Annotated in this window: 171 protein-coding genes and 5 tRNA genes (1 of these 176 running past the window's edge); 104 read left to right on the top strand and 72 right to left on the bottom strand. The window is 59.2% G+C overall.

Annotated features, from left to right (window positions below; genetic code table 11):
* Window positions 1–445: 445 nt before the first annotated feature.
* From DES53_RS09120 to DES53_RS09075, 10 genes are all read left to right on the top strand, one after another.
* A complete protein-coding gene (locus DES53_RS09120) occupies window positions 446–832 on the top strand; it encodes a hypothetical protein (RefSeq protein WP_113957910.1) in 387 nt (128 codons plus the stop codon).
* Window positions 833–856: 24 nt separating this feature from the next.
* On the top strand, window positions 857–1,558 hold the full coding sequence (locus tag DES53_RS09115) for a hypothetical protein (RefSeq protein WP_113957909.1): 702 nt from the start codon (window positions 857–859) through the stop codon (window positions 1,556–1,558).
* A gap of 108 nt (window positions 1,559–1,666) precedes the next feature.
* On the top strand, window positions 1,667–1,879 hold the full coding sequence (locus tag DES53_RS09110) for a hypothetical protein (RefSeq protein WP_113957908.1): 213 nt from the start codon (window positions 1,667–1,669) through the stop codon (window positions 1,877–1,879).
* Entirely contained in the window at window positions 1,876–2,091 is a 216-nt protein-coding gene (locus DES53_RS32470; RefSeq protein WP_147263300.1) for a hypothetical protein, read from the top strand. Before DES53_RS09110 ends, DES53_RS32470 begins: the two co-directional genes overlap by 4 nt.
* 3 nt (window positions 2,092–2,094) lie before the next feature.
* The gene (locus tag DES53_RS09105) at window positions 2,095–2,334 is read left to right on the top strand and encodes a hypothetical protein (RefSeq protein ID WP_147263299.1); all 240 of its coding nucleotides are present in this window, start codon (window positions 2,095–2,097) and stop codon (window positions 2,332–2,334) included.
* Between the two features lie 58 nt (window positions 2,335–2,392).
* Complete coding sequence (locus tag DES53_RS09100; RefSeq protein ID WP_147263298.1) at window positions 2,393–2,632, top strand: hypothetical protein; 240 nt, start codon at window positions 2,393–2,395, stop codon at window positions 2,630–2,632.
* Window positions 2,633–2,888: 256 nt separating this feature from the next.
* On the top strand, window positions 2,889–4,361 hold the full coding sequence (locus tag DES53_RS09090) for a hypothetical protein (RefSeq protein ID WP_147263297.1): 1,473 nt from the start codon (window positions 2,889–2,891) through the stop codon (window positions 4,359–4,361).
* Window positions 4,362–4,382: 21 nt separating this feature from the next.
* On the top strand, window positions 4,383–4,769 hold the full coding sequence (locus DES53_RS09085; protein ID WP_113957903.1) for a hypothetical protein: 387 nt from the start codon (window positions 4,383–4,385) through the stop codon (window positions 4,767–4,769).
* Window positions 4,770–4,771: 2 nt separating this feature from the next.
* Window positions 4,772–5,956: a zonular occludens toxin domain-containing protein gene (locus tag DES53_RS09080; protein ID WP_113957902.1), complete on the top strand. Its 1,185-nt coding sequence runs from the start codon at window positions 4,772–4,774 to the stop codon at window positions 5,954–5,956.
* A 46-nt stretch (window positions 5,957–6,002) separates the two neighbouring features.
* Window positions 6,003–7,403, top strand: a complete 1,401-nt coding sequence (locus DES53_RS09075; protein ID WP_113957901.1) for a type II secretion system protein GspD — start codon at window positions 6,003–6,005, stop codon at window positions 7,401–7,403.
* Between the two features lie 1,011 nt (window positions 7,404–8,414).
* Here DES53_RS09075 and DES53_RS09070 read toward each other — a convergent pair.
* A complete protein-coding gene (locus tag DES53_RS09070; RefSeq protein WP_113957900.1) occupies window positions 8,415–8,639 on the bottom strand; it encodes a hypothetical protein in 225 nt (74 codons plus the stop codon).
* Between the two features lie 35 nt (window positions 8,640–8,674).
* On the bottom strand, window positions 8,675–8,908 hold the full coding sequence (locus tag DES53_RS09065) for a hypothetical protein (RefSeq protein ID WP_147263296.1): 234 nt from the start codon (window positions 8,906–8,908) through the stop codon (window positions 8,675–8,677).
* 927 nt (window positions 8,909–9,835) lie between these two features.
* Between DES53_RS09065 and DES53_RS32885 the strand changes: the two genes are divergently transcribed.
* Window positions 9,836–10,018: a hypothetical protein gene (locus DES53_RS32885; RefSeq protein ID WP_170156968.1), complete on the top strand. Its 183-nt coding sequence runs from the start codon at window positions 9,836–9,838 to the stop codon at window positions 10,016–10,018.
* Between the two features lie 305 nt (window positions 10,019–10,323).
* Window positions 10,324–11,031, top strand: coding sequence for a hypothetical protein (locus tag DES53_RS09050; RefSeq protein WP_113957896.1), 708 nt, complete (start codon window positions 10,324–10,326; stop codon window positions 11,029–11,031).
* A gap of 836 nt (window positions 11,032–11,867) precedes the next feature.
* Here DES53_RS09050 and DES53_RS09045 read toward each other — a convergent pair.
* Window positions 11,868–12,527: a transposase gene (locus DES53_RS09045; RefSeq protein ID WP_113957895.1), complete on the bottom strand. Its 660-nt coding sequence runs from the start codon at window positions 12,525–12,527 to the stop codon at window positions 11,868–11,870.
* Between the two features lie 306 nt (window positions 12,528–12,833).
* Window positions 12,834–13,058, bottom strand: a complete 225-nt coding sequence (locus DES53_RS09040; RefSeq protein ID WP_113957894.1) for a hypothetical protein — start codon at window positions 13,056–13,058, stop codon at window positions 12,834–12,836.
* 527 nt (window positions 13,059–13,585) lie between these two features.
* Here DES53_RS09040 and DES53_RS09035 point away from each other — a divergent pair.
* Entirely contained in the window at window positions 13,586–14,158 is a 573-nt protein-coding gene (locus DES53_RS09035; protein WP_113957893.1) for a hypothetical protein, read from the top strand.
* 924 nt (window positions 14,159–15,082) lie between these two features.
* Here the strand turns inward: DES53_RS09035 and DES53_RS09025 are convergent.
* On the bottom strand, window positions 15,083–15,493 hold the full coding sequence (locus tag DES53_RS09025; protein WP_113957891.1) for a hypothetical protein: 411 nt from the start codon (window positions 15,491–15,493) through the stop codon (window positions 15,083–15,085).
* Window positions 15,494–15,696: 203 nt separating this feature from the next.
* On the opposite strand from DES53_RS09025, the gene DES53_RS09020 reads away from it, so the two are divergent.
* The gene (locus tag DES53_RS09020; protein WP_113957890.1) at window positions 15,697–17,484 is read left to right on the top strand and encodes a PP2C family protein-serine/threonine phosphatase; all 1,788 of its coding nucleotides are present in this window, start codon (window positions 15,697–15,699) and stop codon (window positions 17,482–17,484) included.
* Window positions 17,485–17,502: 18 nt separating this feature from the next.
* Here the strand turns inward: DES53_RS09020 and DES53_RS09015 are convergent, their stop codons facing one another.
* Both DES53_RS09015 and DES53_RS32880 read right to left on the bottom strand, forming a co-directional pair.
* Window positions 17,503–17,904 (bottom strand): hypothetical protein, encoded by a 402-nt coding sequence (locus tag DES53_RS09015; protein WP_113957889.1) that lies wholly within the window; start codon window positions 17,902–17,904, stop codon window positions 17,503–17,505.
* Between the two features lie 60 nt (window positions 17,905–17,964).
* A complete protein-coding gene (locus DES53_RS32880; protein WP_170156967.1) occupies window positions 17,965–18,390 on the bottom strand; it encodes a hypothetical protein in 426 nt (141 codons plus the stop codon).
* A 322-nt stretch (window positions 18,391–18,712) separates the two neighbouring features.
* Between DES53_RS32880 and kdsB the strand changes: the two genes are divergently transcribed.
* The 5 genes from kdsB to DES53_RS08985 all read left to right on the top strand — a co-directional run bounded on the left by kdsB (window position 18,713) and on the right by DES53_RS08985 (window position 23,609).
* On the top strand, window positions 18,713–19,486 hold the full coding sequence (gene kdsB / locus DES53_RS09005) for a 3-deoxy-manno-octulosonate cytidylyltransferase (RefSeq protein WP_113957887.1): 774 nt from the start codon (window positions 18,713–18,715) through the stop codon (window positions 19,484–19,486).
* A gap of 48 nt (window positions 19,487–19,534) precedes the next feature.
* Complete coding sequence (locus DES53_RS09000; RefSeq protein WP_113957886.1) at window positions 19,535–21,142, top strand: CTP synthase; 1,608 nt, start codon at window positions 19,535–19,537, stop codon at window positions 21,140–21,142.
* Window positions 21,139–22,962 (top strand): tetratricopeptide repeat protein, encoded by a 1,824-nt coding sequence (locus DES53_RS08995; protein ID WP_113957885.1) that lies wholly within the window; start codon window positions 21,139–21,141, stop codon window positions 22,960–22,962. Before DES53_RS09000 ends, DES53_RS08995 begins: the two co-directional genes overlap by 4 nt.
* A gap of 81 nt (window positions 22,963–23,043) precedes the next feature.
* The gene (locus tag DES53_RS08990) at window positions 23,044–23,241 is read left to right on the top strand and encodes a hypothetical protein (RefSeq protein ID WP_113957884.1); all 198 of its coding nucleotides are present in this window, start codon (window positions 23,044–23,046) and stop codon (window positions 23,239–23,241) included.
* A 35-nt stretch (window positions 23,242–23,276) separates the two neighbouring features.
* On the top strand, window positions 23,277–23,609 hold the full coding sequence (locus DES53_RS08985) for a cupin domain-containing protein (protein WP_170156966.1): 333 nt from the start codon (window positions 23,277–23,279) through the stop codon (window positions 23,607–23,609).
* Between the two features lie 99 nt (window positions 23,610–23,708).
* On the opposite strand, the gene DES53_RS32465 is transcribed toward DES53_RS08985, so the two are convergent.
* Window positions 23,709–23,906 carry a hypothetical protein gene (locus tag DES53_RS32465; protein ID WP_147263294.1) on the bottom strand — a complete coding sequence of 66 codons (198 nt, stop codon included), beginning with the start codon at window positions 23,904–23,906 and terminating at the stop codon, window positions 23,709–23,711.
* A gap of 224 nt (window positions 23,907–24,130) precedes the next feature.
* On the opposite strand from DES53_RS32465, the gene kaiC reads away from it, so the two are divergent.
* Genes kaiC through DES53_RS08965 form a run of 4 tightly spaced genes read left to right on the top strand, consistent with a single transcriptional unit; the run spans window position 24,131 to window position 28,342 of the window.
* Window positions 24,131–25,819 carry a circadian clock protein KaiC gene (kaiC, locus tag DES53_RS08980; protein ID WP_113957882.1) on the top strand — a complete coding sequence of 563 codons (1,689 nt, stop codon included), beginning with the start codon at window positions 24,131–24,133 and terminating at the stop codon, window positions 25,817–25,819.
* 31 nt (window positions 25,820–25,850) lie between these two features.
* Window positions 25,851–26,219, top strand: a complete 369-nt coding sequence (locus DES53_RS08975; RefSeq protein WP_113957881.1) for a circadian clock KaiB family protein — start codon at window positions 25,851–25,853, stop codon at window positions 26,217–26,219.
* Between the two features lie 18 nt (window positions 26,220–26,237).
* Complete coding sequence (locus DES53_RS08970; protein WP_113957880.1) at window positions 26,238–26,636, top strand: circadian clock KaiB family protein; 399 nt, start codon at window positions 26,238–26,240, stop codon at window positions 26,634–26,636.
* Window positions 26,633–28,342, top strand: coding sequence for a hybrid sensor histidine kinase/response regulator (locus DES53_RS08965; RefSeq protein WP_113957879.1), 1,710 nt, complete (start codon window positions 26,633–26,635; stop codon window positions 28,340–28,342). Before DES53_RS08970 ends, DES53_RS08965 begins: the two co-directional genes overlap by 4 nt.
* 41 nt (window positions 28,343–28,383) lie before the next feature.
* Here DES53_RS08965 and DES53_RS08960 read toward each other — a convergent pair whose 3' ends face one another.
* From DES53_RS08960 to DES53_RS08935, 6 genes are all read right to left on the bottom strand, one after another.
* Complete coding sequence (locus DES53_RS08960) at window positions 28,384–30,381, bottom strand: response regulator transcription factor (RefSeq protein WP_113957878.1); 1,998 nt, start codon at window positions 30,379–30,381, stop codon at window positions 28,384–28,386.
* Window positions 30,382–30,424: 43 nt separating this feature from the next.
* Window positions 30,425–33,646: a UvrD-helicase domain-containing protein gene (locus DES53_RS08955; RefSeq protein ID WP_170156965.1), complete on the bottom strand. Its 3,222-nt coding sequence runs from the start codon at window positions 33,644–33,646 to the stop codon at window positions 30,425–30,427.
* On the bottom strand, window positions 33,646–36,489 hold the full coding sequence (locus DES53_RS08950; protein WP_113957876.1) for a PD-(D/E)XK nuclease family protein: 2,844 nt from the start codon (window positions 36,487–36,489) through the stop codon (window positions 33,646–33,648). The genes DES53_RS08955 and DES53_RS08950 overlap by 1 nt, the downstream gene beginning before the upstream one ends.
* A gap of 85 nt (window positions 36,490–36,574) precedes the next feature.
* The gene (locus DES53_RS08945; RefSeq protein WP_211325486.1) at window positions 36,575–37,120 is read right to left on the bottom strand and encodes a gluconokinase; all 546 of its coding nucleotides are present in this window, start codon (window positions 37,118–37,120) and stop codon (window positions 36,575–36,577) included.
* Window positions 37,121–37,158: 38 nt separating this feature from the next.
* On the bottom strand, window positions 37,159–37,890 hold the full coding sequence (locus DES53_RS08940; RefSeq protein WP_113957875.1) for an ABC transporter ATP-binding protein: 732 nt from the start codon (window positions 37,888–37,890) through the stop codon (window positions 37,159–37,161).
* 60 nt (window positions 37,891–37,950) lie between these two features.
* Window positions 37,951–38,733: a hypothetical protein gene (locus tag DES53_RS08935; RefSeq protein ID WP_113957874.1), complete on the bottom strand. Its 783-nt coding sequence runs from the start codon at window positions 38,731–38,733 to the stop codon at window positions 37,951–37,953.
* A gap of 245 nt (window positions 38,734–38,978) precedes the next feature.
* Here DES53_RS08935 and floA point away from each other — a divergent pair, with 245 nt between their 5' ends.
* The 6 genes from floA to DES53_RS32460 all read left to right on the top strand — a co-directional run bounded on the left by floA (window position 38,979) and on the right by DES53_RS32460 (window position 42,716).
* A complete protein-coding gene (gene floA / locus DES53_RS08930; protein ID WP_113957873.1) occupies window positions 38,979–39,998 on the top strand; it encodes a flotillin-like protein FloA in 1,020 nt (339 codons plus the stop codon).
* A 69-nt stretch (window positions 39,999–40,067) separates the two neighbouring features.
* Window positions 40,068–40,778 carry a hypothetical protein gene (locus DES53_RS08925; RefSeq protein WP_113957872.1) on the top strand — a complete coding sequence of 237 codons (711 nt, stop codon included), beginning with the start codon at window positions 40,068–40,070 and terminating at the stop codon, window positions 40,776–40,778.
* Between the two features lie 52 nt (window positions 40,779–40,830).
* Window positions 40,831–41,367, top strand: a complete 537-nt coding sequence (locus DES53_RS08920; protein ID WP_113957871.1) for a hypothetical protein — start codon at window positions 40,831–40,833, stop codon at window positions 41,365–41,367.
* Window positions 41,368–41,455: 88 nt separating this feature from the next.
* A tRNA-Leu gene (locus tag DES53_RS08915) sits at window positions 41,456–41,539 on the top strand.
* A 197-nt stretch (window positions 41,540–41,736) separates the two neighbouring features.
* Complete coding sequence (locus DES53_RS08910; RefSeq protein ID WP_113957870.1) at window positions 41,737–42,114, top strand: MGMT family protein; 378 nt, start codon at window positions 41,737–41,739, stop codon at window positions 42,112–42,114.
* A gap of 71 nt (window positions 42,115–42,185) precedes the next feature.
* Window positions 42,186–42,716 (top strand): hypothetical protein, encoded by a 531-nt coding sequence (locus DES53_RS32460; RefSeq protein WP_147263293.1) that lies wholly within the window; start codon window positions 42,186–42,188, stop codon window positions 42,714–42,716.
* A gap of 61 nt (window positions 42,717–42,777) precedes the next feature.
* Here the strand turns inward: DES53_RS32460 and DES53_RS08905 are convergent, their stop codons facing one another.
* The gene (locus DES53_RS08905) at window positions 42,778–43,758 is read right to left on the bottom strand and encodes a KpsF/GutQ family sugar-phosphate isomerase (protein ID WP_245958126.1); all 981 of its coding nucleotides are present in this window, start codon (window positions 43,756–43,758) and stop codon (window positions 42,778–42,780) included.
* A 124-nt stretch (window positions 43,759–43,882) separates the two neighbouring features.
* Between DES53_RS08905 and DES53_RS08900 the strand changes: the two genes are divergently transcribed.
* The gene (locus tag DES53_RS08900; protein WP_113957868.1) at window positions 43,883–45,055 is read left to right on the top strand and encodes a glycosyltransferase; all 1,173 of its coding nucleotides are present in this window, start codon (window positions 43,883–43,885) and stop codon (window positions 45,053–45,055) included.
* Window positions 45,056–45,189: 134 nt separating this feature from the next.
* On the opposite strand, the gene DES53_RS08895 is transcribed toward DES53_RS08900, so the two are convergent.
* From DES53_RS08895 to DES53_RS08885, 3 genes are read right to left on the bottom strand one after another with little or no spacing between them, the layout of a single operon-like run.
* Window positions 45,190–46,140, bottom strand: a complete 951-nt coding sequence (locus DES53_RS08895; RefSeq protein ID WP_113957867.1) for an ABC transporter permease — start codon at window positions 46,138–46,140, stop codon at window positions 45,190–45,192.
* A gap of 54 nt (window positions 46,141–46,194) precedes the next feature.
* A complete protein-coding gene (locus tag DES53_RS08890; RefSeq protein ID WP_113957866.1) occupies window positions 46,195–47,691 on the bottom strand; it encodes a sugar ABC transporter ATP-binding protein in 1,497 nt (498 codons plus the stop codon).
* 16 nt (window positions 47,692–47,707) lie between these two features.
* Window positions 47,708–48,727, bottom strand: coding sequence for a sugar-binding protein (locus tag DES53_RS08885; RefSeq protein WP_113957865.1), 1,020 nt, complete (start codon window positions 48,725–48,727; stop codon window positions 47,708–47,710).
* A gap of 125 nt (window positions 48,728–48,852) precedes the next feature.
* On the opposite strand from DES53_RS08885, the gene DES53_RS08880 reads away from it, so the two are divergent.
* Genes DES53_RS08880 through DES53_RS08870 form a run of 3 tightly spaced genes read left to right on the top strand, consistent with a single transcriptional unit; the run spans window position 48,853 to window position 51,559 of the window.
* Window positions 48,853–50,340 (top strand): flotillin family protein, encoded by a 1,488-nt coding sequence (locus DES53_RS08880; RefSeq protein WP_113957864.1) that lies wholly within the window; start codon window positions 48,853–48,855, stop codon window positions 50,338–50,340.
* 43 nt (window positions 50,341–50,383) lie between these two features.
* Window positions 50,384–50,938: an SRPBCC domain-containing protein gene (locus DES53_RS08875; protein ID WP_113957863.1), complete on the top strand. Its 555-nt coding sequence runs from the start codon at window positions 50,384–50,386 to the stop codon at window positions 50,936–50,938.
* A 54-nt stretch (window positions 50,939–50,992) separates the two neighbouring features.
* On the top strand, window positions 50,993–51,559 hold the full coding sequence (locus DES53_RS08870; protein WP_113957862.1) for a hypothetical protein: 567 nt from the start codon (window positions 50,993–50,995) through the stop codon (window positions 51,557–51,559).
* A 337-nt stretch (window positions 51,560–51,896) separates the two neighbouring features.
* On the opposite strand, the gene DES53_RS08865 is transcribed toward DES53_RS08870, so the two are convergent.
* The 6 genes from DES53_RS08865 to DES53_RS08840 all read right to left on the bottom strand — a co-directional run bounded on the left by DES53_RS08865 (window position 51,897) and on the right by DES53_RS08840 (window position 56,180).
* The gene (locus DES53_RS08865) at window positions 51,897–52,496 is read right to left on the bottom strand and encodes a MarC family protein (RefSeq protein WP_113957861.1); all 600 of its coding nucleotides are present in this window, start codon (window positions 52,494–52,496) and stop codon (window positions 51,897–51,899) included.
* A gap of 120 nt (window positions 52,497–52,616) precedes the next feature.
* Window positions 52,617–52,691: transfer RNA gene (locus tag DES53_RS08860), tRNA-Glu, on the bottom strand.
* Window positions 52,692–52,759: 68 nt separating this feature from the next.
* Window positions 52,760–54,100, bottom strand: coding sequence for a 3-deoxy-D-manno-octulosonic acid transferase (locus tag DES53_RS08855; RefSeq protein ID WP_113957860.1), 1,341 nt, complete (start codon window positions 54,098–54,100; stop codon window positions 52,760–52,762).
* Window positions 53,988–54,674 (bottom strand): 16S rRNA (guanine(966)-N(2))-methyltransferase RsmD, encoded by a 687-nt coding sequence (rsmD, locus tag DES53_RS08850; RefSeq protein ID WP_113958145.1) that lies wholly within the window; start codon window positions 54,672–54,674, stop codon window positions 53,988–53,990. Before rsmD ends, DES53_RS08855 begins: the two co-directional genes overlap by 113 nt.
* A 20-nt stretch (window positions 54,675–54,694) precedes the next feature.
* The gene (locus DES53_RS08845; RefSeq protein ID WP_113957859.1) at window positions 54,695–55,648 is read right to left on the bottom strand and encodes a rhomboid family protein; all 954 of its coding nucleotides are present in this window, start codon (window positions 55,646–55,648) and stop codon (window positions 54,695–54,697) included.
* A 34-nt stretch (window positions 55,649–55,682) separates the two neighbouring features.
* Window positions 55,683–56,180: a YfcE family phosphodiesterase gene (locus DES53_RS08840; protein WP_113957858.1), complete on the bottom strand. Its 498-nt coding sequence runs from the start codon at window positions 56,178–56,180 to the stop codon at window positions 55,683–55,685.
* Window positions 56,181–56,321: 141 nt separating this feature from the next.
* Here DES53_RS08840 and DES53_RS08835 point away from each other — a divergent pair, with 141 nt between their 5' ends.
* From DES53_RS08835 to DES53_RS32455, 3 genes are all read left to right on the top strand, one after another.
* On the top strand, window positions 56,322–56,924 hold the full coding sequence (locus DES53_RS08835; protein ID WP_113957857.1) for a hypothetical protein: 603 nt from the start codon (window positions 56,322–56,324) through the stop codon (window positions 56,922–56,924).
* Window positions 56,925–57,045: 121 nt separating this feature from the next.
* Window positions 57,046–57,435 (top strand): cupin domain-containing protein, encoded by a 390-nt coding sequence (locus DES53_RS08830; protein WP_113957856.1) that lies wholly within the window; start codon window positions 57,046–57,048, stop codon window positions 57,433–57,435.
* Window positions 57,436–57,771: 336 nt separating this feature from the next.
* Complete coding sequence (locus tag DES53_RS32455; protein WP_147263292.1) at window positions 57,772–58,074, top strand: hypothetical protein; 303 nt, start codon at window positions 57,772–57,774, stop codon at window positions 58,072–58,074.
* Between the two features lie 53 nt (window positions 58,075–58,127).
* On the opposite strand, the gene DES53_RS08820 is transcribed toward DES53_RS32455, so the two are convergent.
* Window positions 58,128–58,541: a cupin domain-containing protein gene (locus DES53_RS08820; protein WP_245958125.1), complete on the bottom strand. Its 414-nt coding sequence runs from the start codon at window positions 58,539–58,541 to the stop codon at window positions 58,128–58,130.
* Window positions 58,542–58,928: 387 nt separating this feature from the next.
* On the opposite strand from DES53_RS08820, the gene DES53_RS08815 reads away from it, so the two are divergent.
* The 10 genes from DES53_RS08815 (at window position 58,929) to DES53_RS32450 (ending at window position 65,768) form a co-directional block, all read left to right on the top strand.
* Window positions 58,929–59,393, top strand: coding sequence for an arsenate reductase ArsC (locus DES53_RS08815; RefSeq protein ID WP_113957853.1), 465 nt, complete (start codon window positions 58,929–58,931; stop codon window positions 59,391–59,393).
* An 86-nt stretch (window positions 59,394–59,479) separates the two neighbouring features.
* Window positions 59,480–60,181, top strand: coding sequence for a CDP-alcohol phosphatidyltransferase family protein (locus DES53_RS08810; protein ID WP_113957852.1), 702 nt, complete (start codon window positions 59,480–59,482; stop codon window positions 60,179–60,181).
* Window positions 60,182–60,188: 7 nt separating this feature from the next.
* The gene (locus DES53_RS08805; protein ID WP_113957851.1) at window positions 60,189–60,809 is read left to right on the top strand and encodes a lysophospholipid acyltransferase family protein; all 621 of its coding nucleotides are present in this window, start codon (window positions 60,189–60,191) and stop codon (window positions 60,807–60,809) included.
* Window positions 60,793–61,071: a hypothetical protein gene (locus DES53_RS08800; protein WP_147263291.1), complete on the top strand. Its 279-nt coding sequence runs from the start codon at window positions 60,793–60,795 to the stop codon at window positions 61,069–61,071. The genes DES53_RS08805 and DES53_RS08800 overlap by 17 nt, the downstream gene beginning before the upstream one ends.
* 27 nt (window positions 61,072–61,098) lie before the next feature.
* On the top strand, window positions 61,099–62,064 hold the full coding sequence (locus tag DES53_RS08795) for a phosphatidate cytidylyltransferase (RefSeq protein WP_113957849.1): 966 nt from the start codon (window positions 61,099–61,101) through the stop codon (window positions 62,062–62,064).
* Window positions 62,065–62,118: 54 nt separating this feature from the next.
* On the top strand, window positions 62,119–63,087 hold the full coding sequence (locus DES53_RS08790; protein ID WP_113957848.1) for a hypothetical protein: 969 nt from the start codon (window positions 62,119–62,121) through the stop codon (window positions 63,085–63,087).
* A gap of 149 nt (window positions 63,088–63,236) precedes the next feature.
* Window positions 63,237–64,226, top strand: coding sequence for a hypothetical protein (locus DES53_RS08785; RefSeq protein WP_113957847.1), 990 nt, complete (start codon window positions 63,237–63,239; stop codon window positions 64,224–64,226).
* A gap of 182 nt (window positions 64,227–64,408) precedes the next feature.
* A tRNA-Asp gene (locus tag DES53_RS08780) sits at window positions 64,409–64,485 on the top strand.
* A 248-nt stretch (window positions 64,486–64,733) separates the two neighbouring features.
* Window positions 64,734–65,444, top strand: a complete 711-nt coding sequence (locus DES53_RS08775; protein ID WP_113957846.1) for a hypothetical protein — start codon at window positions 64,734–64,736, stop codon at window positions 65,442–65,444.
* Window positions 65,445–65,564: 120 nt separating this feature from the next.
* A complete protein-coding gene (locus DES53_RS32450; protein ID WP_147263290.1) occupies window positions 65,565–65,768 on the top strand; it encodes a hypothetical protein in 204 nt (67 codons plus the stop codon).
* Between the two features lie 24 nt (window positions 65,769–65,792).
* Here the strand turns inward: DES53_RS32450 and DES53_RS08770 are convergent, their stop codons facing one another.
* On the bottom strand, window positions 65,793–67,136 hold the full coding sequence (locus DES53_RS08770; protein ID WP_147263289.1) for a hypothetical protein: 1,344 nt from the start codon (window positions 67,134–67,136) through the stop codon (window positions 65,793–65,795).
* Between the two features lie 118 nt (window positions 67,137–67,254).
* On the opposite strand from DES53_RS08770, the gene DES53_RS08765 reads away from it, so the two are divergent.
* Window positions 67,255–67,554: a hypothetical protein gene (locus DES53_RS08765; RefSeq protein ID WP_113957844.1), complete on the top strand. Its 300-nt coding sequence runs from the start codon at window positions 67,255–67,257 to the stop codon at window positions 67,552–67,554.
* A gap of 55 nt (window positions 67,555–67,609) precedes the next feature.
* Here the strand turns inward: DES53_RS08765 and DES53_RS08760 are convergent, their stop codons facing one another.
* Window positions 67,610–69,253: an acyltransferase family protein gene (locus DES53_RS08760; protein WP_113957843.1), complete on the bottom strand. Its 1,644-nt coding sequence runs from the start codon at window positions 69,251–69,253 to the stop codon at window positions 67,610–67,612.
* Between the two features lie 156 nt (window positions 69,254–69,409).
* Here DES53_RS08760 and DES53_RS08755 point away from each other — a divergent pair, with 156 nt between their 5' ends.
* Complete coding sequence (locus DES53_RS08755; RefSeq protein ID WP_211325485.1) at window positions 69,410–70,300, top strand: CE1 family esterase; 891 nt, start codon at window positions 69,410–69,412, stop codon at window positions 70,298–70,300.
* 68 nt (window positions 70,301–70,368) lie between these two features.
* On the opposite strand, the gene DES53_RS08750 is transcribed toward DES53_RS08755, so the two are convergent.
* A complete protein-coding gene (locus DES53_RS08750) occupies window positions 70,369–71,322 on the bottom strand; it encodes an MBL fold metallo-hydrolase (protein WP_211325484.1) in 954 nt (317 codons plus the stop codon).
* Complete coding sequence (locus tag DES53_RS08745) at window positions 71,319–72,566, bottom strand: MFS transporter (protein ID WP_113957842.1); 1,248 nt, start codon at window positions 72,564–72,566, stop codon at window positions 71,319–71,321. Before DES53_RS08745 ends, DES53_RS08750 begins: the two co-directional genes overlap by 4 nt.
* 165 nt (window positions 72,567–72,731) lie before the next feature.
* On the opposite strand from DES53_RS08745, the gene DES53_RS08740 reads away from it, so the two are divergent.
* Window positions 72,732–73,058, top strand: coding sequence for a DUF3817 domain-containing protein (locus DES53_RS08740; protein ID WP_113957841.1), 327 nt, complete (start codon window positions 72,732–72,734; stop codon window positions 73,056–73,058).
* An 81-nt stretch (window positions 73,059–73,139) separates the two neighbouring features.
* Here the strand turns inward: DES53_RS08740 and pbpC are convergent, their stop codons facing one another.
* On the bottom strand, window positions 73,140–75,488 hold the full coding sequence (pbpC, locus tag DES53_RS08735; protein ID WP_113957840.1) for a penicillin-binding protein 1C: 2,349 nt from the start codon (window positions 75,486–75,488) through the stop codon (window positions 73,140–73,142).
* 57 nt (window positions 75,489–75,545) lie between these two features.
* Complete coding sequence (locus DES53_RS08730) at window positions 75,546–81,332, bottom strand: alpha-2-macroglobulin family protein (protein ID WP_170156962.1); 5,787 nt, start codon at window positions 81,330–81,332, stop codon at window positions 75,546–75,548.
* A 158-nt stretch (window positions 81,333–81,490) separates the two neighbouring features.
* On the opposite strand from DES53_RS08730, the gene DES53_RS08725 reads away from it, so the two are divergent.
* The 3 genes from DES53_RS08725 (at window position 81,491) to DES53_RS08715 (ending at window position 84,341) form a co-directional block, all read left to right on the top strand.
* On the top strand, window positions 81,491–82,057 hold the full coding sequence (locus tag DES53_RS08725) for an LOG family protein (protein ID WP_113957838.1): 567 nt from the start codon (window positions 81,491–81,493) through the stop codon (window positions 82,055–82,057).
* A 124-nt stretch (window positions 82,058–82,181) separates the two neighbouring features.
* Complete coding sequence (locus DES53_RS08720; RefSeq protein WP_113957837.1) at window positions 82,182–83,465, top strand: hypothetical protein; 1,284 nt, start codon at window positions 82,182–82,184, stop codon at window positions 83,463–83,465.
* A gap of 135 nt (window positions 83,466–83,600) precedes the next feature.
* Window positions 83,601–84,341 (top strand): HPP family protein, encoded by a 741-nt coding sequence (locus tag DES53_RS08715; protein WP_113957836.1) that lies wholly within the window; start codon window positions 83,601–83,603, stop codon window positions 84,339–84,341.
* Window positions 84,342–84,358: 17 nt separating this feature from the next.
* Here the strand turns inward: DES53_RS08715 and DES53_RS08710 are convergent, their stop codons facing one another.
* From DES53_RS08710 to DES53_RS08700, 3 genes are all read right to left on the bottom strand, one after another.
* Window positions 84,359–84,643 (bottom strand): hypothetical protein, encoded by a 285-nt coding sequence (locus DES53_RS08710; protein ID WP_113957835.1) that lies wholly within the window; start codon window positions 84,641–84,643, stop codon window positions 84,359–84,361.
* 72 nt (window positions 84,644–84,715) lie between these two features.
* Window positions 84,716–85,096 carry a hypothetical protein gene (locus DES53_RS08705; protein ID WP_113957834.1) on the bottom strand — a complete coding sequence of 127 codons (381 nt, stop codon included), beginning with the start codon at window positions 85,094–85,096 and terminating at the stop codon, window positions 84,716–84,718.
* Complete coding sequence (locus tag DES53_RS08700) at window positions 85,093–87,546, bottom strand: MMPL family transporter (RefSeq protein ID WP_170156961.1); 2,454 nt, start codon at window positions 87,544–87,546, stop codon at window positions 85,093–85,095. Before DES53_RS08700 ends, DES53_RS08705 begins: the two co-directional genes overlap by 4 nt.
* 93 nt (window positions 87,547–87,639) lie before the next feature.
* On the opposite strand from DES53_RS08700, the gene DES53_RS08695 reads away from it, so the two are divergent.
* From DES53_RS08695 to DES53_RS08680, 4 genes are all read left to right on the top strand, one after another.
* Complete coding sequence (locus DES53_RS08695) at window positions 87,640–88,602, top strand: chorismate transformation FkbO/Hyg5 family protein (RefSeq protein WP_147263288.1); 963 nt, start codon at window positions 87,640–87,642, stop codon at window positions 88,600–88,602.
* Window positions 88,603–88,755: 153 nt separating this feature from the next.
* Window positions 88,756–89,415: a hypothetical protein gene (locus tag DES53_RS08690; protein WP_147263287.1), complete on the top strand. Its 660-nt coding sequence runs from the start codon at window positions 88,756–88,758 to the stop codon at window positions 89,413–89,415.
* A gap of 13 nt (window positions 89,416–89,428) precedes the next feature.
* Window positions 89,429–91,024 (top strand): hypothetical protein, encoded by a 1,596-nt coding sequence (locus tag DES53_RS08685; RefSeq protein WP_113957830.1) that lies wholly within the window; start codon window positions 89,429–89,431, stop codon window positions 91,022–91,024.
* Window positions 91,021–91,830, top strand: coding sequence for a hypothetical protein (locus tag DES53_RS08680; RefSeq protein WP_113957829.1), 810 nt, complete (start codon window positions 91,021–91,023; stop codon window positions 91,828–91,830). The genes DES53_RS08685 and DES53_RS08680 overlap by 4 nt, the downstream gene beginning before the upstream one ends.
* 43 nt (window positions 91,831–91,873) lie before the next feature.
* On the opposite strand, the gene DES53_RS08675 is transcribed toward DES53_RS08680, so the two are convergent.
* Window positions 91,874–93,322, bottom strand: a complete 1,449-nt coding sequence (locus DES53_RS08675) for a nucleoside recognition domain-containing protein (RefSeq protein ID WP_170156960.1) — start codon at window positions 93,320–93,322, stop codon at window positions 91,874–91,876.
* A 187-nt stretch (window positions 93,323–93,509) separates the two neighbouring features.
* Between DES53_RS08675 and DES53_RS08670 the strand changes: the two genes are divergently transcribed.
* From DES53_RS08670 to DES53_RS08660, 3 genes are all read left to right on the top strand, one after another.
* Window positions 93,510–94,499: a MerR family transcriptional regulator gene (locus DES53_RS08670; protein ID WP_113957827.1), complete on the top strand. Its 990-nt coding sequence runs from the start codon at window positions 93,510–93,512 to the stop codon at window positions 94,497–94,499.
* An 81-nt stretch (window positions 94,500–94,580) separates the two neighbouring features.
* Window positions 94,581–95,081 carry a low molecular weight protein-tyrosine-phosphatase gene (locus DES53_RS08665; protein ID WP_113957826.1) on the top strand — a complete coding sequence of 167 codons (501 nt, stop codon included), beginning with the start codon at window positions 94,581–94,583 and terminating at the stop codon, window positions 95,079–95,081.
* Between the two features lie 18 nt (window positions 95,082–95,099).
* Window positions 95,100–95,984 carry a fructosamine kinase family protein gene (locus tag DES53_RS08660; protein ID WP_113957825.1) on the top strand — a complete coding sequence of 295 codons (885 nt, stop codon included), beginning with the start codon at window positions 95,100–95,102 and terminating at the stop codon, window positions 95,982–95,984.
* 36 nt (window positions 95,985–96,020) lie between these two features.
* Here DES53_RS08660 and DES53_RS32445 read toward each other — a convergent pair whose 3' ends face one another.
* Window positions 96,021–100,454 (bottom strand): hypothetical protein, encoded by a 4,434-nt coding sequence (locus tag DES53_RS32445; protein WP_147263285.1) that lies wholly within the window; start codon window positions 100,452–100,454, stop codon window positions 96,021–96,023.
* A 276-nt stretch (window positions 100,455–100,730) separates the two neighbouring features.
* Here DES53_RS32445 and DES53_RS08625 point away from each other — a divergent pair, with 276 nt between their 5' ends.
* Window positions 100,731–101,573 (top strand): sugar phosphate isomerase/epimerase family protein, encoded by an 843-nt coding sequence (locus DES53_RS08625; RefSeq protein ID WP_113957818.1) that lies wholly within the window; start codon window positions 100,731–100,733, stop codon window positions 101,571–101,573.
* A gap of 178 nt (window positions 101,574–101,751) precedes the next feature.
* On the opposite strand, the gene DES53_RS08620 is transcribed toward DES53_RS08625, so the two are convergent.
* Window positions 101,752–102,579: a tetratricopeptide repeat protein gene (locus DES53_RS08620; RefSeq protein WP_170156959.1), complete on the bottom strand. Its 828-nt coding sequence runs from the start codon at window positions 102,577–102,579 to the stop codon at window positions 101,752–101,754.
* A 191-nt stretch (window positions 102,580–102,770) separates the two neighbouring features.
* The gene (locus DES53_RS08615) at window positions 102,771–104,168 is read right to left on the bottom strand and encodes an SGNH/GDSL hydrolase family protein (protein WP_113957816.1); all 1,398 of its coding nucleotides are present in this window, start codon (window positions 104,166–104,168) and stop codon (window positions 102,771–102,773) included.
* 249 nt (window positions 104,169–104,417) lie between these two features.
* On the opposite strand from DES53_RS08615, the gene DES53_RS08610 reads away from it, so the two are divergent.
* Together DES53_RS08610 and DES53_RS08605 are read left to right on the top strand one after the other, a co-directional pair.
* On the top strand, window positions 104,418–105,122 hold the full coding sequence (locus DES53_RS08610) for an SGNH/GDSL hydrolase family protein (protein WP_113957815.1): 705 nt from the start codon (window positions 104,418–104,420) through the stop codon (window positions 105,120–105,122).
* Window positions 105,123–105,172: 50 nt separating this feature from the next.
* Entirely contained in the window at window positions 105,173–106,219 is a 1,047-nt protein-coding gene (locus tag DES53_RS08605; RefSeq protein WP_113957814.1) for a DUF6807 family protein, read from the top strand.
* A gap of 296 nt (window positions 106,220–106,515) precedes the next feature.
* On the opposite strand, the gene DES53_RS08600 is transcribed toward DES53_RS08605, so the two are convergent.
* On the bottom strand, window positions 106,516–108,564 hold the full coding sequence (locus DES53_RS08600) for a carbon starvation CstA family protein (protein WP_113957813.1): 2,049 nt from the start codon (window positions 108,562–108,564) through the stop codon (window positions 106,516–106,518).
* 260 nt (window positions 108,565–108,824) lie between these two features.
* On the opposite strand from DES53_RS08600, the gene DES53_RS08595 reads away from it, so the two are divergent.
* From DES53_RS08595 to DES53_RS08570, 6 genes are all read left to right on the top strand, one after another.
* Window positions 108,825–109,436 carry a M15 family metallopeptidase gene (locus DES53_RS08595; protein ID WP_245958123.1) on the top strand — a complete coding sequence of 204 codons (612 nt, stop codon included), beginning with the start codon at window positions 108,825–108,827 and terminating at the stop codon, window positions 109,434–109,436.
* Window positions 109,437–109,521: 85 nt separating this feature from the next.
* Entirely contained in the window at window positions 109,522–109,986 is a 465-nt protein-coding gene (locus DES53_RS08590; RefSeq protein WP_113957812.1) for a hypothetical protein, read from the top strand.
* A gap of 54 nt (window positions 109,987–110,040) precedes the next feature.
* Window positions 110,041–111,186 carry a glycosyltransferase family 2 protein gene (locus DES53_RS08585; RefSeq protein WP_113957811.1) on the top strand — a complete coding sequence of 382 codons (1,146 nt, stop codon included), beginning with the start codon at window positions 110,041–110,043 and terminating at the stop codon, window positions 111,184–111,186.
* Window positions 111,187–111,388: 202 nt separating this feature from the next.
* Window positions 111,389–112,495 carry a ribosome small subunit-dependent GTPase A gene (gene rsgA, locus DES53_RS08580; RefSeq protein WP_113957810.1) on the top strand — a complete coding sequence of 369 codons (1,107 nt, stop codon included), beginning with the start codon at window positions 111,389–111,391 and terminating at the stop codon, window positions 112,493–112,495.
* Window positions 112,496–112,589: 94 nt separating this feature from the next.
* Complete coding sequence (bamJ, locus tag DES53_RS08575; RefSeq protein WP_113957809.1) at window positions 112,590–112,985, top strand: BamJ family beta-barrel-assembly machinery protein; 396 nt, start codon at window positions 112,590–112,592, stop codon at window positions 112,983–112,985.
* A gap of 112 nt (window positions 112,986–113,097) precedes the next feature.
* Window positions 113,098–113,568 (top strand): FKBP-type peptidyl-prolyl cis-trans isomerase, encoded by a 471-nt coding sequence (locus DES53_RS08570; protein WP_113957808.1) that lies wholly within the window; start codon window positions 113,098–113,100, stop codon window positions 113,566–113,568.
* A gap of 29 nt (window positions 113,569–113,597) precedes the next feature.
* On the opposite strand, the gene DES53_RS08565 is transcribed toward DES53_RS08570, so the two are convergent.
* Window positions 113,598–114,908 carry a hypothetical protein gene (locus DES53_RS08565; protein WP_113957807.1) on the bottom strand — a complete coding sequence of 437 codons (1,311 nt, stop codon included), beginning with the start codon at window positions 114,906–114,908 and terminating at the stop codon, window positions 113,598–113,600.
* Between the two features lie 166 nt (window positions 114,909–115,074).
* Complete coding sequence (locus tag DES53_RS08560; protein ID WP_113957806.1) at window positions 115,075–116,331, bottom strand: Gfo/Idh/MocA family protein; 1,257 nt, start codon at window positions 116,329–116,331, stop codon at window positions 115,075–115,077.
* Window positions 116,332–116,529: 198 nt separating this feature from the next.
* On the opposite strand from DES53_RS08560, the gene DES53_RS08555 reads away from it, so the two are divergent.
* The gene (locus DES53_RS08555) at window positions 116,530–117,402 is read left to right on the top strand and encodes an SDR family oxidoreductase (RefSeq protein ID WP_113957805.1); all 873 of its coding nucleotides are present in this window, start codon (window positions 116,530–116,532) and stop codon (window positions 117,400–117,402) included.
* A 22-nt stretch (window positions 117,403–117,424) separates the two neighbouring features.
* A complete protein-coding gene (locus DES53_RS08550; RefSeq protein WP_113958141.1) occupies window positions 117,425–118,507 on the top strand; it encodes a DNA topoisomerase IB in 1,083 nt (360 codons plus the stop codon).
* Between the two features lie 140 nt (window positions 118,508–118,647).
* Here the strand turns inward: DES53_RS08550 and DES53_RS08545 are convergent, their stop codons facing one another.
* Together DES53_RS08545 and DES53_RS08540 are read right to left on the bottom strand one after the other, a co-directional pair.
* Entirely contained in the window at window positions 118,648–119,478 is an 831-nt protein-coding gene (locus tag DES53_RS08545) for a sugar phosphate isomerase/epimerase family protein (RefSeq protein WP_113957804.1), read from the bottom strand.
* Window positions 119,475–120,872 (bottom strand): hypothetical protein, encoded by a 1,398-nt coding sequence (locus tag DES53_RS08540; RefSeq protein WP_147263284.1) that lies wholly within the window; start codon window positions 120,870–120,872, stop codon window positions 119,475–119,477. Before DES53_RS08540 ends, DES53_RS08545 begins: the two co-directional genes overlap by 4 nt.
* Before the next feature lie 225 nt (window positions 120,873–121,097).
* Here DES53_RS08540 and DES53_RS32875 point away from each other — a divergent pair, with 225 nt between their 5' ends.
* From DES53_RS32875 to DES53_RS08525, 4 genes are all read left to right on the top strand, one after another.
* Window positions 121,098–121,250: a hypothetical protein gene (locus DES53_RS32875; RefSeq protein WP_170156958.1), complete on the top strand. Its 153-nt coding sequence runs from the start codon at window positions 121,098–121,100 to the stop codon at window positions 121,248–121,250.
* Window positions 121,251–121,357: 107 nt separating this feature from the next.
* Window positions 121,358–122,218: a sterol desaturase family protein gene (locus DES53_RS08535; protein ID WP_113957802.1), complete on the top strand. Its 861-nt coding sequence runs from the start codon at window positions 121,358–121,360 to the stop codon at window positions 122,216–122,218.
* Window positions 122,219–122,224: 6 nt separating this feature from the next.
* Window positions 122,225–122,977, top strand: a complete 753-nt coding sequence (locus tag DES53_RS08530) for a GDSL-type esterase/lipase family protein (RefSeq protein ID WP_113957801.1) — start codon at window positions 122,225–122,227, stop codon at window positions 122,975–122,977.
* Window positions 122,978–123,008: 31 nt separating this feature from the next.
* Window positions 123,009–123,551, top strand: a complete 543-nt coding sequence (locus DES53_RS08525; RefSeq protein ID WP_113957800.1) for an SRPBCC family protein — start codon at window positions 123,009–123,011, stop codon at window positions 123,549–123,551.
* A gap of 5 nt (window positions 123,552–123,556) precedes the next feature.
* Here the strand turns inward: DES53_RS08525 and DES53_RS08520 are convergent, their stop codons facing one another.
* Window positions 123,557–123,937 (bottom strand): VOC family protein, encoded by a 381-nt coding sequence (locus DES53_RS08520; RefSeq protein ID WP_113957799.1) that lies wholly within the window; start codon window positions 123,935–123,937, stop codon window positions 123,557–123,559.
* A gap of 159 nt (window positions 123,938–124,096) precedes the next feature.
* Between DES53_RS08520 and DES53_RS32870 the strand changes: the two genes are divergently transcribed.
* Entirely contained in the window at window positions 124,097–124,495 is a 399-nt protein-coding gene (locus DES53_RS32870; protein ID WP_211325483.1) for a type II secretion system protein, read from the top strand.
* Window positions 124,496–124,571: 76 nt separating this feature from the next.
* On the opposite strand, the gene DES53_RS08510 is transcribed toward DES53_RS32870, so the two are convergent.
* Window positions 124,572–126,644 (bottom strand): sodium-translocating pyrophosphatase, encoded by a 2,073-nt coding sequence (locus DES53_RS08510; RefSeq protein WP_113957797.1) that lies wholly within the window; start codon window positions 126,642–126,644, stop codon window positions 124,572–124,574.
* A 522-nt stretch (window positions 126,645–127,166) separates the two neighbouring features.
* Between DES53_RS08510 and DES53_RS08500 the strand changes: the two genes are divergently transcribed.
* The gene (locus DES53_RS08500) at window positions 127,167–127,568 is read left to right on the top strand and encodes a hypothetical protein (protein ID WP_147263283.1); all 402 of its coding nucleotides are present in this window, start codon (window positions 127,167–127,169) and stop codon (window positions 127,566–127,568) included.
* 105 nt (window positions 127,569–127,673) lie between these two features.
* Here DES53_RS08500 and DES53_RS08495 read toward each other — a convergent pair.
* Window positions 127,674–127,762: transfer RNA gene (locus DES53_RS08495), tRNA-Ser, on the bottom strand.
* 217 nt (window positions 127,763–127,979) lie between these two features.
* Between DES53_RS08495 and DES53_RS08490 the strand changes: the two genes are divergently transcribed.
* The 8 genes from DES53_RS08490 (at window position 127,980) to DES53_RS08455 (ending at window position 133,296) form a co-directional block, all read left to right on the top strand.
* Entirely contained in the window at window positions 127,980–128,993 is a 1,014-nt protein-coding gene (locus tag DES53_RS08490) for a LysR family transcriptional regulator (RefSeq protein WP_113957794.1), read from the top strand.
* Between the two features lie 121 nt (window positions 128,994–129,114).
* Window positions 129,115–130,320, top strand: coding sequence for a Gfo/Idh/MocA family protein (locus DES53_RS08485; protein ID WP_170156956.1), 1,206 nt, complete (start codon window positions 129,115–129,117; stop codon window positions 130,318–130,320).
* Between the two features lie 33 nt (window positions 130,321–130,353).
* The gene (locus tag DES53_RS08480; protein ID WP_113957792.1) at window positions 130,354–131,094 is read left to right on the top strand and encodes a 3-keto-disaccharide hydrolase; all 741 of its coding nucleotides are present in this window, start codon (window positions 130,354–130,356) and stop codon (window positions 131,092–131,094) included.
* A 53-nt stretch (window positions 131,095–131,147) separates the two neighbouring features.
* Entirely contained in the window at window positions 131,148–131,486 is a 339-nt protein-coding gene (locus tag DES53_RS08475) for a tRNA-binding protein (RefSeq protein ID WP_113958140.1), read from the top strand.
* Window positions 131,487–131,948, top strand: a complete 462-nt coding sequence (locus DES53_RS08470) for a hypothetical protein (protein WP_113957791.1) — start codon at window positions 131,487–131,489, stop codon at window positions 131,946–131,948. It abuts the gene before it with no gap.
* 117 nt (window positions 131,949–132,065) lie between these two features.
* Window positions 132,066–132,428: a helix-turn-helix transcriptional regulator gene (locus DES53_RS08465; protein ID WP_113957790.1), complete on the top strand. Its 363-nt coding sequence runs from the start codon at window positions 132,066–132,068 to the stop codon at window positions 132,426–132,428.
* Window positions 132,429–132,538: 110 nt separating this feature from the next.
* Window positions 132,539–132,874 (top strand): putative signal transducing protein, encoded by a 336-nt coding sequence (locus tag DES53_RS08460; protein WP_170156955.1) that lies wholly within the window; start codon window positions 132,539–132,541, stop codon window positions 132,872–132,874.
* Window positions 132,875–132,969: 95 nt separating this feature from the next.
* On the top strand, window positions 132,970–133,296 hold the full coding sequence (locus DES53_RS08455; RefSeq protein WP_113957788.1) for a putative signal transducing protein: 327 nt from the start codon (window positions 132,970–132,972) through the stop codon (window positions 133,294–133,296).
* Window positions 133,297–133,308: 12 nt separating this feature from the next.
* Here DES53_RS08455 and DES53_RS08450 read toward each other — a convergent pair whose 3' ends face one another.
* Window positions 133,309–133,977 (bottom strand): RNA polymerase sigma factor, encoded by a 669-nt coding sequence (locus tag DES53_RS08450; RefSeq protein WP_245958122.1) that lies wholly within the window; start codon window positions 133,975–133,977, stop codon window positions 133,309–133,311.
* A gap of 201 nt (window positions 133,978–134,178) precedes the next feature.
* Between DES53_RS08450 and uvrA the strand changes: the two genes are divergently transcribed.
* Window positions 134,179–137,169 carry an excinuclease ABC subunit UvrA gene (uvrA, locus tag DES53_RS08445; protein ID WP_113958138.1) on the top strand — a complete coding sequence of 997 codons (2,991 nt, stop codon included), beginning with the start codon at window positions 134,179–134,181 and terminating at the stop codon, window positions 137,167–137,169.
* 286 nt (window positions 137,170–137,455) lie between these two features.
* Window positions 137,456–137,758, top strand: coding sequence for a hypothetical protein (locus tag DES53_RS08440; protein ID WP_147263281.1), 303 nt, complete (start codon window positions 137,456–137,458; stop codon window positions 137,756–137,758).
* Window positions 137,759–137,868: 110 nt separating this feature from the next.
* On the opposite strand, the gene DES53_RS08435 is transcribed toward DES53_RS08440, so the two are convergent.
* Window positions 137,869–139,209 (bottom strand): DUF1552 domain-containing protein, encoded by a 1,341-nt coding sequence (locus tag DES53_RS08435; protein WP_113957786.1) that lies wholly within the window; start codon window positions 139,207–139,209, stop codon window positions 137,869–137,871.
* Between the two features lie 256 nt (window positions 139,210–139,465).
* On the opposite strand from DES53_RS08435, the gene DES53_RS08430 reads away from it, so the two are divergent.
* From DES53_RS08430 to DES53_RS08420, 3 genes are all read left to right on the top strand, one after another.
* Window positions 139,466–139,924, top strand: coding sequence for a plastocyanin/azurin family copper-binding protein (locus DES53_RS08430; protein WP_113957785.1), 459 nt, complete (start codon window positions 139,466–139,468; stop codon window positions 139,922–139,924).
* 196 nt (window positions 139,925–140,120) lie between these two features.
* Window positions 140,121–140,642: a hypothetical protein gene (locus tag DES53_RS08425; protein ID WP_113957784.1), complete on the top strand. Its 522-nt coding sequence runs from the start codon at window positions 140,121–140,123 to the stop codon at window positions 140,640–140,642.
* A gap of 783 nt (window positions 140,643–141,425) precedes the next feature.
* Entirely contained in the window at window positions 141,426–143,885 is a 2,460-nt protein-coding gene (locus DES53_RS08420; RefSeq protein WP_113957783.1) for a beta strand repeat-containing protein, read from the top strand.
* A 510-nt stretch (window positions 143,886–144,395) separates the two neighbouring features.
* On the opposite strand, the gene vccD is transcribed toward DES53_RS08420, so the two are convergent.
* From vccD to vccA, 4 genes are read right to left on the bottom strand one after another with little or no spacing between them, the layout of a single operon-like run.
* Window positions 144,396–145,013, bottom strand: a complete 618-nt coding sequence (gene vccD / locus DES53_RS08415) for a Verru_Chthon cassette protein D (protein WP_113957782.1) — start codon at window positions 145,011–145,013, stop codon at window positions 144,396–144,398.
* Window positions 145,003–146,067: a Verru_Chthon cassette protein C gene (gene vccC / locus DES53_RS08410; protein ID WP_113957781.1), complete on the bottom strand. Its 1,065-nt coding sequence runs from the start codon at window positions 146,065–146,067 to the stop codon at window positions 145,003–145,005. Before vccC ends, vccD begins: the two co-directional genes overlap by 11 nt.
* On the bottom strand, window positions 146,064–146,600 hold the full coding sequence (gene vccB, locus DES53_RS08405; protein WP_113957780.1) for a Verru_Chthon cassette protein B: 537 nt from the start codon (window positions 146,598–146,600) through the stop codon (window positions 146,064–146,066). Before vccB ends, vccC begins: the two co-directional genes overlap by 4 nt.
* An 11-nt stretch (window positions 146,601–146,611) precedes the next feature.
* Window positions 146,612–150,550: a Verru_Chthon cassette protein A gene (gene vccA, locus DES53_RS08400; RefSeq protein ID WP_113957779.1), complete on the bottom strand. Its 3,939-nt coding sequence runs from the start codon at window positions 150,548–150,550 to the stop codon at window positions 146,612–146,614.
* Between the two features lie 390 nt (window positions 150,551–150,940).
* Between vccA and DES53_RS08395 the strand changes: the two genes are divergently transcribed.
* Window positions 150,941–151,267 (top strand): hypothetical protein, encoded by a 327-nt coding sequence (locus DES53_RS08395; protein ID WP_113957778.1) that lies wholly within the window; start codon window positions 150,941–150,943, stop codon window positions 151,265–151,267.
* Window positions 151,268–151,292: 25 nt separating this feature from the next.
* Here the strand turns inward: DES53_RS08395 and DES53_RS08390 are convergent, their stop codons facing one another.
* On the bottom strand, window positions 151,293–151,985 hold the full coding sequence (locus DES53_RS08390) for a hypothetical protein (RefSeq protein WP_147263280.1): 693 nt from the start codon (window positions 151,983–151,985) through the stop codon (window positions 151,293–151,295).
* A gap of 113 nt (window positions 151,986–152,098) precedes the next feature.
* Here DES53_RS08390 and DES53_RS08385 point away from each other — a divergent pair, with 113 nt between their 5' ends.
* From DES53_RS08385 to DES53_RS08365, 5 genes are all read left to right on the top strand, one after another.
* Entirely contained in the window at window positions 152,099–152,809 is a 711-nt protein-coding gene (locus DES53_RS08385) for a hypothetical protein (protein ID WP_245958121.1), read from the top strand.
* Window positions 152,810–152,871: 62 nt separating this feature from the next.
* Window positions 152,872–153,492, top strand: coding sequence for a hypothetical protein (locus DES53_RS08380; protein WP_113957776.1), 621 nt, complete (start codon window positions 152,872–152,874; stop codon window positions 153,490–153,492).
* 151 nt (window positions 153,493–153,643) lie between these two features.
* Complete coding sequence (locus DES53_RS08375) at window positions 153,644–154,051, top strand: nuclear transport factor 2 family protein (protein WP_113957775.1); 408 nt, start codon at window positions 153,644–153,646, stop codon at window positions 154,049–154,051.
* 98 nt (window positions 154,052–154,149) lie between these two features.
* A complete protein-coding gene (locus tag DES53_RS08370) occupies window positions 154,150–155,157 on the top strand; it encodes a bestrophin family protein (protein WP_113957774.1) in 1,008 nt (335 codons plus the stop codon).
* 122 nt (window positions 155,158–155,279) lie between these two features.
* Window positions 155,280–155,690, top strand: coding sequence for a hypothetical protein (locus DES53_RS08365; protein WP_113957773.1), 411 nt, complete (start codon window positions 155,280–155,282; stop codon window positions 155,688–155,690).
* Between the two features lie 143 nt (window positions 155,691–155,833).
* Here DES53_RS08365 and DES53_RS08360 read toward each other — a convergent pair.
* The 6 genes from DES53_RS08360 to DES53_RS08335 form a co-directional block, all read right to left on the bottom strand.
* Window positions 155,834–155,908, bottom strand: a tRNA-Val gene (locus DES53_RS08360).
* Between the two features lie 177 nt (window positions 155,909–156,085).
* The gene (locus DES53_RS08355) at window positions 156,086–156,271 is read right to left on the bottom strand and encodes a hypothetical protein (protein ID WP_113957772.1); all 186 of its coding nucleotides are present in this window, start codon (window positions 156,269–156,271) and stop codon (window positions 156,086–156,088) included.
* A 135-nt stretch (window positions 156,272–156,406) separates the two neighbouring features.
* Window positions 156,407–158,044: a sulfatase family protein gene (locus DES53_RS08350; protein WP_113957771.1), complete on the bottom strand. Its 1,638-nt coding sequence runs from the start codon at window positions 158,042–158,044 to the stop codon at window positions 156,407–156,409.
* A gap of 67 nt (window positions 158,045–158,111) precedes the next feature.
* On the bottom strand, window positions 158,112–158,594 hold the full coding sequence (gene mscL, locus DES53_RS08345; RefSeq protein WP_113957770.1) for a large conductance mechanosensitive channel protein MscL: 483 nt from the start codon (window positions 158,592–158,594) through the stop codon (window positions 158,112–158,114).
* Between the two features lie 69 nt (window positions 158,595–158,663).
* On the bottom strand, window positions 158,664–159,524 hold the full coding sequence (locus DES53_RS08340) for a nitrilase-related carbon-nitrogen hydrolase (RefSeq protein ID WP_113957769.1): 861 nt from the start codon (window positions 159,522–159,524) through the stop codon (window positions 158,664–158,666).
* The gene (locus DES53_RS08335; RefSeq protein ID WP_113957768.1) at window positions 159,512–160,114 is read right to left on the bottom strand and encodes a GNAT family N-acetyltransferase; all 603 of its coding nucleotides are present in this window, start codon (window positions 160,112–160,114) and stop codon (window positions 159,512–159,514) included. The genes DES53_RS08340 and DES53_RS08335 overlap by 13 nt, the downstream gene beginning before the upstream one ends.
* Before the next feature lie 137 nt (window positions 160,115–160,251).
* Between DES53_RS08335 and DES53_RS08330 the strand changes: the two genes are divergently transcribed.
* Complete coding sequence (locus tag DES53_RS08330) at window positions 160,252–160,602, top strand: acyl-CoA thioesterase (protein ID WP_113957767.1); 351 nt, start codon at window positions 160,252–160,254, stop codon at window positions 160,600–160,602.
* Between the two features lie 81 nt (window positions 160,603–160,683).
* Here the strand turns inward: DES53_RS08330 and DES53_RS08325 are convergent, their stop codons facing one another.
* From DES53_RS08325 to DES53_RS08315, 3 genes are read right to left on the bottom strand one after another with little or no spacing between them, the layout of a single operon-like run.
* Complete coding sequence (locus DES53_RS08325) at window positions 160,684–161,973, bottom strand: sulfatase family protein (RefSeq protein WP_113957766.1); 1,290 nt, start codon at window positions 161,971–161,973, stop codon at window positions 160,684–160,686.
* Between the two features lie 54 nt (window positions 161,974–162,027).
* Complete coding sequence (gene hpf / locus DES53_RS08320; protein WP_113957765.1) at window positions 162,028–162,381, bottom strand: ribosome hibernation-promoting factor, HPF/YfiA family; 354 nt, start codon at window positions 162,379–162,381, stop codon at window positions 162,028–162,030.
* 45 nt (window positions 162,382–162,426) lie between these two features.
* Complete coding sequence (locus tag DES53_RS08315; protein ID WP_245958120.1) at window positions 162,427–163,338, bottom strand: LysR family transcriptional regulator; 912 nt, start codon at window positions 163,336–163,338, stop codon at window positions 162,427–162,429.
* A gap of 142 nt (window positions 163,339–163,480) precedes the next feature.
* On the opposite strand from DES53_RS08315, the gene DES53_RS08310 reads away from it, so the two are divergent.
* Window positions 163,481–164,176, top strand: coding sequence for a zinc metallopeptidase (locus DES53_RS08310; protein WP_113957763.1), 696 nt, complete (start codon window positions 163,481–163,483; stop codon window positions 164,174–164,176).
* Window positions 164,177–164,478: 302 nt separating this feature from the next.
* Here the strand turns inward: DES53_RS08310 and DES53_RS08305 are convergent, their stop codons facing one another.
* The 8 genes from DES53_RS08305 to DES53_RS08270 all read right to left on the bottom strand — a co-directional run bounded on the left by DES53_RS08305 (window position 164,479) and on the right by DES53_RS08270 (window position 173,183).
* Entirely contained in the window at window positions 164,479–165,618 is a 1,140-nt protein-coding gene (locus DES53_RS08305) for an Lrp/AsnC family transcriptional regulator (protein WP_113957762.1), read from the bottom strand.
* A 187-nt stretch (window positions 165,619–165,805) separates the two neighbouring features.
* On the bottom strand, window positions 165,806–166,654 hold the full coding sequence (ftsY, locus tag DES53_RS08300; protein ID WP_113957761.1) for a signal recognition particle-docking protein FtsY: 849 nt from the start codon (window positions 166,652–166,654) through the stop codon (window positions 165,806–165,808).
* A gap of 23 nt (window positions 166,655–166,677) precedes the next feature.
* A complete protein-coding gene (gene nusB / locus DES53_RS08295) occupies window positions 166,678–167,112 on the bottom strand; it encodes a transcription antitermination factor NusB (protein WP_113957760.1) in 435 nt (144 codons plus the stop codon).
* A 9-nt stretch (window positions 167,113–167,121) separates the two neighbouring features.
* The gene (gene ribH, locus DES53_RS08290; protein ID WP_113957759.1) at window positions 167,122–167,622 is read right to left on the bottom strand and encodes a 6,7-dimethyl-8-ribityllumazine synthase; all 501 of its coding nucleotides are present in this window, start codon (window positions 167,620–167,622) and stop codon (window positions 167,122–167,124) included.
* A 92-nt stretch (window positions 167,623–167,714) separates the two neighbouring features.
* On the bottom strand, window positions 167,715–168,929 hold the full coding sequence (locus DES53_RS08285; protein ID WP_113957758.1) for a bifunctional 3,4-dihydroxy-2-butanone-4-phosphate synthase/GTP cyclohydrolase II: 1,215 nt from the start codon (window positions 168,927–168,929) through the stop codon (window positions 167,715–167,717).
* A 178-nt stretch (window positions 168,930–169,107) separates the two neighbouring features.
* Window positions 169,108–171,219, bottom strand: coding sequence for a transglutaminase-like domain-containing protein (locus DES53_RS32865; RefSeq protein WP_170156953.1), 2,112 nt, complete (start codon window positions 171,217–171,219; stop codon window positions 169,108–169,110).
* A 290-nt stretch (window positions 171,220–171,509) separates the two neighbouring features.
* Entirely contained in the window at window positions 171,510–172,589 is a 1,080-nt protein-coding gene (locus DES53_RS08275) for a pyridoxal-phosphate-dependent aminotransferase family protein (RefSeq protein WP_113957757.1), read from the bottom strand.
* Between the two features lie 153 nt (window positions 172,590–172,742).
* The gene (locus DES53_RS08270; RefSeq protein ID WP_170156952.1) at window positions 172,743–173,183 is read right to left on the bottom strand and encodes a hypothetical protein; all 441 of its coding nucleotides are present in this window, start codon (window positions 173,181–173,183) and stop codon (window positions 172,743–172,745) included.
* Window positions 173,184–173,312: 129 nt separating this feature from the next.
* Here DES53_RS08270 and DES53_RS08265 point away from each other — a divergent pair, with 129 nt between their 5' ends.
* The 3 genes from DES53_RS08265 (at window position 173,313) to DES53_RS08255 (ending at window position 175,680) form a co-directional block, all read left to right on the top strand.
* Window positions 173,313–173,657 (top strand): nucleotide pyrophosphohydrolase, encoded by a 345-nt coding sequence (locus DES53_RS08265; protein WP_113957755.1) that lies wholly within the window; start codon window positions 173,313–173,315, stop codon window positions 173,655–173,657.
* Window positions 173,654–174,727 (top strand): 16S rRNA (cytosine(1402)-N(4))-methyltransferase RsmH, encoded by a 1,074-nt coding sequence (gene rsmH / locus DES53_RS08260; RefSeq protein ID WP_113957754.1) that lies wholly within the window; start codon window positions 173,654–173,656, stop codon window positions 174,725–174,727. Before DES53_RS08265 ends, rsmH begins: the two co-directional genes overlap by 4 nt.
* Window positions 174,728–174,843: 116 nt before the next feature.
* On the top strand, window positions 174,844–175,680 hold the full coding sequence (locus DES53_RS08255; protein WP_113957753.1) for an MBL fold metallo-hydrolase: 837 nt from the start codon (window positions 174,844–174,846) through the stop codon (window positions 175,678–175,680).
* A gap of 47 nt (window positions 175,681–175,727) precedes the next feature.
* Here the strand turns inward: DES53_RS08255 and DES53_RS08250 are convergent, their stop codons facing one another.
* Complete coding sequence (locus DES53_RS08250) at window positions 175,728–176,519, bottom strand: M48 family metalloprotease (RefSeq protein ID WP_245958119.1); 792 nt, start codon at window positions 176,517–176,519, stop codon at window positions 175,728–175,730.
* A 291-nt stretch (window positions 176,520–176,810) separates the two neighbouring features.
* Here DES53_RS08250 and asnS point away from each other — a divergent pair, with 291 nt between their 5' ends.
* From asnS to DES53_RS08235, 3 genes are read left to right on the top strand one after another with little or no spacing between them, the layout of a single operon-like run.
* The gene (gene asnS / locus DES53_RS08245; protein WP_113957751.1) at window positions 176,811–178,175 is read left to right on the top strand and encodes an asparagine--tRNA ligase; all 1,365 of its coding nucleotides are present in this window, start codon (window positions 176,811–176,813) and stop codon (window positions 178,173–178,175) included.
* Window positions 178,162–179,085 carry a protein-disulfide reductase DsbD domain-containing protein gene (locus DES53_RS08240; RefSeq protein ID WP_113957750.1) on the top strand — a complete coding sequence of 308 codons (924 nt, stop codon included), beginning with the start codon at window positions 178,162–178,164 and terminating at the stop codon, window positions 179,083–179,085. Before asnS ends, DES53_RS08240 begins: the two co-directional genes overlap by 14 nt.
* 58 nt (window positions 179,086–179,143) lie before the next feature.
* Window positions 179,144–179,686, top strand: coding sequence for a Uma2 family endonuclease (locus DES53_RS08235; RefSeq protein ID WP_113957749.1), 543 nt, complete (start codon window positions 179,144–179,146; stop codon window positions 179,684–179,686).
* A gap of 9 nt (window positions 179,687–179,695) precedes the next feature.
* Here the strand turns inward: DES53_RS08235 and DES53_RS08230 are convergent, their stop codons facing one another.
* Window positions 179,696–181,087, bottom strand: coding sequence for a lysophospholipid acyltransferase family protein (locus DES53_RS08230; protein WP_170156951.1), 1,392 nt, complete (start codon window positions 181,085–181,087; stop codon window positions 179,696–179,698).
* A gap of 215 nt (window positions 181,088–181,302) precedes the next feature.
* On the opposite strand from DES53_RS08230, the gene DES53_RS08225 reads away from it, so the two are divergent.
* Window positions 181,303–181,848, top strand: the 5' portion of a protein-coding gene (locus DES53_RS08225; RefSeq protein WP_113957747.1) for a response regulator. The gene runs 90 nt beyond the window's last position; 546 of the gene's 636 nt are visible here — the first part of the coding sequence; it begins with the start codon at window positions 181,303–181,305; the stop codon falls past the right edge of the window.

Genomic DNA, 181,848 nt, shown 5'->3' with positions numbered 1-181,848 from the left:
GGCAAAGCGCAAAGCGCCGCAGGTGCAATACGTGCTTCCGTGTCTACGCACGGCTGACGTTTTTTGCTACATAGACGGCATACCGGCCACCGAACTGAAGTTCGGGGCCCTGCGAATTGGCATGCAGCGAAGAAAGCCGCACTGCCTCTGCGACCGCCCCCGCAACCGAGGGAAGCGTCGCCATGCGCGCAGGTAGAGCGGCGCTCCCTCCCCAAGCTTGGAGCGGTCGGCAGGAGGTAACCCTCTCCCCTGCCCTATGCTCCCGCCACGGCCTCCCCCATCGAGGCCGTGGTGTCTTTCTTTCCGGCCATTACCAGCCATGCAGGGCCGAAAGCGCCCTGGGCATTCCGGAATCTCCCCCGTCTGGCAGGCGCGGGTCAGGAGCCAAAACCACCCAGCCTGCCCATTTCAGCAACCATCAGTAAACATCCAACCATATCACACCATGGTAATACCCGGTGAAATCCAACGCGTTGAAATCAGCGAATTCAAGGACAAGCAGACCCAGCAGCCTGTCAGAAACTACCGCATCCTCGTGGGCGACAAGACGAAAGTCTTCCGTTGCACCACGCCCTTCCAGTTCTCGATGAGCGAGGAGAAATTCCGCGCCAAGTTCGGTAACAAGAAGCTGCGGGAATACACTGATGACCCGGTCACGATCGCGGTGGTGGAGATGAAAGCTATGAACGGCTTCATGTCCATCCGTGGTGAAATCGTGGCGGGACACCACGCCGCGAACGATTTCGCGGACCTGCTGGAGCCGGAAGCAGCAGCCCCGGCCCCCTCCCCTGCCCCCTTGGGACAGCCCTCCAAGACTGCGAAAGCAGCCTAGTTCAACGCGCAGCGCTCTCGCACGATGTCGCCTGACGTCTACACCCTCAGCTTGGAAACGTGGCAGTACTTTGTCACTCTGACCTATCGTTCAGAGGACGGGGAAAAGAATCGCGTGACCGTGCCGAAGGAAGACGACCGCCGCAAAATGCTGTTTGCCTTCCTGCGTTCCATTCTGTCCACCAAACGGGACAAAAAGACCGGCCATGCCATCGACAAGGTGCATTGGTCGCGTCTCCTGTGGGCGGCCAGAGAGGAGCGCGGGGAGCTGAACGGGCGCTACCATTTCCATTTACTCGTTAGCGGTTTTCCCCCTGGGCGAGTGAACGCGGTTCAACGGTTCGCCATGAAAGCCATGGCATCCCATGTGGGCTTCGGTCACTCGGACGTCCGCGTATTTGACGCATCACTCTCTGGTGTGCAGTACGTGCTCAAGGGTCTGGACGAGTGGAGCCGACGCCATGCGAACGCGCACGAGATGTGCAAATTCGACAGTCGCGACGGTACCGACCGCGAGGTGATTCTGGCAGACGCATTCGTTAAGAAGTGGGCGGATGTGCGCCGTAAGCCAGAGCCTTCAGAGGGGACAGGGAAGACCGATATCTCGGCACTGTCACTGGTCCACCGGCGCAAGCTGGTAGCTCAAAAGACAAAGGAGACCCCCGCGTACGCTGGAGGCCTGTACCAGGTCAACGGCCATCCTGCAGGAGTCTCCTTTGTCATCTGAGGATCCCGCCTGCGAATGGAGGGAACCCAAGCGGGTCGCGTAGCGCCCCCGAAGGGTTCCCGCCGCAGGCGGGGGACTTGAATGGGGAACCTATGTCCAGATTTTACCATGGCATTCCAAACCAAAGACAACTCAACCATTGCCGAAGAGCTGGCGCACTTGGAGAAGATGCGCGCCGCGTCGGTGACTGTGTGCAATGACCTTTCGCGCACGCCGGATGCTCGGTTCTATCACGAGGGCAAGAAAGATGCGTTGGATTCAGCCATCAGTTCGCTGATTCGCCTGCAAAGCATCATCGGCAAAGGAGGCGTGCGTCAATGAGCGACCGAAAGGCACACCATGGAAACTTTCCAGGTACTACTGCGGTTCTTGTCGGTCGTCGTGAGGTGCTGGAGCTTGGTCTTAAGGACCCTGCACTTACTCCGTGGCAGAAGGCCTTCCTCGAGGACGAGGTTTGGGAGGTGAGCATGTTGCTGAGCATGCTGAGGCATCCAGAGCAGCGCACTTACATCGAGGTGCCAGCAGACTTTTGAGCCATGACGATGTCCTTCCAGATAGCCTATGTGTTCTGCTTCTTCGTGGTACTGATTCGCGCCATGTGGGTGTTGAGGGGCTGCATTGAACGCAACCTTGACCAATTCGGCTGGGTCGCTGCGCACCAGTTCCTAGTGTGCCTGGGCTACTGGTGGGTGTGCACCTTCATTTGGAATCTCTACCTGTTTTGCGGTGGCCACGGAGGAGCCGTGTACGTCGGCGGGCACGCTGGCTTCCGCTGAAGATTTCCGGCTCGGTTGCCGGGGAAACAAGACAACAAACAACAACGAAAGGAAAAACGTGAACAAGAAACTCGCCCAACTCGTCGCAGCCCGCACCCGTCGCGCCCTCGTGGTCGCTGGTGTGATGGCGGTCGGTGTCGCCTCGGCATCTGCCGGTGCGTATGATACCGCCATCAACTCGGCAATCTCGTCCATGAGCGCGGACGCCACAACGCTCTTTGCCGGTCTGGTGCCCATTGCGGGCATCATCGCCGTCGGTGCCTTCGTGGTGCGTCGCCTCCAGCGCGGTGTGTCCTAAGCCTCCGCAGTTACATGTGACTGCTGGCCGATGGGGGGCCAGTGCACGCTTTTCTTATGGTCGAGGTCAACATTACGGATACCACAGTGGCCACCGTTGGAGGTGTGGCCGTGGTTGGTCCGTGCCTCGTGTTCGGAGAGTCTTGCAGCGTGGGTGCTGCTACATACCAGGAGGGCTACATCATAGTATCAGCAGGCGCGGGGACAAAAGCTCTCCCCTACACGCGCATGCAAACGGAGGCCATCCCATGGGTCCTATGTCTTTCTTTCGTGCTTGGCTTGTTGTGGGCGCGCTTTGGTTTGGTGCGCTGACTGCCGAGTCGCGGGCGCAGTCGTACATTGTCCCGCAATTCCAGTGGGTTACCGGAGGGCACACGCCTAATCCGGGTTTCATGGTGTATCAGTATCGGATACGCAATCTGGGCACCGGCGTTATCGGCGCGGGAGGTACCCAGCTCGGCTTAAGCAACAACAATGGGCAGACGGTCAACGTGGGAGCGCAGACCGGAACTCCATTTGAGCTGATTATCGGCTACGCGCCGGGTACGGGCTCGGACGGAAGCCAGTTCGTGCCATTGGAAAGCAAATTCGCGGTGCTTCAGGGCAGCGGCCAGACACCTGTGCATGCTGATTACACGACTACAGGTCCGGTATTGGACTACAATCGCGACGACATCCGCAAGCAGATGAGCGACGGTGATAGCGTGGACTCAGAGGGTGTAGTCACAGAGCCTCCGCCCACGGAGACCATACAGGACCACAAAATCGGGTTCACGCTGACGAACACCACTGACGCGGCCAAAGACTACTACATTCAGCCGTCTGACATGGAGGGCAATCCGATAGCAGACCTGCCTTGGCAGAAGGTTACGCTCGCGCCCGGTGAGTCCCGTCCTTTCGCGTTTTCGCGTCCTGGTACAGGCGCGGGCGGCGCAGGTGGTTCGTTCAAGGTGGCAGTCATCCAAAAGGATTGGATCACCGATACGGAATTTGGCGTGACGCAGCAGGAGACCTTGACCGGTGTGTGGACCTCGGTGCCGATGGTGGTGCCCATTAACAATGTGTCCCCCACCCCCAGCCAGCAGACCAGCGGGCCCGGCAGTACCACCAATCAGCCGCCCGCGTCACAGACACAGGTGAGCGGTGAAAGCGGCGTTACTGCTGGTCAGGCAAACACACTCAACCAAAATGTGCTAAACGAGCTGAAACGGCTGGGTGCGACTGTGAAGGCGGGTGCAGACGTGGCACATAGCGACGCGCAGCAGATGCTCGGCAAGCTTGGCAACGGTGACCCTGATATGTCGGGTGTTGAAGGCAAATTGGATGGCGTCAAAGATGCTGTCGAGGGCGTGGGCGACGCGATAGATGGTCTCAAAGGGGAACTGACTGGGCCTGCTACAGGCCCGGGACCCGGAGCTGCTCCGTCGGATGGTATCGAAGAAGCGGAGGAAGCTACAGGCATACTCGGCGGCATGGGTGAAAAGCTGGATACTGCGAAGGGGCGTGTCGGTCTGATTGTGCTCAAATTCAGAAGTGCGGCGTCTGCTTTCCCCGGTGGTGGCGGCACTCAGAGTTTGGATTTCGTCCTGAACTTCGGCGCGTGGTCTGTGCCGTTCAATATCTCGCAGTACTCAAACGAAATCGCGTTCATGCGGGCTGCGATGCTTTTGGCGGTGTGTTGGTCGTCCATGATGATCTCGCTCCGCCTCGTGCGTGACGCGTTTGTGTAACCCTGTAGACCAAACAATTATATGGCAGAAGGCACGTTCTCAGACATAGCGGTGTGGATTCGTGATGTAGGCTCAACAGCGCGCATCATTTCACATCAGTTGAAGTGGTTGCTTGTGAAGCTTGCGCCGTACATCCTGATGCCTGGAATACTGGTTGCCACGGCTACGGGGCTCATCACAGACGATGAGATTTTTGCGAAGGCTGAGGCCTTGCTGTTTTCGTTGGAGGGCATGACCAACACCGCCAGCGGTGGCATGGGACCTTGGTTGGCCAGGCTGAACTATGTGTTCCCGATGACGGAGCTTTTTATTCTGCTGCTCTTCGTCGCACAGTTGGCAATCGCCAGTGTCGCCGTGCGCGTCATCAAAGCGATCATCGAGTTCATTCTTGAAATTATCCCCTTCTGACTATGGGCTTTTACCTTGTTACCGGTGTGATGGGCGGCGGCAAATCCATGCTTTGCGCAGACATCATGCGAACGGCATTGAGCGAGGGCGCAGTTGTGCACACAAACATAGCTCTTAATCAGGCCATCATTGACGAAAAGGGATGGACGGAACTCTACGTGAAGTTGCCGGAAGACTCAGACCTATGGCGGTCGCTCTTGCGCAAGGGTGCGGAGGGTGCCGAGAATCTCCTTGTGGTAGATGAGGCGTCACTCGCATTCCACGTGCACGACCAGCAGAAGCGCAGGGACGCTAATCGTGGCATTTTCGAGCTTCTCGTGTGGTCCCGGCGTGCGGGGCTTGATGTTTACTTCGTCAGTCAATCGGCCCAAAACCTAGACTCGCAATTGCGGAGGTTGACCGAGATTCGCTACCACTGCACGCAGGTGAAGATGATTCCGTTCATTGGCCCGTGGATGAAGTATCTGGTGGGCGATTTCATGCGCACACGTTATGCGGGTGGAGATTCGAAATCGCGCATTGGCACCACTTACCACCGCTTCGACCAACGTATAGCGGACTTCTACAACACGCATGACATGCATGGGCGTGAGCTGGGTATTCAAGACGGAGGCCCTACCCGCACGCGGAAGAAAAACAAAGATGCTCGCACCATGGGTTGTGTGTTCATCTTCCTCATTGCCGCAGCCATCTTTGGTGCGTGGAGGTTCTATGGCATGTTCTGGGGCCGTGATGACGCGCAAGCACCTCCCGAGGCCTCGTCAGCACCTGCAGGAGACTCCCCCGCCCCGGTTCAGCCGCAGGAGCTGATTAAGAAATTGCAGCCGGAACCGTCGTCTTTCGCGCCTCGAGTGTTCACCGTGGCTGTTGGAGATAAGGTCATGGAGTGGGCCGTAGACTCCTCGGACGACTTGCTGATTTCAGCGCAAATGCAGGAGCCGCTTAGGCTCTTCCTTCGTGGGGGTGGTGTGTTGCAGCTCGGGCAGCCTTACGAAGGCGACCAGGTGCAGAGCATCGTTACTGCACACCAGCGCTACTACATCCTGTGTGCGAGCGGTCGGAAGCTCGTCGCGAGACAACCAACCAGAAAGGAACAGGCAGAGTGGAAGGCTATTTCCAATACACGGCGTTCTTGGTCTTCATGGGGTTCGGCACCGGTGCCGGGCTCGGGCTCGGAGTCCAAATAATCTTTAACGCGTTTCGAATCGCTTCAGGAGGGGGCGACGACTGAGTATGATTTTCGCTGTCCTAGTTGGGGTGGTCAGCTTGCAGTTCGAAGGGGTGCCCGTGCAGGAGGTCGCAGACGTGTATGAGGAATGCACAGGCCTTCGCGTCATGGTGCACCCTGAGCTTGTAGAGCGTCGGGTGACGGTGCGGGCCATGCGGCCCATGGAGTCGGAGCATGCAGCGCAGTGGATACGCGATTCACTGGAGCTGGAAGGCGTCGAGGTGGTGCAGGAACGTGGGCGTGTCTCCATGCGCCGCCGTGTGGTGGAACTGGACGCGCAACGCTTCGTCTTCCGGTCGCTGCCTGTGGTGGAATTCCTTTCGGCCATTGGGGCAGGTAATCAGCCGCAGTTCGGTGGCAATCCTGTGCAGTCGCGGGTTGTGGGAGAAATCACGTCTCCGGGGTCCAGTGTGGGTGCGCCCGTGTTGCCCGGTGGTGACGCTGTAATTCCCGCGGCTGCTCCTTTGCAGGTAGGCGGGATTCTAGCTGCGTTTGGGCTCCGGGTGGTGCCAGACTACGCGAGCAATGCAATCACCTGCTACGGCCCACAGGAGGGCCGCGAAAAGCTGCTGCGCATGGCTCAGGAGATGGACCAAGCGCCCGCCATGGTCGAGTTGGAGGTCGTCATAGCGGAGTACACGTTCAACGATTCCAAAAGTGTGGGCGTGGACTGGTCCCAAGTGTTCACGCAGGCAACGGAGTCGCTGCGCTTGGCTGGTACCATACGCGGTGCCAGCCTCATTGACTTGGCTCAGGTGCGGAGCGGCTCCCCTGCCCTCTTCGGTGGTGAAGGCCTGACACTCTTCGGACAGGTTGGGAAGGATTACACGGCAGTGCTACAGGCCCTCGCGAAGCTCGAGAATTTCCGCATCATCCAGCGTCCGAAGCTGCAAACGCTCAATCACAAGGAGGCGAACATCTATGTTGGTGAGCGCGTGCCGATACCTGGGCGAACGGTGACGGAGACTGCCACGGTGCGGACCACGGAGTATTTGCCGGTGCGTCTGGAGCTGACGGTAACGCCTCACTTGCTCGCAGGCGGAAAGATACGTCTCGACTTCAAGCAGCAGAAAAACGACATCACTGGCTTTAGCGAGGTGCAGGGCGACAGCCTGCCGAACATCAGTGAGCAGGGCGTTGAAAACATTGTGGTTGGTGGAGACTCTGAGACGGTGTTTCTCGGCGGTCTGCGCACGCGTAGAGACACAGAGACTACCACCGGTATCCCAGGCCTCGTGAAGGTGCCCGGCCTGCGTGTGCTGTTTGGCAGCAGGAAGAAGGGCGTAGAGACCAAGGAAATCCTTCTCTTCGTGACGCCGCGAGTTGCCGCGTTTGAAACAGCGCGAAGGGCGCCACTGCCGGCAGAGGCTGGCGCCAGAGACGTGAGCAACCTTTTCGGCAAATGAGCAAAGCAGCATCAGAGGAACTCTGGCGCGAGTGGCACACACGCGAGCGCCGGTGCACGCTTTGGCTTGGTTACTATCACTGGTATCGCGACGCCGAGAAATGGCGTGCGATAGCAGAGGACCCACAGAGGCCTCCACAGACGCGTTTGGATGCCAAGAAGTCCATGGAGCGGGATTGGGCTCGTATGCGTCTCTGTAAGGCTGCTGGGCGCTATTGGCGTGGCGATAGTGAGGACGCCTCGACGTGGCCGGAAAGCGTGTCGGGACCCGTGTGCTCCGTGACCAGCGCCCCTGTCCCCGGAAAATTTGGACTTTTGCAGGAGGAACTTAAACAACCTTAACTAACGTATGGCGAAACCCGATTGGCGCACAGACTGGAACCAAAGAATCAACGGCCGCATCGTGAGACATGTGACGAAAGCTGACCTTAAGATGTCTGGATCGAGAAATCTTGCACGGTGGTGGATTCTGAGCCTAGACAATGGCGACGTACTTTTCGCCCGGCCTCATCAGCTCGTCTCGGCGAGGACTAAGGATGGAAGCTGGTTTTGCGAAACGGATGACTGTCGGAGTAAAAGGATGCGGCGTCCTCCGAGCAAGCGCAATCGCATCTCGGACGAGGTAGACAGCAACTGATACTTTAAGATGGAAAAACCCGCGCCAGGCAGCTCACCGGCGTGGGATAAAAGTATCAGATTGGAATTCATGCTTCCTGCAGGAAACGTAAACGTACCGGTTAACGTTATACCTGGTCGGACAGGCTTTGCCCTCTCTTCCGTGCCGGTAGTCCGTGCGAGATACGGTATACCTCGACTGCGTGGTCGCGGACTAGGAATGGCAGTGGTGACTGAGACCAAGCGTAAGCGGTGAGGTTGGTGTAAAGTGCACGCAGCCTCTTCTTGTGGTGCCTGTGGTATCCTACCCTGCACGAGGTCGAACAGAATTCCGCCCTGCGGAAGCCGCCCTCGGCGGGCAGCTCCAAGCAGAACGGATGTTTGCAGAAGCCGTCCGTCATAGCACGATGCATGCGGGAGCTACGGTTACCTGTAGGATGAAGTGCGGGTCCAGGTCGAATTCCTGCCTGATTTCATTGAGCGTCCGTTGCAGGTGCTCTGCCTTAGCCGCCTTGGTGCGCCACTCCTCGGCGCTGGCGTCCCACCCATTGTCCTGGGCGACGTCAGCCTCATGCTTGCACGCAAGCACCAGATGCGTTGTCGCGGTGCAAAGGAGGTCCATCTGGGATGGATGGACCTCGAGGGAGCGAATCCCGCTCACGCGGCACCCCCTTTCTCCAGCATCCGCGAGACCTCAATTTTGATGTCGCGCAGCTTGCCCAGCGAGATTTCAAATGCCAGTCTGCTACCTCTGCTGTAGCTCTCCCGGACGACTGTGCTGTTTGCAGATTGGTCCTCGGTGGAGAGTGCAGTGATGGTTGCTTGGTCCTCGGCGTGGAATTCCTCGAGACGCTTAATATGCAGGTCAACGAGTTCGGCAAGTTTGTTCAATCTGTTCATAGCTTCGGAGGTGGTGTGATACAGTATGTTATGTTCCACGTGGAACTATTATTAACTAAGATGCACAAGTGCATCGAAAGCCTGAGGAACTCAGGCTATCCCATCTCAAGAGCCGTAACCGAAGCTCCGGCGAGCGTAGCGAGGTGATTAGAAACCCAATGCAGGCGTCAAACGGAATAGTGGTCGGACGTCGAAAAGGTTCCGTTTTACACCTGCAGTGGGCGGCGATGAACCGTAGGTTCGTAGATAGGCGGAAAAGCTGCTGTGACTTCCCTACTCGCGTACGTGTGCCACGTACCCAGATGCACAAACTACTCGCTGCCGCCGGTTGCTGAAGGCGAAACTTTGTGCCTCATTAACATATGAATGGACTAAACAACGATTCAGCGGAGACCTTGCGAAAGATTTACCTGTTGCACAAGCGAGTGGTAATTTTTCTAGTGGGTGTGATGTCGCTCGGCGTCCTGACAGGAATCGTCGGTTGTGTCCTGATATTTATTTTGTTTACAGCAGTAGTGGACTCAGCTGCGCAAGGGCTGAAGCAAACCTCGGGCATGACGTCGGACTCTTTGAAAGACCTTAACAATTCAGCGGCCCAACTGGAACGTCAATTCCAGGAACTCCAAAGAACTACAACGCAGCGACGCAACCCGCAGCAGACTATTAAGCCGACACCGGCACGGCAGCATGCCCCCCACCCAATGATTCCTAGGTAATGTGACTAGTTGAGCCGCTTCCTACGATTTTCGTTTGCGTTTTTCCGCCGCTTAGAAATCTTTCTCCGAGGGGTGGAAAGGAAAAACGCGGATGACAAGGCGGGAAAGTGTCAGGTTTTACATCGATGCCATATCAAGAACTTTTCAGGAATACTGTGATTCTCGTCGGTACCACGAAGCGCTTGCCCGACGAAAAGAGCTCATGCTCTACGTTCGTCAGCTCGAGGCACAAATCGAATACTTGGATTCTGAAATTCGCCACCAGTACAAGCGGGAAACGGGTGTTCGTGCAATTCAAGGGCTCTGGAAAAAGCTAGGCACGGAGGCGAAAGCAGACGGAGCCAACCATAGCGGTGGGGGTGATGCAAATGCCGATGCGCATTAGAACGTTGTTGCGCATTGCGTTGGTGTATCATAAAACACGTGGAACGGCTGCGGTGTAGCGTCTGAATTATACAAATGGCTATACGCTGCCGAATTACGGCGCGCTTGATAAGCGCCACTCAAGAGGGGAATGGTTATACAAATGCTGTTATGCACTGTATGTAATATTAAACAAAATATCGTTTGACAGAATCGCTTGAAAAAAAGTGAGAAGGTGTTAATCACCCTTAGCTTGCCCTCATCAGCAGCTAGGAGTCTTCGACCCCGCCCGTCCGTGCTTGTAACACGGGCGGGTTTTCTTTTGCCATGACGTACAGCGAATTCATCACGGTATTTCTGCCGCCTCTTCTCCAGCAATTCGGCGACGTATTTTCCGAATTCATTAGGCTGTTTGTTCCCTCTTTCCTCCAGCTCCTAGGTGAGGTTTCTTGGCCCGTTGCAGTGGTGCTCGTTGTGTATCTTCTGAGGGCTGATATTAGGGAGCTTCTCAAGAAGATGCGTCTTTCAAAGCTGAAGTACGGCGAAATGGAGGTCGATTTGGTGGCGGCTTCGGATGCTGTTGAGCGAGCTACTGAGAACGTCGAGACAAAGGAAGGTGACTTGGAGGCGGCTGTCACCACCCCTACCAATACCCCTGCCCCGACTACTACGCCTCCGCCCACCCCTGCTCAGCCTTACGCCGGGTGGTCGATGCAAGAGTTGTTGGATGTCCAGGCTCTCCGTGCAGAGGCCTTGCTTGCTCCAGTATCTGCCATCGTGCGAATGTGGGAAAGGGTCGCTGAAGAAGCCGCGATAGTGACCTCAAGAGCTAAGCAACATTTCCCTCTCGTGCGACTCGCGCTGATGAGCATCGACGATTCTGCGGCAGAGGCTTACTTGAAACTCCGAAATGTACGAAATACGGCGGTGCACGCGCCAGAGACCGTTACTCCTGAAGTGGCAATGGAGTTCGTCGAAACTGCTATTCGACTCTTGCTCATTCTCAAACGCCTGCCAAAAAAAGATGTTGACTAGATTCTTAGTCTAGGACTGTATTGCGACACTGTTACAAGCAGCCGGGTTTACAAGGCCCGTCAGAAAACCACAACGATGAGGGCAAAGCGCAAAGCGCAAAGCGCCGCAGGTGCAATACGTGCTTCCGTGTCTACGCACGGCTGACGTTTTTTGCTACATAGACGGCATACCGGCCACCGAACTGAAGTTCGGGGCCTTGCGAATTGGCATGCAGCGAAGAAAGCCGCACTGCCTCTGCGACCGCCACCGCAACCGAGGGCGGCGCAATGGACGGCGGAGCTAGCACGCGCATCGCGCCCCCTCGCCCAACTTGGAGCGGCATAGCCGGGGGCCACCCTCGCCCCTGCCCTACCCTCCCGCCGTGGTCTCCCCCATCGAGGCACATCAAACGAGGCTTTGCCAATGTGGCTCACGCTGCCCCCAGCGTGAATTGAACCTTTTGCGCGCAGCGCCTCTGTTTCCTTGGCGTGTTGTCACTCTTGGGAGATCGCGTCCACAGTGCCGGATGATGGCTGCCCTGTGCGCCGGCTGGTGACTGCGAGGAAGGTGTCGTGTCAGGCGGGTAGCTGACCCCTGAGAAAGTTAGGCGCTTCGCGCTTGGGTTTTTGATTCACGCTGGGGGCAGCGTGAGCCACTTTGCTGGCGCTCCTTTTTGGAAGGCAGTCTGCTTGCAGCATGAGCACAAGATTTTGAGTCTAGTGCGTCTACCAATTTCACGACTGCTTTCGGCACGAGATCCTTAGTCTTGTGCGAAAACCAATCGTCAACGGGATGTAGCAAGGCCTTCGTGGTGGGCTTTTAGCTCCCCCCTGCCATTCCCAACTCCTCCGCTTAGGTCATACCTTCGGCAGATGTAAGGGATTCTCCCAAATGTAGCGGCGGTAGCGGTCCAGATGCCGTGGGCTGCGGACGATGTGGTCCCAGCCTTCGTGCTGCCAGAAGATGCCGTGGCGACCCAGGTGCTTGTTCAGATGATGGGAGGTGATTCGCCTCCAGGTCTTGCCGACTTCTGACATGGAGGTATCGGGGTTTGGACAGACGAGGACATGCACGTGATTGGGCATGACGGCAAAGGCATCCAGGGCACAGCCTTCGGTTCCTTCCTTGCCATCGTCATGCAGCAGGACGTCAGTAACTATCTTCCTAGCGGCAGGATCACGCATGGGGCAGGAACCATGGCAGTCGTCAAGGAAACGATGCATGCGGACGGTGAAGCGTCGATGGTATGCGCGCTGGGTGGCAGCATCATGCGGAGGCGGATGAAGTTCGAGCCATTGGTCACGCTCTCTTTGCCAGGCCTGCAACACCGGCGCCGGGATGGAATCCTCCGTACGGAAGGTGGTGAAGTAGACCACCCCACCCTGCCGCCAGTGGGGCAGATGCCTTCCCCATGCATGGCCGACTTCCGCCTCGGCTTCGAACCAGGCGTACTCCCCTCCTCTGCCGCTTCCAATCGTGGCCCAGGGGTGTGGGTCGGAGAGGAAGGGTTCAATCATGTTGCAGGGGATGCGTCAGACAAATTGTTTGGTGTAGATTGCTGTTAGCACAAAAGTGAAGCGCCATCAATCTGGCTCACGCTGCCCTCAGCGTGAATTGAACCGTTTGCGCGCAGCGCCTCTTGTGGATGCTTGGAATGGGCGGCGGGAGAAAAGAATGCGTTAGGCGGGTGGTTTGCAATATACCGGAATGAGAAATTGGGCGCTTCGCGCTTGGGTTCTAATTCACGCTGGGGGGCAGCGTGGGCCACATTGGCGAAGCCACGTTTGGTGTTCCTTCAGCAGTCTCCCCGCTCGCGGGTCAGTTCAGCCAACATCCCCCTGCGATACCTCATACAAACAGGGTTCACCGGCGCGGGAGATCCGCACTTTTCGCTCCCGGACGAGTCTGTCCCAGGCATCGGGGAACTCGTGCAGCAGGTCCGGACGGCTCGCGGACAACTTCTGGATGACGCTGATGACGGAGAATTGGGCGCCTGCACTCCGGCAGGTTGCCATGACACAGTCTTTCGCTTCGTCGGGAAAGTTCATCTCAAGAGCGAGTGGTGTTCCTGCCAATAATCTGGTCTTTGGCTACTCTGGGAACAAGAAGAAAGAGTCGTAGGCATCGGACAATCGTGCAGTTGCTAATCCATCGTTTACCCGAGCAGCTGGGCGAAGCGGACGTTTTCGTGGGCTCGTAGCGGGACGTTTGAGGTAGTTGGCGGGCGATGTGGCCTCATCCTTCGTGCGGTCAGAAGATGCCGCGGCGGGAGATGAAGCATGGCAATCATCAAGGTAGCGATGCATCTAGGAGATGATGCGCCGGTGGTTTTCGCGCGCCGGGTAGCGGGAGCGTGTGGTGATGGATGTGGTTTCCAGGCATTGGTCACAATCTCTGGCAGTCTGAGCAATTCCGGCCCCAGAAAGACCGGCGAGCGGGGCTGGGCCGGAGGATTGAGACCGAAGTACCATGCTGAGGCGGAGCTAAGAACTAGGCGTAGGGCATTGCTTCAAATTGCTCATAATTGCTCTAAATTGCAGGCTAAACCATGTTTTTGCTCTGTATTGCCAATTGCATGAAAGCGCTCTTATCAATCACACTGTCGCTGCTGGCTCTCCCGGCCCTAGCAGATATCACCCTCGGTGGCCCCGGGGTTCCCACTGGTTCGGTCAAGACGACCCAGGCACCTTTCAAGGTGCGCTATGACTTCCCCGGCGGCCTTTACAAGTTCATCTTTCGAGGCATCGAAGCCAAGGGCGCTACGCTCGGGGCGCCGGGTTCCTCGGGTACTCAGGGGAATGGTGGCCAGTTCCACTTGAGTGCGACGGTCCGCACGGACATGGGACAGGAGAAGGTTGGAAAAATCGAGTTCTGGGACGTGCAGGATTTCAATGCGTCGCCCCTGAAGACGATCCTGCTGGATGGCGAGCTGGTCTTCAAAGCGCCTGGCGATCAGCCCATCAGTGTCTCGATTGAGTGGGCCGGAGAGGGCAATGCCCACAAACCGGACGGATACTTCAACGTGCTCGGTGAGCATCAAAAGGCGCCTCCCGTGCCCGTGGGTTGGCTGACATTTGACGTGGGCGACTACAACCTCAATGCCGCTGGCTCCAAGCCTCCCGGGAAAGCGACCATCGTACGCGACTAGGACTTGCCCAAAGTGGTATCATCCGCCCGCCGGGATCACAAGATGCATCCGGACGGGCGGGGTCTTGGAGAGCTCCCCCACTCTGCTACACACACGAGGTGGTGCGAGCCTGTGTCGCGTTTCCTTCTGGATATAGTTAATTGTGAAAGAAAAGTTTTGTATTGTGTAGTGCACGCCGGATTGTGAATCCGCGATAGGTTTTTGGCAGCGCCAAGTTTGAGCTCTGGTTCACGCTGAGAATAGTGCAAGGCGTCATTGTGAAGTCTTTTTTAGCCGTTGATTGACGGCCGGAGGGCACTTGGGCCGCGATGGCTACAGAATTTGATTAGCTTTCCTGACTCTTGTCGTTTTCAGTAGCGTTTTTCCGTGGAATAGATGTCCTTTGCCAAGAGGTGAAACCGAACAACGCGGATGACAGGACAGTAGAGCGTCAGTTTTTACATCAATGCCATATCAAGAACTTTTCAAGACCACTGCCATTTTGGTTCGTACCAAGAAGCCTTCGCATGCCGAAAAGGGCTCAGGTGCCATGCCTGTGAGATCGAGGCGCAGCTCACATGCCTGGACTGTGAGATGCGTGAGCAGCGCCGATGGCAAGCGCGTGTGTGTGCTGAGCAAGGACTCTGAGAAAGAGTAGCCTCAAGGAAGGGCATGGAAGAAGAAAGCGGTGCCCAGGGTGTTCCCTTGAAAGGACATGACCCATGGCGAGGCTGTGCGCGCCTCACTTTTCCTCCAGTGTGAATTTCGGTTTCGGAATGGGCGCGGTGACCACCGGCAGGCTCATCATGTAGAGCATTGGCACCGCAAGCACGGCAACACACCAAGTGGCCATGTGCCATCTGCGCGCGGGCTCTGACATCACAGATGCTGGCTGGGAGGTCCGCTCCAGGCAAGTGTTGCTGGAGTCCCCTCTCCGACTACCGGCTAGGCTCGCTCAAACGCGCCTTCAATTGGCCAGACGCATTCCGTGAGATAGTCGGGAAGATCGGGATCCTTCACTGCAGGCAGCAGGGCCTGCATCATGGTGGTCATCGTTGAGTCGATGAAATCGACCGTCCTCTGCTCGAGCTTCGCGGCAGCCATGGCGCTCTCGACGGTCTTGGCAATGCCGGGAAGCGGTGCTGCGCTGTAGATGAAGACTTGAGCAAGGCTCTCGTGTTGCGAGGCGACAAATCCGATAAAGCCCACCGTCATGTCGATGGCCTTCTTGTGCTTCGTGTAGAACTCTGGATTGCACTCGGACACATTCTGAAACTTGCTGAGGGCCGCCAGCGTCTCGAAGGGCGTCGGTGGTTTTTTTGGTTTTTGCTTTTTGAAGAAGTCGAACAGGCCCATGTTTTTCCTTTATTTGTCGGACCCGATCTGACTAGGAATTGCGAAACAGTCAATCCCCCAGTCAGCCCCGGAGAGAAATCGACGCTGCCAGTTCCTTTGCAGAAACGGTTGATTCCCAGCGCAACAGGGCGATTGGTTAGGCGGCCCCCGTCCCGTGATGTCCCTGTGGCATCCGATTCAGTTGCAGGAAATCACATTCTCGCATGGCTGGTACGGACGCATCTTCTTCCTCCGATGAGAGCGGGCTCGGCACGAGAGTGCCGGCGCTGCCACGGCTGTATTTCCGCATCGCATTCGCCGGGGCGCTCTTCACCGTTACGCTGAGTTTCCTGACACTTGCTGCCTGGATGGGAGGCTGGCCACTGCTGGCGAGTGTGCGTGCTCGCTATATTCCCATGGCACCGAGCACGGCACTGTGCTTCGCGCTGCTGGGCGGCTCGCTGATGGTGCGCCTCTTCGCCTCAAGGCAGGGCCTCCGTGTGGTGTCGGTCGTGGCCGCGGCGTTGGTTTCGTGTATTGCGGTGATGAAGGTGATCGAGTTCAGCACGGGGTGGCGTTTTGGACTTGAGGAACTGCTTGTGCGGAGTCCAGAGATGTTCGGCTCGGTGCCCACGGGGCGCATGTCGCCGGTGACAGCGGGGAATTTCCTGCTCGGTGGTGTGGCGCTCCTGCTGGCCACCCTGCGACCAGGCACGTGGGCTGCAGGTATCACGGCCTTTGGCATGACGCTGGTGAGCCTTGTGGTGCTGCTGGGATACTGGTACGGCACTCCCCTGCTCTATGGCGGCACCATCATCCCTGTGGCGCTCACCACGGCCACGGCGTTCCTGTGCTTTGGCATCGCGTTGCTGGCTTCTCTGGGGCCGGAGGGCTGGCCATTGAATCAGCTCGTGGGCAGCTCCACCCGTGCCCTGCTGCTGCGCTCCTTCCTCCCCATGACCGTGGCAGCGGTGCTCATCGATGGCGCGGTGCGGAACTGGGTGCTGACGAACTATCATGTGAACCCGGTGCTGCTGTCCGCGCTCGCGGCATTGTCTGTCGCGGTGTTGCTGGGCTATGTCATTGCCCGGGTGGCCGCGCTGGTGGGTGGCCGGCTGGACCGCGCTGAGGTGGAGCGCAACCAGGCCCAGGAGGAACTTTGCGCGCTCAACGAGCAGCTTGAGGTGCGGGTCATCAAGCGCACGCAGGAGTTGCGGGAAAAGAACGAGCAGATGGAGCAGGAGCTGAACATGGCCCGGGAACTGCAGCTCGCGATGCTGCCGCAGAAATTCCCGAGGGTGCCGCCCGATTGTGCCAAGGGAGAGAGCGCGCTGAAGTTCTTCAGCTTCTATTTCCCTACCGGTGGCGTGAGCGGCGACTACTTTGATGTGATGCCGATCTCGGACAATGCAGTGGGCATCTTCATCTGCGATGTCATGGGACATGGCGTGCGTGCCGCGCTGGTGACCGCCATGATGCGAGCGCTGGTGGGTGAGGAAATCAGTCGTGCGCGTGATCCCGGCGATCTGCTGGCGAGAATCAACCGGGCGATGATTGGATCACTGAAGCAAACTGGCTCCACCATGTTCGCCACGGCATTTTACCTGGTGGCGGATGTGGAGCGTGGCGAGGTGCTCTATGCCAATGCGGGCCATCCACAACCGCTACGGCTTAATCGGCGTACCCGCCGTGTGCACTCCATGGGAAATGGCAACGGCCACGCTGGCAGGGCACTGGGCCTCTTCGAGGATGCCACCTATGAGACCAGACGGGAGGACATCTCGGCGGGTGACTTCTTCATGCTGTTCACGGATGGACTCTTCGAGGTGGAGAATCCGTCTGGAGACCTTTTCAGCCACGAGCGTCTGGCGGAAGTGGTAGAGCATCGGTCCCATGAATCGCCACACGATCTGCTGCATCGGGTGCTGGGTGATGTGCGTGACTTTTCACAGCATGCGGAGTTCGACGATGACGTGTGCCTCATTGGGATGGAAGTGCGGCGGGCGGGGTGAGTCGCTGCCAGCTTCAAATCACGGTTCTGGCTCATCGCGCCGAGGATAGAGCGCAATGCCGATTCCCGCTCGCAGCCCTGCTGCTCTTGCCACGGTCTCCGGCTTGAGGTGGTTTTCGGAGCAGAAGGGATGCTTCCCCGTTTCATATCCTATGAAGAATTCCCTGTAGTTGGCTCCATTCCACTCAGCCTTCGCTCCTTCGGGCGTGGATTCGATGTCTTCGCAGCACCTCAGGATGCAGGTTTCGGGAGCGTCGACATCGTGTGGGCAACTGATGTTTAGAAACCATTTGTGTTCATCGTCCCAGTCGTGCTTCTGCGCCACATAGCCCCTGGCCTCCAGCGCGGCGACGAGGAGGTCGGTTTCCCCGTTTCCTTTTACGACGAGGTCGACGGTGATGTAGCGGGTCTCAAGGGGCATGGGTCACGAATCGGGGACAGTCGTTGTTCGAGGTGCGCTCAAAGCCTCAAGAGTTCACCATCACACCCTCCCCTTCACCAGCCAACGGGTCAGGATAAACACTCCGGCAGTGGGAGTGGATAGAAGAAACGCAATGAGTGGCCACACCCACATCCATACGTATGGCCGTGAAAAGAATTCGTCCCGGCTCCAGGCCGCCATGAGAACTCCGAACGTGAACCACAAGGTGGTTGGAATCAGTGGAGACAGCAGGATGGCGCATCCAAGTGGCAGATCGCTGGAGACCCAGCAGCCCAATGCCACGCCGATCACTGCGGCTACTACAAGAGGGACCACGATGCGCCACCATTCCTCAAGCGCCTTCTCCGGCGCCATTGCGCCCGCATACCAGCAGAAAGCAAGGGGAGGCAGGAAACTCCCAATGACGAATGCCCATGTGACCGCTGACACCGTTGGCGGCTGCTTTTGAGGGTACAAATCATGCATGGCCTTTCCCTTCTCCGAGCGAATGGCGGACCTCCATTCCAGTATCCTGAACCATACTGCGGGCCCGACCACAACTCAACTCAAGGACGTGGCATCCTATTCAGCTCCCACGGGAACGCACATGCCCATCTGCACACTTGAACAGAGACGTGAATACGATGTACAGAATCCACAGTTCTAACGAATTGCAGCAGGTAGGGCTGCGCTGGCGCCCGGCCGTTTCGCATGCAAGCTTCTGTGCAGGCTGTCCTACCTTCTACACTCCCGCGAAACATCGCGCAGAATGTCACAAATCCGTTTGCATGCCCCCCTCTTTCGAGGCATGGAAGTTAAACCGCGCCCGCACACTTTGTCCTCATCACGTTCGCAAGTCCTCGTTGTCATTCCTGCGCGCTGGGGATCTACTCGATTTCCCGGAAAGCCGCTCCACCTCATCGCCGGAAAACCGCTCGTCCAGCACGTCTGGGAGCGTTGCCTGCAGTGCCAGCATGTCGACCAGGTGGTCATTGCCACGGACGACGAGCGCATCGCCTACGCGGCCCGGCGGATCAATGCGGTGCCGGTGCTCACCGACCCGAATCACCCCAGCGGTACGGACCGGGTGGCGGAGGCGGCGAAGTCTTTCCCAAAGCACTCTGTCATCATCAATGTGCAGGGAGATGAGCCGCTCATTTCCCCTGCCCTCATCGATGAGCTGGCCCTCACGCTCATCCGCGAGCCGGATGTTCCCATGATTACCGCTGCGGCGCCCATTGAGGACGAAGCGCATCTGAACGACGCCAACGTGGTGAAGGTGGTCCTGGATTCCAAAAAGGACGCGCTGTACTTCTCCCGCTCGCTCATTCCCTTCCCCCGGAATCCGGGAACAGGCATCACCACGTACCGCCATTTGGGAATCTATGGATTCCAGCGGGATTTCCTCTTTCAGTTCGTCAAGTGGCCTCCCTCTCCCCTGGAGAGGACCGAATCTCTGGAACAGCTCCGTGCCTTGGAAAACGGCGCCCGCATTCGTGTGGTGCCCACCAAGGACCTCTCCCCCGGAGTCGACACGCCGGAACAGGCCGACGCGATTGAAAAGGTTTTGATTTCCAATTGATATATCACCGACACCTGACGCTCACCTCCTCACACCTCACCTGCATCAATGAAATACATCTTCGTCACTGGCGGCGTGGTCAGCTCCCTTGGTAAGGGACTGGCAGCAGCCTCGCTCGGCACCCTGCTGGAGCACCGTGGCCTCAAAGTCATCCTTCAGAAGTTCGACCCGTACCTCAACGTCGACCCCGGCACCATGAACCCCTATGAGCACGGGGAGGTGTACGTGCTCGACGACGGCGCGGAGACGGACCTGGACCTGGGTCACTACGAGCGCTTCACGGGGACCAACCTTTCCAAGCTGAACAACCTGACCAGCGGCCAGGTGTACACGAACGTACTCGCCCGCGAGCGCAGCGGCGGCTACCTCGGCAGCACGGTGCAGGTGATTCCGCACGTGACGAATGAGATCAAGGAGCGCATCCGCAAGGTGGCTCGCGAGATGACCGCAGACGTGATCATCACGGAAATCGGCGGCACTGTGGGGGACATCGAGGGCCTGCCCTTCCTCGAAGCCATTCGTCAGTTCGGCCAGGAGGTCGGCCAGGACAACTGCCTCTTCATCCACACCACGCTCATCATCTACATGCGCGCGGCGGGTGAGCTGAAGACGAAGCCCACGCAGCAGAGCATCGCGAAGCTCCGCGAAATCGGGATCAGCCCCGGCGTGGTGCTTTGTCGTACAGAGATGCCGATCGACCAGGACCTGAAGGACAAGATTTCCCTCTTCTGTAACGTGGCGCCCGAGGCCGTCATCGAGGCCCGCGACACGAAGCACTCCATCTACGAAGTGCCGCTGAAGCTGCACGAAGAGAAGCTGGATGACCTCGTGTGCCGCCTGCTGAAAATTGATACCCGTCCGCCGGAGCTCACGCGTTGGAAACAGTTCGTGCAGCGCATCATCAATCCTTCCCACCACGTGCGCATCGCGGTAGTGGGCAAGTACATTGAGCTCAATGACGCGTACAAGAGCATCTATGAATCCCTCGTGCATGCCGGCGCAGCCCACGACACGAAGGTGGAAGTGGTGAAGATTGATGCGGAGAATATCGAGAAGGCTGGAGCGGAACTCTACCTCACCGGGGTGCAGGGCATCCTCGTTCCCGGGGGCTTCGGCGACCGTGGCACGGAGGGCAAGATTGCTGCGTGCCGGTACGCCCGGGAAAACAAGATTCCGTACTTCGGCATCTGTCTGGGCATGCAGATTGCCGTCATCGAGTACGCGCGCAATGTGTGCGGCTGGAAAGAGGCAAACAGCACCGAGTTTGACAAGGTCACCCCATATCCCGTGGTGAGCCTGCTGGAAGAGCAGCAAAAGGTCACGCAGAAGGGCGGCTCCATGCGTCTTGGTGCGTGGGTCACCGACCTGCTGCCGGGTACGAAGGCGTACGATCTCTACCACAGCGCCACCATCACGGAGCGCCACCGACATCGCTACGAGTTCAACTCGGACTTCAAGGAACGCATGGAGGCCCATGACTTCCTCATCAGCGGCACGTCGCCAGACGGAGCGCTCGCGGAGATTATCGAGCTGAAGAGTCATCCCTTCTTTGTTGCGTGCCAGTTCCACCCGGAGCTGCTCTCCCGGCCGAATCACCCGCATCCCATCTTCTACGGATTCGTGGGAGCCGCGCTGAGGACGCAGGGCGCGCATTGAAAAACTTCACTCTGGAAGACGCACACCGGCATCCACCCTGCTACACTGGCGCCATGGATGAACGCGTGCGTCTTCTTTCGGCAGCGCCAGGTGGCGCCACCCGTCTCCGCGCGGTGTGGATGATCCTGATGGCGCTGCTGGCCATGTGCGGCAGCGGCCTGCTTGCGCAGAAGATTGAAGATCCGGATGTGGTGCACAACCGGATGCTGCAGCACGAGCAAAGTGCGGAGGCTGAGCTGAAGAAGGAGAACTACAAGCCCGCGCTCGCCTTTCTCGCGCTCGCTTTGAAAGATGCGGACACGCTGAAGCCCACCTATGTGGATCACGTGGAGTACGGGCCGCTCTACAGGGAGCTCAGCGCCTACTACAAGGATCGCATCGCCACGGTGTACATGCTCATGCATGACAATGCCCGAGCGCTGGCCATGATTGAAAAGGCCGCGCCGGAATATGATGCGCTGCTGGCTGCCAAGAACACACTGGAGCTGCGCGAGCGCACCGCCGTCATCTACGGACGCCTTTCGTACCAGCAGTTGCTGGCCAATCGTCCTGCCGAGGCGGAGAATAGTGCCAGGCGCGGGCTGCGTCTGGATCCCACGCAGCTTTGGATCAAGACAAACCTCGCTCATGGCATGCTCCTCACGGGTGAGGTGCAGGAGGCCATGGCCATCTACAAGGCTGAGCAGAACTCCTCCCTCGGGGACGCGGACGCAGACAAGCGCACCTTTGGCCAGGCGGTGCTGGATGACTTCAAGGAGCTTGAAGAGGCTGGCGTGAAGAGCCCGCTCTTTGACCAGGTGAGGAAGCTGTATGGTGCTCCCACGGCGGCGCCCGCACCAGCACCCTCGCAAGAAACAGCACCTCCAGCGCCATCTCCGCCACAGCCAGCGAAGGCTCCTGAGCCCCCCGCGCCCACGCCGCCCTCCCAGGCAACGCCTCCTGCGACGCCGGTCGTTCCTGCGAATCCTCCGTCTCCTACCGCTTCTCAACCGGTCACGACGAGGAAGGTCGGTTCTGACAAATCATGGCTGAACATTGCCATCACCGTTGCTCTCATCACAGGCGCTTTCTTGTTCATTGCCGCGATCGTGGTCGTGATTCTGTATCTTGAGCGGAAACGCACCGGCGCACTGAAAAACACGGTGGACTCCATGGGCTGGACCTTGCGCCAGAACTCCACGCCCGCAGATGACCAACTCATCAGCAGTTCCGAGTTGAGCATGCGCGGTCGCAATCGCAAGCTGTCGAACTTCATTTACCTGCCCCCTGGTCCCGGCCAGCCGCGCATCTTCGACATCCAGTTCACGGAAGGCAGTGGCAAAAGTGCGCGCACCCATGTGCAAACGGTCTGCTGTTTCCAGGATGAGCGCACGCGCATGCTGCCGCATTTCCAGCTTCGTCCCGAGCACTTGGGAGACAAACTGGGCAGCCTCTTCGGCGGCAAGGATATCGACTTCCCCTCCCATCCGGAGTTCAGCAGCAAGTATCTGCTGCGTGGGATGAATGAGCTCGCCATCCGTCGTTTCTTCACCGAGCCCCTGCTCAGTCATTTCGACCGTGATCGTGGGTGGACCGTGGAGGCCGTGAGTGGCCGTCTGTTCGTGTATCGCCTCGACCAGCGTATCAAGCCCCAGGACTTGGAGGCATTCATTGACAGCCGGAGAAAGATCCTGGCCGTGATCACGGCCCCCGTCACTTCATCCTCGCCCCCGCCGCCCCTCCCCTCTTCCCATTCGTCTGACGATGTGCCAGCCGAATCAGCACCTCTCGATGGCGAGGTTACCCTGCGCAGACCGCAGCCTCCGTCACTGCCCACGTGAACGGGCGCACCTTCTCTGGCGGGAGTACGGACGCCGCATGAGGATTGAGCGATTCAGTAGGGAATCGTTTCCTCACGTGATATGAAAGTTGAACCGCAATTCCCGCCCGAGCCTGAGCCTCTGAAGAAGGACCGCGGCTGCGCCTTCAGCATCGTGATTCTCATCTTCCTCGTGGTCCTGGCTGCCGCAGGTGCCTGGATTCTTTTGTGGTCAGGAGGGATGCGGGATGCGCAAAAGCAGATTCAGAGCAACCCGGCGCCCACAGAGCGGCGTCCTTGATTTCACTCCTTTCCCAGCCACAGGTCATGCCTTCCATGAGCAATCCGTTGGCGCACGACATCGCGAAGAAGGAGTCCTGGTTTGAAGTGCTCACCACCACGGAGCGGAGCCAGGTGGCGATGATGCGCCTTGCTGAAGGGCAGGTGACAGGCGAGTCAGAGGATCATCCGGAAAGCGACCAGGTGCTCCTGGTTCTGGATGGTTGTGTCACTGGAACCATTGGTGAGAATGAGGTCACAGTGTGCACCGGGCAGTTTGTCGTGATCCCTGCCGGTGTGAAACACCAGTTCCGCAATCATGGCCAAGGAGAGGCAGTGACCTTCAATGTCTACGCTGTGCCTGCATATCCTCCAGGCACGAAGGACTGACGTCACAGGGGCGAAAGGGGCGAATGCAAAATCCCGTCGCCAGCATTTCGCCAGCGACGGGTGGGATTACAAATTTGCAATGCAAGGCAACCGCAGGAGTTAGTAGGTGCGATAGGTTCGCGTCGTGGTGGTGCTCGCGCCCATCCCGGGAGTATGCGTTTGGATGGACCTCACAGTTTCCTGAGTAGTAGTGGTCGTCGTCACCACCGTAGGTGGTGGCACTTCCACGGTCGTGCAGCTTGCAAGGCTCAGAAGGGCGGAGAGGGCAGCGCCAAGGGAAAGGAGTTTTGTTTTCATGGCAGCGACTGGTTCGCGGACACTCACCAGTATGGCTGTAGAAGCTCCCGCGCGTCATTGGGAATTTGGTGCATAAACATGTATGGCGATAAACCTTCGTTCGTGGAATTTACTCCAACAGATTTTCATCATCTCGGAGTCCGTTCCGGCGTTTCGCCTTGACTCTCATCCGCATATTGGAAATCCTGCAACGGCTATCCTCTCCCGCAACAACCGCGACACACATGGCTAAGACAGCCTCCTCTCCTCCCCTGCTGAAGAAAGCGCCAACCGGCATCACCGGACTCGACGAGATCACCAATGGAGGCGTACCTGAGGGCAGGCCAACGCTGGTGTGTGGCTCGGCCGGTTGCGGCAAGTCCCTTCTCGCCATTGAGTTTTTGATCCGCGGCGCCATCCAATACAACGAGCCCGGCGTGCTCATGACCTTCGAGGAAGGCGTGGAAGACATCAAAAAGAACGTCGCCTCGCTCGGCTTCAACGTGGATGAACTCATCGCGAAAAAGAAGCTGATCATTGATTACGTCCACATCGAACGCAGCGAGATTGAGGAGAACGGCGAGTATGATCTCGAAGGACTTTTCATCCGCCTTGGCTACGCGATTGATCAAATCAAGGCGAAGCGCGTGGTGTTGGATACCATCGAGACACTTTTCTCCGGCCTCACCAATCAAGCCATCCTCCGCTCCGAGTTGCGCCGTCTTTTTGGCTGGCTGAAGGAACGCGGTATGACCACCATCATCACCGGTGAGCGTGGCGAGGGCCAGCTTACCCGGCAGGGATTGGAGGAGTATGTGTCCGACTGCGTAATCCTGCTGGATCACCGGGTCTATGGCCAAATCTCCACGCGCCGCCTGCGCGTGGTGAAGTACCGAGGCTCAACGCACGGTACGAATGAATACCCCTTCCTGATTGATGAGAAGGGCATTTCCGTCCTGCCCATCACCGCCACGGGCATGGACTACACCGTGTCAAGCGAGCGCGTATCCTCGGGCATCCCGGCGTTGGACGAGATGCTGGGTGGCGAAGGCTACTTCCGCGGCAGCACCGTCCTGCTCAGCGGTACCGCGGGCACCGGGAAGTCCAGCGTGGCCGCGCATCTGGCGGACGCCGCATGTCGCCGCGGCGAGCGCTGCCTCTATTTTTCCTTCGAGGAATCTCCGTCGCAGATTCAGCGGAACATGCGCTCGATCGGCATTCGCCTCGACCAGTGGACCAAGAAAGGACTCCTGCAGTTTCATTCGACCCGCCCCACGGTGCATGGCCTGGAGATGCATCTGGTGCTCATGCATAAACTCATTTCCGAGTTCAAGCCTTCGGTGGTGATTGTGGATCCCATTTCCAATCTGCAGTCCGCTGGCACGCTTGAGGATTCCTCCTCCATGCTCATTCGCTTGGTGGATTTCCTGAGGAAGGAGAAGATTACCGGCTTCCTCATCAGTCTCGGCTCCATGGGAAATCAGCAGGAGTCCACGGACGAAGGGCTCAGCTCCATGGTCGACACCTGGCTGCTGCTGCGCGACATCGAACTGGGTGGTGAACGCAATCGCGCCCTGTACGTGCTCAAGTCGCGCGGCATGAACCACTCCAACCAGGTGCGTGAGTTCCTCATCAGCTCGAAGGGCATCAAGCTCGTAGTACCCTATCTCGGTGCTGAAGGTGTGCTCACCGGATCTGCCCGGCTCAGCCAGGAGGCCCGGGAAAAGGCCACCAAGCTGGTACTCAAGGATGAACTCCGCCGCAAGGAGATGGCCATGGAGCACCGCCGCAAAGCCATGCTGGCCCAGATCGAGGCGCTGCAGGCCGGATTCAAGGCCGAGGAGGAGGAGTTTGCGCGCATGCGCAATGCCAGCCAGCTCGCTGCGAACACGCTCGAACAGGATCGAGATGCCATGGCACGCAGCCGGAAATAGAACGAGAAGCGATACGAGAGGACTCCCACACATGAGCGCAGGCGCCGCCAGGAAGAAAATCACCAAGAAATCGGCAAAAAAGGCCGTCAAGCCAAAGGCAGCAGCCTCTGAGGATCACGATAGCTGGAAGCTCCGGCTCTACGTGGCCGGACAAACGCCGAAGTCCCTCACGGCCTTCGCCAACCTGAAGCGCCTCTGCGAAGAGCACCTCGCAGGCCGGTATGAGATCGAGGTCATCGATCTGGTGAAGAAACCGCAGCTTGCGCAGAATGATCAGATCCTCGCCATCCCCACCCTGGTGCGGAAGCTGCCGGAGCCAATCAAGCGCATCATTGGCGACCTTTCGAATCTCGAGCGTGTGATGGTGGGTATGGACCTCAAACCGATCCCGTCGAGCTAGTCCGGCGGTCACAGTAACATGCCCTCTCCCAAGAAATCTCCCGTTCCCAAAAAGGACGCTGCCGACGTGACCGAGGAATTCGAGCGTCTGCTCAAAGGCGTGCACGATGGCCAGAGATATGTGCTGAAGCTTTTTGTCTCCGGCTCCAGCCCGCGCTCCACCCAGGCTATTTCCACCATTCGTGCCCTGTGCGAGGAGCGATTGCAGGGTCGTTATGATCTGGAGGTGGTGGATATTTTCCAACAACCCACCGAAGCGAGGGGCAGCCAGATCGTGGCCGCCCCCACTCTCATCAAGGAACTCCCCGAACCCATGCGTCGCGTCGTGGGAAATCTCGCTGACAGGGACAAGATCCTCGTCGCGCTGAATCTCAAAGATGCTCCGCAGGGGTCGACGCCGACCTGGGCAAAGATATGAAGAAGGCCGCCGCCACATCTTCCGCCAGTCGGAGCCGGGTTGCCCAAGGCAACAATGGCAGAGGTTATTGGGTGAGCCATGAGGAGTTTGGCGCGCTCAATGATCGCCTTCGCGAAGCCCAGGAAACGCTCGAAGCCATTCGCAATGGTGAGGTGGATGCACTGGTGGTGCATGGGGACAATGGCGATCAGGTCTACAGTCTCGCTGGCTCCGATCACCCGTACCGTGTCTATGTGGAGCAGATGCAGGAAGGTGCCGTGACAGTATCGCCTGAAGGTCTCATCCTTTTCGCCAATCGTCGCTTTGCGGACATGGTGGGTCTTCCCCTGGAGAAGGTGATCAGTGAGAGCCTGCAGCGATTTCTCACGGAAGAAGCGTGGTGCGAGGTCTCCAGCGTGCTGGGCTCGGATGAAGAGTCCGTGAAGCATGAAACGCAATTGGGCCTTCAGAAGGGTGCCGTGCTGCCAGTGACACTGACGGCCAGCAAACTTCCCCTTCCCGAGCAGGAGGTCATCTGTCTTGTGGTTACCGATCTCACCGAACAGCGTGAAACGGAGAACACACGACTCGCCAAGGAAGTGGCGGAGCAGGCAAATCTCGCGAAGGACAGTTTCCTTGCCGCGCTCAGCCACGAGCTCCGCACGCCTCTCACCCCTGCCCTGCTCGGACTCAAGCAGTTGGAGGAAGAAGGTGGTCTGGCTGGGGCAGCCAGGCGCGAACTCGAGATCATTCGCCGGAACATTGAGCTGGAGGCGCGGTTGATTGATGACCTTCTGGATCTCACGAGGATCGCGCGCGGAAAGTTGGAGCTGAACCTCGCTCAAGCAGATCTTCATGCTGTGCTGGAGCAGGCACTCGCCATCTGTCAGACCGAGGTCGAATCCAAGAGTCAGGTGCTCGCACTGGAACTGCGTGCGAAACACCACGGTGGCAGCATGGATCCCGTGCGCATGCAGCAGGTGCTGTGGAATCTCATCCGCAACGCCACGAAGTTCACGGCGCCGGGAGGATCCATTTCCATCCGCACCTGGAATGATTCGGCCAGGAGCATTTCTGTGGAAGTTACAGACACCGGCATTGGATTCGAGCCGGACATGGTGCGCAAGATGTTTGAGCCCTTTGAGCAGGGTGGCCGGCACATCACACGGCAGTTTGGTGGCCTTGGGCTGGGCTTGATGATCTGCCGATCCATTGTGGAGCAGCACCAGGGCACCCTTGAAGCGAAGAGCGCTGGGCAAAACAAGGGCGCCACCTTCACGCTCACGCTCCCGCTCAAAGGAAGAAACGGCAAGGAACACGATTCCGCGAAGATGGGGGCGAAGACTTCTGCACCGGGCAAACCGGTGCGGGTGCTCTTGGTCGAGGATCATGCCGACACCCGCCGTGCGATGACCATCATCCTTCGCAAGTACCACTGTGAGGTCGTTGCCACATCGAATGCCCAGGAAGCCCTGGAGGCAGCCTCCAAAGAGAAACTCGAACTGGTGATCAGCGACCTCGGATTACCGGACAAATCCGGCTTGGAACTCATGGGGCAGTTGCACAAGAAGTTTGGACTCGTGGGTGTCGCCGTCAGTGGGTATGGCATGGAGGAGGACATCGCGGCGAGTCGTGATGCTGGATTCGTAGAGCATCTCACCAAGCCAATCACTTCTGAAGCATTGAAGGGCATGCTGGATCGTGTGGCGAAGCTGCTGCGGAAGTAGCCTTGCCAGTCGTTCACACAGGCCTTTGCCTGAGCCACGCGTCACCCCAGGAGCTTCATCTCCGCAGCACGGCGGATGGCCTCTGCACGTGTGCGGCAGTTCAGGCGATCCAGTAGGGCCGCTACATGCATCTCCACCGTGCGTGGGCTCAGGTGCAGCCGATCCGCAGCTTCCTTGTTCGTGAAACCATCGGCAAGCAATTGCAACACATCGCGCTGACGACCAGTGAGAAGCTCTGAGCTTGCTTCTTTCGCCTGTGGAAAATGTTGTTTCGAAGGGCTGGCCAGCAGGGGACGCATGCCCAGGTCCTTCGCAATCGCAGAGGCAGCCTCATATTCCACATTGGCCTCATTTCCTTTGCCCACTTGAGTCAGCAACCGGGCCAACCGTCGACGCACCATCACCCGCTCTACCGGAGTGCCCAGCCGATCATAGCCATCACGTGACGCTGTGAGGTGCACGATGGCGGCTTGCACGTCGTTTTTGCCAAGGTCTGCCTCGCCCATTACGGCGAGTCGTGCTGCTCGGGTCTCTTCGTTGTCGTTGGCATTGACCACGGCATGCAGAATGTCCGTTGCCTGAGCCACGCGTTTCCATTCTCCATGGTCAGCAAAGAAGGCCGCGGCAGCCATGGCACCGGGCGCCACATCATGGCGGTCTTCCGTTTCGCCCCAGAAGTCCAGCAGCCTGCCGTAGGCATGGGCGGCCGCAGACAGCTCGCTGCATGCCTCGAAGCTGTACCCTTGAGCCCACATGAGATGAAACTCCAGACTCAACACACCGTGACGGCGCATCTGCAATGAAGCCTCCTCCATCCACTGGCGCGCCTGCCGATGCTCTCCGCGGAATGCGGCAATCAAGGAGCGTACCCCCATGGAGCCTGCGCGGAGCAAGGGATGCGCCTCTGCATCATCCATGACTTTCTTCGCGGTATCCTGCGCGCGCCTCCACTCACCCATGCGGAAGAAGGCATAGGACAGGCACATCATGCAGGATTGCTCACCCTCTTTCGCTCCTTGTTTCTTGCACAGGCGGATGGCTTGTTGATGGGCATCCCGCTCGCCGGAGTAGTCGCTGGCATACTCGTTGAGATTTGCGAGCCGTCGGTATGCATTGGAAACCTCCGGCTCCAGCCGGTGCTCCATCGCGATGGCCATGGCCTTTTCCACCTGTTTTCGCCCAGCAGGCGCATCGCCCATCATGGAGAGCAGTAGCCCCTCATAGCCGAGCAATTGAGATCGCAATGCCGGTGCGTCTCTCCTGCCCAAAAGGGTGATGGCATGGGTCAGTGTACGATGTGCTTCCTTCGGACGAATCTGGTCGGCAAGGAACGAAGCGAAAGCGAACCATCGGCGAACTGCTTCCTCCTCATCCCCTGACTTTTCAGCGAGTTCCGCCGCGGCTTGCAAATGCGTACGTGCGGACGTGTAGTCGAGATTCAGCAAGGCCATGTCCGCAAGCTGATGATGTGCATCCGCTTTCAGTTCATGGTCCTGCGCGAGGTCAGCGATCTCCAGCAGTTCATGCAGCCTCTCGCCGGCACTGTCGAGTCGACCACAGTTGCGGGCACAGCGGATCATGTCCTTGATGAACTGGATGCGCGTATCCGTCTCCTCGTTCGCGGGCCAGATACGCAGTGTCTCCTCCTGTGCGGAGAGTGCATCCGCATACCGCTTCTCCTCACAGGCTTTTTGCGCGATCTTCACCCACAACCGCCGTGCTTCTGGATAGCAACACGCGGCGGCATAGTGTTTGGCTGCCTCCATTTGTCTGTCCGCCTTGGTGGCCAGCAACCCGGCGATGCGTTCATGCAACTGCCTGCGCCGGGACCAGGACATGACATTGAGTGTCGCTGAGGCATCCACCTTCGCGGACAGCCGGGCGGACGATGCTCCGACAGCTTCCAGCAGGCCCCGGTCGAAGAGCCTGTCGAGTTGCGCCGGAGCCACCCCCAGGGCCGCGAGCATGGGAAGCTCGATATGACCTTCCAACATGGCGGCGGCCACGAGGGCGGTAGCTCCCGCATCATCGGGCTGCATTGCTGGCGTCCGTTTTCGGCTCACACCGATACAAAACGCGACCTTACCTCGCGGTCAAGTCCACGGACCATGGCCGGCGGGAGGCGGTGAAAATGAGAACTGCCTTCACTGAGACCGCTGGCAGGCCTGCCAGACGTTGCACGGCTTCATGGTACAGCTTCAACTGGGGCACGTATCCCTGCACCCGCTCAAGCAGAGCGGCTTCATCAACGACCTCGTCTGTCTTGAAATCCAGAATCGTGGCTGAGGTGTACCCACCAGAGCCATCCGTCTCCAGCACCACGCGGTCCAAGATGCCACTGATCCAACCGTCTCCGGTGACCAGATCGAACCGCTTTTCCACCCAGGCCTCGCGTTTGGAATTCCCCCGCGTGAACCATGCGTTGATGGAAGGTTCCTGCAGCACTTCCCACGCCTGTTGAGCAGCTGCGGAATCGAGGTCATACCCCCTCTCCTGCCAGCGATGGCGCACGTCTCCTGCGCTCTCCAGCCACGGCACCAGGGACAGCATCTCATGCACCTGCACGCCATGGAGGCGCTTTACCTCACGGGCTGGTGAGGCAAACTCTTTGCCGGTGAGTTGGAACGATTCCTCTCCTGATGGTGCTCGACGCTGCACGGTGGCATTCACCTCACGTAGCAAATCGCCCAGCTTTGGCCCCTCCGTACGAGCCAACTCCGGCAGGTGTACGGGCGGCATTTCTGGGATGTGATGGTGCCAGCGACGGTCACCCGTTTCCCAAAGGCAATCCGCCTCGAGAGCTCCCATGGCGTAAGGTGTTGGCTCCGTGGCTCCAAGTCGCTGTTTCAGCAGGCCGGCTTCGTTTCGGCTGGAGTCGCGGGAGCGTTCTGCCGTGATGGCATAAAGCGCGAGCTTCGCCCGAGTCATGCTCACATACAGGCGGCAGATGCCTTCGAAGGCTCTCCTTGCCTGCTCACGCTGTAGCTCTGCCTTGAGCGTGGCATCCGCATCAATGATGATTTTGTCCGGCTTGTCGAGAATCCACTGCACACCGCCGCGCGGGCTGCGGGAGACAAAGAGGCGGTTGCGAGTCACTGTGTCCAGCGCCTCGCCCTGGAGTTCAGGAAGGATGACCACGTCAAACTGCAGGCCCTTGCTCTTGTGCACGGTGAGGACCTGGATGGCCCTCGCGCCCACGGCATCCTCCCGCAGTGCATGCGCACGGGCGCGCCGCAGGAAATCATCCGCATCACGACTCCCTGTCTCATCGAAGGCTGCGGCGAAATCAAGAAGCTGCGTGAGCCGCCGCTCGGTGAATGCGTCCGTCGCGGTCATGCAGTCGCGAAGTTGCTGAGCCCAATCGCGCAGCACTGGCAGGAACCCGGAGACGGAAATCTCCCTGCGCACGCGAGCACTCAGTAGTGCGGGGCTGATCTCCTCCTTCTCAAGCTGGGCGGCCAGCGGGGTCATGGATAGATGCTGCCATGCGAGGGTATCCGACGGGTGGACACTGAGCTGTACCAGACTGAGCAGCGCCAGGGTGGCGGGATTGTCCACCAGCACGGTCTCCTCACTCTCGCAGATTACCTCCACGCCAAGGCGGGCGCGCAAGGTGTCACTCATGAGGCGGGCGGTATCGTTTTTCCTCACCAGAACAGCACAGGAGAGGCCTCGATCGAGCGGATTGATCTCCCGTATCAGTGTCACCACGGCGTCCGTCAGCGGATCACTCCCGGTGTCGGCATCACCTTCCTTTTCCTCGCCCTCACCACCCACATGGATGAGCGCGGCGTGTCCGGAGAGTTCAGCAACTTTTGTTGAGCACCGATGCTCCTCGTACGCCCAGAGGTGGCCAATCCCTGGAAACATCGCCTCCAGCACCGGCTCCGCCTCCAAAAAGACGGTGTTCACCATTTCGATCACCTGCGGACAGGAGCGGTAGCTTTGATTGAGGGGCGTGATCTCCAGGCGATTGCCGGCCCAGGTGTGCTCTACATGGTGGAAGATCTCCGGTTCCGCCTGGCGCCAGAGGTAGATGCTCTGCTTCAAGTCACCGACAAGGAACACGCTTCTCTCCTCTGCCACATCCTGGCGCGCTTCTTCGAGCAAGGGAGAAAGCACCTCCCACTGCCTCTCACTGGTGTCCTGGAACTCATCCAGCAACCAGTGGTCGTAGCGCGCATCCATGCGGTACTCCACGGCGGTACGGACAGACTCCCAGGTGTCCCCGCTGCCTGCACCGAGCCTGCCGCTGAGCAGCCAGGCAAGGTCGCCAAACACCAGGCGTCCCCGCCCGCGTACGAGGCGATGATAGCTGCCCTCATACATCTGCATGATGCGGCACTGCGCGCGTGAGCGGCGGATGTGGGTCTTCAGTACTGCAACCACAATGGCGTCCAGCACATCCGCGAGCGCCGAGCCTTCATCCGGAGTGAGCATCCGTTTCCGCCACATCATCCAGTCGGTCCCGCGGCGGAGGTCTGCATGCACGCCCCGCTTCGAGTCCATCATGTATTGAACGGTCCCGCCCAGTTTGCCAGTGACCGGCAATGTGGCCACCTCAAGGAAGAAGTCCTCCCACTTTGCCTGTGCCCGCTTGTCGAACGTGCCCAACACCAGGAGGCTTTGCAGCCGGTTCAGTGCCGGGATCAGCTCCAAGCCTGCCTTCTTGTCCGGCCAGATGACCGACTCCCCTCCCCATCGTTCAGCATCGGAGCATTCGATGTAGAGCTGATGCAATCTATTACACCATGATGAAAGCGCTTCCGCGGGGCGGTTTTGTTCATGCCCGTGGCTGGCATCCTTCCAGGCTTCGCGAAGCTCATCCAGCATGCTGCGGTCGTCGATGCGGGTGATGGAGAGCATGAGCGAGTCCAGCACCTCATCGCGTGCCTGCACGAAATCCTCTTCCCCCATCAACCCGGTCTGACCGGTAAGGCCAAGTTCGAAGGGCAGGCACTGGGTCATCGCCATGAAGAAGGCGTCAATCGTGCCGAGCCGGAGCCGGTCCATGCGCCGCACCATCTTGCGCAGTAGCGCGATCGCTGCCTCACCGTTTTCCTTCGTGCCTCGCGTGGCCAGCTCCTGCAGGATGCGCTCGAAGAATTCACCTGCCGCCTTGCGGGTGAAGGTCATTGCCGCGATGCGCTCCGGCTCCACACCGCGTTCCAACAGCCACAGGTAGCGCTGCACCAGCGCGTAGGTTTTCCCCGTGCCGGCGGAGGCGCGGATGAGCTCATTCATCATCACCTCGCTGGTGGAGGGTGCCGCTGCGGGAGACTTGGAACTGGCACGTTTGGCCATCAGACACGACCTCCTTTCCATGCTTCTGGTGGCAGCACTCCGTGCATCACATCCCCGGCGAAAATTTCGCCGAAGGCATCGTAGTCCGTTTCACTGGCTGGCGGCCAGAAGACGCCATCCTTCATCAGTTGCACCGCGCGCTCAGCGCATAGCCAGGCACTGGAGAGCAGGTGCTCATCCAGTCCTTCCCACGGGCGGAGCTTGATGTCTTCCACCGTGGCCGGCAGGCAGACGTAGGCGGCTTCGATTTCGCCGGCTTCGGGCCACTTCCTGCGTGCAGCTTCCACATACAGAGGAAGCTGCAGATCCACCCAGCGCATGAGATGCCCTTTGCCATCGGTGAAGTGTTTCCACTTCTGCGTCTCATCAGCCAGTTCTTCGGCTCTCACCTTGCGTCGATGGGCACCTGCAGGACCCTGCTTGAGACGCGCGGTCTTGTAGTCCACGATGCGCATTCTTCCCGTGCTGTCGTGACGCTCAACGCGGTCAATGGTACCCACGAGTGGCACACCGCCGATCGTGGCACCCCAGGATTCATCCATGCGCTCTTCCACTGCAATGATACGCCATCCATCACTGCGCTGCTCCGCCTGAATCCTGGCAAAGGCGCGCAAGCGTTGCCGCATTGACTCCGCCTGAAGGGCCACGGCAAAGAGCGGCTGCAGTCCATGGCGTGCGCGCACGTGCTTCTCCAGCGCATCTTCCAGCCATGAGGCGATCTCCAGTTCATTCGTGCTGGTGGAAATCATCGTATCCCGTCCAAAAGACTCCAGCACGGCGTGCATCAGACTGCCGAAGTCCGCAGGCGACATTTCACGCTGCCCGGTCTCCACGGCCTCCATGCGCAGCACTCGCGAGAGATAGAAGCGGAAGGGACACGCGAGATACGCACGCAGATCGGAGGGCGAGATCTTCTGCGCTTTCCATGGCTTCAGCTCGGGACGCAATCCAAACGCCAGCGTGCGTGCGGGGCGTGACTGGCCGGTGCTCTCTTCCTCCTGCGGAAAGAGATGCCGCACACGCCCGGGCAGAGCCTCGTCGCTGGCATCCAGCAGCAGGCGGGAGGGGCGCAGCGCATCGCTGTCCTTGCTCACCCTCCCAAGAAGGATGTGGAGAGAGCCCTGCACCTCACGCTGTCCTGCCATGGCATGCAGCAGATACGTATCACGAGCGCGTCGTGAGGCCTGGCAGGAGAGCCCAAGCTTCTCGCGAGCTTTATCTGGCAGGAAGGGATCGTTGCCCGGATTGCCGGGCACATGCTCATCATTGAAGCCGGTGATCACCAGGCCTGGCGAGGGTTCCCACGGCAACTCCAGCCAGCCATAGATGACCAATTCTGACTCGCCGCGCAGGTCACTCATTTGCGACTCCTCCAGCGCATCCAGCACCTGGCCGAGAAGGTCCATGGGTGAGGCGCTGCCCCGCACTGCATCCACATCCGCGGCAAGGCGCAGCACCTCACCAAAGATCTCACCGAAGTGACGATCCGATTCCTTTGCCGTGTCGAAGCTGCGCTCGCCATAGAGCCACAGCAGGAACTCGCGCACGGCAGCGACGCATGAACCCGCACCCCAGATTTCCGACGCCTTCATCGCGGCAGTCAGCGCCGCATGCACCTTGGCATAGTCCTCCTTCCCTGCGGAGAGTTTCACCGCATCTTCAATCGTGGGAGGAAGATGCACGGCATGGAAGTCATCCAGAACGATGAGCACCTCCGTGGGCTTGGCATTCGCATCGCGGCAGATCGCCCGCATCACATCATCCATCCGCAGAAAGGGCAGCCAGGCACGCCATGAAGCGGAAGTTGCTGACTTCCATCCTGCGCGAAGCACTTGGGCAATGATGTGCTGCCGTGCGGAGCGGCCCGCGGGATTGTACACGCGAGCGCCCTCAGCGGAGAGCGTGCCCTCCAGCGAACTGGCCAGCGTGGGATCACACGTGCCGATGGCTACGGGCAATCCCTGCGCCGCCATGGCTGTCAGCAACTTCACCGCGAGACGCGATTGTTCCTCTGGTCCGGTCACGCTTCGCATATGCGAGTGCGGCACCGGACAGCTCAGCACGGCTTCGTCTCCCCAGGCAGAAGGCAGCGGCACACCGAGCCCGCTGAAACAGCCGCGCATGGTTTCCGGTGCATGCACAAAGATGTTTGTCTCAATCTCCTCTGGCAGGGCCAGCAGCCATTGCAGGAAGAGCGGTGGTGCATCTGCCACCGCACATACCAGCACCCGGTGCACGCCCTCGGGCAGCATGGGATGGCGGGCCGCATGCCGCTTGTACTCCTGTGCATCTTCCAGGCCCCATGCGTCCAGTTGTTGTAGATAGCCTTTCTCCAACTCCGCCAGATGCTGCCAGCGTTCCGTGGAATCCATGCCCCCCAGTTCCTGCGCTGCAGACTCCATGGTATGTCCACTAGCTCCGAGGGCATGGCGTGTCTTTCGCAGCGTCTCTGCCACGGACGATGCCCAACCCAGATCACGCGATTCCGGCAGCGAAGGGAACAGCGCCTGCATTTCCACCACACGAGCCTTCATCAGCACCTCGCTCCAAGCCATGCGTTCCTGGAGTATCGGCGCGATGGCATGCTGCTGTTGCTGGTCTGCCAATGGACTCAGCGCACTGGCCGGGTGCCACACATGCGGGGCCATCACCGCACTGCCACGCTTCGATGCTGCCTCGGCCAAGGCCTGTCGCAGACGGCGCACCGCTTCCGCTGTGGGGCACACGATGACGGCATCGCTCAGATCAAGCGCACCCGACTTCCAGCCAGAGGTCAGCTCTGCCACAGCATGCTCCAGCACCGGGCGGTCCCAGTTCCAGAAATGAAGAGTGGCGGTGGACATGGCTTCGTGGTGTGGCGAATCCGCGACTAAAGCACGGGCCACCGTAAATCCAAGAGGCTGCTCTTCCGAAGAGCCGGGCTAACGCCTAGTTTGAAGCAGCTGCCTGTTCCTGCCCAAGCACCCTCAGCACCTCCTGTACAATCTCCTCCGGCGTGCCGGAGATATCCACCACAATGGCTTCCCCTGCTTCCGGCTCCTCCAGCGCGGCGAATTGGGAGTCCAGCAGCTCGGGCTTGAAGAAGTGTCCCTTCCGCGCATTCAGCCGGGAGGCGATCAGTTCTTTGCTGCCGCGCATGTAGACGAACTGCAGTTGCTCCGTCGTGTCATCCCCTCGCAGTAGATCGCGATACTTCCGCTTCAGGGCGGAGCAGGCCACCACGTGCCAGGCGATCTTCGGTCGCATTTCCAGAATGCGCTCCCGCAGATTCGCCAGCCATGGCCAGCGATCCTCATCCGTCAGCGGGATCTTCTGGGACATCTTCGCCTTGTTGGCGGGAGGATGAAAATCGTCACCATCATCGAACACACCACCGAGGGCCTTCGCCAGCATGGCGCCAATGAGACTTTTCCCACAACCACTCACACCCATGACAATGAGGGTGCGCGAGGGTGGCTTCACAGAATCAGACATGGAAGAAATAAGATGAAAATGGAACGGGGCGGTTACGCTCAATCGGAATCACCCGATACCATCTCAAGAAAGAGTTCCTCAAGTCGTTTCCCATTGCTTGCACGCATGCTTTGGAGTTCCTGCATGGTACCCAGCGCAATCAGTTTTCCCTTGTGCAGGATGCCGATGCGGTCGGCGAGTTCTTCCGCGATGTTCAGCAGGTGCGTGGACATGAGAATGGTCATGCCGGCACGGCTGCGTTCCTTCAGTTCCTGCTTCACCACCCGGGCGTGAATGGGGTCCAGGCCCACCATGGGTTCATCGATTACAAAAACCTTCGGCTCATGAAGGAGCGCGCTGGTGATGGCCAGCCGCTGCCGCGTGCCGTGGCTCAAGTTCTCGATGCGCTGGTGCGCATAGTGGTCGAGGTGGAATTTCTTGAAGAGATCCGCTCCGCGTTCCTCGGCCTGGGCCTCGTCCATTTCGAAGATGTCCGCGATGAACCGCATGAACTCGAGAGCGGTCAGCTTCTCGTAAAAAACTGCCACGTCCGGCACATACCCAAGCACGGCTTTGGCCTTGAGGGGCTCCTTCTGCACATCGTAGCCGCAAAGTTTCACGGACCCGCGGACGGGCCGCATGAGCCCGGTCAGGAGTTTGATGGCGGTCGTCTTGCCTGCGCCATTGGGGCCCAGGAATGCGAAGAATTCCCCTTGGGGGATATTGAGGGTCAGACCGTCAAGCGCCCGCAGGCTGCCGTAGTCCATCGTCAGGTCATCTATCTCAATCATGCTCGAATTCTTGGGGGGAGGAAACTGCGACCTGTCGGCGGCAGAACGTCCGCCGCAAGTTCATTCCTCCGCTTCATCCCCATAATCGGGAGCGAGACCGTAAATGGTTTGCTCCATGAGTCGATACCCCTCCGGCAGGGTCACCAGGGCGAGTTCGCCGGCTTCGGTGAAAAAGGCCTTGAGACGCCAGCTTTCCGAGGCGCCGATTTCCATGGTGAAACCGTTGCGCTTCTGCCCGCCGATGTTCATGGAGTTCTGGCGCGAACTGATGTGGACAGACTCTTCAGAGGGTTTGGCTACACCGCCTGGCAAAGCTCCCCCACCCAACATCTGGGTCAGAAGTGTTTGCGCCATTTCGGCTTGGGGGTTGGGCTGCCCCTTGCTGGAGAAGGAAAATTTGGGGGCGGATTCGCCGGCGTTCCAGACAAGTTCTGCTGTCAGGCCGGACTCCTGCATGAAGACGTGGACGCTGAAGAATTCAAACTCTTCCATGCGCTTCAGCCGTGCCTCCATCCGCCAGACCACCGGTTCCTTCACCATGCTGAGCATCCCCCTTTCCAGCAGGCCATTCATCTTCAGCACGTGGATGACGGGGTCGCCGGGCAGGCTTTCGATGCTCTTCACCTTGCGGGTATCGATGGCTGCGTGACCGATCTTCTTGTCGTAGTGGTACACGTGCATTGCGTTGTTCTTCGAGCCCTGCTCCAGGAACAATTTCATGACCACCCTTGGCGGCACCTCGGCAAATTTCGAACCCTCCGGGAAGTAGGTATAGCGCACCAGCAACACCGTCATCACCAGCCAGAAGGCCAGCACCAGCCCCATGAATGCGCGAGTTACCATGGCCCGAATGTTACCTTAGGGATTCGCGCAGACTCAACTAAGAATCGTGCGGTGCCGGAAAAAGTTTCCAAGATTGAACAGAACTCAATCGGGCAATACTCAAGGCCACGATTGCGTGTTCATGGTTCTGAGCTAAAAAATCTCCCAGCATCGCCAGACAATTTCGGGATCCTCCGAGTGATACAGCCAGATCCCCACGACTTGCTTTCGTTCGTACATAGCATCACACATCACCCACACGCACTATGTCCACCTTCCAAATCATCGGCACCGGCGTCCTGGTCATCTTCGGAATCGTCTTCGTGCTCATCCTCGCGAAGTTCTTCAACCTGTGGCTGCGCGCCAAAGTGGCGAATGCCCCCGTGGGCATCCCCACTCTCGTGGCCATGTGGCTGCGCGGCGTACCCAACGCCTTGATTGTGGATACCCGTATCACTGCGGTGAAGGCGGGTATTCCCCTGACCACGGATCAACTGGAAGCTCACTATCTCGCGGGCGGGAATGTCACCCACGTGGTGCTTTCCCTCATCGCCGCGAACAAGGCGGGCATCGCGCTTGATTTTGACCGGGCTTGCGCCATCGACCTCGCAGTGAAGGGCACCGCCAAGACCGTGATTGAAGCGGTGCGCACGAGCATCAACCCGAAGGTCATCGACTGTCCGAGCGCCGAGATGGGCAAGGGAGGCAAAATCGACGCTGTGGCGCGTGATGGCATTTCCCTGCGCGTGCGTGCCCGCGTGACGGTGCGCACGAACTTGGATCGCTTCATCGGTGGCGCCACGGAAGAGACCGTGATCGCCCGCGTGGGTGAAGGCATCGTGACCTGCATCGGCTCCAGCGGCAGTTACAAGGACGTGCTGGAGAATCCAGACAGCATCTCCAAGGTGGTGCTGCAGAAGGGCGTCGACGTGGGGACGGCGTTCGAGATTATCTCCATCGACATTGCGGATGTGGACGTGGGTGAGAACGTGGGTGCGAAACTGCAGGCCGACCAGGCCGAGACGGACAAGAAGATTGCCCAGGCAAATGCGGAAGTCCGCCGAGCCGCCGCCGTGGCCGCCGAACAGGAAATGTCTGCCAAGACACAGGAGATGCGCGCTCGGGTGGTGGAGGCAGAAGCCCAGGTGCCCATGGCCATCGCCGAAGCCTTCCGCAATGGAAACCTCGGTATCATGGACTACGCGCGCTATCGCAACATCTCCGCCGATACCGAGATGAGGCAGAGCATTGCCGGGGAGAATCCCGCCCAGCACGAGAAGAAGTAGCGTGACGAGCGCTCTTCCCAGTAAGCTTCTGATTCCCCTCTCCTCCCTCCAGCCATCCTATTCCCTGCCATGAGGACAGACCTTCAGCCCATCCTTGCCGAAGTCGATCTCGGCCAGGTGATCATGGTCATCGTCTTCCTGGTGGCGGGATTCATCAACTGGCTCTACAAGCTCTGGAAGCAAAAGAGCGAGGATGCGGAACGCTCCCGCCGCCTGCCAACGACGGAGGAACTGGAGAACAACCGGCGCATCCTCGCCGAGCAGGAGCGCGGCCGGCAACCGGAGCGGCGGCATCTGGCGCCACCCACACCACCTCCTTTCCCCGCCTCAGGAGGAAGTGGTGGTGGCGGCGGCTCCTTGAAGGAACTGTTTGAAGAATTGAAACGCGCTGCGGAGGGAGCCACGAATGTGGGCCGACCGATAGCCCAAGAATCTGAGCGCCAGCCGCAACGGCCCGTCCATAGACCTGCCCCTGCAACCACACCCCCGCCCCTGGCTGCTCCCAGCCGGTCTGCGTCTACGCCTACACCGGCACCCACGCGCGCGCGAGTGGAGCCCTTTCCTCTGGCCCCGGGTCCGAAGGAAGACGCCGGTTCCCACTTGGAAGCCGCGCGCCGGGCGGCCGCTGCCTACTCGGGGACACGCCAGCCGCGGCGGGCAGCGCACCCGCTTACTGCCATGTTGCACACCTCGGAGGGTTATCGGCAGGCCTTCGTACTGAAGGAAGTGCTGGATACGCCCAAGGGCCTCCGTCAGTCCCCCTGGGGCGACCTTCCCTGAAGGAACCGCGAAGGCTTGCGGCCCAGCCGCGGGACATGGTATCCTGCCTTTCATGAAGACAGCCCTGTCCGCGTTCATGCGCCAAGGTTTCGTGCGTAGAGCCCTCCTCGTCCCAGCGGTACTGGCACTCACCGGAGCCGGGTTGCTTGCCCAGATCGCCATCCCTGCGACGCCCAAGAAATTCACCAAACGGGTCGAGGGCAGCGGCGGTGCCAGCATCGGGCCTGGACTCGCGCCCTCCACGCCGAAGCCGCCGCCCGTGGTCCGCACCACGATGTACTACACCCTGTCTGATTCACGGCAGTGGACCAGCGCCGACGGCAAGCCCCTTCTGGCGAAGCTCATCGCGTTTGAAGAGCACGTCATCGAGACGCAGGGAAACCAGCCTCCCCCGGTGACTGCACCTCCCATGCCCACCAACCCGACGCTGGTACGCGACGGGAAGGCCCGCCTTCTCTCTGGAAACACGCCCTATGAAGTGCCGCTGGAGCGTCTGTCCCAACCCGACCGCGACTTCATCGAGGGCATCCGTGCAGCCGTCGCTGCGAAGAATGCCCAGGCCAACACGGCCCCGGCAGAAAAGAAGTGAGCTCCAGAGTGCGGTTCCTTTGCAAACGAGCTTGCAACGAACGCGCGGCTGGCTTACTCGTTTTCTCTGCTTCCGCAGAAAAGAAAAGGCCGGCGTGGTGAAATTGGTAGACGCGCTAGACTCAAAATCTTGTGTCCGCGAGGACGTGTCGGTTCGAGTCCGACCGCCGGTACTTTTTCAAAAGCGAGCTCTCGAGGTGGTCGAGTTTGGCATTGTCTCTTGCTCCTCGGCACTGCTCGATTTGGATTCGGAACTGGAGGCGCTGTACTCAAACGCTGGTGAGTCTTGGTGGACTCCATCCCCTCGCGTGGAAGAAAGAACTCCGCGGCTTGCTTCGAGCACGTGGAATGATCCATTGTTCTTCTCACCATGGCCAAGCCGAAGTCAGCAGCCTTTACCCGCATCCGAGCGGAAGTCATCCGGCTCGTAGGATTGATTCCCGAGGGCAAGTTCACCACCTACGGTAGCATCGCGGTGCACATGAACGTGGTGGCAAGGCATGTGGCTACGGTGATGAGCCATCTCACGGAGGAAGAGTCCGCCGCGCTGCCCTGGCATCGCGTCGTGAGCGCGGATGCCCGCATCAGCCCGAACATGGAGCGCAAGCTGGCCGCTCTGCAGCGTTCCCGGCTGAAGGCGGAGGGCATGAAGATCAATCGAGAGGGATACATTCAGGACACGGACGACCATTTCCATGTCGTAGGTCCGCGTAGGGATATTCGTTGGAGTGCGCTAAAGGATTCATGAGAGTGGAAAAAATCGAATGTCCAACCCGGACCGTACGTCACATTAGACTGTATCCACCCTGCTCACCCGCCATGCGATCCATCTCCCGACTCCTGGTGCTCGGCTCCGCCTGCCTTACTGGTTGTGTCTTCTTTGAACCCTCCAGCACGGTTTCCACCCGGGGGCCGAATGGCGAAACCTACTGGATCACGGATACGCTCTTCGACGACCACTACGAGGACTACGACCGTCATTACGACAACGACTCGGACAGGAAGCACAAGCATTCCAATCACGATCATGGTGGTGGCTCGCATGACCACGATCGCCGATCGTCATCGTCCAAAAGTGACTCCCACCGGAGTGACCGCCATGACCGTAGCGATGATAACCGCAGCCACAGCCGCGACCGGGACTCTTCCTCTTCCAGAAGTGAGTCTTCCCGCAGTGATCACAGCTCCAGGAGTGACCACAGTTCACGAAGCAGCGACAACGACAGTGGTCGCTCGCGTGGCAGTGACTCCCATAGCAGTAGCAGCAGCGACAACGACAGTAAATCGAGCGACAGCAAGTCCAGTGACAACGACTCGAAGAGTGGCGACTCGGGAGGACGTTCTCGGTAGAGCCCATCGATGTTGGGCTCCCTTCGCTTGCCATCGCTTCAGAAGATGAAGCGATGGTGCCTCACACCCACTTCACGCGCGTGAGGTCCTGGGTGTCTACCATGCCCACCGGTCGGCCATCTGTATCTATCACGAGCAGATCGTCCACACGATGGTGCTCCAGCACCGCCAGCACTTCCGTGGCGAGCTTCTCCGCGGAAATGCTGATGGGCTTGCGGGTCATGTAGCCCGCGACCGCGTTCTGTCCCACCAGTGGATCGGCCTGCCAGGCCCGCACGAAATCTCCATGTGTGAAAACTCCGGCCAGCGATCCGTCCTCGTTCACCACGATGGCAGCACCAGCACGTGCCTTGGTCATGGCCGTGAGCACACTGGCTACCGGCGTAGCGGGTGATACCATGGCGAGAGCATCCCCCTGCCGCATGACATCGGATACCTTGGTGAGCAGCGCCCGGCCCAGCGAACCGCTGGGGTGATACTTCGCGAAGTCGTCAGTGTTGAATCCCCTCGCCTCCAGCAGCACCATGGCCAGGGCATCACAGAGGACCAGCATCGTCGTTGTGCTCGAAGTGGGCGCAAGGCCCAGAGGGCAGGCCTCGCGCTGCACGCTTACGTCCAGGACCACATCGGCATTCTTTCCCAGGGGACTGGCCACATTTCCGGTGATGGCGATCAGCGTGACATCCAACCGACGCAGGTGCGGCAGTAGGGTCAGCAGCTCGGCGGTCTCCCCCGAGTAGCTCAGCAGCACCACCACATCCCCCTCATCCAGCACGCCCAGATCTCCGTGCAAGGCGTCCTGGGCATTGAGGTTCACACAGGTGGCGCCGGTGCTGTTCAGCGTCGCGGTGAACTTGCGGCCGATGTTTCCGCTCTTCCCCACCCCGCACACCACAATCTTCCGGCGCGTTTCCAGACACTGCTGCATGAGCTCCACGGCGCGGGTGAAGCCGCCGTCAATGCGCTCACCCAACCTGCCGAGCTCCTCCATTTCGAGGGCAATCACACGGCGGGCATGGTCTGGGAAGTCTTCGCGATTCAAGGCTGGCAGTTCGAGGTTGAGAGGTGCGGGTCTTGACGGTTAATAGTTACGCATCATTGCCGCACCCGGAGATCCATGCCAGTGATTATCTGCTTCTTCAACCCCCAACCCTGCCCACCTAAATTTGAACCCTGAGCGCGCTACGAAGCCGGTCATTGCCAGCTATGTGTCGGACTTCGTGAAGCCAGATATGCTGCACGTGTACAGGCAGATCACCGGTCAGCAGAGGGTCACTCCGTGGGTCTTCACGCACAAACGCGAGGGTGAGGAGCGTTTCCCATTTCAGAAAAAACGTCTCGTGGTCCTGCCCAAGCCCAGGCTGCGCTGGTGGCGGCGCTTCGTGAGCAAGTCCATCAAGAGGGAGCCGTGGCAACTCTATCGCTGGGAGCTTCGTCATGCCCTGCTGGAGCTGGTGCGTGCCGACGCCAAGCTGCTGCATGTGTACTTCGGCCACACGGCCATTCATCTGCGTCCCCTGCTGCGTGCTTTTCCTCATCCCACGGTGGTGTCCTTCCATGGAGCCGATGCCGGGGTGGACATGGGCAAGAATGCACACCGTTCCGCAATGGAAGAGGTCTTTGCCGTGGCGGATCAGATTCAGGCCCGCTCACAAAGTCTCGCGGATGACCTGGTGAAACTGGGCTGCCCTCCTGAGAAACTCCGTGTGCAGCGCACCGGCATTCCCCTGGAGGAGTGGTCTTTCGTGCCCCGCACGACTCCCGCGGACGGCGCCTGGCGCATGCTGCAAAGCTGCCGGTTTATCGCGAAGAAAGGCCTCGACCTCACCCTGCGAGCCTTTGCTACAGCGCATCGCGAGTTCCCCCAAGCGCAACTCATTCTCGCTGGAGACGGTCCCCTGAAGGAGGAACTCCAGAAGCAGGCAGAGAAGCTCGGCATCGCCGCCGCTGTCACCTTTACCGGCTTCCTTGCCCAGGACGAACTCCGGAAGCATGTCTACGCCTCCCATGTCTTTTTGCACCCCAGCCGCACCAGCAAAGACGGCAACCGTGAAGGCATCCCCAACTCCATGCTCGAAGCCATGGCCAGCGGTGCCCCGGTCATCGCAACCCAACACGGTGGCATTCCCGAGGCGGTGACGGATGGTGAAAGCGGACTGCTGGTGCCGGAAGACGACCACGAAGCCCTGGCGAAGGCTTTGCTCTCCGTGCTGAAGGACGAAAGCCTCGCGACCAAACTCGGCCATGGCGCAAGGAAAGCCGTGGAAGAGAAGTTCGACCGCGCGAGAAACATCCGCCTGCTGGAGGACAGCTATCTGGAGTTGATTGCGCGTGGGTAGATTAACCGACGGGCGCGATGCATTCCAACGTAGAAGGCTTCTCCAGAAGCCTTGGGCTCACTTGGTAGAGAGACCGGACTCGTCATGCACAAGCGATGGACCATCCTGAAAGGCTTCTGGAGAAGCCTTCCACTTTACACCTTCCGCCTTCGCCTCAGCAATTCATCCGCAGTGACTCCCAGCAGGATCACCACGCCAATGATGGCAAATTCCATTTGGCTCGCCTGACCCAGGACTCCGATTGAATTCGAAAGGACACGCATCACCGCCGCGCCAATGAGTACGCCGAGAATACTCCCCTCGCCCCCACGCAGGCTGCACCCGCCCAGCACCGCTGCGGCGATGGCATACAGCTCGTAAAAGTTTCCATGTCCGGCTGGCTGCACGGTATTCAGCTCCAGCGCGAACAGGATCCCGCCCAGACCACTCAAGAAAGCGCAAAGCACATACGCCAGGATGATCATCCGGTCCGTGCGGATGCCGCTGTAGCGTGCCGCATCTTCATTTCTTCCCAGCGCCAGCAGGTGCCGGCCCCACACCGTTTTGTTCAAGAAGATGGCCGCCACAATGGCGATGCCAATCATGATGAAGAAAGGTATTGGAAGCCAATAATCATTGGGGAGCTGCACACGCCCGGTTGCGAGCCAGCGCAGGCTATCGAACTTACCTTCAAATCCCTGGTCCTGATCATGCGTCAGTGTACGCGCGATGCCCCGGTACATGAGTAGCCCGCACAAGGTCACCACGAACGGCTGCAACCTCACCTTCGTGATAAGCACGCCATGAAACAAGCCAATCAGCACGGATAGCGAGACACCTGCTCCTAGAGCCACGGGTACACTCCACCCCTTCTTCACGAGCAACCAAGGCAACAGCGTTCCCACCAAGCCAACCACGCTGCCGATGCTCAGATCTATCCCACCGGTGATGATCACAAATGCCGCACCGATGCCAAGGATGGCGAAGAGCGAGGTCCACTTAACCACGTTCCCCACGTTGTACGCGCCCAAGAAGTTCTGATTTACCGCGGCGGTGATAACGCAGACCAGGACGAGTAGAGTGGTGATGCCGAGAATCTTCTTCATGAGTGCGTGCCGCTTCTTGTGCCTGCTTTTGAGGCGGGCTCTCCTTTTCTCTCTTCAGTGCCCGGTGGCAAGGCGCATGATTGCCTCTTCGCTCAGATCCTCGCGATCCAGCCAGCCCGCCTGCCGGCCCTCATGCATGACAATCACGCGGTCGGACATGGCAAGAATCTCCTCCATCTCACTGCTCGCAAACAAGATGGCCATGCCTTCCGCAGCGAGCTGTTCCATCAGGGTGTAGATCTCCCGCTTCGCTCCCACATCGATGCCGCGTGTGGGTTCATCCAGCAGCAATACCATGGGACGCATGGCAAGCCATTTGCCCAGTGCCACCTTCTGCTGGTTCCCGCCGGAGAGGGTACCTACCAGCGTTTCCAGCGTGGCTGTTTTCACACGCAGATCTTGCTGCGCCTTCTCCGCATGCCGCTTCTCTGCACCACGGTTCAGGAAGATGCCAGCCTTGGCGTCATAGGTAGCTGCGGGCAGGCCCACATTCCATTTCACGGACTCCGGAAGGAAAACACCGAGCGCCTTCCGATCCTCCGGCACCAGCGCCATACCAGACTCGATGGCATCACGAGGATGCGCGGCCCTCAATTCCTTTCCGTTCACCAGAATCCGACCACCCACGGGCGGCTCCACACCAAAGAGCGTGCGCAACACTTCCGTACGCCCCGCTCCCACCAGGCCTGCCATGCCCACGATTTCCCCCTTCTTCAAATCGATTCCAATCTGATGCTGCGGATGTGCCTGGGTACGCAGGCCCACAACATCCAGCACCACCCACTCGGGATGTTGCGGGCGGTGCTCAAAGACCTGCGAGAGGTCCCGCCCCACCATGAGGCGCACCATGGCGTCATGGTTGATTTCGTTTCGCTGCAACTCGCCCGCATTCTTGCCATCGCGCAGCGCTACCACGCGATCCGCCACACGCTTCACTTCGCCGAGTCGATGCGAAATGTAGAGGATGCTCATGCCTTCCTGTCGCAGGCCCTGCATCACGTCGAAGAGCACCTCCGCCTCGCCGCCGGAGAGACTGGAGGTGGGCTCATCCATGATGAGCAATTTCGTCTCGAGCGAGAGCGCCTTGGCGATTTCCACCAGTTGCCGTTGGCCGAGCGAGAGCCGCTCCACCTGGGTGTCGGCGTTAAAGTTCGCACGCAGTCGCTTCAGCAGCACATTGGTGCGGTCGCGCATGACCTTGCGCTGCAGCAGTCCCGCGCGGCGAGGCTCGCGACCGAGGAACACATTGCCTGCCACATCGAGATTCTCCGCAAGATTGAGCTCTTGATGAATGAGCGAAATGCCCAGCGCCTGTGCATCATTCACCGAGCGCAGCGTCACCGGATTTCCGTTCCATGAAATCGTGCCCGCCTCCGGCTGGTAGATACCCGCCACGATCTTCATCAGCGTGCTCTTGCCCGCGCCATTCTCGCCGATGACGGCGACGGTCTCCCCGGGTGCCACGGAAAGTGATACACTATCCAGCGCCACCACACCGGGGAAGCGCTTGGTGAGGCTGCTGACATCGAGCAATGGCTGGACAAAATCCATGAACGGAATGCGCTGACTACTTCACCAATTCCTTCAGTTGCTTCCAGAAAGCATCCACATCCCCCTTCTTCACCGCCTTGGCTGGCACCTCGACGAATTTGCTTGCTGGAATCACACTCTTATCTCCCTTGGCCAAGGCAGCGAGGATACGCACGCTTTCATACCCGTAGTGATACGGGCTCTGCACCACGGTGCCGTAGATGTGTCCCTCCTGCACACCACGCAGGGTGTCATCCTCTTCGTCAAAGCCGACAATCTTCACCTTGCCCAGTCTGTTCGCCTCTTTCACGGCCTCATAGATCTTGGGCGTATTGTAGCTGAAGAGTCCTACGAGGCACCCGATGTCCTGATGGCGGGTCAACGCGTCCTGCACATTGGATTTCGCCTTGGCAAAGTCCACCTCATCCGTGCGCGTGCCGAGGATGGTGTATTTCGCACCCTTCAGTTCCACATCCGGGGGATCGTCTCCCTGCTGCCCTTCGGGACGATCCAGCAGTTCATCCGTAAGCCCCTGGCGACGTTGCTTTGCGTTGAGCTGGCCCGCACGACCCACGAAACACATCACGGTGCCGCCTTCCGGCATGGCTTCTTTGATGAGTTTTCCACACAGGCGACCGGCTTGGTAGTTGTCCATGCCCACAAAGCACTGCCTTGGCGCGTCCGGGGCATCGCTGTCCTGCGTGATGAGAATCGTGTTCTTCGCGATCTCCTGCATGAGATCGAGCTGGTTCTTCGGGTCCGCGGGACTGAAGGCAATGCCCTTGATGCCGCGCGCCAGCAACTCCTCCACCATCCTTTTCTGATCCGCCGCGCCATTGGCGGGCATGCGCACATCCACCTCCACGCCGAATTCGTCCGCTGCCTTGCGTGCGCCCTTCTCTGCAATTGTCCAAAAGGGAGCGATGGCGTTGCCCATGTAGGCCACGCGCGGCTTGCCTCCACCGGAGGGCTCACCGGACTTGCCACACTGGGTCAGGGCAAGACAGCCGGACACAGCGAGGATCGGCAGAAGGAGGAGGCGTAAACGTGGCTTCATGGCGTGAGAAGGAATCGTTCAATGATGCTAGGGAAACGGGTACAGAAGTGCCAAGCCAAAAGTTTCGCCGATTCAGGCCGGTTTGTGTTGTCTCCACGGAGGCACCATGCCAAGATTCGCGCGTTATGGGATCGTCTGAACTATTCACGCTGTTTCTCGTGGGGGGCGTGGCCGTCCTCGCCTTTTCCACGATCGTCCTCTTCGCTTCCCGATACAAGCGCTGCCCTTCGGACAAGATTCTCGTGGTCTACGGCAAGGTGGGCAAGGGCCAGAGCGCGCGATGCATTCATGGCGGCGCGACCTTCATCCTCCCCATCGTCCAGGACTACCGTTTCCTGGACCTCACACCGATGCCCATTGATATCAAGCTCACGGGCGCGCTCTCGAAGCAGAACATCCGCGTGAACACGCCATCTACGTTCACCGTGGGTATCTCAACGAAGACGGGGGTGATGGAAAACGCCGCTGAGCGCCTCTTGGGCTTGCCTCCGGAGAGCGTCCGCGAACTCGCAAAAGACATCATCTTCGGCCAGATGCGTGTGGTTCTCGCGACCATGTCGATTGAAGAAATCAATGCCGACCGTGACAAGCTGATTGAGAACATCAGTCGTGGTGTCGAGGTCGAGTTGGAGAAGGTGGGGCTCCGCCTCATCAACGTGAACATCCAGGACATCACGGATGAGAGTGGCTACATCGCCGCCCTCGGTCAGGAAGCCGCTGCCCGCGCCATCAACGACGCGAAGATCAAGGTCGCCCAGGCCGAGCGTGATGGTGAAATCGGCAGCTCCCAGGCACAGAAGGAGCAGAAGATCATGGTGAGCCAGGCACACGCGCAGGCCACCCAGGGCGAGAACCTCGCGGCGGTGGACATCGCCAACTCGAATGCTGATCGACTTGTGAAGGAAGCTGAGGCGGATCGTCTCGCTGAGGCCGCCCAGCGCGTGGCTGCCGCCCGCGTGGAGCAGGAAGCTCTGCTCGCCCAGCGTGAGGCCGAACTCGCTCGTGCGGAGAGGGACAAGGCCGCCCAGTATGCGGGCGTCGTGGTGCCCGCGGAGATTGAGAAGCAGCGCATCGAGACCATCGCCGCCGCCGAGGCCGCGAAGCAGCAGATCGAAGCCAAGGGCAAGGGCGATGCCATCCGCCTCGTGCAGCAGGCGCAAGCAGACGGCCAGAAGGCCCAGTTCCTGGCCGAGGCCGAAGGTCAACGCGCCAAGCTGCTCGCTGAAGCCGAGGGTACAGAAAAGGTGCTCAAGAGCAAGGCAGCCGGTTTCCGTGCGCTGGTGGAGGTCACCTCCTCCAATCCTGATCTGGCCATCAACCTCCTCATTACCGAGCAGCTCCCGCGAATCGTAGAGGAGCAGGTCAAGGCCATCTCCAACATCAAGGTGGACAAGGTCACCGTGTGGGACAGCGGCGCCGGTGCCGATGGGAAGAACAGCACGGCTGCCTTCCTCAGCGGCCTTGCGGGCAGCCTGCCTCCCATCCATGAACTGGCGCGGAATGCCGGCATTGAGCTGCCGCAGGTTCTTGGTCGCACCCGGGGTTCCGACGGCAGCTCACGAGAGCCTTCAGGCGAAGCGCCATCCACGCCGCCCGCGGGCAAGACGAAGTGAGGCCTGCCTCGTCAGGTAACTCGCGCTCTCCATTCGACCGACCATGACACCCACATCTTCACTCACCTGTCGTCGCGGCTGGCTCGTGCTTGCTGCCATGGCAGTTGTCTCTAGTGGGGCGTCCCTCTGCCGGGGGGCGGATGCTGCGGTCGCACCCGCAAGCCTCAGTGAGGGGCCTCAGTTCGGGATCACGGTATACGTCGGAAAGCCAGCTTCAGAAGTCTGGGCCGCGCTCGTCACGAAAGAGGTCGTGGACCGCTACTATCTCGTGCCGCTGCTGAAGCTGGAAGCCAAAGTGGGCGGCCGTATCGCCTACGGCAGGGATACAGCTATGATCGAGGGTGTCATCAAACAGTTCGAACCACAGAGGAGTCTGGTCCATACCTTCCGGTTCGTGGGTTCCAACGATCCAGAAACCACCGTCATCTATGAAGTCACGCCCGAGGGAGAGGCCATGTGCCGGCTGCGGATCGTTCACATTGGATTCAAGGAGGAGAACCAGACTTTTCACGATACCGTCGGAGGCTGGCCCATGATTGCCTCCTCGCTCAAGACCCTTCTGGAGACCGGCAAGCCCCTCCCCTGGCCGAAATCTTGATCCTTTCTGCTGTCGCTACTACACTATTCCTATTGAACAACCACGACCTGCCCAATGTTTGACCTCTTCGATTGGAGCACCCTTGGACTGTTGCAAAAGGTCTTTGCCGTCATCGGCCTCACCTCGCTGGCTTTGATCATTCTTACCACGTTCATGTCGCTGGTGGGTGGTGATGTGCATCATGACTTCGAAGTGACTGCGGATCATGGCGACATCGGTCACACGTGGGGGCTCTTCTCCGTGCGTGGCATGCTTGGCCTCATGCTGGGCCTCGGGTTCGGTGGCCTCATTGCCCTGGACAAGGGATTGGGCGGAGTGCTCGCAACCTTCATTGGGTTGGGTGTCGGGATTGTCATCGCCTTCGGTCTCGCCTTGCTGATGCGGGTGTTTCAGGCGGCTCGCGCGGATGGCACCATCAGCCTGCAGAACGCCGTGGGCCAGACCGGCAACGTCTACCAGCGCGTGCCTGCCAAACGCGATGGCATTGGCAAGGTGCAGGTCATGGTGCAAGGGCGCCTGCAGATGATCGAAGCCTGCACCGACTCCGAGAATGACCTCATGCCGCAAAAGCACATCAAGGTGACCGGCGTGGTTTCGGGGAATACGTTGCTGGTGGAGTGAGTGTAGTCCGCCGAGCTTCGGCGTCGAGACGTCTCCTGACGCAGGAGGCTCGACAGCGCTTCGAGCAGTCCCACGGTGTTATCCATGCATTTCTTGTAGCACTCCTCTGATCTATTGCTTTGCGAGCCCAGAAAACTGGTGGGGAGCCGCTGCGCCGGCTTCCTGATAAGGTGGGCGGAGGCGGTGTGGAACTGACGCGTGGCAAGCTGCCTTCACGCTGATACTCCGCCCTCTCTAGTTAAGGAAACGGCGCTGCGGCTTCCGACCGGTGGATAAGGCCCGCATGGTGATCGACCAGAGAAACGTACATGACCGCCGAAGCTCGGCGGACTACTTTCTACGCTGTCTTCATGAACTCCTTGATCCCCCGCAGGAACATCTCCACGGCAATCGCGGTGAGCAGCAGCCCCATCAGCCGCTCCATGGCTTGAAGACCGCGCTCGCCAAGCACACGAGCGATCCTCTCGCCCAGTAGCAGCACGATCGTTGTCGCGCCCATCGCCAGCACGATGGCCAGCATCGCGGTGCCCGTTCCCACATGATGCTCCGTGCTGAGCAGGATCACCGTCGCCAGCGCCGAGGGTCCCACCAGCATGGGAACGGCGAGTGGTACGATAAAAGGCTCTCCCTCCGGCAGTCCCCCAAACACGTTCGCGGAAGACTCAAACACCATCCGCAGTGCAATCAGAAACAGGATGATGCCACCCGCGATACCGAGTGAGCTTTGCGAGAGTCCCAGCAATTTCAGGAACTGCTCCCCTACTCCAAGAAACAACACCAACAGCACGGTCGCCACCGCGCACTCGCGCAGCACAATCTTCCTCCGCCGCGCCGGTTCCACACCCCGCAGCAGTGCCATGAAGGTGGACACATTGCCAATCGGGTCCAGCACCAGAAGCAGCAGGATGAATGCGCTGAGCCAGCCGGGAGAACTCATGGGCCGCAGTTCACGATAAAGTTCACGACGGGTCAATCGCGAAAGGCGAACTTCTCGATCCAAGCAGGAACCTCACTGGGTTATCTCTGCCTTTCCATCTTCTTAATCTCATAAGAAAGATGGCGACCCCTACGGGAATCGAACCCGTGTTACAGCCGTGAAAGGGCCGTGTCCTAACCGCTAGACGAAAGGGTCTTGTTGAGCGGGCGGTTATAGTGCTTTGGAATGAATAAGATGCAACTACTTTTTGCAGTGTTTCTGCATCATTTTTCGCCGAGCAGAAGACTCGCCGTGCGCTCCGTGGCTCCTGCATGCGGAAGCAGGGCTTTGCGGCCAGCTTGAGCGAGTTGCTGTCCCTTCGCAGGAGACTTCAGGAGCGAACGAATCACGGATTCGGACGCATCAATGTCGGCCACTTCCAAGGCACCTTGGTGCTGTAGCAGCAGGTCCTTCAGCGCGGAGAAATTCTCCATGTGCGGACCGAAGACCACGGGCTTGGCGGCCACGATGGCTTCCGCAGGATTCTGCCCACCGATGCCCAGGAAGCTCTTCCCAATGACCACCACGCTCGCGAGGTATTGCCAGGCACGAAGTTCGCCGGTGGAATCCACCACCAGCAAATCTCCACCTCCCGAAGAGACTGTTGCGTCACCGCCAAGTGTGGAGCGCAGCCGCGCTTGCAGGCCCACCCCCTCCAGCTCCTTCGTGATTTCTCCACCACGTTCCGCATGGCGGGGCACTACAACATAATACACCCCCGGCACCTCCTTGCGCAGCCGCTGGTACATCTTCGCCAGAGCCAGTTCCTCGCCCGGGTGCGTGCTGGCGGCTAGAAGAATGGGCCTCTCCGCAACGATACCCATGCCGGAAAGCAAAGCCCGGAACGCAGCCACCTGCTCCACCGGTTCCTTCTCCCCTGCCGTATCAAACTTGATGCTACCGGTATGGACGATGCACTCGGGACGGATGCCAAGCGCAGAGGCGAAACGCTGTGGATCCTCCGCTTCCTGCACACCCACATGGTCGAGCAGTTCATAGATGGTCTCCACCATGAAGCGCATCTTGCGGAACCGCCGTTCCGATCTCGGCGAGAGCCGCGCATTCACCAAACTCACGGGGATGCCTCGCACATGACAGGCGAGCACCAGATTTGGCCACACCTCAGCCTCCACGAGCACGAGTTGTGCGGGCTGCACCAGGTTCAAAAACCGCCGCACCGTAAACCACCCGTCCAGCGCGCTGTACATGGGAATCACGCGGCCATCGCACTTCACGGCGAAGTCCTCAAACTGCCGCAAGCCCGTCGGCGTGGTGGTGGTGACGAAGAAGCCAAGATCTGGACGGCGCTTGCGCAGCTCGCGAATGAGCTTCATCGCAATGCCCGACTCCCCCACACTCACCGCGTGGATCCACCACACTTCTCCCGAGGCGCGAAAGTCGTGCAGGCGCTGCTCTTGCTCTGCGCTGAAGTATCCAAACCTCTGCCAGAGATCAGCCGACTTGCCCCCGCGCGCCTTCATCTTCTTCCAGGCTTTCGGCGCCATGGCCAGCAGCATCAGGGGCTGGAGAAGATTGTAGAGCAGCAGCACCAGGAATCGCGCCATCGTTGGGAGTCAGTGTCGGAAGTTGCAGGATGAGAATGCGGGTGGAGCCATACGCACGATCGCGCAGGACGTCCCATCCGGCGATAGCCCCGCCATCGCCCTTTGTCACCATGCATTCCAGTACGAAGATGCCGTTTGGGTGGAGCACCTTGCGCAGGTTCTCATCTTCCAGGAGCTTTGCTCCAAAATCCACGTCACCCGGCTTCTTGGCGTAGGGCGGATCGGCAAAGATCATGTCGAAATGCGTGCCACTTTCCGCGAGTCGTCGCAAGGTCGCAAAAGCGTCGGCCTTCACGATCTGGCCGCCCTTCAAGCGGGAGCGGGTGAGATTGTCCTGAACAATGGCCGCTGCCTGTCCCTGCTGCTCCACGAATGTTGCGTGCGCGGCCCCCCGGCTGAGTGCTTCCAGTCCCATGCCTCCAGAGCCGGCGAAAAGATCCAGCACCCGTGCTTCCACCACCGACTCGCCCAACATGGAGAATACGGCTTCACGCACGCGGTCCGTGGTGGGGCGTGTCACGCTCGGGGGAACTTTGACCGGTATGCCCCCGGCACTTCCTGCAATGATCCTCATGGATGGGCTCTCTCTCCCATTTACTTCCGTGAAGCGCCACCACTTTGATCCCGCCGCATGATTTCTTCCCGCGCACGGTCGAGCAATTCGCGCTCCTCGCCGCTCAGGCTGTCGAGGCCATGCTCGGCAATCTTGTCCAGCAGAGGATCGATCTCCTGCGCGATGAACTCCCGAGTGCTCACCGGTGGCAGGGTTGCTGCCGGTTCCTCCGCTACTCTCGCCGTCCTCTTGCGGCGCGGCACTCCGGCAAAGGCCCTGGCTTCTTCCGTGCGCTGACGCTCGTGCCACATGCGTTCATAAGTCACCGGCGGTCCGCCATAGCCCAGCAAGCGCACAAACCACCAGCCAGCCAGCGCGCCACCCAAGTGCGCAAAGTGCGAGATGTCCGAGGGCAGGATCTTGGTGACTTGCAGCAGGGCCAGAACGGAAGACACCCCCATGGCAAACACCGCCACCGTCCAGAATCGCAACCGGGCTGGCAGTACGAAGTGGAGCATCGCACTCACCGACTCCTGCGGCAGCATGGATGCCAGCGCAAGGAAGGTGCCATACGCCGCGGCGGTGGCACCAATCACCGTCTGTGCCTGGCCAACCCCCAATCCGTAAACGGCCTGGCTGGCTGCCCCAACCACCCCAGAAAGAAAGTAGATGTACAGGAAGTGCTTGGCCCCCAACAGCGCCTGAACTGCCTTCCCGGCGATGAATATGAACACGCAGTTCCCCAACACGTGCACCAGCCCCTGATGCACGAACAAGTGAGTAAAGAGCGTCCAGACCCGGCCATCCAGCAGGGCCGCCAGGGAGAAGGCACCCCACGGCCGGCCCGTTTCGTCAATGGCCACGCGGAAGAAGTGCTGCAACACAAAGACCGCCACATTGAGAAGAATCAATGCTGTCACCGCGTCTGGCAGCAAAAGGTCCTTCCAGCGGAAGGACTGCCGCCCACGCATGTAGTCTCGGTCATGCAGAGCCATGGTGGATTCTATTACCTTCTTACCACAGATCGTCTCAGCGCGCCAAATCCACGTGTGAAAATTCCATGGTGGCTGTGTCCCACAGGCCGAAGCCCGGCTGGCCAAAGCGGCCCATCACTTCCCCTGGGTTTGCCCACAAGGTGCGGCCGATTTTGTGAATGTAGCGCTTGTGGTCGTGGCCGCTGAAGACGGCGTCATAAGCTCCGCTCTCCGCCAACCGCCTGGCAATGTCCGGGTAATGGTTCAGCGCCACCTTCCTGCCGGCCACCTCAATTTCGGCGAGCTGGCCGTGGATGGTCACATGGGGGTGCTTGGAGGCCACCTTGGAGATGTTAAAGGGGTCCCCGTCATTGTTTCCGAAGACCAGATGAATCGGACCGCTGAAGCCCTCCGCGATCTGCCCCATGGTGAAGGGGGCGCAGAGGTCCCCGAGGAACAGAAGCACCTCGGCTCCCGAGTGCTGAATCTGCCGCAGAATTGCTTCGAGGTTCCAGATGTTGTCGTGAATGTCACTGACGATGGCCGCTTTCATGCAATATGAAGACAAAGGTTTCAGTATCCAAATGGCTGCTAGGGGGATTTCCCATTTGACGCACATTTTGCCCGCGTCTAGGGCTTGCGCGAACGAAGATTCACCGCACACTAGCCGTTCGCCTCACAAGTCCAGTCCCGTATGAATTTCCGCGCCATCCTTGCTTCCCTCGGCATCGCACTCGCCTTTTGTGTTCAAGCCCCTGCGCAAAACCTGCCTGCCGACCATCCGGCGAACGCGCTGGTGAAGCAGTACCTGGATAATGTGGCCAAACAGGACTGGAAGACGGTTTCCGCCATGCTCCAGCCGACATTCCTTGAGCGCCGCCGCCTGAGCCTGATCAACAACGTGAAGAACTCCGAGACGATGTCTGTGGAGGCTGCGAAGCTGGCCATGCTCGGCGTCAAGGACGTCAAGGAACTCGAAAAAATGACCCCTCAGGAGGCCTTTATTGCCGACCGTGAGGCGGTGCATAAGCGCATGAAGGTCAGCCCCGAGGACCTGAAAAAGAAGCAGGAAACCCTCAAGATCAACGTGCTGGGTCTCGTTCCCGAAGACGGTGGCAAGATTGTGCATGCTCTGGTGCGCACCTCGCAGGACACCACCAAGGTTAAAATTGACGAACTCCTCCTCGTCTCCCTCGTTCAGGACAAAGAAGACACCAAGAAGTGGTTCATTGTGCCGGACATGCAGCAGCCCATTGCCACCGAGATCGGCACGGCCAAGCCCGCTCCCGCTCCCTGATTCCCTTTTCCCGAGAAGCCCCGCCTGCCAGCGGGGCTTTTTTTGTGCCTGTATGAGTGTAGGGGGGGCGGAAGCTTGAACCGTGGTTGACGAGTCTCGCGACCTTGAGCATGGTTTTACCATGGAAGCCACCAGTGCCAGTGCCTCCCCCATCCCGACTTCCACCGGTCCCCTGCTGGTGCGTCATCAGGGCCACACTCCCCGCGAGCGCAGCACGTGTGGCTGGCGCGACCGCCTCATCAGCCGGGAAGATGCAGCCCTCTCACCTGCCGCATGGGCTCATGCGGTGGACATCGATGGAGCAAAGCTGCACTACCACAAGCGCTCCACCGAACTCTACTATGTGCTGGAAGGCAGCGGCAGCGTATTGCTGGATGGCGTAGAACAGGAGGTCCACGCCGGCTCCCTCGTTCATATCCCGCCGGGCGTGGTCCATGGCGCCCGCGGTCGCATGCGAGTGTTGGTGGTAGGCATCCCGGACATCGCGGAGGATGACTACTTTGAGCCGTGAATTTCGTCCGGGTGTCGGCAAGCGACACACTGTGTTTCAGCAAACTGAGGTTCAGATCCAATGAAGTTGCTCCTAGCACTCGCCCTTTCATTTACCGCCCTTTTTTCGTGCAGTGCCGCCCCTCCTTCCAGCACCTCTCCTGGCAAAGAACCCGGTGCGGATGAGTATGCGGAATTCATCCGTTTGGTTAAGGAAACCGGTGGGAAATTCGATGACCGGCATCTTGCCGCGCTTCGAAAGGCGGCAACACGAGGACATCCGGTGTCTCAGGGGGCTCTAGGCGTCTATCTCACGACTGAAAGTGGCCGGATTGACCCTGAAGCTTTCACTGAAGGTGTGTCCTGGCTCAAGAAAGTGGAACACTTGGACAAACCTGAGGTTGATACGGCTGTGTTTGCCCTCAGCCTTTGTTACCTGTGTGGAACGGGTACCCAGCAGGATATTGAGCGCGGCGGTGCCTTGTTGGCACGAACTGCAGTCCGTGGGAACTCAGACATGAAAATGGCCTATGCCGAGTTTCTCCACGGCATCAAAAATGACCTCGCTGGCGCAAAGGCTATCTGGTCAGAAGTTGCCAAAGATGCAAGTAATCCAGAGGCACAGCAGGAGGCAAAGGAACTCCTGCGTACCCTGAAGTGAAGCAGTGCCTCATGTGAGAGAGGTTCGGAGTACCTCCATGCTGAGCCCGCACCCTAGTCCCGCAGCGACTTCCACGGCTCCTGCTCGCTCACATCCACAATCGCAGGATCCGCAGCATTGGCCGGGGAAAGGATGGCGAGGAAGACGAGGCGTTCGTTGAAGGGATTGTAGGTGCCATGCACTTCCCCCATCGGGATGAAGGCAATCTCACCAGGACCGAGGATTCGCTTTTCCTTGCCCACCCACTGTTCCGCACGACCGGAGACGATGTAGATGATCTCCTCCCGGGTCGGATGCGTGTGGAAGGGATGGTCCTTTCCCGGCTCCATGTTTGCCCGCACCATGAGGAGTTGCTCGTTCTTCACAATGTCGCCACGGCAGAGCCATTCTTCGAGGGTCCACGGGGAAAGAAAATCCACCTTCTCGGCGGCGGTCACAAAGCGGCGTGAAGCGATTTCGTCAGACATGGGGAGGGCAGAATAGCGACGCTGTCCCATCGGAAAAGCTGAAATATCAACAACGTACCTCGCGAGATCAGAGAGGACGTAATCACGGGTGGAGGACTGCGGGACGTTTCCGGTTAACCGCAAAGGGGCAAAGAAGCTTGGAGCTAGAAAGCACGGCGCTGCAGACAAGTGGTACACCTTGATGCACAGGAGGCAGAGATGCGCAGGGGCGACTCGTCCGTGACTTTACCCTCCCTCCTTCTTTTGGGTCATTTGCGTCTCTTTGCGGCTATTCTTCAGTCGCCCCCATCAGTGCCCTTTCCATGTGACAGCATTGTCAGGATCGCCGTATTGCGTCACCGGGGGCATAAGCGCTTCACTTAAAGCGCAACCCCTCCGTCCGTTCTCATGGAAGCTCGTACCCTCAAGGTCCTGTTCGTGTGCGTTCGCAATGCGGCCCGCAGCCAGATGGCGGAGGCTTGGCTGAATCACCTCCATCCTGACTTGGCCCATGCGAAAAGCGCTGGTTTTGAACCCGGTATCCTGGACCCCATGACCGTGCAGGTCATGAAGGAGGCAGGCATCGACATTTCCCATAGCCCTACCAAGGGTGTGCTGGACCTTTTCACCAAGGGCGAACGTTTCGACCGCGTCATCGGGGTCAGTGACCAGAGCGCGGATGAACGCTGCCCGCTCTTCCCCGGCCTCACGGAGCGCCTTTTCTGGAGTTTCCCCAATCCCGCCCACTTCGAGGGGACTCAGGAGGAAAAGCTGGCCCAGACCCGGGCTCTGCGGGACGACATCAAAGCGCACATCGAGAAGTGGGCAGCCGACGAAAAGGAACGGTTGGCGGCTGTCACGGCTCCGGTCTGATTTTTTTGGCCTCCCGCCCCTTCGCCCAGGCACTGACTTGCGAGCGGGATTGCGTTCTGCATAGTTCTGCTCCATAGGGTTGCGCCATGGAGCCAACCGACCTTGGAACCGGAAGCCGCCGCGAACTCAAATCACGCAATACCAAGTGGGCCCAGGCATTGGCCCGGAAAGTGGATGCCATGGGCATCACGCCGAACGCAGTTTCGGTATTGAGCATCCTCTTCGCCATCGCGGGAGCGGCCCTCATGATGACGGTGAGCTACGCCTGCTGCAAAACCGCGGCCACGTTCATGTGGATCGGCGCTGCCGCCTGCATCCAGCTTCGACTCCTGTGCAATCTGATCGACGGCATGGTGGCCATCGAGGGAGGCAAGAAGAGCGTGGTGGGCGGTCTCTACAATGAAGTGCCGGACCGCATCGCGGACCCCCTCTTTCTGATGGCTGCGGGTTATTGCAACGACTGGGTCATCAAGCTCTGGGACATCCCACTGGGCTGGGTTGCGGCCGTACTGGCGCTCATGACGGCCTATATCCGGGTGCTCGGAGGTACCCTGCTGGGCACCCAGAGTTTCATCGGCCCCATGGCAAAACAGCACCGCATGGCCGTGCTCACGCTGGCCTGCCTGCTGAGCATCGGAGAGCTGTGGTTCCGTCAGGATGCCAAGCCTGCGGAGGCCGTCATGACCGTCGCCCTTGCCGTCATTGTGGTCGGCAGTCTTGTCACTTGCTGGAGGAGACTTCGTCTCATTTCAGCGGAATTGCACAAGAAGGCATCCAATACTCCTTGAGGCTCCCATGTGGCTCCGTTCCAGCTCTGTCTTCCTAATCCGGCTCATCACCGGGGTGAATCCCGTTTGGGTGGATTGCCCTGCGCCCTGCGGGCAGCTTCGCGTGTATTTCGCGAACCACGGCAGCCACCTTGACTTCGCCACGCTCTGGGCGGCTCTGCCGGCAGCGGCCCGTGAGTGTACCCGCCCCGTCGCCGCTCGCGACTACTGGGGCAAGACCGCAGCAAATCGCGCGATCGCTGTAGGCCTTTTCAATTCGTTGTTGATTGCCCGGGAAGGCATCACGCGAAAAGACAACCCCATCGAGCAGATGGCCACGGCCATGCGGGAGGGCAACTCACTCATCCTCTTCCCAGAGGGCACGCGGAGTCCAGACGGCACCATGTGCGAATTCAAGCCGGGGCTCTACCATCTCGCGGCCAAGGTGCCGGAAGCGGAATTCGTTCCGGTGTATCTGCAGAACCTGAACCGCATCCTGCCGAAGGGGCATCTGCTTCCCATTCCTCTGCTCAGCAGCGTGGTCTTTGGGGCACCGCTCAAGCTTGAGCCTGGAGAGAAGAAGCAGGACTTCCTGAAACGCACCAAGGAGGCGGTGGTGAATCTGATGCCGCATGCGACGCATGCATGAAGGCAGTGCCATGAGCTTTGGAGAAGCCTTTTGCATCGTGGTGCCTGGGCTCCCGTTACTGGCCAGCGGGGCTGTCGCACGACCGGCTACTCGCCCCTGCCTCTGGCAAGCTGCCCTGGTGGCCGTGGCGCTGGTGGCGTGCTGGCTTTCAGACGGAACGCCCTACGGCAAACTGGCGGTCTCCATCTGGGCTCTCGGAGCCATGACATTTGCGTTTATGGTCGGCTTGGCTCTCAGATGGCTCGCCTCTGCCACGCGCTAGCTTTTACTCCTGCCCTATACACTTTCCATGTTCACCGCCTCCATCAACTGGTCCTCCCAAGTCAGCCAAAATGTGATGATGGTCGTCTTCGGCGTACTCGTCGTGGCGAGCGTCGTTGGCTTCATCCTTTCCAAGACTGCCAAGAGTGAGTCTGGAAAGGCCACGGTCTCGAATCTCAATGCGCGCACCAAGAGCTGGTGGGTCATGGTGCTGGTAATCATCGGCGCCCTGTCACTCTCATCGCCCGGCACGGCGATTGTTTTTGGCCTGGTTTCCTTTCTGGCCTTGCGTGAGTTCCTCACCGCGACCCCCACCCGGCGGGCAGATCACTGGGCTCTCTTTGTGAGCTTCTTCATCATCGTGCCCTACCAGTTCTATCTGGTGGCCGTGAACTGGTACGGGATGTTTGCCATCATGATCCCGGTCTATGCCTTCGTGTTGATCCCGATGCTCACAGTATTGCAGGGAGATGTGCAGGACTTTCTGGAGCGGAATGCCCGCACGCAGTGGGGCCTGATGGTGTGCGTGTACTTCATCAGCCACATCCCCATGATCATGAACCTGAACGTGGAGACCATGCGGATGGGCCCCGGCGGGCTGGTGCTCTTCCTCATTGCCGTGACCCAGGGCAGTGACGTTCTGCAGTACGTTTGGGGCAAGTTGTGTGGGAAGCGACCCATCGTCCCGAAAGTGAGCCCTAAGAAGACGGTGGAGGGCTTCATCGGCGGCGTAGCGACGGCGAGCCTGATTGGCGCCGGCATGTTCCGCCTGACCCCCTTTTCCCCGGGGCAGGCCTTTCTGGTGGCCATGCTCCTCTGCATCACGGGCTTCTTCGGGGGGCTCGTGATGTCCGCCATCAAGCGGGAGCGCGGCATCAAGGACTGGGGCACCCTGATTGAGGGGCATGGGGGCATGCTGGATCGCATTGATTCCCTGTGCTTTTCAGCCCCTGTTTTCTTCCATGTCCTGCGCTACTTTTTCCAACCGGACTAATTTACAACCGCACAAAATCGTTTTAGCTGTCTCCTGCTTCTTTCTTAAAAATCCATGAAAGCTTTTGGTCTGCTTCTTCTTCTGGTTGCCGTCGGCGCCGTGTCGTACTTCTACGCCTACGAGCCGATCGCTGACTACCTTGGCCTGGAAAAACCCAAGGTGGAAGTGGTGTCGGAGGTCGAACCCATTGTGGTGAAGGCACCTGAGCCTCCCCCTGCCCCGCCGAAGATGGAGGAGCCCAAGCCCGAGCCTCCCAAGCCGGAACCCATGCCGACGCCTCCGCCCATGCCCTCCGTCCCACTGGTCATGGACAATACTCCCAAGCCGGATGCGGATGGCTTCCTTGCTCCTGTATTTCCTCCCATTGAGGAAGTGGTGAAGGGCTGGATGGAAATCCCCAAGAGCGCCTTCAATCCGCCGCGCCCGGTGAAAGTGATGAAGCCCCTGGAGTTTGTCCGTGTCATCAACGGCAACAAGATCGGCTCCAAGGTGCCCGCTGGTGGCACCGCCTATGTCACGGGACAGGAAGGCCTGAACCTCATGGTGGCTACCTCGCCCGATCCCGGCGCCCCGTCCTCTCAGGTGTCCATCGACGACACTGATCTCAAGGCCGTGCTCACCGCCGCCTACGAGAACTGGAAGGTGAACATGACGGAGTACAAGCGCCGCCAGCATCTCTTCGCCAAGGAGTCTGCTGGTCGCGCCCAGGAAGCCAAGAAGTCTGGAGGCGGCGCTGCCACACCGGCCGCTGCTGGAGCTCCCGCACGCAACACTGAGGGAACCTATGACGTCCTTCTGGCAAGCATGAAGGCTGGCCAGGTCACGGAAATCACTCCCACCAACGTCAAGAAGTGGGGAGATGCCCAGATGGAAAAGATCGATGGCAAGGACTACTGGACCATCATCGTGGACTACACCACGAAGACCATGTTCGGCGATTTCGACACCCAGGCCCAAGCGCGCATCCTCAACGGCAAGGTGGAAAAATGGATCTATACCGGTTCCGGCGAAGTGGTGCCTTGATCGTGTGCTGAAGCCAGCCACTGCGCCTTTCGGGTGGATGGGTGATCGTTTAGCCAAGTTCGTCAGCTGCCAGTGCCCCGTCGACAACGTCCGCGTTGTGGATGAAACACGGTCGCTGATGAACGCAGCATCATCACCATCCGCCACGCATGAAGGCGCTCGCCTTGCTCCTGCTGCTGGGAGTCACAAGCTGCACCGCTTATCTGTACGCCTACGATCCCATCATTGACTGGGTGGGGCTGAACCGCACTGGCCCTTCGCTTGAAGCAGTCGCAACTTCAAGAGGCACGGCGACCGCAAGCGTGACGGTGCCAGCACCTCCTCCCCTGCCTTCTCCTCCGGGTACCTCGGCGACCACGGCAACCCTGACCAAGCCCCCAACGCCGGAGCCATCTCTGTCGATGGCCTCCACCCAGAGTGCGGTGATGCCTCCATCCTCCGTGACGGAGAACACACCGAAGCCTGATGCGGACGGCTTTACGCCTCCCACATTTCTTCCGCTGGAAGACGTGGTGAAGAATTGGACCCAGGTGCCAGTGACGGCATTTCCGCGAGAGGTGCGCGTGATGAAGTCGGTGGAGTTTGTCACGGTCCTGTCCGGAGGAAACAAGATGTCCTCCAAAGTGCCGGCCGGCAGCCATGTGCAGGCCATCGAGCAGGAAGGCAGCATGTTGGTCATCGCCATGTCGGTGAGTTCACCTGCGCGAGTTCAGGTCTTGATGGATGACACGGACTTCAAAGCGGTACTCACGGAGGCATATGAACAATGGAAACTGTCCATCACAGAGCGCTCCCGCAAATCCCACCTCGCGATGCTTGCCGCAAGGAAGCGTGCAGCGAACTCGCCAACCAACAAGGCAGCAGATGCCCCAGGGGCGCCCACACGAAATGCCGAGGGCACTTATGACATGCTCCTGGCGAGCATGAAGGCTGGCCAGGTCACTGACATCACACCTCAAAATGTACGCAAGTGGGGTGAGCCAGTGCGTGAAGAGATGGATGGCAAGGTCTACTGGATGATTACCGTCGACGTTACGGTGCAGACCGCATTCGGTCCTATCGATGCCCAGGCGGTCGCCCACATCCACGACGGAAAAGTGGAGAAGTGGCTCTACACCTCGGGCGAAGAAGTGCCGTGAAAAGTGGTGCTGAATGCGAGCGACCTCCGTCAGCACATCCTCCGCAGGATGAAGGACCTGCGTTTGTGTCGATGTCGTGGTTTGATCATCAAAGATTCTGCAAGAAACTATCAAAATGCATTTGCGTATAACGGAATCAAAGCTAGTCTTCACGCCTTCCCGAGACCCGGGAAGACAAGGTTGGAGCGGTAGCTCAATTGGTTAGAGCGCTGCCCTGTCACGGCAGAGGTTGCGGGTTCGAGTCCCGTCCGTTCCGCCAGCCTTGTTTCCCGATGCAGAAGTGACTGCCGGGAGTCCGCCGCATCACAAAATAAGACGTGATGCACAATTGAAGCGACGTCGGCATTTGGAAACAGAATGCGATGACTCGAAGAGCTCGCAAATGAGCAGCCATCGGTGCGCTTCCTCTTATCTCCGCCTTTATGCGTGCTGAATGAATGAAGCACGCGGGACTGTGAAAAAGTATGGCACAAGAGGGCTGATTCTACGATTATCCAGCATACCCCCATGAACCTTTCCTCTATCCTCGTCGTGTTCCTCCTGGTGGCTGCAGGGCTGGTATATGTGTTTCAGCAGAAGCCCGAGTCCAAAGAGACCTCGAAGCCAAAGAAGACGGTCGTAAAAAAGGTGGCAGAGGACGAGCTTCCGCCGTTGCCTGTGCCGTCGCCTGCCTTGCCTGAACCCGCTCCTGAGCCGGTGGTGGCTGCACCTGCGCCCCCCGCAGTCTGGTATACAGCACGTCGGATTTCCTCCATGTCAGAAACTGGAGTGTCGTCCGTGCCGGCGGGGCGGGAAGTCACCAAAGTCAGTGAAACGGAAGTTCTCTACAACGGCAAAAGCTTCACCGTAAAGCCTGGCGACCTGACCTCGGATATGATGGTGGTGGCTGATCTCCTCACCAAGCAGGATGCAGCTGGTGCCCTGGAGCAAAAGGAACGCGAGTCGGCAGTGGCAGCAATGGAACAGGCGAACAACGCCGCAGTGAAAGCCCATGCCGAAGACAAGAAAGCTGAGCGCCGCCAGCAGGCAGCCGCCGCCATCGAGTCCATTGACAGGCAAATCGTCTCCTTGCGAGAGAAGATCAAGCACGAGCGCGATGCGGAACTGGTGGCCAGCATCAACAACCGTATCTCCAGCCGCGGTGCCGTGATCGCGAAGTGCGAGCAGGCAATTGCCAAATTGGAAGCGGAGCGGCTCAGACTTTCAAGCCTGCAATAGCTTTCGGCAGATTCAATCCACGGGACCTGCGCAACAGGTATCGCACTTGCGATTCACGTATGGCGCAACCGGCTCTGCACGTCACACGAACACATTTGTCCACGCTGTATATTTGCTGCCATGAAAACAACGTCGTCGCCATATCGCTGGGGTGTTGCTTGTGCCTGCCTCGCTTGTTTGCTGCCACTGGTGCTCTCCTCCTGCCAGGACCTGCCCCCCGCGGAACAGATGTCCAACGAACAACGCGAAGCCTACGTCGAGCATCGCAAATGGGATCTCGAAGCTGAGCATCGCAAGCAGATTGACGCCGAGAATCGGAGGTAACTTCTCAGACTCGCCAAAACGGGTCTAGTTTTTCACGTGATACACATGGGCGGCATTGCCGTCCTCGGAGAAGCTGCTCCGAGTGTAGTCGAAGGTGAACTCCGCTTTCCGATCATCCGCCCAGAATAGGCGGATTTTGTTGTTTGCCGTCGCCTCCCAGCGGGATGTGCCTGCAGTACCGGGCGAGGTAAACGTACTGTCCGCGTGAAACTGAATCTCCGGTCGTTCCCCGAACCAGCGTGTGCCAGCGAGCCACTTGGCCAGTTCCACCGCATCTTGCGGCCCATAGAAGCTCTCGGGAAGCACGTGCTCATTTTCATTTCTCCACTGCTCGCGACGCACGCCGTCCTTCATGTAGATGATGTGGAGTGACTTGTTCCAATAGGGGTTTGGATCGGCGCCGAGTTCGGGTGGGCTGACGGAGAACATGCGCTGCTCTGTCTCCACGAGATCACGCACTTTGGCCGTGACATCAGCATCTTTCCCACCTGTGCCGTAGATGGCGGAGAGAACCTGCACCGACCATTGCTTGGGGCGATACGACTTCGGCTCAAGCTTGGCGGGATTGGTGGGGAGGACTATGTTTACTTTCTTGGGGTCGATATCCCCCTGCCCCTCAACATCCTGGCTGATGTCTTCGAGCTGTCCTCTTCCCACAAGGGGCGCTGGTTCATCCACCACGAACTTGATCCACGTGGAGGCTGCCCCGCCCCAGAGGGGTCTCCCTACATAGCCATCGCCGACAAACTTCCGCATGTACATGTCTCCCTCACCCCAGGGATTGGCAATGGCGCCAGCCCGCACTTCCATGCCAGCATCGCGATTCCGGATGAACTCCACCGACTTCACCGGATCATCACACACGCCCCATTGCTGGGAGGAAGGATCCGAAACGAATCCAATCTGCGTGTCATCCACAAGCCCTGCGACGGCGAAGTACTTTGAGCCGCCCCAACGGATGCGATTGTGCACCACTTGAAATACGAGCCAGTCCCCCTTTCGCACATCCACGGCGATGCGTTCTGCGGTGGCGCCAAAGCGTTCCTCAAGCAGCTCACGCTTCGCGTCGGGAATGCGTTTCCCGTTCTTGTACACTTCGACAATGTAATCATTAGCCACCGTAATGAGATGCCGGGCCTGGACAGCCTGGGACTGGATCCGCGCTTCACGAGATGGATTCAACTGCGAGCGTTTCTTGTTCTGCACCCTCTGGGTCAGTTCCTGACTTGCAGCCTCCCTCTTGCGAACCAGCTCGGCGTGGTGTTCAGGCGTGACGGGTATGGATATGGGAAAGGATTCCTGGGGGTATGCCGTGGTCAATACTCCGGTGACGAGCATGGTGAACGCGCACAAAGGCATCGTTTTCATAAAGGTAGGCTAACGCAGTTCCACTGGGTGCGTCATCACAAATGCATCGCCTTGCCCTTGCTTTCCGTAAATAGTCTGTAAACAGCGTGAGTCTTTGTCTTTTCCTCCCGCCCGTTCCATGACTCAAGAAGACCAGACCCTGTTGCAGGAGTACATGCGTGTACGCACAACCCCCAATCGCATCTTCGTGGAGGTGAAGATGGTGGATGGCGGCGACGGAGACACCCTGGCTACTCGCTGGTCCCTCGCGTGCGTGCTGCCTTCCAAGGCCACGCCCCTGCAGGTGGACCGTGCCCGCATGATAGCTCTGGCGGACTATCGCTATTTTCGCACCTGCGATTCGTGCAGGGAAAAGCTCCCTGCGGGACTGGTACCAAGCGGAGAGAACGGGGTGGATGTTTGTCAAAACTGCCGTTGAACTATCAGCTCAACGTGAAGGTTCTCACATGGTTGTGGAGGATTTCTCTCTCCCCCTACCCGCGTGATGTTGCCGGATTGCCAATTCCCGAAGGCACCAGTCGATCCCGCAGTCGAAGCAACGGTGCTTCTATGAGCCAGCTCACTGACAACGATATGCCCATGGTCGCTACCACGTACCCCGCGAACCATGCCATCGAAGTTGGAGCTGTGGGGGCAGCAAGGTAATAAGGACTCATGACTTGGACGAGTGGGAAGTGCCAGAGGTAGAGCGTATAGGAGTGCCTCCCCAAAAAACACAGCGGAGCCAGCACAGGTCCGCTTCCATGTCTCTGCTGCCATCCATACAAGGTGAGGATGAGAAGACAGGTGGCCAGCGACACGGCGGTCAGGCCGATGGTCATGGTCCAGTCATTCCTGCCGTAAGCAAAACACGGGGACAAAAGCACTGCGATTGCCGGAGGGCCCCACCAGCGAAGCCTGTCTGCCCAGCGGACAAATACATCTGGGCGAGCATGTCGGGCATATCTAAGCAGCACACCCCACATCAAGGCATCACCATGAAGATGGGTGGCGGCGTAGTTGTACGCGTAATGCCCGCCATGGAGAAATCTCAGTATCCTGAGTGCCGGGCAGATCAGGCAGATGCAAAGTGCGAGTCGCGGGAGCCAGCGCAAGTTTTCACCATCTTTCGAGGGAGCCCTTTGGGAAACTGCGAGTGCAAATGCGAAGGCCAGAAGCAGGTAGAACTGCTCCTCCACACCCAAGCTCCACGTGTGTCCCCAAACACCTCCCAGATAGTTTTGGAGATACAAAAGCTCATGGGTGATCCGATCGATGGATACTTCCGCACTCTGCAACGGGACAAAAGTCGCTGCCACCACCGTAGCCAGGATCAGAATCCAGTGTGCTGGATAGATCTTCCATGCCCGTCGATACAGAAAGCGCCCCACTCTTACAGAGCCGTTCTGCCGCCACTCCTCCAGCAGGAGACCCGAGATCAGATAACCGCTCAGTACAAAGAAAAGGTCCACCCCCATCCACCCTCCCCGATTGAACATGAGGAGCAGTGGCTTGGGGAAGTCTGGCACTCCTTTGGGCCAGGGCACGTGCGCGAAAAGGACGAGCATGATCGCGATGCCACGAATGGCATCCAAGCTCCATTCGCGGGCAGGCTTGGGACGTGGAGCGGCAGCCTGGGCTGTTCCCGGCCATAACGCACTCCAGATCCAGAAGCCCCAGAGACCGCGAGTCAAAAAGAGAGCACCCAAAAAGATCAGGATCCAGGCGGTGGTCAGCATGAGCTTGGGCACATTGCGGGAAACCTGGACCTCGTACCTGCGTCCGTTCTGTCTCGGGTCTGTACCATCGGTGGATGACAACCAGACTTGCTTCAGGCTGATGCTGAATAGTCCCCTGCCCCCTTCGCGCACCTGATTGCTGGTTGCAGCTTGAGTCAGGGGCGCTCCATTTTCCAATAAACGGACGGAGGTAGGAATCTCGGTCTGGCGAAGCTTGGCCGGAATCGACCAGGCATAGGCTCCCCCGTCCGCGGGTTCCAGTTTGGAATTTTCAATACGGGCCGTCCATGCAGCCAGAGTCCCGCTCGAATGCTGAAGCAAAATAACGAGTCCCACCAACACTGCCAGAATGCCGCACAAAACAGAAAAGGAGCGCACTCGGGACTTGCTGTGAGACATGGGGAAGTTGTTGCCAGGAAACTATTGAAACGATGGATTTCTGCGGTTTGGATCTGGCACAAGTTATTCCAGCCACCAATGGAAATCGTGCTTAGCTCTGCAAAGCTTGTAACCTTCATCACTTGGTGCACGTCCTCAGCAGCATCGTTACCCGTCATGAGACTTCCCAGGACTCGCTATTCCCCTGTTACCTGCCTGCTGCTGGCCCTGCTGGCGGCTTCATCACTGTACGTCGAAGCGGAGCCCCCAACGGCCCGTCAGCGCTTGCAGCAGGCCCTGCAGCTTCCAGAGAGTCTGGGGGCGGCATCCTACACCGTGGAGGGCGTAGCCCGTGAGGCGCTGATCTACGCTCCCGCATCGGCAAAATCATCACCCACCCCGGTCGTGTTTGTTTTCCATGGTCATGGTGGTAATGCCAGGCAGGCGGCGCGCAGCTTCGGCATCTACCACGAGTGGCCGGAAGCCATCTCGGTCTACATGCAGGGGCTGCCCACCAAGGGTCAGCTCACGGATCCTGAGGGAAAGAAGAACGGATGGCAGGGACGCGAGGGGCTGGAGGGCAACCGCGATCTCAAATTCTTCGATGCGGTTCTCGCGAAGCTGAAGACGGACTACAAGGTCGACAGCAAACGCATCTACTCCACAGGTCATTCGAATGGCGGTGGATTCACGTACATGCTGTGGGCAGAGCGTGGCGATGTCTTTGCCGCGATGGCTCCTTCAGCCGCAGCCGCCCCTTTCAGCATGCCAAAACTCAAGCCCAAGCCCGCGATGCACCTCGCTGGCGAGACGGATCCTCTGGTGAAGTATGAGTGGCAGGTGAAGACCATGGAAGCCGTGCGCAAACTCAATGGCTGCGAATCTCAGGGAAAAGCGTGGAATGAAGTGGGTACTGCTTACCCCTCACTCACCGGTACTCCCTTCGTGAGCCTCATCCATCCCGGAGGCCACCAGTTCCTCCAAGATGCTCCGCCACTGATCGTAAAGTTCTTCAAGGAGCATCCTGCCAGCAGCACGACTTCATCCGTGGATACGGTGAAGAAGTGAAAATGGAACTCCCCACCCAGGGGATTATGAGTCCTCTGCTCTAACATCAACAAGGTCGGGAGCGATACTCACACAATCGCCTTGAGATATCTTTCAGCGGATCTCTTCACCGCCCCCTTCCCGTCCTTCGCCACTACACCCGGCCAGAAGGCGCCATAGATGCGATCGTACTCGAACGGATCCAGCGCCTTCACGATGCGTTCAATGGCTGGCTTGTTGAGCGGGATGTAGTTGGGATAGCTGTACATGAAGCTCACCCAACGCCGATCCGAAACCACCTGAGGTTGATCTCCGGCCAGGAGCACGCCCTTCCCTTCCGCACCATCCCGCCAGTGCAACACCTGGAAGCCATCGAAGTGACCGCCCGTGTTGATGAGCGTGAGGCCATCACCCAGGGATTTGGTTTCTCCTTTCCAGAACTGGATGGCCGGATCCGGCCGCAGCACCCATTGCTTGTCGGCTTCATGCAGGTGAATCGGTACACCACCAAAGGCGCGGCTCCACTCCACCATCGCCGTATAGTAGTGTGGGTGGGAGATGGCAATGGCTGAGATGCCTCCCAGTTTCTTCACCTCACGAATCGCCTCGTCATCCAGGTAGCTGATGCAGTCCCACAGGATATTGCCCTTGGGTGTGCGTACCAGCAGCGCACGCTGGCCGATTCCAATCTTTGGCTCAGCGCCGATGCCGATGATATTTGGCTCCTGTTCCTTGAAGATGTTCTTCCATCCTCCGCGCCGCATGGTATCGAGCGTGGTCCATTCCTGGCCATTGAGTCCCACATACTGCCTTTCATCCTGGCAGATCGGACACTCCTTGGGCGCGGCCTCTGTTTCCGCAAATTGAATGCCGCAGGTGACGCAGATGTAGTGCGCCTTGCCGGAAGGCGCTGGCGATACGGAGGGTTTATCCTGTGCGCTCACGGAAGGAGTACGTGCAATGTGTGCCAGACCAATCGCGGCGGGCGTGCCAAGGAGAAATCGACGGCGTGAGGAAGAGGAAGCAGGTCTCTTGGATTTCATGGAGTGCTCGGGGTGCCGGATGCAGTGCGTGTCTCGATGAGTGATGGATTCGGGGAGAAGCGCAAAAGCATCATCAACAGCACCAGCAGTGCAGCCGCAGCGACGAACCACGCCACCGGGATCACCTGCAACCCTTGCACGCGCCCGAGGAATCCGACGAACGACGGCACCAGCGCGATGCCCAGCGTAGCTGCGGCAATCTGATACCCAACCGCGTTTGCGGTGTGCTGGAGTGGCACACGATTGGGAGTGGTCGAAATCAGCGAGGGGAAAATGGGCGCGCAGCCAAAGCCGATGAACATGATGCCCACAATGGTCAGGGTGGCGCCAAGTCCTGACACTATCAGCACGGCCCCCATGACAATGATCCACGCACCTCCGAGGATGAGCGCTCGTGGCGTGAACTTTCCTGCAATGAGTCCCGCCGCGATGCGCCCTACCGTAAGCGAGCCCCAATAAGCCGCAGTCCAATTCCCAGCCCTGTCCGGTGCCACGCCATGATGTCCCGTGAGGAACGTGTATGCCCATGTCCCCACGGCTGCCTCTGTTCCCGTGTAGATGAAGAAGGTCGCAATGCCCAGCCACACGGTCCGCAGTCTTAGCGTGCTCCACAAAGTGGCCGGCGGCTGTGTCGCTGCTGTTTCCTGTGTCTGCTCGGCATGCGCTGTGCCAGACGCCTTCGGCCACCAGGACAGCGTGGCGAGGAAGCAAGCCACCAGCACCACTTCACCAATGCCCACCCAGAAGTACCCACGCTGCCAAGGTGCGCCACTTGCAAGAATGCTGGTGAGCAGCACCGGACCAGAGGCGGCACCGAGACCGTAGCATGCATGCAGCCAGTTCATGGTGCGCGCGCTGTAGTTCATCGCCGCATACGTGTTGAGACCGGTATCGATGGCTCCCGCGCCGAGACCCGAAATGAACGACAGGGCCACGATCACGGCCCATGCTGGAGCTGTGGCATAGCCAATGAGTCCCACCGCTGTGGCCGCACCACTCAGCGCCAGCAGCATGCCCACATTCATCCGCGCCAGCAGCCAGCCGCTTGAGAGGGTCGAGATGAGATAGCCTGCGATGAACACCACCAGCACGGCGCTGACTGCATCAAGGGGCAAATCGAACTGCGCCCGCATGGATGGCCAAGCGACTCCGAGCATGCCATCCGGCAATCCCAGGCTGATGAAACCCACGTACGTGAGCAAGAGCAACAAAAGAGCGCGGATGGGCTTGGACGCAGGCGGCATGCGAAAGAAAATAAAGTGACAACGACCATAAGGAATTCGTCTCCCAGATGCCACCGGGCACTGAGAAGTTGATTCCCTCTCAATCTTGCGGAATGAAGAATGCTCCCTGAACACCTCCTCCACTCGAAATGGGGGCACAGTTCACTGCGTATTTTACAAGCCCCTATGAGGAACTCCCACCCTGTCACTCCCCTTCGTCACATCGCCCTTGTTGAGGGTGTGTCCTTTCTCATCCTGCTTGGCATCGCCATGCCCTTGAAGTACATGGCCGGCATGCCCATGGCTGTGAAGGTGGTCGGCTGGATCCACGGCCTGCTCTTTGTGCTCTTCTGCTTCGCCCTGCTGCGCGTCATGATGTCCACCAGTTGGTCCTTCGGACGCAGCGCGCTGGTATTCATCGCCTCGTTGCTGCCGTTCGGCCCCTTTCTCATTGACCGCCGCATGCGTGAGTGGGAGAAAGAGCCGGTGATTGAAGAAGCTGCAGAGAAGTAGAATTGCCGCGCTTCAGAGCGGGAGTACGATTGGACCAGGAAGCTCCGGCCTCCAGGCAATGCAGCCGCATTGACACACACGTTACGGAGCCACTCGCAACTTCTCCGTGGCAGAGAGCGCATCACGCACCTCAATGCGCACTTCAGAGAAGGCCCCGGTCACTGGATCCTCGACGCGCAATTCATGATGCCCGGGCACAAGCGTGGCATAAGCCAGTCCATTCTCATCCACAATGGCGATGGATGGCGAACTCCACTTCATGCCCGCGGGTCCCGTAGCTCGCAGAAGCAGGCGACCGCCCTTGTCTTTCAAGTCCGGATCGAGTTGAAATACGCTCCCGTCCACTGGAATGGAGATGCGAGGAGGAGCGTTGTTGCTGTCCTCAGACTGCAGCGCCACCAGGCCCGCCAGCCAGTGGTCACCGCCATGCACCCAGCGGGTGTAGTCGCGCGGCAGCAGCGCCCGTCCCTCGCTGTCATAGTCCCTGGCGGTGGCTGCCGGAGGAAGCGTACCTGTCAGAAACGACTCCTCGCGTGAAGCACGAACGCTCGGAGAGGCATCATCCAGCCGCTTCCCGTTCCTCGGGTCAATGCGCGCACGAACGATGCCGGAAGGTTCCGCATACCACGTTGTTCCCTGTGTCTCATGAAGGTGTATCATGATATCACGGAAAATGGGGCCCGCTCCCGCCACGCCTGAGACTTGGTTCATGGGTGAGTTGTCAAAATTGCCCACCCAGACGCCAACAGTGAACTCAGGGGTGAATCCCATGGTCCAGTTGTCCCGGTAGCTCGTGCTCGTGCCGGTCTTCACCGCACACGGAAACGGCATGCGTATGACCGTGTGCGGGCCGAAGGCGAGCATGCGTGCCTGTGCATCATGCAGGATGTCCGCGATGAGAAAGCTCACCTGCTCGGTATGTTTTCGATTGGCAGCAGCGTCGCCAGATCCTTGCGCGGTCGCATGCAGGAGGGTCCACTCTTTCCACTTCCCGAGCCGGGCGAGGCACGCATAGGCATTGGCCAGCTCCAGCAAGCGTACGGGAGCATTTCCAATGGTCAGGCCTAAACCATAGTGCTCAGGTGGCTCCGTGAGGGTGGAGATGCCAAGGCTCTTCAACTCCTCGCAGAGCACCTTCTCTCCACCGAGTTGCTGTAGCGCACGCACCGCAGGGATATTCAGGGAATTGCCCAAAGCCTCGCGAAGCGTGATCGGGCCATAGAACTTTTTGTTGTAGTTTTCCGGGCGGTAGATCCCTGTGGGCGTGGCATACTCGATGGGCAAATCCGCAAGAATGGTGGCCGGTGTCGAACCTCGCTCGAGCGCCAGCAGGTAGGTGAAGGGTTTCAACGCGGAGCCTGGCGAATGCGGTACCCATGCACCATTGAGCTGTCCTCCATCTTCCGCGAAGAAATCGCGCGAGCCAGCCAGGCCAATCACGCGCCCTGTCTCATTCTCAAGCACCACCGCAGCGGCGTGCGTCACATGCTTGCCCGTCAATGCGCCCAGCCGCTGGGCAATAATTGACTCCATCCTTTGCTGCAAAGCCGTCTGGATGGTTGTGTGAATCTTCCCATCCGCTGCCAGCGATGCCCCACCTTTCAGCAGTTCGATGGCATGCGGTGCAGCGAACCCACCCGTGTACCGTTGCAAGGTGGCTCTCTCCGTGCCTGCGAGCTTCCCCTCCTCTTCAGTCAACCAGCCGAGTACCGCCATGCGCTCAAGAATGTGTTTCTGCCGCTTCTGTACTGCAGGCAGGTTGCGAAAAGGATTGAGTCGCGTGGGCGATTGTGGCAAAGCCGCCAGGAACGCGCACTCCGCCGGCGAAAGGTCACGCAGCGGCTTGTTGAAGTAACCTTGTGAAGCGGTTGCACAACCAGTGAGCAGATTGCCATAGCTCACGCGATTGAGATACTCGGTAAGAATCCGATCCTTGTCCCAAGTCATCTCCAGGCGTCGCGCTTGGAGCGCTTCTTTGATCTTGATGAAAAAGGTCCGCGGAGCGCGCTCGTCCGCCGAGACCTTCACGAGCTGTTGCGACAACGTGGACGCGCCAGAGACAACGCGACGCGAAGTGAGATTATCCAGCGCTGCGCGTCCAATCGCCAACAGATCAACACCTCCATGAGAATAGAAGCGTTTGTCCTCGGCGGCGAGTGTCGCTTGCACGAGCTTCTCCGGCAACTCCATGCGCGACACCGGTGCCAGGGTGCGTTGTCCATCGACGCTGAGAAGCTGGCGCAATGGAGTGCCATCGGCCGCGAGGAATACGGGTGACACCGGCAAAGGCCGCTCCAGCCTGGGTGGCAGCGGCGCGACCCAGGGCAGTACCCACCATCCCAAAGCGCCAAGCAACGCCACACCACCCACCCCTTTCAATGTCCACCGCCATGTCGCCTTCTTGCGAAGCATGGCAGGTAAGAGGGACATGATGGGATGCTGGTGAGGCCAGGGAATGAGTGTCACTCCCTGGCCGGATGTTTTCCGTTACTGTCCTGCGACGTCCTTGCCGTCGCTCATGGGCAGTGTTTGGATGCGCTGTACACCGCTGGTACCATAGTGTGCCGGGTCGTACATGGCCTCAATGCGGGCCGGAGGAGCCACCACATCGCCTTCGGCAATGACGCGTGCGAGGTACTTCAGCTGGAACTTGCCAATCGTACTCCAGTCATTGGTGAAGAACAACGCACGATCATGGCGCAGCTCTCGATGATCGCAGTACCAGGCGTTGTCCTCGGCATCAGCATCCTGCTTCTTGTTCTGCGTGGTAAACTCAGGGTTCACTGGCTCGAAAACACTGGGCAGTCGATCTTCCAAGGCAAGGTAGCGATTGCCCTTCATCACATTGATGTCGAGCGTCACCACGATGAGGTCACCCACGCGCAGGTTCTCCGCAGGCTCCAGCATGCCGGTGGGCGTGAGTCGCTCATAACGGCGGCTGATGCCAAAGCCCTTCTGCACGGGTTGGAAGGTCTTCAGCTCAGGCCAGGCTTTTACTTCCACCCGGGCACGCACGGTCTGATCCTGTGGCAACGTCACCTTCGCGGTCGGCGCTTCCTTCTTGGCGTTGTAGCTCAGCAGGGCCGTGGTGCTTTCCATGGGAGTCGCAAGCGAGAAGGGCTTCTCCTGACCACGGATGGCCACATTGAAGCTCAGCGGTTGCGGGTCTTTCACGGGGCGCTCCAGTGTGGAGAGACCTGTGAGGATCCAGGAGTTGCTGAAGGTGGTGCCCCAGTGGCCCCAGCCACCGCGGCGCTTCATGAGTTCATCTGCGATGACATTCGCTTCCTTTGTCAGGCCGCGATCCGCGCACACGATGAGACGCAGCCCGGCAGCCGTATCACCACCGAGCCAGAAGCGTCCCGCTTTCGCGTCGTTCTTCTGCGGCTTGAGCAGTTCGGTGATCTGCACGTCAGGCGCTTTTGTCACGCACATGCTGAGTGCAAGGAACAGACGTGCCGTTTCAGGCATGCGTTCGCGACGGCTATAGAGCGTATTCGCGTAGGCGGGCTCCGCCTTGCCCGCACGGGCCAGCGTATAGAGGGCCATCGCGGCGTCATTCAGCTTGTTCAGGTCCGAGGTGTTCGCCAGATCCAGCTCGCGAAGCTGCTTGCTGATCCAGGTGGTCAGGCTGTCGAGAGACGATTGCGGGATCGGAATGCCCCATTCCTTGGCCTTGAAGAGGCAGTGCCCCCCATACGCGCTCGCCCAGAGTTCAGGTGTGTCACCTCCGGGCCAGTAGGCCAGGCCACCATCATCGGTCTGCATCTGCAGAATGCGGTTCACACCGCGATTGATGGCATCGCGCACCTTGTCCTTCTGCAGGAGGTCGGGGAACATCGGCTCGTACTTGCTCAGGGCAAGCCAGGGCAGCGTGGCGCTGGTGGTCTGCTCGACGCAGCCATACGGGTAGTGCAGCAGATACTCCAAGGCATCGCGCGCCTCACTGAGCCGGGACTGACTGAAGTCGATGCGCAGTTCGCCATCACTTTCCAGAAGCTGTGGGTTGATGCCCTTCAGCAGATCCTGGCTGGCGCTCGCGCTGGTGAGTTGCAGGTAGCGCACTTCACGCAGGGCCGGCACGGGATGATGAATGTCAAACTTGGACTCCACGGCATCGCCGAGGGCCTTGGCATCACTCCACTCCGTGGTCTTGGCCTGCCACTTCCATGTGGTCGTGCCGTTCTTGATGAAGCGTACCGGGAAGGCCAGGGCCGTCGTCTCACCCGCCTTGAGTGTGATGACGCGACGTTCTGACCTGCCGTCGTTCGTGGTGGTGCGGTTCTTCAGTGCAGCCAGGGCAAAAGGACGCTCCTCGGTGATGAGTTGTGCATGGTCATCGAGCTGCAGTTCCACTTCCACCTGTCCGCTGTGCTGAGTGGTGTTGTGCACCACGGCCTTCACCAGAATCTCGTCACCCGCATGGGCGAAGCGGGGCACGACCGGCTCCACCATGAGAGGCTTGTTCACCACAAAGGAGGACTCGCCCGTGCCGAAGCGGTCACCATCTTTCGCGGCAATGGCCATGACGCGGTAGCGTGTGAGGCTGTCTGGTGCATTGAAGGTTGTAGTCACCTTGCCGTCCTTGTCCGTGATGAGTGAAGCCTGCCACACCGCCGTGGCCACAAAGTTTTTCCGCAGCGCCATGTCCGCGCCGAGTTCTTCATCGCCGCCGCCCACTATGATGCCCTTGTTGCCACGATGGCGTTGCTTCATGTCTTCAGTCAGCAGCGCATCGAGTGTGGTGTACGTGGAGACAAAGAGAGCCTTCGCCGCATGGAAGAATTCGAAAGGCTGCGGAGTCTCATAAGCCATGAGGCTGAGCACCCCTTCATCCACGGCAAAGAACGTGACCTCACTGCCCTCCACCGGCTGGCCTGCGCCGTCCTTCACGGTAGCGGTCAGAGTCTGCTGACCGTTCGGCAAAACGGATGGCTGCGAAGCTTCCGTCGTGACCAGGAGCTTCTTCGTATTGCTCTCCACCGCGATCTCGCAGTAGCCCACCTTGTAGTCAGGCACCTTGTCAGCATGCGGGCTCTGGTCCGCACCGCGGATCACCACCACGGAAATATACGCATTCGGACCGTCTTCATCCGTGATGGGCACCTTCACCACCGGGTTCTCCGTGGACACCGGTGCGAGGAACTGCCGATGGATGCGGTTGCGTTCCACCGTGACCAAGGCAGTGCCAGCGATGGGTGACTTCACCACCACGCTCACTTCTTCACCCGGCTTCACCGTGGTCTTATCCGGCTGTAGCGCGATGAGCGCGCCATCATCCCAGGCCCAGGGGAAATCCTTGCCTCCCAGCACATAGAACCCCAGGCGGGAAAGCACCGTCTTGCCGCTGGCGTCCGTCGCCGTCGAGGTGATGAAATAGGTGCCGCCAGCCTTTGGGGTGAACTTCACTTCCGCCGCAGCCGCGCCACCGTTCTGGCTCTTAAGTTCCACACGGGATTTCAGCTCTTCGAGCAACACACTCTGGTTCTTCGCTGTCATGGCGCCACCTGCGCCTTGCACACGCACGGTGTTCCACGCCTGGCGCTCGATCTTCACATCGACCGGAACCGAAGAGGTGAAGCCCTTGCCCTGCGGTGTGATCGCCACGAGGTCGATGGAGAATTCCTTGCCCGCTGTGCCACTCCAGGCATGGGTCTTCGCGCCCACGATGAAGTCCGCGCCGGGAATCTTGAATTCCGTATTCGCAGCGATGGTCTGCTGATTCACATCCGTCACATCCGCATAGACGGAAATGGTCTGCGGCAGCGCTTCCTTGTGCGCTGGCGGAGGTGGCAGTTCGATGGTCGCAGTGCCGTCGTCATTCAGCGTGAGTTCACCATGAGCGCCCCAGTTGCTGGATTCATCCTCGTCTTCCTCGGAAGCCGTCTCATCATCGCGATCTTTGCCATAGTGCCACCAGGAGGGGGCATCGCCGAAGTGGTACTCCGCAAATTCATCCGGCGGCATGTATACGCTGGAAAGGTTCGCACTCCACGTGGCTTTCGCCGAGGAGAGTGCCTTGCCCATGTAGTAGTTCGCCTTGAGCGGCACCTTGATGCGATCCTTGCTGGCCTGGAACTTCTCCCCATTCAGCTTCACCTCAAAGGTGTTCGGCTTGTACTCGTCCACACGCAGTGCGAGGTTCACCAGCGAACCGGTTTCATACTCATCTTCACCGGCCTCGGGTTCGCGGAAGCGGATATTCAGGCTGTACCAGCCCACCGCGCCTTCAGGCAGCGCAATCTGGTCGCTCCAGGTGCCATTCGCCGTGAAGGTGATTTCCTTGTTCAGCACCTCACGATTGCGCGGGTCGGTCATGGTGAGCTTGGCCTTGGTAGGCTGGCCAAGGGTCAGCGCATCACCGGTGCGCATGCGGGTGATGGCTTTCACGTTCGCCTTCTCGCCGGGCTTGTACACGGGACGGTCAGAGAAAATGAAGGTTTCGTTTTTCGCCTTCCATGGGTCACCCCACCCGATGTTGATGTTGTGACCCCAGAGTCCGATGCGATTTTCCCTACCACTGCAGATTGCTGCGGTGCAGTCGTCGCCATTTTTTGCCAGCACCCAGGCGGCATTCTGGCTTGGTACCATGGCCATGCCTTTGTCATCCGTTTGAGCAGACTTCAGAAAGGCTCGCTCCTCATCCGCGAAGGTAAGTTGCACACCCGGCAGGGCCTGGCCCGTCTTCAGGGAGAATGCATACACGAGCGCTTCTTCACCCGTGTTCTTCACCATCAGGCCGATGTCCGTGAACTCCACGATGCTGCGGTTCAAGATGGCGCCGACAGGTGCACCGTCTTGTGGAGTTGCCTCGATTTCCAAGAAGATAGGGGCCGCCTTGGTCTGACCCAGCACCTCGTGCCAGTTGATCTCATGGAGCGAGCCACGCTCCAGCGGCTGGTTGTTCGTGATGACCTTTTCAAACACCTGCTTGCCCGGAAGCTTGTCAAAGGGCGTCAGGCGCTCGCGTGCAGGAGTCTTGTTCTTCTCGCTGTAGTCGAAGTTTTCGTACTCCTTTTCATAGATGGCACGCGCCGCGATCAGCTCCCCATCGCTGAGCTGCTTCGCGCGGATGCGCATTTCCTTGAAGTTTGCGCCATAGATGTCCAGCAATGCCTTGCCAGACGAGATCTGCGTACTTGCACCAGCACTGGTGGATACGAACACCGGACTCGCCTTGAAGGTCACGGTTTCGCGCACGGGATTCTCCAGCGGCAGGTCATCTGCCCCGGGCAGGCCTGTATTTACCGTGACCGTGTAAGGCGTGCCGAGGGCGAAACTGCCTTCCATCTCCAGTGAAGACCATCCCAGATTCACCTTCATGTCCGCCACGGCAGGCTCCACCGTCACAAACTTCGCTGCTTCCACACGGGCCTTCTCAAGATCTGCCGCCGAGAGGTTTCCATTGCGCAAGTTCTTGTTGAAGTTCAGCACGATGGAATGAGGACCGTCGAAGCGGTTCTCCGTGCTCACGGTTTTGAAAGCCAGCACCTGCACGGAGCCCCATTCATGGCGGGCTTCTTCGCCGAGGATGGCATTGCCACCTGCATTGGTGAAGTCAGCCGGCATCACCAGGGTCCAGTCCACACCGGGAGGCAGTGGTTCACCGGTCTGCACAATCAGGGCATTCGGGCGGGTTTCATCATCCTTCACGGAGGGCTTCACTCCTTTGCCCTGCTCTTCCCAAGTGGGGACCAGATCCGTGCCGTAGCGCTTCTTGAAATCCTTCCCCGTCGCATAGCGCACCTTCGCCGCGATCGGCTGGGTGCCAAAGCGACTCACGAAGTGGAACTGTCGCCCGGCGGCGGCAGCGTCCACGGCGTCAGAGAACTGCAGGATGAAGTAAGGCGTGCGGCGCGCAGACTCGCCGAAGCTGTAGGGATACTCTTTATAGTCATCCGCGACGCGGAAGGCTTCCGTCTCATACTCGCCAAGTTCCTCAACGGCCACCGGTTTGCCTGTAGCATCCTTCAATCCTTTGCGGAGAGTGAAGGAATAGGTGGTGGCGATGGCAGGCGCCTTGGTGAAATGGAACTGGCCGCTGCGCGTGCTGGTCCACTTGAATTCGCCTTCGATGGCGGGCTCACCCACCAGTGGCGAAATTTTCTCCACGGTGCCCACCTTCTCCTTTCCGATCATCGCGCTGTCGAATCGCAAATCCAGCGTGCTGGAGGGAAGGAGCTCTTCGTTATCAATGACGAGTTCAGCAGCGGGCACGGGGCTCGCAACGGTTAAAAGACCCAGCAGGGTCAGCAAGAAGGCACGGGCTTTCATGGGGGAAGGTTGCTTCAGAAGAGCATAGCAGAGCTGTCGTCGGACGACGAGCCGGTCATGCGCATTCTGTATGACAGTGTTGTTGCGATTTCGTTCCCCGTGACAGCAAAACATGAATTTTACTTGAGCGCGGTGGCAGAACGGGGCAGTACCGACGGATGCACCGTGTGTGTGTCTATTGCGGCTCGAATTTTGGGAATGACCCCGCCTTTCGCGAGGCGGCGGCAGCCGTGGGCCATGAAATGGCAGTACAAGGGCTGGGACTGGTGTACGGCGGCGGCAGCGTGGGCCTGATGGGTACCGTGGCAGACGCCGTGCTGGAAGGTGGAGGCGAGGTCATCGGCGTCATCCCCCGGAAGCTGGTGGAGCTGGAAAAGGAGCACCGCGGCCTGACCAAGCTCCTTGAAACGGACACCATGCATGAGCGGAAACGTCTCATGATGGAGCATGCCGATGGGTTCCTGGTACTGCCTGGCGGGTACGGCACTCTGGAGGAGCTGTTCGAGGTCATTGCCTGGCTCCAACTTGGCTTCCATCACAAGCCGGTCGGCTTGTTGAATGTCGACGGCTTTTACGACCTCATGCTGGCCCAACTTGACCACATGACTGCGAAGGGGCTGCTCAAGGCCGAGCACCGCGCCATGCTGCTGGTGGCCACTGAGGTGAAGGAACTGCTCGCCGCGATGCAGGCGTTTGAGCCGGTAGATGCGGGGAAATGGCTCTGAAGTAAGAGGCTGAACCGGTCGAGGTGCGCCGAGCGAGGACAAGCTTTGCCGCTCAGCTCCAAAAATATGCGCATAAAATACTGGTTTAAAGCGGTACTTGATTTACCCATTTCACCCCTTTTCCATGTCCCGCGACATCCATCCTCCAAAATGGCTGCCGTCCTGCCTGCAGGTCATCGCGACTTTGTTGGTCCTGACGGGTGCGCCTGTGCGGGGCGAGGATGTTCTGGAAGACGCCAACTGGCAGGCCTCGCGGGATCCCGTCGCCATGCTGTGGCGCCGTGTGGCGGCTGGTCAGACCAAGCTGGACACGTCATCCGACAAGGCCTTCCTTGGCAGCCTCCTGAGGGAACTGGACGTGCCGGTGGAGTCCCAGGTCCTGGTCTTCTCAAAGACGAGCCTGCAAAAGTCCCTCATTGGGCCGGCTACTCCGCGGGCGCTCTACTTTAACGAAGAATGTTACATCGGCTGGGTACAGGGCGGTGACGTGGAAGTCGTTTCCTCTGAACCTGGCGGGGACCTCCAATATTACCTGATCCATCGTCCAGGTCCCTCCCCTGCCCAACCGCGCCTCATCCGGTCCAACCAGTGCGCGAGCTGCCATGTTGGTGGAGAGTTGCAGGTGCAGTCCGTTTTCACCCGGCCCTCGGGCTATCCCATGGGAAACGAGGATCGTTTTGTCACCTCGTTTGAGAGTCCGCTGAGCGAGCGTTGGGGTGGCTGGTACGTGACCGGGCGCCACGGTGGAGATTTCCACATGGGAAATGTAACCACGGAAACCGGTCCCAAGGGCATGGTCCTGGATCGCAAACAGGGGGCCAATCTCGAATCACTGACCGGCTGGTTTCCGGTGGAGCCTTATCTCACGGGCACCAGTGATCTCGTAGCTCTCATGGTGCTGGAGCATCAGTACGTCCTTCACAATGCTCTCCAGGATGCTGCCCGCGTGGTAAGGCGCATGCTGGAACGCAAAGACAACAGCGACGCTCCGGACGAGGCTGCCCGGCAGCGCGTCGTGACGAAGCGCGCGGAGAAGATCGTCGAGCTGTTGTTGTTCACAGGCGAGTACCCGCTCAAGGACGGTGGAGTTGCTGGTGGTGACGCATTTCAGAACGCCTTCCGCCGCAACCGCAAGACTTCCACCCATGGAGCCTCGCTGAAGGACTTCGATCTGCATAGCCGCATTTTCACGCACCGATGCAGCTACATGATTCACTCCGCCACGTTCAAGGCGATGCCACAGATTCTGAAGGCCCGCGTGTATGCACTGCTGGATGATGCTCTCTCCGGTCGCGGAGGTACCGACTACGCTCATCTGGATGCAGTTGAATGCCAATCCATCCGCCAGATCCTCATCGACACGGAGTCCGAAATCCGAGCCGCCTGGGCTTCGAAACCAGAGTCCTGATCCTCTTCCACGAAACTTCACCTCTCAGTTCGCTCGCATGCCAAAACGTCAGTGCCTCTTTTCGCAGAATCGATCGTTCCTTGATGCCATTGCCCCTGTAGCCGCTTCTCGTCTTGTCATTCCGCCTGCCACGAGATGAGAGGTCTGATTTCCCTGATAGGTGTTGAGCTCAGTGCAGTGTCGCCGAAGGAGAAAATCCTCTCCGGTCTTGGAGGCCTTTTTGCGATCTGCCTGCTGGTCTGGAGCACGCATCACATCCTTGGCGTGGATAATGCCGCGTGTGTGATCGCTTCCATGGGGGCGAGTGCGGTCCTGCTTTTCGGCGTACCCCATGGCCAGCTCTCGCAGCCATGGCCGCTGATAGCAGGGCACGGTGTGTCGGCCATTCTGGGAGTGCTGTGCGCGCAGCATCTCGGCCATGATTGGATTGCCGCCGGATGTGCTGTGGGGAGTGCCATCCTCGCGATGCATCTCTTGAAATGCATCCATCCGCCCGGTGGTGCGACGGCCTTAACCGCCGTGCTCGGTGGCGATGCCATTCGCGCGCTGGGCTTTCATTTCGTCCTGTGGCCCGTGATGGTGAATGTGGCCATCATGTTGCTCGTCGCTGTTCTCTTCAACTGGCCTTTCCACTGGCGGCGCTATCCTTCGGTACTATCAAAGAGAAGGCACCCCAACAAGCCCCACCCCTTTGGCAGGGAAAACGAGCACGAGGACATCGTCAAGGCGTTGAAGGAACTGGATTCCTTCGTCGATGTGACCGAAGCAGATCTGATCGCGCTCTCACGCCAGATTGCCCGCGAGCGTGAAGCGAGATTGCTGAAGCAGGGGCGGAAGAAACACGTCCGTCGAGATTCGACCTCCCTGACGGCGTGAACTGCATTCCACGCTGATCAAGGATAACCAAAGGTGATATTGCCTTTGGGCAACTGAAGAACCAGTGCCTGAGGAATCTCTGCCCATGAGGGCTCTTTCAGAAAGAGCTTCGGGAATGATCGAATCATCAGTGACTCTGCCCAAGCCGCTGGGAAAAACAGATAGCCTTGCCAGTCATGGTTGAATCTTCTATAGTGGAAATACGCTCCAGCACTTCTGGCCCGACCCTCACTACGCTCAGCGAACTGGAAGTAGCCTCCGACATAGGTCAACAAGCACACGATCACGACCGCGAGAGCCATGGGGTGAGAAAATTTCCTCATGCCGGAGACTACAAGAAAGGTCGCGCCTGCCAAAGGGATCCGGATTCGTTCCTAACCATCGTGCTCCGCCAATCGCTTCTTGAGCAGGTCCACTCTCCTGGTAACGATTCTCGCTGGCCAATGGCTGGAATGACCAAGACCAAACCATAACCAGTCTTTGAATTCCCCCGGTGGCATGGTCTCAAACACTCCCAGCACTACGACGCGCTTACCGGACCAACGTTTCAGAACTTCCTCGTTGAATGAGAACGCACCCTCGGTGACGATCTTAATCGCTTCTCCAGCTATCCGCTCAGCTCTTGGCCAGTGTGCGAGGTAAAGCTCGGGAGGGGCAATCTCAGAATCGTAACCCAAGAGTCCCTCAACCTCGATACAATGGCCGTGGATTTGGTCCTTCGTGCCAAGGGCATCGTTGACGGTGAGGGTCTTCATTTTTGCACCGTACGTCCAAAAATCCAGCACCTCCAATGCGGCAGCAACCATAGTACGAGCAACAGAATCCAGACGGTTCCTGCTGCGCACGCAGTACCCAGGCTGGCCACGCCACGATTGTCCGCCACCACCAGACTCATGAAGCCAATGACGGTCGTGGCTCCGCAGAAGAACACGGCGCGACCAGTGCTGTGGCGCACACGGCGGACATCATTGCCATCACGCTTCATGGCGAGAATCGTGTGGATGCCATAGTCGATGCCCGTTCCCAACAGCAACGGCAGCGCCGCGAGGCTCGCCAGATTCCATGACTTGCCCACCAATGCCATCGTCGCCATGAGCGCTGCTACGCCCAAGGCCAGAATCAACACGGAGAGCAACAGATCCCGCCAGTTCCGATAGGCCAGGGAGAGCATGACGAGAAGGATGGCGATGATGGGCAGCATCTCGCGCGTGATGTCCTGCTGCACCCGCTCAGACAGGGCCTGACCCAGCGACTCCCAGGCCGCGAGACGTACGCCTGCTTGTGAGGACAGCTTCGCATCCAGTTCCGCAAGCTTCACGGGATCAGGATTCCCGGGCTGCCCTTTCATCTGCACAAAACCAAGAGCGACGAGCTTGCTGCCATCTCTCCCCACTCCGGTTGTTTCCTCCCTGCCGACAAACCTCCGCAGCAAGTCATCCGCCCCTGCAGCTGGAGTTGCAGCGGGGCGCATCTTGGGATTTGCCGCGATCTCTCCCAACCATTCTTCCCATGCCGACATCACGCCTCGGAAGAGGAGCAGCGTTTCCTCGGTGAAACCTTCCTTCAGGACTGCATCTTCCAGAACGCGGCGATGTTTCACGAACCACCCAATCCCAGGCTCGTTCGACTTTTGATACCCCTCGTGCGGCAAGAAGGTTGAAGGCAGAGCAATTCCCTCAATCACCCCTTCAAGCCGTAGCTTCGCGAGCAAAGCGCCGACCTCAGCAGCTTTGCTCTGAGCCCCGGCCGCATCTTCAAACGTCAGCACCACAGGCACGGTGGCGACGTCTGCTTTCCCCAGCCGTTGTTGTACGAGGTCCCAGTTCTCCGCCGCTTTGCTATGCGTGGGGCGCAACACTGCAGCGCCACCTTCAAAGGGGGGGAGGCCACGCCACAGTAGCACTGTCGCCACACCCGCAGCCATCAATACCGTCCCCACGATCGCATAACGATGCGTCACCATTCCGCCTCGCGTTCGTTCATGATCGCCATCCAGCACCCGATGCCGCACCGCCACATACGGCATGAAGGTCAGCATCACCAGCGCTCCGGTCACCACATTCATGCCCACCAGCAGTCCCAGTTCCGCAAGACCCGGCAGGCTGATGAAGAGCAGCGCAAAGAATACCGCTGAATTCGTGGCGGCACCCGCGAGGATGCCCGGCATGGCGAGCCGACGCACTCCCTGCGCATCGAGCTCCGGATGCGTCCGAGCCTCCTGCAGGATCAGAACGCCATAGTCCACCACGATGCCCAGCACGATGGAGGCAAAGCCCAGGCTCATCACCGTGAGCTTGCCCACGGTCCAACCCGCCAGGGATAGGGAGAACAGAATGCTCACCCCCATCAGCAGCAGGATCCAGAAGAGCGGCTTCCACCTCCGGTGCATGAACCAGTAGAGCGCCGCAATCAGCGCCGTGCCCAGCCCAAGCGTTCCACTCAGGTCACGTTCGATGCCGCCGCCGATCTCCGCCATGAACGCGGGTTCGCCCGTCATCCGCACCACGACATCGGAAAACTTGGCATCGGAACTGCGCCACGCAGCGACCACTTGGTCTACCTCCTTCAGCCATCCTTCTGCCTTCCGATAGCCCGAGAGTTTCTCCTTGGGAGTAAGAAAGAGCATGCGGAAGGTGCCATCTGCCGAGGAGGCTCCGAGCCCCGCTTCCTGAAACGCCATCATCTGGCCGAGGTCCACTCCCCCCAACAGCCCCAGCGGATCATACTGCCAGCGCTGCACCACTCCGGGATCAGGGGAGCTGGCCAGTTCCTCCAGCACGCGTTCGAGGTGCTTCTGGGGGCCGTCGGTCCCCTCAAGCCGCCTTCGGACCGCCTCCAGTTTCAGGGGGTTGCCGTTTTGCAGGACCCAAGCCAGCAGCGCCCCGGCGGTCTCGGAATTCTCCATGGAGTCCCCTTCCTGAACGGTCCGGCACAAGTGGGCAGCCTCGCGGAACCGGCCTGCCAGCGAGGTCACAGCAGCCTTGGCCGTTTCCGCGTCCAGGGACTCCACCGACACCACCAGATCCCCCCCTCCTGCAAAGGCGTCGCGGAGGGTCCGCAACGCCCCGACCTCCGGCAGATCCGGCGGCAAGGTCGAGAGCACATCCGGGTCCAACCGCAATCGTGAAAGTCCCGCCGTCACAAAAGCGACTGCAGCAACAACCACAACTAGAATGACCGGCGTGTGTTTCCCGGAAAAAGACATCTGACTCAGAATAGACAGCCCCTTTCGCCCGTCCATCCCAGTACGCAAATGTTTGACATTCCCATATCAAGCCGCCAAAACAACCCGATGCCCATGCCCGCCGCAGTCACCGACGAGCCGCAAATTCAGATTCATTTCGGAGAGAAAGTTTCCCAGATTACGGGGGGCGAGGGTGCGGGCGTGTTGCATTTGGGAGTGCCTTGGCTGGCAGGCCGCAAAACCGAAACCGTGGCGTTGCCCAAGGGGCGCGCCGGGCGCTCGGGCAATCTTATCACGCTCGAGAATGAAACCCACCTCATCGGGGCGGCCACCATTGATGTCTCCACCCGCATGGAGGAACCCGTGCACCAGATTTATCGGGAGGTGCTGAATGCCTGCTCCTCCCGAGGCATGCACCTGCACCGCGCTTGGAATTACGTCCCCAAAATCAACGAGTTGGACCACGGACTCGAGCGCTACCGTCAGTTCAATATCGGCCGCTGGCTGGCTTTCGAGGAGTCATTCGGTCGGGACTTGCGTTCCTTCATGCCCGCTGCATCCGCAGTGGGAGCCGAGGGTGGGCAGTTCGCCGTGCTTTTTGTCGCGGGAAAGACGCACCCCCAGTATCTGGAGAACCCCTCCCAAGTGCCCGCCTACCACTACCCGGCCGACTACGGTCCCCGCCCGCCGAGTTTTGCCCGTGCGGTCTTGGTGAAGTGTTCCCGGGAAACCGTCGGCTACCTGAGTGGCACGGCCAGCATTGAGGGCCACCGCAGCGTGGGTGAGGGCGACTGGCACACCCAGTACCGCACCACCATGCACAACATCCAAATCATGTTTGAGCGCATGGGCATGGCGCAAATGCTCAAGCCGAAGTCGCGGAACGCCCAGTCGAAGCTGGTTATGCGCGATTTCAAGGTGTACCTCCGTCACCCGGAGGCCCTGCCCCTGGTGCAGGAATGGCTCGCCGAAGAAACGGGCCTCACCGGCGAAGAGGTGATGTTCCTCAAGGCAGACATCTGCCGCGCGGAACTGGACTTGGAGATGGAAGCGGTCGTCTCGCGACGTACTGGTTAAGTCGGCGAATTGGTCTTGCCGTAACCCCCCGCTTTTTCTAGCCTGTGAGATAGAATTCCTGGCAAATCCTTGTCCTTCGCAACCGCTTCATCCAGTACCCCATCCCGACTCCGTGCCTGTGGCAGATGGCTCGCCAAGGGATGGTGCATGCTCATGCTCGCTCTGCCCCCTGCGCTGACCAGTGGGGCACAGGATGCCGGACCGGATTTGCGCTCGCTGAAGGCCCAGCTCCGCAGGGAACTGCTCACCGCCGCCCTGCCTGAGCAGAAAGCTCAGCGTGAGGCACTGCTGGCGTTGGAGAAAAAATATGCCTCTGCCCAGGACTACTCCGGCGCCATCAAGGCACGCGACGAGCGCCAGCGCATTGAGCAGGAGATCACGATCATGGAAAAGGAGCTGGCTGCGCTTGGCCAGCGTGCCACTGCCGTGGGGGCCTCGCGTGCCCCGGAGCGCATCGAGCTGAATCTTTCCGAGGCTGCCCTCTCAGGCGTACGTTTGGATGCAGGCGACAAGTCACTGACCGGCTGGAACGCCACCGGAGCCAGCGCTACATGGAAGCTGCCCAATCTCCCTGCAGGTGGCTATGAGGTCTCGTTGAATCATCAGGGAAGCAATGCCAGCGCCTCACTGAAGGAGAGCTTCTACACACTCACGTCCGATCTCAAGCCGGCCAAAGACAAGGTGGTGACTCAATCTTTGGGAACCTTGCGGGTACGTGATGGTGCAGGTTCCCTGACTCTGACCATAGGTCCCGCAGACAAATGCGCCAGCCTGCGCATTTACTCCGTGGTACTGGTCCCTGCCGCGCGCTGAACTGCCCTTCCCCATGATTGCCCGCTGGTCAGCTTCGATTTTCCTCACGCTCCTGCTGGCTGGCAACGTCGCGTCTCAGACGACACCCGCACCAGCACCGGCGACAGCACCCACCGAACCTCCGGATCTGATCCAAAAGCGGCAGCAGTTCATGACTCGCGCTCTCACGGGTTCCCAATTGCTTTCCGAGCAGTTTGCCAAAGCGCTGGCCGCCCTGGCGCGTGAGGCTGGTGTCGCTGGCGACTACGAGCTGGCGCTCAAGGCGCAGCAACGGCGTGAAACTCTCGCCGCCTTGTACAGCAGCGCGTTGGAAGGCTCCGCCATTTCAAATGTCATTATCTTGCGGGCAGCAGAGGCCCGTGTCGGCGGCTCCGTAAGCCATGACCGGGCCAAGGACGTGCTGGTGGGATGGAAGGCCGTGGGCAATGTCGCAAGCTGGGGCGTGTCACGCATTGCTGCCGGCAGCTACGATGTCGTCATCACCTATGGTGTTGCCGATGTTGGGGATCCTCCCAGCCGCCCCAACCCATACCTCGCTGCTCCGGACCTCACCACGGGAGGTGACTTTGAGTTCTACGAGGACTCTAGTTTGTCCGGAGCCGCCGCCAATCGCCGCACCGGAACCGTGAGCAGTACGGGCGGTTGGGGAGAGTTCTCCACAGTCACCCTGCCAGCCATCCAATTGACGCGAACCAACGCGACATTCGCGCTGAAAATCACAAAGGCAAAAGGTGAAGGGGGGGTGATGCATCTCAAGGAGATTCGCCTCACTCCCGCGAAACCGGTGACCGCCGAAGCTGCGGCTCCCGCGCTCGATGAAAATGGCCAACCTCTGCCACAAGTGGATGAGCTGACGAAACTGAAGCAGGATCATCTTGAGCGCCTGAGGCAAAAACTCATGCCCATCTCGGTGGACTACACGGGAAAGCTTTCTTCCCTCGCCACCACCCTGGCCAGAAATGCCGAGGCGGTGGAAGATTTGCAGAACGAGGTGAAGCGTGTGGAGCGCCTGGGGGATAATCCTCGCTCCTTGCTACAGCTTCGTGACCGCAACCGTCCGGTAGCCACTGCGGCTCTTGCGGATGGGATGCATGAAATGCGTGATGCTATCTACGTGGCCGCTCCGGAGAATACCGGGGACCGATTCATGGTGGCATGCAATGGAGAAACTTTTCCTGTGCGTCTCATGTGGGTCAGCTGTCCCCTGCCCGGCCCTGTCACTCCCGGAGCCTCTGGACAGGACCCCGCCAAATACTTCGGCCTCAATGATGAAGACATCACTGCCATTGGGATCATGGCACGCGACTTCACTGCCGAGTATCTTAAAGAGAAACCGCTCCGGCTTGTTACCCGCGGGCTGAAGGATCCTGATGGAGCTCTGCTGGTGTCCGTGCAGACAGAAGCGTTGGGCGATTTTGCAGGTGCGCTTGTGGACAATGGACTTGCCATGGTGCATCAGCCCGTCGCGAGGGCCCGTGCCGCGAAGCTGCATGAGGATGCAGCCCTCACCGTGTTGCGTGAACGCGAAGCGGCAGCCAAATCGCGCCACATCCCACCTGGAGCCTGGTCGCGCGCCTCAGATGCCACCCCTGCCACTCCTGGTACATGACTGTCCGCTTCATCAGTGTTTCCATAGGCTTTTGCAGTCTGTCGCTCTGGCTGGCTGGCAACCTGACCGCACAACTGCCGCAGGCACCGCTCCTCGATTCCTTTGTCTCTCCTGAAGCCCGGTTGGAAATGATGGAGAAAACGTATGCCACGAATCTCCGCCCGATTCACGGCCCGGTCATGCAGGACTACCTGCGTGAGCTCGAGCTCCTCAAGAACAAAATGACGGCGAGCGGTCGTGCCGCAGAATCCCTTGCGGTGGATGCAGAGATTGCACGCATTCGGCAGGCCATGTCTACGACGGGCACCTTCCCTTTTGTAGCCACCGGCGAAGGGGCGCCCGCTGATCCCGCGAAAGCGACAACTCCAGAACCTGCCAAGCCTGCGTCGGAACCAAACGCTCCACGCACGGTGCTGACCCTTCAGGCCGCCAAGGCCAATGGCAACACGCTTGCGGCTGGAAGCGCCGCGCCTCTGGGTTCGCTCGACTGGACCGTGGAGAAACTCGCCGCGGGCACTTATGACGTGGCGATGGTCTTTGCCTGTGCACCGATGGAGGCCCCTGAGAAGCTCACGCTGAGCCTGGCAGGAGTCGCACATCCCTTCACACTTCCGGCTGATCGCTCCACGGGATCCGTAAAAGACTTCCGTATCTTCCGATTTGGCACCGTCACGGTGGAGAAGGATGTGGCAGCCGGAAATCTCCGCCTTCAGTCGGAGGCGGTCACGCCAAAGCTCATGATCCGGAGCGTCATCCTATCTCGTCCCAAGGTCCCCGCACCCCGACAGCCTGGCACGACACCGTAGCTTACGTCGCGGGCTTTGTAGGGACTTAAGTGGTGTATAACACCTAGACCCTGGCGAAGAGCAGCCAGCCAAGTGCAATGGCGGCGGTCATCCCCACGGCGTCTGCGCAGAGTCCGGCCGCCAGAGCATGCCGTGTGCGACGGATGCTCACACTGCCGAAGTACACGGCCAGCACGTAGAAAGTTGTCTCCGTGGAACCAAAGAGAATGGCCGCAGTATAACGCAAATGATCCGTTGAGGCCGGATTGAAGATGATCTCATTCAGGAACCCCGATGACCCAGAGCCACTGAGGGGACGCATGATGGCAAGTGGGAACAGATCCACGGGCATGCCGATGACCGAGAGCACGGGACGCAAGGCATACTCGATCAGCATGAGAGCTCCCGAATCCCGGAAGCAGACAATGGCGACAAACATCACGAGGAGGAACGGCATGATCCTCGTCACCACTCCAAATCCTTCCTTCGCGCCCTCCGCCATTTCCTCGAAGACGGGAATCCCTCGAGCCAGGGCCCATAGCACCACGCCAATCAGGATCAGGGGGATCGTCAGCGTGGACAGCTTGAGCAGTTGCTTCCGCCACACGGACTCCTCCTTCTTGGGTTGATCCACCACGACGGGTGCCTGCGCTTTCAGTTCCTTTTCCCTTGCCGCAGCAGCCTTGGCGTCCGAGTCGGCTTCTGTCAGCAGCTTTTGAAGCCCCGTGGCCTCCAGCACTCTCGCTCTTTGTTCAGGAAGGAACTCCAGAAGCGCTCCGAACATGAATGCCGAGGCAGCACCGTAGACCAGAATGGCACGGACGGGAGGCATGCGGTAGGGCTTTGCAGATGCTTCTCCAGATTTGCTCGCTGCGGGTTGGGCATCGGAAGTCGTGGGCGCCGTGGCTACCACATCATCAGGCCGTGGCCGAAACATGGGAAGGCGTTGAAAAAACATGGCCGCCAGGATCCCCGCAGTCGTCGAACAGATGGTGGCCAGGATGGTAGGCAGAATGATGGACTGCGGATTTTGCACGCCACCGGCATTCAGGTAGTTGAGCGAGGTCATCGGCAGGAGGGTAAATCCCGCCGTGTTCAGGGCGAGGAACATGCACATCGCGTTGCTGGCGCTTTGCTTGTTTGGATTCAGTTCCTGGAGATGGGTCATGGCCTTGAGACCCATGGGTGTGGCTGCATTTCCCAGTCCCAGCATGTTCGCGGCGATGTTCATCGTGATGGCGCCCATCGCGGGATGATCTTTGGGCACCTCGGGGAAGAGAATCCTCAAAAGCGGCGAGAGAAGCTTCGCCACGACATTCATCATTCCCCCCTTCTCCATCACCCTCATGATGCCCAGCCAGAGCATGATGGTGCCGGCCAGCGGAAGCGCAATCACCATGACTACCTTGATGCAGATGTCGAACACCCCCGTCACCATCGCGTCCAGCCTCCCAAACAACGCCGCAGCGATGATTCCTGTGACGATGAGGAACGACCAGACGTAATTCAACATGAAGCCGTGCTTTAACAGGATGCCAGCACTTGGCAAGTGCGGCATGGCCGCAGCGGTGTAGATTGCATCAAGGTTCGTACAGGCTTGCTTTTTTCGTCCCGTTCTTTTGAATTGTCCGCTTCCAGCCAACCGTTCCGTCACCTTCGCACGTAATCTGACCATCCCATTGTAGACCCTCTCTGTATTCATGTCCGCCCCCTCTCGTGAACTGCGCCATCCCATCAAGGTCGTGTGCCACCGCACCGGTCTCACGGCGCACGTGATCCGCGTTTGGGAGAGGCGCTATGGACTGGTCTGCTGCAAGCGCACGGACTCCAACCGGCGTCTCTACTCGGATGAGGAAATCGAACGTCTCCGGCTTCTGAAACAGCTCACGGGATGTGGTCATCGCATCAGCCAGATTGCCTGCCTGTGCCTGGATGAGCTCTACCACCTGCACAAGAAGGAACTCCCCGAGCGCATCGATGCTCCAGCGCCGGTGCCAGACCTCACCCACGCCACGCCCGATCAATGTCAGGCAAGGTGCATGGATGCAGTGAAACAGTTGGACTGTTTCACGCTGACCAAGCTCCTGGAGGAGGCCTGCCTGCGCTATGGAGCGCGGACCACCTTGCTGCGAATTGTTTCGCCGCTGGTGTATGAGGTCGGAGAAGCATGGCGCAAGGGAGAGCTCCGGGTATCTCACGAGCACCTTGCCACTAATGTGGTCCGTGATTTTCTTGCCATCGGGGCACGGTGCTACCAGCCACCTCCTGATGCGCCTGAGATTGTGGTGACCACTCCCAGCGGGCAATGCCATGAAGTGGGTGCCCTTCTTGCTTCAGCAGTCGCCCGGGATCTGGGCTGGCGTGCGACCTATCTTGGCCCCTCCCTGGCCGCGGAAGAAATCGCCGCGTGCGTGCAGACCCGCCGGGCACGTGCCGTGGCCCTGAGCCTCGTGTATCCGTCGGATGACCCCAATGTGCCCGCGGAGATCACCAAGCTGCGGCAGCTTCTTCCGTCCTCTGTCGCCTTGCTCATGGGTGGTCGTGCCGCCTTTGGTTATCACCGGGCTGTTCGTATCCCCGATGTGCGCCTCGTAGATTGCCTCGCCTCTCTGGAGGGCGCCTTGGAAGAACTGGTGGGCAAGGTGGAGATGGCCACGGATCCTTTCACGGGATTGCTGGTGAAGAATTGAAGCTGGCGTCGCTTCTCGTGTTTCTACTGCAGCGGCCTTGCAGGTTGCGCAGGCTTCCTGCCCGTTCATAGGTTCGCATTCATGCCCCCAGCCTCCTCCCCCACCCGCATCTTGTTCGTCTGCATGGGAAACATCTGCCGCTCGCCTGCTGCGGAAGGCGTGATGCAACACATGATCGACGAAGCGGGTTTGGGCAATGAAGTTCAGGTCGATTCCGCAGGAACCATCGGCATGCATGCGGGCAACCCGCCGGACTCACGCATGCGCAAGGCAGCTTCGCGACGTGGCTACACCCTCAATCACGCGGCACGCCAGTTGCGTCCGTCCGATCTGGAGGCCTTTGATCTCGTGCTGGTGATGGATGAATTCAACCTCGCTGACGCCAACCAGCTTGCGGGCGGGGCTCCTCGCAAGGCGCGCATGCACCTCTTCTGCGAATACTGCACGGAGCATGATCACACCGAGGTGCCGGATCCCTACTATGGCGGGCCGGAGGGATTCGAAGAAGTGCTGAACCTGCTGGAAGACGGATGCGCCGAGCTCGTGCGCCGTCTTCAGAACGGCACGCTTCTGGCACGCTGAGAGCAGACCCATTCGTTCATGGACGCGGCGCTGCTCCACGCCATCGGCACGGAGATAGAGCGTGCCACAGGTCATTCACTGGGCGCCTGCGAGGCGCGGCCTGTGGGAGGCGGGTGCATTCATGAGGCGTATGTGCTCGTGGCATTCACGCCGTACTTCGTGAAGGTGAATGCCATGGCGAAGGCTGGATTGTTCGATGCAGAAATGGATGCGTTGCGGGCCCTGGCTGCCACAGGAGCGATCCGTGTGCCGCGTCCCGTCACCATCGGCAGGCACGGGGATCGGAGCTTTCTGGTCCTCGAGCATGTGGCCATGGGCTTGAGCGGAGCCTCGTCTTGGGAGACTTTTGGAGCGCAGCTCGCTGCCATGCATCGCCACCTTTCTCCTGACAGGTCGTACGGGTGGCACTGCGCGAACTACATTGGCGTTACCCCACAACCAAACGCAGCCAGTCGCGACTGGCTCATCTTCTGGCGTGAGCAGCGGTTGGGATTTCAACTGAAGCTCGCTGGAGAACAAGGCGTCCGATTCACTGGTGCGGAACGCTTGCTGGAACGTTTGCCTCTGTTCTTTGAAGGTTATGCGCCGGAGCCATCCTTGCTGCACGGCGATCTTTGGAGTGGCAATGCCTCTTTCACGGATGACGGGGTGCCCATCATCTATGATCCTGCCAGCTACCATGGCGATCGCGAATGCGATCTCGCGTTCACCGAACTCTTTGGCTCCTTCCCTGCCGCGTTCTACGAGGCATACGACCAATCATGGCCACGACACCGAAACTGGCCGATGCGCCGTGACCTCTACAACCTCTACCATGTGCTCAATCACTTCCACCTCTTCGGTGGAGGGTATCGTTCACAGGCACAGCAGATGATTCATGAGCTGAACCGGCTTGTTTCGTAAGCAAGCCGGTTCAGGGGAAGACGGGCAAAGTAGGTCTCACCTTCCCTGCCAGAGATAGCCAGCGCTGTTGCCTTCGCCGTAGACATGGATGTCACCGGAGGCTTTCGCCGCGGCACTCGCTTCATCCATGGAAACGGGACGTGCCAGCCGCTTCTCCAACTCCATGGCGAGCATGGGATAGCTGATGAGACGGCGGGCCTTTACCAAGTCGCGCATCACCTTTTCCAGACTGGGTGGACTGGCCACTTCAGACATCACGGCGGCAGGAATGAGAGGTTCGGCGACATGCATCTCCTCCTTGGCAAAAACGGCAACACGACGGCTGCCCTCGGGAGCATCACGTTCCTGATGGTACTCGCGCAGGCACCGAGCCAGCCACACCATCGCCTCATGTGATGGCGATTGGGACAAGGGCTCTTCATCTTCGTGCGGAGGATCGGCATGCCCATTCGCATGGGATTTCCCATTGGAGTGTGCATGGCCATTGGCGCTTCCATTGCCGTTCGCCTTGCCCTTGGCATCTTTGCCCTTCTTGGGATGCAACAGCTCAGCGAGCCGGGTCATGGCTTCATTGCTGAAGGACCATGGCTGCGTCGGATACTGACGCACAGAAGCAGGCGTCGCCAGGAAAGGCGGTACCGCAGGAGATGCAGGAGCCACTTTTGCGACTGGTGCAGATACCACAGGCGCGGGAAGCGCCACGTCTACAGGTGCAAGTGACCGCACCCCTGCCGCCGGTACAGGGGCAGGGATTGACTCGGGTATCTTCGCTTGCTCAACCACCACCGCAGGCTCTGTCTTCACAGAGTCCACGGTTTCCTTGACCTGAGTGGTCTCAGGGCTGCTGGTTGCGCTCGTTTTATTTTCGACTGAGGCGTCTTTCGCGGGTGACGCCTCAGTCAGCGATTTTTTTGGCGGCTCCTCGGCGGGTCGGACCGCAGCCTCCGGTGCATCATTGTCGCTTAAGGGAACGACAGCGACGGGTTCGGTGCTCTTGGATGCGGCTGCAGGAGCTGGCGCTGGAGCACCGGGAGCTTTGGGGCCTGGGGGACCGCCTGGCGGAACTGCTCCGGCAAGGCGGGCAGCGGTCGCTGCCGGCATGGGACGCCGCGGTGCGGAAGGAGCCGCAGGTGCCGGAACTGGAACGGCCTCCTTTTTGGAGAACATTTTTCCGATGCGTCCGAAGAACCCTGCCTTCTCCTCTGCAGGAGAGGTCGGTGCGGCACTCGGTGCTGCGGGTGCCGAAGCTCCACGGGGACCTGGTCCCGGCTGAGCTGGCATGGGCCCTCTGGCCGTGGGGGCACCGGGAGCTCCGGGACGCGGGGCCGGGGTGCCGCTTCCCCCTGGCGTCGGTCCGGTGGGACGGCCCGGCACACCGGGTTTCGGGGTGCCTACAGCTGGGGCGGCAGCGGGACTCTGGCGGGATACGGGCGAACCTGTTCCGCTGGGAGCGGGTGCTGGCGCCACTGGCTTCGCTGCGACCGCGGGAGGTGGCGCGGAAGGCTTGGTCGGTGCTCCCGCATTCGGCGGAGGCACGGCACCGGCGGGACGAGGTATCTCTCCTCCGGGGCGCGCAGGCGACGGAACGGTAGGACGCAGGGGGGCGGCCGCAGCAGGCGCTGCAGCGGCCGTGACAGGCTTGGGTGACTCGTCATCTGCCGGTGCTTGAGTCTCCGTGTCCGGAGAGGGTGACGCTGCGGGACTTCCAGATGGAAACGCCTTCTGTCCAGGCTTGGGTTCCACCGTGCCCTGCGTGGGCTCCGCACTCTGAGGAGGTGCGGGCTTCGGAGGCGCGGAGAATCCCGTCGGTGGTGGGATGAACTGGGCAAAGGACTGCGGAGGCGCAGGTGGAGGAGCAGGAGCCGGGAGCGGTGCAACCGGGGCCGGAGCGGGAACTGGTGCAGGCGCAGGCGCGGCAGGTGCTGGCAAAGGCCCGCGAAGATCCGGTCGTACCGCAGGTGCACCGAGGATATCACTCACGGACGCAATCACGATTCGGTCGGTGTCCGGGCTTACCGCTGCCGGAGCCATGTAGGCAGGAGCAGGAGCGGGTGCAGGTGCTGGCGCAGGCGGTGGTGCTGCGGGAGCTGGAGCGGCAGGGGCCATCGCTGCAGGAGCCGTGACAATCGCTGGCGAGGGCGCTGGAGCAGAAGGCACTGCTGGCGCAGGAGCCGGCGCCGTGACGAGCGGAGGCTGCGGCGACATGGGCACCACAGGCTTCAAGCCTGAAGGCGGTGGGAAGGTCATGGGCGCAGCACCCGGAGCCGGGCTCTGCACAATCCCATCCACACGCGTTGTGATCTTGATGGCCGTCTTGTGGATCGGCGCAGTCTCTTCCGGCGCCTTGAGCCCATTTGCCGAAGCTGCAATGGCAGGTGCCGGGCTGGGAGCGGTGTTCGCACCTGCCAGGGAACCGGCTCCAGAGCTAAGGAAAGATGGAGGGACGTACGCTGGAGCTGCCATCGGCTGAGGAGGCGGGGCCGAAGCGGGGGCAGGCGGCTGTATGGCACTCCGCGGCATGATCACCGTAGGTGCCTCATGCGACTGGAGCGCTGCGGTGGTGACGCCGGTCCCAAGTTCGGGAGGCAACGTGGAGGCTACTGGCTCTCCCAGCATCGCGCTGTAGACCGGCACGAGCCGGTCGAAAACATAAGCCAGCACCTGCTCGGGAGTGTATTCAATGTCTCCCTGGCACGCCTGAAGGTAAAGTTCCCAGCCTGCATACACCTTAGAGAGATCTCCCGCGTTCAGCGTGTAAACACGGAATGCTTCCTTCCCAGACGCCTTGTTAGACTGCACGTGTGCCGCCTGATTATCATGAGGCACTGCCCCCTGACCTTCGATGCGCAGTGCGACGACACCAGCGTCGGGACTTTCTGCCCGAAGAGCCGCTCCCTTTCGGAAAATGGCCTGCCAGACGAGTGTGTGAGAACTTGGCTCCAACACGATGTAGCGATGCGCTCCCGACTTGCTCTTCCAATCGGCAACGTAGGAGGCCACATCGGTACGGCAAGCCGAGGCCGCAAAATCGGCACCAGCCTTTGTGGGAACGGTGAGCAGTGCCCAACGCAGAGCATCGGCACGGAAGTCCTTGGACTCGCGTGGATCGCTTTCGATCTGATTGCGCTCCTGGGCGAAAAGCTCGCCCAACATCAGCTTCGGCCGCGGCGGCTGAGCCAGCGCGGCAGGCACGATTTCTTCATACCGCTGCTCGCAACGACGAAGGAAATCGCGGGGCGACAGAACCGCGTTGCCAAATTGGTAGGCCACCCAGTCAGGAGACAGGACGAGGTCTTGGAGCTCGACCGGAAGGCGGGTCTGGCGCAGACGATTCAGGGCAAGTTCCCTGCCCTGCATCTGAGACAAGCCGGTGAGCTCAATGCCTGGAAGGATGCGGTCACGGTCGGCGACCTCTATGGAAGGGGAAAGCTGGGTGTTCCAGATCTCCTGATTCGCCGTGACCACGGTGAACTGCGCTCCTTCACACTGCACCAGGTCAGAAAGCATGCCCCCGAAGGCGCGGGCCAGCCCGGGCACGCGGCCAAATACTTCCGTCTGGTCAAAGCAAATCACGAACGGACGGAAAAGCCGGCCCAACGTGAGCAGGTCCAAGACACGGCTGCGGGCCATGGAATTGCGTGCTGCAATGCCTCCCTCCGAGTCGACACCGTCCGTGGACAGCAGGCCGAGGGGCTTCGTCACAAGTTCGATCATCGGGGTGCGCGCACGCATCCACTCGAGGCACTGATCACGCAGTGCCGTGGCACCACGATTGGCGGCAAAGCGGCGCAGCACACGGAGCCATGCCTGAGGGCGGGTGGTACTGCCGAGGTGATTGCCGGTCGCCTGGTTCAAAGACTTCAGCACGCGACTTTCGCGGCTCTCAGACTCTTCATACCGTTGTAGCATGTCGCTGGCCCAGAGCCCCCAGTTGCTCTGCGGATCACCCAAATCCCATTTCACGAAAGTGCGGTTCCGCAGACGATCCTTCACGAATTCCGGGTCACCGTATTCAAACTCTCCGCTGTCGAGCAGCGAAATCAGCACCGAGGCGAAGACCCCGTGGGCGAAGGCGTCAAGCTGGGAGGGCGGGTAGGTGCCACGATCCCTGATTTCCTCCTCTTCCTCACCGGTGAATTCCGGAGCCAGCATCTCCTGGATGATGGTGTGCAGGAGCGAAACCCAATGAGTGTCCGGGTCGCTGAAGGGACGCACGTAGATCTGAGTGGCCCGGCGGCCCAGTTCTCTATAGAGACGGCCCGTGAGGTGCGACTTGCCGTAGCCACCACTGGGTGAAGTCACCAAGTGTATACGGCCGCCACGACGCGGCGGCAATTCCATCGCCGTAAACGCGCCTACAAGACGTTGAAGAGCCTGATCGTTCAACCCCTGCACCGAGGGCTCTGCCCGGCGGGGGGAGGTCACAATCTGATCAGAGAAAGGGTTCAGCGGCACGACTACAGAACTCATGGCTAAAATGACGGTTTTTTTTAAGATGGGGACTCGATCTTAATCAAGATCGCAGAACGACACACGAACAAACTTTTCTTTGTGCAGGGAAAATGCACGATGCACAACCTGTTGCCGCCGTTGCGGGGACACAAGGTGCACTGGCTTCAAAATTGCATACGTACGGGTTTGGCCCATGGTGCCACAACTTCCCGCTGGACTTTGGCAGGGGCCTCCGCCAGCATCGCGCTCTTCGCTTTTCCGAAGATACGCAACCCAAACATACGACACGATACCATGGCCAAAATCGAATTCGGGTCCCAGGTCTACACCTGGTTCATGCAGGGCACCGGCTCCGCCTACGACAACAAGCTCGATCACATGATTAAAGTGGCCGCTGAGTCCGGCTTCACCAGCATCGAGCCCATGGTTCTGGAGCCCTTCCCCACGTACTGGCTGGGCGACTTCAAGGATCCTGCCAAGCTGAAGGACACCCTCGCAAAACACAACATGAAGCTGGCCGGTCTGGCCCTCGTCTGCGGCTGGAATGATGAGAAGGAGAATGATGCCGAGCGCGCCGCTGCCGACTATGCCATCGCCACGCTGAAGCATTTCCCCGGCGCGAAGCTGGGCACCGTGCCCCTCCCCAGCAACCGCAAGAACCTTCAGGAGCGCCGCATGAACCTGGCGAAAAACGTGAACGCCGTGAGCCGCCGCGCCGTGGATGCCGGTCTCGTCTGCTCCTTCCACCCGAACAGCCCTCCCTCCTCCGTGGTTCGCACCCAGGACGACTATGACGTGGTGCTCAACAGCATCGACCCGACGGTCACGGGCTGGACGCCGGACGTGGGCCATATCATCCGTGGCGGCATGGATGTCATCGAGACCATGACCAAGTGGGGCCACCTGGTGAACCACATCCATTATAAGGATTTCTCCGGAAACGGTCCTGAACCTTGGGCTCAGATGGGCACCGGCAAGCTCGACTTCCACAAGATCACCGAGTGGCTCACCCTCCGGAATTACGAGGGCTGGATCATCTGCGAAGACGAGTGCCACGACGCCATTGGCGACCCGGACGGCGTGACCCGCCAGAACGGCGAGTGGTGCAAGGAGAACCTCCTGCCGCTGGTGGGCTAGGCTCCGCTATTCCAAGCATACTCAAGCAAGAAAAGCGCGACCGGTGGGTCGCGCTTTTCTTGTCTTGACTCAGCTCCTACTGCTGAGAGACCGCGGCGGGAGGGATGAGTGCCTTGGATACAAGAGCGGCCCATCCTGCGAGTCCTTCCCCTTGAAGCGTATCCCTTTGGCCTGCCCGTCAGTTCTTCTTGCCGGATGCCTCACTCCATTTGAGGCGCATTTCCTTCCTGTAGCTCAGCAAAAACTCAGAAGGGTGCGTCAGCCCCTCCTCCATGTTGATGGCCTTATCGAGTAGACGCAGGGCCTCCTCGGTCTTCCCGCGCTTGAATTCGATTTCTGCAAGTCGGGCCCAGCAGTGGGCCTCCTGAGTTGAGTCGCCCTCATAAACCAGACGATTGAACTCTATTGCCTTCTCAAGGTGAGTCTTTTCGCCCTCATATTTCTCCATGCGATTGTAGAGCCAAGAAAGCTGGTTGTGTGCATTTAGGTGGTCGATGGGTCGGGAGGTCTGCCCCGTCTCAACCTGCCCTAGAACCATCCTAAAAGCAGCTTCGGCGGCACCGTAGTTTTCTGCGTCGACGTGCAACCGTCCCAAATAATCCCACATGCCGCTGAGACTCTGATTGCCCGACGGTGATAACTCGATGGCCTTCGACACATGCTCAATCCCTTTCAGACGGTCACCAGCCTGGACAGCGGCGGTCCCACGCTCCCACTGCTCTTCCCAGTCGGGCATGGAGGCCAGAGTGAGTTCGGGAACGAAGAGGACTGCGGTCAAAAGTGATACAGCGCCATCCAGCCACCATGCACCATGCTGGGTGCGGAGCTGGAGAAGACTCTGAAAAACCCAGCCGTAGGAAAACCACAGGAGACCGCCCAGGAAGAACATTGAGCCCCCACCCGATCCACCTGAAGCAAACATGAAACTCCGGCTAACCGGATAGTCCAACCAGAAGAATATGTAGAACACCATCCCTCCTTGCGGGTCTCCGCTGGCGGCGACCACGAGCGCAAGAAGCAGGAAAAGGGCCGAATGAAGGCCTCCAAAGACGAGGCCAAGGAGAAATCGACGCGGACTTTCCTCAGTGACGGTCATGCTGGCTCGGGTTCTGCCGACCACTCAATGCTGAACCGGGGTCAGGACATGGGCAACCAAGAAAATTGGTGTCATGCATGGGGGCGCGCGATCGTTTCACCTCACATCCCACCTTTGGGAGCGTCGCCTTCCACGATGACCACCTTCTGAATGTAAAAGGGCACGTCAGAGGTGGGTGGTTTGGCAAAGGAACGGAAGATCCCCACGAAGGCCAGGGTGGCATCGGCTGGCACCGGGCAGCCGGCCATGACGATCCATTTCCAATTGTCACGCGCAAATTGGGTTGAGCCAGTGACGCGGTCGCTGGAGTTCGTGGTGAACTTCACCTGGATGTCTTGCTCGGCTTCCTTCGGCACATAACACAGTACGGCAAGGCTGATGGTCTTTCCCCTCACCTTGGCTAGGGTCACGCCTGTGATGCTGATCTGCAGGCCGTCATTCTGCTTCGTGCCGGTAAGGGCTAGCGAGTACGGCGCCTGACGGAAGGTGTGTTCCGTGTCCTTGCGCGCAACAGCCCCATTGATGAGCCGCCAGTTCGCGGGCAGTTCTGCCGTCCAGTTGGCGAGATCGCCATTGGCGACCAGAGGTTCCGCAGCCTCATTCGCCCAGCAGGTGGTGGGTACCTCCGCTTGGGGCTCGGTGGATTCCCACGCGGCGACCAGTCTCTGGTAGATCAATTCATAGCCGCGTGCGCTGGGATGCACATTGTCCTGGTAAAGGTCGCCGCCCTTCTTTTGCTCGATGAAGGGTGCGTGGCCATCGATGAGCGTCAGCACGGGCATGGCCTCTGCCGTGGAGAGCCACCAATCACGCACCCGGTCGTAGCCGTCATTATCCCGCCAGGGATTCTGAATGATGGCGGCCTGAGGCGCTTTCGGAAACTCCATGCCCACCCGGCCCAGGGGTGCCAGGAAACCACCGCGTCCGTTGGGGAAGTCTTTGGGTGCGAGCGCCGCTTGATGATTGTGGCCGTGATTCCAGAGGATGAGATCCGGTGCTTCGTTGTTCAGCGGTGCAATCATGTTTGCCCATCGAGAACCATCGATCATGGCCTGGGCCACGGAGCCTGGCAGCACGGCATTGAGGATGGTGAGAGAGGCCTTGGACGTACCCTCCGCGATGACGATGGGCTCACCGTACATTCGTGGGCCGGTCGGTGCCTTCATCTCCCACTCCGCCCAATAATATTCCACGGCGCGATGGGACGGAAACTGGGTCGCCAGCCAGCGGAGGAAACGTCGGGTGCCGGACACATCCTTGTATCCCGTGCTGTCGGAAATGATGAGCAGGGTGGCAGACTTCCCCTCCCCGAGCTTTTTCTTGAGCGGTGAGAGCGCATTCACCGCCGGGAGCGCCGGGGTGTCCTTGACTGGGAGTGTCTGTCCCACCAACGGAGCAGCGGAGCAACCTGCGGCAAGCTGAACGAGGAAGGTGCGGCGTGGAATGGAAGTGAGGTGGCCGGGCATGATGGAGAAAATAGGCGAAGGCGTGTCTCGCATGAGAGTGGGTTGACGCAAGGGCCGCAAGGTCAAAACGTTTGTGCCGAGGGATGACGAACGCAGGCAGCTTAACGTAGCTCGCGAGTCCCTTCGCGAGGACTTTCTGGTTAGCTGGCTTTGATGACTCACGAAGGGACTCGCGAGCTACGTTGCGCAGGGCGCATCTATAAAATCCCATCCGGCCGCAATGAAAGGGTGGCGGAATACGTTGAACAAAGCCTCCTGCAATCCGCCTGCTCTACATCCCTCATGAGATTTCTCTGTGCCATCCTGCCGCTCCTCTTCCTCGCAACTTCAGCGTCCGCCCAAGTGAAGGATGCCAAGGAAACCGACAAGCGCCTGCCTCCGGGAAAGGGCGGCTGGGGCGTGCGTGAGGCTGAGGTGAAGGACGCGTCCCTGCCGCGTGTGTTGTGCATCGGTGATTCCATCCTTGGCGGCTACCTGGAAACAGTACGCAAGGATCTGGATGGCAAGGCTAACGTGGATGCCTGGGTCACACCTGTGTCCCAAGCTTCTGGGGAGCTTCCCAAGGCCATCGCGGAGATCCTGGCTGCGCACAAGTATGATGTCATTCACTTCAACCTCGGTCTGCATGGCTGGCAGAAGGGACGCATCCCGGAGGGCAAGTTTGAGCCGCTGACCCAAAAGATGGTGGACAATCTCCGTGCGGGCGCGCCCCAGGCAAAGCTCATCTGGGCCAGCACCACACCTGTGACGGTGAAGGGCAAGCCGGAGGAACTGGATCCGGTGATCAATGCCACGATCCTCGATCACAACCGCATGGCGGCAAATGTCATGAATACCAGCAAGATCCCCATCAATGACCTCTATTCACTGATGGCAGACAAGCTCTCGCTCGCGAGCGGAGACCAGTTCCACTGGAAGACCGATGCCCGCGTGATGCAGGGCCACGCTGTGTCCGCAGCCATAGAGCAGAACTTGCCCAAGAAATAAACCGTGCTCTCCTCCCCTTCCCTTCTTCGCAAACGATTCACTTTGTCCTTATGAAACTGAAGCACCTTTCTTATCTCCTCTTCCTCGCCTTCGCCGCGACCGCGCCGGCGGCCGACTCTTCGCTCAAGGAAACTTCCGGCCAGCATCTCGATGTGATACGTGATGGCAAGACCATCGCCCGCTACATGACGGCGCATGACAAGTCCACGCCCGAGAAGGCGCACGAGACCTACAAGCCGTATCTGCACATCTTCGACGCGGCAGGCAGCGGCCCGATCACCAAGGGCGCGGGCGGTGACTTCACACACCATCGTGGCATCTACCTTGGCTGGAACAAGATCACGGTGGACGGCAAGACCTACGATCGCTGGCACATGAAGGGTGGCGATCAGGTGCATGAGAAGTTCCTCGAAGAGAAAGCGGATGGCGGCACGCTTTCCATCACATCGCTGGTAAAGTGGGATGGCGAAGCGGGGGCTCCTCCGATTCTCCAGGATGAGCGCACCTTTTCCTTCCCGCCCGCCAGCGCGCCCTTCTATACGGTGGTGGATGTGACCCACAAGGTGAAGGCGCTCGTCGGCGACACCATCCTCAGCGGTGATCCAGAGCACGCCGGTCTTCATTACCGCCCCGCGCAGGAAGTGGATCGCTCGAAGACGATGTACATCTATCCGGTGGAAAACGCGAATGCGCACAAGGACCTCGACTATCCGTGGTTCGGAGAGAGCTACAGCGTAGGCGGCAAGACCTACAACGTGGTTTACCTCAATCACCCGGACAATCCCAAGAAAGCCCGCATCTCCGCCTATCGCGACTATGGTCGCTTTGGCGCATTCTTCGACACTGCCGTAAAGAAGGATGAAGTGCTCACGCTGAAAGTGCGCTTCCTCATAGGCGAAGGAGAACTGCCTTCCGCAGATGTGATTCAGAAGGCGTGGAACGAATACACCGGCAAGAACGAGCCCACGCCGAAGAGCACCCTGAAGCCTGCCGAAGGAGCCGGCAAGACACCGGGCGGCAACAAGCCGAAGCCGAAGGCGGATGCGAAGGCTGGAGATAAAGGTACCAAGCCTGCCGCTGCAGAGAAGACGAATTAAGCGTCAGGACTTCACGAACCTTTTCAACTTCGAATGCGCGTCCTTGCCTTGGTGGCGGGACGCGCGTTTGTTTGGTGACGACAGAGATCGGGCAGCTACATGGAGTGCTGGAGCTTGCTCCAGCTTTTGGGAGCAGAGCTTGCTCTGCGTGAAGCTACCCATTGCTTCCATCCGCCAAATGTAGTGGCCTTGTCCGTGGAAGGGAAAACTCGCCGAGCTTAGGAAAAAAATGCTCTGACTCGCGATCGCAGCCAGAGCATTTCTGAAAAGGCACTTCTGCCGTTTGCGGCCCGGCCCTACACCCGCTCCAAGTCCGGCAACGCCACGTACGGGTCTTCCTTCAGCACCACTTTCTTCGCACCGCTCAGCAGGCGAACCCATTCATAGAGGCAGCCGAAGAAGATGACGCCGACCGCCAGGAGGAAGAAGCCCGTGACAGCCACATTCACCTGGAAATTGAACTCCAGAGCGGACCACACCTTCATCTGCGCTTCGGTTCCTCCCTTGGCAATATTTGCAGCCGCTTCATTGGCGCCCGCGATGAAGCCCATCTTGGGATCCTTGTCGAAGATCTTGATATAGCCCGCGGAGAAGGTGGCGGACATGAGGAACAGGAGCGGCAGCACGGTCACGGCCATGTAGCGCGCCTTGCCCATCTTGATGAGCACCGTGGTGCCAAGACACAAGCCAATGACCGCGAGAAGCTGGTTGGCAATGCCGAAGATGGGCCAGAGGGTGTTGATGCCGCCAAGCGGGTCCACCACACCCATGTACAAGAAGTAACCCCACGCGGCCACGAGCAGTGCGGAGGCGAAGACGTTCGCCGGCCAGCTTCGGGTATTGCCCAGAGGCTTCCAGATGCCCCCCATGAAGTCCTGGAGAATGAAACGCCCCACACGCGTGCCCGCATCAATCGTCGTCAGGATGAAGAGCGCCTCGAACATGATGGCGAAGTGGTACCAGAATGCCATCAGCCCGTCACCGAAGGCGCGCGCGAACATGTGCGCCATGCCTACCGCAAAGGTCGGAGCGCCGCCCGCACGGCCGAACATGGTCTTCTCACCAATGTCGGTGGCAAGCTTGTTCATGCCATCCACGGTCACAGGGAAGCCTGCCGCCGTGATGGTCTCCACCACCTTGTCAGGGGGCAGGGTCTTGTTCATGCCGGCGTTGATGGCGAAGTACTCACCGGGCATCAGCGCGCAGGCAGCGATGAGGGCCATGAGAGCCACGAGCATCTCGGTAACCATCGCACCGTAGGCGATGCTGCGGATGTTGTCCTCCCGGTCCAGCAACTTCGGCGTGGTGCCGGAGGAAATCAGCGCGTGGAATCCTGAGATGGCACCGCAGGCAATGGTGATGAAGACGAAGGGGAATACCGTGCCCGCAAAGACGAGACCCGTGCCATCGACGAACTTCGTCAGCTTCGGCATGTGGAGCTGCGGGGCCACAAAAATGATCGCCACGGCAAGCACGGCCACCGTGCCGATCTTCATGAAGGTGCTCAGGTAGTCTCGCGGGGCTAGCAGGAGCCACACCGGCAGTACCGACGCAGCGAAGCCGTAAATCATGATGGCCAGGGCGTGCCACTCACCGCGATGATCGAAATAGTGGGCGATGCCCCATTCAGGCAGCTTGCTGCCCGCCCAGACACTGACCAGGAGGCCGACAATGCCGAAGATGGTCACTCCCCGTACGCTCACCTTGAAAATGGTGTGCGCGATGCCCATGATCAGCGCGAGCGGGATGGTCATGGCAATCGTGAAGAGGCTCCAGGAGCTTTCCGCCAGGGCTTTCACCACCACCAGGCCGAGCACGGCCAGCAAGATGGTCATGATCCCGAGTACGGAGATCATGGCGACGATGCCCACCACGGGATTGATTTCCTCCTTGAGCATCTGGCCGAGGGACTTCCCCCCGCGGCGGATGGAGGCAAACATCACAATCGCGTCATGCACCCCACCACCGAGGGTGGCGCCGATGAGGAGCCAGAGCATGCCGGGGAGGTAGCCAAACTGGGCAGCAAGCACCGGACCCACGAGCGGTCCAGGACCGGCGATGGCGGCGAAGTGATGGCCGAAGACGACCCACTTGTTGGTGGGCACATAGTCTTTGCCATCCTTCTTGGTGTAAGCGGGCGTGGCACGCTGTGCGTCCAGCACGAGCACCTTGGTCACCAGCCACTTCGAGTAGAAGCGGTACGCCACGGCGAAAGTGCACAGTCCCGCAACCACCAGCCAGAGGGCGTTGATGGTCTCACCCTGGTGCAGGGCAGAATACGCCACCGATCCCGCGCCGAGCGCAGAGATGCCAAACCAGAGGAGAATACGGAGAAATTTCGACATGAGAATTCAAAGGCTAACGGCACGGGAAACCACTTTCAAGCGGCAAAGACATGTAGGTCGGTCAGCGGCTTCCTTGGACACGGGATTCTCATGAAATGTGCTAAGGTTTCCCCATGACTTCCCTCCCAAGGCTGCTCCCACCGGTCATGATGTGCCTGATGCTGCTGGTAGCGCTGCCGCTGCCACCCCGCCTCGCCGCGGATGATTCCAAGCCCGCGCCACCGCCTTCCCCTACTTCCTTCAAACCGGGCCACGAGTTCGTGGAAGTCTCCTCGATGATCCCAAGCATAGTGATCTCCTTGCCGTACGCCACCGATCAGAATTTTTTCAAAAAGAGATTTTATGCATCGAACACCTGTCTGCTGCGCCGTTCGGTGGTGGACCGACTGGCTGCGGTGCAAAAGGAGCTGGCCGCTCAGGGACTCGGGCTGAAGATCTGGGACGGCTACCGTCCACGTTCGGTGCAGTACGAATTCTGGAAAACGCTGCCGGATCCAAACTATGTCGCGGATCCTGTGAAGGGCTCCCGCCACAATCGCGGTGCAGCGGTGGATCTCACACTCATCGATCTCATGAGCGGGGAGGAGCTTCCCATGCCGACCGGCTACGATGATTTCACCCCGAAAGCCGCGGCCGATTTCAAGCTCGTTTCCCCCGAGGTCCTGAAGAACCGGACGCTACTTCAGGAGGTCATGGTCAAGCATGGATTTGTGATCTTCCCCAGCGAATGGTGGCACTTTGATGCGAAGGGATGGGAGGAATTCCCACTTGAAAATTTTTCTCCAGAGGAATATGTAAAGTCCCAAAATGGGTCACAAAAGTCGCAGGCGAAAACACAAGAGTACAAGGCCCTGAATTCACCCAAAAACTAATAATCAGTGTGCCTAAAAACCTGTCTATGGCGGGCTAATAAAGTTACCTGCACGGGCGTCGTGTGCGCAAATACAGCGTCCACACGTGCCCACGATCGAACTCATTTCCATCGACTGTCCAGAAGCTCCCCCGCTTCCGAGGTACCCCACGTTTGCGTGCCGTACGGAGCAGGACCTTGTCAGCCGCCGGGGGCTTTTTCAGCCCACCTTCGACGAATTGAGCGGCGTGATGGTCAACCTTGCCAATAAAGAGCTCGAAGGCGCAAAGGGCGCTCCCTATGCCGGTACCGTGATGGATTGGCCCTGCGACGATGCCCTGCTCTTCCGCTCGGAAACTCGCGACGATGTGATGGACCTCATGCAGCGCCTTCTGGAGGCCTCGCCCCGGCACTGCCTGGCCTTTGCCGCCGAATACCAGTTCGGCGGGGAAAGGCGTGAGTGCGGAGAAGTGTCCCTCTCGGAGTTCTTCCAGCTCCACGACAGCCACGCCCTGCGGTACAATTGCCTGTGGTATGTGCGCAGTGACAGCCGGAATGGCAACGGCCACTGAGGAAAAGTAAAATAGCCTTGTTGCATTCCGGCCATTTGCTACAAGCAGTCGGTAATGCCAATCACCGTCCTCATCCCGGCGCTCATGCCGTCGGGGCAGCTTCTGTCAGTCGTCTCCGCCCTCTCCGCGGATGACCGGGTGAACCGGATCATCCTGGTGAATGATGGCAGCGGGCAGAAGTACGAGGAGGTATTCGAGGCGGCCGCGAAGGATCACAAGGTCGTGCTGCTGCGTCATGCAGCCAACCTGGGCAAGGGGGCTGCACTTCGCACGGGCATGAACCACTTCCTCTGCACGGATACGGCGAACAGTGTGCTCGTCACCGCCGACGCCGATGGGCAGCACCTGCCGGTGGACATTCTCAAGGTGGGTGAACGCGCCATGCAGACTCCGGCCGAACTGGTGCTCGGCTCCCGCGGATTCTCCGGGGACGTGCCGCTGCGCAGCCGCTTTGGGAATACCCTTACCCGTTCGGTGTATCAGGGCCTCATGGGGCCTTGTCTTACGGATACCCAGACTGGGCTGCGGGCCATCCCGCGCTCGCTCATGGTCTCCCTGCTTCATGTGCGGATCAACGGGTACGACTTCGAGATGCAAATGCTGGTGATGGCGGCCCGCGAGCGCATGACCATCACCCAGGTGCCGATTGCCACGGTCTACATTGAGAACAATCGGGACTCGCACTTCAATCCCCTGCTGGATTCCATCCGCATCTACTATGTTTTTGTGCGGCACCTCTCGGTGATGCTGTTGTCGCTGCTGGGTGACTTCCTTGTATTCCTCTGCGCCACGATCGCTGGAGGAAGCCTGGGCCTGGCCATGGTGTTGGGGCGTGCGGCTGTCTTTGTGGGGCACCTCATCGCTGGGCGAATTCTGGGGCTGCATCTACGCTCCGACTGGGGGCGGCGCCTTGCGCGGTTGGCCCTGCTGCTGGGTTGTCTGGGGACCGTGGCCTATCTTGCAATCGGATTTGTGGCGCATACTCCGGACAACTGGGAGCGTCTCTTGCCTGGGGTCCATGCGTGGACCTTGGTAAAGCTCGCGATCACAAAGCTGTTTGTAGAGCTGATGCTTTTGGCCGCCACCGTCGCGTTTCAACGAAACAGCGCATCTGGCGAGCACTCGGTGCTCGCCCCCGCCCCCGCCAATGGGCCGCAGAAGGTGGGGAGCGAAGCGGCCTCCCTCGGAGGCACTCCGTAACTGGCTCACGCCCGGGACCTCACCGGATCCGAACCCCTTTCTCCCATTACGGTCCCTATTGCAGAATGCAGTGCTCTTCTCGTGGCATCCCGGCCACTGCGGAGATGCGAATTCTTAGGTCCACTTTGCCAGCCGGTCGCGCCTGTACTTCCCGGTTGGAATTCGCGACTTGTATCGTAGTTTAGCTTTCCCCGTGTGATTAATGACCCTCGCTGACCTAGGCTGGAACGAAGCTTTCGAGAAGGAGTTTGCCCCATTCCAAAAGAATGGCTGGGTGCCTGCGCGTTTGATCCGCGACAACAAGATCACTTACGGCGCTCTCATCGAAGACGGTGAGGGTGGCTATGACGATGTGGAGGTCGTGATGAGTGGCAAGGTGTATCACGACGCGGAGTCGGATGCCGCCTTGCCTGCTGTAGGCGACTGGGTGGCGCTGGATCTGGGCGGCGAAGGTGAAGACACCGTCATCCGCGCGCGCCTGTCCCGGCAGACCTGCCTCTCCCGCAAAGCACCCGGCAATAGCGCGGAAGAGCAGGTCATCGTGGCCAATGTCTCCACCGTAGTAGTGGTTACAGACGCGGGTCCCGATTTCAATCTCCGGCGCATGGAACGCTACTTCGCGGTGATTGCCCGCAGTGGCGCCAGGCCGGTGGTGCTGGTGAACAAATCCGACCTCTATACAAAGCAGGAGAACGAAGAGGCGGCGGCGGCCATTCGCGAGCTTTCATCCGAGGTGGATGTGCACATCACAAGCGTTAAGAAGCACCGCCCACTGAAAGAGTACTTCAAGAAAGGGCAGACCATTGCGCTCATAGGCTCCAGTGGTGTGGGCAAGTCAGCCCTGGTGAATGCCATCTTCGGCGACGAGTACCAGTGGACCGGTGAAGTGAACGAAACCACCGGCAAAGGCCGCCACACCACCACGGCCCGCGAGCTCATGGTGCTCCGCAAGGGCGGTATCCTGGTGGACAATCCTGGCATCAAAGAAATACAGATGTGGACGGATGAGACCACACTGAGGGATCGCTTTGTCGACGTGGATGATCTCGCCGCCCAATGCAAATTCCTCGACTGCAAGCATGGCAAGGATACGGGCTGCGCCATCCGCGCTGCCGTGGAAACCGGCGCTTTGGATGCTGGACGCTATGAGGCCTACCTGAAGCTCGACAGCGAAATCGCCAAGCTCCGCGCCCAGCGCAAGAAACGCCAGATGACCATCGAGCGCCGTGCCAAACGCGACCACAGGATCAAGGCGCGCAACCCGGTGGATCGCCGCGAACTTGAGCACGACCTGAAACCGCGGGCCTGAGCCAGGCAAATGCACACCGTCCTTGCCGAAGTCCCGCTGCTCGGTAGGCTCCGCTTTCCGTCAGTACCCGTTCAATCCTCCAACATCGATTCCCATGTCCGACATCGCACTCGCCAAAGGCGAAAAGTTCCTCGCTGAAAACGCCAAGAAAGAAGGCGTAGTCACCACCGCCAGCGGCCTCCAGTACAAGGTCATTACCCCCGGAACGGGAAAATCCCCCAAGGCCACGGATACGGTGCTGGTACACTACCGCGGTGAACTGATCAGCGGCGTCGAGTTCGACAGCTCCTATGCCCGTCGCGAGCCGATCGAATTCCCCCTGAACGGCGTGATCCGCGGCTGGACGGAAGGCGTGCAGCTCATGCAGGAAGGCGCGAAGTATCAGTTCTTCATCCCCTCGAAGCTCGCCTACGGCAGCCGGGGTGCGGGGCGCGACATCGGTCCGAACGAGGCGCTCATCTTCGAGGTGGAACTCCTCAAGGTGTACTAATCCCTTCAAGATAAACATCGACCTCTCAGGGCGATCTGCTAGAAAGCTGCGGAGCAAACTCCGCGGCTTTTTTGTTTTCGGAGCTTTCCGTCTTCACACCTCTCCAACTCCCATGAAACGCCTCTGCACTCTCCTTGCGGCCACCGCCGCCCTGGCATCGTGCTCCTCACCGGAGCCTGCAAAGCCAGCCCCGACTCCCGCTCCACCCGCTACGGAAGGTCCACTGTCCCCCGGCAGCACGACGGCCGGCTACACCACCACGGCCTCCGGACTGCAGTACAAGGTGGTACAACCTGGCTCCGGGCGCCGTCCCACCGCCGCCAGCACGGTCACGGTGCACTACCGAGGCACGCTGCTCAATGGCACGGAATTTGACAGTTCTTATAGCCGGGGTGTGCCCGCCACCTTCCCCTTGAACGGTGTGATCCCGGGATGGACAGAGGGCCTCCAGCTCATGCAGGAAGGGGCGCAATATGAATTCGTCATTCCCTCCCACCTCGCCTACGGCACTCGTGGCGCTCCCCCGGACATAGGTCCGAATGAGACGCTGCGCTTTGTGGTGGCGTTGATTCGGGTGGAGTAGCCACCAAACGCACTTGGCCGCAGCCCGCTTTACTTCGCGGGTGCCGGCTTCTTCTCAGGCTGTGACTCGACCACCTCGCCACCTGAGGGCAGGCACAGTCCGTCGCGAATCTTTTCGAAGAATTTGCCGTTACCCGAGGCGTGGATGAAGAGACGCTGTTTGCGGCGCTTGAGCGTCCTCAGCACGGTTTCCATCTGCGCATCGTCGACCTGATCCTGGAAATCAGAGAACCAATAGAGCGCGTCCGCTTCGCCCAACTCGCGAGCCAGCAGAGCGATCCATGCATACTGGATGCCCTGGCTCTTCATGAAGTACGTTTCTGAGCGGTTGTGCATGAGGCTGAACACCGCCTCCTCCTGGACGGGCCCTTGCTTGGGGTCAGGCGGTGGACCTCCAGCAGGAGTCTTGGGAGGATGGCTCCTCCTCCAGAAGACTTCGAAGTTCTTGTCATCATCCTTGCTCTTGCTGCTGGTCTTGATGGCGTCCTTGTCCAGGCGCTTGTCCTTGGGCGTCGCCACGCCGCATCCGACGTAGAGCATCACGCGGCTGCCGGCGGCCACGCGGTCCAGTTCCTTCACCACCTTGGTGAGGTGGGGTGTCATGGATCCTGATACATCAAGGATCACGGCAATTTTCCGTGCCTTCAGATCCTTCCCGAACATGACGATGGGTTTGAAGGTGACGCCCTTCATGCCTCCAATCCCCTGCCCGGTGCCAAATCCACCACCGGCGCCGGAGGATCCGAATCCACCACTGCCCATGGCCCCCCCGCCCATCATGCTGCTCATCTCCGGCATGTCGATGGGATCCTGCGGCATGTCCGGCAGGCTGATGGCAGCTGTGCTGTTGAGGGAGACAATCTTCTGCATCGGCGTGGTCTGCCGCAAAGAGTTGCGCTTCTTCATCTGCACCGTGTTTGCCAGTGCCTGCGAAGCTTCCTGCCCCGCCTTGCTTCCACCACCCGGGAGGAAATCCACCGGCTTGTCTCCGGTAACGACGGTGGTGACAATCAGCGTCGCAACGGCCAGCAAACCTGCATGAATGGCGAGGCTCAGCAGGAACGAGCCTGCTCCGATTTTTTTCCAGTACGTGGAGAAAAGGCCGGGTTGCTTGACGGGCGCAAAGGAATGGCCTGCTGCCAGTGGCACCTGATCCACCACGGAAACAATGGTGGCCTCAACCTTCGAGGGAGCCGGGGGAATGACCGGCATCGCTCCCGGTGCCGTGGGGTACTCAGGGATGGCTTCCGAAGAGGTCGGCGTCAGGTTCTGGATGGTAACTGCGGGCTTGGTGCTTGCAGTATCTCTTGGAGAAGCAGGATTTCCGTCGGCATTCATCATCACGCACTACGGTTATGCCTTGGATTTCTTGGAAGAAACAAGGCAAATCGGACGACAATTTCCACGGTGGATAATGCGTGACCATTCCGCGCAGAACCGCTACGATCTGCGCTCAATTTTTATCCGCGAATGCGGTGCCTTGGGGTCAGCTTGGTCCTTCTTCGCATCAGACCATATTCACAGGCACGGACTTTCCTGTCTTCGCCGCCTCTTCGATGGCCGCGATGATTCGCATATCTGCCAGCCCCATCGATCCGGGTGTAAGGATGGGCTTGTCATGCAGCACCGCATCTGAGAAGCCATCCATCTCCTCGGTAAAGTGGTTTACTTGAGGGATGAGGAGCTCAGATTTGGCTGCATCGCCGCCCTTGGCATCCCCTTCTCGCACCCACAGTTTGAGGCCCCGATAGCTGAAGGCGGGATCCATACCAATGGTGCCTTTCGCACAATGCACGGTGTAGAAGCGGCTTTCCGCAGTGCCGAACGAGCAATCGCAATGCGCCAGCGCTCCTGAAGGATAGCGCATCTGGAAGCTCACACTCTCAGGCACCTCGCGAAATCGATCATCATCGCTGGGTTCGTGCATGTACGCGCTCACCTCCACCGGTTCCTCACCAATGACATAGCGTGCCGCATTGATGGAGTACACACCCACATCACCCAGCGGACCTCCTTTGAGCGTGCCACTCAGGCGGATGTTCGGAGCCTTCACATCCTGGCAGTTGGAGGACACAAAGGTCTTCACCGCGCCGAAATTCCGTTCCTGGCAAAGGTACATGACCTTGCGATTCAGGGGCTCGTAGTGCAGCCGGTAGGCCACTCCGAGTCTTTTGCCCGTGGTATTGGACGCAGAAATCATGTCCTCCGCCTCCTTCACATTACCCGCCATGGGCTTCTCACAAAGGACATGCTTCCCAGCCTTGAGCCCGCGAATGGTGAACTCCGCATGCATGCTGTTGGGCAGCACGATATAGATGACGTCCACGCGCTTGTCCTCGGCCAGCTTGTCGTAGTTCTCGTAGCTGTAGATGGCGTCTTCAGCAATGCCATACGCCCGAGCCACACGGCGCGCCTTATCTGGATGGCCACTGACCAGCGCGGTCGGCTTTGAGAGTTTGCATCCACCGAAGGCCGGCATGATTTCTTCCAGAGCCAACTGCCCCAGACCCACGATGGCCCAGCCCAGCGTCCGATCCGGTGCATCAGGCACATCGAGGTCGGGTGGTTGCTTGTCCGGCGGCGCGAGTGGCACGGTGCCTCCACCGTTGTTCTTGCCTGGCGAAACTTGACGTGCAGCACTCTTGGGCTGCGAGGGGCGAGGTTCATCTGCAGCCTGACCTTGGCCTTGGAGAACAGCAAACGTCCCACCCGCCAGACCCAGTGTCTGGCCGAGAAACTGCCTTCGATTGGAGTAGGTTTGCATGGCGGTAACGGGGTTACTTCGTGAATCGGATGCGCGGTGGGCGGCGATTGCACGGAGGCCGAATTCTCAAGGCCGCGTGGCCATCGGCCGAATGCCACCACCCAGCCATGCCTGCTCGCTGTCCCGATAACAGGACATCAGACCACGAGGTCTGCGGGGCCTGACCCCGATGAAACTTCAGCCTTTCTCCTTACGACCATGGCCCAGATGCAGCAACAAGAGAAGCCCGTTCGGCCACCTCAAATCCAGACGCGGCAACCTGGACTCGAGTCAGTCATGGAGCCCGCACCACACGCAGAGCCGCGCCATCGCGCACGCGAACCGAAGCTCAAGGATCGTGTGGCTCTCATCACCGGTGGAGACAGCGGCATTGGACGCGCAGTCGCCCTGGCTTTTGCTGCAGAAGGCGCGGACGTGAGCATCGTCTATTTGAATGAAGACGAGGACGCCTCCGAAGCCGCCAAGCTGGTGAAGAAACTCGGCCACCGCTGCCTCACCCACGCTGCTGATATCGGTGATGAAGCAGCCTGCAAGCAAGCCGTGGAAGCCGTGGTGCAGGAGTTTGGCCGCATTGACATTCTCGTGAATAACGCTGCCGAGCAGCATCCCCAGGAGAACTTCGAGTTCATCTCCGCGGAGCAGGTGGAACGCACCTTCCGCACGAATGTGTTCTCGATGTTCCACCTCGTGAGGGCCGCGCTGCCGCATATGCAGAAGGGCAGTGTCATCATCAACACCACCTCCGTCACGGCATATCGCGGCAGTGCCTCACTGGTGGATTACGCGTCCACGAAGGCTGCGATTGTCGGCTTCACACGCTCCCTGGCGCACTCGCTGGTGAAGCGCGGCATCCGGGTGAATGCCGTGGCCCCGGGCCCCATCTGGACGCCGCTCATTCCCTCGACCTTCCCGCCTGAGCACGTCTCCACCTTCGGATCGGATGTGCCCATGGGCCGCGCTGGTGAGCCGAATGAAGTGGCCCCGTGCTATGTATTCCTGGCAAGTGATGACTCCTCCTACATGACCGGGCAGGTGCTGCATCCCAACGGTGGGGAGATCGTCAATGGATAAGCGTGCTCCAGAGCTGGCCCTGATGTCAGTGCCCCCTGTGGAGCTGGAGGAAGCAGGGCTGCGTTTTACCAACGATGACCGTCCGGGCTTGCGTCGTGTGAAGAAGGGGAACGGTGTCTTCTACGAAGACGCGAAGGGAAAGCGTGTGCGCGATGCCGATACGCTGGACCGCATCAAGAGCCTCGTCATTCCTCCGGCGTGGACTGATGTCTGGATCTGTCCCCAAACCAATGGGCATCTGCAAGCCACTGGACGCGATGCACGCGGACGAAAGCAGTACCGCTACCATCCGCGCTGGAGGCAGGCGCGAGATGAAACGAAGTTCCACCGCATCCTCGCCTTCGCGCGCGCTCTGCCCAAAATTCGCCGCCGGGTGAAGCGGGATCTCCGCGCTCGGGGCATGGAACGCAACAAGGTGCTGGCTACCGTGGTTCGCCTCTTGGAGGCCACGCTGATTCGCATCGGCAATGATGAGTACGCGAAGCAGAATGGATCCTACGGGCTGACTACGATTCGTAATCATCACGCCAAGGTGAAGGGCAGCACGATCAAGTTCAGCTTCCGGGGAAAGAGCGGGAAGAAGCATGACATCGACGTGAAGGAACCCACGCTCGCACGTGTGGTACGACGGTGTCAGGATCTGCCGGGACAGGAGCTCTTTGCCTACGAAACGGAGACAGGCGTGCATGACGTGGGTTCGTCCGAGGTGAATGCGTACATCCGCGAGATCTCCGGGAGTGACTTCACGGCAAAAGACTTTCGCACCTGGGCCGGCACCGTGCTTGCGGCGATTGCATTGCGCGAGTTTGAGTCTTTCACCTCGCAGGCGCAGGCGAAGAAGAACATCGTGACTGCCATCGAAGCCGTGGCCAGCATGCTGGGGAATACTCCGGCAGTCTGTCGCAAGTGTTACGTGCACCCTGCCATCCTCGATTGCTACCTGGAGGGCGCCACCATTGAGACCATCAAGCAGAAGCTGGATCCGGCTGTGGATTCAGGGTTGAGGAACTTGAAGGCGCAAGAAGCGGCGGTGGTAGTGCTGTTGGACAAGCGGCTGCATGCGGGGAAGCGGAAGACGAAGAGGAAGCACGCAAAGGGAAAATAGCAGGAAGATTGGTAACGGGAGCAATCCAAACCGCACGATGCATATCATTTCCATCCTCGCTCTTCAGACTCCGAAGTTCTTCTGCGTTTCCGTGTCTCTGCGTTGAATCCAATGCACGTAAACACACCCACCCCACTCTCCTACGCCCCCACCCCACGCAGATATTCCTTCGCTCGCACGGCCCGCTCCAGAATCACCGAAGTAGACTCATGCTCGTCTCCCGCTAGCTCCAGGATGAGCCCGCCCTCAAAGTGATTGTACCGCAGTTCATCCGCCACCCATTTCCAATCAATCACCCCTTCGCCGGGCGGCAGGTGGGAATCGTAGTTCCGCTTGTTGTCATTCACATGCAGCATCTTCAGGTGACCTGAGAAGGTGGGAATCACACGACCGAGTTCACCCGCGAGATTGGCATGCCCTGTGTCTAGGCAGATGCCCACGCCTGGTGTCTTGATTTCACCGAGCAAGAACATGAGATCACTGATATGGCCGAAGAGCAGGTGTGGCAGCATGTTCTCCAGCATCAGCTTGACGCCGAGCTCGCCGCAATACGCGCCCACGCGGTTGAGCGATCTCCCGGCATGCTCCATGTGCGCCAGGAATTCCCCCTGCGGCGGACGACCTTCCCGCTCGGGACCAGGATGCAGCACGATGTGCTCTGCTCCCATCCACGAAGCCGCCTTGCATGCCAGCTCCAGCTCGACCACCGCCTTCTCACGGACGCCTTCATCCAGCGAGGTGATGTCGATATGGTTCGCGAAGGGCGCGTGAAAGGAATACGCATTGAGCTCCAGGTCACGAATGCGATCACCCGCACGACGCACGTCTTCCTCCGAATGGTAGTTCAGATGCATGGGAAAGGAGCAGATTTCGATGTCATGAAATCCGCTCGCCTTCACATCCTCCAGGATGGTCATGATGTTCCGGCGGTAGAAGCAACCGGTGGACAGACCAATGAGCCAGGGATTCATCGGTGTTGGCGTTCGATGAGGGATTCGTAGTGCAGGAGCAGGCAGCAGCCGGGGTCCTCCGGCGCGCAACAGAAGCCCTTCTCCTGCGTGGAAGCGCAGTTGTAGTCCTCCAGCCGGTCCAGACGGGTCTCGTACTGCCCGATGAAGTTCCTCACGTAGAAGTCGGCACGGGTGGCCGTGTCGTAATCGTTCCAGTTTACGCCCCAGCCGAACTCGGGTTTTTCGAAGCGCGAACGGATGTATCCGGCGATGTGCCTGGGATGCCAGCCCTGCGCCAGAAACGTACGGGCCACGAGCTGCATGCCGGCAGGCTTCAGCAGGAGATCATTGGGATTCTGCACAATATGTCGGACGCATGGCGGGAGTGGGTCCATGGGCGTGTGGTCGTAGGTATCTGGCCAGCACTCCACGGGATCGTGTTTCGTGGAATAGTAGTACTCGTGGAAGTGGCGCAGTCGTGAGGCCATGTACTCATGGAAGAGTTTTGTGGAGCCCAAGGTCTGGTCTGGGATACGCACACAGGCCCGCCGTGCCAGGTCGCGCACCTCGGACTCACTGCGACGTACTTTCAGCGCCATCTGCACGTCCATTTCATGAAGTGGGATCGCGCGCAGAGTCTGGGCGGGCTCTCCTGTCGGCAGCAGGCCGGTGAGTTCCATGAGCTTGGGCTTGCGATAGTTCGTGAAGGGAAGCCGCACCATCCGAGTGTGGAGGGGATCACCGTACTCAGAGATATCGATGGAGATGAACTCCCGCCTGCGAGAGCCACGATGATCCACGTGCACTGCAGTGAGCTCAATGGGAATGCTGCACGAGGCGCGCGCCTCCTCCTTCACGCAATGGGCGACATACTCCATGATCAGCCCCACCCCGCTGAAGACCTCCTGCATCTGGGGCGTGATGCGTCCCTGAAGGAACGGCGGCACACGTGCCATGCATCGCTCCGTAAGTTCCGGCGTGGGAGAGAGGGCCTCGATTCTCTTCGCAAGGTCCGAATCGCGATCAATTTTCCAGACAAAGTGATGCCCCTGGCCCGTGATGAGATGCAGCGGCTTGATGCCCCAGCGCAGAAGTTGTGCCTCAATGGCTCTCACCACGGGCTCCTGCAGGCCAAAAGCGCGCTCCGGATCCTCATAGGCCTCGGCCGGATGCGCGAAGCTCACGTACTCCACATCCAGATGCATGAGGATTGCCGCTGAATCCGCCAATGATCGGGCAATATCCAGATTGTTCCCGAGGAACCAATCGATCTCCGAGGGCAACCGGAACATGCGGGGATCGAGTTGGACGCCATCGGAGCAAGTCAGGTACACCGCCGAAGTCTGGCCAGCGACATCTTCCCCGAGAAACTCCATCAGCCGTGTCCTGACCACAGGATCCGCGTAAAAGGACACAGCGCTGTCTTCAAAAACCGCATTCACATCGTTTTCACCTTGGAAATCGGCTGCGTCGAAGGCTCCGGATGGGTGCGAGAATGCGCACGTCCAATACCCTTCCCAAGGCCGGTATCGCCTTCCAGCCATGGACGACAGCAAAAGGAATGACACCGAAACGGCCTTTCCGTACAATCGGCGCGATGCGCCACGCATCGCCCGTCAAACCTCCCCAGACCTCCCACCATGAAAATCACCAAGAGCATCGGAACCCTCCTCCTTGCCATCTATCTCATCCTCCAGGGCCTCGTCGGGCTGAATGTGGGCTTTCCTCAGATTCAAGTCATCATGGCCATCCTCGCCCTCGTGGCCGGCATCTTCCTGCTTGTTGGAAAATGATGGAAACCAGAAGACGGTCAGCCACGTCTTTCGTGAAGTGAACTTTTCGTGCGGCAGGCGCACGATCGTTACAGCCGGGAACAGAAGCCTCAGCCCCACCATCCCCCATGACGTTTTTGCTCGCCGCCAAACCCTTCAGAAAATGGAACTTCTTCGAACTCACCGCGGGAAGCACGCTTGAGTTGACGATTCGCTACGCCCTGCTCGCAGGCATCGCCTGGCTGCTGTGCTACGTGATCTTCAAGCGGAAGTGGTTCGCCCGGAAGATCATCACGAAATTCCCCAGGGGTCGCGAGGTCTGGCGCGAGATCGGATACTCGGCCATGTCCATGGTTGTCTTTGCCATGGTTGGGGCGCTGACCATCATTGCCTCGCGACATGGATACACGCAGATCTATCGGAAGATCGACCAGCATGGCCAGCTCTGGTTCTGGATGAGCATTGTGATTGCCATCTTCATTCATGATGCCTGGTTCTACTGGACGCACCGGCTCATGCATCACCGCAAGCTCTTCAAGCTCTTCCACCGGGTGCACCATCTCTCGCACAATCCCACGCCCTGGGCCGCCTATGCCTTTTCCCCACTGGAGGCGGTAGTACAGGCAGCCATCTTCCCGATCGTGGTCACGGTGATGCCCATGCATCTCTGGGCCTTCGGCATTTTCATGCTCTGGCAGGTCGCCTACAACGTTGTCGGCCACTCCGGATATGAGGTGCATCCACGCTGGCTGATGAATACGCCGCTCAAGTACCTCATGAATACCCCCACGAATCACGTGATGCACCACGAGTCCATGCGCGGGAACTATGGACTGTACTTCAATTTCTGGGACCGGCTCATGGGCACGAACCACGAGAATTACGAGGAGCGCTTCCGCCAGGTGACCGCGCCCAAGGACAATGCCGTTGCCCCACCCGGAGATGGGGCCGGGCCCAAACCTCCGCTCGACGTTCCCAGCGTCTCCTGATAACTTATGATACACCGTCTGGCCTCCCCTGCCCTTTGCACGTTCCTCGCGCTATTGCTCCAGGCAACACATCCAGTCTTTGCCGAGGACAAGAAACCAGACGCTCCGACGGCCGAGAAAGCCAAGGCTCCACCACCCGACTGGGGAGCCATCTTCAAGATGCACTGGCAGAACCGGGTGCGGGCCTTCAAGGAGCAGAACCTGGTTTTCCAGAATGTGGTACTGCTGGGTGACAGCATCACGGAAGGTTTCGATGTCGCCAAGCACTTCCCTGGGCGTCGAGTGCTGAACCGAGGCATCGGGGCCGACGTCATCGGGAACAACATGGCGCCCGATGATCCGCGTGGCGTTTTGCAAAGGCTGGACAATTCCGTTTTCGACTGCGCGGCCACGGATGTCTTCATCCTCATCGGCATCAATGACCTGAACTCCGGCAAATCGGTGGATTCCATGGAGACGGGATATCGGACTCTGCTCCAGCGGCTTCGCGAGCATTCTCCCGAACTTCGCGTCCATGTGCAATCGGTCCTGCCCACCCGGGGTAACCACGACAAGCAGAATACCCCGGTGCGCGAGTTCAACGCCCGGCTCAAACGTCTGGCGGCGGAATACAAGTGCACCTTTGTCGATCTTCACTCCCTGATGGCGGACGGCGAAGGGCGGCTGAAAGCAGAATTCACCAACGATGGCTTGCATCTCACGGAGACCGCGTACGCTTTGTGGCGCGGCAAGATCCTCGAGACCATGAGCTGGAACTAGCGGCACTGTTCCGGCTCGCATTTCCCATGTCATGCCAGCCACTGAGTATTCATTTCTGACCCACTGGACGGTCCCGGGCACCTGCGCTGAGGTGTATGATGTCTTGTACGATGGTACATCTCTCCCCCGCTGGTGGCCCTCGGTTTATCTGGAAACCACCATCGTAAACCAGGGCGGACCGGATGGCGTCGGTGCGTCCATGGATCTCTTCACAAAAGGCTGGCTGCCTTACACTCTGCGCTGGCGTTCTACCATCACGGAAGTGAATCGTCCGGATGGCTTCAGCCTTGCCGCCGCAGGGGATCTCACGGGCAGAGGTGAGTGGCAACTCGCCCAGAAGAGCGAAGACGAGGTCGAGATCCTCTTCGACTGGCGCGTCCGGGCCGACAAACCCATTCTACAGTCTCTTTCCTGGCTCTGCAGACCTGTCTTCTCCGCGAACCACCGCTGGGCCATGAACCGTGGAGAGGAAAGCCTGAAGCTGGAACTGCAACGACGCAGGGCTCTCGACGAAGCGGCGCGAGCGGCCATCCCGCCACCTCCACAGCCAACTTTCTGGAAGCCAAGTACGTAGGCTCCTCAATTGGTGCGGTGGCAGATTTCGAACCGGTTTCCAGAGGCGTCCTCAAAGAACACCGCGTAGTAGCCAGGCACCTCGAAGCCTGGCCCTTCGACGTTCCTGGCTCCGACACTCACTGCGACAGCAGCAAGTCGATCTACTTCGGCATCCGTATCTGCCCAGAAGGCGATGCGGTTTTCGTTTGCCACATGGCCGGGTGACTCGGTGACACCGAAAAAGTCACGCAGGGTGCCATCTTCGCCTATGGCATCGTATTGAATCCAGCCTTCTATCTGCGCATCGTGTGCAAATCCGAGCGCCGGAAGAAAGGTGTCATAGAAGGCACGCACCTCCTCCAGATTGCGCACACGAAGATCGATGTGGTCGAAACGCCGGGGCATGCCGGAGTTTGCAACGACTCAGTGAGGATGGCCAGCCTGGAAGCCTCTTCCCGGATGTTTTTACTAAGCAGTCTGCCTATCCCCCAATCTCCCTCCTGCGGACCCATGCTCAAACCGCAGGATCATGGACGATACACAGGCCTGTGCAGAAATTCCTACATGTCTCGCCAGCCTGCCAATCTCCCCCACTCCCACGCATTCTCACTCGTTGAGATGCTCACCGCTGTCGCAATCATCGGCATCATTTCCTTCCTTGCCCTGCCCAATCTCATCAAAGTGCGCAGCGATGCCGAGCTCAACATGGCCATCGCCCGTGCCGAGTCGCTCAATATGGCCATGGCCACGCTGGTGCAGGTACGCGGTCGCACACAGGCGAAGAGTGACTGGAACGCCTCCACCAACTCCCAGACACGCTACAGCAAACTGGCGCCCTATCTCAGCTATGCCGAAAGCCAGCTCACGAGCTATCTGCCCAATGGCTACACGATTACCTTCAATTCGATCGATCCGCTGAAGAAGGTGACGCTCAAGCAGGGAGGCAAGACGATTGCGTACTGAGAGCCAAAAAGAAAAAGCCCGCCGTTTAACAGGCGGGCTCTTAAAGTGTATGGAGCGGTACTCGCAGTAGTGCGTCCTAGAACAGCAGCGGAATCACGAGGATGGCCACGATGTTCACCACCTTGATCATCGGATTGATGGCAGGACCGCTGGTGTCCTTGTAGGGGTCGCCCACGGTGTCACCCGTTACGGCTGCCTTGTGAGCATCGCTGCCTTTGCCGCCGTGATTGCCTTCTTCGATGTATTTCTTCGCATTGTCCCAGGCGCCACCGGCGCTGGTCATGCTCAGGCCAAGGAAAAGGCCGGTGACGATGGTACCCATGAGCATGCCGCCGAGAGCGGTATGGCCCAGGAAGTGGTTGGACTGCAGGAAGCTCACGCCCCAGCCCACACCGAGCACGCCGATGATGGGAAGCAGAGCAGGCAGGATCATTTCACGCAAAGCGGCTTTGGTCACAATGTCCACGCAGGTGGCGTACTCGGGTGTGTCCTTGCCGGTCAGAATGCCAGGCTTGGCGGAGATCTGACGGCGCACTTCCTGCACGACAGCGCCAGCGGCGTTGCCCACAGCGTTCATGCTCATCGCAGTGAAGAGGAACGGCAGCAGGCCGCCGATGAAGAGACCGATGATCACGCTCGGATCCTTGAGAGAGAATTCCACCACATGGCCGAGATGCTTTTCAAGTTCCAGATAGAAGGAGCCGAAGAGCACCAGCGCGGCCACCCCGGCCGAGGCGATGGCGTAGCCCTTGGTCACGGCCTTCATGGTGTTGCCCACCGCATCGAGTTCGTCGGTGATCTTGCGCACCTCCTTGGGCAGTTCGCTCATCACAGCGATACCACCCGCGTTGTCCGTGATGGGGCCAAAGGCGTCGAGTGAAACGATAATGCCGGCCATGGAGAGCATGCTCATGACCGCGATGGCAATGCCGTACAGACCCGCCAGCATGTAACCACCTGCGATGGAGGCGCAGATGAGTAACACGGGAAGCGCGGTGGCGTAGTTGCCGATGGAGATACCTGCGATGATGTTCGTGGCGTGGCCAGTCTCACTGGCCTTCGCGATCTTGCGTACCGGAGCGTGTTCGGTGGAGGTGTAGTAGTTCGTGATGAGAACCACCAGCCAGGTAAGCACCAGGCCGATGATGGCCGTGAAGTAGAGCGCATTTGCAGTGAAGGGAAGCTTCTCGGCCTTGCCGAAGAGCGCCTGCGTCACTGGATAGGCCAGGACGGCAGTCACCACGGCGGAGATGCCCACGCCCTGCATGAGGAGCGCGGTGGCACCACCTTTGCGGATGTTGACCCAAAGGATGCCGAGCACCGCACCCACGATGCTGATGCCACCGATGAGGAACGGATACATGAGGGCGGCCTGGGTAGCGTCGCCGAACTTCGACAGGGACGCGATGAGCAGAGCACCGATGAGGGTCACGGCATAGGTCTCGAACACGTCCGCAGCCATGCCAGCGCAGTCGCCCACGTTGTCGCCCACGTTGTCGGCGATGGTGGCAGGATTGCGGGGATCGTCTTCGTCCAGTGCGTTCTCGTTCTTGCCCACGAGGTCAGCGCCCACGTCGGCAGCTTTGGTGTAGATACCTCCACCGAGGCGGGCAAAAACGGAAACGAGCGAAGCACCCAAGGCCAGACCCACAAGGGAGTCGATGGCGTGCGCCTGGTGCCCGCCTGCCGACATGACAATATAGAACAAGGCCACGGACAGGAGAGCCAGACCTACGACGAGAAGACCGGTGACCGCGCCGCCATTGAAGGCCACACGCAGCGCCTGGAGATGACCCACGGTCGCCGCCTGGGTGGTGCGTACATTGGCCACCACGGCAACGCGCATGCCGATGAATCCGGCAATCATGGAGCACACGGCACCAATGATGAAGCCCACCGGGACCGGAGCGGAGCGCTTCCAGATGAAGAGGAGGATGGTGATGATCACCGCAATGATGCTCACGCTGGTCACCTGGCGGCGGAGGTAGGCTTTTGCCCCTTCCTGAATGGCGGCCGCCACCCTTTTCATGGCATCATTCCCCGCGGAGGAAGCCATGATCTGCTTGATGAGGAACACCGCGTAGCCCAGGCCTACGGCACCCAGGATGATGGAGATGATGATGCCTTGGTTTAGGAGGAAGTCAGACATGTGGGGAGTGAGGAGGAGACTGAACGCGAAAGATGACCAAATAATACAGTGCGCGGAAAAAGAGGCGGCGAGTGTAGCGAGTTTGTCACGCGAGGCAACGGGGTTTGTGAAGGATTTCACAAGCCCCCATCAGGCAAATTCACTGTTCCCCCGCCCTGCGAAGCCCGCCACTACGGGGCTCCAGCAATTGATCCGCGCTTTGCGGCCCGCCTTCCGCGGCCGCGCATTCGTACTCCAACCGGGCACAAAAGGAGATGTTCACAAGCAGACCTTGTGGGGGGAAGTTTGACGGAAGGGTTGGAGAATCTTCCGTGGGCCTTGTGCGGCCAGCGCTTGGGTGCGCTAGCAGCTGGACGCTGGTGTTCACGAAGGACCGGGGGACTGGTGAAGCTGAACAATCTTGAAAATCGGCCAAACGAACTATCGTTTTTGGAGTGTTGTGACGCAGGGTGCAGGCAGAACGCAAATTGGACCTCATTGGGTGACTGTACACCCGCCAAGCGGAACCACAACATTTCGCCGATGCAGAACAGTGATGCCCTACCACCACAGGACGGGAGCGAAGCCCCACCCTCACCCCATATTCCACCGGACGACGTGGTCTGGGCCTTCAGGCTCATTCGGAGGGCTGTGCAAGGGTTTGGAAGCGCCCATGATGCCAGGGACCGGGGCTACGATGATGCGGCGGAGAAGATCGATGCGGAGGGCGTGGACACCATCAGGCATGCCTTCACCGAGGTGCCCCAACTGAAGGAGGCGCTACCACGACTGCACGCCATGTTGGATGATGCCAAAAAAGTGGCGGACGGTGGGTTCGAGATCGAGGCTGAACTGCTTCAGGCCGAGAAAGTGATGGCCAGTGAACCCGCAGACAGTGCTGGAAATGGGAAACTCAGTTCGCGTCACCCGACAGCACGCCCCTGAGGTTCGTGACTCAAGGGAAGGTTTAGAGGTGGATTGCCTCTCTCTTGAGAAGTTGGCAGAGCAGACTAGATGCGCGCCAGCAACTTGCTCATTATGAGCATGAATTGGCGGAAGGGGTGGGATTTGAACCCACGGTAGCTTTTGACTACGTTCGATTTCGAATCGAGTGCCTTAAACCACTCAGCCACCCTTCCTTTTGATTGTCGGCTGTGCTGAGCCTTCGCATGAAAGGCCGGGGAATGCAAGCACCGGATTGCGGGGTTCACAGGAGCGGTGATGTCTCCCTAGTATGGTGACAGCGTGAGGGAACCTCGGGACTCCTGCACCCCGGCCCAGAATTGCATTTGCCTTTCCCTCCCCTTGCAGGATACAGAACCCTGACCGGGTGATTCTGAGGCATCCCCGGATGCCATGATGAAGAAACAACGCTCCGCTGCCCGCAGAATCGGGTCTCCCGACACCGGTTCGGCCCGTCGTTATTTCAAGGAGGTACGTTTCCGGCAGATTCGCTCCCTGGTGGAACTGTCGCGCTGTGGGAGCTTTGCAGGCACGGCGGCGGCCCTGGACCTTTCTGTACCTTCCGTGTGGCAACAGGTTCGGTCGCTTGAGGAGGAATATGGCGTGCAGCTCGCCGTGGCGGATGGGAGCAAGGTGCGCCTGACGGAGGATGGCCAGACGCTCGTGGATCTGGCAGCTCCGCTGGTGGAATCATTCGACGGGTTGAGGGAGATGTTCGAGGACAAGCGATCCGCGGCAGTGAGAACGCTGACCGTGGTGGCACCCTCACCTTCGCTCTCGGGAGCGCTGCGGGGTCCCATCATGCAGTACCGGCAGCATCATCCGAAGGTGAAGCTGGTCCTGGTCGATCGGGTATCCAGGCTGGCGCGGCAGATCATCGAGGAAGATGGCGCCGATCTCGCCGTGATGGGCATGGCGACTGGAGATGAGCCCATGCCCCAATTCCAGTGCCTGCCACTGACGCGCCATACTTTTCACCTGATGTGTCCACAGGGACACCCGCTGGCCACGGCACGCCGCATCACGCTGGCCAACTTGGTGAGAGAGCCACTCGTGCTAGCACCCCAGGAGAGCAGTTCCCACCGACAGATCCGTCACGTGTTTGCCCAGGCAGGCCTTCTGGACCGGATGAATGTCATCATGACGGCCACGAATCGTGCGCTGCTCTTGAACTACGTAGCCATCGGCTTCGGCATCGCCATCGGAACAAGTGCCGCCAGTGTGAGGCCTCCGAAGCGCGGTCCGGGCGAATCTGAAATCGTCGTCCGCGAAATTTCCTCCCTGTTCGGTCACGAGGAGGTTTTCCTTGTGCAACGCAAGGGCCGCTTCGAACCCGAGCATGTGCGTGTCTTCCGTCAATTGGTGCAGCAGGCCTTCGGCGAGAAACAGGAAGAAGCTGTGGGTTGAGTGGCGCCCCTACCATTAGGTGCTCCCTAACAAGATGGCACCCTATTGCATGAAATATCGTGCGCGGAAGAAGACGGAGGTCTACAGATCCGTTCGATTTTGTCCCCTCGAGCCACCACGCATGAACCGACGTTCCTTCTTCCAAACCTCCGGCCTTGCCACTGTCTTCAGCCAACTTGCCAGCTCTGCGTCCGCGGATGCACCGCCCAAGCCTGTCCATGACGGCCCTGTGATCCGGATCGGCAACATCGGCTGCGGAGGACGCGGCACTTTCGTGACAGACATCATCGTGGAGAATGCTGGCTTCAAGGTCACCGCCGCCCATGATTACTTCGAAGAGAAGGTTCAGAAGTTTGGCGAGAAGTACGGGGTCGCTGCGGACCGGCAGTTCACCGGGTTGGACGGGTACAAGAAGATGCTGGAGCACGTGGACGCTGTGGCCATCCACAGCCCGCCGTACTTTCACGTGCAGCAGGCCATCGATGCTGTGGCCGCCGGAAAACACGTGCTCATCGCGAAGCCCATGGCAATCGATGCGGCTGGGTGCGAAACCATCCGTCAACTTGCCAGGGATGCTGCCGCGAAAGGTATCGTGGTGCTGGCGGATGTGCAGTCCCGCGGCAATGAGTTTTTCCAGGACGGTATCAAGCGCGTGCGAGAGGGAGCGATTGGCGACCTCATGTTTGGAGAGTGCCACTACGAGGCGGAATTGATTCCCCGCGACGATGATGACAGCACAGCGGAAGGCCGCTTGAAGAACTGGGTACGCCACCGTGCGCTGGGTGGAGACATCATCACCGAGCAGAACATCCATGCGCTGGACATCGTGAGCTGGGCCTTCGGCCGCCCCGTGCGCGCCAGTGGCAACTGCGGACGCGGAGCACGGCCAGACAAGCTGGGCGATGCGTCCGACCACTTCTCCCTGCTGTTCGAGTTTGAAAAAGGAGCGGTGACCTTCGCCTCGCGGCAGTTCAACGGCTGGGGCTCACCGTTCATGTGTTCCAACCGCTTCGTGGGAAACAAGGGCATTTTCACCAGTGACTTCGGCGGTCGCGTGATGATCCGGGGTGACAAGGAGAGCTTCTGGCGCGGAGGCGATACGAAGAACCTGTACCGCACCGGGTCGGAAAAGAATGTTGAGGACTTCCGTGCCGCCATCGCTGCAAAGAATCCGAATGGGAATCCCACCATTGAAGGGGCCGTGGAGTCCACGCTTCTGACCCTGTTCGGTGAATACGCAGCCAAGACACCGGGTGGAGCCACCTGGGAGGACTTCATCACCAAATCAAAACCTGTGCCCCCGGATCTCAGTGGATTGAAAGCGTGATTAAGAGTGCATCCCTACCGAGTACTACATTCCATGAAGCCGCTGCCAATCACCTGCCTCCTCATCCTCGCCGCCAGTTTGAGTATCACATCACCACAGCGAGCGGCCGACCCCACGCCGGCAGCCACGGGCATTCGCGCCGTGATCGACGACACCCAACCCGGATGGCGTGCGCTGACTGCGGAAGACTTCACGAAGGTCAACAGCGCCGACGACACCTGGAGCTGGAAGGACGGCGTGCTCCACTGCACCGGCAAACCGGTCAGCGTGATGCGCACCGTGAAACCTCTGACAAACTTCGAGCTCGTCGTGGAGTGGATGCATGAGAAGCCCGCCGGCAACTCGGGCGTGTTCCTCTGGGGTACACCAGAGTCGATTGAAAAGCTCACCGCTGCGGGCAAGCCGGGTCTGCCACAGGGGATTGAGGTTCAAATCCTCGATCATGGCTACACCGAACTCCAGGCCAAGGCAGGCCGGCCCACCGATTGGTTTGGAACGAACGGCGATGTCTTCCCAGTGGGAGTAAAGATGACCCCCTTCCCTCCTGTCTCACCGAATGGTCAGCGCAGCTTCCCCCGCAAACACCTCTGCAAGGGCCATGGTGAGTGGAACCAGTACTACATCCGCGCCGTCAACGGCGAAGTACGCCTCTGGGTGAATGGCGAGGAAGTCTCCGGTGGCACCGCGTGCGACCCGAAGACTGGCTACCTTTGTCTCGAGAGCGAGGGCTCTCCTATCCAGTTCCGCAAACTGCGGATTCGTGAGCTGCCCTAGAGGTCCGCACCGGTTGCGGTGCAACAGGCTGGGCATAAACTCCGCGAATGGAAATGGAGACGATTACATGGGGCGACTTTGCCAAAGTGGAACTGCGTGTTGGCAAGGTGGTGAGCGCCCGCCCATTCAGCGAAGCCAGGAAGCCGGCCTATGTCCTACAGGTGGACTTCGGACCGGAGTTGGGCATCAGGAAGTCCAGCGCCCAGATTACCCACCGCTACACTCTGGAGGACTTGGTGGGAAAGCTCGTGGTGGCAGTCGTGAACTTCCCGAAAAAGCAAATCGGCCCCATCCAATCCGAGTGCTTGATCACCGGATTTCACAACCAGGAGGGACACGTAGTCCTCTGCGTGCCGGACCGAGAGGTGCCCCTTGGGACTAAATTGCTCTGAATGAACAGCTTTTGTCGCAATGGGGAGCTAAATCTGAATTTTGCCTCACATATTTTCAGTCTGGAAGTTGGCAATGAATACAGAATTACTTATAATTCTATTCGAATGGGGCAAAATCCGTCTGGTATTTCTACACGTTTCGACAAGGCACGTCTGACTCAGGACCTGAATGCCTTGAAGGAGATCATCGAGGCAACTCCCGATTGCTTGGCGGGGACTGCCCGTGTGCATGCCTTTCAGCTTCTGGACACGGTCACCCAAACGTTGAAGAGGCACAACATGTATGCCGACGTCCGTTTGGAGCTCTCCATTGCCATTCGGTCCATTCCTCCGCGGATCGACGAACAGGAGGTGGGCAAAAGGGCTCGTAGCAATCCAGAAATCTATCATTCTCAAGCCCTTGAGAGTATTACGTTCCTGAAATCGATGCTCGAGGAGCGTCCTGTAGCCAAGGTGGTTTAGCGGTACGAAGAGCGAGTGCAAATCCATCTTGGTGGATCACAGACCAGTGGTCGGCGCAATTCTGGGCCAAGGTTAAAGCTGGCATACATGCGTATTTAAGCATATGAAGGCGTGCTCATGCCTGTCGTCGCAGAAGAAACAACTGGTCGCCTCCTCGCAGAACGCGCTGCGTCCATCCTCCTTCAGGACATCGTGCATCCCCCGACGTTGGAAGCCCTCTCCAGCCAGGTGGGCCTTACTTCATTCCAGCTCAGCCGCCTCTTTGGCGCGGTGATGGGAAGGACCATTCCCGGTCTGCTCCGCCAGCAACGCATGGAGCGGGCGGCATCCCTGCTTCTTGAGTCCAAGTCCAGTGTCGGCGAAATTGCCTCTACCGTAGGTTATCACAGCATGAGTGCCTTCTGCCGTGGTTTCGAACGCGAGATGAACATGACACCCAGCGAGTACCGGCAGAACAACCGCAAGGTGACGGAGAATTAGCAGAGAGAGGAAAGTACCCCTGCCCTACCCTCAGGCCACTCGCGGCCATCCGGGTGATCGTGCGCGATTCATTCATGGAACCATCATCTGTCAAAAGGGGGACACACACCATGAAGGAGCTGTTTCGTGAGAGGGATTTCACCCGAGTCGGGCTGTATCGAAATATGCTGGAAACGGAGGGCATACCTGCAGTTGTGCTCAATGAGAACGTGGAAACCATGACCACCATGGTACCCATTCCCGATTTTTTCCCCGCCCTGTGCGTGGTGAATGACGAGGACTACGAGCGCGCCGTGGAAGTACTGGAGCAGAACTCCGTGACGGATGCCCGCCTGGGCCAGCAACAAAGAGTGTGCCCTGCCTGCCAGGAGAGAAGCCCCGGCAACTTCGAGACATGCTGGTCCTGCGGCGCGGATCTGCTGCCGCCCGGCGAACGCTTGGTGTGATGGCGTGCCCCTGAACGCCGGAGCATTCTTTTTTGTGGTGGTGCATCGTCCCTCTTCGGAGGTATGTTCGCCATGTATTAACTCCGCAATTTCCCATGAAGGAACTGTTCCGCGAGAAAGACTACACTCGAGTGGGCTACTTTCAGACCATTCTGGAGGCCGAGGGTATCCCCACTTTTGTGCGCAACAAGGACACAACCACGTTCATGACAGAGATACCCATCCCGGAGTTCTATCCGGCGCTGTGCGTGATGAATGATGAGGACTATGAGCAGGCGGTGCAGATCATCCGGGACTGCGTGGTAAAGGACAGTGAGTCCAGCCAGATGGAAGTCCCATGTCCCAAATGCCAGGAGAACAACCCTGGCAACTTCGAGACCTGCTGGTCGTGCGGCTCCGATCTTGTGCCTGCCACGGCCTGAACCGCCCGGGGTTTACTCCTCGTCAAGGTAGCCTTTGAGGCGTTCCTTGAGATCGTTGCGCGCACGGAAGAGCAGGCTCTTCACGGCGGACAGGGACATGCCGAGGATCTCGCAGATCTCCTCATAGGGCATGTCGAGGTCACGACGCAAGGTGACGGCGAGACGCTGCTTCTCCGGCAGCGTCTGGATGGCGCGATCGATGGCCTCCTCCAGCTCACTCTGGGCCACGGTGGTGTCTGGATGGTGCCGGGGAGAGTCCGCATGCTCGCGGTGGCTGTCCTCCTGCTGCTCATCCATCGAGACCTCGCGCTTCCGGGAGCGGCGGCGCATCTCGTTGAACACAAGATTGCGCATGATGGTGAAAAGCCACGTGGTGAACTTCGCGCTCGGCTCGTAGCGCGGTGCGGAGCGCCATACGCGCACAAAGACCTGCTGGGCCACATCGTGGGCGTCATCCACATTGTTCAGCATGCGGGCAACGGTGCCGATGACAGCGCGCTGGTGAAGTTCCACCAGCTGCTCAAAGGCCTGCACGTCTCCTTGCTTCACCAGCAGCATGAGGCGGACATTCTCCTCATCAGGAGATGCTTCCGGGGCGCTGCTGTTGGCGGTGCTCGGCGTCCAGTCCGGCATGTTCCAGGCTAAAAAAGGTGGTGTGGCAGCGAACGTTACCGCGGACATGCCGGGTGTAAACCAACCTCGGACGGAAAGGTTGCGCATCTCATTCACGCCTAGAGCCAATGACCGGCCGGAGGCGCCATTTAGCGCACCCAGTCCACTTTTCCTACTCGCGGGTGTCGGCAGCAGGCCACCGAGATCCGTCAGCCTGGAAAATCCAGCCTTGTGAGCAAGCCCGGCGCAGGCATCTTGGTCATCCGACTCATGGCCACATCTCCCCCCCTCCAGACTGAACAATCCACCGGCTTCATCCGGGTACGGGGAGCCCGGCAGCACAACCTGCAGAATGTGGACGTCGACATCCCGCGAGGAAAGCTGGTGGTGCTCACGGGCGTCAGTGGCTCAGGAAAATCCTCCCTGGCATTCGACACGCTCTATGCGGAGGGGCAGCGGCGCTACGTGCAGAGTCTTTCGGCCTACGCCCGTCAGTTCCTGGACCAGCTCGACAAGCCAGATGTGGATTTCATCGATGGCCTGTCGCCCGCCGTGGCGATTGAGCAGCGCACCGTGGCGCACAATCCGCGCTCGACCATCGCCACAGTCACGGAAATCTACGACTACCTGCGTGTGCTCTATGCTGCGGCTGGCCAGCCGCATGATCCCGTCACGGGTGAGCCGCTGCGGAAGATGACGCCGGCAGAAATTGCCGATGAAATGCTGCAACTTCCCGAGGGCACACGCGCCATTGTACTGGCGCCGGTGGTGGCCCAGGAAAAGGGCGACTTCCGCGGGCTTTTCGAGAAGCTGCAACGGCAGGGATTTGTCCGTGTGCGGCTGGATGGCGTGATCCACGAGCTCGATGAGAAACTCAAGACCACTCGCACCGAGGCGCATGACATCGAGGTAGTGCTCGACCGTCTCGTGCTGCGTGAAGGCGTACGTGGTCGGCTCATGGAGGCACTCGAATCCGCCTTGAAGTGGAATCCGCGCGAGGTGCGGTTTCTTACCGGAGATGGCGATCCATCTGACCTTCGCGTCTTCACCACGGCGTATGCGAATCCCCAGACCGGCACGGTGCTGGAAGATTTCACGCCGAAGCATTTCTCCTTCAACACGCATCTCGGCGCCTGTCCCACCTGCGAAGGCGTGGGCACGGTGATGGCGGCAGATCCGAAGCTAATCGTTCCAGACGAGTCCAAGTCCATCAAGGATGGTGCCATCAAGACCTGGTGGAACAAGCAGCCCAAGCTCAAGGGCATGCTACAGCGCAGCATCGAGTCACTGGCGAAGTTTTATGAGGTCGATATCGACACGCCATTCCGTGCGCTGCCGCTGAAGTTCAAGGACGCACTCTTCCACGGCACGGGCAAGGTGGCGGTGCCCACAGGCTGGAAAATCGATGCCAACAAGAAGAGTGTAGCCAAGCCCTTTGAGGGGTTGCTGGATCAAGTGGAGCGCATGCACAACACCGTGAAAGGTGAGTCACTGCGCGCCCAGCTCACGAGATTGATGAATCCCCTGCCCTGCAAGACGTGCGGAGGGAAGAGACTGAAGCCCGAGGTGCTGGGCGTAACCCTGGAATCCACTGACAAGGTGAATGTCTATGAGTTCACCAGGATGGCAGTGCGGGATGTCATCCCGTGGATGCAGGGACTGGTGCTCACAGAGTTGCAAAAGAAGTACTGCACCGAGTTGCAGCGGGAGATTTTGAAGCGTCTTGCCTTCCTGGATGAGGTGGGGTTGGGATACCTCACGCTGGATCGCGAGAGCGGCACCCTCTCCGGTGGAGAGGCCCAGCGCATCCGCCTCGCCAGTCAGATAGGCGCAGGTCTTGCGGGTGTGCTCTATGTGCTGGATGAACCGAGCATCGGCCTGCACCCGGTGGACAATGAACGCCTGATCGGCACACTGAAGCGTTTGCGGGATCTCGGAAACTCCGTGCTCGTGGTGGAGCATGACGAGGACACGATTCGCGAAGCAGACTGGCTCATCGAACTCGGCCCGGGCGCTGGACCGCACGGCGGACGTATCGTGGCCCAAGGGCCGGCTACCGACCTGATGCAGCAGCGTGAGTCCCTCACGGGTTCGTGGCTGGATGGTCGCAGCGGCATCCCTGTACCAAAGGTCCGACGCAGTGCGGGTTTGATAGGAAATGGGACACCACAAGGCACCCATGGCGGCGACGACCTCACCCTCGAATCGGGGGAGTCCGCACCTGCAGCGAAACGCTCACGCTTCCAGCGCGCTGTGACCGTCTCCGGCAGTCCCCTCACCATTCACGGCGCCTCTGAGCACAACTTGCGCAATGTCACCGTCTCCTTCCCTGCAGGCTGCTTCATTTGCGTGACGGGTCCCTCTGGCAGCGGCAAGTCTTCGCTGGTGGATACTATCCTGCGCCGCGCACTTATGCGCCACTTCTATGGCGCCAAGGACGAGCCGGGGAAACATGAGCGTATCAGCGGCTTGGATTCCATCGACAAGGTGGTGGTGATTGATCAGGAGCCCATCGGTCGCAGCCCGCGCTCCAATCCCGCCACGTACGTGGGTGCCTTCACGCCCATCAGGGAATTGTTTGCGCAGCTCCCCGCTTCCAAGGTGCGTGGCTACCAGCCAAACCGTTTCAGCTTCAATGTCGCCGGTGGACGTTGCGAGAAGTGCGGCGGCGATGGCTTGCTGACGATCGACATGCATTTCCTCAGCGATGTGCAGGTGACCTGCGACCAGTGCCGAGGACGCCGCTACAACTTGGAGACACTTGAAGTTACATGGAAGGGGCGGAACATCTCTGATGTGCTCGACATGACGGTGGCGGAGGCGACGCGCTTCTTTGAGCGGCATCCGGCCATCTTTCCCAAGCTGCATGCGCTGGAGCAAGTGGGGCTTGGTTATGTGAAGCTCGGCCAAAGTGGTGCTGCACTCTCGGGAGGTGAAGCTCAGCGCGTGAAGCTCGCCGCGGAACTCGCGAAGAAGGCCACGGGCCACACCTTGTATCTGCTTGATGAGCCGACCACGGGTCTGCATTTCGCCGATATCCAAACGCTGCTCACCGTGCTCATGCGTCTGCGGGATGCCGGCAACACCCTGGTGGTGATCGAGCACAACCTCGATGTGATCAAATGTGCCGACTGGATCATCGATCTAGGTCCGACAGGTGGCAGTGGAGGCGGCGAAATCGTCGCTGTGGGAACGCCTGAGCAGGTTGCGGCGAATGAGCGCAGCGCGACCGGTCGCTTCCTGGCAAAAGTGCTAGGGTAGAGTTCTGGAAGTCGGGTCTCCTGACCGGACAGGGGATGGAAGGTTTCCCAACCCGCCAGCGAACCTGACACTTTCGCCCTCACGCTCCGCGATCAAATCGCGACATCTGCGTCGTATCTCATAGGAGATGCGTGACTATTTCTCCCAGTGTGTCTTGGTGTTGCTCTTGCTGTGTGCAGTTGGCTGCACTACCAGCCGGAGCAAACTTCCGCCGAACGCCGTTTCATCAGATCAGGGTGATGGGGCGCTGCAGCATCCCGCAGATTTTCCCCTCGAATCCAACCTCATGCTTAAGCTTGCCGATGTGGAACGCGTGGAGGCTACCTATGAACCGTCTCCCAGCCCGCAGGCACGCGTGACGATTTCCGGCACGCTCAATGATGGTGCGACGCGCATTCACGACATCCGGCAACAACGTGTCCCTGGCGGTGTGACACTGTCTGTCATTACAGCACGGCCGAAGGATGCGGTGGCTACGCTGGCGATCATTCCCTTCGAGCGCGTGGTGACCGTGGATCTGCAAGGACAACCGCCGGGAGTCTTTTCCATTTCGGCGAATGCTGTGAGCGCGACGGTGGTGGTACCGTGAAGGGTAGTAGGTGTGTTCCTCTGTATTGGACTCAACGCAGAGACACAGAAAGGCAGAACTTCAAAGACGGACACTGAGGACAGGGATCTGCCCTCAGGCTATCAACCCTCTTAGATCCCCTCCAGCACTCCAGTGCTGTCACCAATGCGCTCTGCCTTCACCCCCATACGGTCGAGCATGGCGAGATAGAGATTGGTCATCGGAGTCTTTTCGCCGAGCTGGATGTGGTGTCCGGGATTAAGCGTGCCATTGCCACGACCGGCGAGAATCACCGGCAGGCGATCATGGTCATGGGCATTGCCATCGCTGATGCCACCGCCGTACACAATCATGCTGCTGTCCAGAAGAGACTTGCCACCTTCCTGCGCCTCCTTCATGCGCTGCAGGAAGTAGGCAAACTGTGTCATATAGAACTGGTCGATTTTCGCGATCTTCGCCAGCTTCTCAGGATTGTTCTGATGGTGTGAGATGTTGTGATGCGAATCCGGTACGCCGATTTCCGGGAAGGAACGGTTGCTGCCATCATGCGCCAGCAGGAAGGTCGCCACGCGGGTGCTGTCCGTCTGGAAGGCGAGCAGCAGAAGGTCAAACATGAGGCGGATGTGTTCCTGAGCGGACTGCGGGATACCCGTGGGAACGTGCACCCCCGCAGGCATGTCGATCTTCATGCGCTCAGCCTTTTCAATGCGCGTCTCGATATCACGCACGGAAGCGAAGTATTCATCGAGCTTGCGGTTGTCCGAGTTGGAAATGCGGCGCTGCAGGCTCTTGGCATCGGCCATCACGAAATCGAGCACGCTCTTCTGGTAGCGGCGGCGCTTCTCTGCCTCTGCGGGAGAACCGGTGGCCGAGCCCATGCCGAACATGCGCTCAAACACAAGGCGCGGATCCATTTCCGGAGCCATGGGCATGGTCTCAGTCTTCCATGACAAGTTGAACTGATACGCACAGCTATAGCCAGAGTCGCAGCGACCGGAGGTGCGTTCACCGTCCGTGCTGAGCTCCATGGAAGCCAGGCGGGTCTTGTCCCCCAAGGCGGTGGCTGCGATCTGGTCCACGCTCTGGCCGATGCGGATGTCCGAGCCAGCCGTCTTCTTGGCCTGGCAGCCGGTCAGGAAGGTCGCGGTCGCGCGGGCGTGGTCCCCTGCCCCGTCGCCGTTGGATTCGGCCTTGTCGTGGGCGAGGTTGGAGAAAATATTGAATTCGCCCTTCAGGTTTGCGAGCGGCTGGAGTGTCGGAGAGAGCTCATAGCCAGCACCCGTGCCCTTGGGGACCCACTGGTGCATGTTCACCCCGTTCGGAATGTAGAGGAAAGCCATCCTCGTGGGAGTCGTCACGGCCTTTTCTGCGGCAAAGGCACGAAAGCCCACCGATTCCAGCATGGGCAGGGCCATGAAGGTACCGGCACTGCGCAGGAACGAGCGACGAGAAACGGAAGAGGATGATGACATGAGAACTGGGATGATTTTGGGGGTTATTTCATAAACGTCGCCAAACCATCTGGTCTATCGCTGGGCATCAAAGATACCTACGTGAGTGTGAGCAGCTTGCGTCGCCATGGAAAAGGAACCAGAAACTTTTCTTTCCGCAAGAATCATGCCGCTTTTTGGATGTACCATTTCGTTTGCAAAACGTCCCGGACAGAGTCCGTTCTTTGCCTCCTGAAACTGCCGGGTGGTCCGGCACAGATTACGAACCTATCCACAAATGATCCGCACTCTGCTTACCGCCGCCTGTTCCCTGGTGCTTGCCGCCGGTCTTCACGCTGAAGACGCGAAGGAAGTGACCCTGAAGCCTGACAACGCGAACCCGCTCGCTTATGACGCGGCTTCGAAGACCTTCACCGTCAAGGCAGGTCAGAAGGTAAAAATCACCCTCGAGAACAAGGCCACCATTCCCCAGCCGCACAACCTGCTCATCTGCAAGCCCGGCTCCCTGCAGAAGGTTGGCGCCGCTGCGAACGCAATGCTTACGGACCCGCAGGCCCTCGCGAAGGATTACATCCCCGAGTCCCCGGAAGTGCTTCACCACACCAAGCTGGTACAGCCCGGCCAGACGGCCGTGCTTGAGTTCACCGCTCCTGCGGAAGCTGGTGACTATGTGTATCTCTGCACCTTCCCCGGCCACTGGATGCTCATGAATGGCACCATGAAGGTGGAGAAATAAGTCCACGGACTTCCACTGATTGAATCTCCCGAGGAGATGGGCTCCCGCCATGTGCTGCCCATCTCCTTTCTTTTTTTGCAGAATCCTGATGCAGAAGAGGTGATTTTTCTGTGAGATCCTCGGCCCGGAGCGTTTTCTCACGGCAAACTTGTCTACGCATCCATTCCCTTTCTCATACATACATCCATCCCCATTCATGAAAGCACTCCTCATCGCCGCCTTCCTCGGTCTTGCCGCAGCCACCACCCTACGTGCGGAAGACGCCAAGCTCGTTGTGGGCCAGTTCACCTTCGCTCTGCCCGCTCCATGGAAGCAGGCTGAGAACACTGGCATGATGACCAAGGCCATCGTGAACTATCAAGTCGAGGGCGGCAGCAAGCTCGAAGCGAAGTACTATGACTTCGGCGGCCCCAGCGGTGGCGTTGAGGCAAACATCAAACGCTGGATCGGTCAGTTCGAAGGAACTCCTGAAGTGAAGCGTGAAGATCTGGAAAAGAATGGCACCAAGATCGCCCTGCTTACCGCCACCGGCACCTTCCTCGATGGTGCTCCGATGTCCCCCCAGAAGACTCCGCGCCCCGGCTACACCATGCTCGGCGCGGTGCTGGAAGGTTCGGACTCCTCCTGCTTCATCAAGCTCACCGGTCCCAAGGATGATGTGGCCAAGATGCAGGAGGCCTTCAAGAAGATGGCGCTCAGCCCCTTTGAAGCAAAATAAGCTGAGCCGCAGCAAGAACTCTGTCTGATATCACGAAGCGCGGGCTGTCACGGCCCGCGCTTTTTTTGGAGCGACACCAAGCCCTTCCACACCCTCTCTCATGGAGTCGGAATGAAAATGTGCCAAAATCCACCACCGGGCATCTCTCGAGGCGAGAGCTGGTGACATTTCCGTTTCATATCGGCCGCTGACGGGTCTCCTTTCACGTTGTCGTTTCCGCACTGACTGCGGTCACGCAAACACTTCCGCGACGTCCGTTTTTTCGAAGCATTCTACTGCGGTGGTTGCGAGACGTCTTTCATTCCGGAAGAATGCTGCTCGCTGTTGGCATCACTGAAACCGAAGCGCTCGCCTACCGCCACGACTGCTCTTCCTGTTTTTCTCCGTATACATGTCAGCCATCACATCTGGACGGCATCACTCACGTTGTGGGTCGGACATTGAGGTTTAGAAGGCAATTTAGCCCAGAGAGTGCCTCGATCGGATCATCGGCAAAGAGGCACCGTTTGTTTTTCATCTACACTGCAATCGTGTAGAGCAATAACATTGTCTCCATCCAGAGGTGTTCACGCGAACCAAAAGTCGGGACGGCATTGGGAGCCCGTTCGTGCAAATCTTCGCTGTCATGGGTGCGGCAGCGCTCCAAGGACGCTCAGGGGGTTTTTCTAGCGGCTTACATCCAATCGTTCGGGCTTGCCTCCGTTGGACGCTGGCAAGTGAACAACCAGTGACGATTACGTGATTTGCGGGTCCAGGAGTTGAACCCATAACTCACTGACCCCCATGACACTACATCGTTTTTTTGCAATCTCATTTATTACAGTATTCCAATCCGCCAGCTTCGCCCAACCGTATGTTTCCAACGGCTCTGGTCACTGGATCGATGACGCCGCTTCCATCTGGATTCCTACAGGCACCTCCCCCCTTACCGGTACCAATGGGAGCGACAGCGTGACTATTGGAGCTGGTCATACGATCACCTATAGTGGGAAGGGAACCGGTGTGGGCAATACCAATGCCTCCGGTGGCGCGACCACCGACTTCGGGGTGGACAATGGTAACACCATCACCGTCGACGGGGGCATCCTTGCCCACACCGTGGGCGGAGCCTGGGTACGTATCGGCAACCATGGTCAGGGTACGTTGGACATCAAGAGTGGCTTTGTCTATCTTCCAGCTGGCGAAATCCAAGTGGGGGCGAAGAACAATGCTCAGGGAACCATCCGCATCGGTGACGGTACGGGAGCCGCCGGTTCCGCAGTACTGAATCTCCGAGACCAGTTGAGCGGAGCGGCAAGCGGGCGGGCCACTTCTCTGAATTTGGGAACCCAGGACGGTACATGGTCACCCGGCAGTGCGGGATTCATCACCATCGAATCCGATGGTATTCTGGAAGGCGCCAACTCCCTCACCGTCTACAACGCCACGACCAATCAGTGGACGATCACCCAGAGCATCACCCGTATCGGCCGGTATGCCTCTCCGACCGAAAGTGTGTTTCTCATCAAGGCCGGCGGGCAGTTCAATGCCCGCGGAAACGTGGAGGTGGCCGCCAGCAACGCCAACAACGGAGTCACAACCAAGGGACTGCTGCACCTGGACGGTGTGGGGGCCAGGATGACCCAGTACTATGGTGAACTGAACATCGCCTACAACGGGGAAGGCCGCATGATCGTGGAGAACTCTGCTGAATACATTCACGTGACCAACGCAGTGGATCCTGTGAGTGGACTGACTCCTCCGAGGAACAACACCTTCATCGGCAGGGGTGCCAATGCCATTGGAACCTTGACCATCCGCACGGACGGCAAATTCATCCGCGATACCGGTGGCAACGTGGGCGATCTTTACATTGGCAACGACGGCAGAGGCACCGTGACCATCGAAAGTGGCGGCGAATTCATCAACCGCTCCACCAATTGGGATTGGATTGGCAACAATGCAGGAAGCAACGGTGCCGTCTATGTGAATCAAGGTGGCAAGTATTACACCACCGCCAACAGCTCGATGCAGGTGGGCGTGAATGCGGCAAACGCAACCAAAGGAGCAGCCACGGGCTTGATTCAAGTGGACGGCGGCGAGCTCGTCATGGCTGGCGGCACGCTGTATCTAGGGCAGAACGGGAACGGCACTTTCCGGCTCATCTCAGGCTACGCGGAAGTGGGAGCATTCAACCTCGCTCGTGGCGCTGGCACTGCCACCGTCGATATTCAAGGGGGGGAAATGCTCATCAAAGGCAACCTCTTCGCTGGTGGGGATACCGGAGCGGACTTCGGTACCAACACGTCTGCAGGCACCGCCACCATCACGCAGAGCGGCGGTAAGGTCACGGCGACCAACGCGATGTCCATCGGCTTGAATGCAGGCCACACCGCCACCTACACCTTGACCGGTGGAGAGCTCTACCACCTGAACAGTGACATGACGATCGGTGAAAAAGGCACGGGCAGCATGTACATCGGCTCGACTGCCAGGGTTTATGATCAATCGACGGATCCCCAAGCCTTCTTTTTCGTAGGGCGGCAGAACGACTCCAACGGCACCGTGATTGTCGATGGCTACCTTGAAAAGACCAGCGCCGCAGCTGGCATTCGCGTTGGCCATGGAAATGATAGCGCTGGCCAGGAAAACAATACCACGGGTCGTGGTTTGATCGGTGGCACCGGAACTATCAAAGCCGAGGGCGGCGTGTGGGTCGGCAACTATGGTACGATCACCGGAGGAACCATGTCGACCGTTGGCCAGTTGACCATCGAGGGCAATGTGAACCTCATCTCGACTTCCGGAGCCGCATCGCAAAGCACGCTCTTCGTCAACTTCGACAGCTCGACTGCACTCAAGGCGGACCGCCTTACGATCACCGGCGACCTCAATATCGACGGTGCTGTGATCAATGGCACGTGGGCGCAGGGCAGTGAGACGGGGCTAGGCAGCCGCTACTGGGTGGTCGTCAGTGAGAATGGCTTTGGGCTAAATGACTTCCTCAACATGGTCTACGAGTCCAACAACGATCTGGCTTCCCAGTACCTTCTCATGGGCGCCAACGGCTTCGTCACCATCGACGGCATGGAGTTTGCGATGTTCTATGGCGCAGACTTTGACACCGGCACTTTATTTGGTGGCAACGACCTCATGCTTTCCGCCATGGGTGCTGCGGTGCCGGAACCTTCGATGGCCATGCTTTCCCTTGTTGGACTAGCAAGCGCGATGCTGCGCCGTCGCAGAAAAGCGGTGCGGAAGTGATACCGTGCTCGTCAAAAAGCATGCTGAACTTTGGCTCGCAGCTGACATCATGCTGGCTGCGAGCAGGTGCGTGAGGCATTCAACGCATATCGATCTGGGGGTGGCAGGGGCGAGTCGCCGTTCTCGCAACTCCAATACTGCACGGTGGCCGGCCTTCCGCCTTGCGAGCAAACGTGGAACGATTAAAGCCTGGCGACTTCGTCGCAACAGGGCGTGCAGCAGGCTGCACTGAGGAAAGCAGCAGCAGTGCTGCGCACAGTCCAGGGCCTTCAGCATCTCTACCAAAACAACCGGCAGCTGCAGGAGCAGATTCGGGAAAGCGCTATCAGAAGCTCTGCGGTTGGATTTATCCAAAGTGCTCTAACAACCTGCCGATCCTTGCGGCGTGCACCGCCACCTCGCACCGCAAAGCTGAATGCACCTGAAGGTGTGTACAGCCGATGTGCTAAAAGCGAGTCTTTGCCCAAGAAAAACAAGTGCAGGGTCAAAGCATCCCATGCTCCCATCAAGTTAGTAAAGTCGGCACAAATGTGTCTGAGGATCGATCACCACGGATCGGTAATCCGAAGGCAGTGAAGCAGGGATGCGACCGGAGGTCTCACGTACCAAGGTGAGTACGGCCGGTGCCTGACTGGGCAACGTGGTCGTTCCATCACCGTTGATGAAATAGCTGACATACGGTGCGCCGCCTCCAGCGTTTGAATTGTCATTGTCATGAATCGCCTTGCCATGAAGCGTGTTGTAGGTGGGGCTCGGCATGAGGAGCACATCATCCGGTAGGCGCTGCATTTCTGCATCCAAGCTCGTGGTTGGTCGCCCTTCCGCATCCCAGCCTGTGACCACAGCAACTTGGTACCCGCGACACGCGACCTCCCCCGGTGGCATGAGCGGATCCATCAGATAGAAACGCACCTCCACCGGACGATTTTCCTTTCGTGCCATAAGTGTGGCATGATTGAGATCAGCGGACAGCTGGCGAGCCGCAGCCGAGAGCCGCTGACTGGCAAGCGCGCCGGGCACGGTGAGAGCCGCCATGGTAATCAACATGCCGACGAGCGTGATCACGACAAGAATCTCCACGAGGGTGAAGGCTCCGTGTCTGCGTGATGTCCATTTGCTACATTTCATTTTCTGATATCCATTTGGAGCCACGCAACGCCACCATGGTGCTGAGCACCTTGTGGTGCAGACGCAGCGCACTCAATCCTTGTTGCACCAGCTCAAGGTCGACCTTGAGCTTGTCGTGTTCTTTGAACCGGTCTCGCAGAACCCCTCGCACCGCCTCTGCTGCCCCCTGCTCTCCCTTTCGGGAAACAAGCGCTTCGAAGCTGCGCTCCTCGGCAACGACGATGGTAACACTGACCATTGGCGGGAGTTGGTGACGGCGCGATTTGTTGGCTTCGTTCAAGCCATTCCACTGGAAGTCCCTGCTATCGTAGCGGTACTGCGGATCAGGCAAGAGCGAGGTAGTGGCCCCTTGGGCATGCGTGGCATATGGTGTTAGCACCAATGCCAGGATGTTATCCGCGAGCGGCTTGGAAGCGGTGGCGAGATCATCCTGGTACCACCGCAACGCCTGACTCCGATTGGAAAGCCGATTCAACCCCAGTCTCGTAGCGTCACCATACAGCAGGCTGTCATCCGAAGGCTGTGTGTATTGCATCAACCTGAAACGCTTGCGTTCAGGATTCAGCACTGTGGCCTGCCCGGCCCTCAGGAAATCAGGACGCTCAGTGAGGTCACTTCCATACTGGATGTAGAAGCCGCAGCAATTCACGAGGTCATGCAACCGGCTCTTTGCCTGATTCCTGGTCTTCCCCAAGGGAGCCTGGAAAAACACCACCTGCCCTGCCTCAGCGTCCCTTCGCAACAGATCAGATGCCGGCCCCAGAATGAAGTGATGATCGGAAGTGCGATCATATCCAATGATGGCAGATGCATCCGTCGTGGAACGGCGATAAGCCCACACCGCGTCCATGGTTGCCTGCGACAGAGTGTTGCTGATGGCATCGAGTGCACGACGGGCTTCCTGAAACTCCGTGGCATGCGCGCTGGCATTGGTCACGGTATCTTGCGTCCGTGTCATCATGTCCGCGAGGATGGTCAGCATCAGCGCGAGCACGGAGACGGACACCAGCACCTCGATCAAAGTGAAGCCGTGAGGCGAAGGCGTTCTTTTCACAGCTCAGAGGAATGGAGAGGGCCCATCAGGGGTCCAGTCTGGTCCAGAAGCGCGATCCACACGCTGTGCTCGTGGTAGTGTCCGGAGCCATCTGCAAAGGCCCGCTGGGGATCATTGGGCCGGTCGCTTACTCGTACCCGCACGCGACGCAGGTAGGGATTGTCGCTGGCATCTCCGTGCAAGGTGGGAGGACCGTCGATATGAATCTGCACCACATAGTCGCACTCGACGCTGGAGGCATCTTCCATCTCGGTGCCTGTCTGGTCAAAATAGAGCAGCCTATCCTTGAGCAATACATTGCCGGTGCCCCCGGCCGAGTCCTTCTCCATCCAGATGCCGGATTGGTACCGGTCCAGTACGGATTGGAGGATGCGGGCCTCGGCTTGTTTGCTGCTGGACTCGCGCAAGGTATCCAGGCCGAATGGCAGGAGCGAGATCAGTGTGAGTAGTGCCGTGGTGGCGATGCCCAGAGAGAGGGCGACTTCGGGCAGTGAGAACGCCCGGGTAGTGATGGAGGGGGGGTGTTTTTGCATGAGAAGCAAGCTCAGGGGGAGAAGACTTTGCGTTCGATGATGCGGAATCTGTAGTAGCGATCCCAGCTTTGGGTGTCACTGGGTCCATTGTTGCCCAGGGCAGCAAGCTCCGGATCCTGCGGATCCAGATAACGCTCGAGTGTTGCGGAGCCGCGATGTTCCGAAAGGACTTCATCTTTGTCCTCGAACCAGTGCGCCGCATCCGTACTGCGCGCCTTTCTCAAGGTTTGCACACGGAAGTGGACCGTGAAGGTATTCGACTTGGTCGTCAGCCTTGGATAGAGCTGGTTATAGGGAGCTTCGCGGCTGTTGTCCCCGGTTGGTTCAAAGGCATCTGGAGCGTTCATGTCTCCATTCCACCACGTCACCATGTCGTTGTAGTTGGCAGGAGGCGGGTTGGCGTCAGGGTTGTAGCTGGCACCGCTGCGCCGTTGGGGAACAAGGAAGATTTCGCAGATCTCCGAGGGAGACCGAAAGACATCACCTGAGGTGAATCTCCCGGAAAGCCCCTTGAGCGTCTCGCTGCGGTTCACGTGGTAGTGCAACTCGTACTTGTGCAAGGTGCCTTCCTTGTAGTTGTTCCCGCCCACGTTGTCATAACCGGCAGAATTGGTGCCTCCGACCGAGTTAGGGCTGATGGCGCTGAGCATTACGGGCTTCAGGGCGGCATGCATGCCCGTGCTGCGTTCAATGTGACGGAACGGCATCAACTGGTAGTTCATGTTGATCTTGCCAGCCGTGGCAAAGGACTCGCTGATGGCATACGGTTCGACCACCGGCATCCAGAAGAGGTCGAGCCAGAGGTGATCACGTGGACCTTTGAATCCTTCATGATCGTCCTCGTCTGGCTGTGCGTTGGCAGGAGTAGTACGTGAGGGAGGAATGGGTGAGAACAACAGGGTCTGCCAGGGTTTGTGCACATCCGCAGGCAGGTTGCTGAAGATGCCTGAGGGCAGTGAGCCGAATGCAATGGCCGAGGCGATCTGGCGATTGGGACTGAAGGTCACACCATCCTCCACCGTGAATGAGTGCCGGCTGAAGTAGCCAAGGCTGCCATCATCCGCCTGGTTGTTTGTGATGATGTTGTTCTCATCCGCCTTGTTGATGTACGGACCGTCTTCGATGCGTCCCGTGCCATTGTCGAAATCGCCAGGGCGATTCTTGGTATTGAACGCTCCATCCTGTCCGCGACCTACGGCAGGAGTGGAGTCACGTGCATACCAGATGCCCCGGACCAATGTGCCTGCGGTATTCACCGTGGCGGCCCGGTTCTGGCTGCGAGATACTCCTAGAGGACCACCAGCTCCATCACCAGGACCAAACTGCCCGGCGACCATCTGATTTCCCTGCCGGAGAAAATGCAGGCGCTCCACATTGGAATCCGTGTAGCTGGGATGAGTGGTGAACCACGAGGTGGGCACATCACTCATGGCGGAAAGAAGGCGAAGATCTCCTCGAGAGGGGCCATTCACATCCACTTCCACGCTACGTGTGATGTCCCCTTGTTGGATCAAGGACTTCACGAACTCTCCGGCATTCACTTGCATGCGCTTGGCCAGAGTATTGTATTCCTCGCTTACCATCTTCGGCACCTTCAGCGTCGTTGGTGGGAAAGTCAGATGCAGTGTCTGCACAAGCTCCGCGCTGGCCGCGTCCGAGAAGCCGGTCAGCACCTCAATGGCGATGGTGCCACCGCTGAAGGTGAAATCGGACGCTGTCGGATTCACGGGGATGAGCGCACTGTAGAAGGGGAAGGCGTTGTCTTCGTTCCCTCTTGCCAACTGGCGAGCGGACGTCGTCTGGTCCGAGGCACTGGAACTGAGATTCGCCTTTTTGAATTGAGCCGCGAATCCGGAAAAGGCGGTGCTGCCTCCGGAGTCCAGATAACCGGCAGCCGTGTTGCACCGGATCATATCCACGTCAGGGAATGAGACGGGAACCCCATTGACGGTGAATCCATTCAAACCAGAAATACGATAGCGCACATTTGCCGTGGCCGCCGGAGCTCCGGTGGTGGGAATGTATGGCTCCAGAGCAATGAACGCCTGCATGCGGGTCGTTGCTCCCGTGGCGTTGTTCTTGCTCGTTGCCATGAACACGATCGCGGCCTCCGTGATGGAGGGAAATCTCCCGAAGCCCTTCGTGCCATTGCCGGGAATGAGAGGCACTGCGGAGGATTCCGCGGTCCTGACTCCCGTGCGCGGTGGTGTGTAAGTGTACGAAGGCGCAAGACCGGTACTGTAGCTATTCACAGACCACCGGATGAAGTCCACCATCTCAGTGAGGATCTGATTGCGCCTTGGCACCGTGTATTTCGCGGCAAAGTTCCCACCGAAGCCGGGGATGTTATGCGCCGAAGCCGCTTGACCGTTGTTGCCGCCAGTAAGCGGGATCAGGTGGCTCTCATAAAGTTCGCGATTGCGCTTCAGCGCAGCGTTGCCGGCGCCGCCCTGCAGGTCCAGATCGCCTCTGGTGCTCTGTGCGGAACCAGCATCAGTCAAGCTCTTGAAGTTTCGCAGGCGGGAGAAGTACCATGCCTTGCCTCCACCCGTGCCGACGAACGCCAACAGCTTGTCCTTGGCATTGCGCTCCGCGCTGTCCGCCGAGATGGGCCAAAGCATCACTCGCGGTTGATTGAAAAGGTTCAACTCAGGTGCACGACTATGCGGAGTGAGAAAGAAGCGCGCAGCCGCGATGTCCTGACGGCTCAACATCGGATCCTGCTCCTTGCGATTCCGGTCGAACACGAGTTCGTCGAGCGTGGTATAGAGCCGATCGTCCTTGTCCATCAGGACGGCAGCGGAGGGTGCGATGGTGCCTCCCTTACTGCCACCCCACGGCGTGCGCGGGCTGAACTGGTGGTAACGCTTCAATACGGCCGCCAGCTCATTGTCGCTCATGAAAGGCTCCACGATCAGGGAGGAACCGAAGGCCTGAAAGACCGGGCTCAATGATGTTTGCGCAGGGTGCCCTGGGTAACGTGAGTATTCGTTCTGCGCGGGCTGTCGACGGGCAAACTTCACCGTGGTGGCCGTGTAGGCGCGAGGCACATCCCATGCCGTTCCTTCCGTCGCGGTGTTTACATTGATTTTCGTGCTCTCATCGTCAGTCCAGAATGCGACACGCCCTACGATGGGATTCGTTGCCGAAGGAATGGAGGACGGTGCTGTCGCATCGTCAAATGCCAGACCTGTCTCAGCGTTTCCACCTTTGGGAGCTGCGAGCTGACCATCGGCAAGGACGTAGAGCCACTTCACGGGCATGGGCAGACGCGCAGTCACGTCATCGGGACCTGAAGGTGCTACCGTACCCGGCACCGCCTTGTCATCGAACTGGAAACCATCCACGGCCCGTCCGTTGTCGCGAGCGAACCTGGCACGAGGATCGCTGATGGGAAACACCGCCTGCACCTTGTCGGAGCCTTCCACAAGAGCCACGGCCGGTTCATTGATGTCCACGTACATTCCCGGAGTCTTCTGCCAGTCCGGCACGCCTTGAACATCGGCATCGAGGGCGGTTTTCACCTCATTGATGTTCATACCATTCGCCGTGGCGCTCGCATTGGATCTCATGACCACCATGGTCTCGTCTGAATACAACTTATATAGGGCGACGGTTTTGGAGCGTGTTCCTGTGTTCTGCGGATCCGGCTCCGTCCCGAACACCCGAATCAATCCGGGCTGCGAGGCCCACGTCTGCTCCAGGCCATTCTGTTCCGTGGCACGACGGATCTGCCCGATGACTAAATTTACAGGCAGCTCAGAGAGGTTGCGTGCCTGGGCAACGTTCGAAAAGGCCGAGGCCGCACGGTGTTCCGTGCGGGCACTGGCAAGGAATGCCAGTATCAGCAGAGATACCATGGTGATGGCCACCAGCACCATGATCAGGGCAATTCCCTGGGACGAACGAATATTGTGAAACGAAGTGAATTGCGGAGGGGGATTCTTCATTGATACCATCCCACGAATGCAGAATCCCGCTGCGACCTGGCAGTGGGACTTGTGTTTTTGGGGGGACTCAAAGTCAGGCAAGCCGACCTCATCGCAAACATCCCTTGGTGAACCATTTGTGCGTTGACAGAGAGAGGGTTACTTCTCATGTCGTGTGCAAGCATCGCGCAAAATAAATGATGCTCTGGAACAATAGATCCGGGGTATCAAATGATGACACGTTCTGCGGATCAAAGTGAGCTTCGAGAAAATCAACTCCGTTGGTTTCAGGAACAGACCAGCCCGTCAGTTACTTCAAGTTGACGTCTCGAGGCTTGAACAGATGTTGTCTTCGGTTTCGTGCTTTTGTATGAATCTATCCGCGATGCACCAACAGGCCCGCCCAACATCATGAAGCGACGCCCCTTCCTTGAACGCTTTGCCTCCCGAAAACTCTTGCGCAATGTTGTGCTCGGGGTTGCCTGGTATCCCAACGAGCGCACCTGGGCGGAGGTGAAGGCATTTGCACAGGATCCCGACCGGTTTGAAGATAGCCACGTCGAGTGGGAAGCGATGGCCTCCGAAAGTGTCGCTAGTTTCGGCAAGCAAGGGATTCAATTCGTCAAAGTTCCCATGGAACCTGACGTATTCAGGCAATGGTTGAAGGACCACGGTGAGGAAAACAACGCCAGTTCCCGGGCTGCTTACGCCAGCGAGAAAGCCAAGGAGCACACGTGAGCCTGGCGAGGAGGATGGAACGGCTTCACTTCGGATTCTCCACGAACGATGCTGCTACCTTTTCAAAGATAGGCTTCGCGATCCCTTCGTCAGACTGGAGGCTCCAGCACGAGATCTGGCAGAGTGCCCCTGGCGTTTCGACGAAAGTCAGATGGTATACTACCTCGCTGTCTTCCAAATTTCCGGAGACTCGATACCGGATCGCTGGATAGCTTCCCAAGGCGAGTGATTCCGGGTCGCTGCGAACACCATTCTTGGTACCGCTGGTGATGCGTTCTGTCGAAATTGCCGCGTAGTCGGCCAGCGGTCTCTGCACGAGATCCTTTCCGAGCGCGATCACCATGACATGCCGCGCCGGGAATCTACTCCTCGCCTCAAGGCAGGTCACTCCATCCGGGGCGGTGTTTCCGTTCCACGCCCCAGGCACCGAAATGGAATATCGCCCATCCTTGGAAGTCAGCACCTGGTCCAGGTCAGACTGTTTTATTGCCTTGGTAATGCCTACGGCGAAGCCGAGCAGCATCGTTCCCAAAAGCGCAAGTCCCAGGAACCCCAGGATCGATGCTGTCACGATCCATCCCGTGGTTTTTCTGGTGAAAGACTTGACCAGGGCCACGACGAAGAAAACACCACCTCCACCTACCAGCAGCACCAGGAGAATCGCGCCGATCATACGACCAACGAAGTATCCATCTTGAAAGGCCTGTGACTGGTCCATGCATGCTGGGTATCAAAACCCGCTCGGAAGCGCAACCGAAAGATCCCTGTGCATATGCAAGAAGGATCACCCCACAGGTTGACGCCAGGGCCATACCGCCCATCATTTCCCGCTTGTCCTCCCCCGCTTCCCCATTTGGTTATTTTCGCGTCAAGATGGTGCGCAGCTTTGACGAGCTTGTGACGACCGCGTTCAACTCAGGCATCAACGCACTGTGCTGGCAGCGTGAACTCGCAGGGGACTTTGGCGAGATCGTGAAGAAACTGGGCGTCACGGACGGCATTGTCAGTGTTGAGGATGAAGAACTGCTGGCACTGGACCTGAGCGAGGCTGGAAATGCCGCGCGTGACATCCTCATAGCAGACCAGGAACTCCTGCGCTCCTGGGAGCTTTCTCCCAATCTCGACTGCGTGCACACCGGTCTCCGGGAGATGGATGGCGAGCCGGTGCCCACGGATGTGTATTCCTTTCATGCCGACAGCGCCACCACGATGGCGGACACCTACCTTTGCACCTACTACGGAGCGACCTCCGAGGGACTGCGCAATGAAGAGGCGGTGCGCCGTGTAGATGTGCCGGAGACCCGCACCACGCTTCTGGAGCGCTTCGGCGGTGAGGATGACGAGGCCTTCCGGGAGTACCTGCAGGACAACTGCTATGACCTGCACTATGCCCCTCTCCCGGGTGCACAGCCGTACACCTTCGGCATTGGGAATCTCTGGCGCATAGCCATCCAGTATCCGGGCTGTCCTGTGCCGCCCTGCATCCACCGGGCGCCAACCACGGAACCGGGGCAGATGCCGAGGTTGCTTCTAATCAGCTGAAGGGCCTCTGTCCTTTACTCCATGTGAACAAAAATGCTGTGGCTGCCTCTAACACCGCAGCCATGAACCGAACCGCTTTTCTCAAGACTCTTGCCGGCGGGGCTGTCGCGTTGCCCACTGTCGCCCTGGCGAATCCTACTGCGGAGACTGCCATTTACGATCTCCTCGATGCAGTACTGGGCGCCCAGTTCAGCCATGACTTCCAACAGCTCTCCAGCCTGATGCATCCTGCCTCGCTACGGATGTTTCGCAAGCACCTCTCTGCTTGCTACGATCGGTTGCTCCACGACTTCTCAAAAGAGCAGATCGCGGCGGTATCTGGTCTTGCCTTGCACCCCAAGGACCTCACCGCGCCTGATGCGGAAATTTTTGCATCCGCCTGCTACCACGCGATCGCACGTCACCCGGATTTTGTCGGTGATCCGCAACTCCTTCCCTTAAGAATACACGGCAGTATTTTTGACGACGACCGCTTTGCTCACGTGCTGTATTCCTACAAGGGTTCTATCCACACCGAGCGGACCGACTATCAATACGTCGCGCCGAACCTTCTCTCGGTGAAACGGGACAAGGACCAATGGCAGGTCTATAGCTGCATTCTCGCTGGCTCCGTCACCCAATGCTGGCGGCGCGATCTTGCCAAGGACTCGCGCGATGATTGGGATGCGCAGGATACGCCCTGAAGATTCAGTCAGCTGGAGCGCCCAGTGGAGTAACGATGTTAACGTTCCCGTGCCAGGAAGCGAAACTCCGCCTCCTAATTCCCGCGCATTTTCGCGATCCTGATACGAATATCATTGAGGTGTCGAACCGGGCCAGCCATGCTGGCCCGCTATGATCAGTACCGAGGCCCAGAATATCCAATTGGTGCGGGACTACCTCGCTGCCGTCGAGAGCAACGCCACGGGAGACGCCCTGGCCCGCTTCTATACTACTGACGCCCTACAGATAGAACTTCCGAACCGGCTCAATCCGAGCGGAGGACACAGTGACGTTCCCAATCTCCTGAAGCGGGCCGAGCAAGTGCCGGTCATTCTTCAAAGCCAGGAATACGAAATCCACTCCATCGTCTCGCAAGGCGATCGCGTTGCCGTGGAGGCCACCTGGACGGCCGTGCTGGCAGTCCCAATTGCATCCCTGCCAGCAGGTGGCACCATGATGGCACACTTCGCCATCTTCTTTGAACTGCGTGACGGCAAGATACACCGGCAGAGAAACTACGATTGCTTTGAGCCTTGGTAGGTGACTGGCGTGTGCAGATGGCACCTAGGAGAAAAATCTGTCGCGAGAATTGTGCTCGACATCCATGAGACTCTGGATTCGATCACTGGGAAGCAATCATGCACATCGGCAAATCTTACAGGATTTCGGAATTCATCGCCTGGACCAAGCGGGACATCTACCTTCTCGTCGTCATGGGAGTCGTGCCCGTGGTGCTCTATCAGATGGCGGACTTGAAGTGGCTGGGCATTCCCTGGACGGTGGTCGCGCTCCTCGGCACGGCCACGGCGTTCATTGTTGGTTTCAAGAACTCGCAAACCTACAGTCGCATTTGGGAGGCTCGCCAAGTTTGGGGAGATATCCTGAGCAGCAGCAGGGCTTGGGGAGTCACGAGCCGGGACTATCTGAAGAGCGCAGAGAAAGCCAAGGAACTCATCTACCGCCATCTCGCCTGGCTGGCGGCGATGCGCTATCAGATGCGAGAGCCCAGGCCTTGGGAATCGTCGCACAAGACGAACAACATCAGGTACTCCAGGTTGTACTGCATCCCTGAAAAGGAAACCACCTTGGAGGCCGAGCTGGCGAAGTATCTATCTTGTGAAGAGTTAAAAGAGGTTCTCCTGGCGCAAAACAAGGCGACTTATCTCATGAGCACACAGGGCAAGGCGCTCAAAGAACTTTTCGCCAAAGAAGAGATGGTGGTATCCCAGTTCATCGACATGGAAAAGGTCCTCCGGGATTTCTTCCTGCTGCAGGGTCGAAGCGAACGTATCAAGGACTTCCCCTACCCGCGGCAATTCGCCACCATCAATCGCATTTTCGTGAAGTTGTTCTGCCTGCTGCTGCCGTTCGGTCTCTTGAGGGAATTCGACAAGCTCAACGAGAGCCTCACTGGGATCATGAAAGGAAACATGGTCTGGCTGGTGGTTCCCTTCAGTGTGTTGCTCTCCTGGATATACACCTCACTGGAACAGGTGGGCGACAGCACCGAGTGCCCTTTTGAAGGAAGTCCGAATGACGTGCCCATTTCACAGATGTGCCGCACCGCAGAAATCGATTTGCGCGAGATGCTCGGAGAAACAGAACTGCCACCACCACTTGAGCCCAAGAACAGCATTGTTCTATAGCAGCAATGTTTCAGCATCTTCCGTTGGTGGAATCTTGGTGACGTAGAAATTTTCAAGGGGGGGAAACCAAGTCGCTGAGCTTCAAGTACCCGATGACTTCCCTACAACCACACCCCATCACCATGCAGCGGCACATCTGGTGCGAAACAAAGAAGGGGCTCATGCATGGTCGTGTCGAGGGGGCTCCGGAGAAAGCTGTACCTAAGTGGCAGCGACTGTTCGGACTTCACCGTCAGGGTTGCTTCACCCAATTTGATGCAGTCGATGCCACCACGGCACTCGAGGCTTTCGATTGTTTCCTCGCATCTCCAAAGACTTTCTCCGTCGAGAGTGCCGAAAGCATGGTGATCGACTATTATGCGAGCAGGTGGTTCGCAGACGTCACTCTCGACATTTGGTTTTCGGATTCGGACTTGTCGGTGGCAACAGTCACGAAACAGGTGGCGCGAGAAATACTGCTGAAAGTGTTTTCTGACACCACGGACGCAGAGCTGGTTGCTTTCATTCGCCAACATGCGACTTCACTTGGTTGAGGAGCGCAACAAGGCCCTTGCTCCCAAGGCTGAGGTGTGCCCGCGCGAAAGCGGTTACGGCGCAACCTTCTCGATTATCCGTACCTCAAAAAAGACTCTCCGACAGAGGTATACGAGGGCTCCCATCAAGATTACTGGGGAGATGGTGCGCGGTGCAGGGTTCGAACCTGCGACCCCGTGCGTGTGAAGCACGTGCTCTACCACTGAGCTAACCGCGCCTTTGCGCTTGGCGTTCAAGGCGGAGAGCTATGTAACGCGGTTGGTAGAATGTGCCAGCAGAAAGTGTCGGAAAAATGCAGAATCCCAGTGGACTGGGCCGATTTATGGGGCCGACGCGAAAAAGGCCAGTCCGGCACGCGCACGAACTGGCCTCTCCGAAAGTTGGGTAGCGTCGGCTACTTCTTATTGCACTTCTCGCACACCTTGCCTGCCTTCTCGGCATCGACGCAGCAGGGATGTTGGCATTTCTCGCCTTTCTTGGCGGCCTTGTCGCAGCAGCTTCCTTCCTTGTACTTGGATTCCGCAAGCGAGAAGGAGGTCATCATGGCAGCGGCGGTGAGCACGGTAAGCAGAGCTTTCATGGGATGGAGTCAGGTTGTGGTAGTGATTTCGCCACAGGTCGGCCACCTACGGAGATGACCTCCTGTACGTTCGATGATGTTAGGTCGGAAGGATGAATACTGTCGAGAACAATTTATTCCATCTTGCACAGCGATTTAGCTGCCCTGCGCCGTACCGGCGTTCTGAGCCTTCTTTTTCTTTCCTTGTCCCCCGCCGCCACCGGCCTTGCCAGGTTCGGGCTGGCCTGGCTTGCGACCGCCGTAGAACCAGGGCTCCTCCTTTTCTGGAACCTTCAACTCGGTGCGGAGGCGTTGCACCTCAGCCTTCAAGTCGGCAGTCACCTTTTCATAGTCAGGGTTCCCGTAGAAGCTCTGCAGTTCATGCGGGTCTTTTTCACGGTCGTAGAGCTCCCAGTAGTCCACATCCGGCGCGTAGTAGTGCACCAGCTTGTAGCGGTCCGTCACCACTCCGTAGTGGGGCCGCACGTGATGGGGCTGGGGGTACTCATAGTAGTGATAGTAGAAACTCTTCCGCCAATCGGACGGCGTATTGCCGGAGAGAATGGGCACGAGACTCTTCCCCTGCATGTCTGCCGGAATGGGCAGGCCCGCCGCCTCCAGAAACGTCTCAGCGAAGTCCACGGTGGAGACAATGTCCTTGTTCTCACTGCCCGCTTTCACCTTTCCGGGCCAGCGAACGAGTAGCGGTGTCCGAAGTGACTCCTCGAAGATCCAACGCTTGTCGAACCAGCCATGCTCTCCGAGGTAGAAGCCTTGATCGGCCGCATACACTACAATGGTATTTTCTGAGAGGCCCTCCTCATCCAGGTATTTCAGCACGCGCCCCATGCCGTCGTCCACCGCCTTCACACAGGCGAGGTAGTCATGCATGTAGCGCTGGTAGCGCCAACGGATGAGATCCTTGCCCTGTGGGTTCTGCTTCTGGAATTCTTCGTTAAGCGGTGCGTAGTAGGCGTCCCAAGCGGCCTTCTGCTCGGCATTGAGCTGCGGCGGCGCGGTGAGCTTGGCATCCTTGGGCGTGAATGTTTTCTCGATAGTCATGTCCTGGTCCCTCACGGCTTGACCACGATTCTCATAGTCATCGAAAAGCGTTTCCGGCTCAGCGAAAGGCTTCCCCTTGTTCCATCCGAGATGTCTGATGGGTGGATCCCACTCGCGATGCGGAGCCTTGTGCTGGCACATCATGAGGAAGGGCTTGGTCTTGTCGCGATTCTTCAGCCAATCCAGCGTGAGGTCCGTGATGATGTCGGTGACATACCCCTCGTGTTTCACTGGCTTGCCATTGTCGATCATCGGTGGGTTGTAGTAGACGCCCTGGCCGGGAAGGATGTGCCAGTAGTCAAAGCCGACCGGGTCCGTCATGAGGTGCCACTTGCCCACAATGGCCGTCTGGTAGCCGGCTCCATGCAGGTCACGCACGAAAGTGGGTTGGGTATTGTCGAAACGCGAGTTGCTGTTGTTCAGGAAGCCGTTGATGTGGTTGTACTTCCCCGTGAGCACCACCGCGCGGCTGGGGCCACAGATGGAATTGGGCACCATGCAGCGGTTAAAAAGCATGCCCTCCTTGGCGATGCGATCGATATTGGGCGTCTCGACAAGCTGACGTGGGTCCTTGTAGGCACTGATGGCCTGGTAGGCGTGATCGTCCGAAAAGATGAACAGAATGTTCGGCTGTTTGGGCTTGGCTTCAGCGGCAGCCACAGGTCGTGGCGATACCGCAGGCAAGCCAGCGGCAAGCACGAGGGCAAGGATGGGAAGACGTGCAAAGGTCATGACAGGCGGAAACGCCCGAATGACCCTGTCCTATCTGGAAAATGTGACCTTGGAGCGGGTTCTGCGACTACAGCGGGCCCGCCTTCCCTGCGCTACTCTGCTGAGCCTTCAGCAAGTCACGGATTTCCGCAAGCAATTTGACGTCTTCCGCAGGGGCTGCAGGCGCCGGCTCCTCGGCTTTCTTTCTGGCGAGCTTGTTGATGAACTTCACCAGCATGAACACGCAGAAGGCGATGATGGCAAAGTTGATCAGGATGGTGATGAAACTACCGTAGGCGAATACTGGACCGAATTTTTTTGCATCAGCCAGGGACAGGGGGGCGCCGGCCTTCTCCGCAGCCTCCACCGCCTTGTGCACCTCGGCGCTCAACCCGACATACAGGTTCGTGAAGTCGGCCTTCCAGATCGCGCCGATCACCGGCATGATGAGGTCCTCCACGATCGAGGACACGATCTTCCCAAACGCAGCGCCAATAATCACACCGACCGCGAGGTCGACTACATTCCCCTTGAGGGCAAAGGTCTTGAATTCATTCAGCAGGTTTTTCATGAGTCCGTCCTTGGTTGAGGTTTAGCCAGGCACAGCACCTTGAATGATGTGAGCACACAGAATGCCTAATCAGCCGTCATCCTGCACGAGAATTGCTCCCGGCGTCAAGTGTGCAGGATTGGTTTCCACCACCATCTTTCGAGCCCGACGCAAGGATTTCACCTGAAGCGCACCGCGCAGACGGTGAAAGCCCTCTTCCAGCAAAGCCGGACTCATCGTCTCCCGTGATGCGTGCTTGAAGGCAGATTGGGACGGTGCATGCCAGGCCAGCTTGCCCACGTTTTCATCGACCAGTTCAGACTCGGCCTTGCCCACCAGTTGTGATACACCTACGAAGGCGCATAGCTCCACGGCACGCCCCGAGGCGCAGCGTCCCACCCGCTCGACACCAAGAATGCTCTCCGTGGCGCTGGGCACCAGCACGCAGTCCACTCCCCTGCCCCTCAGGGCGACCGAGATCTCCGGCACCTCGATGTCCAGGCAGATGACCACGGCAAACTTCACCCCGTGAAGCGTCCAGACGTAGAGCGCCTCGCCCCCTTCAAAAACTCTCTCCCACGGAGTCAGGCAGAGCTTGTCTTGATGCAGTTCCTTCTCACCACAGAGAATGGGCGCACGATTTCGCAGAGTCCCAGCCGATGTCTTAAATGGGACCGTGCCCATCACCACCGCCCTGTCTTTGCGCGCGACTTGCGTTTTGAGTTCCGGCCAGATATCACCCCAGAAGAGATCCGCCACACCGCCGAGTTTGTCTTCACCGGTGACAAAGCGTTCCAAGCCCATCCAGGAATACTCCGGCAGCACTGCGACATCAGCTCCTTTGTTCCAGCTCTCCAGCACCCGCTCCTTCAGCAAGTCCGCAAAAGCCTGGGGTGAGGATGCCGCAACGCCCACGTCACAGGTCCAGAGGTCAATGTTCAGCGTGTCCATTTCTTGAGCCAGAAAGTAAGTGTCTTGGGAGATTCAGCCTCTTCGCCGATCTCTTTCCATACGAAGGTCGCCTGCATGCCGGGTCGCTTCGCGTAGCCTTGGGCCTGCCAGAAGGAATCCAGCGGACGATAGCCCTCGGGTCGGCGGGGATCCGCAGGATCGCGATCCACGGCACAGAAGCTGGTCCATCGCGAGCCGAGCCGGGCAGCGTGAGCTTCGCGCCGGCGGAAGAATTCCTTCCCCACCCCCTGGCCACGCAACTCCGGCAGCAAAATGGATTCCCCGAAGTAGCAGACTTCATCAACATGGAAGCCGTGTTTGAGAAAGGGCTCCTGGAATTCAGGCCCCTCGTTTTTCAGGGGGATGCAGGTGGTGGCACCCACGACTTCACCGCTGGTATTGGTCACCAACACCACAAGGCTGTCCGGCGCCCCGGAGTATGTGCGCAAATAATCGCGTTCGTATTCCAGCGAACCATCATAGAGATACGGATACTCGCGGAACACGGCAATGCGCAGCTGTCCGAGCTGATCCAGCCACGGTTCTAGCGCAGGTCCCTGAAGTTCATGATAGGTCAATCCATCTGGCATGCGGACAGAGTGAGCGGGAGCAGGAGCGAAGCAACAGGGTTCTTCAATCCAGCTTCCTGCACAGGTGGATTGAATCATAGACCAACCCCTCCCGCAAATCACCTTGCGCCCCCCTCCCCAAGGCACAGAATGCTTCCATGGAAAACCGTCGCCTCGTACTGCCGGAGCATCTCAATCACTACGGCTTTCTGTTCGGTGGACATCTCCTGCAGTGGGTGGATGAGATTGCCTGGATCGCCGCCAGCCACGAGCACCCCGGTTGCCGCCTCGTGACCGTGGCGATGGATGAGGTCATCTTCCGCAAGAGCGTGCACAGCGGCACCGTGCTGCGATTCGATGCCACCAAGTCACGCACGGGCACCACTTCCGTGAGCTATCTCGTGCAGGTGTACGCGGAGTCGCTGCAAACCGGCACGGCGGAGCTGGTCTTCAGCACTACCGTGACGCAGGTGCGAGTGGATGAGAGTGGTAGAAAAGTCGCGCTCTAGAAGGGTGGTGGGCAGAGTATTCAGTAAGTCAGTAAACAGATCTGAACACTGATTACTGACCTACTGATTACTGAAATCTCCCTACGGCTTCCACCACGCATCCAGCTTTGCTGTGAGCTCTTTCACTCGCTCCGTTTGTGTCAGTGAGAGATCCCTCTGCTCGTTGATGTCCGACGTAATCTTGTAGAGCTCCACTTTGGCATCTGGCTCGTTCTTCGAATCAGGGACGATGATCTTGAAATCTCCGTCGATCATCCAGCGCCAGCGGAGACTCGCACCCGGGACATCGATGTTCTGTGAGTCGTGGGTGAAGATCTCTCCGTAGATGGTTTTGCGTGCGTCTACGGCAGCAGTATCCAGCAGGTTGAGGCCGGTCATTTCCTTGGGAGGCTCGCTGCCGATGGCCCGGAGCACCGTTGGCGCAATATCAATGCTGCTGGCAAGAGCCTCTGTCTTGCCTGGCTTCACCTTACCCGGCCAGCGCACCATGATAGGCGTGCGCAAGCCGCCATCGTACTGGCTCTGCTTGGAGCGTGGTGCATACTTCGGCTTTTCGGGATCCTGGATCCAGCCGTTGTCAGTCACGTAGACCACGATGGTGTTCTCCGCGAGACCGTTGTCATCGAGGTACTTCATCAGGTCGCCGCAGGTTTCATCGAGCCACTCGACCATGGCCCAGTATTTCGCCACGGTGAGGGATGGCGTCTTGTCCTTGTACTTCGCGAGGAGACGGTCCGGTGGGTTGTGCGGTGTGTGCGGGAGGAAGGGGGCATACCAGAGGAAGAAGGGCTTCTTCTCCCCCTGCGCCATCTTCATGAAGTCATACATGGGCTGCATGGTCTCGCGACCGATCTTCAGCCCATCGTCTCCATGGCGGCTGCCCTTGGTCATGCCGTGAGTGAAGCCGCCGCGCGTGAAGTCGCCCTGCCACCACTTCCCTGTCTGGAAGCTGACGTAACCCTGCTTACCCAGCACCCGTGGCAGGGTGTTGAGCTGGTCCATGTGCTTGTTGAACTTCTCGCGTCCCTCCAGGAAGGCTGGATCGTTTTGCTTCAGTTTGCCAGCCGAGGAACCGGGAGGATCGTTGCTGGTGATGTAATTCTGATGCGGGTACTGCCCGGAGATGATGGTGGCCAGGGAGGGGCAGCAAAGGCTGGAAGGTACGTAGCCGCGGGTGAACAGCAGGCTCTGTGAGGCAAGCTTGTCGAGATGCGGAGTTTTCACCTCCGGATGCCCCATGAAGCTGTAGTCGCCCCAATGGTGGTCATCCGAAATGATCAGGACCACGTTCGGCGGGGCCTCCGCACGAAGAGAGGTGTTTAGACTCAGGCAGGTCGTGAAGACGAGGGTGAGGAATGAAAGAGCACGCATGCGCCACTTTCAACGCGCCTCACCTTTCAACCTTGCGCGAAATGCATCACTGAGTTACGCGCCGCGACGCTTTGTCGCCTCTTTGGCGCGCTGCTTCTTCTGGCGCTTCTTGTCGATCAGCGCGGTGTGGCGCTTGCGGAGCTGGCGTGCCAGGCGTGCCGCCACCTTGTCCAGTGCGGCATAGAGATCCTCGCCGGATTCCTGGGCGTGAATGTCGGGTCCGGGTACGGCAAGGTGAGCCTTCACCGTGAATTTCTTCTGCGCACGAGCTGCCTCGTCATTGATGAGCACCACGTGTGCGGCCATGATTTCTTCGGCAAGGTCTTCCAGATGCAGAATCTTTTCTGCGGCGTACTGGTGGATGGCGGCGGTGAGGCGGAGGTTGCGGGGACTGAGATGGAGTTGCATGTGAGTGAAGCGTTGTGTGTTTAATAAAGAATCGCGTCAAAGGCGTCAACCAAGCAGACGTTCCTGCGCATTTTGGGTCACGGCCACCGTGGCCGGATGTTTGAGCTTCCGCTCCGCGGTTATTGCGAAAAACTCACTGCGCACGCCTTCCAGCGTGGCTATGGCACGGAAACCATAGCGCTTCACGGCCTCTTCTACGGCGACCGCATGCAGTGGAAAAAATCCCGGCGTATCCAGCGCGAACACCTGCATGAGTGCCGGATCGTCGAACTCGGCGATCACCTCCGGGCGTACCTGATGCTCGTCGAACCACGGATCCAGGATGCGACGCAGAGGCGAGTGTTCCGCAGGCAGAAGCGCAGGTGCGCGATCCAGAGACTTCGGAAACTCCTGACGCAGTCTCGCAGCGACCTTCGGTGGCGCGCACAAAGTCACTCCGCAGGTGCCCAGGGAATGATTGAAGGTTTTGAATTTCGCGCTGCTCGGCGCGGGCTCATCCGCCAGGATGATGTCCAGCCGGTGCGTGGCCAGCAACGGCAGCAGATCCTCGATGTCATCCTCATGACACACCGCGCGAACGGGCTGCGACAGCTTGAAAACCGGCCGCAGGATCTCCGCGGCGGCCAGTTTGGGAAGCGTGTCCGTGAGCCCCACGTGAAATGGAGCCAATCGGCTGACTGGCCCGTGCCTTACGGCTCCCAATAGATCGCGACCAAGGGCAAAGATCTCCTCAGCGTAGTTGTACACCACCCGCCCGGTGTCCGTAAGAATGAGGGAACGCCCCTTCTTCCGAAAGAGTTCTGCGCCCAACGATTCCTCCAGCAGATGGATCTGCGCACTGATGGAGGGCTGGGACACGCCAAGCTTCTCCGCAGCCACCCGCATGCTCCCCTCCCGGGCCACGCTCCAGAAGTAGCGCAGGTGATGATAGTTCAGCCATTCCATGGGTTCGGTCACGATTCTTAGTTAAAACCTAAGAATTGCATAGAATTTTCTTCATCAACATTCCACAGGATGATGGCACTAATCTTCACGTCCGCCGCTTCCGAAAAGGGCGTACCTATAGATAGACACTCTCAACCTTTTACCCCGAACTCCTATGATTTGGCTTCTCTTCTTCGGCACCCTGGCCCTGTCCCTATGGGCGTCCTGGCGTGTCAAAAGCGTGTATCGCAAGCACCTGCAGACCCCGGTGGCCAATGGCATGACGGGCGCCCAGGCTGCCGCGCTCATTCTGGAGCGTGCAGGCATTCATGATGTGCAGATCTATGAACATCAGGAAATGCTCGGCGACCACTACGATCCCATGCACAAGCGTCTTGTGCTGAGCACGGACAACTACCATGGCCGCTCAGCCTCCGCCGTGGGTGTGGCTGCGCACGAAGCCGGCCACGCCATCCAGCACAAGGTGGCCTATGCTCCCCTGCACTGGCGAATGGCCGCCGTGGGTGCAACCACATTCGCCAGCCAGATTGTGATGTGGCTGCCGCTGCTGGGCATGTTCACCAACATCATCGCCCCCTACACCGGTCTCATGATCATGGCCGTGGCCTGGGGCGTGATCATGCTCTTCAACCTGGTGACCCTCCCGGTGGAATTCGACGCCACCCGCCGTGCGAAACTCGTGCTGAATGACCTTGGCATCGTGCGCTCGCAGGAGGAGGCCAGCGCTGTGAGCAGCGTGCTCAGAGCCGCGGCCTGGACCTACGTTGCCGCCTTCATCACGTCGCTCGCCTACCTGCTCTGGCACCTGCTGCCGCTGATCCTCGGCGGACGCAGCAGCAGCAACGAATAAGTTCCGCAAATCACCCCCGAGAGGCGCCTTGAGATCATGGCCAACCGAGCAGTGCTCGGACCCCGGCCACCCTCAGGGCGCCTTGTGTTTTCCAAGGCATCGCCCCTATTCACAGGAGGCTGCTCACGTGTGAAGGAGTGGAGAACACTCTTTCCCATTCGGCTCGCAACAGCGTGCGGAACAGACCCCCCGTACGTATTCTGCAAAAACCCTGAGTGCTTCGGTTTCGAAAGCCACCCCAACGCAAAACGGGGGCAAGAATGCCCCCGCTCCTTGAAAAGGTGAATGCTTCGTTCAGCAGCTCAAATCACATTCGCCTTCCCGGCCCACTTCGCGTGCCATTCGGCATAGACCTTGGGTGAGATTTCGCTGGGCTTGATCTCGCTGCGGCCGCCCCAGAAGACGTTCGTGTAAAGCACGGGGATGCCGATGCTCTCCAGGTGACGGTCAATCGCCGCCTTGTGCTCCAGCACACGCTGCTTATCGGTGCCGTGCACCACGCCCATGATGTTGGCGTTGGCGAAGCGGGGACCACCTTCGCGCCAGTAGGCGTGAGTCATGATGTCATGACGCCCGACTTCGCTGCCGGCCCTGGCCTGCATGCCCTCCTCCACACGCCAGTGGAAGAGTGCGTTGAAGCGAGTCACGCGCACGCCCGTTTGCGAGGGCTTCACGTGCTCAAGGAAGGTCGAGAAGCGGCCGAGGATGCCCTTCGTCTCAAAGCCGCGCGCCACTTCACAGAAGCGGTCGAGAGACACGCCGGCCTCCTTCGCACGAGCGGCCCAGATTTCGGGAACGATCTCCTCCGGTTTGAAGTCGCGCTTCATCGCAATGAGCACGTCCCACTCTTCCTGGGTCAGGTCCACGATGTCCGGAGTGATCATCTCGGCAGGTTCATCCGCCTTGGAACCAATCTCCATGGTCTTGCGGCGGACATGGCCCACGCCGAGGGCGAAGATGCCCTTGGGCTGCATGATGATGTATTCCTCCGCACCCACGAGGCGCTTCAGCGCATCACAATGCTCAGAGATCTCCTTGCCCTGCGGCACCTTTACAGTAGTCCAGAGTTTGAAGTCGGAGCCACTCACTTCACGATCCGTGGAGCGCAGCACCACGTGACCACTGAAGGGGTCTTCCTTGAACATGAAGTCGAAGGCTGCATCGAGCTTGTCGACCGAAGGCATCTTCCACGCCACAAGGCCGCCATCCGCGAGTTTGTTTGCAAGCAGCGTCTGTCGCACGCGGCGAATGACGCCAGCACCCAGCATCGCACGTACACGTTCCAACACCGTCTCAAGGGGGAGACCGCTCTTCTCCGCCACGAACTGGAAAGGATGCTTGTGGAAGCCTTTGATCTGGTCCTCCGACACAGCCAGGATCTCAGCGTTAATCGGATCCGTGTGTTCCGTCGGCACAAGGGTGGAGTTCTCGGTGGCAGTCATGGGGGATAATCAGAAAAGGGTTCCAGTCTTTGGGATCACTACGGTGTCACGGGGAGACAGACACCGCATTCCTTGCGATCCTGTGCGCAAGGCCGCAGGGATGATCGCAGAAAAGCGTGGGTGATTCCATCATATTCAAACGGTTGAAGCAGCGTCATCCTTCCAAGCAAGGAACGCCTAGAACGGTCTAGAGCATTTGATCAAGGTAGGTGTCCGCATTGAACGGCGCGAAGTCGTCTACCTGCTCGCCGGTACCTACAAAGCGCGTGGGGATCCCCAGTTCCTGCTGGATGGCCACCACCACCCCACCCTTGCCACTGCCATCCAGCTTGGTGGCGATGATGCCGGTCAGAGGGACAGCCTTGTGAAACTCCCGTGCTTGTTGCAAGGCGTTGCCACCCGTGGTGGCATCCACCACCAGCAGCACTTCGTGAGGTGCGGTGGGGTCCTTCTTGCCCACGATGCGTTGCACCTTGCGCAGCTCTTCCATGAGGTTGTGGCGTGTGTGCAGGCGGCCCGCGGTGTCGCAAATGAGGAACTGCGCGCTCCTCGCAGCGGCCGAGGTGTACGCGTCGAAGCAGACGGCAGCAGGGTCTGCATTGGGTGGTCCTTTTACGAGGGGGACGTCCACACGCTTCGACCAGACTTCGAGCTGCTCCACGGCGGCAGCACGAAAGGTATCGGCCGCAGCGAGCACAAGGCTGTTGCCGCGCTTCTTCAGAAAATTGGCAAGCTTCGCCGTAGAGGTCGTCTTGCCGGTGCCATTCACACCGACCACGAGCACGACCTTCGGTTTGCCGGAGATGAGCGGGGGCAGTGGGGTGGTGTACGCTGGAAGGAGCGCGCGGATGTGCTTCTTCGTCACTTCGACGATGTCCACATCATGCAGTTTCCGCGCCTGGGCCTGCAGGTCTTCCACGATCTGCATCGAGAGCTTCACCCCCAAATCACCCGCGATGAGTTGCGCTTCGAGATCATCCCAGTCAATCTCTGCCTTGGTAAAGCGCTGAACGAGTTTGGTGAAAAAGCCGGCCATTAAGAAAGTTGGCGATAGTCGTTTTAGCCTGCAGTGGTGACAGGAGGCAGCGTCTTGGCGATGCGATCCAGCACGCCGTTCACGAAGACACGTGTCTGGGTATCACCAAAGGCCTTGGCGATTTCGATGGCCTCATTGATCACCACGGGACGGGGCACGTCCTGCTCGTGCAGCAATTCATAGACAGCCAAGCGGAGGATATTGCGATCAACCGTACCGAGGCGCTCAAAGCTGAAGTTTTGCAACACGCCCGCGATGCGGGTATCGATCTCTTCACGGAAGGCCAAAATGCCTTTGATGAGGCGCTCGGCATACTCGCGCACATCATTCTTCGCCATGTGGAGATCCCAGAACGCATTGCGCTCCGTGTCGCTCACCTCACCATGCAAGTCATGGGCGAAGAGGTACTGCATTGCGGCCTGGCGGCCTTCCCGGCGTTTTCCTGGAGGTTTTGCCATCGAATCGTGTTACGCCGGAGTTTGGGGAAAGGGAAAGGTGACGCGCAGCTTCTCAAAGAGCTGCACCATGTTCACGGCAACGCGAGCCGCTTCAGTGCCACGATTGATGCGCTCACCCATCGTGCGCTCCTCTGCCTGTTCCTCACTGTCCACGAGCAGCACCTCATGCACCACAGGCGTGACATGGGCCACCGCCATGCGCATGAGCGCATCCGTCACAGATGCTCCAACGAGGTCGCCGTGCTCTGTCTCACCGCGGATGATGACGCCGAGGGCTACCAGCGCATCGGCCCCCGTGTTGCGCAGCACGAACTCCGCGCAGACGGGAATCTCGAAGGCGCCGGGCACGCGGTAGGTCACCACCTGGGCCTCGGGCATCAGTTCTTGAATCTCGGACCGCACCGCGTCCAGCATCGCGTTCACGTAGGGCTCGTTGTACAGGCTGGCTACGATGGCAATGTTCGCGCGCGAGGAGGAACTGCGCGGGCGTGGGGGTGCGGCTTCGGACATGGGGCGGGAGACTTACTGGCGATTGGGTTGCAGATCAACCGTGGAAGCGGTTGTCCCTACGGAATCCCAGATGTGCCCAGACGCCGACAACCTCACAGGTCGTGACCCATCTTCGTCCGCTTAGTCTCGAGGTACTTCGCGTTGTGCTCGTTCGGCTCGAGGCGGATGGGGCACTGCTCCACGATGTGGAGCTTGTGGCCCTCCAGACCCACCACCTTGCGGGGATTGTTCGTCATGAGCCGGATGTTGCGCACGCCGAGGTCGAAGAGAATCTGGGCACCCAGACCATAGTCGCGCAGGTCCATGGCGAAGCCGAGCTTCAGGTTGGCTTCCACGGTGTCCAGCCCTTCTTCCTGAAGCTTGTAGGCGTGAATCTTGGCGGCGAGGCCGATGCCGCGGCCTTCCTGGCGCATGTAGAGCAGGACTCCCCTGCCCTCCTTCTCAATGCGCTCCAAGGCGGCGTGAAGCTGCCCACCGCAATCGCAACGGCGGGAGCCAAACACGTCGCCCGTAAGGCACTCACTGTGAACACGTACCAGCACGGGCTCACCGTCATCGATTTGCCCCTTCACGAGGGCGAGATGGTTCTCGCCATCCAGCTTGCTGCGGTACAGGTGCAGGTCGAAGGTGCCGTAGTCCGTGGGCATCTTGATGACCTGCTCACGCTCAATGAGTTTCTCACGCTCCTGACGGTAGCGAATCAGGCTCTCAATGGTGCAGATCTTGAGGTCATGCTCCTTGGCAAATTTCACCAACTCCGGCAACCGGGCCATGGTGCCGTCGTCGTTCATGATCTCGCAGATCACGCCCGCAGGCTCCAGACCCGCCATGTGAGCAAGATCGACGGCGGCCTCGGTATGGCCGGCACGACGCAAGACGCCACCATTCTTGGCAATGAGCGGGAACACATGTCCCGGTTGCACGAGGTCGCCTTCCTTGCTGGCGGGATTGGCGAGGACAGAGATGGTCTTCGCCCGGTCTGGTGCGCTGATGCCTGTAGTGACGCCCACCGCCGCGTCCACGCTCACCGTAAAATTCGTGGAAAAGGCATCCCGGTTCTTCTGCACCATGGAAGTAAGGCCAAGGCGCTGAGCGTACTCTTCCGACACGGGAGCGCAGATGAGCCCCCGGCCAAACTTCGCCATGAAATTCACTGCCTCTGCCGTGGCACCATGGGCAGCACAGACCAAGTCCCCTTCATTTTCACGGTCTGCGTCATCCGTGACGATGACCATTTTGCCAATCCGGATATCTGCCAGGATGGCTTCGACCGGGGAGAAGGGAGAGAATGCGGGGGTGTCTGACATGCGATGCGCTAAGGGCTTGATACCCTGTTTTATAGCTTACGGTGCAATTCGCATGTCGGGTGGCATGGAGTCAATGATCAAGAGGTCAAAAGTCACAAGGACGTGCTTCGGCGGGGCCGTGCACGTCTCTGAGGCAGCAAGCCAAAAGCGGTGCTCAGGCGGGCACCGCATGGCATTTCTACAGTGCGTTCCTACTTGCCTTGGCGTTCGCCTTCTCCACATCCTTGGCCAGCGACTCGGCCTTCTTTTCCTCACCAATTTCCCGATAGCAGTTCGAGATGAGTGAAAGCACGGACATCTGGCTCGTGATATCGAAGTAATCGCCGCCGGAGTCAATGTAGCGACGGAAGGAGGATTCCATGTCGCGGCATGCCTTCTTGGCGACCTCCGGATCGCCCTTCACAAAGCCCCAGCAGTCCGCCGCGAGCAGCTTGAACACAGCGGGATTGCGTCCGTGCTCGCGGTAGCTTTTGTCATACAGGCTGCGAACGGATTCAAGCCCCGACTTCTCCAGCACAGCTGCCTGTTGCTTGAGCACCTTGGCGATCTGATCTGCCTGATCGACCTCAGAGTTCGAGCGGTCGAGCTTGCGCACATCCTTCTTGAGTTCCTTCATCGCAAGCTTCGAGTCCTGACGCGGGAAGACAAACTTCTCCTCGGCAGCGCGCGCTTCGGCCAGGAGATCGACGTCGTCCTTCATCTGCCGCTTCAGCAGGTCGAGAAAGGCACGCCACTGGTCGAGGGGTGCTTCACCGCGATGAGCGGACCAGAAGGCAAGTTTCGCCTTCCACATGGCCGGCACGTTATTACCAAGCACGGTGGCTCCTTCATAAATGGCCGCAGCCATGTCGATAGATCCCTCCGCCTCCATCGCCTGGGCAAGCCAGACAGCCCTCAAGCCCCTGAGCAGGCCTTCATCTGAAGCATTGCGATCCGAGCGCCGGATGAACTCCTGCTCTGATTCTCTCCTTCCCGTTTGGGGATTGCTCACATCCCCGAGCGGATAGCCACCAAACCGTCCTGCAAAACTCCACTGATTGTCTTCGCTCAACCAGGTGGCCCAGGCGTGCGGCCCACGTGAGCCATCACCAGAAACGATCGCGGCCGGGATGCCAGCGGCGCGGGCCGTATAGGCGGTGTAGTACGCCTGGTCACCACAGATGCCCCCCTTCTTCTCAATTTCGGCGAAGGTGTACTCATCGTATTTGTTGGTGTCCTTCACGGCACGTTCCATGTCGTACACGATGTTACCGTAGGCGTTGCCCCAGGTCTTCTGGCGCAAGTTCATCTTCTTCAGTGCCCACTCCAACTCACTCTCGGGCACCGGCGCCGCCACGGTCCATACCAGATCACGGGCCGTCAGCTTGGCGGGATTCACAGCGAGTGCGCCCTTCTCGGCATTCTTGGAATAGTAGGCGTAGCGCTTGTCCGCACTCAGGGTGATCGTTTGTGAGCCGTTCCACTCCACCTTCTTGGGTTCCTCAAAAACCAGTGAACAAGCGAGCGCAAGGTTCATGTACTTCTCTTTTGCCGCGGGGTCGGTTTGAGCCAGCGAGGACCACTGTGCGAGTGCCTTGCCCGCGTCGTCTGCGGGACGCACCGTCAGCAGCCACGCCTCCAAGGCCGCCGGGGTGGAAAGCACCCACTCATGAAACGGCCGCAGTTCATCTTCCTGCCCGGGTGATTCGGTGGACTCAGCCTGCGCGGCTGGCGCTTTCTTTGGCGCGAGCGTGGTCCCCGCTGGCAGCGAAGCCAGAAAAGCGGACTGCTCCAGTGCCAGCACAAAAGCCGGACTCTTCGACAAAGTGGCAAGCCCCTGCGGAGTAACCGACGAAGGACCTATCTTCTTCAACGCCGCCAGCATCGAGCGCCTCAGCAGTCCGGACCATTCCGCCCATTTGCCATGCACCATCGCCGCCTCGAACGCGGCCTTCGCCTGGGCAATGGACTCTGGCTTTGCGCCTTCGCGTTCGTCGAGATTGAGCGTGCCGGCAAAAATCGCGGCCAACTTCGCTTCGTCCACGGTGGGAGCAGGCGATGGCGGCGGCGTCTCTGCCATCTTTGGCATAGGAGCAGGTTCCGGCTTGGGCTCCGGCTTCGGCTCGGGCTTGGGTGCTTCTGCGATGGGTTTCGGCGGTTCTGGCTCTTTCTTTGGCTCTGGCACAGCGGGCTTGGGAGCCGGCTCCTCCACCACTGGGGTGGTGGCGACCACCGGCTTGGTTTTCTCCTTGTACATCACCCAGCCGCCGTAACCCACGGCTCCGCAGAGGATGATGATGACCAGCGCCATCCATACTCCACCACCGCCGCCGGAAGGTTGGACAGGGCCGTACGAACGCCGCGGCGGCGCCGGAGGACGGGCCGTGGGAACACCTGGGCGTTGCGGTCTGCCGGGAATCCGAGGAGTGGGCTTCTGGGGCATGTATTCTGCAACGTGAAAGACAGGAAATTTCTTATAGATAAAATCCCACTGCCCTAAAAGATGTTGAAGGTGAACACGCTTCCATCAAAAAGAAAAAAAGGGGTGGAAGACGCGAAACGCCTTCCACCCCCAAATTTTGATTTCTGCCGACGCTGTCGTTAGAGCGCCGCAAGGCAGTCGTCGAGAGCCGCGATGAGTTCGCCCATGGTCTCGTCCGTTTCGTCGCCCATGTTGGAGAGACGGAAGGTCTTGCCTTTGATCTTGCCGTAGCCGCCGTCGATCAGGAGCTTGTGGCGCTTCTTGAGGAGGTCGGAGAACTTGGCGACGTCGATCTCCTTGTTGTTCTTCACGCAGGTGAGGCCCTTGGAGCGGTACCCTTCGGCGGCGAAGAATTCGAAGCCATTTCGCTTCACCCAATCATGCACCAGGGCATTGAGACGCGCGTGGCGGGCGTAGCGGTTTTCCAGGCCTTCGGCGAAGAACTTATTGAGCTGGTGGCGCAGGCCGTAGATCAGGGAGATGCACGGCGTGCTGGGGGTCATGTTCTTCTCCCCGTTTGCCTTGAACTCGTGGAAATCGAAGTAGTAGCCGCGGTCCTTGATGGAGGCGGAGCGCTCGTAGGCGGCCTCGCTGGCGGTGAAGAGGCCCATGCCGGGGGGCATGGCGAAGGCCTTCTGGCTGCCGGTCAGGAGGACATCGATACCCAGCGCGTCGAAGTTCATCGGCACGGTGGTGAAGCTGGACACGGTGTCCACGATGAACATCACGTCCGGGTACTTCGCCTTGAGCTTGGCGATTTCTTCGACCGGGTTCAGCACGCCGGTGGAAGTTTCGCTGTGCACAAGGGTCAACGCGTCGAATTCACCCGTGGCGAGCTTGGCGTCGATGAGCTCGGCGGTGATGGGCTGTCCCCACTCCACCTTGAGCTCTTCCGCCTGCTTGCCGCAGCGGAGGGAGACGTCGTACCACTTGTCCGAGAAGGCACCGCAGCAGCAGTTGAGCACCTTCTTTTTCACGAGATTCCGGATGGAGCCTTCCATCACGCCCCATGCGGAGGAGGTGCTGATGTACACGAGCTGCTTCGTGCCAAAAAGGGTCTGCAGCTTGGGCTGGATTTCAGCGTAGAGGTCCTGGAACCCCTTGCCACGATGCCCCACCATGGGAGCAGACATCGCCGCGTAGGTATCGGGCGAGACTTCGACGGGGCCGGGGATGAACAGTTTGACGTGGTCGCGCATAGGAATGGGGGGAGCAGTGTAGGCAAGGGGGGCGTGGAGGCAAGAAGAGAAGTATTCCCGGCAGAGTGAAAACGACGGTTAAAGGTCTGCGCAGAGTGCGCTTGTGTCCTGTGCCACCGCCCGAGCCCTCCTCAGAAGACGCTTGACAGTGATTTACCGTACCAGCTTCCCATAAAATACCACCGGAGACACAGGGGTGGTGGTGGTGGCGTCGGGATTGCCGTATACACTTCCCTCCGAGCCACCGTCCTTTGTCCTCTTAAGTATGTTCCCTCTTTCCAACTGTCCTTCGCGGATGTGAAAAGAGGTGTCCTGCAACTCCCCTCCCTCCATCAGGACGTATACATCCCAGGACCCGTCCGCCAGCTTGTCAAACGTGACGCTGCCATTTGCGTCCGAAGTCCTCTTAATGACGCGAGGGAATGCCATCGGCGCAGGAAACTTGGTCAAGTATTTGGCGGTGACAGGAGCTCCCGTCACAGGCTTTCGCGTTTTTTTGTCGATGATCTGCACGTTCAGCTTCGAATCTCCCGTGATGGTACACGAGGTGAGAATGGAGAGGAGAAACAGCGAGACGTACCTCATGGCTTCCATGAAACAGTAAGAATCCCTTCACTGCATTGATTTTTCTTTTTTCGCAGTCCGCTCGTCCCGGGCGTCTGGCCCGGAAAATCGTGCTTTGTTTCGCCTTGCCGCCACCCGCACGACCAGCATGTTCGGGTCATGACGATTGAGGAACTCACGGCCCGCATCTGCGCCTTTCGCGATGCGCGGGACTGGATGCAGTATCACAACCCGAAGGATCTGGCGATGGCCATCGCGGCGGAGTCGGGGGAACTGATGCAGCCTTTCGTGTGGAAGACACCAGAGCAAGTCGAGGCGGTCGCCCAGGAAAAGCACGACTACCTGCGTGACGAAGTCGCGGACGTGGCGATGCTGCTTTTTGAATTCGCGCACAATCTGGGCATCTCGGTGGAGGACGCGATCCTGGCCAAGCTCGCAAGAAACGAGCAGCGCTACCCGGTCGAAAAGGCCCATGGCTCCAACGCGAAATATACTGAACTGTGAACGAAGAATCTGAGCCACAGTCCCCCGTTCCCACCCCGACGCCGCACAAGCGCCGCGTCCGGTACAAGGGGAAGAACCCGCGCCGCTTCGAGGACAAGTACAAGGAGCACGACCCGTCCAAGTATCCGGATACGGTCGCCAAGGTGCGTGTCGGCGGCAAGACCCCTGCGGGACAGCATGTGCCCATCATGGTATCCGAGATCCTGGAGGTGCTCGCTCCACAACCCGGGGAGCGAGCCGTGGACTGCACGCTGGGCCATGGCGGACATGCGACCCATCTGCTGAAGGCGGTACAGCCAGACGGATGCCTGCTGGCTCTGGATCAGGATCCCATCGAGATCGTCAGGACAGAGTCGCGGATGCGGGCACTTGGACTCCCCGCAGATTCACTGGTGGTGAAGCGAACCAACTTTGCCGGCCTCCGCAAGGTACTGACGGAAGTCGGATGGACGGATGGTGCAGATGTCATCCTGGCGGACCTCGGAGTTTCTTCCATGCAGATCGACAACCCGGCACGCGGGTTCAGCTTCAAAGAGGAAGGTCCGCTGGATATGCGGATGAATCCGCAAAAGGGACAGCCTGCGAGTGCCCTGCTGCAAAAGCTCGATGCGGAGTCGCTGGCCACCATTCTCACCGACAACGCCGACGAACCACGCGCCACCTTGCTGTCCCGGGCCCTCGCGCAGCGCACCTTCGCGACGACCACGGCCTTCGCCCGCGCCATTCGCAGCGCCTTGCCTCAGAGCATGGATGACGAAGAGAAGCAGGACACCACGCGGCGTGTCTTCCAGGCACTGCGGATCGCGGTGAATGAAGAATTCTCCGTGCTGGACACATGGTTGCGCAGCCTGCCGGATGCACTTCGTCCCGGCGGACGCGTGGTCGTGCTCACCTTCCACAGCGGTGAAGACCGGCGGGTGAAACGCGCCTTCCAAGAAGGCCTACGGACGGGAACTTACACCGCCATCAGCGAAGAAGTCGTGCGTCCCTCGCCCGCAGAAATACGAGATAACTCGAGAGCGGCCCCGGCGAAATTGCGCTGGGCAATGAAGGGTGGCACGGATTCCTGAGGAGCACCTCCAAGATATGGACGCTTTCAAGGTGATAGTGTGGCAGGTCAATTTGCTGCGATTCGCTTGCCATTTCGCGTCAACTCAACTCTCATGGCTTCACTGCGCCCAATACTATGAAGCTGAAATTTTACGGAACGCGGGGTTCGGTCCCGGTATGTGATGCGGGCTTTCAAAGATTTGGCGGCAATACCACCTGCTTCCAAATCACCTTCCGCGACATCAACAGGATCGCGATTGTAGACGCGGGCACAGGCATCAGGAATTTGGGTCGCGACCTGAAGGCGATCGGTCACACGCAAGAGCAAATCGTCCTCGCCTTCACGCATTTCCACTGGGATCACATCCAGGGATTTCCATTTTTCGGCCCGGCTTACAATCCGAAACAGAAGCTCACCATGCTGACTCTCGGTGAGGACCAGAATGTCAGCAACCTGCGCCAAGTGTTTGAGACACAAATGCAGTCCATCTATTTTCCCGTGCAACTGGACCACATGGGAGCGGACTTTGAGTTCGTGAAACTGGAGAAGGCTACGGAGCACTTCAAGACCGCAAACAATTCAACCACCAAACTAACGGCTCAAAAGCTGAATCACCCCGGGGGCTCCTACGGGTTTCGCATCGAACGGGACGGCAAGGTCCTGGTGATCTGCACCGATCTGGAACATGGGGACAAAATCGACCCCAATGTGGTCGCGCTGGCGCAGGGCGCCGATCTGCTGGTGCACGACGCACAATACACTGCGGAAGAGCTGACAAGACGGCGCGGGTGGGGTCACAGCTCCTACGATCAGGCGCTGCAGGTGGCCGAAATGGCCGGGGCAAAGCGGCTGGCGATGACGCATCACGATCCTGATCATGACGATGAGTTCCTGACCCGCATGGAGAAGCTCTGTCAGGGGCGATTCAAAGAGTGCCTCCTTGCGAAGGAAGGCATGGAGCTGGAATTGTAAAGCCGACGGATGCAGTGAAGGCGCGAGGTATCAGCGGATAAACTGCCCTACTCCTTAATCTCCACCAGCGGTGCCTGACCGGTGCCTCCACGCTTGTCCTTGCCCTCTTTGCGGAGTTTGGCGATTTCCGCCTTGATGACTTCCATGCGGTTGGCGGGCGCCGGGTGTGTGCTCATGAACTCTGGCTGGCTTCCGCCACCGGACGCGTCCCGCAGGACTTCCATGACACGGATCATCGCCTCGGGGTCGTAGCCCGCCTGCAGGAGGAAGAGCACCGCCAGCTTGTCTGATTCCAGCTCGTCACCACGGCCGTACTTCATGTTCACCATCTGCCCGACCATCTGGGCCACGCGCGCTGCCTCCATGCCACCGCTTTCCCCAGAGGCTCCCACCACCACGGCGGTGGTCAGGCCATTGATGAGATCGCTCTTGGCCATCTGCTCGGAGGAGTGACGGCCCACCACGTGGCCGATTTCGTGTCCCAGCACGCCGGCGAGTTCGTCTTCGGTTTTCAGCAGTCGAAACAATGCCTCAGTGATAAAAATCTGGCCTCCGGGCAGGGCGAAGGCATTCACGACCTTCCGATCCGCGAGCAGGTGGAATTTGAAGTTGTTTCCGTAAGGGGTCTGGTCGGCGTCGGTGTCGTTTACCAGTTTTGCGCCCACGCGCGCCACGTATTCCCGGGCCCGCTCATCGGGGGAAAGCCCGCCAAACTGGCGTGCCATCTGGGGTGCGGAGTTGAGGCCCAGGACGATTTCTTCCTTGGCATCCAAGTTCAACCGTTGCTGGCGCCCAGTGAACTGGTTCTTCTCCGTGGGCAGACTGAAGTACTTGAACAAGGCGAATCCCGCGATGGCCAATATGATAAGAAGCCGCGGGCCGCAACTTGAGAACGGTGACCTCCCCCGCCCTCCCCCACCTCCAAATTGTTCATAGGCGAAGGAAGTCGTCCGCGGCAGGATCCATGACCAGGAAGGGCGTCTCATAGAGTGGCTTGTACAGGTGAGTCTATCCTAAAATCGTCCGAACTGCCAAGCAGGATGCACGGCAGCTTGATTGCTTGGCGTTCCGTGTGACTTTTTTGCGATTCCCCGCGTTTTCGTTTAGAGACAGTCAGTTCCCAATCTCCCATGCCCACGCCGAACATCCGCACCCTGCTCGCCTCGACTTCGCCGCAACAAGACATCACCGTGCAGGGGTGGGTGCGCACCCGCCGGGATTCCAAGGCATGCACCTTCATCTCCCTGAATGACGGTTCCTGCCTGCGGGAGTTGCAAGTGGTGGCGGACCACACGCTTCCATGCGCGGACCTGTACCCCAAGATCCTGACGGGAGCGAGCGTGCGTGTGACCGGTGATCTCGTAGCCTCCCCCGGGGCCAAGCAGTCCTACGAAGTACTGGCAAAGAATGTGGAACTGCTCGGCGAGGCCGACGGCACCTACCCACTGCAGAAGAAAGGGCACACGCCGGAGTTTCTACGGAGCATTTCACACCTCCGCCCGCGCACGAATCTGCTGAGCTCAGTGTTCCGTGTGCGCAGCCGCATGGCCTTCGCGATTCACCAGTTCTTCCAGGAGCAGGATTTCTTCTACGTGCACACGCCCATCATTACCGCGAGCGACTGCGAAGGCGCCGGAGAGATGTTCCGCGTGACCACGCTGCCGCAGGGCAGCAATGCGAAGCCGGATCAGGACTTCTTTGGCAAACCCGCCTACCTCACCGTGAGCGGCCAGCTCCAGGGGGAAACCTTCGCGTGCGCCCTGAGCCGCATCTACACTTTCGGCCCCACGTTCCGCGCGGAGAATTCCAACACGGCCCGCCATGCCGCCGAGTTTTGGATGATCGAGCCGGAGATGGCCTTTTTTGATCTCGATGCCGACATGACGCTGGCCGAGCAGAATGTGAAGTATCTGATCCAGAAACTCTTCGAGACCTGCAGCGAGGAGTTGGAGTTCTTCAACAAATTCATCGACAAGGATCTCATCACCCGCCTGCAGCACACGTTGGAGAAGCCCTTCCAGCGCATCAGCTACACGGACGCGGTGGAGGTGCTGCTGAAGAGCGGGAAGCAATTCGAATATCCCGTGGCCTGGGGTGAGAACCTGCAGAGCGAACATGAACGCTTCCTCGCAGAAGAACACTTCAAGAGCCCGGTTACGGTCTTCAATTATCCCAAAACCCTGAAGCCCTTCTACATGCGCCAGAATGATGACGGCAAAACCGTCGCCGCCATGGATGTGCTGGTGCCGGGCATTGGCGAGATCATCGGCGGCAGTCAACGAGAAGAGCGGCTCGACCTGCTGGAGGCTGCGATGGCGCATCACGGGCTCGATCCGGAAGGGTATCGTTGGTATGCGGATCTCCGCCGCTACGGCTCCGTGCCACATGCCGGCTATGGCATGGGCTTTGAGCGCTTCCTCATGTTCGCCACGGGCGTAAGCAACATCCGTGACGTCATTCCCTTCGCACGCACTCCAGGTCATGCCGATTTCTAAGATGAGCAGCAACAAGGGACATGGGACAAGGGAGAAGGGACGAGGGAGCCTCGTTCAGCTTCTCTTGGCCATCTTTGCCGGGCTCGTACTTCAGCAGAATGCGCACGCTTTGGAGCCGAATAGCCCGCTGCAGATCGCGCTGGTCAGCGAGGTGAAGGCAGTGCAACCGGGGAAGGCGTTCTACGCGGGGTTGCATCTGAAGCACAAGGAGGGCTATCACACGTACTGGAAGTTCCCCGGCATTGTGGGCGTGCCCATCAGCCTGGATTGGAGCCTGCCTGACGGATGGAAAGCCGGCGGGTTGGAGTGGCCGGAACCGGAGCAGGTGCACATGTTCCAGATTCGAGCGCAGGGGTATCACGGTGATCTCGTGATTCCCGTGCGTATCACACCTCCGGCCGACTTGAAGCCGGGCACCAAGGTCACGCTCGCTGGCAAAGCAGCCTGGATGTGTTGCGGACGTGATTGCAATCCAGACTTCGCAGACCTCACGCTTGAACTGCCCGTGACCGAAACTGCGGAGCTTGACGCGAAGTGGGAACCCGCGTTCGTGAAAGCACGTGAAGCGGCGCCACAAGCGCTGGATGAAAAAGCATGGGCCATCACCGCGACACGAAAGGACAAGAACCTGGTGACCCTGCACGTCACTGCGAAGAGCGATGCCGCCAAGCAGCAACTCGCGTCCGTGAAAGAGGTGCTCTTCTTCACGGACGATGGCTACATCCACGTAGACAAGGACCAGATCCTGCGCCGGGACGGTGATGGAAAGCTCAGTCTGGAACTGACCGTCTCCGAATACTACGACGGCAAAAGCCCGCCCGCGCAACTTCTCGGTTTGCTGCAAACACCCCAAGGCTGGGGCAAGGGATTCACCAGCAAGACGGTGATCATCAAAGCGCCCATCGAGTAGCGTCCCGGCTGCACCTCGCCTTGCAAAGGGCAACCTTTCGGCTAACGCATGCGTCCAAATGATGCTCGATCTGGATATCATGCAGGCGGCCACATTGGCAGATGTCGCCATGTGTGTGAATCACTACCGCATGTCCACGCTCGGCCTGTTTGTGTGCGTCCATGCTCAGGTGCGGCTGGGAGATGCCGTGTTCGTGCCCGGTCTGGTGGCCCAGGTCAACCAAGGGAAATTCAAGCAATGTGATCCGGGTGACTACGACTACTTCAGCGGCCCGCCGAACTTCGTCTTCGATGTCTGTCACGAGGAACAGCGTCCGGAAATCGAGCGCCGCCGCCGGGCATTCGAGGCATCCGGAGTCATTGAATATGTCTTGTGGAACGCCACAGAAAATCAACCGGTATGGCTACGCCTCGTAGAAGGCAAGCTCATTGAAGTGCCGATGAACGATGGAGACATCATCGAGAGCGCGGCACTTCCCGGCATGCGGTTCCCGGTGACTGCCTTCAAGGCTCGCGATTGGTGGAGCATCATGGCTGCCACTTCCTACGGTATCACTCGCCAGCAGCACCACGATTTCATGGCCACGATCTGGAAGAAGTAGCGAACCAGCCTACCTTGCAGGACGGAAGAGCGTGCCAATGAGCGCCACTCCAAGCCCCACAAACCACAGCACGCCCAGCCACCACCCGACGGGACAACCACCGCTGTATTCCTCCCACGCGACCGCGCTAAGCCCCGTCAGGGTGATGCCGCACGCGAGCACATCGTAGTGTCGCATGGGCAGGCGGGTGAGCTTCATGATCGCGAGTGCCACCCACAGCGACACCTGGGCCAGGGCCACCATGGCGAGGAACCAGAGGACTGGCCAAATCAGCACCGAGGTGATCATGCATCCGGTGCAGCCAAGGCTGCGCTCCAACAACCAACGCAGCATCACCATCCCCGACCAGCATCCCACAAGCGCAGAAAGCGTGAGCGCAGCCATGGCGCCATGCCCAGACTCGGCGGGGATGATGCGGTCGGGCGTCTGTTGTTCCTTGGGCGCTGCTTCTCGCGCTTCAGCACGTTGAGATTGCTGGTCGTCAGACTTGACCGTCTTCTGAAACACGGGCTCGAAGACAAACCATTGCCGCCAGTGGCGCTCCATTACCTCACGCAGTACGGCATTCCATTGCTCCGCCGCCAACCTCTGTGCCGCTTCCTTGTCGCGATTCGCCGGTAGCGGCACCTCGATGGGCGCCGCGGCCACGACCCGGTAGCGGCGGTACCCCATGCGCACGATGAACACGGGATGGATCAGCGCCTTCGTGACGAGTGCCAAGAGAAACGGACCTCGCGGAATCTGCCAGGTGATGCCCTCCCGATAGGTGAGCTCCAGGGGAGAGACATCGAAGAGAATGCGGTCTCCCTGAATGGCCACCACCCCACCCTCCTGAATGGCACGGGCGAGGTCCATGCCCAGCATGTTTCCGGGCTCGTTGTAGTGCACCACGAATCCGGCCTTCCGTTCCTTCTCACGCTGCGCGGCCTGGAATTCCTGACTCTTCTGTTCTCTCTCCGGAGCGCGCACCATGTGGATGGGCCGCTGGATGCGCTCCGCGAAAAGTGGCGCTGCCACATCATAGTTCCCCATGTGGGCAGTCAGCAGCACGGAGCCCTTCGTTTCCCTTTCCAGGATCGCCAGATGCTCATCGCCCATGATTTCCCAGTGGATGTTTTTGCTCCCGTGCCTCGCGTGCGCCTGATCCACCAAGGACCATGCGAAATTCCAAAAGACCCGGCCCGCGCGGAACAGATTCATCACCGGCGAACTGCCCGGCAGCAGCACGGCAAGGTTGGCCGTCACCGCCCGGCGCTGCCTACCCAGAAACACCCAAAACATCACCGTGAAGGCAAACACATACATCGGCTCCAGAAACCACGGGCAGTGACGCGTACCCCAGTGGAGGTAGCGCAGCCAGAAGTCGCCATGGGCGGAAAAGCGGCGGAGGAGGTTCTTCAAAGAGGAGTGTCGGCTGGGGCAGTCACAGGTTGGTCGGTCCCGCTTTCCATGGCGCAGGGCGAACGATGTGCAAATCTCAATCTCTCCACGTGCATCTGCATGTGCATCCTGCGAGGATTGTGAAATCGCCGGGGGGATCACGGCCCTTCCCTCCTTGCCAGCCATCCCAGTCTCCACCATGCTGGCGGACCTCCTGCACCTTGCCTCCTGTAAGCATGGCTTCCACTTCCCCCACCCCCCTCCGCATCCTGCTCGTAGACGATCACTTTGTCGTCCGCAGCGGACTGGCGGCTTCGCTGGGGCTCGAGGATGATTTGAGGGTGGTGGCCGAGGCGGGTGATGCCAATGAGGCTCTGGCCCAATACGCCACAAAGACTCCCGACGTGGTCATCATGGATCTGCAACTCGGGAACAGCAGCGGCCTCGACGCCACGTCCCGCCTTTGTAAGGAGCACCCCACGGCGCGAGTGCTCGTCTTCTCTTCCTTCGCCCGAGATGAGGACGTCTACCGGGCCATCCGAGCCGGAGCCATGGGGTATCTGCAGAAGGCGGCGCCCCGTGAAGATCTGCTGCAGGCCGTACGCACTGTGGCTCAAGGGAAGCGCTTCCTGCCGCCGGACATCGCGCAACGTCTCGCGGAGCGCCTTGGTCGGCCCGAGCCCAGCGCCCGGGAGCTGGAGGTGCTGGCGCTCATCGCCAAAGGTCGGAGCAACAAGGAGATCGCCGCTGCGCTGGGAGTGTCTGACGAGACAGTGAAGACG

Origin of the sequence: Roseimicrobium gellanilyticum (assembly GCF_003315205.1) — a bacterium.
Lineage (GTDB): Bacteria > Verrucomicrobiota > Verrucomicrobiia > Verrucomicrobiales > Verrucomicrobiaceae > Roseimicrobium > Roseimicrobium gellanilyticum.
This window is presented reverse-complemented; position numbering and strand designations above follow the sequence as displayed.

Bases quoted from the DNA above. Each gene is read 5' to 3' on its own strand.
- DES53_RS08565 (WP_113957807.1), bottom strand. From the start codon at position 114,908: ATGATGAATGCCGACGGAAATCCTGCTTCTCCAAGAGATACTGCAAGC.
- DES53_RS32465 (WP_147263294.1), bottom strand. From the start codon at position 23,906: ATGAAAACAAAACTCCTTTCCCTTGGCGCTGCCCTCTCCGCCCTTCTG.
- DES53_RS08675 (WP_170156960.1), bottom strand. From the start codon at position 93,322: ATGTTGAATTACGTCTGGTCGTTCCTCATCGTCACAGGAATCATCGCT.
- DES53_RS08265 (WP_113957755.1), top strand. From the start codon at position 173,313: ATGACGATTGAGGAACTCACGGCCCGCATCTGCGCCTTTCGCGATGCG.
- DES53_RS08720 (WP_113957837.1), top strand. From the start codon at position 82,182: ATGTCCCGCGACATCCATCCTCCAAAATGGCTGCCGTCCTGCCTGCAG.
- DES53_RS08370 (WP_113957774.1), top strand. From the start codon at position 154,150: ATGCACATCGGCAAATCTTACAGGATTTCGGAATTCATCGCCTGGACC.
- DES53_RS08470 (WP_113957791.1), top strand. From the start codon at position 131,487: ATGAACAGCTTTTGTCGCAATGGGGAGCTAAATCTGAATTTTGCCTCA.
- DES53_RS08935 (WP_113957874.1), bottom strand. From the start codon at position 38,733: ATGGTAACTCGCGCATTCATGGGGCTGGTGCTGGCCTTCTGGCTGGTG.
- DES53_RS08785 (WP_113957847.1), top strand. From the start codon at position 63,237: ATGAAGGCGCTCGCCTTGCTCCTGCTGCTGGGAGTCACAAGCTGCACC.
- DES53_RS32445 (WP_147263285.1), bottom strand. From the start codon at position 100,454: ATGAGTTCTGTAGTCGTGCCGCTGAACCCTTTCTCTGATCAGATTGTG.
- DES53_RS08605 (WP_113957814.1), top strand. From the start codon at position 105,173: ATGAAACTGAAGCACCTTTCTTATCTCCTCTTCCTCGCCTTCGCCGCG.
- DES53_RS32450 (WP_147263290.1), top strand. From the start codon at position 65,565: ATGAAAACAACGTCGTCGCCATATCGCTGGGGTGTTGCTTGTGCCTGC.
- DES53_RS08770 (WP_147263289.1), bottom strand. From the start codon at position 67,136: ATGAAAACGATGCCTTTGTGCGCGTTCACCATGCTCGTCACCGGAGTA.
- DES53_RS08305 (WP_113957762.1), bottom strand. From the start codon at position 165,618: ATGACTGCCACCGAGAACTCCACCCTTGTGCCGACGGAACACACGGAT.
- DES53_RS08705 (WP_113957834.1), bottom strand. From the start codon at position 85,096: ATGAAGACCCTCACCGTCAACGATGCCCTTGGCACGAAGGACCAAATC.
- DES53_RS08420 (WP_113957783.1), top strand. From the start codon at position 141,426: ATGACACTACATCGTTTTTTTGCAATCTCATTTATTACAGTATTCCAA.
- DES53_RS08690 (WP_147263287.1), top strand. From the start codon at position 88,756: ATGCTCGCTCTGCCCCCTGCGCTGACCAGTGGGGCACAGGATGCCGGA.
- DES53_RS09090 (WP_147263297.1), top strand. From the start codon at position 2,889: ATGTCTTTCTTTCGTGCTTGGCTTGTTGTGGGCGCGCTTTGGTTTGGT.
- DES53_RS08510 (WP_113957797.1), bottom strand. From the start codon at position 126,644: ATGTCTGACTTCCTCCTAAACCAAGGCATCATCATCTCCATCATCCTG.
- DES53_RS32460 (WP_147263293.1), top strand. From the start codon at position 42,186: ATGCGATCCATCTCCCGACTCCTGGTGCTCGGCTCCGCCTGCCTTACT.
- DES53_RS08535 (WP_113957802.1), top strand. From the start codon at position 121,358: ATGACGTTTTTGCTCGCCGCCAAACCCTTCAGAAAATGGAACTTCTTC.
- DES53_RS09110 (WP_113957908.1), top strand. From the start codon at position 1,667: ATGGCATTCCAAACCAAAGACAACTCAACCATTGCCGAAGAGCTGGCG.
- DES53_RS09070 (WP_113957900.1), bottom strand. From the start codon at position 8,639: ATGGACCTCCTTTGCACCGCGACAACGCATCTGGTGCTTGCGTGCAAG.
- DES53_RS08325 (WP_113957766.1), bottom strand. From the start codon at position 161,973: ATGCGTGCTCTTTCATTCCTCACCCTCGTCTTCACGACCTGCCTGAGT.
- DES53_RS08330 (WP_113957767.1), top strand. From the start codon at position 160,252: ATGGAAAACCGTCGCCTCGTACTGCCGGAGCATCTCAATCACTACGGC.
- DES53_RS08775 (WP_113957846.1), top strand. From the start codon at position 64,734: ATGAACCTTTCCTCTATCCTCGTCGTGTTCCTCCTGGTGGCTGCAGGG.
- DES53_RS08755 (WP_211325485.1), top strand. From the start codon at position 69,410: ATGAGACTTCCCAGGACTCGCTATTCCCCTGTTACCTGCCTGCTGCTG.
- DES53_RS08960 (WP_113957878.1), bottom strand. From the start codon at position 30,381: ATGCAGCCCGATGATGCGGGAGCTACCGCCCTCGTGGCCGCCGCCATG.
- DES53_RS08985 (WP_170156966.1), top strand. From the start codon at position 23,277: ATGAGCAATCCGTTGGCGCACGACATCGCGAAGAAGGAGTCCTGGTTT.
- DES53_RS08740 (WP_113957841.1), top strand. From the start codon at position 72,732: ATGAGGAACTCCCACCCTGTCACTCCCCTTCGTCACATCGCCCTTGTT.
- DES53_RS08625 (WP_113957818.1), top strand. From the start codon at position 100,731: ATGGCCAAAATCGAATTCGGGTCCCAGGTCTACACCTGGTTCATGCAG.
- DES53_RS08425 (WP_113957784.1), top strand. From the start codon at position 140,121: ATGAAAGCACTCCTCATCGCCGCCTTCCTCGGTCTTGCCGCAGCCACC.
- DES53_RS09020 (WP_113957890.1), top strand. From the start codon at position 15,697: ATGGCTGGTACGGACGCATCTTCTTCCTCCGATGAGAGCGGGCTCGGC.
- kdsB (WP_113957887.1), top strand. From the start codon at position 18,713: ATGGAAGTTAAACCGCGCCCGCACACTTTGTCCTCATCACGTTCGCAA.
- DES53_RS32470 (WP_147263300.1), top strand. From the start codon at position 1,876: ATGAGCGACCGAAAGGCACACCATGGAAACTTTCCAGGTACTACTGCG.
- DES53_RS08745 (WP_113957842.1), bottom strand. From the start codon at position 72,566: ATGCCGCCTGCGTCCAAGCCCATCCGCGCTCTTTTGTTGCTCTTGCTC.
- ribH (WP_113957759.1), bottom strand. From the start codon at position 167,622: ATGTCCGAAGCCGCACCCCCACGCCCGCGCAGTTCCTCCTCGCGCGCG.
- DES53_RS08520 (WP_113957799.1), bottom strand. From the start codon at position 123,937: ATGCCCCGGCGTTTCGACCACATCGATCTTCGTGTGCGCAATCTGGAG.
- DES53_RS09075 (WP_113957901.1), top strand. From the start codon at position 6,003: ATGATTTTCGCTGTCCTAGTTGGGGTGGTCAGCTTGCAGTTCGAAGGG.
- DES53_RS08765 (WP_113957844.1), top strand. From the start codon at position 67,255: ATGACTCAAGAAGACCAGACCCTGTTGCAGGAGTACATGCGTGTACGC.
- DES53_RS09050 (WP_113957896.1), top strand. From the start codon at position 10,324: ATGACGTACAGCGAATTCATCACGGTATTTCTGCCGCCTCTTCTCCAG.
- DES53_RS32875 (WP_170156958.1), top strand. From the start codon at position 121,098: ATGAAAATCACCAAGAGCATCGGAACCCTCCTCCTTGCCATCTATCTC.
- DES53_RS08945 (WP_211325486.1), bottom strand. From the start codon at position 37,120: ATGTCTGATTCTGTGAAGCCACCCTCGCGCACCCTCATTGTCATGGGT.
- DES53_RS08680 (WP_113957829.1), top strand. From the start codon at position 91,021: ATGACTGTCCGCTTCATCAGTGTTTCCATAGGCTTTTGCAGTCTGTCG.
- DES53_RS08555 (WP_113957805.1), top strand. From the start codon at position 116,530: ATGGCCCAGATGCAGCAACAAGAGAAGCCCGTTCGGCCACCTCAAATC.
- DES53_RS08685 (WP_113957830.1), top strand. From the start codon at position 89,429: ATGATTGCCCGCTGGTCAGCTTCGATTTTCCTCACGCTCCTGCTGGCT.
- DES53_RS08395 (WP_113957778.1), top strand. From the start codon at position 150,941: ATGAAGCGACGCCCCTTCCTTGAACGCTTTGCCTCCCGAAAACTCTTG.
- DES53_RS08600 (WP_113957813.1), bottom strand. From the start codon at position 108,564: ATGTCGAAATTTCTCCGTATTCTCCTCTGGTTTGGCATCTCTGCGCTC.
- DES53_RS08615 (WP_113957816.1), bottom strand. From the start codon at position 104,168: ATGCGAGACACGCCTTCGCCTATTTTCTCCATCATGCCCGGCCACCTC.
- DES53_RS08485 (WP_170156956.1), top strand. From the start codon at position 129,115: ATGAACCGACGTTCCTTCTTCCAAACCTCCGGCCTTGCCACTGTCTTC.
- DES53_RS09080 (WP_113957902.1), top strand. From the start codon at position 4,772: ATGGGCTTTTACCTTGTTACCGGTGTGATGGGCGGCGGCAAATCCATG.
- DES53_RS08975 (WP_113957881.1), top strand. From the start codon at position 25,851: ATGAGCGCAGGCGCCGCCAGGAAGAAAATCACCAAGAAATCGGCAAAA.
- DES53_RS08790 (WP_113957848.1), top strand. From the start codon at position 62,119: ATGAAAGCTTTTGGTCTGCTTCTTCTTCTGGTTGCCGTCGGCGCCGTG.
- DES53_RS08885 (WP_113957865.1), bottom strand. From the start codon at position 48,727: ATGAAGCCACGTTTACGCCTCCTCCTTCTGCCGATCCTCGCTGTGTCC.
- DES53_RS08870 (WP_113957862.1), top strand. From the start codon at position 50,993: ATGTTTGACCTCTTCGATTGGAGCACCCTTGGACTGTTGCAAAAGGTC.
- DES53_RS08970 (WP_113957880.1), top strand. From the start codon at position 26,238: ATGCCCTCTCCCAAGAAATCTCCCGTTCCCAAAAAGGACGCTGCCGAC.
- DES53_RS08715 (WP_113957836.1), top strand. From the start codon at position 83,601: ATGAGAGGTCTGATTTCCCTGATAGGTGTTGAGCTCAGTGCAGTGTCG.
- DES53_RS08865 (WP_113957861.1), bottom strand. From the start codon at position 52,496: ATGAGTTCTCCCGGCTGGCTCAGCGCATTCATCCTGCTGCTTCTGGTG.
- rsmD (WP_113958145.1), bottom strand. From the start codon at position 54,674: ATGAGGATCATTGCAGGAAGTGCCGGGGGCATACCGGTCAAAGTTCCC.
- DES53_RS08925 (WP_113957872.1), top strand. From the start codon at position 40,068: ATGAGGACAGACCTTCAGCCCATCCTTGCCGAAGTCGATCTCGGCCAG.
- DES53_RS08480 (WP_113957792.1), top strand. From the start codon at position 130,354: ATGAAGCCGCTGCCAATCACCTGCCTCCTCATCCTCGCCGCCAGTTTG.
- vccD (WP_113957782.1), bottom strand. From the start codon at position 145,013: ATGAAATGTAGCAAATGGACATCACGCAGACACGGAGCCTTCACCCTC.
- DES53_RS08855 (WP_113957860.1), bottom strand. From the start codon at position 54,100: ATGGCGCGATTCCTGGTGCTGCTGCTCTACAATCTTCTCCAGCCCCTG.
- DES53_RS08725 (WP_113957838.1), top strand. From the start codon at position 81,491: ATGCACCGTGTGTGTGTCTATTGCGGCTCGAATTTTGGGAATGACCCC.
- DES53_RS09105 (WP_147263299.1), top strand. From the start codon at position 2,095: ATGACGATGTCCTTCCAGATAGCCTATGTGTTCTGCTTCTTCGTGGTA.
- DES53_RS08240 (WP_113957750.1), top strand. From the start codon at position 178,162: ATGCCGATTTCTAAGATGAGCAGCAACAAGGGACATGGGACAAGGGAG.
- DES53_RS08430 (WP_113957785.1), top strand. From the start codon at position 139,466: ATGATCCGCACTCTGCTTACCGCCGCCTGTTCCCTGGTGCTTGCCGCC.
- DES53_RS08840 (WP_113957858.1), bottom strand. From the start codon at position 56,180: ATGAAAGCGGCCATCGTCAGTGACATTCACGACAACATCTGGAACCTC.
- DES53_RS08570 (WP_113957808.1), top strand. From the start codon at position 113,098: ATGAAACGCCTCTGCACTCTCCTTGCGGCCACCGCCGCCCTGGCATCG.
- DES53_RS08920 (WP_113957871.1), top strand. From the start codon at position 40,831: ATGAAGACAGCCCTGTCCGCGTTCATGCGCCAAGGTTTCGTGCGTAGA.
- DES53_RS08270 (WP_170156952.1), bottom strand. From the start codon at position 173,183: ATGGAAGCCATGAGGTACGTCTCGCTGTTTCTCCTCTCCATTCTCACC.
- DES53_RS08895 (WP_113957867.1), bottom strand. From the start codon at position 46,140: ATGAAGAAGATTCTCGGCATCACCACTCTACTCGTCCTGGTCTGCGTT.
- pbpC (WP_113957840.1), bottom strand. From the start codon at position 75,488: ATGTCCCTCTTACCTGCCATGCTTCGCAAGAAGGCGACATGGCGGTGG.
- DES53_RS08950 (WP_113957876.1), bottom strand. From the start codon at position 36,489: ATGTCCACCGCCACTCTTCATTTCTGGAACTGGGACCGCCCGGTGCTG.
- mscL (WP_113957770.1), bottom strand. From the start codon at position 158,594: ATGAAAAACCTGCTGAATGAATTCAAGACCTTTGCCCTCAAGGGGAAT.
- DES53_RS08435 (WP_113957786.1), bottom strand. From the start codon at position 139,209: ATGTCATCATCCTCTTCCGTTTCTCGTCGCTCGTTCCTGCGCAGTGCC.
- bamJ (WP_113957809.1), top strand. From the start codon at position 112,590: ATGTCCGACATCGCACTCGCCAAAGGCGAAAAGTTCCTCGCTGAAAAC.
- DES53_RS08235 (WP_113957749.1), top strand. From the start codon at position 179,144: ATGATGCTCGATCTGGATATCATGCAGGCGGCCACATTGGCAGATGTC.
- DES53_RS32870 (WP_211325483.1), top strand. From the start codon at position 124,097: ATGTCTCGCCAGCCTGCCAATCTCCCCCACTCCCACGCATTCTCACTC.
- DES53_RS08475 (WP_113958140.1), top strand. From the start codon at position 131,148: ATGGAGACGATTACATGGGGCGACTTTGCCAAAGTGGAACTGCGTGTT.
- hpf (WP_113957765.1), bottom strand. From the start codon at position 162,381: ATGCAACTCCATCTCAGTCCCCGCAACCTCCGCCTCACCGCCGCCATC.
- DES53_RS08955 (WP_170156965.1), bottom strand. From the start codon at position 33,646: ATGGCCAAACGTGCCAGTTCCAAGTCTCCCGCAGCGGCACCCTCCACC.
- DES53_RS32880 (WP_170156967.1), bottom strand. From the start codon at position 18,390: ATGCATGATTTGTACCCTCAAAAGCAGCCGCCAACGGTGTCAGCGGTC.
- DES53_RS08795 (WP_113957849.1), top strand. From the start codon at position 61,099: ATGTTCACCGCCTCCATCAACTGGTCCTCCCAAGTCAGCCAAAATGTG.
- DES53_RS08525 (WP_113957800.1), top strand. From the start codon at position 123,009: ATGCCAGCCACTGAGTATTCATTTCTGACCCACTGGACGGTCCCGGGC.
- DES53_RS08700 (WP_170156961.1), bottom strand. From the start codon at position 87,546: ATGTCTTTTTCCGGGAAACACACGCCGGTCATTCTAGTTGTGGTTGTT.
- DES53_RS08730 (WP_170156962.1), bottom strand. From the start codon at position 81,332: ATGAAAGCCCGTGCCTTCTTGCTGACCCTGCTGGGTCTTTTAACCGTT.
- DES53_RS08665 (WP_113957826.1), top strand. From the start codon at position 94,581: ATGCCCCCAGCCTCCTCCCCCACCCGCATCTTGTTCGTCTGCATGGGA.
- DES53_RS08375 (WP_113957775.1), top strand. From the start codon at position 153,644: ATGATCAGTACCGAGGCCCAGAATATCCAATTGGTGCGGGACTACCTC.
- nusB (WP_113957760.1), bottom strand. From the start codon at position 167,112: ATGGCAAAACCTCCAGGAAAACGCCGGGAAGGCCGCCAGGCCGCAATG.
- DES53_RS08910 (WP_113957870.1), top strand. From the start codon at position 41,737: ATGGCCAAGCCGAAGTCAGCAGCCTTTACCCGCATCCGAGCGGAAGTC.
- DES53_RS08390 (WP_147263280.1), bottom strand. From the start codon at position 151,985: ATGGACCAGTCACAGGCCTTTCAAGATGGATACTTCGTTGGTCGTATG.
- DES53_RS08710 (WP_113957835.1), bottom strand. From the start codon at position 84,643: ATGGCTCTCGCGGTCGTGATCGTGTGCTTGTTGACCTATGTCGGAGGC.
- kaiC (WP_113957882.1), top strand. From the start codon at position 24,131: ATGGCTAAGACAGCCTCCTCTCCTCCCCTGCTGAAGAAAGCGCCAACC.
- ftsY (WP_113957761.1), bottom strand. From the start codon at position 166,654: ATGGCCGGCTTTTTCACCAAACTCGTTCAGCGCTTTACCAAGGCAGAG.
- DES53_RS09035 (WP_113957893.1), top strand. From the start codon at position 13,586: ATGAAAGCGCTCTTATCAATCACACTGTCGCTGCTGGCTCTCCCGGCC.
- DES53_RS08890 (WP_113957866.1), bottom strand. From the start codon at position 47,691: ATGGATTTTGTCCAGCCATTGCTCGATGTCAGCAGCCTCACCAAGCGC.
- DES53_RS08810 (WP_113957852.1), top strand. From the start codon at position 59,480: ATGGAGCCAACCGACCTTGGAACCGGAAGCCGCCGCGAACTCAAATCA.
- DES53_RS08830 (WP_113957856.1), top strand. From the start codon at position 57,046: ATGGAAGCCACCAGTGCCAGTGCCTCCCCCATCCCGACTTCCACCGGT.
- DES53_RS08545 (WP_113957804.1), bottom strand. From the start codon at position 119,478: ATGAATCCCTGGCTCATTGGTCTGTCCACCGGTTGCTTCTACCGCCGG.
- DES53_RS08965 (WP_113957879.1), top strand. From the start codon at position 26,633: ATGAAGAAGGCCGCCGCCACATCTTCCGCCAGTCGGAGCCGGGTTGCC.
- DES53_RS08805 (WP_113957851.1), top strand. From the start codon at position 60,189: ATGTGGCTCCGTTCCAGCTCTGTCTTCCTAATCCGGCTCATCACCGGG.
- DES53_RS08880 (WP_113957864.1), top strand. From the start codon at position 48,853: ATGGGATCGTCTGAACTATTCACGCTGTTTCTCGTGGGGGGCGTGGCC.
- rsgA (WP_113957810.1), top strand. From the start codon at position 111,389: ATGACCCTCGCTGACCTAGGCTGGAACGAAGCTTTCGAGAAGGAGTTT.
- DES53_RS09000 (WP_113957886.1), top strand. From the start codon at position 19,535: ATGAAATACATCTTCGTCACTGGCGGCGTGGTCAGCTCCCTTGGTAAG.
- DES53_RS08340 (WP_113957769.1), bottom strand. From the start codon at position 159,524: ATGGACACGCTGAACATTGACCTCTGGACCTGTGACGTGGGCGTTGCG.
- DES53_RS08695 (WP_147263288.1), top strand. From the start codon at position 87,640: ATGCCCGCCGCAGTCACCGACGAGCCGCAAATTCAGATTCATTTCGGA.
- DES53_RS09025 (WP_113957891.1), bottom strand. From the start codon at position 15,493: ATGGGCCTGTTCGACTTCTTCAAAAAGCAAAAACCAAAAAAACCACCG.
- DES53_RS09120 (WP_113957910.1), top strand. From the start codon at position 446: ATGGTAATACCCGGTGAAATCCAACGCGTTGAAATCAGCGAATTCAAG.
- DES53_RS08335 (WP_113957768.1), bottom strand. From the start codon at position 160,114: ATGCCAGATGGATTGACCTATCATGAACTTCAGGGACCTGCGCTAGAA.
- DES53_RS09040 (WP_113957894.1), bottom strand. From the start codon at position 13,058: ATGAACTTTCCCGACGAAGCGAAAGACTGTGTCATGGCAACCTGCCGG.
- DES53_RS08670 (WP_113957827.1), top strand. From the start codon at position 93,510: ATGTCCGCCCCCTCTCGTGAACTGCGCCATCCCATCAAGGTCGTGTGC.
- DES53_RS08800 (WP_147263291.1), top strand. From the start codon at position 60,793: ATGCGACGCATGCATGAAGGCAGTGCCATGAGCTTTGGAGAAGCCTTT.
- DES53_RS09115 (WP_113957909.1), top strand. From the start codon at position 857: ATGTCGCCTGACGTCTACACCCTCAGCTTGGAAACGTGGCAGTACTTT.
- DES53_RS08380 (WP_113957776.1), top strand. From the start codon at position 152,872: ATGAACCGAACCGCTTTTCTCAAGACTCTTGCCGGCGGGGCTGTCGCG.
- DES53_RS08820 (WP_245958125.1), bottom strand. From the start codon at position 58,541: ATGTCTGACGAAATCGCTTCACGCCGCTTTGTGACCGCCGCCGAGAAG.
- floA (WP_113957873.1), top strand. From the start codon at position 38,979: ATGTCCACCTTCCAAATCATCGGCACCGGCGTCCTGGTCATCTTCGGA.
- DES53_RS08660 (WP_113957825.1), top strand. From the start codon at position 95,100: ATGGACGCGGCGCTGCTCCACGCCATCGGCACGGAGATAGAGCGTGCC.
- DES53_RS08875 (WP_113957863.1), top strand. From the start codon at position 50,384: ATGACACCCACATCTTCACTCACCTGTCGTCGCGGCTGGCTCGTGCTT.
- DES53_RS08460 (WP_170156955.1), top strand. From the start codon at position 132,539: ATGAAGGAGCTGTTTCGTGAGAGGGATTTCACCCGAGTCGGGCTGTAT.
- DES53_RS09015 (WP_113957889.1), bottom strand. From the start codon at position 17,904: ATGCCCCTTGAGACCCGCTACATCACCGTCGACCTCGTCGTAAAAGGA.
- DES53_RS08750 (WP_211325484.1), bottom strand. From the start codon at position 71,322: ATGAAATCCAAGAGACCTGCTTCCTCTTCCTCACGCCGTCGATTTCTC.
- DES53_RS08355 (WP_113957772.1), bottom strand. From the start codon at position 156,271: ATGAAAGCTCTGCTTACCGTGCTCACCGCCGCTGCCATGATGACCTCC.
- DES53_RS08560 (WP_113957806.1), bottom strand. From the start codon at position 116,331: ATGCAAACCTACTCCAATCGAAGGCAGTTTCTCGGCCAGACACTGGGT.
- DES53_RS08465 (WP_113957790.1), top strand. From the start codon at position 132,066: ATGCCTGTCGTCGCAGAAGAAACAACTGGTCGCCTCCTCGCAGAACGC.
- DES53_RS08450 (WP_245958122.1), bottom strand. From the start codon at position 133,977: ATGTCCGCGGTAACGTTCGCTGCCACACCACCTTTTTTAGCCTGGAAC.
- DES53_RS08760 (WP_113957843.1), bottom strand. From the start codon at position 69,253: ATGTCTCACAGCAAGTCCCGAGTGCGCTCCTTTTCTGTTTTGTGCGGC.
- DES53_RS08440 (WP_147263281.1), top strand. From the start codon at position 137,456: ATGCTTAAGCTTGCCGATGTGGAACGCGTGGAGGCTACCTATGAACCG.
- DES53_RS08835 (WP_113957857.1), top strand. From the start codon at position 56,322: ATGAATTTCCGCGCCATCCTTGCTTCCCTCGGCATCGCACTCGCCTTT.
- DES53_RS08350 (WP_113957771.1), bottom strand. From the start codon at position 158,044: ATGACCTTTGCACGTCTTCCCATCCTTGCCCTCGTGCTTGCCGCTGGC.
- uvrA (WP_113958138.1), top strand. From the start codon at position 134,179: ATGGCCACATCTCCCCCCCTCCAGACTGAACAATCCACCGGCTTCATC.
- vccA (WP_113957779.1), bottom strand. From the start codon at position 150,550: ATGAAGAATCCCCCTCCGCAATTCACTTCGTTTCACAATATTCGTTCG.
- asnS (WP_113957751.1), top strand. From the start codon at position 176,811: ATGCCCACGCCGAACATCCGCACCCTGCTCGCCTCGACTTCGCCGCAA.
- DES53_RS08940 (WP_113957875.1), bottom strand. From the start codon at position 37,890: ATGATTGAGATAGATGACCTGACGATGGACTACGGCAGCCTGCGGGCG.
- DES53_RS08285 (WP_113957758.1), bottom strand. From the start codon at position 168,929: ATGTCAGACACCCCCGCATTCTCTCCCTTCTCCCCGGTCGAAGCCATC.
- DES53_RS09085 (WP_113957903.1), top strand. From the start codon at position 4,383: ATGGCAGAAGGCACGTTCTCAGACATAGCGGTGTGGATTCGTGATGTA.
- DES53_RS08550 (WP_113958141.1), top strand. From the start codon at position 117,425: ATGTCAGTGCCCCCTGTGGAGCTGGAGGAAGCAGGGCTGCGTTTTACC.
- vccB (WP_113957780.1), bottom strand. From the start codon at position 146,600: ATGCAAAAACACCCCCCCTCCATCACTACCCGGGCGTTCTCACTGCCC.
- DES53_RS08275 (WP_113957757.1), bottom strand. From the start codon at position 172,589: ATGCGCGACCACGTCAAACTGTTCATCCCCGGCCCCGTCGAAGTCTCG.
- DES53_RS08815 (WP_113957853.1), top strand. From the start codon at position 58,929: ATGGAAGCTCGTACCCTCAAGGTCCTGTTCGTGTGCGTTCGCAATGCG.
- DES53_RS08490 (WP_113957794.1), top strand. From the start codon at position 127,980: ATGATGAAGAAACAACGCTCCGCTGCCCGCAGAATCGGGTCTCCCGAC.
- DES53_RS08255 (WP_113957753.1), top strand. From the start codon at position 174,844: ATGAAGCTGAAATTTTACGGAACGCGGGGTTCGGTCCCGGTATGTGAT.
- DES53_RS32885 (WP_170156968.1), top strand. From the start codon at position 9,836: ATGCTCTACGTTCGTCAGCTCGAGGCACAAATCGAATACTTGGATTCT.
- DES53_RS08610 (WP_113957815.1), top strand. From the start codon at position 104,418: ATGAGATTTCTCTGTGCCATCCTGCCGCTCCTCTTCCTCGCAACTTCA.
- DES53_RS08310 (WP_113957763.1), top strand. From the start codon at position 163,481: ATGATTTGGCTTCTCTTCTTCGGCACCCTGGCCCTGTCCCTATGGGCG.
- DES53_RS08455 (WP_113957788.1), top strand. From the start codon at position 132,970: ATGAAGGAACTGTTCCGCGAGAAAGACTACACTCGAGTGGGCTACTTT.
- DES53_RS32865 (WP_170156953.1), bottom strand. From the start codon at position 171,219: ATGGCGCTGGTCATCATCATCCTCTGCGGAGCCGTGGGTTACGGCGGC.
- DES53_RS09045 (WP_113957895.1), bottom strand. From the start codon at position 12,527: ATGATTGAACCCTTCCTCTCCGACCCACACCCCTGGGCCACGATTGGA.
- DES53_RS08365 (WP_113957773.1), top strand. From the start codon at position 155,280: ATGCAGCGGCACATCTGGTGCGAAACAAAGAAGGGGCTCATGCATGGT.
- DES53_RS08585 (WP_113957811.1), top strand. From the start codon at position 110,041: ATGCCAATCACCGTCCTCATCCCGGCGCTCATGCCGTCGGGGCAGCTT.
- DES53_RS08500 (WP_147263283.1), top strand. From the start codon at position 127,167: ATGCAGAACAGTGATGCCCTACCACCACAGGACGGGAGCGAAGCCCCA.
- DES53_RS08530 (WP_113957801.1), top strand. From the start codon at position 122,225: ATGATACACCGTCTGGCCTCCCCTGCCCTTTGCACGTTCCTCGCGCTA.
- DES53_RS08845 (WP_113957859.1), bottom strand. From the start codon at position 55,648: ATGGCTCTGCATGACCGAGACTACATGCGTGGGCGGCAGTCCTTCCGC.
- DES53_RS08990 (WP_113957884.1), top strand. From the start codon at position 23,044: ATGAAAGTTGAACCGCAATTCCCGCCCGAGCCTGAGCCTCTGAAGAAG.